Source organism: Streptomyces phaeofaciens, assembly GCF_014648915.1.
Lineage (GTDB): Bacteria > Actinomycetota > Actinomycetes > Streptomycetales > Streptomycetaceae > Streptomyces > Streptomyces phaeofaciens.
In genome coordinates, this window is the sequence record NZ_BMSA01000016.1 from 57,672 (window position 1) to 226,780 (window position 169,109).

At 71.8% G+C, this 169,109-nt stretch carries 150 protein-coding genes, 5 tRNA genes and 3 pseudogenes (1 of these 158 only partly in view); 44 read left to right on the forward strand and 114 right to left on the reverse strand.

Annotated elements, in window-relative coordinates:
• A protein-coding gene (locus IE275_RS25275; protein ID WP_189713702.1) for an RNA polymerase sigma factor crosses the window boundary here: on the reverse strand, positions 1-289 show its start. It extends 302 nt beyond the left edge of the window; only the first 289 of its 591 coding nucleotides appear in the window; its start codon is at positions 287-289; its stop codon lies off the left edge, out of view.
• 350 nt (positions 290-639) lie between these two features.
• Here IE275_RS25275 and IE275_RS25280 point away from each other — a divergent pair, with 350 nt between their 5' ends.
• Both IE275_RS25280 and IE275_RS25285 read left to right on the forward strand, forming a co-directional pair.
• Positions 640-1,062, forward strand: a complete 423-nt coding sequence (locus IE275_RS25280) for a helix-turn-helix domain-containing protein (protein WP_189713703.1) — start codon at positions 640-642, stop codon at positions 1,060-1,062.
• Between the two features lie 207 nt (positions 1,063-1,269).
• Positions 1,270-1,497: a hypothetical protein gene (locus tag IE275_RS25285; RefSeq protein ID WP_229870552.1), complete on the forward strand. Its 228-nt coding sequence runs from the start codon at positions 1,270-1,272 to the stop codon at positions 1,495-1,497.
• Positions 1,498-1,504: 7 nt separating this feature from the next.
• On the opposite strand, the gene IE275_RS25290 is transcribed toward IE275_RS25285, so the two are convergent.
• From IE275_RS25290 to IE275_RS25350, 13 genes are all read right to left on the reverse strand, one after another.
• Entirely contained in the window at positions 1,505-1,714 is a 210-nt protein-coding gene (locus IE275_RS25290) for a ferredoxin (protein ID WP_189713705.1), read from the reverse strand.
• A 1-nt stretch (position 1,715) separates the two neighbouring features.
• The gene (locus tag IE275_RS25295; protein ID WP_189713706.1) at positions 1,716-2,936 is read right to left on the reverse strand and encodes an NADH-ubiquinone oxidoreductase-F iron-sulfur binding region domain-containing protein; all 1,221 of its coding nucleotides are present in this window, start codon (positions 2,934-2,936) and stop codon (positions 1,716-1,718) included.
• Positions 2,933-3,514, reverse strand: coding sequence for a ferric reductase-like transmembrane domain-containing protein (locus IE275_RS25300; protein WP_189713707.1), 582 nt, complete (start codon positions 3,512-3,514; stop codon positions 2,933-2,935). Before IE275_RS25300 ends, IE275_RS25295 begins: the two co-directional genes overlap by 4 nt.
• On the reverse strand, positions 3,511-4,485 hold the full coding sequence (locus tag IE275_RS25305) for an FAD:protein FMN transferase (protein WP_189713708.1): 975 nt from the start codon (positions 4,483-4,485) through the stop codon (positions 3,511-3,513). The genes IE275_RS25300 and IE275_RS25305 overlap by 4 nt, the downstream gene beginning before the upstream one ends.
• Complete coding sequence (locus tag IE275_RS25310) at positions 4,482-4,874, reverse strand: hypothetical protein (RefSeq protein ID WP_189713709.1); 393 nt, start codon at positions 4,872-4,874, stop codon at positions 4,482-4,484. The genes IE275_RS25305 and IE275_RS25310 overlap by 4 nt, the downstream gene beginning before the upstream one ends.
• Before the next feature lie 114 nt (positions 4,875-4,988).
• Entirely contained in the window at positions 4,989-6,692 is a 1,704-nt protein-coding gene (locus tag IE275_RS25315; protein WP_189713710.1) for a proline--tRNA ligase, read from the reverse strand.
• 108 nt (positions 6,693-6,800) lie between these two features.
• Positions 6,801-7,334: a GNAT family N-acetyltransferase gene (locus IE275_RS25320; protein ID WP_189713711.1), complete on the reverse strand. Its 534-nt coding sequence runs from the start codon at positions 7,332-7,334 to the stop codon at positions 6,801-6,803.
• 21 nt (positions 7,335-7,355) lie between these two features.
• Positions 7,356-8,204: a GNAT family N-acetyltransferase gene (locus IE275_RS25325; protein ID WP_189713712.1), complete on the reverse strand. Its 849-nt coding sequence runs from the start codon at positions 8,202-8,204 to the stop codon at positions 7,356-7,358.
• A 252-nt stretch (positions 8,205-8,456) separates the two neighbouring features.
• On the reverse strand, positions 8,457-9,614 hold the full coding sequence (gene ispG / locus IE275_RS25330; RefSeq protein ID WP_189713713.1) for a flavodoxin-dependent (E)-4-hydroxy-3-methylbut-2-enyl-diphosphate synthase: 1,158 nt from the start codon (positions 9,612-9,614) through the stop codon (positions 8,457-8,459).
• A gap of 216 nt (positions 9,615-9,830) precedes the next feature.
• Positions 9,831-11,135: a M50 family metallopeptidase gene (locus IE275_RS25335; RefSeq protein WP_506417345.1), complete on the reverse strand. Its 1,305-nt coding sequence runs from the start codon at positions 11,133-11,135 to the stop codon at positions 9,831-9,833.
• On the reverse strand, positions 11,132-12,388 hold the full coding sequence (dxr, locus tag IE275_RS25340) for a 1-deoxy-D-xylulose-5-phosphate reductoisomerase (RefSeq protein WP_189713714.1): 1,257 nt from the start codon (positions 12,386-12,388) through the stop codon (positions 11,132-11,134). The genes IE275_RS25335 and dxr overlap by 4 nt, the downstream gene beginning before the upstream one ends.
• Before the next feature lie 109 nt (positions 12,389-12,497).
• Entirely contained in the window at positions 12,498-14,435 is a 1,938-nt protein-coding gene (locus IE275_RS25345; protein ID WP_189713715.1) for an acyl-CoA dehydrogenase family protein, read from the reverse strand.
• A gap of 112 nt (positions 14,436-14,547) precedes the next feature.
• Positions 14,548-15,357 (reverse strand): GH12 family glycosyl hydrolase domain-containing protein, encoded by an 810-nt coding sequence (locus IE275_RS25350; protein ID WP_189713716.1) that lies wholly within the window; start codon positions 15,355-15,357, stop codon positions 14,548-14,550.
• Positions 15,358-15,659: 302 nt separating this feature from the next.
• Here IE275_RS25350 and IE275_RS25355 point away from each other — a divergent pair, with 302 nt between their 5' ends.
• The 3 genes from IE275_RS25355 to IE275_RS25365 all read left to right on the forward strand — a co-directional run bounded on the left by IE275_RS25355 (position 15,660) and on the right by IE275_RS25365 (position 20,084).
• Entirely contained in the window at positions 15,660-16,673 is a 1,014-nt protein-coding gene (locus tag IE275_RS25355; RefSeq protein ID WP_189713717.1) for a LacI family DNA-binding transcriptional regulator, read from the forward strand.
• Between the two features lie 83 nt (positions 16,674-16,756).
• A complete protein-coding gene (locus tag IE275_RS25360) occupies positions 16,757-18,805 on the forward strand; it encodes a glycoside hydrolase family 31 protein (RefSeq protein WP_189713718.1) in 2,049 nt (682 codons plus the stop codon).
• 97 nt (positions 18,806-18,902) lie between these two features.
• A complete protein-coding gene (locus IE275_RS25365) occupies positions 18,903-20,084 on the forward strand; it encodes a sulfotransferase family protein (RefSeq protein WP_189713719.1) in 1,182 nt (393 codons plus the stop codon).
• Positions 20,085-20,112: 28 nt separating this feature from the next.
• On the opposite strand, the gene IE275_RS25370 is transcribed toward IE275_RS25365, so the two are convergent.
• The 7 genes from IE275_RS25370 to IE275_RS25400 all read right to left on the reverse strand — a co-directional run bounded on the left by IE275_RS25370 (position 20,113) and on the right by IE275_RS25400 (position 31,061).
• Entirely contained in the window at positions 20,113-20,826 is a 714-nt protein-coding gene (locus IE275_RS25370) for a glycoside hydrolase family 12 protein (protein ID WP_189713720.1), read from the reverse strand.
• Positions 20,827-20,861: 35 nt separating this feature from the next.
• Entirely contained in the window at positions 20,862-23,045 is a 2,184-nt protein-coding gene (locus IE275_RS25375) for a glycosyl hydrolase family 95 catalytic domain-containing protein (RefSeq protein ID WP_189713721.1), read from the reverse strand.
• Positions 23,042-25,009, reverse strand: coding sequence for a beta-galactosidase (locus tag IE275_RS25380; protein ID WP_189713722.1), 1,968 nt, complete (start codon positions 25,007-25,009; stop codon positions 23,042-23,044). Before IE275_RS25380 ends, IE275_RS25375 begins: the two co-directional genes overlap by 4 nt.
• Positions 25,006-27,189, reverse strand: a complete 2,184-nt coding sequence (locus IE275_RS25385; protein WP_189713723.1) for a 1,4-beta-glucanase — start codon at positions 27,187-27,189, stop codon at positions 25,006-25,008. Before IE275_RS25385 ends, IE275_RS25380 begins: the two co-directional genes overlap by 4 nt.
• A 168-nt stretch (positions 27,190-27,357) precedes the next feature.
• Positions 27,358-28,281, reverse strand: a complete 924-nt coding sequence (locus IE275_RS25390; protein WP_189713724.1) for a carbohydrate ABC transporter permease — start codon at positions 28,279-28,281, stop codon at positions 27,358-27,360.
• Positions 28,278-29,327 carry an ABC transporter permease gene (locus IE275_RS25395; RefSeq protein WP_189713725.1) on the reverse strand — a complete coding sequence of 350 codons (1,050 nt, stop codon included), beginning with the start codon at positions 29,325-29,327 and terminating at the stop codon, positions 28,278-28,280. Before IE275_RS25395 ends, IE275_RS25390 begins: the two co-directional genes overlap by 4 nt.
• Positions 29,328-29,354: 27 nt before the next feature.
• A complete protein-coding gene (locus tag IE275_RS25400; RefSeq protein WP_189713726.1) occupies positions 29,355-31,061 on the reverse strand; it encodes an extracellular solute-binding protein in 1,707 nt (568 codons plus the stop codon).
• 323 nt (positions 31,062-31,384) lie between these two features.
• Between IE275_RS25400 and IE275_RS25405 the strand changes: the two genes are divergently transcribed.
• The gene (locus tag IE275_RS25405; protein WP_189713727.1) at positions 31,385-34,222 is read left to right on the forward strand and encodes a glycoside hydrolase family 3 C-terminal domain-containing protein; all 2,838 of its coding nucleotides are present in this window, start codon (positions 31,385-31,387) and stop codon (positions 34,220-34,222) included.
• 75 nt (positions 34,223-34,297) lie between these two features.
• Here the strand turns inward: IE275_RS25405 and IE275_RS25410 are convergent, their stop codons facing one another.
• From IE275_RS25410 to gabT, 6 genes and pseudogenes are all read right to left on the reverse strand, one after another.
• Positions 34,298-35,743: an aldehyde dehydrogenase family protein gene (locus IE275_RS25410; RefSeq protein ID WP_189713728.1), complete on the reverse strand. Its 1,446-nt coding sequence runs from the start codon at positions 35,741-35,743 to the stop codon at positions 34,298-34,300.
• Between the two features lie 142 nt (positions 35,744-35,885).
• Complete coding sequence (locus tag IE275_RS25415) at positions 35,886-36,551, reverse strand: phosphatase PAP2 family protein (protein ID WP_189713729.1); 666 nt, start codon at positions 36,549-36,551, stop codon at positions 35,886-35,888.
• 96 nt (positions 36,552-36,647) lie between these two features.
• Positions 36,648-38,324, reverse strand: coding sequence for a glycosyltransferase family 2 protein (locus IE275_RS25420; protein WP_189713730.1), 1,677 nt, complete (start codon positions 38,322-38,324; stop codon positions 36,648-36,650).
• 124 nt (positions 38,325-38,448) lie between these two features.
• A complete protein-coding gene (locus IE275_RS25425; RefSeq protein ID WP_189713731.1) occupies positions 38,449-39,336 on the reverse strand; it encodes an alpha/beta fold hydrolase in 888 nt (295 codons plus the stop codon).
• A gap of 203 nt (positions 39,337-39,539) precedes the next feature.
• Positions 39,540-39,755: pseudogene (locus IE275_RS46100) on the reverse strand (phosphatase PAP2 family protein); the annotation flags it as partial.
• A gap of 121 nt (positions 39,756-39,876) precedes the next feature.
• The gene (gene gabT, locus IE275_RS25430) at positions 39,877-41,211 is read right to left on the reverse strand and encodes a 4-aminobutyrate--2-oxoglutarate transaminase (RefSeq protein WP_189713732.1); all 1,335 of its coding nucleotides are present in this window, start codon (positions 41,209-41,211) and stop codon (positions 39,877-39,879) included.
• Positions 41,212-41,468: 257 nt separating this feature from the next.
• On the opposite strand from gabT, the gene IE275_RS25435 reads away from it, so the two are divergent.
• On the forward strand, positions 41,469-43,850 hold the full coding sequence (locus tag IE275_RS25435; RefSeq protein ID WP_189713733.1) for an ATP/GTP-binding protein: 2,382 nt from the start codon (positions 41,469-41,471) through the stop codon (positions 43,848-43,850).
• A gap of 180 nt (positions 43,851-44,030) precedes the next feature.
• Positions 44,031-45,680, forward strand: coding sequence for a PucR family transcriptional regulator (locus tag IE275_RS25440; protein WP_189713734.1), 1,650 nt, complete (start codon positions 44,031-44,033; stop codon positions 45,678-45,680).
• Positions 45,681-45,925: 245 nt separating this feature from the next.
• Here IE275_RS25440 and IE275_RS25445 read toward each other — a convergent pair whose 3' ends face one another.
• From IE275_RS25445 to IE275_RS25475, 7 genes are all read right to left on the reverse strand, one after another.
• On the reverse strand, positions 45,926-46,378 hold the full coding sequence (locus IE275_RS25445) for a hypothetical protein (protein WP_189713735.1): 453 nt from the start codon (positions 46,376-46,378) through the stop codon (positions 45,926-45,928).
• A 131-nt stretch (positions 46,379-46,509) separates the two neighbouring features.
• Positions 46,510-47,949 carry an NAD(P)/FAD-dependent oxidoreductase gene (locus IE275_RS25450; protein ID WP_189713736.1) on the reverse strand — a complete coding sequence of 480 codons (1,440 nt, stop codon included), beginning with the start codon at positions 47,947-47,949 and terminating at the stop codon, positions 46,510-46,512.
• Positions 47,950-47,971: 22 nt separating this feature from the next.
• Complete coding sequence (locus tag IE275_RS25455) at positions 47,972-48,772, reverse strand: ABC transporter permease (RefSeq protein WP_189713737.1); 801 nt, start codon at positions 48,770-48,772, stop codon at positions 47,972-47,974.
• Positions 48,773-49,702, reverse strand: coding sequence for an ABC transporter permease (locus IE275_RS25460; protein WP_189713738.1), 930 nt, complete (start codon positions 49,700-49,702; stop codon positions 48,773-48,775).
• Positions 49,702-50,862, reverse strand: coding sequence for an ABC transporter ATP-binding protein (locus tag IE275_RS25465; RefSeq protein ID WP_229870553.1), 1,161 nt, complete (start codon positions 50,860-50,862; stop codon positions 49,702-49,704). Before IE275_RS25465 ends, IE275_RS25460 begins: the two co-directional genes overlap by 1 nt.
• The gene (locus IE275_RS25470; protein WP_189713740.1) at positions 50,859-52,106 is read right to left on the reverse strand and encodes a polyamine ABC transporter substrate-binding protein; all 1,248 of its coding nucleotides are present in this window, start codon (positions 52,104-52,106) and stop codon (positions 50,859-50,861) included. The genes IE275_RS25465 and IE275_RS25470 overlap by 4 nt, the downstream gene beginning before the upstream one ends.
• A gap of 55 nt (positions 52,107-52,161) precedes the next feature.
• Positions 52,162-53,676: a gamma-aminobutyraldehyde dehydrogenase gene (locus IE275_RS25475; protein WP_189713741.1), complete on the reverse strand. Its 1,515-nt coding sequence runs from the start codon at positions 53,674-53,676 to the stop codon at positions 52,162-52,164.
• Between the two features lie 212 nt (positions 53,677-53,888).
• Here IE275_RS25475 and ybiA point away from each other — a divergent pair, with 212 nt between their 5' ends.
• Entirely contained in the window at positions 53,889-54,446 is a 558-nt protein-coding gene (gene ybiA / locus IE275_RS25480; protein ID WP_189713742.1) for a riboflavin biosynthesis intermediates N-glycosidase, read from the forward strand.
• Positions 54,447-54,458: 12 nt separating this feature from the next.
• Here the strand turns inward: ybiA and IE275_RS25485 are convergent, their stop codons facing one another.
• Positions 54,459-55,202: a DUF4190 domain-containing protein gene (locus tag IE275_RS25485; RefSeq protein WP_229870556.1), complete on the reverse strand. Its 744-nt coding sequence runs from the start codon at positions 55,200-55,202 to the stop codon at positions 54,459-54,461.
• A 495-nt stretch (positions 55,203-55,697) separates the two neighbouring features.
• Here IE275_RS25485 and IE275_RS25490 point away from each other — a divergent pair.
• Both IE275_RS25490 and IE275_RS25495 read left to right on the forward strand, forming a co-directional pair.
• Positions 55,698-56,916 (forward strand): annotated as a pseudogene (locus tag IE275_RS25490) (adenosine deaminase).
• A gap of 15 nt (positions 56,917-56,931) precedes the next feature.
• Complete coding sequence (locus tag IE275_RS25495) at positions 56,932-57,618, forward strand: glycerophosphodiester phosphodiesterase (protein ID WP_189713743.1); 687 nt, start codon at positions 56,932-56,934, stop codon at positions 57,616-57,618.
• Here IE275_RS25495 and IE275_RS25500 read toward each other — a convergent pair.
• Complete coding sequence (locus tag IE275_RS25500; protein WP_189713744.1) at positions 57,615-58,217, reverse strand: NADPH-dependent F420 reductase; 603 nt, start codon at positions 58,215-58,217, stop codon at positions 57,615-57,617. The genes IE275_RS25495 and IE275_RS25500 overlap by 4 nt on opposite strands.
• A 40-nt stretch (positions 58,218-58,257) precedes the next feature.
• On the opposite strand from IE275_RS25500, the gene IE275_RS25505 reads away from it, so the two are divergent.
• Positions 58,258-58,680, forward strand: coding sequence for a winged helix-turn-helix transcriptional regulator (locus tag IE275_RS25505; RefSeq protein WP_189713745.1), 423 nt, complete (start codon positions 58,258-58,260; stop codon positions 58,678-58,680).
• Between the two features lie 242 nt (positions 58,681-58,922).
• Here IE275_RS25505 and IE275_RS25510 read toward each other — a convergent pair whose 3' ends face one another.
• The gene (locus tag IE275_RS25510) at positions 58,923-59,444 is read right to left on the reverse strand and encodes a hypothetical protein (RefSeq protein ID WP_189713746.1); all 522 of its coding nucleotides are present in this window, start codon (positions 59,442-59,444) and stop codon (positions 58,923-58,925) included.
• Positions 59,445-59,608: 164 nt separating this feature from the next.
• On the opposite strand from IE275_RS25510, the gene IE275_RS25515 reads away from it, so the two are divergent.
• The gene (locus IE275_RS25515) at positions 59,609-60,496 is read left to right on the forward strand and encodes a DUF8832 domain-containing protein (RefSeq protein ID WP_189713747.1); all 888 of its coding nucleotides are present in this window, start codon (positions 59,609-59,611) and stop codon (positions 60,494-60,496) included.
• Positions 60,497-60,508: 12 nt separating this feature from the next.
• Here IE275_RS25515 and IE275_RS25520 read toward each other — a convergent pair whose 3' ends face one another.
• Genes IE275_RS25520 through IE275_RS25535 form a run of 4 tightly spaced genes read right to left on the reverse strand, consistent with a single transcriptional unit; the run spans position 60,509 to position 62,589 of the window.
• The gene (locus IE275_RS25520) at positions 60,509-61,024 is read right to left on the reverse strand and encodes a hypothetical protein (protein WP_189713748.1); all 516 of its coding nucleotides are present in this window, start codon (positions 61,022-61,024) and stop codon (positions 60,509-60,511) included.
• Positions 61,008-61,508 carry an RNA polymerase sigma factor gene (locus IE275_RS25525; RefSeq protein WP_189713749.1) on the reverse strand — a complete coding sequence of 167 codons (501 nt, stop codon included), beginning with the start codon at positions 61,506-61,508 and terminating at the stop codon, positions 61,008-61,010. The genes IE275_RS25520 and IE275_RS25525 overlap by 17 nt, the downstream gene beginning before the upstream one ends.
• Entirely contained in the window at positions 61,505-62,236 is a 732-nt protein-coding gene (locus tag IE275_RS25530) for a class F sortase (RefSeq protein WP_189713750.1), read from the reverse strand. Before IE275_RS25530 ends, IE275_RS25525 begins: the two co-directional genes overlap by 4 nt.
• Positions 62,233-62,589 carry a Tat pathway signal sequence domain protein gene (locus IE275_RS25535; protein WP_189713751.1) on the reverse strand — a complete coding sequence of 119 codons (357 nt, stop codon included), beginning with the start codon at positions 62,587-62,589 and terminating at the stop codon, positions 62,233-62,235. Before IE275_RS25535 ends, IE275_RS25530 begins: the two co-directional genes overlap by 4 nt.
• A 188-nt stretch (positions 62,590-62,777) precedes the next feature.
• Here IE275_RS25535 and IE275_RS25540 point away from each other — a divergent pair, with 188 nt between their 5' ends.
• The 5 genes from IE275_RS25540 (at position 62,778) to IE275_RS25560 (ending at position 67,754) form a co-directional block, all read left to right on the forward strand.
• Positions 62,778-63,722: a 5'-nucleotidase gene (locus IE275_RS25540; protein WP_189713752.1), complete on the forward strand. Its 945-nt coding sequence runs from the start codon at positions 62,778-62,780 to the stop codon at positions 63,720-63,722.
• Between the two features lie 165 nt (positions 63,723-63,887).
• Positions 63,888-64,817 carry an ABC transporter ATP-binding protein gene (locus tag IE275_RS25545; RefSeq protein WP_189713753.1) on the forward strand — a complete coding sequence of 310 codons (930 nt, stop codon included), beginning with the start codon at positions 63,888-63,890 and terminating at the stop codon, positions 64,815-64,817.
• Positions 64,817-65,683, forward strand: a complete 867-nt coding sequence (locus IE275_RS25550) for an ABC transporter permease (protein ID WP_189713754.1) — start codon at positions 64,817-64,819, stop codon at positions 65,681-65,683. The genes IE275_RS25545 and IE275_RS25550 overlap by 1 nt, the downstream gene beginning before the upstream one ends.
• 26 nt (positions 65,684-65,709) lie before the next feature.
• Entirely contained in the window at positions 65,710-67,089 is a 1,380-nt protein-coding gene (locus tag IE275_RS25555; protein WP_189713755.1) for a sensor histidine kinase, read from the forward strand.
• Entirely contained in the window at positions 67,086-67,754 is a 669-nt protein-coding gene (locus IE275_RS25560) for a response regulator (protein ID WP_189713756.1), read from the forward strand. Before IE275_RS25555 ends, IE275_RS25560 begins: the two co-directional genes overlap by 4 nt.
• On the opposite strand, the gene IE275_RS25565 is transcribed toward IE275_RS25560, so the two are convergent.
• The 5 genes from IE275_RS25565 to IE275_RS25585 form a co-directional block, all read right to left on the reverse strand.
• Positions 67,721-69,334, reverse strand: coding sequence for a sensor histidine kinase (locus IE275_RS25565; RefSeq protein WP_229870565.1), 1,614 nt, complete (start codon positions 69,332-69,334; stop codon positions 67,721-67,723). The genes IE275_RS25560 and IE275_RS25565 overlap by 34 nt on opposite strands.
• The gene (locus IE275_RS25570) at positions 69,331-70,074 is read right to left on the reverse strand and encodes a response regulator transcription factor (RefSeq protein WP_189713839.1); all 744 of its coding nucleotides are present in this window, start codon (positions 70,072-70,074) and stop codon (positions 69,331-69,333) included. The genes IE275_RS25565 and IE275_RS25570 overlap by 4 nt, the downstream gene beginning before the upstream one ends.
• 85 nt (positions 70,075-70,159) lie before the next feature.
• Positions 70,160-71,674, reverse strand: a complete 1,515-nt coding sequence (locus IE275_RS25575) for a streptophobe family protein (RefSeq protein ID WP_189713757.1) — start codon at positions 71,672-71,674, stop codon at positions 70,160-70,162.
• A 229-nt stretch (positions 71,675-71,903) separates the two neighbouring features.
• Positions 71,904-73,097, reverse strand: coding sequence for an extracellular solute-binding protein (locus IE275_RS25580; protein WP_189713758.1), 1,194 nt, complete (start codon positions 73,095-73,097; stop codon positions 71,904-71,906).
• Between the two features lie 212 nt (positions 73,098-73,309).
• Positions 73,310-74,749 carry a gamma-aminobutyraldehyde dehydrogenase gene (locus IE275_RS25585; RefSeq protein ID WP_189713759.1) on the reverse strand — a complete coding sequence of 480 codons (1,440 nt, stop codon included), beginning with the start codon at positions 74,747-74,749 and terminating at the stop codon, positions 73,310-73,312.
• Positions 74,750-74,918: 169 nt separating this feature from the next.
• Here IE275_RS25585 and IE275_RS25590 point away from each other — a divergent pair, with 169 nt between their 5' ends.
• From IE275_RS25590 to IE275_RS25615, 6 genes and pseudogenes are all read left to right on the forward strand, one after another.
• The gene (locus IE275_RS25590; protein WP_189713760.1) at positions 74,919-75,434 is read left to right on the forward strand and encodes an Lrp/AsnC family transcriptional regulator; all 516 of its coding nucleotides are present in this window, start codon (positions 74,919-74,921) and stop codon (positions 75,432-75,434) included.
• Between the two features lie 19 nt (positions 75,435-75,453).
• Positions 75,454-76,818 carry an aspartate aminotransferase family protein gene (locus IE275_RS25595; protein WP_189713761.1) on the forward strand — a complete coding sequence of 455 codons (1,365 nt, stop codon included), beginning with the start codon at positions 75,454-75,456 and terminating at the stop codon, positions 76,816-76,818.
• 206 nt (positions 76,819-77,024) lie between these two features.
• Positions 77,025-77,810, forward strand: coding sequence for an ABC transporter ATP-binding protein (locus tag IE275_RS25600; protein WP_189713762.1), 786 nt, complete (start codon positions 77,025-77,027; stop codon positions 77,808-77,810).
• Entirely contained in the window at positions 77,792-79,129 is a 1,338-nt protein-coding gene (locus IE275_RS25605; RefSeq protein ID WP_189713763.1) for a hypothetical protein, read from the forward strand. The genes IE275_RS25600 and IE275_RS25605 overlap by 19 nt, the downstream gene beginning before the upstream one ends.
• 142 nt (positions 79,130-79,271) lie before the next feature.
• A pseudogene (locus IE275_RS25610) lies at positions 79,272-79,690 on the forward strand (VOC family protein).
• A gap of 288 nt (positions 79,691-79,978) precedes the next feature.
• A complete protein-coding gene (locus IE275_RS25615) occupies positions 79,979-80,695 on the forward strand; it encodes an LAETG motif-containing sortase-dependent surface protein (RefSeq protein WP_189713764.1) in 717 nt (238 codons plus the stop codon).
• A 71-nt stretch (positions 80,696-80,766) separates the two neighbouring features.
• Here IE275_RS25615 and IE275_RS25620 read toward each other — a convergent pair whose 3' ends face one another.
• The 10 genes from IE275_RS25620 to rpsB all read right to left on the reverse strand — a co-directional run bounded on the left by IE275_RS25620 (position 80,767) and on the right by rpsB (position 91,482).
• A complete protein-coding gene (locus IE275_RS25620; protein WP_189713765.1) occupies positions 80,767-81,849 on the reverse strand; it encodes an ABC transporter ATP-binding protein in 1,083 nt (360 codons plus the stop codon).
• Positions 81,849-83,513, reverse strand: coding sequence for an ABC transporter permease (locus IE275_RS25625; RefSeq protein WP_189713766.1), 1,665 nt, complete (start codon positions 83,511-83,513; stop codon positions 81,849-81,851). The genes IE275_RS25620 and IE275_RS25625 overlap by 1 nt, the downstream gene beginning before the upstream one ends.
• Complete coding sequence (locus IE275_RS25630) at positions 83,489-84,568, reverse strand: thiamine ABC transporter substrate-binding protein (protein ID WP_189713767.1); 1,080 nt, start codon at positions 84,566-84,568, stop codon at positions 83,489-83,491. Before IE275_RS25630 ends, IE275_RS25625 begins: the two co-directional genes overlap by 25 nt.
• A 214-nt stretch (positions 84,569-84,782) precedes the next feature.
• Positions 84,783-85,889, reverse strand: coding sequence for a dual-specificity RNA methyltransferase RlmN (gene rlmN, locus IE275_RS25635; RefSeq protein ID WP_189713768.1), 1,107 nt, complete (start codon positions 85,887-85,889; stop codon positions 84,783-84,785).
• Between the two features lie 193 nt (positions 85,890-86,082).
• Positions 86,083-86,532: an SRPBCC family protein gene (locus tag IE275_RS25640; protein ID WP_189713769.1), complete on the reverse strand. Its 450-nt coding sequence runs from the start codon at positions 86,530-86,532 to the stop codon at positions 86,083-86,085.
• 142 nt (positions 86,533-86,674) lie between these two features.
• Complete coding sequence (locus tag IE275_RS25645) at positions 86,675-87,880, reverse strand: phosphatidate cytidylyltransferase (protein ID WP_189713770.1); 1,206 nt, start codon at positions 87,878-87,880, stop codon at positions 86,675-86,677.
• Positions 87,880-88,437, reverse strand: a complete 558-nt coding sequence (gene frr / locus IE275_RS25650; RefSeq protein WP_009190895.1) for a ribosome recycling factor — start codon at positions 88,435-88,437, stop codon at positions 87,880-87,882. Before frr ends, IE275_RS25645 begins: the two co-directional genes overlap by 1 nt.
• A gap of 173 nt (positions 88,438-88,610) precedes the next feature.
• On the reverse strand, positions 88,611-89,369 hold the full coding sequence (pyrH, locus tag IE275_RS25655) for a UMP kinase (RefSeq protein ID WP_189713771.1): 759 nt from the start codon (positions 89,367-89,369) through the stop codon (positions 88,611-88,613).
• Positions 89,370-89,570: 201 nt separating this feature from the next.
• Positions 89,571-90,407: a translation elongation factor Ts gene (gene tsf / locus IE275_RS25660; RefSeq protein WP_189713772.1), complete on the reverse strand. Its 837-nt coding sequence runs from the start codon at positions 90,405-90,407 to the stop codon at positions 89,571-89,573.
• A gap of 154 nt (positions 90,408-90,561) precedes the next feature.
• On the reverse strand, positions 90,562-91,482 hold the full coding sequence (gene rpsB, locus IE275_RS25665; protein ID WP_189713773.1) for a 30S ribosomal protein S2: 921 nt from the start codon (positions 91,480-91,482) through the stop codon (positions 90,562-90,564).
• A 281-nt stretch (positions 91,483-91,763) separates the two neighbouring features.
• Between rpsB and IE275_RS25670 the strand changes: the two genes are divergently transcribed.
• Positions 91,764-92,336 (forward strand): murein hydrolase activator EnvC family protein, encoded by a 573-nt coding sequence (locus tag IE275_RS25670; protein ID WP_189713774.1) that lies wholly within the window; start codon positions 91,764-91,766, stop codon positions 92,334-92,336.
• An 8-nt stretch (positions 92,337-92,344) separates the two neighbouring features.
• Here IE275_RS25670 and IE275_RS25675 read toward each other — a convergent pair whose 3' ends face one another.
• The 18 genes from IE275_RS25675 to proS form a co-directional block, all read right to left on the reverse strand.
• Positions 92,345-92,911 carry a TetR/AcrR family transcriptional regulator gene (locus tag IE275_RS25675; protein WP_189713840.1) on the reverse strand — a complete coding sequence of 189 codons (567 nt, stop codon included), beginning with the start codon at positions 92,909-92,911 and terminating at the stop codon, positions 92,345-92,347.
• A gap of 120 nt (positions 92,912-93,031) precedes the next feature.
• Positions 93,032-93,874, reverse strand: coding sequence for an RNA polymerase sigma factor WhiG (gene whiG / locus IE275_RS25680; protein ID WP_189713775.1), 843 nt, complete (start codon positions 93,872-93,874; stop codon positions 93,032-93,034).
• 285 nt (positions 93,875-94,159) lie between these two features.
• Complete coding sequence (gene dprA, locus IE275_RS25685; protein ID WP_189713776.1) at positions 94,160-95,377, reverse strand: DNA-processing protein DprA; 1,218 nt, start codon at positions 95,375-95,377, stop codon at positions 94,160-94,162.
• Complete coding sequence (locus IE275_RS25690; protein WP_189713777.1) at positions 95,374-96,999, reverse strand: YifB family Mg chelatase-like AAA ATPase; 1,626 nt, start codon at positions 96,997-96,999, stop codon at positions 95,374-95,376. Before IE275_RS25690 ends, dprA begins: the two co-directional genes overlap by 4 nt.
• A 1-nt stretch (position 97,000) precedes the next feature.
• Complete coding sequence (locus tag IE275_RS25695; protein ID WP_189713778.1) at positions 97,001-97,402, reverse strand: YraN family protein; 402 nt, start codon at positions 97,400-97,402, stop codon at positions 97,001-97,003.
• Between the two features lie 149 nt (positions 97,403-97,551).
• Complete coding sequence (locus tag IE275_RS25700) at positions 97,552-97,860, reverse strand: DUF2469 domain-containing protein (protein ID WP_005311352.1); 309 nt, start codon at positions 97,858-97,860, stop codon at positions 97,552-97,554.
• A 56-nt stretch (positions 97,861-97,916) separates the two neighbouring features.
• Positions 97,917-98,441 carry an NUDIX hydrolase gene (locus IE275_RS25705; RefSeq protein ID WP_189713779.1) on the reverse strand — a complete coding sequence of 175 codons (525 nt, stop codon included), beginning with the start codon at positions 98,439-98,441 and terminating at the stop codon, positions 97,917-97,919.
• Positions 98,431-99,213 carry a signal peptidase I gene (gene lepB / locus IE275_RS25710; protein ID WP_189713780.1) on the reverse strand — a complete coding sequence of 261 codons (783 nt, stop codon included), beginning with the start codon at positions 99,211-99,213 and terminating at the stop codon, positions 98,431-98,433. The genes IE275_RS25705 and lepB (IE275_RS25710) overlap by 11 nt, the downstream gene beginning before the upstream one ends.
• 100 nt (positions 99,214-99,313) lie before the next feature.
• Complete coding sequence (lepB, locus tag IE275_RS25715; protein WP_189713781.1) at positions 99,314-100,291, reverse strand: signal peptidase I; 978 nt, start codon at positions 100,289-100,291, stop codon at positions 99,314-99,316.
• A complete protein-coding gene (gene lepB / locus IE275_RS25720) occupies positions 100,182-101,276 on the reverse strand; it encodes a signal peptidase I (protein ID WP_189713782.1) in 1,095 nt (364 codons plus the stop codon). The genes lepB (IE275_RS25715) and lepB (IE275_RS25720) overlap by 110 nt, the downstream gene beginning before the upstream one ends.
• Positions 101,269-102,003 carry a signal peptidase I gene (gene lepB / locus IE275_RS25725; protein WP_189713783.1) on the reverse strand — a complete coding sequence of 245 codons (735 nt, stop codon included), beginning with the start codon at positions 102,001-102,003 and terminating at the stop codon, positions 101,269-101,271. The genes lepB (IE275_RS25720) and lepB (IE275_RS25725) overlap by 8 nt, the downstream gene beginning before the upstream one ends.
• 45 nt (positions 102,004-102,048) lie before the next feature.
• Positions 102,049-102,399: a 50S ribosomal protein L19 gene (rplS, locus tag IE275_RS25730; RefSeq protein WP_013000407.1), complete on the reverse strand. Its 351-nt coding sequence runs from the start codon at positions 102,397-102,399 to the stop codon at positions 102,049-102,051.
• 132 nt (positions 102,400-102,531) lie between these two features.
• Positions 102,532-103,365, reverse strand: a complete 834-nt coding sequence (gene trmD / locus IE275_RS25735) for a tRNA (guanosine(37)-N1)-methyltransferase TrmD (RefSeq protein ID WP_189713784.1) — start codon at positions 103,363-103,365, stop codon at positions 102,532-102,534.
• Positions 103,365-103,919 carry a ribosome maturation factor RimM gene (gene rimM, locus IE275_RS25740; RefSeq protein ID WP_189713785.1) on the reverse strand — a complete coding sequence of 185 codons (555 nt, stop codon included), beginning with the start codon at positions 103,917-103,919 and terminating at the stop codon, positions 103,365-103,367. Before rimM ends, trmD begins: the two co-directional genes overlap by 1 nt.
• A gap of 81 nt (positions 103,920-104,000) precedes the next feature.
• Positions 104,001-104,240 carry an RNA-binding protein gene (locus IE275_RS25745; protein WP_031107040.1) on the reverse strand — a complete coding sequence of 80 codons (240 nt, stop codon included), beginning with the start codon at positions 104,238-104,240 and terminating at the stop codon, positions 104,001-104,003.
• A 2-nt stretch (positions 104,241-104,242) separates the two neighbouring features.
• Complete coding sequence (gene rpsP / locus IE275_RS25750) at positions 104,243-104,671, reverse strand: 30S ribosomal protein S16 (RefSeq protein ID WP_189713786.1); 429 nt, start codon at positions 104,669-104,671, stop codon at positions 104,243-104,245.
• Positions 104,672-105,043: 372 nt separating this feature from the next.
• Positions 105,044-105,643 carry a hypothetical protein gene (locus IE275_RS25755; RefSeq protein ID WP_189713787.1) on the reverse strand — a complete coding sequence of 200 codons (600 nt, stop codon included), beginning with the start codon at positions 105,641-105,643 and terminating at the stop codon, positions 105,044-105,046.
• 260 nt (positions 105,644-105,903) lie between these two features.
• Positions 105,904-107,319, reverse strand: a complete 1,416-nt coding sequence (gene proS / locus IE275_RS25760; RefSeq protein WP_189713788.1) for a proline--tRNA ligase — start codon at positions 107,317-107,319, stop codon at positions 105,904-105,906.
• 200 nt (positions 107,320-107,519) lie between these two features.
• On the opposite strand from proS, the gene IE275_RS25765 reads away from it, so the two are divergent.
• Positions 107,520-108,377 carry a class I SAM-dependent methyltransferase gene (locus IE275_RS25765; RefSeq protein ID WP_189713789.1) on the forward strand — a complete coding sequence of 286 codons (858 nt, stop codon included), beginning with the start codon at positions 107,520-107,522 and terminating at the stop codon, positions 108,375-108,377.
• A gap of 21 nt (positions 108,378-108,398) precedes the next feature.
• Here IE275_RS25765 and ftsH read toward each other — a convergent pair whose 3' ends face one another.
• From ftsH to nsdA, 6 genes are all read right to left on the reverse strand, one after another.
• Positions 108,399-110,333, reverse strand: coding sequence for an ATP-dependent zinc metalloprotease FtsH (ftsH, locus tag IE275_RS25770; RefSeq protein ID WP_189713790.1), 1,935 nt, complete (start codon positions 110,331-110,333; stop codon positions 108,399-108,401).
• 96 nt (positions 110,334-110,429) lie between these two features.
• Entirely contained in the window at positions 110,430-111,980 is a 1,551-nt protein-coding gene (gene ffh, locus IE275_RS25775; RefSeq protein WP_189713791.1) for a signal recognition particle protein, read from the reverse strand.
• Positions 111,981-112,095: 115 nt separating this feature from the next.
• Positions 112,096-114,543, reverse strand: a complete 2,448-nt coding sequence (locus IE275_RS25780; RefSeq protein WP_189713792.1) for a [protein-PII] uridylyltransferase — start codon at positions 114,541-114,543, stop codon at positions 112,096-112,098.
• A 26-nt stretch (positions 114,544-114,569) separates the two neighbouring features.
• Positions 114,570-114,908, reverse strand: coding sequence for a P-II family nitrogen regulator (locus tag IE275_RS25785; protein WP_003997576.1), 339 nt, complete (start codon positions 114,906-114,908; stop codon positions 114,570-114,572).
• Positions 114,905-116,248 (reverse strand): ammonium transporter, encoded by a 1,344-nt coding sequence (locus tag IE275_RS25790; protein WP_189713793.1) that lies wholly within the window; start codon positions 116,246-116,248, stop codon positions 114,905-114,907. Before IE275_RS25790 ends, IE275_RS25785 begins: the two co-directional genes overlap by 4 nt.
• A 337-nt stretch (positions 116,249-116,585) precedes the next feature.
• Entirely contained in the window at positions 116,586-118,070 is a 1,485-nt protein-coding gene (gene nsdA / locus IE275_RS25795; protein ID WP_189713794.1) for a transcriptional repressor NsdA, read from the reverse strand.
• Between the two features lie 447 nt (positions 118,071-118,517).
• On the opposite strand from nsdA, the gene IE275_RS25800 reads away from it, so the two are divergent.
• The gene (locus IE275_RS25800; protein WP_189713795.1) at positions 118,518-119,174 is read left to right on the forward strand and encodes a bifunctional DNA primase/polymerase; all 657 of its coding nucleotides are present in this window, start codon (positions 118,518-118,520) and stop codon (positions 119,172-119,174) included.
• Positions 119,175-119,271: 97 nt separating this feature from the next.
• Here the strand turns inward: IE275_RS25800 and ftsY are convergent, their stop codons facing one another.
• Positions 119,272-120,486 (reverse strand): signal recognition particle-docking protein FtsY, encoded by a 1,215-nt coding sequence (ftsY, locus tag IE275_RS25805; protein WP_189713796.1) that lies wholly within the window; start codon positions 120,484-120,486, stop codon positions 119,272-119,274.
• Positions 120,487-120,630: 144 nt separating this feature from the next.
• Here ftsY and IE275_RS25810 point away from each other — a divergent pair, with 144 nt between their 5' ends.
• Entirely contained in the window at positions 120,631-121,602 is a 972-nt protein-coding gene (locus IE275_RS25810; RefSeq protein WP_189713797.1) for an LLM class flavin-dependent oxidoreductase, read from the forward strand.
• A gap of 239 nt (positions 121,603-121,841) precedes the next feature.
• Here IE275_RS25810 and IE275_RS25815 read toward each other — a convergent pair whose 3' ends face one another.
• The 4 genes from IE275_RS25815 to IE275_RS25830 form a co-directional block, all read right to left on the reverse strand.
• Entirely contained in the window at positions 121,842-123,260 is a 1,419-nt protein-coding gene (locus IE275_RS25815; protein WP_189713798.1) for a sugar porter family MFS transporter, read from the reverse strand.
• A gap of 202 nt (positions 123,261-123,462) precedes the next feature.
• Positions 123,463-127,017, reverse strand: a complete 3,555-nt coding sequence (gene smc / locus IE275_RS25820) for a chromosome segregation protein SMC (protein WP_189713799.1) — start codon at positions 127,015-127,017, stop codon at positions 123,463-123,465.
• Between the two features lie 264 nt (positions 127,018-127,281).
• On the reverse strand, positions 127,282-127,485 hold the full coding sequence (locus tag IE275_RS25825; RefSeq protein WP_030793895.1) for a hypothetical protein: 204 nt from the start codon (positions 127,483-127,485) through the stop codon (positions 127,282-127,284).
• 378 nt (positions 127,486-127,863) lie between these two features.
• Complete coding sequence (locus IE275_RS25830) at positions 127,864-128,145, reverse strand: acylphosphatase (protein WP_189713800.1); 282 nt, start codon at positions 128,143-128,145, stop codon at positions 127,864-127,866.
• Positions 128,146-128,343: 198 nt separating this feature from the next.
• Here IE275_RS25830 and IE275_RS25835 point away from each other — a divergent pair, with 198 nt between their 5' ends.
• Positions 128,344-129,594 carry a CAP domain-containing protein gene (locus IE275_RS25835; RefSeq protein ID WP_189713801.1) on the forward strand — a complete coding sequence of 417 codons (1,251 nt, stop codon included), beginning with the start codon at positions 128,344-128,346 and terminating at the stop codon, positions 129,592-129,594.
• Between the two features lie 27 nt (positions 129,595-129,621).
• On the opposite strand, the gene IE275_RS25840 is transcribed toward IE275_RS25835, so the two are convergent.
• A complete protein-coding gene (locus IE275_RS25840; protein WP_189713802.1) occupies positions 129,622-130,209 on the reverse strand; it encodes a flavodoxin family protein in 588 nt (195 codons plus the stop codon).
• 105 nt (positions 130,210-130,314) lie between these two features.
• On the opposite strand from IE275_RS25840, the gene IE275_RS25845 reads away from it, so the two are divergent.
• Complete coding sequence (locus tag IE275_RS25845) at positions 130,315-130,716, forward strand: winged helix-turn-helix transcriptional regulator (protein ID WP_189713803.1); 402 nt, start codon at positions 130,315-130,317, stop codon at positions 130,714-130,716.
• Here the strand turns inward: IE275_RS25845 and mutM are convergent.
• The 8 genes from mutM to IE275_RS25885 form a co-directional block, all read right to left on the reverse strand.
• Positions 130,689-131,549: a bifunctional DNA-formamidopyrimidine glycosylase/DNA-(apurinic or apyrimidinic site) lyase gene (gene mutM, locus IE275_RS25850; RefSeq protein ID WP_189713804.1), complete on the reverse strand. Its 861-nt coding sequence runs from the start codon at positions 131,547-131,549 to the stop codon at positions 130,689-130,691. The genes IE275_RS25845 and mutM overlap by 28 nt on opposite strands.
• 64 nt (positions 131,550-131,613) lie before the next feature.
• Entirely contained in the window at positions 131,614-132,432 is an 819-nt protein-coding gene (gene rnc / locus IE275_RS25855) for a ribonuclease III (protein ID WP_189713805.1), read from the reverse strand.
• A 19-nt stretch (positions 132,433-132,451) separates the two neighbouring features.
• Positions 132,452-132,625 (reverse strand): 50S ribosomal protein L32, encoded by a 174-nt coding sequence (rpmF, locus tag IE275_RS25860; protein ID WP_007493396.1) that lies wholly within the window; start codon positions 132,623-132,625, stop codon positions 132,452-132,454.
• Between the two features lie 2 nt (positions 132,626-132,627).
• Positions 132,628-133,284: a YceD family protein gene (locus tag IE275_RS25865; RefSeq protein WP_189713806.1), complete on the reverse strand. Its 657-nt coding sequence runs from the start codon at positions 133,282-133,284 to the stop codon at positions 132,628-132,630.
• Positions 133,285-133,457: 173 nt separating this feature from the next.
• Positions 133,458-134,582, reverse strand: a complete 1,125-nt coding sequence (locus IE275_RS25870; protein ID WP_189713807.1) for a F0F1 ATP synthase subunit B — start codon at positions 134,580-134,582, stop codon at positions 133,458-133,460.
• A gap of 58 nt (positions 134,583-134,640) precedes the next feature.
• Complete coding sequence (gene coaD / locus IE275_RS25875; protein WP_189713841.1) at positions 134,641-135,120, reverse strand: pantetheine-phosphate adenylyltransferase; 480 nt, start codon at positions 135,118-135,120, stop codon at positions 134,641-134,643.
• Between the two features lie 26 nt (positions 135,121-135,146).
• Positions 135,147-135,731, reverse strand: a complete 585-nt coding sequence (gene rsmD / locus IE275_RS25880) for a 16S rRNA (guanine(966)-N(2))-methyltransferase RsmD (protein WP_189713808.1) — start codon at positions 135,729-135,731, stop codon at positions 135,147-135,149.
• Positions 135,732-135,864: 133 nt separating this feature from the next.
• Positions 135,865-139,095: a helicase-related protein gene (locus IE275_RS25885; RefSeq protein WP_189713809.1), complete on the reverse strand. Its 3,231-nt coding sequence runs from the start codon at positions 139,093-139,095 to the stop codon at positions 135,865-135,867.
• A gap of 167 nt (positions 139,096-139,262) precedes the next feature.
• On the opposite strand from IE275_RS25885, the gene IE275_RS25890 reads away from it, so the two are divergent.
• Positions 139,263-141,224 (forward strand): HSP90 family protein, encoded by a 1,962-nt coding sequence (locus IE275_RS25890; RefSeq protein WP_229870567.1) that lies wholly within the window; start codon positions 139,263-139,265, stop codon positions 141,222-141,224.
• The gene (locus IE275_RS25895) at positions 141,224-144,205 is read left to right on the forward strand and encodes a tetratricopeptide repeat protein (protein ID WP_189713810.1); all 2,982 of its coding nucleotides are present in this window, start codon (positions 141,224-141,226) and stop codon (positions 144,203-144,205) included. The genes IE275_RS25890 and IE275_RS25895 overlap by 1 nt, the downstream gene beginning before the upstream one ends.
• A 66-nt stretch (positions 144,206-144,271) precedes the next feature.
• On the opposite strand, the gene fakA is transcribed toward IE275_RS25895, so the two are convergent.
• Entirely contained in the window at positions 144,272-145,951 is a 1,680-nt protein-coding gene (fakA, locus tag IE275_RS25900) for a DAK2 domain-containing protein (protein WP_189713811.1), read from the reverse strand.
• Between the two features lie 262 nt (positions 145,952-146,213).
• On the opposite strand from fakA, the gene rpmB reads away from it, so the two are divergent.
• Positions 146,214-146,399 (forward strand): 50S ribosomal protein L28, encoded by a 186-nt coding sequence (gene rpmB, locus IE275_RS25905; RefSeq protein ID WP_003973430.1) that lies wholly within the window; start codon positions 146,214-146,216, stop codon positions 146,397-146,399.
• A 201-nt stretch (positions 146,400-146,600) separates the two neighbouring features.
• Here rpmB and thiD read toward each other — a convergent pair whose 3' ends face one another.
• Together thiD and IE275_RS25915 are read right to left on the reverse strand one after the other, a co-directional pair.
• Positions 146,601-147,401: a bifunctional hydroxymethylpyrimidine kinase/phosphomethylpyrimidine kinase gene (thiD, locus tag IE275_RS25910; RefSeq protein WP_189713812.1), complete on the reverse strand. Its 801-nt coding sequence runs from the start codon at positions 147,399-147,401 to the stop codon at positions 146,601-146,603.
• A 4-nt stretch (positions 147,402-147,405) separates the two neighbouring features.
• Positions 147,406-148,374: a thiamine-phosphate kinase gene (locus tag IE275_RS25915; protein WP_189713813.1), complete on the reverse strand. Its 969-nt coding sequence runs from the start codon at positions 148,372-148,374 to the stop codon at positions 147,406-147,408.
• A 208-nt stretch (positions 148,375-148,582) separates the two neighbouring features.
• Here IE275_RS25915 and IE275_RS25920 point away from each other — a divergent pair, with 208 nt between their 5' ends.
• Both IE275_RS25920 and IE275_RS25925 read left to right on the forward strand, forming a co-directional pair.
• Positions 148,583-148,816 (forward strand): Lrp/AsnC family transcriptional regulator, encoded by a 234-nt coding sequence (locus tag IE275_RS25920; protein ID WP_030793842.1) that lies wholly within the window; start codon positions 148,583-148,585, stop codon positions 148,814-148,816.
• A gap of 20 nt (positions 148,817-148,836) precedes the next feature.
• Complete coding sequence (locus tag IE275_RS25925) at positions 148,837-149,319, forward strand: DUF3515 domain-containing protein (protein ID WP_189713814.1); 483 nt, start codon at positions 148,837-148,839, stop codon at positions 149,317-149,319.
• Between the two features lie 72 nt (positions 149,320-149,391).
• Here the strand turns inward: IE275_RS25925 and IE275_RS25930 are convergent, their stop codons facing one another.
• The 3 genes from IE275_RS25930 to IE275_RS25940 all read right to left on the reverse strand — a co-directional run bounded on the left by IE275_RS25930 (position 149,392) and on the right by IE275_RS25940 (position 152,467).
• Entirely contained in the window at positions 149,392-150,549 is a 1,158-nt protein-coding gene (locus tag IE275_RS25930; RefSeq protein WP_189713815.1) for a D-alanine--D-alanine ligase family protein, read from the reverse strand.
• Positions 150,550-150,641: 92 nt separating this feature from the next.
• Positions 150,642-151,652 carry an NAD(P)H-dependent glycerol-3-phosphate dehydrogenase gene (locus IE275_RS25935; protein WP_189713816.1) on the reverse strand — a complete coding sequence of 337 codons (1,011 nt, stop codon included), beginning with the start codon at positions 151,650-151,652 and terminating at the stop codon, positions 150,642-150,644.
• Positions 151,649-152,467: a lysophospholipid acyltransferase family protein gene (locus IE275_RS25940; RefSeq protein ID WP_189713817.1), complete on the reverse strand. Its 819-nt coding sequence runs from the start codon at positions 152,465-152,467 to the stop codon at positions 151,649-151,651. The genes IE275_RS25935 and IE275_RS25940 overlap by 4 nt, the downstream gene beginning before the upstream one ends.
• Positions 152,468-152,623: 156 nt before the next feature.
• On the opposite strand from IE275_RS25940, the gene cofC reads away from it, so the two are divergent.
• Together cofC and IE275_RS25950 are read left to right on the forward strand one after the other, a co-directional pair.
• Entirely contained in the window at positions 152,624-153,262 is a 639-nt protein-coding gene (gene cofC, locus IE275_RS25945) for a 2-phospho-L-lactate guanylyltransferase (RefSeq protein WP_189713818.1), read from the forward strand.
• A gap of 9 nt (positions 153,263-153,271) precedes the next feature.
• Positions 153,272-153,478 carry a hypothetical protein gene (locus IE275_RS25950; RefSeq protein WP_189713819.1) on the forward strand — a complete coding sequence of 69 codons (207 nt, stop codon included), beginning with the start codon at positions 153,272-153,274 and terminating at the stop codon, positions 153,476-153,478.
• A gap of 168 nt (positions 153,479-153,646) precedes the next feature.
• Here the strand turns inward: IE275_RS25950 and IE275_RS25955 are convergent, their stop codons facing one another.
• The 4 genes from IE275_RS25955 to leuC form a co-directional block, all read right to left on the reverse strand.
• Positions 153,647-154,321: an HU family DNA-binding protein gene (locus IE275_RS25955; RefSeq protein ID WP_189713820.1), complete on the reverse strand. Its 675-nt coding sequence runs from the start codon at positions 154,319-154,321 to the stop codon at positions 153,647-153,649.
• Between the two features lie 137 nt (positions 154,322-154,458).
• A complete protein-coding gene (locus IE275_RS25960; protein WP_189713821.1) occupies positions 154,459-154,689 on the reverse strand; it encodes an SCO5555 family protein in 231 nt (76 codons plus the stop codon).
• A gap of 260 nt (positions 154,690-154,949) precedes the next feature.
• On the reverse strand, positions 154,950-155,543 hold the full coding sequence (gene leuD / locus IE275_RS25965; protein ID WP_189713822.1) for a 3-isopropylmalate dehydratase small subunit: 594 nt from the start codon (positions 155,541-155,543) through the stop codon (positions 154,950-154,952).
• A gap of 6 nt (positions 155,544-155,549) precedes the next feature.
• A complete protein-coding gene (leuC, locus tag IE275_RS25970) occupies positions 155,550-156,977 on the reverse strand; it encodes a 3-isopropylmalate dehydratase large subunit (RefSeq protein WP_189713823.1) in 1,428 nt (475 codons plus the stop codon).
• Between the two features lie 188 nt (positions 156,978-157,165).
• Here leuC and ndgR point away from each other — a divergent pair, with 188 nt between their 5' ends.
• Entirely contained in the window at positions 157,166-157,882 is a 717-nt protein-coding gene (gene ndgR / locus IE275_RS25975) for an IclR family transcriptional regulator NdgR (RefSeq protein WP_007384919.1), read from the forward strand.
• A 132-nt stretch (positions 157,883-158,014) separates the two neighbouring features.
• Here ndgR and IE275_RS25980 read toward each other — a convergent pair whose 3' ends face one another.
• A complete protein-coding gene (locus tag IE275_RS25980; protein ID WP_189713824.1) occupies positions 158,015-158,515 on the reverse strand; it encodes a DUF4188 domain-containing protein in 501 nt (166 codons plus the stop codon).
• Positions 158,516-158,553: 38 nt separating this feature from the next.
• Here IE275_RS25980 and IE275_RS25985 point away from each other — a divergent pair, with 38 nt between their 5' ends.
• The gene (locus tag IE275_RS25985) at positions 158,554-159,198 is read left to right on the forward strand and encodes a MerR family transcriptional regulator (protein ID WP_189713825.1); all 645 of its coding nucleotides are present in this window, start codon (positions 158,554-158,556) and stop codon (positions 159,196-159,198) included.
• 98 nt (positions 159,199-159,296) lie between these two features.
• Here IE275_RS25985 and IE275_RS25990 read toward each other — a convergent pair.
• The 6 genes from IE275_RS25990 to IE275_RS26015 form a co-directional block, all read right to left on the reverse strand.
• A tRNA-Glu gene (locus tag IE275_RS25990) sits at positions 159,297-159,369 on the reverse strand.
• 28 nt (positions 159,370-159,397) lie between these two features.
• Positions 159,398-159,469, reverse strand: a tRNA-Gln gene (locus IE275_RS25995).
• 20 nt (positions 159,470-159,489) lie between these two features.
• Positions 159,490-159,562: transfer RNA gene (locus IE275_RS26000), tRNA-Glu, on the reverse strand.
• Between the two features lie 29 nt (positions 159,563-159,591).
• Positions 159,592-159,664, reverse strand: a tRNA-Glu gene (locus IE275_RS26005).
• Between the two features lie 39 nt (positions 159,665-159,703).
• Positions 159,704-159,775: transfer RNA gene (locus tag IE275_RS26010), tRNA-Gln, on the reverse strand.
• 91 nt (positions 159,776-159,866) lie between these two features.
• Complete coding sequence (locus tag IE275_RS26015) at positions 159,867-160,598, reverse strand: HAD family hydrolase (RefSeq protein WP_189713826.1); 732 nt, start codon at positions 160,596-160,598, stop codon at positions 159,867-159,869.
• 37 nt (positions 160,599-160,635) lie between these two features.
• Between IE275_RS26015 and IE275_RS26020 the strand changes: the two genes are divergently transcribed.
• Positions 160,636-160,920, forward strand: coding sequence for a type II toxin-antitoxin system RelE family toxin (locus IE275_RS26020; RefSeq protein WP_189713827.1), 285 nt, complete (start codon positions 160,636-160,638; stop codon positions 160,918-160,920).
• A gap of 59 nt (positions 160,921-160,979) precedes the next feature.
• Here the strand turns inward: IE275_RS26020 and gltX are convergent, their stop codons facing one another.
• From gltX to IE275_RS26035, 3 genes are all read right to left on the reverse strand, one after another.
• Complete coding sequence (gltX, locus tag IE275_RS26025; RefSeq protein ID WP_189713828.1) at positions 160,980-162,464, reverse strand: glutamate--tRNA ligase; 1,485 nt, start codon at positions 162,462-162,464, stop codon at positions 160,980-160,982.
• Positions 162,457-163,242 carry a fumarylacetoacetate hydrolase family protein gene (locus IE275_RS26030; RefSeq protein WP_189713829.1) on the reverse strand — a complete coding sequence of 262 codons (786 nt, stop codon included), beginning with the start codon at positions 163,240-163,242 and terminating at the stop codon, positions 162,457-162,459. Before IE275_RS26030 ends, gltX begins: the two co-directional genes overlap by 8 nt.
• Before the next feature lie 199 nt (positions 163,243-163,441).
• Entirely contained in the window at positions 163,442-163,630 is a 189-nt protein-coding gene (locus IE275_RS26035; protein WP_189713842.1) for a hypothetical protein, read from the reverse strand.
• A gap of 602 nt (positions 163,631-164,232) precedes the next feature.
• On the opposite strand from IE275_RS26035, the gene IE275_RS26040 reads away from it, so the two are divergent.
• From IE275_RS26040 to IE275_RS26055, 4 genes are all read left to right on the forward strand, one after another.
• Positions 164,233-167,934, forward strand: a complete 3,702-nt coding sequence (locus tag IE275_RS26040) for a nitrate- and nitrite sensing domain-containing protein (protein ID WP_189713830.1) — start codon at positions 164,233-164,235, stop codon at positions 167,932-167,934.
• Positions 167,935-167,943: 9 nt separating this feature from the next.
• Positions 167,944-168,357 carry a roadblock/LC7 domain-containing protein gene (locus IE275_RS26045; protein WP_003993189.1) on the forward strand — a complete coding sequence of 138 codons (414 nt, stop codon included), beginning with the start codon at positions 167,944-167,946 and terminating at the stop codon, positions 168,355-168,357.
• Between the two features lie 113 nt (positions 168,358-168,470).
• Complete coding sequence (locus IE275_RS26050) at positions 168,471-168,869, forward strand: DUF742 domain-containing protein (protein ID WP_009190816.1); 399 nt, start codon at positions 168,471-168,473, stop codon at positions 168,867-168,869.
• Positions 168,850-169,109, forward strand: a 260-nt coding sequence (locus IE275_RS26055) for an ATP/GTP-binding protein (RefSeq protein ID WP_189713831.1), incomplete at its 3' end; no start/stop codon positions are given. The genes IE275_RS26050 and IE275_RS26055, both read left to right, overlap by 20 nt.

Below are 169,109 nucleotides of genomic sequence, written 5' to 3' on the forward strand. Positions count from 1 at the left end.
CCAGTTCGTCGAGGTAGAGGTTCTTGGCGATCGTGGTCAGCCAGGCGGCGAAGGCCGTGCCCTGCCAGGTGAAGGCGTCGATGCGGCGCAGGGCGCGCGTGAACACCTCCTGGGTCAGGTCCTCCGCCAGGTGTCTGTTGCGGGTGCGGACGAGCAGGTAGCCGTAGACGAGGCGGTAGTGCTCGTAGTACAGGGCGGCGAACGCCTCCCGGTCGCCCGTGCGGGCCCGGGCGACGAGCTCGGGTTCCGGACCGTCCGGAGCGGTGGTGACGTTGTGCGGTACGGACACGATCGGTTCTCCCGTCGATGTCTTCGAAGTGCGAGGACCCCCCTCGCCACATCTTCAATATTCATGTAGATGTAGATTCCCCGGGCAGACGTCACCACCCCCCTCACGTCGGGAGCCGCGGTGTCACTTCCGGAGTTATCTACAGTCTTCACGTAGATGCATATAGTGTCAAGTGACCTACGGTGCGTGAGGGATGGGCGGGACGACCCCTCGCGAGGCGGCCCACGGGAGCACCGGGGGCGCACGATTGAGCCATCGTCGCCACAATGCACCGGCGTGCACCCGAAGTCGCCATCACCGGTCTGCGATCTACTTGCGCTTGTAGATATTGATGGCCGATCCTCTGAGGCGTGACGAACCCGCAGAGCGCCCCAGGAGACACCGAACCCGGCCACGATCCCTCGCGCCGGGACGAGGACCTGGCGGCTCTGCTGGAACGTCTGCTGGCGCAGGTCCCCGGACGGACACAGAAGGACCTGGCGTCGGGAGCCGGCATCTCCTACCCGACGCTGAACGCCTGGATGAACCGGACGCGCGGCACCTCCCGCATCGACCCGGAGAAGCTGCGGGCGATGGTCGAGGTGTTCCGGCGCTGGGGCGTACGGACGACACCGAGGGAGTTCTTCGAGGCGGTGGGCCGTCCCGTGCCTGGTCCGAGCGGGGACGAACGCGAGGCGCGACTGCTGAAGCTGTACCGGCAATTGCCGGAGTCACGTCAGCGCGCACTGCTGAAGGACGCCGAGGCGATGCTGCATATCAGCCGCATCATGTGAGGTCAGCGGCGCCGGACCGGCCCGTGGCCCACAGCGTCGTGGCCCGTCGGGCCTGCCACGGCATCCCGGCGCGACGGATGAATATGACGAAAGACCCCACGCTCCCGACCGCCATCGGTACCATCAGTCAGCCGCTGACCTCCCGGAGCGGATCACTTCGTGCCGTTGTGCATCCCTGGGGAGACAGCTGTGTGCATCCACATTTCCATGGCGGACGATCTATCGAGAATCGCGGTCTGGGATCCGGACGAGGTGATCATCCGCGTCGCCAGAGGCATCCAGGTACGTGACGTGCTCCGAGAAGTACGGGACATCCTGATGATCGACCTGGGCGCCCCCGCGTCACGCGGCGGACCGCTGCGCTGCTTCTGCGGTATGCGGGTGGAACTCCCGTGTGAACTCCTGCCCCGCGTCGTCGCGGCGGGCGTCGGCTGACCCTCTCTCATGCCGCCCGGGCCGGTATCAGCCTGAGAGCGAGGACCGGGCAGTCGGCGGCGGCCCTGCGGGCCCGTTTCACGGTCCGCGCGGGGACGGGGGCGCCGTCGACGAGCGGGTAGCCCCATTCGTCGAGAACGATGTGGTCGGGAAGGAAGTCCGCGCACAGGCCATGGCCCTGGCAGGCGGTCCAGTCGATGTCGATGCGCTGGTCCATGTCAGTTCCGGTCCTCCGGGACGGGCAGCAGGGGCGTGCGGTCGGTCGCCGTGCAGTGGCCGTGGGCGTGGCTGTCGATCTCGGCGGCGAAGGTCGTGAGGGCGCTGCGGACCAGGCGGACCGTGCCGTCGGGGTGGTGGCAGGCGCCCCGGCCCTCGACGAGGCCGGACCAGCGGGTGAGGTCGGTACGGGCGGTGCCCTGGGGGCCGGGGGCGGCGAGGGTGCGGAACGCGGTGGCGATGCGGGGCAGGCCGTTGAGGCACGGGCCGCACTGACCGGCCGACTGAAGGGCGAGATGGCGCAGGACGCGGGCGGTCTCGGCGACACCGCAGCGGCCGGCGGGCAGCGCCGCCAGGACCCCGGCGCCCAGGAGGGTCGCGTCCAGGGTGAGTCGGGCCGCCTCGCATGCCGGGATCCAGGTGCCGTGATAGCCGCCGACCAGAACCGCCGAGGCACCCTCGAGAGGCAGCAGGCGGGCGAGCGGCAGACCGTACGGGGCCTCCACGACCCGGGGTTCGTGGCCGGCCGCGTGGAGCGTGCACAGCGCGCTGCCCGGCTGGGCCGGGGTGCCCGCCGTGCGGTACCAGTCGGCGCCATGGCGGGCGACCAGGGCGAGGTGGGCGAGGGTCTCGACGTTCTGCACGAGGGTCGGCGCGCGGTGCACCCCCCGCTCCCGGACCGGCGGAAGCTGATCGGCGGGCAGCGCCGCGCCGCCGGAGACGTACCGGGCGAGCGCCGAGGACTGGCCGGCGAGGAAGGACGCCGGCAGCCGGACGACCTCGACCGGCAACGGGTCCCCGGTGCGCTGGGCGAGGGCGGATTCCAGCCCGGACGCGCCGTCCCCTACGGCGATGTACGCCTTCCCCGCGCCGACCGCGTGGGCCGCCGCCCGGAGGCCGTCCAGGACGAGGTGGGGCGAGCGGTGGAGCAGGGTGCGGTCCTTGTGGCTGGCGGGCTCGCCCTCCGCGCCGTTGGCGACGACCACGGGGGCCCGGCCGGTGCGGCGGCCGGCCTCGGCGACCGCGACGAGCTTGCGGTGGGTCGGGAAGGCCGCTCCGCCGCGGCCGGTGAGGCCGGACGCGGCCACCGCGCGCAGCACGCTCTCGGGATCGCCGTACTCGAGCGGGCCGTGGCGCCGCCGGTGGGCGGCGAGGTCGGCCGGGGCCGTGCCGGGGGCGAGGAGGCGGGGGGACAGGTGGAGGTCCGGGAAGGTGGCGGTCACGGGCGGGCTCCTTCGGCGGCGCGCAGCAGGGCGGCCGGGGTGCGGCGGGCGGCACGCGCCGCGTGGGCGAGACGGGCGGCGAAGGCGGCGGTCACGGTGGCCACGCAGGCGACGGTCAGCCAGGTCATCCAGTCGGCGCCGGTGTCCGTGCCGATGCCGATGCCGTGCACCAGGGCGACGGGCCAGGAGACATACGCCAGCCGGTGCACGGCCCGCCAGGCGCGGTGGCCGAGGCGGGCGCGCAGCAGGCTGGTGACGAGGACCGCCGGCAGCAGATCGAGGGCGACCGTGCCGAGGCCGAGCCAGAGGGGCCGGTAGTCGGAGACGAAGGGGATCACCGCGTCCACGAACGTGATGTCCACATAGCCGTCGACGATCGCGGCGGCGATGTGCAGGGCCAGGAAGGCGGTCGCGGAGAGCGAGAGCGTGCGGTGCAGGCTCATCGTGCCGAAGCGGGGCAGGCCGGGGACGCGGGCGCGCAGCCGGACGGCGATGCCGAGCAGCACGACGACCGTGAAGAGGACCAGACAGACGGCGCCGGTCGCGCGGTTGGCGTACCAGAGGGTCTCGGAGGTCACGTGGCGGCCTCCCGGCCGGCGGTGGGCCAGCCCGGCGTGGTGACGACCGTGCCGTTCCGGGTCACCAGGCGGGCCGGGAGCCCGAGCCGGGTCAGCCAGGTCTCCGCGCCCGCGCCCTTCACCAGCGCCGCCGTGCTCGCCGCGTTGGCGTCGGCGCAGGTGGCGGCGGCGACCGAGACGGTCCGCCACGGGGAACGGACGGGCAGACCGGTGCGCGGGTCGACGATGTGGTGCAGTTCGTGGCCTCCGCCCCGCCACCGCCGCGCGGTGGTCCCGGAGGTGGCGAGCCCGCCGCCGCGCAGACCGACGGTGGCGTACGGGCCCTGCGGGGGCAGGTCGCCGACCGGGCCGGTGACGTCCTGGACGCGGATCTGCCAGCCGCCCGCCGGGGGCTCCCCCGCGACGGCCGTGTCGCCGCCCAGGCTCACCAGGACCCCGCAGCCGGCGGTCGCGGCCAGCAGGGCCGCGGCGCGGTCGGCGGCCCAGGCCTTGGCGGTCGCGCCCAGGTCGAGCCGGACGCCCTCGGGGACGGTGACCGTGCCGGTTTCGGGGTCGAGGCGGACGGTGCGCCAGCCGGGGGTGCGGCGCAGCGTGAGTCGGACCGGGCGGTCGTCCTCGCGGACGAGGGTGAAGTCGCGGTCGTAGCCGAGGGCGTCCATCGCGGAGCCGACGGTCGGATCCACGGCGCCGCCTGTCGTCTCGGCGGCACGCAGGGCCACGGCGAGGGCCTCGGCCAGCAGCGGGCTCACCCGGACCGGGCGGCCGGCCGTCGTGTCGAGGGCGGCCAGTTCGGAGTCGGCGCGGAAGCGGCTGCACGACGCGTCGACCTCGGCGAGATGCCGGGCGAGGAGCAGGTCGCAGGACTCCAGCAGAGCGGGATCGGTGACGACCAGGCGGACGGTGGTGCCGAGGGCACGCCACTCGCGGGCGGCGGTCGTCCGCGGCCGCAGGGGCGTGGACGCGGTCGTCACGACGCCCCCGAGGTGGAGTCGGCGGAGCCGCCGGAGGAGGAGGTGAGGCCACTGGAACCGTCGGAGCCGGACGAGGTGCCTGTGCTGTCCGTGCCGGCCGTGCTGTCCGTGTCGTCCGTGCCGGTCGAGCCGGTCGAGCCGGTCGAGCTGTCCGAGGAGGAGTCGCCGCCACTGCTCGCACCGGAGTCACCGGAGTCACCGGCGCTGCCGGCGCTGCCGGCCGCGGTGCCGCTGCTCGCCGTCGTGTCGGCGTCCGCCTGCATCGTGGCGATCAGGGCGAACACTCCGGCCGCCCCGGCCAGCGTGACGGCGGCGGCCAGGGCCGCCGTCCGCCGCGCACCTCTGCGGACCGCTGCCGCGGCCCCCCGCTGCTCTTCCCTGGTCGCCATGACCGTTCCCCTCCGCAGTGACGTTCTGTCACGCACCACGGTCGGGGAACGGCCTGAGAGAAGTCTGTGAGGCTCCCATACACCTCGACAGAACTCTCTGAGACGACCCTTAAATCACGCCGTCAGGCGGGCGATCGCCTCGTCCACCGTCAGCTCCTCGCGCTCCCCGGTGCGGCGGTCCTTCAGCTCCAGGACGCCCTCGGCGCTGCGGCGGCCCGCCACCAGGATCTTGGGGACGCCGATCAGCTCGGCGTCGGTGAACTTCACGCCCGGGGAGACCCCGGCGCGGTCGTCGACCAGGACGCGCAGGCCGACGGCCCGGAGCCGCTCGGAGACCTCCAGCGCCAGCTCGGTCTGCAGGGCCTTGCCGGCGGCGACCACGTGCACATCGGCCGGGGCGACCTCGGCCGGCCAGCACAGGCCCTTGTCGTCGGCGCTCTGCTCGGCGAGGGCCGCGACCGCGCGGGAGACGCCGATGCCGTAGGAGCCCATGGTGACGCGGACCGGCTTGCCCTGCTGGCCGAGGACGTCGAGCTTCAGCGCGTCCGCGTACTTGCGGCCCAGCTGGAAGATGTGGCCGATCTCGATGGCGCGGTCCAGCTTGAGGCCGGTGCCGCACTTCGGGCACGGGTCGCCCTCCTGGACGACCACGACGTCGACGTACGCGTCGACCTCGAAGTCACGGCCCGCGACGACGTTCTTGGCGTGCGTGCCCTCCTTGTTCGCGCCCGTGATCCAGGAGGTGCCGGGGGCCACGCGCGGGTCGGCGATGTACGTGACCTTCTCGCCCAGCCCCTGCGGACCGACGTAGCCGCGCACCAGGTCGGGGCGGCCCACGAAGTCCTCGGCGGTGACCAGTTCGACGGCGGCCGGGGCGAAGTGCGCCTCGACCTTGCCCAGGTCCACCTCGCGGTCGCCGGGGACGCCGACGGCCACGATCTCGCCGTCGACCTTGACGAGGAGGTTCTTCAGGGTGGCCGAGGCCGGGACGCCGAGGTGGGCGGCGAGGGTCTCGATGGTCGGGGTGTCCGGGGTCGGGATCTCCTCGAGCGCGGCCACGCCGTCGGCGTCCACCGGCTTCAGCTCGTACGTGATCGCCTCGGTGTTGGCCGCGAAGTCGCAGTTCGGGCAGTCCGCGAAGGTGTCCTCGCCGGCCTCGGCCGGGGCCAGGAACTCCTCCGACTTCGAGCCGCCCATGGCGCCGGCGGTGGCGGCGCAGATGCGGTAGTCGAGGCCGAGGCGCTCGAAGACGCGCTGGTAGGCCTCGCGGTGCAGGGCGTAGGACTTCGCGAGGCCCTCGTCCTCGGTGTCGAAGGAGTACGAGTCCTTCATCAGGAACTCGCGGCCGCGCAGGATGCCGGCGCGGGGGCGGGCCTCGTCACGGAACTTGGTCTGGATCTGGTAAAGGATCACCGGCAGGTCCTTGTAGGACGTGCACTGGTCCTTGACCAGGAGGGTGAAGATCTCCTCGTGGGTGGGGCCGAGGAGGTAGTCGCCGCCCCTGCGGTCGTTGAGGCGGAACAGCTCGGCCCCGTACTCCTCCCAGCGGCCGGTCGCCTCGTACGGCTCCTTCGGCAGCAGGGCGGGGAGGGACACCTCCTGGGCGCCGATCGCGTCCATCTCCTCACGGACGATCCGCTCGACGTTGGCGAGGACCTTCTTGCCGAGCGGCAGCCAGCTCCAGATGCCGGCGGCGGTGCGGCGGACGTAGCCGGCGCGGACCAGGAGCTTGTGGCTGAGCACCTCGGCGTCCGCCGGGTCGTCGCGCAGCGTCTTCGCCATCAACTGGGACATGCGCTGGACCGGTGCGTTCGCCATGGTTCTCGTACTCCTGCCGATGGGGGTCCCCCCGCTCTAGCGCAGCCGAGAGTGGGGGAGGGTGATGGCTAGGAGGTTAGCCGGGAGCCGGGCGCGGCCGGAAATCCGTTACGGCCGCAGCAGGGGCAGCGGGGCGCCCATCACGGCGTAGGGGCGGGGGGCGCTGGGGAAGAGGACCCGGCGGGCCAGGTCCCTGTAGCCGAGGGAGCGGTAGAGGGCGCGGGCCGGGCTCTCGGTGTCGATCGCGGAGAGGATCGAGCGGGGTTCGGCCGCGGTGTCGGTGATGGCGGTGATCAGGGCCCGGCCCGCGCCGCGGTTCTGGTGGGCGGGGTGCACATGGAGTTCCGTGATCACGAAGGACTCGTCGAGCCAGCCCTCGTTGCCCTGGGCGCGGAGGTAGGGCTGCACGACGGTGGACCACCAGTGGGTGCGGTCGTTGGGCATGCCGTACACGAACCCCACCAGGCGGCCCTCGGGGGTCGTCGCGCCGAGGGCTCGCGCGCCGCCGTGGGTCATGTGGCGCAGCACGATCTGCCGGCGTACGGCCACCTCGTCGGGCCCGAGTCCGAACGCCACGGCTTGGACCGCGAGGGCCTCGTCCACGTGGGCAGGAAGATCCAAGGGGCCGATGACGAGGTCCATGGCGCGGAGCCTACAGGGGGCTCAGAAGAGAACGCTCATGAAAGCGCCGACCTCTTGGAAGCCCACGCGGCGGTAGGTCCGGCGGGCCGCGGTGTTGTAGTCGTTCACGTAGAGGCTCACCACCGGTGACACGTCGGCCAGCGCGTAGCGCAGGATCGCGGCCATGGCGGGGGCGGCCAGGCCCTTGCCCCGGTACTCGGGAGCCACCCACACGCCCTGGATCTGGCAGGCCTGTGACGTGGCCGCGCCGATCTCGGCCTTGAAGACGACCTTGCCGTGCTCGTCGAGGCGGGCGAAGGAACGGCCGGAACCGACGAGTTCGGCGACCCGGGCCTGGTAGAGCAGGCCGCCGTCGCCGACCATCGGGGAGACGCCGACCTCCTCGGTGAACATGGCCACGCACGCCGGCATGATCGTCTCCATCTCGTCCTTGCGGATGCGGCGGACGTACGGATCCGGGGCGATGTCGGCGGGCATGCGGTCGGTGACCATGAGGGGCTGGTGGGCGCGGACCTCGCGGGCCGGGCCCCAGTGGGGTTCGAGGAGGCGCCACAGCAGGGCGGTGGGCTCGGAGAGGCCGACGATCGAGGAGCAGCGGCGGCCGGAGCGCCGGGCACGGTCGGCGAAGGCGCGGACGGCGCGTGGAGTGGCGCAGATCGGGACGAGGTTGGCGCCCGCGTAGCACAGGGACGTCAGCATGCCGTCCTCGTACCAGCCCCACATCTCGCCGCCGAGGCGCCACGGGTCGAGGCCGGCGACCTGGACCCGGGAGGTCACGAAGGCGTTGGCGACGGGGTCGCGGTCGAGTACGGCGAGCGCGGTGTCCAGGTCGCTCGGCTCGAGGACCCGGGAGGTGGTCTGGGTCAACACGTACAGGGCCTCACCCTCAGGGCTGCTGATCTCCGCACTGTACCTGCGGAAGCTGAGCGGTGCCGACCCCTGCGGGGGGCTGTGGGGTGGTCGGTGGTCGTCGGCCGGTGTTCGGTTCCGGGGGCTGCCGCCCCCGGACCCCCGCTTCGGCCTGGACGGCCTCGTCCTCGAACGCCGGACGGGCTGGATCACCTCGACCTGCGCCGAGAGGCCGGACCCCGAGACCGAGCCGCCCCGGGCACTACATCCTCGTCAGCCCGCGACCGACACCGACGGCTCGCCGGAGGCGATGCCCTCGGCCTCCATCTGCTCGGCCAGCTTCATGGCCTCTTCGATGAGGGTCTCGACGATCTTGGACTCGGGGACGGTCTTGATGACCTCGCCCTTGACGAAGATCTGGCCCTTGCCGTTGCCGGAGGCGACACCGAGGTCGGCCTCGCGGGCCTCGCCGGGGCCGTTGACGACGCAGCCCATGACGGCGACGCGCAGCGGGACGTCCATGCCGGTGAGACCGGCGGTGACCTCTTCGGCCAGCTTGTAGACGTCGACCTGGGCGCGGCCGCAGGACGGGCAGGAGACGATCTCCAGGCCGCGCTGCTTGAGGTTGAGGGACTCCAGGATCTGGTTGCCGACCTTGACCTCCTCGACGGGCGGGGCCGACAGGGAGACGCGGATGGTGTCGCCGATGCCCTGGGATAGGAGGGCGCCGAAGGCGACGGCCGACTTGATCGTGCCCTGGAAGGCGGGGCCGGCCTCGGTCACGCCGAGGTGGAGGGGGTAGTCGCACTGGGCGGCGAGCTGGCGGTAGGCCTCGATCATCACGACCGGGTCGTTGTGCTTGACCGAGATCTTGATGTCGCGGAAGTCGTGCTCCTCGAAGAGGGACGCCTCCCAGAGGGCGGACTCGACGAGGGCCTCGGGGGTCGCCCTGCCGTACTTCTGGAGCAGGCGGCGGTCCAGCGAGCCGGCGTTCACGCCGATGCGGATCGGGGTGCCGTGCTCCTTCGCGGCCTTGGCGATCTCCTTGACCTTGTCGTCGAACTGCTTGATGTTGCCCGGGTTGACGCGGACGGCGGCGCAGCCGGCCTCGATGGCGGCGAAGACGTACTTCGGCTGGAAGTGGATGTCGGCGATGACCGGGAGCTGCGACTTGCGGGCGATCGTCGACAGGGCGTCGGCGTCGTCCTGGGTGGGGCAGGCGACGCGGACGATCTGGCAGCCGGAGGCGGTCAGCTCGGCGATCTGCTGGAGGGTGGCGCCGATGTCGGACGTGCGGGTCGTGGTCATCGACTGCACGGACACCGGGGCGTCCCCGCCGACCGCCACGGAGCCGACCTGGATCTGCCGGCTCTTGCGGCGCTCGGCGAGCTTGGTCGGAACGGACGGCATGCCGAGAGAAATCGCAGTCATCTGCTGTGCAACCCCAAGTCGTGGATCAAGGTCCAGGTCCCGTCGGAGGCGGGTTCCAGGCTTCGAGATTACGGCACTGGCCCAGGTGCGAGCACTCCCCCACCCTCGAAACACTCGTGCGGGGGTGCCCCCGCACGCCGTCGGACACGCGGAGACGACGGCGGCCCGGCACCACCGTGCCGGGCCGCCGCGAACGCTGTGTGACCAGGACGTGTCCTAGGAGATGCGCACCGGATTCACCACGTCGGCGATCAGCACCAGGATCGTGAAGCAGACGAAGATTCCGGCCACCACGTAGGCCACCGGCATCAGCTTCGCCACGTCGAACGGGCCCGGGTCCGGGCGGCGCAGGACCTTGGCGGTGTTGCGGCGCAGCGACTCCCACAGGGCGCCGGCGATGTGGCCGCCGTCGAGCGGGAGCAGCGGGAGCATGTTGAACAGGAACAGGGAGAGGTTGAATCCGGCCAGCAGGCCCACGAACATGGCGAGCTGCTGCGAGGCCGGGATGTCCAGGGTGGCGATCTCGCCGGTGACCCGGGCCGCGCCGACGATGCCCATCGGGGAGTCCGCCTCGCGGGGGCCGTCGCCGAAGGCGGCGTCCCACAGGGCGGGGATCTTGGCGGGCAGCGCGATCAGGGAGTCGACGGCGTCGCCGACGCGGTCGGTCATCCAGGTCACGGACTCGCCGAGGTCCTGCTTGACGACGCCGGTGGCGGCGCTGAAGCCGAGGAAGCCGGCCTTGACGTACTCGCCCTGGACGTAGGTGCCGGCGGCGTCCTTCTTGGCGACCTGGTTGGTGGCGATCTTCGCGTGCAGGGTGACTTCCTGGCCCCCGCGGTCGACGACGATCGCGACCTCCTTGCCGGCGCTGTCCCGGATCAGGTCGGAGAGGGTGTCCCACTTCTCGGTGCGGACGCCGCCGAAGGCGACGATCTTGTCGCCCGCCTTCATTCCGGCGGCGGCGGCCGGGGACTGCGGGTCGGACTTCTTGCAGTCGTCGCGGTTCTCGCTCTGCGCGATGACACAGGGCGAGACCGAGCTGACGGTGGTGGTCTGCTGCTGGATGCCGAAGCCCATGAGCAGGGTGAGGAAGAGACCGATCGCGAGCACCAGGTTCATGAACGGGCCGGCGAACATCACGATGACGCGCTTCCACGGCTTGCGCGTGTAGAACATGCGGGTCTCGTCGCCGGGCTGGAGCTCCTCGTAGGCGGCCGAGCGGGCGTCCTCGATCATGCCGCGCCAGGGCGAGGTGGAGCGGGCCGTGATCCGGCCGTCCTCGCCGGGCGGGAACATGCCGATCATGCGGATGTAGCCGCCGAAGGGGACGGCCTTGACGCCGTACTCGGTCTCACCCTTCCGGCGCGAGAAGATGGTGGGGCCGAAGCCGACCATGTACTGGGGCACCCGGATGCCGAAGAGCTTCGCCGTGGAGAGATGGCCCAGCTCGTGCCAGGCGATCGAGGCGAGCAGGCCCACCGCGAAGACCACTATCCCCAGGATGAACATCAGGGTCGTCATGCACGGGCCTCCGCCGTCTGTGCCGTCAGTTCCCGGGCCCGGGCGCGGGCCCAGGTCTCCGCTTCGAGGACGTCCGACACCGTGAGCGAGGTTCCCGCGCGCGGGGTGCCGTGCTCCTCGACGATCCGCGTCACGGTCTCCATGATCCCGTTGAAGGGCAGCGCGCCCTGGCGGAACGCCTCCACGCACTCCTCGTTGGCGGCATTGAACACCGCCGGGGCCGTCCCCGCGAGCTCGCCCACGTGCCGGGCGAGGTTCACCGAGGGGAAGGCGTCGTTGTCGAGCGGGAAGAACTCCCACGTCGACGCGGTGCTCCAGTCGAAGGCGGGCGCCGCGTCGGGGACGCGGTGCGGCCAGCCGAGGCCGATGGCGATGGGCCCGCGCATGTCGGGGGGCGTCGCCTGGGCCAGTGTCGATCCGTCCGTGAACTCAACCATCGAGTGGACATACGACTGCGGGTGCACGACCACCTCAATCCGCGAGAAGGGAATGTCGTAGAGGAGGTGGGCCTCGATGACCTCCAGCCCCTTGTTGACGAGCGTCGCGGAGTTGATCGTGATCACCGGGCCCATGGACCAGGTGGGGTGGGCCAGGGCGTCCTCGACGGTGACGTTCGCCAGCTGTTCCTTCGTACGGCCGCGGAAGGGGCCGCCGGAGGCGGTGACGACGAGCTTGCGGACGTCGGCGCGGGTGCCGGCGGCGAGGGCCTGGAAGAGCGCGGCGTGCTCGGAGTCCACCGGGATGATCTGGCCGGGCTTGGCGAGGGCCTTCACCAGCGGGCCGCCGACGATGAGCGACTCCTTGTTGGCGAGCGCGAGGGTGCGGCCCGCTTCCAGGGCGGCGAGGGTGGGCGCGAGGCCGATGGAGCCGGTGATGCCGTTGAGGACGGTGTGGCAGTCGGAGGCGGCGAGCCGGGTGGCCGCCTCCGGGCCGGCCAGGATCTCGGGCAGCGGCTCCCCGGGGCCGTACTCGGCGGCGAGCGCCTCCCGCAGCGCGGGTACGGCGTCCTCGCGGGCCACCGCGACGGTCCGCACCCGGAGCCGGCGGGCCTGCTCGGCCAGGAGGGCGACCCGGCCGCCGTTGGCGGACAGGCCGGTGACGCGGAAGCGGTCCGGGTTGCGCAGCACGAGATCGATGGCCTGGGTGCCGATCGACCCGGTGGAGCCGAGGACCACCACGTCCTTCGGCCCGTCGCCCGCGACGGGGTCGTAGACGAGGTGCGGGTCGGCGAGGGGTGCTGGACTGTCGGTCATCCCCCCATTGTTGCCGCATCGGATGTGCGGCCGGACAGGGTGTCCCCTCATGGTCCCTCTCACGGTGGGTCCACGGCGGGGACACCTTGTCGGGCGGGTGTGCGGTGCCTCACCCGATCGGGCGGTGGACGTTCTCCCGCTCGCTCGGTCCCGGGGTGGTGTCGGCGATCCACGGGCCGTCGCCCGAGGGGTCGACGACGCCCTCTTCCAGCCAGGTGTGGCTGCCCGCCATGACGGCCTTCACGACCTTGCGGTCCAGGTCGTCGGTGTTGGCCCACAGGCGGGTGAACAGCTCGTCGACCCGCAGCCGGGACTGGCGGCAGAAGGCGTCGGCGAGCTGGTAGGCCTCGCGGCCGTGCTCGCCGCGGGAGCGCAGCAGCTCGGCGCGGACGCAGGCCGCGCTCATCGCGAACAGCTCGGCTCCGATGTCCACGATCCGGCCGAGGAAGCCCTGCTTGGTCTCCATCCGGCCCTGCCAGCGGGACATGGCGTAGAAGGTGGAGCGGGCCAGCTTGCGGGCGTGGCGCTCGACGAAGCGCAGATGCCCGGAGAGGTCCGCACCGCCGTGCTTGAACTCGCCGTACGAGGACGGCAGCTGGCCCGGTCCCGCGACCAGTTTCGGCAGCCATTTGGCGTAGAAGACGCCCGCGTTCGCGCCCGCCCTCGCCTTGTCCTGGAGGGACTTGTCGGGGTCGATGAGGTCGCCGGCGACGGAGAGGTGGGCGTCGACGGCCTCGCGGGCGATGAGGAGGTGCATGATCTCCGTCGAGCCCTCGAAGATGCGGTTGATGCGCAGGTCGCGCAGGACCTGTTCGGCGGGGACCGCGCGTTCGCCGCGGTCCCGGAGCGAGTCGGCCGTCTCGAAGCCGCGGCCGCCGCGGATCTGGACGAGCTCGTCGGCGATCCGCCAGCCCATCTCGGAGGCGAAGAGCTTGGCCAGGGCGCCCTCGATCCGGATGTCGTTGCGGTCCTCGTCGGCCATCTGGGAGGACAGGTCGAGCACCGCCTCCAGGGCGAAGGTGGTGGCCGCGATGAAGGAGATCTTCGCGCCGACCGCCTCGTGGTGGGCGATCGGCTTGCCCCACTGCTCACGGGCCTCGGACCACTCGCGGGCGATCTTCAGGCACCATTTGCCGGCGGCCACACAGGACGCGGGCAGCGACAGCCGGCCCGTGTTGAGGGTGGTGAGGGCGATCTTCAGTCCCGCACCCTCGGGGCCGATGCGGTTCTCGGCGGGCACCCGGACCCGGTGGAAGCGGGTGACGCCGTTCTCGATGCCCCGCAGGCCCATGAAGGCGTTGCGGTTCTCCACGGTGATGCCGGGCGAGCCGGTCTCCACGACGAAGGCGGTGATGCCGCCGGGGTGACCCTCGCTCCTGGGGACGCGGGCCATCACGACCAGCAGGTCGGCGACCACACCGTTGGTGGTCCACAGCTTCACGCCGTCCAGGACGTAGTCGTCCCCGTCGGGCACCGCGCTCGTGGCGAGCCGGGCCGGGTCGGAGCCGACGTCCGGTTCGGTGAGGAGGAAGGCGCTGATGGCGGTGGTGGCGCAGCGCGGCAGGAACTTCTGCTTCTGCTCGGGGGTGCCGAACATCTTCAGCGGCTGCGGGACGCCGATCGACTGGTGCGCGGACAGCAGCACCCCGATGGCGGGGCTGGCGGAGCCGACGAGCGCCAGCGCCTTGTTGTAGTACACCTGGGTGAGGCCGAGACCGCCGTACTTGGGGTCGATCTTCATGCCGAGGGCGCCCAGGGCCCTGAGGCCGTTGATCACCTTGTCGGGGATCTTTGCCTCGCGCTCGATCAGCGCTCCGTCGACCTCGGTCTCGCAGAACGCGCGGAGTTTGGCCAGGAACTGCTCGCCGCGCCGGACCGCCTCGTCGGTGGGGAGGGGGTGAGGGTGGATCAGGTCGAGGCGGAAGCGGCCCAGGAAGAGTTCCTTGGCGAAGCTGGGCTTGCGCCAGTCCTGTTCCCGGGCGGCCTCGGCGACCTGGCGGGCCTCACGTTCGGTGACGACGGGCTTCTTGAGGGGTGGTGCGGACATGAGGCTCACCTCGCCGCGAATCGGGATCTTGAACCTGAATGGTTACCGATGGGTGCTACCCGATCGTTGGTACCCGATCCGGGGTGACCCCGCCACCCCTCGCGGGCCCGTATCAGCCGATGGTGACCGAGTACGAGGTGGTGTCGAGCCGGCCCGTGCCCCGGAAAACCTCGGTCCCGGACTCGATTCCGGAGACGTACTTGTCGTTGGTCAGCAGCTTGCGCCGGACGAGTGCCTGGGTGAAGTCGTCCAGGTTCAGCGTGGCCCTGGTGGTGTTGGTCCGGCGGACGAAGGAGTACACCTTCCAGCCGATGTCGCCCTGGTAGATGTCCCACATGGCGCCGCCCAGGCTGACGCTGCCGTACTTGGTGCCGAGCGGGCCGGCGCCGCCCTGGCGGTTGAGCCAGATCATGACCTCGTCGGTGGGCTGGTCCTGCCAGTCCGCGGTGCTCTTGGAGTGCAGCCACAGGTCGTGGGCGACGTTCATGGTGCCGGGCTTCGCGGGCAGCGAGAACTCCCAGCTCACGGTCATCTTCTTGCGGTCACCGATCCGGACGGGCAGTCCGGTCCTCGCCTTGTCGACCTTCCAGCCCCAGTGCCAGCCGAGGACGGTGGAGGCGTACGACTTCACGTCCGCGTCGGTGCCCTTGGCGTTGTTGGCCCAGCTGTAACCGGTACCCCAGGAGATGGTGCCGCCGTCGGCGGAGCCGTCCCAGACGCACTGGCTGCCGGTGCCCTTGTCCTGGCCCCACAGGTTGTTGTTCACGTAGTACTTGCCGAGCGTGACGGTGTCGAAGGCGGCGCACTTCTTGCTCGACTCGCCCGCCCGGGCGGCGGTGACCCCGGCGGCGGCCGCGAGGGCGACGGCCGCGGCGGTCAGGGTCTTCGCCCTCTTCGACAGGCGGGGACGGCGGTGCTGCATGGGGGTCCTTCCGGGGCGGGTGGTGCTGACGCCACCCAGTGGCCGCCGGGCCCGGGAAAGGTTGCCGCGGCCCGCCGCTCCCGGACGCCTTCCGATCGGCGTGGCCTGCCGATCTCGCCGGTGAGCGCTTGCACGTGGTAGGCAGGGCGCACGCCTCTCCACGATTCCCCCACAACTCGCCGTCGAAGCGCTTCGACAACCTATGGACACCCACTCGCGCTGAAGCTACTGTCGAACCACCCTCACCCGGACCTGTTCGCAATGCGCACTGTCGAAGCGCTTCACACATCTTGGAGAGCTGGATGGTCACCCTCGCCGAGGTCGCCCAGCACGCCGGAGTCTCGGCGAGCACGGTGAGCTATGTCCTCAGCGGCAAGCGGTCCATCTCCGCGACCACCCGGCAGCGGGTCGAGCAGAGCATCCGCCAGCTGGGCTACCACCCCAACGCGGGCGCGCGGGCACTGGCGAGCAGCCGGTCGAACATCATCGCGCTGATGATCCCGCTGCGCACCGACATGTACGTGCCGGTGATGATGGAGATCGCCATCGCGGTGGCCACCACGGCCCGCGCCCACGGCTACGACGTCCTGCTGCTCACCGGCGAGGAGGGTCCCGACGCGGTCCGCCGGGTCACCGGCAGCGGACTCGCCGACGCGATGATCCTGATGGACGTCCAGCTCGACGACGAACGGCTGCCGCTGCTGCGGGCCACCGACCAGCCGTCCGTGCTGATCGGACTGCCCGCCGACACCACCGGCCTGACCTGCGTCGACCTCGACTTCACGGCGACCGGCGCGCTGTGCGTGGAGCACCTCGCGATGCTCGGCCACCGCGACATCGCTGTCATCGGCGAGGCCCCCGCGGTCTACGAACGGCACACCGGTTTCGCCGAACGCACCCTCGACGGACTGCGCGCCCGCTCCCGTGAGCTGGGCGTACGACTGCTGCACCGGCCGTGCGACGGCGGATACGACGCGATGGCCCTGACCCTCGCCCGCATCCTCGACGAGCGGCCGGGCACCACCGGGTTCGTCGTCCAGAACGAGTCGGCGGTCGAGCCGCTGCTCGCGCTGCTGCGCCAGCAGGGGCGGGCCGTGCCCGAGGACGTGTCGGTGGTCGCGGTCTGCCCCGAGCAGGTCGCCGTCCAGGCCTCGGTGCGGCTCACGTCGGTGGCCATCCCCGCACAGGAGATGGGCCGGCACGCCGTGGACCATCTGATCGCCAAGCTGGACGGCCGGGGCACGGACGAAGTGGTGCTGCTGGCACCCGAGTTGACGGTCCGGGCGAGTTCGGGCCCGGCCCCGGCCGCCTCCTGACCCACCCCGCTCTCGCGTACTGCCCCCGCTCCGGCCGGGGCAGCCCTTGTCTGCACTCCTCCAGGAGCACAGGAGCACCCCACGTGAATCAGCCTGCCGAAAACCAGCCCGGCCAGGGCACCGTCAGCCTCGCGCAGTCCTCCCCCACCGTCGGCACCTTCCGGGAACGGGACGGCGCCCTGGAGTGGAGCGGCCGTCAGGAGACCCTGCGGATCGAGCCGTGGGGGCCGGACGCGGTCCGGGTCCGCGCCCGGCTCGGCGGTCCCGTGCTCGACGGACTGCCGGGCGCCCTGCTGGAGACGGCGCCGCCGACGCCGTACACGATCAAGACCGAGGACGGGCGGGGGGTGCTGACCGTCGGCGGGCTCACCGTCGAGGTCGACGCCGAGGGCCTGATCCGCTTTCTGCGCACCGACGACGGCAGTGAGGTGCTGGCCGAGGAGCGCGCCCACTTCTGGTGGCCGGGCCCCCGTCTCTACACGGCCGTCGGCAACGGTCATCACCGGCTGGAACAGCGGTTCGCCGCCTACGACGGCGAGCGGCTGTACGGCCTGGGCCAGCACCAGCACGGGCGGCTGGACCAGAAGGGGCTGGTCCTCGACCTGGTGCAGCGCAACGCCGAGGTGGGCATCCCGGTGCTCACCTCCAGCCGGGGCTACACGCTGCTGTGGAACAACCCGGCGATCGGCCGGGTGGAGCTGGCGGGCAACGGCACCCGCTGGGTGGCGGACTCGGCGCGGCAGATCGACTACTGGATCACGGCGGGCGATCCGGCCGACGGCCAGCGCCGCTACAGCGCGGTGACGGGCCGGACGCCGATGCTGCCGGAGTGGGCGGCGGGCTTCTGGCAGTGCAAGCTGCGCTACCGGACGCAGGACGAACTCCTCGCCGTGGCGCGGGAGTACAAGCGGCGTGGTCTGCCGATCTCGGCGATCGTCTGCGACTTCTTCCACTGGACGCATCTGGGCGACTGGAAGTTCGACCTGTCGGAGTGGCCGGACCCGGCGGCGATGGTCCGTGAACTGGAGGAGCTGGGCATCAAGCTGGTGGTCAGTGTCTGGCCGTCGGTGTCGCCGCTGAGCGAGAACCACCAGGTGATGGAGCAGCGCGGCTATTTCATCGGCACCCAGTACGGCCCGATGGCGCATGCCGACTGGCCGGACAAGGAGGTCGCCTCGACGGTCCAGGTGGCCTTCTACGACGCGACGAACCCCGAAGCCCGGGAGTTCGTGTGGTCGCGGATCCGCGACAACTACCTGGTCCCGTACGGCATCACGGCCTTCTGGCTGGACGCCTGCGAGCCGGAGCTGAAGCCCGGCTTCCAGGAGAACCTGCGGTACTGGGCGGGCCCCGGCCTGGAGGTCGGCAACCTGTACCCGGCCGAGAACTCCCGCACCTTCCACGAGGGCCTGCGGGCCGAGGGCGAGGAGGTCGTCACCCTCAACCGCTCGGCGTGGGCGGGCAGTCAGCGCTACGGCGCCGCGCTGTGGTCGGGTGACATCGGCACCGATTTCCCGACGCTGCGCCGGCAGATCGCGGCCGGCCTCAACACCGCGCTGTCGGGCATCCCGTGGTGGAACACGGACATCGGCGGTTTCCACGGCGGCGACCCGGACGACCCGGCGTACCGCGAGGTGCTGGTCCGCTGGTTCCAGTTCGGCGCGCTGTCCCCGCTGATGCGTCTGCACGGCTTCCGCGACCCGGGCATGCCGCTCGGCCCGGACATGACCGGCGGCCCCAACGAGGTCTGGTCGTACGGCGAGGAGGCGGGCGCGGTCCTGGAGAAGTACCTGCGGCTGCGCGAGCGGCTCAAGCCGTACGTGCTGGAGGTCATGCGGGAGGCGCACGAGGAGGGGCTGCCGCCGATGCGGCCGCTGTTCCTGGAGTTCCCGGACGACGGGGCGGCCTGGTCGGTGGACGACGCCTATCTCTTCGGCCGGGACCTGCTGGTCGCGCCGGTGCTGGAGGCGGGGGCCAGGGACCGTACGGCGTACCTCCCGGCGGGGTCGCGCTGGACGGACGCGTGGACGGGTGAGACGTACGAGGGCGGTGCGGCCGTGACGGTCGACGCGCCGCTGGACCGGATCCCGCTGTTCCTGCGGGACGGGGCGCGGCTGCCGGTGGCCGAATAGTCGTCGTAACGTGTGAACACCCTTGTGGCAAAAGGAAGTTGGTGGGGTAGAGGGCTGGCATTCAGCTCCCCGTCGCGCCACGAAAGGGTGTTCGCCCGTGTCCGCTCCCCCGCTCGCCCTCACCCTCGCCAACCTGCTGCTGCGGCCGGGATTCGCCTCCCGCCGCAGCCCCGACCGCGCGTTCGACCGGCTGGCCGCCCCGGCCGGACCGGTGGACGCGGTGTTCTGCGCCGAGTTCCGGTTCCTGTTGCGCCACTGGGCCCGGGACGAGCACCTCACCCCGGTCGGCTGGTGGTCGGCGCAGGGGCATGTGCGCCGGCACCTGGAGAACCGGGCCCGCGTCGGGCGGCTGATCGCCGAGCACCCGGCGATCGCCGAGGAGCCCATCGAGCGGCCGGTGTTCGTCGTCGGCCTGCCGCGCACCGCCACGACCCTCACCCATGGCGTGCTGTCGCTCTCCGAGCAGCACCGATGTCCCCGCTTGTGGGAGTTGCTGACCCCGGACCTCCAGGGGACGGCCGCGCGGCGGAAGCGGGCGGTCGGGGCCGCGCGCATGATGGTCGGCGCGATCGAGCTGTTCTCCCCGCGCTACCGGGACATCCATCCGATGACCGCCGAGGGCCCCGACGAGTGCACCTTCGCCCTGCCGCACACGATCATGCCGCTGTCCCAGGCCCGCATCCCCGCGTACCGGGCCCGGCTCGACGAGCGGGACTTCGTCCCCGACTACGCGTACCTCAAGCAGATCTACCAGGTCCTGCAGTACGGCCGGCCGCGCCGCCGCTGGGTCCTGAAGTCGCCGCTGCACACCGAGCACCTCGACGCGCTGCTCTCGGTCTTCCCCGACGCGACGATCGTGTGGACGCACCGCGATCCGGCGGCCGTCGTCCCGTCGTTCTGCAGTCTGATCGAGCACGGCATGGCCCTCACCCTGGACCCGCTGGACCTGCGCGAGCTGGGCGCCACCTGGCTGGAGCTGCTGAGCCGCTCCATGACCCGCGGCCTCGCCGCCCGCGCCGCGATCCCCCCTGCGGCGCTGATCGACGTCCCGTACGCCTGGCTCGGCTCCGACCCGGCCGCCGGCGCGCCGAAGCTCTACGAGGCGGTCGGCGCCCGCTGGACCGACGCCGACGCGGCCCGGCTGCCCGAGGTGGCCGACCGCCCCAGGGGCAGCCGGCCGCACCGCTACGACCTGGCCCGTTACGGCCTCACCCGTGCGGACGTCGAGGCGGCCTTCGCGGACTACAACGCGCTGCGGGCCGAGGTCGACCGGCCGTAGGGGCGACCGGCCGGCCTCGGCCGCGGTGTCAGCTGCTGCTGACGGTGAGGCTGTTGGTCACGAAGTCCAGTCCGCCCGAGGACGAGGTGATCTCGTATCCGAACTGCACGTCACCGATGGTCTCGTTGCCGAACCAGCCCTTGGTGTCCTTGATCCACTTGAGGATCGGCAGGATGTTGACGGTGCCGGACGACGAGTCGGACGTGCGCAGGAACGAGAACACCTCGTTCGCGCCGTTGCTGCCCTTGTAGACGGTCCAGGTGTGGCCGCCGAGGGTGACGTTGCCCTGCGAGGTGCCGAGGGGGCCGACGGCGCCGTTGTAGTTCACCCAGAGCATGATCTCGTAGTCGTAGTCCGTGTCCCAGATGTCGTACGACGTGTTGTAGGCGCCGGACGACGGGACCGTGACGTTGTAGCTGCTGGTGAGCGAACCGAGCGAGGTGATCGTCTTGTTGATCACCTTCTTGGAGTTGGGGTACGACTTGATGCCGCCGGTGTTCGGGTGGTTGGCCCAGACGCCCCAGTTCGTGCCCGAGTTCGCCCAGACGCACTGGCTGCCGGCTCCGGAGCCCCAGATGTTGTTGTAGAGCGTGTAGCCGTTCAGTGTCGTGTTGCCCCACTGGTCGCAGGAGTTCCAGACGGCGGCCGAGGCGGGCGCGGAGGCCAGCCCGATCGTGGCGCCGAGCGCGAGGGCCGGGGCGAGCAGAGCCTTGGCGACCCTGCCGAGCGTGACTGTTGCCATGGTGTCCCTTCCATGGGTGGGGGGAGTTGCGCGGGTCACCACGTCCCCGGGGTGAGGACGTGGTCTTCTCCGGCGACGAGGTCGAGCGGCTGTGCGCCGCCGGGGGAAGTCCACAGTTCGATGCGGTGGGTGCGGTGCGGCTTCAGGACGGCCCGTACGCCGTCGGGCCCCCAGGCGAGGTCCAGCTCGGCGCCGAACCGGGTGCGTACGCCCCGCAGTTCGCCGGCCGGGAGCGTGGTCACGGGCGCGGGAAGCAGGACCAGCCGGTCGGGGGTCGAGTGGACGAGCGTCTCGATGAGCACGGCGGGCAGGGTGTGGGCGGCGTCGGCGTTGTAGACGTCACGGTGGGGGTAGTGGGCGCTCATCAGGGAGGCGTGGAAGAAGTCGCCGTCCAGGACGGCGGCGAGGGCGCGGGCGACCCGGTGGCCGTCGCGCAGCCGGGCCGCGATCAGGGCGTGGTGGAGGTGGCCGTGCGCGGAGTCGTTCTCGGCGCCGCGCAGTTCCAGGGCGCGGTGGGCGGCGGCCGCGAGGCGCGGGGTGTCGTAGGGGGTGATCTCGTCCAGCGGCCAGACGCCGTGGAGATGGCTGAGGTGGCGGTGGTCGTAGGTGTCGTCGAGGCCGGGGCGGGCCCATTCGGCGAGGGCGCCGTCGGCGTTGACCCGGTGGGAGGGGAGGCGGTCGGCGAGGGCGCGCCAGCGGTCGGCGTCCGGGCCCGGGTGGTAGTCGGCGGCCGTGCGCAGGGCGTGCCGGGCGGCGGAGAGGTCCATGGCCGCGTCCAGAACGCCCCAGCCGGCGTTCGCGGGCCGGTTCTCGGGCGAGTAGGAGGGGACGACGACGAGGTGGCCGTCGGCGTCGGTGCGGGTGAGGAAGTCCTCGTAGAAGCGGGCGACCTCGGCGAGCGCGGCGGCGGTGCGCGGATCGCGCGCGCCACGGGCCTCGTCGTGGTCGACGAGGGGCTTGAGCAGCCAGTCGGCCCCGGCGGTCCACAGGTGCAGCGGGTACTCACGGCTGAAGTGGTACGACAGCCCGGACTCGCCGTCGGTGTGCGCGGGGGCGACCGCGCCCCGGGCGCCGAAGACCGCGCGGGCGTTCTCCCGCCAGTCGTCCAGCTGGCGGTGGATCAGGGAGGCGAGGGCGGCGGTGACTTCGGGGAGGGCGGCGGCCGTGGCGGACGCGGTCTGGAGATTGAGGTTCGCGTCGTTGGTGAACGCCCCGGACCAGGCGGTGTCCCAGTCGCCGGTCCACAGGCCGGTCAGCCGCGGCGGATTGAGGCCGGCACTGGAGAGCAGGTGGTAGCGGCCGGCGGCGAAGAGACGCTCCAGGAGGGCCGGGCTCTGTGCGCGTTTCAGCAGCTCGGAGCCGGGGAGGGCACGTTCGGCCGGGTCGGCGCGGAGGTCGAGGGTGACGCGGTCGTAGGCGGTGCGGTGGAGGGCCAGATGGCGGTCGAGGAGGGCGGTGTAGGAGTGCGGCAGGGCGGTGAGGGCGCGCTGCTGCGCGGTGACGTCCAGGTCGCCGGTGTGCCGGCGTACGCGGGTGAGGAGCAGCACCGACGTCGCGCCGGTGATCCGCACGCCGGGCAGGGCGAGGGCGGCGCTGCCCCCGGTGACCACGACGAGGGTGACGCCCGTGTACGCGCGGTCGCTCCCGGGGTAGCGGGCGCGCAGGGTGAGCAGGGCGCCGTCCGGGGTGAGGACCGCGCCGTGGCCGACGGCGAGGTCGGCGGGGGCGCCCGGAAGCCGGTGGTCCAGGGAGATGTCCAGGTCGGGTCCGGTGACCTGCTGGACGATCACGTCGTCGGCGCGGGAGACGAAGACCCGGCTGGTCCGGTCGCCGCCGGCGGCGGTGGTCTCGCCGGTGGCGAAGTCGACGGAGCGGCGGTAGGGGCCCGGCTCGGCCGGGGGTGTGCCGCGCAGCCGTACCTGGAAGGCGGGGTGGAAGGGCTGGACCCACTGGAGGGGGCGGTGGTCGGTGAAGTGCTCGGCGGCGTGCAGGTCGCCGCCGAGCAACCGGTCCTGGAGGGCGGGGAGTTCGGCGGCCAGCTCGGGCGGGCGGGCGTGTTCGCCGCCGTTGGGGCGGACCAGGGTGTGATGGGTGACGATCACACGGTCGTCGTTCGGATCGCCGAACACGAGGGCGCCGTGGTGGCCGTTGCCGCTGAGGAAGGCGTCCTCCCAGCGGGCGGCGGGGTGGGGTTCCCAGGTCCCGTGGACGAGGTTCATCCGCGCAGCACCACCACTGCGTAGCGGCCGAGGGTGACCCGGTCGGTGATCCGGTCACCGGTGAGCAGGTCGGTGTGGGTGCCCGGGACGGCGACGGTCACCGGTTCGCGCTCGTGGTTCAGCAGGAAGAGCAGGTCGCCGCGGCGTACCGCCTCGACCCGGTCGGGCAGGCCGTCCAGGACGGGCCGGGCACCCGCCTCGCCCGCGATCCGGGCCAGGAGGGCGCGCAGGGCGTCGGGCTCGGGGAGCGTCGAGAGGTACCAGGCGCGGTCGCGGTGCAGCACGGCGGGCAGGCCGTCGAGTTCACCGCCCCGGTAGACGGTCTCCACCGCGTCCTCGTCGGCCTCCAGCTCCTCCGACCACAGGGTGCCGCGGAAGCCGTCGCAGTCGGCGCTCTCGCCCGTCTCCAGCGGCCACCACTCGTGCAGGACACGGATGCCGAACAGGTCGCGCAGCCGGGGGTCCATGCCGCCGGGGCGGATCCGGTCGTCCTCGTCGGCGACGCCGGTGAGGAAGCCGGTGACGAGGGTGCCGCCGGCGCGGACATGGGCGACGAGGTTGTCGATCGCCGCGTCCGTCATCGCGTACAGCTGGGGGACGACGACCAGCCGGTAGCCGCCGAGGTCGTGCTCGGGGTGGGCGAAGTCGGTGGTGAGGTGGGCCTCCCACAGGGCGCGGTGCCAGGCGTGCAGGACGGCCGCGTGGTCGACCCGCGCGGAGGGGCGGCCTTCCTGGGCGCCGGCCCACCAGGCGTGCCAGTCGTGCAGGATCGCGACGTCCGCCCGGATGCGGGTGTCCGTCACCGCGCCGGCGAGGGCCGCGAGGTCCGCGCCGATCCGCTTGACCTCCTGGAAGGAGCGGCCCCGCTCCCCCGCGTGGCCGACCATGCCGGAGTGGAACTTCTCGGCTCCCTGACGGGACTGGCGCCACTGGAAGTAGCAGACGGCGTCGGCGCCGCGGGCCACGGCCTGGAGGGACCAGAGGCGGTTGAGGCCGCGCGGCTTGGGGTGGTTCACCCCGCGCCAGTTGACGGGTCCCGCGGCCTGCTCCATCAGCATCCAGGGGCCGCGGGCCTGCGAGCGGGTCAGGTCCTGGACGAGGGCGCCGTGCTGGGGGCCGAGGGGGTCGCGCGGGTCGGGGTAGAGGTCGACGGAGACGACGTCCTCCTCCTCGGCCCAGCGCCAGCCGTCCTGGCCGAAGAAGAGCGGCATGAAGTTGGTGGTGACCGGGATGTGCGGGGTGTGCCGGACGACGATGTCCCGCTCGGCGACGCAGCACTCCAGGAGCATGTCGGAGGTGAAGCGCCGGAAGTCCAGCACCTGGGTGGGGTTCTTCAGGTAGTGCGGGGTGCGCGGGGGCAGGATGCCGTCCCAGGTGTCGTAGCCCTGGCTCCAGAACGCCGTGCCCCAGGCGGTGTTGAGGGCGTCGAGGGTGCCGTACCTGGCGCGCAGCCAGCGGCGGAAGGCGGCGGCCGCCTCGTCGCCGTGGTCGGCCGTGCAGTACTCGTTGTTGATGTGCCACATGGTGAGCGCGGGGTGGCCGCCGTAGCGGGCGGCCAGGTCCTCGGTGATGGCGGCGGCGTGCCGGCGGTAGGTGGCGCTGGAGTGGGAGAAGTGCTGGCGCCCGCCCCACCACTCGGTGCGGCCGTCCTCGGTGCGCGGCAGGGTGTCCGGGTGGAGCCGGCCGAGCCACGGGGGCGGCGCGGAGGTGGGGGTGGCGAGGACGACACCGATGCCGCCCTCGTGCATCAGGTCCATCAGCCGGTCGAGCCAGCCGAACTCCCGGGCTCCCGGCTCGGGTTCGAGGCGGGACCAGGAGAAGACGCCGAGGGTGACGGAGTTGACGCCGGCGTCCCGCATCAGCCGGACGTCCTCGTGCCAGGTCTTCTCGGGCCACTGCTCGGGGTTGTAGTCGCCGCCGAAGAGGATGCGGCCGCGGGTGGCGTCACGCAGGCTCGGCCTCACACCGGCTCCCCGTACTGGATGCCGCGTCCGTTGGTGGCGAGGTAGACGCGGCCGTACACGCGCGGGTCGCCCACGACGACCTCGCCGGTCCAGCCCCACTGGTGGGCGTCGTCGTTGATCCGCACCCAGGTCTTCGCGCCGTCGTCGGAGCGGTGGACGGCGGTGACGGCCTCGGTCGAGCCGACCTGGTAGATCGCCGGGTAGTCGGCGCCCGGGGCCGCCTTGCCGAAGCCGAGGGTGTAGGAGGACCGGCAGCTGTCGACCTTGGTGAAGCTCGCGCCGCCGTCGATGGACCGGTAGAGCCCGTTCCACTTGGCGGAGAGCCACAGGTCGCCGGACCGGCCCGGGGCCGCGACCAGCTTGAACTGGCTGTCCCCGGCCGGCAGCCCGGTCGCACGCACCGTGAAGGAGCGGCCGCTGTCCGTGCTGGCCAGTACATGTCCCGTATCGGTGTCGTACGCGTAGAACAGCGTCGGGTCGGCCGGGTCGGCGACCGGCGTGGCGCCCTTCGGGAAGGAGGGGATCTCGGTCCAGGTGCGGCCGTCGTCCGCCGAGCGGTGGGCCGGGTACCGGGTGCCGTCCCAGTGCACGAAGGACCACAGCAGCACACCGCCGTCGGCGTTGGCGGCGATCGGCCCCGGCGCGTCCTTGGCGAGGGCGGGCTGGGTCTCGAAGGGCGTCCAGGTCACGCCGCCGTCGTGGGAGCGGGCGCCGTTGCCGTGGTCGCCCCATCCCGCCCGCACGACGTACGACGGTCTGGCGGCGGCCTGCGCGAGTCCCGTCGCCGACCCGGTCACGGGGTTCGTGGCCATACCGCGCGACGGGGACGCGGTCAGCCGCTCGTGGTACATCACCCCGATGTCCCGCGAGCCGCTCAGCAGGTGTGCCCTGCCGGCCGGGGGTGACACCAGCTGGACCACCGACGCCTCCTCCAGGCCGCGGGTCCGCGGGGCCCAGTGCGTCAGGTCTCGGGTGCCGTAGAGGGTGGCGCCGGTGCCGTAGACGACGTGCCGGGAGTCGTACGGGTCGACGGCCACCGCCTGGATCCACCAGCCGAACTTCGGCCGGTCCTCGCCCCACGAGAGGAAGGGGGTCTCGGAGACGTCGAACACGGCGGTGTCCTTGAGGGACGTCCAGGTACGGCCGCCGTCGGTCGTGCGGTACAGGGTGTCGACGGCCGCCCAGCGGTTGTTGGTGGAGACGACGAGGGTGCCGGGGCGGCGGGCGTCCACGGCGACGCCCCCGTAGCCGAAGGTGTCGCCGGCGCCGGGCCGGACCGGGGTCACCTCGGTCCATCCGCCGCTCACCGTGGCCAGTTTGTGCACGCTGCCGTCGGACTGGCCGTTCGGGCCGGGCGCGTCGGCGTACGTCACGTACAGCTCGCGGGTGTGGCGGTCGTGGGCGGCGCGGATCGGGACCTTGGCGGAGGTGCCGGCGGGCCGGCCGGGCACGGCTTCCCAGGCCGTGCCGTCGGCGGTGCGGTAGAGGTTCGGGGTGGTGCCGTCCGAGTCGCCCCAGCCGGCGTAGACGGTACGGCCGGCCGCGACGAGCAGGGTGACGCCCTGGCCGGTGGCGCTCGGCGTGGCCGGGAAGGCGGTCGCGCGGGCCCAGGTGGCGCCCCGGTCGGTGGACTTGAGCAGTCCGTCGTGCCGGGTGCCCAGCCACAGCGTGTCGCTGTCCCGGGGGTCCACGAGCAGCCGCTCCCCCGCGCCCCGGCCGTCCTCGTTGGCGCCGAGCTTCACCGTGAGGTCGGTGCGGGTCCAGGTGGCGCCGCGGTCCTCGGAGCGCAGGACGGCGCCGTTGCCGGCCCAGGACTGGGCGTAGGTGCCGAGGGCGAGGTAGAGGCGGTCCGGATGAGTCGGGTCGACGGCGAGCGCCTCCACGCCGAGGAGGTTCCAGTCGTCCCAGCCGAGGTGGTCGGTGAGCGGGGTCCAGCGGGCGGATCGGTCGTCCCAGCGGTAGGCGCCGCCGATGTCCGTGCGGGCGTAGGCGAGGCCGCGGACGGCGGGGTGGAAGAGGACGCCGGTGACGAAGCCGGTGCCGCCGATCACGGCGTTGCGCCAGCGGTAGGCGGGGGCGGCGTTCCCGGCGGCGTGGGCGGGGGCCCGGACCGCCGGGAGCGTGGTGAGCGCGGCGGCGGCCGCGGCGCCGGCGAGGACGGTGCGGCGGGTCACGTGCATGGGGGCACCTCGGGAGGGTCGAGTGGTGGACGTGGGTTGCTGTGGGGAGGGTGGGTTCACTCGCCCGCGTCGACGGGGTACCGCGGTTCCCGATACGGCGGGCGTGACCGCACCCACCCAGGGGCGCGGGGAACTGCGCGATCAGCCCCACGCACCCGCACCCGGGACTCAGCCCTTCACGGCCCCCGTGAGCATCCCCTTCTTGAAGTGCTTCTGGACGAACGGCGAGAGCACGGCCACCGGCAGCAGCGCCATCACCATGACCGCCATCTGCACGGCCAGCCCCGACAGTTCGCCCGTCTTGATGGCCTGGCCGAGCCCGACCGGGGCCTCCTGCTTCTGGACCAGCTGGATCATGACGTTCTGGAGCGGCATCATGTCCTGGTCGTTGAGGTACAGCGAGGCGTTGAACCAGGCGCTCCAGTACCCGACGGCGTAGAACAGCGTGATGACGGCGAGCACCGCGCGGGACAGCGGCATCACGATCTGCCAGAGGATCCGGAGGTCCCCCGCCCCGTCGATCCGCGCGCTGTCGGTCAGCTCCTGCGAGATCCCCATGAAGAAGCCCCGCAGCACCAGGATGTTGAAGACGCTCACCGCGCTCGGCAGGATCAGCGCGAGATAGCTGTCCATGAGGCCGAGGGACTGCACCAGCAGGTACGTCGGGATCAGGCCCGCGCTGAAGAACATCGTCGCCAGCAGGATCATCAGCAGCCAGCGGTGGCCGAGCGACCCCGTGCGGGAGAGGCCGTAGGCGCAGAGCACCGACACGGCCATCGAGAACACCGTGCCGACCAGCGTGATCAGGATGCTGATCACCGCCGCCCTGGTCACCTGCCCGCCGCTCAGCAGCTCCCGGTAGGCGACGAAGGTGATGCCTTGGGGGATCATCACCAGCCCGCCCGCCTCGTCGATGGTCCTGCGGGAGGACAGGCTGGTGACGACCACGATCCACAGGGGGAAGAGGATCCCCAGGCAGGCCAGTCCGAGGACGAGCCCCTTGCCAGCCAGGCCGGCCCTGCTGGGCTCCTCCTCCCAGGCGGGCCTGGGCGGAGCGCTCCACGGGCGGGACTTCTCGATCACGGCGCTCACTTCTTGTACACCCCCTGCTCGCCCATGAGATGGGCCACCTTGTTCGCGGCGAGGACCAGCCCGAGGCTGACCACGCCCTTGACCAGACCGGCGGCGGCCGCGTAGCCGAAGTCCTGGTTGCGGACGCCGTTCCACCAGACGAAGGTGTCCAGGACCTCCGCCGCGCCCGGCCCCACGGAGTCGCGTTGCAGCAGGATCTGTTCGAAGCCGACCGTCAGCGCGTCACCGACCCGCAGCACCAGCAGCAGCGCGATCACCGGCCGCAGCGCGGGAAGCGTCACGTGCCACATACGGCGCCAGCGTCCGGCCCCGTCCATCGCGGCGGCCTCGTACAGGTCCGTGGGGACGGAGGACAGGGCGGCGAGGAAGATGATGATCCCCCAGCCCGCGTCCTTCCACACGCTCTGCGCGGTGATCAGGTACTTGAAGGTCTCGGGGTCGGTCATGATGTCGAGACCGTCGTAGCCGTGCTGCCGCAGCAGCTGGGAGAGCAGGCCCGCGCCGCCGAACAGCTGCTGGAAGACCGCGATGACCAGCACCCACGAGAAGAAGTGCGGCAGGTACAGGATCGCCTGCGAGATCGCCCGCACCCGTGGCCTGACCACACTGTTGATGAGCAGGGCCAGCAGGATGGGGACCGGGAAGTACAGCACCAGCTGGAGGAAGAACAGCACCAGCGTGTTCGTGACGGCTTCCCAGAACGCCGAGTCCTCGAAGATGCGCCGGAAGTTCTCCAGGCCCACCCAGGGGCTGTGCAGCATGGAGACGATGCCGTTGTCGCTGATGTACGGGTCGTACTCCTGGAACGCGACGATGTTGCCGAGGATCGGTATGTAGTTGAAGAGCAGGACCAGCGCGACGGCCGGCAGGGTCATCAGCAGCAGGACGCGGTCGCGTCGCAGCCGCAGGCGCAGGCTCAGCTTCCCGGAGGGTCGTTTCTCCCGGGCGCCGGTGGTGCCGGGGGGACCGGCGGCGCCGGGCGGCGCCGGGGACTTCCCCGGCTCGTCTGCCTCGGTCCCGCTCCGAGGCACCGTGCTGTGGGACACGGCCGTTCTCCTTGCCTCGGTGCCGGATCAGCCGGCCGCCGTACCGTTGTCGTCGAGCAGCTTCTGGTACCAGTCGCGCAGCTTGTCGCCGCCCTTGCTCTTCCAGTCGGAGACGGCCTGCTGCACGTCGCCGATCTTCTTGCGGCCGCGGATGACGTCGTCCTCGAGCTGCTCGAAGTCGTTCATGAGGTTGGTGTAGCGGGCGGGCTCGGTGATCTGCATGCCGTAGAAGGAGGACTTCTTGGTGAAGGCGCCCATCCGCTGCTGCCATTCGACCTGGCCCTTGGCGACCTCGGGGAGGTCGGGGTGGGCGAGGGTGGCGGCGGGGCTGGCGACCATCACATAGGCGTTGAGGACGTCGATGTTGCCCTGGTCGGTCTTGACCGGGACACCGTCCTTGAGGGTGTAGTGGGTGCCCTCGACGCCGTAGTTGGTGAGCATGAACTCCTTGGTGCCGTACGGCGCCGCGGTGACGTTGGCGACGGCGAGGACATCGCGGACGACCGACTCGGACGCCTTCTTGTTGATGAAGGCGAAGATGCCGGCCGGGTTCTTGGCCCACAGCGTGGGGTCGCCGCCGTCGTGGCCGAAGATGTCCATGCCCCAGATCTGGAAGTCCGGGTTCTGGGTGGCCTGGGCGGCGGCCTGGCCGTACCACTGGGAGATGTCCTGGTTGTAGATGAGGAACTCGCCGGCCACGAACTTGGGGGCGGGGTCGGTGGCGCTGCTCTTGCCCAGCTTCGCGTCGGGGTGGACGAGTTCGGCGGCGAACAGCTTGCGCGTCCACTCGATCGCCTCGAGGTACTCCTGGGTCTCGATGCGGTTGACCAGCTTGCCGTCGACGAGGTTCCAGCCGAGCGACTTCTCGTCGCCGGACAGGACGCCGAACATGTTGAAGGCGGTCCACTTCATGTCCAGGCAGGCCCACCGCTTGGCCTTGGCGTCGGTGATCTCCTTGGCCAGGGCGAAGAACTCGTCGGCGGAGGCGGGGACTTCGTACCCCTCCTTGTCGAAGACGTCCTTGCGGTAGAAGGGCACGATGCTGGTGATGTACGAGGAGGGCATCGGCAGGCCGCGCAGCTTGCCGCCGAAGATGGAGCGCTGCCAGGCGTCCGTGGGGATCGCGGCGAGGTTCGGGTACTCCTTGACGGCGTCGCCCGAGAGGTAGGGCCCCAGGTCGGCGAACTTGCTGATGATCGCGCTGGGTATCTTGCCGGTCATGTTCCAGCCGGGGACGACCACGACGTCGGGGACGTCGCTGGAGGCGAGGACCGCGCCGAGCTTCTGGTCGTAGGTGTTGCCGTCCTGGTTCTGCCAGACGACGTCGACGCCGATGAGGTCGTTCATCGCCTTGTAGTAGGCGTTGCCGCCCTTGGGCGGTGAGCCCCAGAACGGCGACATGACGGTGACCTCGCCGCCCTTGCCGAGCTTCTTCGGCACCGAGGTCTTCAGACCGGCGAGGTCGAGCTGGCTGGTGAAGCCGACGGCGGAGCCGTTCTTGGACGGGAGGTCGGGGGTCACCACGTTGCTGGCGACGTACGCCGGGAGGATCTTCTTGGCGTCCTTGCCCGAGGTGGTGCCGTCGCGCGAGCCGCTGTCGCCACCGCCGCAGGCGGCCAGCAGCGGCATCCCTCCCGCCACCGCTGCGGTGGCGACCGCCGTGGAGGCGAGGAAGCTTCTCCGGCTCGGTCCGGAAGGACCGGCGGAGCCGGAAGAGGCGGCGTTCGGCGTCATTGCGTCAACCCTTCGTGGCGCACCAGGACACCCGGCGGTGGCCGTCGGCTGCGGTGTCTTGAGTGGAACTGGCTGAGCTGAAGCGATCCTCCGACCAATGCCACAGGCTCTTCGTCGAAGCGCTTCGATGTTGCTGCGAGGTTAAGTGAACACCGGGGGGTGCACAAGGGTCGCCCCCAAGATTCCTCCGAGGTATCAGGTCCCACCTGTTCTTATGCGCCACTTGAAATAACGGTGAGGTCTCTTGACACCCACCCTGCTGTCGAATGAGCATCGAAGCGCTTCGAAAGCGCCCTCCTCGCTCCATGCAAAGGGATCCCCACGTGACCGCACCCACGCCGCCCACGCCGCCTTTCCGCGATCCGCACCTGCCGTTCGCGAAGCGCATCGACGATCTGCTGGCGCGCCTCACCCTGGACGAGAAGGTCTCCTTCCTCCACCAGTTCGCCCCCGCCGTCGAGCGGCTGGGCGTCGCCGCGTTCCGCACCGGCCAGGAGGCTCTGCACGGGGTCGCCTGGATGGGTCCGGCGACGGTCTTCCCGCAGGCCGTGGGGCTGGGCGCGACCTGGAACCCCGAGCTGGTGCGCCGGGTCGGCGAGGCGGTGTCCAAGGAGGTCCGGGCGATGCGCGGCCGCGACGACCGGGTGGGTCTGAACGTCTGGTCGCCCACGGTCAACCTGCTGCGCCATCCGCTGTGGGGCCGTAACGAGGAGGGCTACTCCGAGGACCCGAAGCTCACCTCGGCGATCGCCACGGCGTACACGCGGGGTCTGCGCGGCGACCATCCGACGTACTGGCGCACGGCCCCGGTGCTCAAGCACTGGCTGGCCCACAACAACGAGACCGGCCGGGACGTCACCTCGTCCTCGGTGCGCCCGCGCGTGCTCCACGAGTACGACCTGCGCGCCTTCCGCGAGACCGTCGAGGCGGGCGCGGTGGCCGGGGTGATGCCGGCGTACAACCTGGTCAACGGCCGCCCCAACCATGTCTCGCCGTATCTGCGCGAGCAGTTGCGGGCCTGGACGGACGAGGAGCTGCTGGTCTGTTCGGACGCGGGCGCGCCCTCCAACCTGGTCGACTCCGAGCACTACTTCGACACCCACGAGGAGGCGACGGCGGCCGCGCTGCGGGCGGGCGTGGACAGCTTCACCGACCACGGCACCGACAGCTCGAAGATCGTCGCCCGGGCCAGGGGGGCGCTCGGCCAGGGGCTGCTGACGGAGGCCGAGGTCGACGAGGCGGTCCGCCGGCAGCTCTCGGTCCGCTTCCGCCTCGGCGAGTTCGACCCGCTCCACGACCCGCACGCGGGCACCGGCGCGTTCGACACCCCGGCCCATCGCGCCCTCGCCCGGGAGGCCGCCGAGCAGGCGGTCGTCCTGCTGCGCAACGACGGGGTGCTGCCGCTGGCCGCCGACACCCGGATCGCGGTGGTCGGTCTGCTCGCCGACGAGTGCAAGCTCGACTGGTACAGCGGCACCCTGATGCACCGCTCCACCCCCTTGGAAGGGCTGTACGAGCGGTTCGGCGCCGACCGGGTGGAGTTCGCGGAGGGGGTGGACCGCGTGCTGCTGAAGACCTCGGCGGGGACGTTCCTGCGGGTGCCCGCCGCTCCCGAGGACGCCGACGGGACGCGCGGCGCCGAGGGTGCCCTGGACCCGGCGCTGCTCGCGGGCCGCACCGACCTCCCGCCGCTGACCGCCGGCACCACCGGCACCGAACTCGCGCTCGTCGACTGGGGCGAGGGCGTCCTCACCCTGCGCGCCCCCGACGGCCGCTATCTCTCGGTCGCCGAGGACGGGTTCCTGCGCGCCTCCGCCGACCAGCCCGGCGGCTGGGTCGTCCAGGAGACGTTCCGCCTCGAACCCCATGGAAACGGTCACCTCCTGCGGCATCTGGGCACGGGCCGCCCCGTCTGTGTCGCCGCCGACGGCGTCCGGGTTGCCGAGGAGGGTCCCGAGGTTTTCGACGTGGTCGTCGTCGAACGCGGCGAGACCGCGGTGACCCGCGTGACGGCCGAGGCGGACGTGGTCGTGGTGGTGGCGGGCAACGACCCGCACATCAACGGCCGCGAGACCGAGGACCGGACGACCCTGCGTCTCCCGGCCCACCAGGAACGCATCCTGACGGCGGCCCGCGCCGCGAACCCGCGCACGGTGCTGGCCCTGGTGTCGGCGTACCCGTACGCGATCGAGCCGGGTCCGCTGTCCGCGGTGCTGTGGACCGCGCACGGCGGCCAGGCCGCGGGCAGCGCCCTCGCGGGCGTGCTGGCCGGTGACGTCTCCCCCGCCGGGCGCCTCCCGCAGACCTGGTACGCCGAGGACGCCGATCTGCCCGACCTGCTCGACTACGACGTGATCGGCGCCCGCCAGACCTATCTGTACTTCGAGGGCAGGCCGCTGTACCCGTTCGGGCACGGCCTGTCGTACGCGTCCTTCTCGTACGCCGATCTGGCGGTGCGGACCGGGGACGGCGCGGCACGGGTCTCGTTCACGGTCACCAACACCGGGGACCGGGCCGCCGACGAGGTCGCCCAGCTCTACACGCGCGCGGTGGACCCGTCGGTCACCCGGCCGCGTCGCGAGCTGCTCGGCCACCGCAGGATCACGCTCGCCCCCGGCGCCACGGCCGCGCTGTCGTTCGAGGTCCCGCTGTCCGCGTTCGCGTTCTGGGACGTGGCGCGGGGCGGCCCGCGGGTGGAGCCGGGGCCGTACGACCTGCTGGTCGGCGGGTCGAGCGAGGACATCCGGCTGCGCGCCACGGTCGTCCTCGACGGCGAGCCCGCCGCCCCGCGCGCCGTCCGCCGGCACGGGCTGTCCGCCGCCGACTTCGACGAGCAGAGCGGTACGGAGATCGTCGACCGGACGAAGGCGGCGGGCGACGCGGTGACCCCGGTGGCCGCCGGTTCGGGCGAGCTGCTCTTCCGGTCCTGCGACTTCGGGGCGCGCACCACGGGCGCGACCGTGACCGTGGCCGGCTCGGGCACGGTGGAGCTGTCGGTGGAGGGCGGTCCGACGCTGGCCGCGCTGACGATCGGCACCCCCACGGCGGGCCCGTACCACTATCTCTCCGTCGAGGCGCCCTTCGCCGTCGACGGAGTGCGCGACCTGCGCATCGGACTGCGCGGCCCGCTGCGGCTCGCGCACGTCGGCTTCTCCGGCTGAGGGTCCGGAGACAGGCCGGCACGAAGAAGGGGTCCGGCGCCGAGATCATCGGTGCCGGACCCCTTCGGGAACGATCTAGAGCGCGAGGCCCGTCAGGACCAGCACCCGCTCGTAGGTGTAGTCGTCCATCGCGAACCGCACGCCCTCGCGGCCCACACCGGACTGCTTGGCGCCGCCGTACGGCATCTGGTCGGCGCGGTAGGAGGGCACGTCGCCGACGACGACACCGCCGACCTCCAGCGCGCGGTGGGCGCGGAAGGCGACCTGGACGTCGTGGGTGAAGACGCCGGCCTGGAGGCCGTACTTGGAGGAGTTGACGGCCGCGAAGGCCTCGGCCTCGCCGTCCACCTTCTGCACGGTGAGGACGGGTCCGAAGACCTCCTCGCGGGCGATCGTGGCGTCCGCCGGTACGTCGGTGAGGACGGTCGGCGCGTAGGAGGCGCCGTCGCGCTTGCCGCCGGTGAGCAGGGTCGCGCCAGCGGCGACGGCCTCGTCCACCCAGCTCTCGACGCGCTGGGCCGCGTCCTCGCTGACCAGCGGGCCGACGTCGGTCGTGTCGTCGGCCGGGTCGCCGGTCACCTGGGCCTCGACGGCGGCGACGATGCGCGGCAGCAGCCGGTCGTACACGGAGGCGTCCGCGATGACGCGCTGCACCGAGATGCAGGACTGGCCGCCCTGGTAGTTGGAGAAGGTGGCGATCCGGCCGGCGGCCTGGTCGAGGTCCGCGTCGGACGCCCAGTCGCCGAGGACGACGGCCGCGCCGTTGCCGCCCAGCTCCAGGGTGCAGTGCTTGCGCGGCACCGAGTCCATGATCGCGTAACCGACCGTCTCGGAGCCGGTGAAGGAGATGACCGGCAGCCGCTCGTCCTGGACGAGGGCGGGCATCCGGTCGTTGGCGACCGGCAGGATCGACCAGGAGCCGGCGGGCAGCTCGGTCTCGGCGAGCAGGTCGCCGATGATCAGGCCGGACAGCGGGGTGGCCGGGGCGGGCTTGAGGATGATCGGCACGCCGGCCGCGATCGCCGGGGCGATCTTGTGGGCGCACAGGTTCAGCGGGAAGTTGAACGGCGCGATGCCGAGGACGACGCCCTTCGGGAAGCGGCGGGTCAGCGCGAGCCGCCCCTGGCCGCCGAGGTCGGTGTCGAGCCGCTGCGCCTCGCCGCCGTTGAACCGGCGGGCCTCCTCGGCCGCGAACCGGAACACGGAGACGGCCCGGCCGACCTCGCCGCGCGCCCACTTGATCGGCTTGCCGTTCTCGGCGGAGATCAGCTGGGCGATCTCCTCGGTGCGCTCGACGAGCCGCTTGCTGACGTGGTCCAGAGCGGCGGCACGGACGTGGGCCGGGGTGCCGGCGAAGTCCTCGCGGACGGCGTACGCGGCGGCCACGGCCTCCTCGACCTGCGCGTCGGTCGGCACGCTGACCTTGGCGACGAGCCGCCCGTCCCACGGGGAGGTGACGTCGAAGCTGTCCTCGCCGGTGACCTGGCGGCCGGCGAGCCAGAAGGCGTGGGTGGAAGTCATAGGGGCGTTCCCGGCCCTTCCGCGTTGGGGGTTGCTGTGGCTTTCGTGGTCCACGGTAGGCGTGGGAGGGCACCGGGTCGCTTGTCCGACTCGTACGGGTGACCGCCGGGGGCACTCCGGTTTGGCACGTTCGGGTCCGGCGTCAGCGGGGCAGCCGTCTCAGCAGGAGCCACAGCGCGCCGAGCAGCGCCGCGCACAGGCACCAGCTGGCGACCACGTCCAGCGGCCAGTGGTAGCCGCGCCGGACCAGACCGTAGGAGACGGTGAGCACGAGGACGGCCGCCGTGGCCACCGCCGCGCGGCGGGCGGCCGGTGTGCGCAGCCAGGGGAGCAGGATCAGCAGCGAGCCGCCGTAGGCGACGGCCGCGGTCGCCGTGTGCCCCGAGGGGTAGTAGCCGGGGCCCGGCGGCACGACCGGGGTGCCGTACCGGGCGGTCCACGCCTTCAGCGGGACGACGACCAGCGGCACCGCCGCCATCAGGATCATGGCGGCGAAGGACGGCACCCACCACCGTTCACCGCCGGCCGTCCACGCCCGTCGGGCCACGTACACCGCGATCAGCATCAGCACGGGCACGGCGACCGCCACATCACCCAGGTCGGACATCAGCTCGGAGACCCGGTCCGGATGGACGAGGGCCCGGCTGATCCGCTCGTCCAGCCGCAGCAGCGGCCCGTCGACGACGACCTGCCAGGTGATCAGCGCGAGGAGAACGACGGGCACGGGCAACAGGAACACGGGCGGCCTCGCCGGCCGGCCCGCCGGGGCGGGCGTGTCCTGGGTCTGCTGGTCGGAGCGGGGTGGCATGAGGTACACCTTCTCAGCCCCGCCCGGCCCGCAGCGCGTGAACGCGCCTGCGCGGGGAGCGTCCGCGCCGGGCGGCCGCTCCCCGCGCACCGGCGCTCAGGGCCGGGTGGAGGCCGTCGAGCGGCCGCGGAGGCGGGCGATCCTCCTGAGCTTCCTGCCGCCGAGGCGCCGGCCGAGTCCGCGCAGCCCGCTGCCGACCCGCCGCTTGAGCGTCTTCGGCCTGCGCGTCTTCTTCCGCGCGGTGACGTCCAGGCTGAGGTTGCCGTACGCGGTGTAGTACGGCTTGACCGCGAGCCGGCCGCTGCCGCCGCTGGTGGCCGGGGCCAGGTCGGCGGCCTTGCGGGCGCCGAACCGGCGCCGGGTGCTCAGGCCCTGGGTGCGGACGTCGAGGTACACGTCCCACACGCCGTGGGTCAGCGGGCCGCCGTCCAGGGCGCGGGCGGGGTCGAGGTCGGCGGTGAAGCCGGCCGGTCCGGCGTCCGGGTCGGCCGTCGGGACGGGGCGGGTGGGCACGCGGACCTCCTGGCCGTCGCCGCGCCGCCGCAGCACCAGCTCGGTGGCCGGCTCCCGGGTCCGCACCCGCTCGATGAACCCGTGGCCGGACAGCCGGAGCACCCCGCGCCGCCGGCCGCCCCGCCATTGCACGGCGTCCAGCCGGTCGTCCTGGCGCAGTTCGCCGGTGATGTCGTAGCAGGAGTCGGGGATGCCGGCCGTCCCGTCACGGAAGTGGGGGTACGTCGCGTAGGCACGCCCCTGGTCCACGACCACCTCGTGCGCGGGCCGGCGCCGGGCCCGCTCCTCCTTCAGGAACTCGATGACGTCGATCAGCTCCCGGCGCAGTCCGTGGCGCGCGCAGTGGGCGAAGATCCGGTGCGGCGCGGTCAGCTGCGCGTCGAGTTCCGGGGTGTAGAACCGTTCCACCTCCGCCTTGACGACCGCCATGGCCTCGGTCTGCTCGCTCTCCTCCATCAGCGGGAAGCGCCAGGAGAAGGAGTCCAGCAGGCCGCCCCGGAAGGTGCGCAGCAGCGCGGCGTCCCGGACCGGTCCGGGTTCGCTGAGGGCGGCGATCGCGGCCATGATGCGCCGGGCCACCTCGAACCGTTTTCCCAGGTCGCTGTAGCTGCTGGTGATGTTGCCCTGGTCGGCGCGCTTGACCTTGTAATAGCAGTCCTCGTCGGCGACCACGGAGATCACCGAGGCCTGGAGATAGGCCTTGGTGACGAAGAGCCGGTCCTCGCCGATGCGAATGTCCTCGTCGAAGCGCAGCCCGCGTTCCAGCAATAAGGAACGCCGGAAGAGCTTGTGCGGAGTGAGGGCGTTCCAGACGCGGGAGGTGGCCAGGTCGACGACCTCCTGGTTGGACTCGAACATGGAACGGGGCACTTCGCAGTCCACGCCCACGTACTTGCCCAGCACCACGTCGGAGCCGTTGCGCTCGGCCATGTCGATCATCCGGCGCATGGCGTTCGGGCCGAGGTAGTCGTCGGCGTCGAGGAAGAAGACGTAGCGCCCCCGCGCCTGGGCGATCGCGACGTTGCGCGGGCCGCTCGGCCCGCCGGAGTTCCGCTGGTGGACGACACGCACGACCGCCGGGTGCGCGGCGGCGAAGCGGTCGAGTTCCTTTCCTGTGCCGTCCGTCGAGCCGTCGTCGACGGCGAGGCATTCGAGTGTGTGGTCGCCGAGCGACTGCTCGACCACCGACTCCAGACAGCGGGTCAGATACGGCATGGCGTTGTAGGCGCCTATGACGACCGTGACCGTGGGTTCCGACACGACATTCCCCCCTGGAACCGTTCATGACAGATAGGCCATAGATTTACCCTTCGTTTACCGGTTTCGCAAAGTTTTCAACTGTTGCCGGTGTGTTAATAGTTGTTTTCCCGTCAGCCCTTTTGCGTCAGCGGGCGGCTGCCGCGCGGGCGGTGTGCGCCAGGATCGCGGCGGCCAGCGGGGCGTGCACCGGCCGGGGCAGGGCGTGGCCCATGTCCGGGATCTCCACCAGGCGGGCACCCCGGATCACCTGGGCGAGGTGCTGGGCGTGGGGCAGGGGGTAGACCGGCTCGGCGGGGGCCGACACGACGAGGGTGGGCACGTCGGTGCGGGCCAGCCGTTCGGTGCGCACCAGGCCGGCCGTGTCGGCGCGGGCGTGCGCGGTGCCGGCGCGATGATGGCCGGTGTGCTCGACGATCCCGCGCTCCAGGGCGCGGAAGTACGCGGCGTCGAAGGGGATCCGGTCGCCGTTCAGCAGCCGCCAGTGCTCGACCCGGCGGTCCAGTTCGGCCTCGGGGCCGATGTCGTCCGGTTCCGGTCGGGACCACAGCTCCAGCAGCCGGGGGTCGGGGCCCGGCAGGTCCTCGACGGGGACGGCCGTACCGTCCGGCCGCAGCCAGGGGGTTGCGCTCAGCGCCCCGGTGCCGATCAGCGTCGCACTGCGCAGCCGTTCGGGACGGTCGGCGACGAGGAGCTGGGCGAGCGTCCCGCCCATCGACATGCCGACCACATGCGCGCGTTCGGCCCCGAAGGCGTCCAGGACGGCGACGGCGTCCTCGGCGAGCGCGGCGAGGGGGTACGGCCGCTCGTCGTACGCCCAGGTGGAGCGGCCGGTGTCGCGGTGGTCGTAGCGGATGACGCGGTGGCGGGTGGCGAGCAGGTCGGTGAACTCCTCCGGCCAGCCGAGGCCGGAGGCCTGCGCACCCATGATCAGCAGCAGCGGGGGCGCGTCGGCGGGGCCGCGCTCCTCGGCCCAGAGACGGATGCCGGGGGCGGCGTCGACGGTGCGGTCCAAGGTTCCTCCGGAGGGGATCGGGCGAGCGAAGAGCCCAACGAGACGAGGCGAAGCGCGATACGAGACGAGGCACCAGGCGAGACCAGGCCAGGCGATACGAGACGAGACGTACCGTATCGCAATCCCCCGAAAAGAAAGACCCCGAACGAGGTCCGGGGTCGCCTTCCGTGGTCCGTACCGGAGAAGGAGGAAGTGAAGGAGGTCGGCCACCCCGGAACAGGGGGGGTGGTTCCGGGGTGGCCGTCCGGATCGGGACGCAGGCCGCCCCGGGGGGTTTGGGGCGGGCCGCCGTCCGATCGGTGTGGAGATCCGAAGCCGGAGGCTCCGGTTGTGTGCGCGAGGGCACGACCAGGTCGAAGCTGGGGAGGCCCCAACCTGGCTCCGCCCGCAGTCCCCTGCGGGCGGGGTGTATCTCTCATCTGGGTAGAACGTACGGCAGAGGCAGGCGGTGCGACAGTCGCTATCCCGTCCCGCCATCCACCCCGCACACCTTCTTCACACCGTCTGCCGTCCATGGGAACCGGCTGTGCGGGGCCCCGCTCAGATGCGGGCGAAAGCCTGCTCGATGATGTCGAGACCCTCGTTCAGCAGGTCGTCGCCGATGACCAGCGGCGGCAGGAAACGCAGCACGTTGCCGTAGGTGCCACAGGTCAGGACCAGCAGGCCCTCCTGGTGGCAGGCCTTGGCGAGCGCGGCGGTCGCCTCCGGGTTCGGCTCCTTGGTCGTCCGGTCCTTGACGAGCTCGACGGCGATCATCGCGCCGCGGCCGCGGACGTCACCGATGACGTCGAACTTCTCGGCCATGGCGGTGAGGCGGGCCTTCATGATCGCCTCGATGTTCTTCGCCTTGGCGTTGAGGTCCAGCGCCTTCATCGTCTCGATCGAGCCGAGCGCGCCCGCGCAGGCGACCGGGTTGCCGCCGTAGGTGCCGCCCAGGCCACCGGCGTGCGCGGCGTCCATGATCTCGGCGCGGCCGGTCACGGCGGCGAGCGGCAGGCCGCCCGCGATGCCCTTGGCGGTGGTGATCAGGTCCGGGACGATGCCCTCGTCCTCGCAGGCGAACCACTGGCCGGTGCGGCAGAAGCCCGACTGGATCTCGTCGGCGACGAAGACGATGCCGTGGTCGGCGGCGAACTGGCGGACGGCCGGGAGGAAGCCCTTGGCCGGCTCGATGAAGCCGCCCTCGCCGAGCACCGGCTCGATGATGATCGCGGCGACGTTCTCCGCACCGATCTGCTTGTTGATCATGTCGATGGCCTGGGCGGACGCCTCGGCACCGGCGTTCTCCGGGCCGGTCAGCCAGCGGTAGCCGTAGGCGACCGGGACGCGGTAGACCTCGGGCGCGAACGGACCGAAGCCGTGCTTGTACGGCATGTTCTTCGCCGTCAGGGCCATCGTCAGGTTGGTCCGGCCGTGGTAGCCGTGATCGAAGACCACGACCGCCTGGCGCTTGGTGTAAGCGCGGGCGATCTTCACCGCGTTCTCGACGGCCTCGGCGCCGGAGTTGAACAGCGCGGACTTCTTGGCGTGGTCGCCCGGGGTCAGCTCGGCAAGGGCCTCGGCGACCTCCACGTAGCCCTCGTACGGGGTGACCATGAAACAGGTGTGGGTGAAGTCGGCGAGCTGCGCGGAGGCCCGGCGTACGACGGCCTCGGCGGAGGCGCCGACCGAGGTCACGGCGATGCCGGAGCCGAAGTCGATCAGGCGGTTGCCGTCGACGTCCTCGAGGATGCCGCCGTCCGCGCGCGCGGTGAACACCGGCAGCACGGAGCCCACGCCCTGCGCGACCGCGGCGAGGCGGCGGGCCTGAAGCTCCTGCGACTTCGGGCCGGGGATGGCGGTGACGATCCGGCGCTCCTGCGGAAGGGCGGTCATGAGGGGCTCCTGGAGGTTCTGGGGGTGTCCCGCGGTTCTGCGGACGCTTTCCTTCTTTTCTCGCAGGCTAGGACGGGTCATGGGGGGTCGGCATGCTCCATGTGGGCGGTGTCGGCGAGACGGCTTGTCCGCCGTGGACATAGAGGCAAGAGGGAACATCGGTGCGGTACCGGCCGCGTAAGCGGTGAACTCCCCTTGTGGGCGCGTTAGATTGACCGCTGACGGTGGACGGAACGGCTGGTCAGGGGGCAAGGGCGATGGACAGCGACGGGACGCGGGACGCGCGGGGTACGCATGCGAATCCTGTGCCGCGCCCGGCGGGGCCGCCGCGGATGCCCGCGGTGCCGCCCCGGCCGCCCGGCGCGCCGGGCGCCGCGCCCCCGGCACCCCCGGTCCCGTCCTCCGTCGCCGAGTGGCTGAACGAGGAGCGCCCGGCCGCCGGGCCGGGCATCTGGCGGTTCGCCTACCGGCTGCCGAAGGCCGCGCGCGCGGCGGAACGGCTGGCGCCGGTCACCGTGATCGGCATGCTGGTCCCGCTGGTGGTGGCGCTGGTGCTGTGGTCGCTGTGGCGGCAGGGCAGCCTGCCGTACCAGTTCACGCTGCTGCGCCTGTTCACCCCGGGCGACTGGTGGTGGGGCGGCACGATCGCCTCCCCGAAGACCATGGAGGGCGCCGAGGCCCGGGTGGTCTACGACGGTGCCTTCTTCGCCGTCCTGGCCCTGTCCATGGGCCGGCTGGGCAGCTGGCCGGAGGTCGTACGGCACTTCGTGGGCCGCCGCCCGCAGCCGTCCCGGGCGCTGCTCGCCCTGGTGTGCGCCCTGTCCGCGCTGAGCCTGGTGTTCCCCAGCGCGTTCCCGGGCGTGGGCTGGGACGCGCTGCCGGTCGTCGACCCGCTCTTCTCGCTGATCGTCCTGCTCTCCGGCGGCTACGAGCTGTTCGCCTCCGCCCTGTTCACCGACGCGCTGTACACGGTCATGACCCTGCTGATCGTGTGGCCGTTCGCCAAGGTCGGCGGCTGGTGGCCGTACGCGAAGGAACGGCTCGCCGCCCGGCGCGCGGGCGACGGGGCCGCCCCGCCGGCCACCGTCGAGCGGCCGCGCGCCCAGTGGCCCGAGCTGCGGGACGCCGGGCAGCACGAGGCGGCCGAGCTGCTGACCGCCGAGGTGGCCGCCGGGCGGATGAACGACGTGGACTGCGCGCGGGTGCGGCGGTCCTGGACGGCGGGCCTGCCCGAGTTCCGCGAGACGGTGCTGCGTACGGCCGGGGCGGCCTGGGCCCACCCCTCGGGCGCCCGCGACCTGCCCCGGCGCGGCGCGCGCCACGACCTGCTCACCGGGCAGGTGCGCGTCGGCCGCTGGGTGGCCGCCGAGCGCACCCCGCTGCGGTACCACGACGCGGGCGCCGCGCTCGGCCCGGAGGTCCTCGGCACCTCACTGCTCGCCGTCGGCCCGTCCGGCTCCGGCAAGACCCGCTCCCTGGTGGAACCGCTGACCGAGGCCCTGGCCCTCCAGGCACTCACCGGGAGCTGCGCGGTCGTCGCGGTCTCCTCTCCCGGCGGCGGCCCGCTCGGCTCCGACTCCGCGTTCGACGTGATCGTGCGGATCGGCGACCCGTCGTCCGTGCACGACCTGGACCCCTACGCGGAGTCCGACGACCCCGACGAGGCCGCCGCGATCCTCGCCGAGGCGCTGGTCGGCGACCTCGACACGGTGAACGGCCAGAGCGCCGCCACCGCGCTCGCCCAGCTGCTGGGCCCCTACCGGGCCGCGCACGGCCGCTTCCCCGGCCTGCCCGAGCTGCGCGAACTCCTGGAGGGCGAGCCGGGCGCGCTGGCCGCCCTGCGGGAGGCCGTGGCCGGCGACGACGTGATGCGCCGCGAGGTGGAGGCGCGCGCCCGGCAGACGGGCACCCCGGGGGACCCGGGCCGCGCCCTCGCCGACCGGCTGGCCCTGCTGAACCGGCCGGTGTTCGCCGGGTTCTTCGGCGGCGGTGGCGAGACGCACCGGGCGTTCTCGCTGCGCGCCGTCGCCCACCACCCGCTGCGGGTCCGCGTCGACCTGCCCGAACGCGGCCACGAGGAGGCCGGCCGGCTGATCACCCGGCTGGTCCTGGCCCAGTTCCACACCGTCGTCCGGGAGAGCCGGCGCACCCACTTCGCCTGCCTGGTCCTGGACGACGCCACGGGGGCGGTCACCGCCGAGTCGGTGCGCCGGATCCAGCGGCTGCGCTCGCAGAACGCGGGCGTGGTGCTCACCCTGCGTACGGTCGGCGACGTCCCGGAGGCCCTGCACGGGCCGCTGTACGGAGCGGTGGGCTGCCGGATGGCGTTCTGCGGGATCACCACCTGGGACGGCAGCCGGTTCGCGCAGACCTGGGGAACCGAGTGGGTGGAGACCACGGAGGTCGCCAAGCACACCGTCTTCGCCGACCAGCCGATGACCCGGGCCATCCACGCCCTGCGCAAGCTCGTCACCGGCAAGGCCGTGACCACGGACGCGGTGACCGTGCGCCAGGTCGAGCGGGAACGCTGGTCGGCCTCCCGGCTGGCGCACGAGGTGCCGCCGGGGCACGCGGTGCTGTCCCTGACGACCGTGCGGGGCGAGCACGCGCCGCCGCTGCTGGTGGACCTGCGGGGCTGAAGCGGGGGCCGGGGATCTCTCCGGTGAGGCAGAATCGGCAGAGGCCCTTCGTACGAAGCGGCCAACGAATCACCCCGTACGGACCGGCCGAGGGATCATCCCTCACGGACCGGCCGGGGGATCATCCCGCCGCCGCTCCCTCCACCTCCGCCCCGCCGCCCCTCCCTCCCTGAAGGCCTCATGCCTCCCACGCTCGCCTCGCTCGTCCACCATTCCGCGCTGAAACTGACCGTGCGGGCGGGCGGGGACCGCCTGGACGTGCCGGTGCGGTGGGCGCACGTCAGCGAGCTGGCGGACCCCGTGCCGTACATGGAGGGCGGGGAGCTGCTGCTGATCACCGCGCTGAAGCTGGACGCGGAGGACCCGCAGGCCATGCGGCGCTATGTGAAGCGCCTGGCGGGGGCCGGGGTGGTCGGGCTGGGCTTCGCCGTCGGGGTCAACTACGAGGAGATCCCCGAGGCGCTCGTCGAGGCCGCCGAACAGGAGGGGCTGCCGCTGCTGGAGGTGCCCCGGCGCACCCCGTTCCTCGCGATCAGCAAGGCGGTGTCGGCGGCGATCGCGGCGGACCAGTACCGGGCGGTGACGGCCGGGTTCGCGGCTCAGCGGGAGCTGACGAAGCAGGCGCTGGCGGACGGCCCCGAGGGGCTGCTGGCCGCGCTCGCCGCGCAGGTCGACGGCTGGGCGGCGCTGTACGACGCCTCGGGCGCCGTCGTCGCGGCCGCGCCGGACTGGGCGGTGCGGCGGGCGGCCCGGCTGACGGCGGAGGTGGAACGGCTGCGCGAGCGGGCGGCGCCGGCCTCGGCGGTGGTCGGCGGCCCGGACGCCGAGCACGACGACCGGGTCGAGCTGCACTCCCTGGGCACCGGCCGGCGCCCGCGCGCCGCGCTCGCGGTCGGTACGGCGGCGGCGCCGGGCACGGCGGAGCGGTACGCCGTGCACTCGGCGATCGCCCTGCTCACCCTCACCACCGAACGCTCCCGCTCGCTGCACGCGGCGGAGCAGCGGATCGGCGCGGCGGTGCTGCGGATGCTGCTGGCGAGCGAACCGGACCATGCGCGGGCCGTCGCCGGCGGCCTGTACGGCGCGCTGCTCGACGCGCCGTTCCGGGTGATCGTGGCCGAGCCGTCCTCGGCGGCGGGCCGGGCGCAGGCCGAGGGAGCGGAACGCGTGGCCGGGAGGGTGTCCGGCGGGGCGGCCGCCGAGCCGGCCGGGGACGCGCTCGGCGGGCTCGCCGAGGCCGTCGAGTCGGCGGCCGCCCGGTCCGGCGAGACGGTGCTGGTGGTACCCGAGGGCGAGCGGCTGGTGGTGCTGGCGGCGGACGGGGGCGCGGCGGTCACGGCGGCCACACGGTACGCGACGGCGCTGGAGGGGGCGCGGGCGGCGGGCGAGAACCGCGAGGAGGACGAGCCGGTCGTCGGGCTGTCGGCGCCGGCCGGGCCGATCGCGGCGGCCACGGCGTACAAGCAGGCCGAGCAGGCGCTGTCGGTGGCGCGGCGCAGGGGCCGGGTGTTCGTGGAGCACGAGCAGGTCGCGGCGGGCTCCGTGCTGCCGCTGCTGGCGGACGACGCGGTCCGGGCGTTCGCGGACGGTCTGCTGCGGGCGCTGCACGAGCACGACGCGACCGGCCGAGGCGATCTGGTCGCCTCGCTGCGCGCCTGGCTCTCGCGGCACGGCCAGTGGGACGCGGCGGCGGCCGAACTGGGCGTCCACCGGCACACCCTGCGCTACCGGATGCGGCGCGTGGAGGAGATCCTGGGCCGCTCGCTCGACGACCCGGACGTCCGGATGGAGCTGTGGCTGGCGCTGAAGGCGACGGCGCCGGACCGCTGACCGACGCCGCCTGACGGGTCGCCGCCCCGCGGGGTCCGCGCCGGCCGCACGGGCGGCCGACGTGAGGTGACCGGCTGCGCCTCCCGGTCGGGGGCGTGGCGGTGTGGGGCCCCGACCAGGTCGGTGGCCGGGACAGGCTCGTCCGCACGGCCGGTCGTCTCCGCCCGGCCAGGATCCACCGGTCGTCCCCGCCCGGCCAGGATCCACGGGTCGACCTCGCCCGGCCGGGATCCGGACGGCAGGCCCTACTCGTCCGTTCCGCGGGCCAGGCTCGCCGCCGCCTCGTGCATGGCGAGTTCGAGGAGCGCCGGGTCGGTCAGGGTGCCGGACCCGTCGGGCTGCACCAGCCAGCGGACGCCACGGGTGGAGCGGCCCGGGTACGGCACGACGATCCAGGTGCCGGCGCCGGCCGTGCGGATGCCGGTGCCGATCCAGCGGGCGGCCGTGCCGGGCGGCACGAGGAACCCCATGCGGTCGTCCCCGAAGTCGACGAGCACGGGGCCCGGCCGGTCGAGGATGCGGGTGAGCACGTCGAGCGTGGGGTAGCCGAGTTCACCCGGCAGGATGAGTACGTCCCAGGCCCTGCCCGCCGGCAGCAGCGCCACCCCCAGGGGGTTGCGCTCCCATTCCCAGCGGCAGGACTCGGGATCCGGTGCGACGGATGCCAGCCATTCGACCGCCGTCTTCGCCCCAGCCATGAGAAGACCTCCCTCTCTCCCGTGGACGCGGACGCGCCACGAGGGGGAGAGGGAGGTCTCCGGTGAGCATTACGCGGGTTGCGACACCCCGTTGAAGTGACCCGGGTCACATTCCGTCGGGGCGGGCGGGGTCAGCTGTCGAATCCGAGGCCCAGCCGGTCCATGGTCCGCAGCCACAGGTTGCGCCGCCCGGCCTGCGCGTCGGCCCGCGCCAGCGACCACTTGGTGAGCGCGATGCCGGTCCAGGCGAACGGCTCGGGCGGGAAGGGCAGCGGCTTGCGGCGGACCATCTCCAGCCGGGTGCGCTCGGTGCTCTCCCCCGACAGCAGGTCCAGCATCACCTCGGCGCCGAACCGGGTCGCGCCGACGCCCAGCCCGGTGTAGCCGGCCGCGTAGGCGACCTTGCCCTGGTGTGCCGTGCCGAAGAACGCCGAGAAGCGTGAGCAGGTGTCGATCGCGCCGCCCCACGCGTGCGAGAAGCGGACGCCCTCCAGCTGCGGGAAGCAGGTGAAGAAGTGCCCGGCGAGCTTGGCGTACGTCTCCGGCCGGTCGTCGTACTCGGCGCGCACCCGGCCGCCGTACGGGTAGATGGCGTCGTACCCGCCCCACAGGATCCGGTTGTCGGCGGACAGCCGGAAGTAGTGGAACTGGTTGGCGGAGTCGCCGAGCCCCTGGCGGTTCTTCCAGCCGATCGCGCCGAGCTGTTCGGCGCTGAGCGGTTCGGTCATCAGGGCGTAGTCGTAGACCGGGACGGTGTACGCCCGCACCCGCTTGACCAGGTTGGGGAAGATGTTCGTGCCGAGCGCGACGTGCCGGGCGTGGACGCGTCCGTACGGGGTGCGGACGGCCATGCCGGCGCCGTACGGCTTCAGCGTCAGGGCCGGGGTGTGCTCGTAGACGCGGACGCCGAGGCGGACGCAGGCCTGCTTCAGGCCCCAGGCGAGCTTGGCGGGGTGGAGCATGGCCACACCCCTGCGGTCGTACAGGCCCGCCTCGAAGGTGGGCGAGGCGACCTGTTCGCGGACCGCGTCGGCGTCGAGGAACTCGATGCCGACGGCGAGACCCTTGCGCTCGATCTCCTCGTACCAGTCGCGCAGTTCCCACGCCTGGTAGGTCTCGGTCGCGACGTCGATCTCACCGGTGCGCTCGAAGTCGCAGTCGATGCCGTGCCGGGCGATCGCCGCCTCGATCTCGTCGAGGTTGCGCGCGCCCAGCTCCTGGAGCGTGTGGATCTCGTCGGGCCAGCGGGCGAGCCCGTTGGGCAGCCCGTGGGTGAGGGAGGCCGCGCAGAAGCCTCCGTTGCGGCCCGAGGCGGCCCAGCCCACCTCGCGGCCCTCCAGCAGCACCACGTCCCGCTGCGGCTCGCGCTCCTTGGCGACGAGCGCGGTCCACAGTCCGCTGTACCCGCCGCCGACGACCAGCAGATCGCAGGTCTCGGCGCCGGTGAGCGCGGGCTCGGGGTGGGGCTTGCCGGGATCTTCCAGCCAGTACGGGACCGGCTGCGCTTCGGAAAGCGACCGCATCCAGTTGTCGTTGTTCTCAGTGCCACGGCTCATGGCGCTTGGGGCCATGATTTCAACTCCCTACAGGGGCTTATGCCTTTTGTCTGTTACGGCGATTGCTGATGACCATCGAGGTCAGGACGAACAGTACGGCGACGAGGAACATGGCCGTACCGATGACATTGATCTGAACGGGTGTGCCGCGCTGCGCCGAACCCCAGACGAACATGGGGAAGGTGACGGTCGAGCCCGCGTTGAAATTGGTGATGATGAAATCGTCGAAGGAGAGCGCGAAGGCGAGCAGCGCGCCCGCGGCGATTCCGGGGGCCGCGATCGGCAGGGTGACCCGCAGGAACGTCTGCGCCGGGCCGGCGTAGAGGTCCTGGGCCGCCTGTTCCAGTCGCGGGTCCATCGACATGACACGCGCCTTGACGGCCGTCACGACGAAGCTGAGGCAGAACATGATGTGGGCGATCAGGACCGTCCAGAAACCCAACTGAGCACCCAGGTTGAGGAACAGGGTGAGCAGCGAGGCGGCCATGACGACCTCGGGCATGGCCATGGGCAGGAAGATCAGCGAGTTGACGGCGCCCCGCGCGCGGAAGCGGTAACGGACCAGCGCGAAGGCGATCATCGTGCCGAGGACGGTCGCGCCGAGCGTCGCCCAGAACGCGATCTGCAGGCTGAGCGACAGCGAGCCGCACATTCCGGCGACACCGCAGGGGTCTTTCCAGGCTTCGGTGGAGAACTGCTGCCACTGATAGTTGAAGCGCCCCTTCGGCTTGTTGAAGGAGAACACCGTGACCACGACATTGGGCAGCAGCAGATAGCCGAGGGTCAGAAGTCCCGCGATGACGACCAGGTTGCGCCTGAACCAGTTGACGAAGGGCATTTAGACCAGATCCTCCGTCCCCGACCTGCGGATGTAGAAGGTGACCATGAAAAGAATCGCGGCCATGAGGATGAAGGAGAGGGCCGCTGCCGTCGGGTAGTCCAGGACGCGCAGGAACTGCGTCTGGATCACGTTTCCGATCATGCGGGTGTCGGTCGAGCCGAGGAGTTCGGCGTTCACGTAGTCGCCGGCCGCCGGGATGAAGGTCAGCAGCGTGCCGGAGACGACACCCGGCATCGACAGCGGGAAGGTGACCTTGCGGAAGGTGGTGATCGGCCGGGCGTACAGATCGCCGGCCGCCTCGTGCAGCCGCCCGTCGATGCGCTCCAGCGAGGTGTAGAGCGGCAGGACCATGAACGGCAGGAAGTTGTACGTCAGACCGCACACGACCGCGAGCGGTGTGGCGAGGACCCGGTCCCCGGCGGTCCAGCCGAGCCAGCTGGTGACGTCCAGGACGTGCAGCGTGTTGAGGACGCCGACGACCGGCCCGGAGTCCGCGAGGATCGTCTTCCAGGCGAGGGTGCGGATCAGGAAGCTGGTGAAGAACGGCGCGATCACCAGGATCATGATCAGGTTCCGCCAGCGGCCGGCGCGGAACGCGATCAGATAGGCCAGCGGATAGCCCAGCACCAGGCACAGGACCGTGGCGGAGGCCGCGTAGAGCACCGAGCGCAGGAACTGCGGCCAGTACTCGCTCAGCGCGTCCCAGTAGGTCGCGAAGTGCCAGGTGACCTTGTAGCCCTCCTCCAGGGAGCCCGTCTGCACGGACGTGGAGGCCTGGTAGATCATCGGCAGCGCGAAGAAGACGAGCAGCCAGAGCAGTCCGGGCAGCAGCAGCCAGTACGGCGTCCAGCGGCCCCGCTTGCGGGGTGGCTTCTTCTCGGCGGCCGTGGGGGCCAGAGGCGGGGGCGCCTCGGTGAGCGTCGCCATCAGACCGCCGCCTCTTCCTGGATGCCGGCGTCGATGTCCTGGGCCGCGTCGAGCCCGAAGGTGTGGGCGGGACTCCAGTGCAGGACCACGTCGGCGCCGGGGACCAGCCGGGCGTCGCGCTCGATGTTCTGGGCGTAGACCTCGAACTCGGGGCAGACCTGGCTGTCGATGACGTACTGGGTGGAGACGCCGATGAACGACGAGTGGGCGATCCTGCCGGTGATCCGGTTGCGGTTCTCGGGTATCTCACCCGCCGCGTCGGCGTGGACCAGCGAGATCTTCTCCGGACGGACGCCGACCAGCACCTTGCCGCCGGCCGTGGTGGGCGCGGAGCAGCGGGCCTCGGGCAGGACCAGCTTGCCGCCGCCCGCCTTGAGGACGATGTCGTCCCCGCTCTTGGTGTCCACCTCGGCCTCGATGAGGTTGGAGGTGCCGAGGAAGTTGGCGACGAACGTGGTCTGCGGGTTCTCGTACAGGTCCGCGGGCGAGCCGAGCTGTTCGACACGGCCCGCGTTCATCACCGCGACCGTGTCGGCCATCGTCATGGCCTCCTCCTGGTCGTGGGTGACGTGCACGAAGGTGATGCCGACCTCGGTCTGGATGCGCTTGAGCTCCAGCTGCATCTGGCGGCGCAGCTTGAGGTCGAGGGCGCCGAGGGGCTCGTCGAGGAGGAGCACCTTCGGGTGGTTGATGAGCGCGCGGGCCACGGCGACGCGCTGCTGCTGGCCGCCGGAGAGCTGGTGCGGCTTCTTGCGCGCCTGCTCACCGAGCTGGACCAGCTCCAGCATGTCCTCGACCTGCTTCTTCACGCTCTTGATGCCGCGCCGGCGCAGGCCGAAGGCGACGTTCTCGAAGATGTCGAGGTGCGGGAAGAGGGCGTAGGACTGGAAGACGGTGTTCACCGGGCGCTTGTACGGCGGGAGGGCCGTGACGTCCTGGTCGCCGAGGTGGACGGTGCCGGCGGAAGGTTCCTCCAGGCCGGCGATCATGCGCAGGGTGGTGGTCTTGCCGCAGCCGGAGGCGCCGAGCAGGGCGAAGAACGAGCCCTGCGGGACGGTCAGGTCCAGCGGATGGACGGCGGTGAAGGAGCCGTAGGTCTTGCTGATGCCGGACAGACGGACGTCGCCGCTGCCGTTGTCGGTGGTCTTCATCGTCGTCACGCCCCAGTGAGCTTCGCGAACTTCGCCTCGTAGGCCGTCTCTTCCTTCGCGCTCAGGGAGCGGAAGGCGTGGGACTTCGCCTGCATGGCCTTGTCGGGGATGATCAGCGGATTCTCCGCCGCATCCGGGTCGATCTTCGCGAGATCGTCCTTCACGCCGTCGACGGGACAGACGTAGTTGATGTAGGCGGCCAGTTCGGCGGCCGCCGCCGGCTCGTAGTAGTAGTCGATCAGCCGCTCGGCGTTCGTCTTGTGCCGCGCCTTGTTGGGGATCAGCAGGTTGTCGCTGGAGGTCACGTAACCGCTGTCCGGGATGACGAAGTCGACGTCGGGGCTGTCCGCCTTGAGCTGGACCACGTCACCGGCCCAGGCGATACAGGCCGCGAAGTCGCCGCTGGTGATGTCGGACGTGTAGTCGTTGCCCGTGAAGCGGCGGATCTGGCCGCTGTCGACGCCCTTCTGGATCCGGGCGATGGCCGCGTCGTAGTCGTCGTCGGTGAACTTCCCCGGGTCCTTGCCCATGTCCAGCAGGGTCATGCCGATGCTGTCGCGCATCTCGGTGAGGAAGCCGACCCGGCCCTTGAGCTTGGGGTTGTCCAGCAGGTCGGAGACCGACTTCACCTCGACCCCGTCGAGCGCCTTCTTGTTGTAGGCGATGACCGTGGAGATGCCCTGCCAGGGGTACGAGTACGCCCGGCCCGGGTCCCAGTCGGGGCTGCGGAACTGCTGCGACAGGCCCGCGTACGCGTGCGGCAGGTTGGACGGGTCCAGTTTCTGGACCCACCCCAGGCGGATCAGGCGGGCGGCCAGCCAGTCGGTGAGGACGATCAGGTCGCGGCCGGTGTCCTGGCCCGCGGCGAGCTGCGGCTTGATCTTGCCGAAGAACTCGTTGTTGTCGTTGATGTCCTCGGTGTACTTGACCTTGATCCCGGTCCGCTCGGTGAAGGCGTCGAGCGTGGGGTGGTGCTTGCCGCTGTCGTCGACGTCCATGTACTCGGTCCAGTTGGAGAAGCTGACGGTCTTCTCCTTCGCCGAGTGGTCGTCGGCGGACGTGCCGCCCTCGGTCTTGCCGGCCGCGGGTATCCCGCAGCCGCTGAGTGCCCCGAGGCCGCCCAGGGTGAGCGCGCCGCCGGCGGAGGCGCGCAGCAGCGAACGGCGGGTCATGGCGGCCCTGCCGTTGCGCAGACTGCGCCGTACGGCGGCCACTTGGGCCGGGCTCAGGCGGTCGGGCTCGTACTGCTCCATGCGCGTGGTGCCCTTTCGGGAGGTCCGGCCGTGGTCGTCGGCCGATCGTCGTCGCTTATGAGTCCCCGAAGATGGTGCGGTGCCAGGGCTTCCGGGCGACCGCCGTGTTGTCGAACATGACGTGCTTGATCTGTGTGTACTCCTCGAACGAGTACGCCGACATGTCCTTGCCGAAGCCGGATGCCTTGTACCCGCCGTGGGGCATCTCGCTGATGATCGGGATGTGGTCGTTGACCCACACACACCCGGCCTGAATCTCCCTCGTCGCCCGGTTCGCCCGGTAGACGTCCCGGCTCCAGGCGGAAGCCGCGAGCCCGTACGGGGTGTCGTTGGCCAGCCGGATGCCCTCGTCGTCGCTGTCGAAGGGCAGGACGACCAGCACCGGCCCGAAGATCTCGGACTGGACGACCTCGCTGTCCTGGGCCGCGTCCGCGATCAGGGTGGGGAGATAGTACGCGCCGTTCTTGAGATCGCCCAGGGGGGTCTCGCCACCGGTCACCACGCGCGCGTAGCCGCGCGCCCGGTCGACGAAACCGGCGACACGGTCGCGCTGGACGTGCGAGACCAGGGGGCCGAGGTCGGTGCCGGGGGCGAACGGGTCGCCGACCCGGACGGTCTCCATGAGGGCGGCCGTCCGCTCGACGAACGCCTCGTAGAGAGGACGCTGCACGTACGCGCGCGTGGCGGCGGTGCAGTCCTGGCCGGTGTTGATGAGGGCGCCCGCGACCGCGCCGTTGGCGGCGGCCTCCAGGTCGGCGTCGTCGAAGACGACGAAGGGGGCCTTGCCGCCCAGCTCCAGGTGGAGGCGCTTGACCGTGGCCGTGGCGACCTCGGCGACCCGCTTGCCGACGGCGGTGGAGCCGGTGAAGGAGGTCATCGCCACGTCGGGGTGGCCGACCAGGTGCTCGCCGGCCTCCCGCCCGGTGCCGGTGACGATGTTGATCACGCCGTCGGGGATCCCGGCCGCCGTCGCCGCCTCGGCGAACAGCAGCGAGGTGAGCGGGCTGAGCTCGGCGGGCTTCAGGACGATGGTGTTGCCCGCGGCGATCGCCGGGAGGATCTTCCACGCGGCCATCTGGAGGGGGTAGTTCCAGGGGGCGATGGAGCCGACGACACCAATGGGCTCGCGGCGGACGTACGAGGTGTGGTCACCGGAGTACTCGCCCGCGGACTGGCCCTGGAGATGGCGGGCGGCGCCGGCGAAGAACGCGGTGTTGTCGATCGTCCCCGGGACGTCGAACTCCCGGGTCAGCTTCAGCGGCTTGCCGCACTGGAGGGACTCGGCGCGCGCGAGATCGTCGGCGCGGTCGGCGAGGACGGCGGCGAAGCGGTGCAGGGCGTCGGAGCGCTCGCCCGGGGTCGCGCCGGCCCAGCCGGGGAAGGCGGCGCGGGCGGCGGCGACGGCCGCGTCCACGTCGGCCGTGGAGGCCAGTGCGTAGGTGAGGACCTCCTCGCCGGTGGCCGGGTCGACGACGGTGTGCTCGCGGCCCGAGGTGCCGTGGGTGAGACGGCCCGCGATGTACTGGGCGCCGTCCTTGAATCGTTCCTGTGCGGGGAACCGGTCCTGCATGTCCCTCTCCTCCGCCTTTGCCCCCTCGCTCACGGAGGGCGGGTGGCGTAGCTCCAGCTCGATTTGAGTGACGATCCTGACAGAGCGATAGCACTCCAACAAGTGATTCCGTTGTTGCCTTTTGGTTACGCGACGGAATCTGTCGACCAGGTGTCGAGTCGAGACGGAAAAGGCAGGACGGAGTGTCAGTGGTGCCTGCCATGCTGGCGTGCATGGAGATGATCGATGACAGGGAGGCCCTGGTCAGCACGGTCCGGGCGGGCACGCGGGTGAAGTATCTGCTCTTCTGGGGGCACCGCCCGCTGCCGGACGGCCGGCTGGGCGCGAGCTGCCTGAGCCAGTGGTGGCCGTCACCCTTCGTGGTCGGTCCGGACACCTACGCGACGGCCGAGCACTGGATGATGGCGGAGAAGGCACGGCTGTTCGACGACGCGGAGGCGGAGCGGCGGGTGCTGGCCGCCGGACACCCCTCGGAGGCCAAGAAGGCGGGGCGTCTGGTCCGCGGTTTCGACGAGGAGACGTGGCAGCGGGAGCGGTTCCGGATCGTGGTCGAGGGCAGCGTCCACAAGTTCGCCTCGAATCCGCGGCTGCGGTCGTTCCTGCTGGGCACGGGTGAGCGGGTCCTGGTGGAGGCGAGCCCCGTGGACCGCGTGTGGGGCATCGGCCTCGCGGCGGACGACGACGCGGCGACGGACCCGCAGCGGTGGCGGGGTCCGAACCTCCTGGGCTTCGCCCTGATGCAGGCCCGGCGACGGCTCAGAGAGCAGTAGCCGGTACGTCGCTCACGGGGCCCAGAGGAACAGGGTTCCCAGGCCGATGCCGAGCACGATGCCCACGGTGCCGCAGATGATGCCGGCCAGGGCCTGACCGGGGTTGGTGGCCTCGCCGCGCCTGGCCTTGCCCCGGCCGACGGCGCCGAAGACGACACCGAGGATGCCGAGGATGATCGCCACCGGCCACAGGCAGAACACCGCGGCCGAGATGATCCCGAGCACCAGCCCGGTGATGCCCATCCCGTTGCTCTCGGCCGCCCCGGGCCAGCCGAAGTAGCCGGGGTGCTGGTGCGGGTAGCCGCCGGGATAGCCGTAGGGGACCTGTCCCGGGCCGTCGGGGGCGATGGGCGGCGGAGGGACCGACCCGTCCTGGACGGGGGGCGCGAAGGGGTTGGGGGGCGGGCCGCCCGCCGCGGTGGCCGGGTGGGGCGGCGGGAAGGAGCCCAGGGCGCCCGGGCCGGCCCAGGGCTGCGCGGGGGTGTCCGGGGTGACGCCCGGCAGCGAGGTCACGGTCATCTGATCGTGGACGGACGGCTGCGCCGCCTGCGGTGCGGCCGGGGCGGGGGTGAGCGGCTCGTTCGAGGCGAGGGTGCCCCCGGGCCCGCCCGGCGCGGCCCAGGGACTCGGCGCGGCCCCCTTGTCCAGCGGCACCTTCGGACCCGCATCCTGCGGACCGCCGTCCTCGTCGGAAGCGGGCGCGGGCCACGGATCGCGGCCGGCGTCACCGGCCGGAGTCGGCGCGTCGTCGGACATGCGCGGGTTCCCCCCATCAGTCGTACGTTCCGTCATGCTACGGCCCCGGGATGAGGGGGCGGGGCAGGGGCCGGACGGGGGCCCTGGGACGGGAGGGGTGGGAGGGGCCGGGGGGAGGAACGGCGGCCGGCGGCGAGCGGGGGCCGTGACGGGCGGCCACTCCCGGGCTGCCCGTCACCCCGGGAGAGACCCGGCGGCCGCAAACGGCACGTACCGGGCGGCGCCGACCGGCAGGGGCCTGGCAGCCGTGCCCGGCAGCCTCCCCCACAGGCACCGGCACAGACCCGGCAGCCGTGACCGACGGGACCGCACGGCCGAGCACGTCGATCGGTCGGCTGACCCTGACGGGTCGGAGGCGAGCCCACCGGGCCGGACGCTCGGTCGGCCGAGCCCGCCGCTCGGTCGGGCCGGTCGGCCGAAACCCACCGGTTCCCTCGGGCGAACTCACCGGTTCCCTCGGCCGAACCCGCCGGTTCCCTCGGGCGAGCCCGCCGGATCGGTCAGGGGCGAGAGCCGGTTCGCACGGCCTCCGCCTACGATGATCCCGACCCACCGATCAGCCGATCACCCGCGTCCCGTCCGGCCCGAGGGCCCGGGGCGCCGTCCCGGGGAGGACATCTTGACCGATCGCTTCGACGCTTCCGCCGTGCCCGCAGGGCCCACTTCGTCGGCCGCGGCCGGCGCCCGTGACCTGCACGGTTTCATCGCGGGGCTGCCCAAGGCCGAACTGCACGTCCATCACGTCGGCTCCGCCTCCCCCCGGATCGTGGCCGAGCTGGCCGCCCGCCACCCCGACTCCAAGGTGCCCTCGGACCCCGAGGCCCTGGTCGACTACTTCACGTTCACGGACTTCGCGCACTTCATCGACGTGTACCTGTCGGTCGTGGACCTCATCCGCACCCCGGAGGACGTCCGGCTGCTGACCTACGAGGTCGCCCGCGACCTGGCCCGGCAGCAGGTGCGGTACGCCGAGCTGACCATCACGCCGTTCTCCTCCACCCGGCGCGGGATCGACGAGCTGGCGTTCATGGAGGCGATCGAGGACGCGCGCAAGGCGGCCGAGACCGAGTTCGGGACCGTACTGCGCTGGTGCTTCGACATCCCCGGCGAGGCCGGGCTGGAGTCGGCCGAGGAGACCACGCGGCTGGCCACCACCGACCGTCTCCGCCCGGAGGGCCTGGTCTCGTTCGGGCTCGGCGGCCCCGAGATCGGCGTACCGCGCCCCCAGTTCAAGCCCTACTTCGACCGGGCGATCGCGGCCGGCCTGCGTTCGGTGCCGCACGCCGGCGAGACCACCGGTCCGGAGACGGTGTGGGACGCGCTCACCTACCTGCGCGCCGAGCGCATCGGGCACGGCACCAGCTCCGCCCAGGACGAGAAGCTGCTCGCGCACCTCGCCGAGCACCGCATCGCGCTGGAGGTGTGCCCGACCTCCAACATCGCCACCCGCGCGGTCCGCACCCTCGACGAGCACCCGATCAAGGAGTTCGTGAAGGCCGGCGTCCTGGTCACGATCAACTCCGACGACCCGCCGATGTTCGGCACCGACCTCGACAACGAGTACGCGGTCGCCGCCCGTCTCCTCGACCTCGACGAGCGGGGCGTCGCCGACCTGGCGAAGAACGCGGTCGAGGCGTCCTTCCTCGACGACGCCGGCAAGGCACGTGTCCGGGGCGAGATCGACACGTACACGGCCGGGTGGCTCGCCCCCTGACGTCACAATGGGCCCATGCAGACCGTGACTGCCGTGGCCCATCGCGGCGACCCGTACCGCTTCCGTGAGAACACGATCGACTCGCTGCGTTCCGCGCTCGACCGCGGCGCGGACGCCGTCGAGTTCGATGTACGGCTCACCCGGGACGGCGTGCCCGTGCTGCTGCACGACGCGACGCTGAAGCGGCTGTGGGGCCTGGACCGGCCGCTGCGGTCGCTGTCGGCGGCCGAGGTGCGGGGGCTGACGGCGGGCGGGGTGCCGACCCTCGCGGAGGCGCTCGCGGCGACCGACGGCACCCGGGTGATGCTCGACCTGCCCGGCACCCGGGAGCCGCGGGCGGCCCGCCGGGTGGTGGACGCCGTACGGGAGGCCGGAGCGGCCGACCGCGCCTACTACTGCGCCGACGCCACCGCGATGCTCGCCGTCCGCGCGGCCGACCCGGCCGCCGAGATCGCGCTGACCTGCACCAGCCTGGCACCCCCGCGGCCCGTCCTGCTGGCCGCGGTCAAGCCCCGCTGGCTCAACTACCGCTTCTCGCTGGCCGACCGCGACCTGGCGGCCCGGGTCCACCACGGCGGCCATCTGCTCTCCGTATGGACGCCGGACACCCGCCGCTCCATGCGCCGCCTCATCGACCTGGGCGTCGACTCGATCACCACCAACCGCATCGACGCCCTCACGGCTGTACGCAAGCAGGGCTAACAGGCGCGGGGGCCCGCGTGGGTCAGCGGGGGTGCGATCGCCTGGGCGTCCGCACCCTCCCCCACCCACAGTCCGATCAGCAGCGCCGCCGTCGCCTCGACCAGCCCGGCCCGGTCCAGCCCCCCGGCGTTCAGGGGCTCGCAGCCCAGGTCGCGGACGAGCCGGCGCACGACGGACAGGGCCGGCGGGGAGTCGCCGCACAGGGGGACGGCGAGCGGACGGCCGTCGAAGACCGGCGGGTCGAGGCGCCAGACGTCGACATGGCAGAGGTTGAAGGCCTTGACGACCCGGGCGGCGGGCGCGGCGGCCGCGATGCGTTCGGCGGCCGACGGTCCGCCCGCCGTGAGCAGCCGGAAACCGGGACCCACCGGGTTGGTGCAGTCGATCAGCACCCGCCCGCGCAGTACGTCCGCGAGCCCGGCGACGACCTCGGCCGCCGCCCCGTACGGCAGCGCGAGCAGCACCGCGTCCGTCCCGGACTCCGCCGCCTCGCGCAGCCCGCCCGACCGGCCGCCGGCCACCACCCGGTGCCCGGCGCGCCGCCACCCGGTGCCCAACGCGTCCGCCATCGCTCCGTTGCCGAGGATTCCTATTCTCATGTCCGGGACTGTAGGAAGCCGCTCGGGCACCATTCGGTACGTGACCTCGGACCAGGGATTCCTCGCCGACTGCCGTGCCCGGCTCGCCTTCGACCTGCTCGCGCACACCTGGAACGCGGTGGTGCTGTGGGCGCTGCGCGAGGGCCCGGTGCGCCACGGCGAACTGCGCGGGCGCATCGGCGGGATCAGCCAGAAGGTGCTGACGGAGACGCTGCGGCGGCTGGAGTTCAACGGGCTCGTCGACCGCCGCGCGCACGGCGGTGCCCCGCCCCGCGTCGAGTACGAACTGACGCCGCTCGGACGGACGTTGCTCCCGGCGATCGACGCGGTCGGCGCCTGGGCCTTCGAGCACGGGGACGACGTGCTGGCGGCCCAGGACCGCCATGGGCACCCGCGGGGGCACGCCGCTACGGACGGGAGTGCTGGGGCACCGTCGCCGGATCGGCCGGGGGGTCGCGGGTGACGTACTGCGGGACGGGGGTGTCGTCGCCGCCGGTGTCGCGGACGAGGCCGTACCGCTTCGCGCCCTGTGCCGGCCCGGTCCCGATGTCCTTCGTGACCGCGTCCCGGCCCGACGGGAAGACGCTCAGGCCGTAGTCGGCGCCCCGCTCGCGATGTCGGAGATCACACCCAGGGGACGGGCGACACGGCCGGCGGATAACACTTTTTCCGGCCGGCGGCCCGGGCAGGTGCGCGCACGCGTGCTCAAGCGGCCGCCACGGCCCAGGTGTTCGGGCCGAGCCGCTCCAGCCGCTTGATCTTCTGCCGGACGACGTACAGCGGGACGACCCCGAACACCCCGAACGACATGTCGATCACGCTCCACCAGAAGGGGATCCCGCGGATCGGTCCGCAGATCAGCGCGAGCGGAACGATGCCGGCGCAGGCGATCATCGCGAACTCGACGACCCAGATGTTGCGGACCGGGTCGCGGTAGGGCCCGTAGAAGGCGACCGCGATGACGAGGTGGGCGAAGGCCAGCCAGTCGGTGCCGTAGAGGAGGAAGGGGTGGTCGGCGTCGGCGGCGTCGAGGCCCTGGCGGACCCGCACGATCCAGTCCATGGCGGCGGGCAGGTGCTCCGGCACGGACAGCGCCCGCAAGAGGTCCTCGGTCCAGCGCAGTTCGTGGACGAGGGGGAAGGCCGTGGCGCCGCTGAGCACCAGGCAGACGACGAAGAAGACCAGCCACGCGCGGATGCCCTTCACAAGGGCGGCTCTGTCGCTCATGGGGGCAGCGTACGCCAGCAATTGAACGCGTTCAAAAGTGGGGGTCGCGCAGGCGTCTCGCTTCCTTGATACCCCTTGGGGGTATAAGCTGGGCGCCATCCGAGCCCATACCCCCTAGGGGTATCGGAGTGTTATCGGAGCAACCACGACGACGGGAGCCCGCGATGAACCCCCTCCAGAAGATCGGCGCGTTCACGGCGGCGCTCGGGGCGGCCTTCGGCGCCGCCTACGGAGTCGGCGCGGTGACCGGACCCGTGGGCTCGGACCCCGCACCCGCCGCGCACGGGGAACCCCACGAACCGGCGGCGTCGACACCCCGGACGCTCGTCCCCGCCGGACTCCAGGTCTCCGAGGGCGGCCACACCCTCGACCTGCGGACCACCGCCCTCACGGCCGGCCGCCCCGGCACCCTGGAGTTCGTCGTCCGCGACGCCCACGGCGAGGCGGTCACCCGCTACCGGACCGCCCACGGCAAGCAGCTCCACCTGATCGTCGCCTCGCGCGACCTGACCACCTACCGTCATCTGCACCCGACCAGGACGGCCGACGGCACCTGGAGCACGCCGGTCGACCTCCCGGCGGCGGGTGCGTACCGCGTCTTCGCGGACTTCGTACCGGCGGGCGCGCGGGAGGGCCTCACCCTGGGCTCCGACCTGACGGTCACCGGCCGGTACACGGCCACCGCGATGCCCGCACCCGCGTCGACCACCACCGTGGACGGCTACACCGTCACCCTCGACGGCGCCCTGTCCGCCGGCGGGGAGAGCGACCTGACCTTCACCGTCCGCGACGACTCCGGCACCCCGGTCACCGCCCTCCAGCCCTACCTCGGCTCCTACGGCCACCTGGTCGCCCTGCGCTCCGGAGACCTCGCGTACCTCCACGTCCACCCGCACGACGAGGCCGGGACCGGCACGGCCGGCGGCCCGGCGGTGTCCTTCACCGCCGCCACGCCGAGCACGGGTACCTACCGGCTGTTCCTCGACTTCAAGGTGGCGGGCGAGGTCCACACGGCGTCGTTCACGGCCGAAGCCGGCACCGACGGTCACTGACCGTCCGGTACCTCACTCCCGCGATGCCGGCTGGACGGAGGACCGCTCCTGCGCGGACGCGGACGTGGGCGTGCGCGTGGAGGAGGAGGAGGCGGCGGCGGTCGGGCGGCCGTCAGGGGCCGGGGACGTGGTGCGGCCGGGGACCGGGCTGGGGGCATCGGTGTCGGCGCGGGCATCCGGGGTGCCGTTCCCCCGGGTAGGGAGCGGCGCGGGGGTCGCCGACGGGTCGGGGACGGTGGAGGGGCTGGTCGCCGGGGGCGGGGCGAGCGGGGGTGTCAGCGGGCCCGGTCCTTCCTCCGCCGTCAGGCGCAGGGGCAGCAGCAGGGCGAGCGCCGCGATCGCGCAGGTGGTGCCGACCCCGGCCGCGGCGCGCAGCACACGGCGGCGGGAGGCGCCGCGGCGGATCTCCTCGTACCGGCCGGGGGGCGGGGCGAGACGGCCGGCGGACGGCGGGCGCAGGACGACGGTGAGCGGGTCGTCGGGGTCGAGGTCCGGGCCGTCGTCGAAGTCGTCAGCGGGTGTGATCAAGGCTTCTCCTCAGATGGGCGCGGAGCAGTTCGCGGGCCGCGTGCAGATCCGCCTTGACGGTTCCTTCCTTGCGCCCGGTCAGCACGGACACCTCCCGGATCGGCATGTCAGCGTAGTAGTGCAGCAGGATCGGCACGCGCAGCCGGTCCGGCAGGGACTGCACGAGCAGCCGGACCGAGGGGTCGCTCTGCTCGGAGTGCGGGCTCACCGCGGCCTCGGCGGTGACCCGGCGCACGGCCCGGCGCTCGCGCTCCAGCTTGCGCCAGTGGTCGCGGACCAGGTTGGCGGCGGTGACGTAGAGGAAGCCCTGGGGTTCCGCCACGGACGTCCAGCGGGCCCAGAGGCGGGTGAACGCCTCCGAGGCGATCTCGTGGGCGGTCTCGTCGTCGTCGACCAGCCGGCGGCACCAGCCGGCGAGCCGTGGGTAGAGGGCGGCGAACAGCTCGGACGCCGCCCTCTCCCGGGACCTGGCGGGGCGTTTCAACGTTCTCCCGCAGGGGTGTTCGAGGAGTTCACGGACTTCGAGGACGCCGAGGACTGCGAGGACTGTGAGGACTTCGAGGACGCGGTGTCCGAGGATCCGGCATCGGAGGCCGTCCGGTCCAGGGCGGCGAAGACGATCACGTTGTCGCGGTAGCCGTCCCCGGCCCGGGGACCACCGCACGTGATGAGACGCAGTTCCGGCCGGTCCACGTTCCCGTAGACGTCCCGCGTCGGGAAGTCCGTCTTGTCGACGGTCCGTACCTCGGTGACGGCGAACCGGGCCGTCGTGCCGTTCTCCAGGCGCGCCAGGATCGCGTCGCCCCGGCGCAGCCGGTCGAGGTGCCGGAAGACGCCGTCCCCGTACTCACCGACCGTGACATGGCCGAGGAGCACCGAGGGGCCCCTCTGGCCCGGTGTCGGCGAGTGCCGGTACCAGCCCGCCCGGTCGTCCTCCTCGATCGGCGGCACCTGCACGGTGCCGTCGGAGGCCAGTCCCAGCCGCATGACCGGGGTGTCCACGCCGATCGCGGGGATCCGCAGCCCGACCGGCACCGACCGCGCGAGCGGACGCCCGGCCGGGGCGGGGGGCGTACCGGTGGTGCCGCGCGCGGTGGCCGTGCTCCGGTCCGCCGCGGGGACGGCCGGAGGATCGGCCCCGTGTCCGGCGCAGCCGGTGAGCAGCGCGGCCAGGGCCGTGGCGGCCAGGACGCGCCTGGAGAAGGGGCTCATGCGCCGGTCGTCCTCCGTCGGCGCACGAGGTAGGCACCCGCGCCGCCCGCGGCGAACACCGCGGCGGCGGCGCCCCCGCCGATCAGCCCGCCGTGGCCCGCGGACCCGGCCGCCTCCGGGACCTCGCCCGTGTCGGCCGCGCCGCGCGGGACGGCGCTGACCTGGCCGGGCGCCGGGGCCGGAGCGGTGGTGGCCTCCGGGACCGGGGTCGGGTCGGCCTCGGCGGCGCGGGGCGACTCGCTGCGGGCGGGAGCGGGGACGGGGGTCGGGGTTCCGTCGGCGAACGCGGGCACCGCGCCCGCGAGGACGGCGGTGGCCGCGAGGGCCAGGGAACCAAGGACGGTTCGGCGCATCAGTCGCTCTCCTTCGTCGGTCCGCACGTCCGGTGCCCGGGGTGGACCCCACGGGCCGCGTTTGCGGATCGGACCCAGAGACGAGGCGGCACGGGACCACGTTGCAAAGAGATGGCAAAGTGTGCGGGGCGGCTACAGTCGGCGCGAGCGCACGTCGCTGACGTGCGAAGACGTCTCGGGGAGCCCTCATGTCGCGCTACAGCCTGGAGAACCGGCTGGTCATCGGAATCGCCTCCAGCGCCCTCTTCGACCTGGAGGAGTCGGATGCCGTGTTCCGCGAGGGGGGCGAGGAGAGCTACCGCGCCTACCAGCGGGCCAAGCTCGACAGCACCCTGCGGCCCGGCGTCGCCTTCCCCTTCATCCGCCGCGTCCTGTCGCTGAACGACCTGAAGCCCGAGGGTGATCCGCTGGTCGAGGTGATCATCCTGTCGCGCAACGACCCCGACACGGGCCTGCGGGTGATGCGCTCGATCAAGGCGCACGGCCTGCCGATAAGCCGCGCCGTCTTCATGCAGGGCCGGGCCCCCTACCGGTTCATGCGGGCGCTGCACATGTCCCTGTTCCTCTCCGCCGACGCCGACGACGTACGGGAGGCCGTGGCCAGGGGACTGCCGGCGGGCCGGGTCCTCGGTGCCGCCGTGGACGACGACCCCGAGGACCGCGATCTGCGGATCGCCTTCGACTTCGACGGCGTGCTGGCCGGTGACGAGTCGGAGCGGGTGTTCCAGGAGGGCGGCCTGGAGGGCTTCCGCGCCCACGAGACCCTGAACGTGACCACCCCTCATGACGCGGGCCCGCTCCGGGACTTCCTGCGCGAGATCAACAAGCTCCAGCGGGCCGAGGAGGAACGGCGCACGAACGACCCGGAGTACGCGATGCGCGTCCACGTCTCCATCGTCACGGCCCGCAACGCGCCCGCGCACGAGCGTGCCGTGCTGAGCCTCAACAACTGGGGTGTCACCGTCAACGACGCCTTCTTCCTCGGCGGTATCGACAAGAGCACGGTCATGGAAGTCCTGCGGCCGCACATCTTCTTCGACGACCAGGAGAGCCACCTCGAAGGCACCTCGCCGACCACGCCGAGCGTCCACATCCCCTTCGGGGTGGTCAACGAGGACGGCTCGCCCGCCTGATCGTCGGGGCCACCGCCGCACGGCGCCGGGAGTGGTACCCAGGTACCACTCCCCCGCCGAGGATTCCCCCGCGGTCCCAGAGTTCCGGCCCGCCGCGCTCCTAGCGTCGATCACAGGCACCGCGGCACGTCCGCGGTCGGATCCGAGGCAGGAAAGGCGCACCCCATGATCGAAGCGCGTGAGCTGACGAAGCGGTACGGCGACAAGACCGTCGTGGACAACCTGAGCTTCACCGTCAGGCCCGGTGAGGTGACCGGCTTCCTCGGCCCCAACGGGGCGGGCAAGTCCACGACCATGCGCATGATCGTCGGCCTGGACGCCCCCACCCGGGGCGCGGTCACCGTCAACGGACGCTCCTACGCCCGGCACGCCGCGCCGCTGCACGAGATCGGCACCCTGCTGGAGGCCAGGTCCGTCCACCCCGGGCGCAGCGCGTTCCGCCATCTGATGGCGCTCGCGCACACCCACGGCATTCCGCGCCGCCGGGTGGACGAGGTCATCGAGCTGGCGGGACTGACGAGCGTGGCCGGCAAGCGGGTGGGTGCCTTCTCGCTCGGCATGGGGCAGCGGCTCGGCATCGCCTCCGCCCTGCTGGGCGACCCGGCGATCGTCATGCTCGACGAACCGGTCAACGGCCTGGACCCCGAGGGCGTGCGCTGGGTCCGCAACCTGCTGCGTTCCCTGGCCGACGAGGGCCGGGCCGTGATGCTCTCCTCGCATCTGATGAGCGAGACCGCGCTGATCGCCGACCACCTGGTGATCATCGGAAGGGGCCGGCTGCTCGCCGACACCACGGTCGACGACTTCACCCGGGAGGCCGGTGGCGGCGGCGTGAAGGTCGTCACCGCCGAGACGGCGAGGCTGCGCTCGCTGCTGGCCGCCCCCGACGTCACGATCAGCTCGTCCTCCGCCGAGGAGCTGCTGGTCACCGGGCGCGACGCCCGGGAGATCGGGACCGTCGCCGTCCAGCACGGCGTGCCGCTGTACGAACTCACCCCGCAGGCCGTCTCACTGGAGACGGCGTTCATGGAACTCACCCACGACGTCGTCGAGTACCAGAGTGCTCCGGCCGACACCGAGCGAAAGGCCGCCTGATGCCCGCCACCGCACTGCGCCGCCGGCGCGCCGGCCTCTCCGCGGCGCCGGAACCCACCACGTCCCCGGCCCGCTACAAGGTGACCGGTGTCCGGGTCCTGCGCTCCGAGTGGGGCAAGTTCTGGTCGCTGCGCTCCAGCTGGATCACGCTGGGCGTCGCCGTGTTCGTGCTGGTCCTCTTCGGAGCGATCGCCTCCTCCACCTACAGTCCCGACGCCGTCGCGACCGGCGGGCCGCCCGGCCCGGGCGCCGGCGGCGACAGCGACGCGGTCAGCCTGGCCCTGACCGGCGTGTCCTTCGCGCAGCTGGCCGTCGGCGTGCTCGGGGTGCTGCTCGCCGCGGGCGAGTACGGCACCGGCATGATCCGCTCCACGCTCGCCGCGGTCCCGCGCCGGCTGCCCGTGCTGTGGGCGAAGGCCGCCGTGATCGGGCCCGTCGCCCTGGTCCTGGCCACGCTCGGCGCGCTGGCCGCGTTCCAGCTGGGCACACCGGGACTGGACGGCGAGCGGATCGCCCTGTCCCTGGGCGACGACGGCGTCCTGCGCAGCCTGGCCGGCGCGGGCGTCTACCTCGGTCTGGTCGCCGTCTTCGGTGTGGCCCTGGGCGTGCTGCTGCGCAACTCCGCCGGAGCCATCGCGGCCCTGGTCGGCATCCTGCTGATCCTGCCCGGCCTGGCCTCGCTGCTGCCCGACTCCTGGTACGACACGCTCAGCCCCTACTTCCCCAGCAACGCGGGGTCCGCCGTCTACGCCCTGCACGAGGCCTCGGACGCCCTCTCGCCCGGGGCGGGGCTCGCGGTGTTCGCCGGCTGGGTGGCGCTGGCGCTGGCCGGGGCGGCCGTCCGGCTCGTCCGCACCGACGCCTGACCAGGGCCGCGAGGACAATGGTGGCCATGAGCGCGGACCGCGCGGCAGCCGCCGCGGACACCGCCCGGGGGACGGCCGTGCCGCCGTCCCCCGGGATCGAGGCGGCCTGGGCGCACCCGCTCCTGGGGCGGCTGCTGCGCGGCCAGCGGGACCGGCGGCGGCTGGACCGCCGGTATCCGTGGCTGTTCGACACCGCGGTGGTGCTGGCCGTCGTCTGCGTCAGCCTTCCCGACCTGCTGTGGGGTGGCGGCAACTCGCCGTTCGGGGACGCGGACACCCGTGACCGGCTGCCGTCCTTCGTCCCGTTCGCCTTCACCGTCGCGCTCGCCGTGCCGCTGTGGTGGCGGCGCAGGGCCCCGGCGGTCGCGTTCTTCGTGATCGGGCTGGTGTCGCTGGCCCAGTGGTCGCTGGGCCTGTGGCTGCCGGCCGGCATCGCCGCCCTCATCGCCCTGTACACCCTGGCCCGGCGGGGGTCGCTGCGGGTGCTGGGCCTGGCCGTCGGGGTGACCGCCGCCGGCCTGATCCTGGCCGTCTGCTTCCTGGTGCCCGTCGAACATCCGCTGCTCGGCGTCTTCTTCCTGCTGGGGACGGTGACGGCGGCCACCGCCACCGGTCTGACCCTCCGGATCCGCGAGATGTACCTGGCGGCGCTGGAGGACCGCGCCAGGCGCCTGGAGATCGAGCACGAGCAGCGGGTCCGGCTGACCGCCGCCGCCGAACGCTCCCGGGTGGCCCGCGAGATGCACGACATCGTCGGCCACAACCTCTCCGTCATGGTCAGCGTCGCCGACGGCGCCGCGACCCTCGCCGCCAACCGGAACGAGCGGTCCGCCGAGGCCCTGCGCATCCTCGGCGACACCGGCCGGCAGGCCATGAGCGAACTCCGCCGGGTTCTCGGCGTCCTGCGCGAGGAGCGGGACGACGAACGGGCGCTCGGCCCGCAGCCGGGGATCCGTGATCTGGACCCCCTGCTGACGCGGGTGCGCGCGGCGGGCCTGAAGGTGACCTATCGGACCGTCGGCGACCTCGACGCCCTGGGGGACGGGGTGCAGCTCACCGTGTACCGCATCGTCCAGGAGGCGCTGACCAACACGCTGAAGCACGCGGGTACGGGCTCCGCCGCCGAGGTCTGCGTGGCGGCCGGCGCCGGCACGGTACGGATCCGGGTCGCCGACACCGGCACGCCCCCGGGAGCCCCGGCCGGGCCGGCACATCCGGGGCCGACCGGCCCGAGCGGCCCGGGAGCGTCCGGGCACGGTCTGGTCGGCATCCGCCAGCGGGCCGCCATGTTCGGCGGCACCGTCACCCTCGGCCCGCGCGACACCGGCCACGGCTGGCTCGTGGACGTCGTGCTCGACGCTCCCCCCTCAACCGCCCCGCCGGCACCAGGAGAACCTCTGTCATGACCACCGTGCTGATCGCCGACGACCAGCCCCTCCAGCGCATGGGTGTCCGCATGCTCCTGGAGGGCACCCCGGGCCTGACCTCGGTCGGGGAGGCCGAGCACGGCGCCGAGGCCGTCCGGCTGGCCGCGCAGCTACGGCCCGACGTCGTCCTGATGGACATCCGGATGCCCGGCATGGACGGCCTGGAGGCCACCCGCCGCATCATCGCCTCCGGGGGCCGTACCCGCGTGCTCATCGTGACCACCTTCGATCTGGACGAGTACGTGTACGACGGCCTGCGCGCGGGAGCCAGCGGTTTCCTGCTCAAGGACGCCCGCCCCGAGGAACTGGTGGCCGGCATCCAGGCGGTGGCGACCGGCGACGCCGTGGTGGCCCCCCGGCTGACCCGGCGGCTGCTGGACGCCTACGCCCACCAGGTGCTCGCCCCGGCCGGCGCCGCCGCCCCGGAGGACCCCCGGTTGCGGACCCTCAGCGACCGCGAACGCGAGGTCCTGGTCGCCATCGGCCAGGGCTGGACGAACACGGAGATCGCCGAACGGTTCGTCCTCACCGAGTCCACGGTGAAGAAGCACGTCGGACGGGTCCTCGCCAAGATCGGCGCCCGCGACCGCATCCAGGCCGTGATCATGGCCTACGACGCCGGACTGGTCAGGGCCAAGCCGTAGGGCGGGTCCGAACGGTCGGGGAGCAGCGGGAGCAGGACCCGGAAGGTGGCGCCCCGGCCGGGGGCCGAGTCGACCTCGACGCGGCCCGCGTGGGCGGTCACCAGGGAGTGGACGATGGACAGCCCGAGGCCCGCGCCGCCGGTGGCCCGGTTCCGGGAGGCGTCCGCGCGGTAGAAGCGTTCGAAGATGCGGCCGCTCTGGTCAGGGGTGAGGCCCGGTCCCTCGTCGGCGACCTCCAGGACGGCGTGGCCGCCGGCCGTGCCGACGCCGATCCGCAGGGGTGTGCCCGGCGGTGTGTGGGCGACGGCGTTGCCGACCAGGTTGGTGACGACCTGGCGCAGCCGGGCCTCGTCGGCGAGGGCGGGCGCGGCCGCGGGCGGTCCTTCGCCGGCCGGTCCGGTGAGCGTGACGGCGCGGGCCGGGTCCAGGGCGCGTACGTCGTGGAGGGCGTCGGCGGCCAGGGTGCGCAGGTCCGCGGGGGCGAGGTCGAGGCCCGAGGGGACGCCGGGCGCGCCCGGACCGGGGCGCCCCGTGGTCCTCAGCGCGTGTTCGTCGAGGCGGGCCAGCATCAGCATGTCCTCGACGAGCCGGGTGAGCCGCTCGGACTCCCGGGCGATCCGGTCCATCGTGGCGTCGACGTCCTCGCGGTCGGCGAGGGCGCCCATGCGGTGCAGGTCGGTCAGGCCCTTGATGCCGGCGAGCGGGGTGCGCAGCTCGTGGCTGGCGTCGGCGACGAACCGGCTCATCCGCGCCTCGGACTCGGCGCGGGCGGCGAAGGCGGTCTCCAGCTGGTGGAGCATGGTGTTCAGCGCCCCGGCCAGTCGCCCCAGCTCCGTGTTCGGGCCCGCCAGTTCGGGGACCCGGCGGGTGAGGTCGCCGCCCGCGATCTCGGCGGCGGTCTGTTCGACGCGGGACAGCGGCCGCAGCCCGGACCGGACCGCGAACCAGCCGGCCACGGCCAGCACGGCGAGCAGCGCCAGTCCCGTGCTCCGGTAGATCCGCCACATCCGGTTCACGGTGCCGTCCACCTTGGCCGTCGTGGTCGCCACGAGGACGCTGCCGGAGGTGCCGGACGGCGTCGCCGTGGCCCCCGGCAGCAGCGCCCGGGTGGCCCGGGGCACGGCGATCATCCGCCAGCGGGTGTCGCCCGTGGTGCTGCCGACGGTGAACGGGCGGCCGCCCGCGGCGGCGACGGCGGCCGTGTCCATCCGGGGCGGCGCGGGCCCCCGCGCCCGGTCGGTCCGGTCGGTTCCGGCGAGGGAGTCGACGCTGGTCTCGACGGTGCCGTCCGCGGTGACATAGGTGATGACGGGGTTGCCGAGGACGTCCGTGCTGAAGTCGGCGAGGCCCGCGGGCGGCTTCCGGTCGGCGCCGTTCTCCGCCACGGTGGGCGGCAGCAGGGCGAACACCTGCGCGGTGGCGCGGAGTTGGGCGTCGACGCGGTCCTCCATGTAGTCGCGCAGGGCGTTGCCGGTGACCAGGCCGAACGCCGTGAACCCGGCTGTCAGCAGGGCGACGGCCGGCAGCAGCACACGGGCCCGCAGGGACGCGCGCGACCACAGGACGCGGGGGCCGGTCACGGCTTCGGTCCCCGCAGGACGTACCCGACGCCGTGCACGGTGTGGATGAGCTTCGGACCGCCGTTGTCGATCTTCCGGCGCAGATAGCTGATGTAGGTGTCGACGATTCCGGTGTCGCCGTTGAAGTCGTAGTCCCACACCCGCTGGAGGATCTGCGTCTTGGACACCGTGCGCCCGGCGTTGGTCATCAGGTAGCGCAGCAGCCGGAACTCGGTGGGTGACAGCCGCAGCGGCTCGCCCGCGCGGGTCGCCTGCACCCCGTCGGGGTCCAGCTCCAGGTCGGCGGCGCGCAGCAGCGCGGTGGGGTCGCCGCCGGTGCGGCGCAGCACGGCACGGATGCGGGCGATCAGCTCCTGGAGGTCGAACGGCTTGGTCACGTAGTCGTCCCCGCCCAGCACCAGGCCCTCGATCTTGTCCTGGGTCGCGTCACGGGCGGTGAGGAACACGACCGGGACATGCCCGCCCCGGGGCGCGGGCGCGGGCCGGTGCTGCTCGCGCAGCCGCCGGATCACCTCGAAGCCGTCCAGGTCGGGCAGCATGACGTCGAGCAGGACCAGGTCGGGCGACACCTCGCGGGCCCGGTCCAGCGCCTCCTGGCCGGTGCCGGCCGCGGCGACGGTGAAACCGGCGTGCCGCAGCGCCGCGCACAGCAGCTCCCGCACGGTGGACTCGTCGTCCACGACCAGCAGGTTCACCTCCGGGGCGGCCGTCGTCCGTTCGACGGGCGTCTGCGGGTGCATGGGTGTCACGGGGTGCCTCCTGGCGGCCGGGATCCTGCCGGGAACAATAGGGAGGCCTCCTGTCGGCATCCTATAAAGCCGCTGGTCAACGCGGTTCCGGAGGGCGGCGTGCGGTGGCCGCCAGGCTCCCGGCGAACCCGGCCGCCGCACCGGCGAGCAGCCCGAGGACGACCGTCCGCAGCACGCTCGCGCCGAGTTCGGCCCGCATGCCCCCCAGCTCGCTGCCGAACAGGGCGACACCGAAGCGGCCGGACGCCCCGGCGAGCCGGGCCGCGGTGGCCAGGGTGACGGCCGTGACGACACCGAACCGCTCGGCCATGCCGAGGTGCGCGGCCAGCGGGCCCCGGCAGGAGTGCGGCGGGACCCGGTGGGCCGGGTCCGTGGCACGGGCCGCCCGGTAGGCGCAGCAGAGCAGGACGAGCCCGGTCACGGCGAGGGCCGCGAGCCACAGCGGCCAGCCGCCCGCCGAGAGGGACCGCAGCTGCTCGGTCCGGTCGGTCTGCCGGGCGTCCCCTCCGCCCGTCCCGCCCATGCCGCCGATCAGCGCGGCGAGCGGGTTGCCGCCCTCACCGCGCACCGGGTGGACGGCGGCGGTCCACTCGGTACCGACGCCCAGGGTCAGCAGCACGGCGACGGCGTTCGGGGCGAACAGCAGGGCGGCGCCTGCCGCGTCCCCGGCCCGGCCGCCGGCCGCGGCCCCGACGAACACCAGCACCACCAGCGGTACGGCGGCGAGCGCCAGGAGCGTACGGACGACGGCGGACAGGCTCCGGCCCCAGCCGGACCGCAGCGCGTCCAGCGCACCGCCCAGCGGGAGCCGCGCACGGCGGCTGATCAGGCACCCCGCGCCGAGCGCGACGGCCACCCACAGCACGGCACCGACGCCCGCCGCTCCCGCGCTCACCTGGTAGGTGAGCGCCGACGGGGCCGCCGTACCGCCACCGCCGAAGAGCTCGGCGAGGCCACCGCCACCGCCGCCGCCACCGAGGAGATCGCCCGGGCCGCCGGCGGCGGAGCCCCCGCCGGGTCCCGCCATGCCGCTCAGCGCTCCTTCGGGCAGGGTCGCCGTTCCCCGGGCGAGGCCCGCCACGGCCAGGAAGGCGACCGGCGCCGCGACGGCCGCCCCGGCCGCCCGTACGGCCAGCTCACCGGCGGTGAACCGGCGCTGCCGCCCGGCCCTCAGCCGCCAGGAGAACGCGACCCACAGGACGGCGGCGCCGACCAGGGTCACGGTCAGCGGTACGGCCTGCACCGCACCGCTCGTCGACGGGCTCATGCCGCCCCCGCCGCCGAACAGGGAGGCGAGCCCTCCCGTCGCCCCCGAGTCCGCCGAGGGCGCGGGCCCGGCGCTCGCCGAGCCGCCGACGGCCAGGGCCGTCACCAGCATCGTCAGCGGCCACAGCGATCCGTACGCCCCCGCGCCGAGCAGGGCCAGGGCCGGCGCGGCCACGGCCGCCATGGCGAGCACCGCGCACAGCACGGCCGCCGCCCCTTCCGCGGCGTTCTGCCACGGACCGATCAACCGGAGGGCGGGCGTGCGGCGTCGAGGCCGTGGGCCGGTCGCCGGCCCGGCCTGGAGACGGGGCGTGGTGGCAGCCATGGGGGAAACACTCCGCTTCGCTCGCGGGGAGCACGCGGCGCCGAACGGGGGGAGGACGGCGCCGCGTGCCACGGGACCCGCACACAGTGGCGGTCACGGGTCCGACGTTCCCGAGAGGTTCTGAGAGGTCTCTGAGAGCCGGGAAGGGAACACCGCAGGTCAGCGGGCACGCGCGGTCGGGCGGCGGGCCCGGTTCCCAGGAAGTTCCCAGAAATCCGGGCCGTGGGCCTCACAGCCCCGCGATCGCGTTCCAGCGCTTCGCGAACTCGACCCGCTCGTTCGAGGTGATGTCCCGTGCGATGGCCAGCCGCCGGCGCATCGCCGCGTCCGGGAAGATCAGCGGGTCCTCGGCGAGGGCCGCGGTGTCCGCGTCCTTGGAGGCGGCGAGGACGTCCTGGGCGGCCGGGACCGGGCAGACGTAGTTCACCCAGGCGGCCAGTTCGGCGGCGACCTCGGGCTGGTAGTAGTGGTCGATCAGCCGCTCGGCGTTGGCCTTGTGGCGGGCCAGGTCGGGGATCATCAGCGACTCGGCCCACAGTTCGGCGCCCTCCTCGGGGACGACGAACTCGATGTCCGGATCGTCCGCCTGGAGCTGGATGACGTCGCCCGAGTAGGCCTGGCAGGCCAGGACGTCCCCGCCGGACAGGTCCTTGATGTAGTCGTTGCCCGTGAAGCGCCGGATCTGGCCGCGCTTCACCTGCTTCTCCACCTGGTCGCAGACCGTGTGGAAGTCGTCGGCCGTCCACCGTGTGACGTCGACGCCGTTGCCCTGCATGAGCAGCGCGAACGCCTCGTCCAGGCCGGAGAGCAGAGTGACGCGCCCCTTGAGGTCGTCGGACCACAGGTCGGCGACGCCGCGTATCTCGCGGCCCAGCCTGCGGCGGTTGTAGGCGATGCCGGTGATGCCGGACTGCCAGGGCACGGTGTACTTGCGGCCCGGGTCGAAGGCGGGCGAGCGCAGCAGCGGGTCCAGGTGCTCGGTGACGTTCGGCTGGGCGGACCGGTCCATCTCCTGGACCCAGCCGAGCCGGACGAACCGCGCGCACATCCAGTCGCTGATGACGATCAGATCGCGCCCGGTCTGCTGGTGGTTCATCAGCGAGGGGCTGATCTTGCCGAAGAACTCGTCGTTGTCGTTGATCTCCTCGACGTAGTCGACGGCGATGCCGGTGCGTTTCTCGAAGGCGTCCAGGGTGGGCCGCTTCTTCGTGTCGGCGTCGTCGGTGTCGATGTAGAGCGGCCAGTTGGCCCAGGTCAGCCGTTTGTCGGTGGCGGAGAGATCGGCGCCTGCCCGCTCCCCGGGCTCGACGTAGGCGGCCTGTACCCCGCAGCCGGCGAGGGCTCCGAGCGCGGTGGCACCGCCGAGGGCACGCAGAACGGAACGGCGGGACACGCCACGGGAGTACGAGGGAGTCTGGGGCACGCCGTCAGCATGCCGTGGGGCCCGCCCCCGGACAATCGACGCTGCGTCGAGCGCGGGGAGCGTAACCCGACACCCTGTCGATCAGGGCCGCGGAGCGCGACGAAACGGCCCCCGGAAGGAAACCGGGGGCCGAACTCACCCAGGGGTGCGGGGAGTTGCGCCAACGGCCGCGACGCATCCGCGGCCGACGGCGCCCCGCACCACGCGGAGCGTTACGCGTCCAGGGACGTCATCACGTGCTTGATGCGCGTGTAGTCGTCGAAGCCGTATCCCGAAAGGTCCTTGCCGTAGCCGGACTTCTTGAAGCCGCCGTGCGGCATCTCGGCGACCAGCGGGATGTGGGTGTTGATCCACACACAGCCGAAGTCGAGCTTCTTGGACATCCGCATGGCGCGGCCGTGGTCCTTGGTCCACACCGAGGAGGCGAGGGCGTAGTCGACGCCGTTGGCCCACTCCACCGCCTGCTCCTCGTCGGTGAAGGACTGGACGGTGATGACCGGCCCGAAGACCTCGTGCTGGATGATCTCGTCGTCCTGCTTCAGCCCGGAGACGACGGTCGGGGCGTAGAAGTAGCCCTTGTCGCCGACGCGCGCGCCGCCGGCCTCGACCTTGGCGTGGGCGGGCAGCCGCTCGATGAAGCCGGACACCTGCTTCAGCTGGTTCGGGTTGTTCAGCGGCCCGTACAGCACGTCCTCGTCGTCGGGCTGCCCCGTCTTCGTCTCGGACGCGGCCTTCGCCAGCGCGGCCACGAACTCGTCGTGGATGGACTCCTGGACGAGGACGCGGGTGGCCGCCGTACAGTCCTGGCCGGCGTTGAAGTAGCCCGCCACGGAGATGTCCCCGACGGCCTTGGCGATGTCGGTGTCCTCGAACACGACGACCGGCGCCTTGCCGCCCAGCTCCAGGTGGACGCGCTTGACGTCCTTGGCCGCCGACTCGGCGACGGACATGCCCGCGCGCACCGAGCCGGTGATGGAGGCCATCGCGGGGGTCGGGTGCTCGACCATCAGCCGGCCGGTGTCGCGGTCGCCGGTGACGACGTTGAAGACGCCCTTGGGGAGGATCGAGCCGATGATGTCGGCGATCAGGACGGTGGAGGCCGGGGTGGTGTCCGAGGGCTTCAGGACGACCGCGTTGCCGGCGGCGATCGCCGGGGCGAACTTCCACACGGCCATCATCATCGGGTAGTTCCACGGCGCGACCTGCGCGCAGACGCCTACCGGCTCGCGGCGGACGATCGAGGTCATCCCGTCCATGTACTCGCCGGCGCTGCGCCCCTCCAGCATCCGGGCCGCGCCCGCGAAGAAGCGGATCTGGTCGACCATCGGCGGGATCTCCTCGGAGCGGGTCAGCCCGATCGGCTTGCCCGTGTTCTCCACCTCGGCCGCGATGAGTTCCTCGGCCCGCTCCTCGAACGCGTCCGCGATCTTGAGCAGGGCCTTCTGCCGCTCGGCGGGCGTGGTGTCCCGCCAGCCGGGGAAGGCCGCGGCGGCGGCGGCCATCGCGGCGTCGACGTCCGCCTGGCCGGACAGCGGCGCGGTCGCGTACGCCTCGCCGGTCGCGGGGTTGACCACCTCGGTGGTCCGTCCGTCGGCGGCGTCCCGGAACTCACCGTCGATGTAGTTGCGCAGACGACGCAGCTCGGTGCTCACTGACCGGCCCTCCAGATATCCGATGTGTCCACTGACTGAGACACCCACCCTAGTCCGCCGGCCGACGTTTTCAACACCCCCGATCGCACCATCGCTGCGAAATCCGCAGGTCTCACTCTCGCAAACAACGAATTTCATCGCCACGGCCTTGCGGAACTGTCGAGACGTCGTGCAGAGTGAGGTCGTGGCCAGTCGAAGCGCAGAGCAGAGGGACTCCCGCGAGTCCAGGAACGGCACCCCTCATCCGGATGCCGTCAGCCTCGCCATCATCGAGCAGCTCCAGGAGGACGGCCGCCGGCCCTACGCCGCGATCGGAAAGGCCGTCGGCCTCTCCGAGGCGGCCGTGCGCCAGCGGGTCCAGAAGCTGCTCGACCAGGGCGTGATGCAGATCGTCGCCGTCACCGACCCGCTCACCGTGGGCTTCCGGCGGCAGGCGATGGTCGGGGTCAACGTCATGGGCGACGTGGAATCCATAGCCGAAGCGCTCACCGACATGGCCGAGGTCGAGTACGTGGTGATGACCGCGGGCTCGTTCGACATCCTCGCCGAGATCGTCTGCGAGGACGACGACCACCTGCTGGACGTCATCAACAAACGCATCCGGGCCCTGCCCGGCGTGCGCTCCACCGAGAGCTTCGTCTACCTGAAGCTGAAGAAGCAGACCTACATGTGGGGAACCCGATAACCGTGAGGACCCGATAACCGTGAGCACCAAGGACCTCAGCCGCACCGCGTACGACCACCTGTGGATGCACTTCACCCGCATGTCCTCGTACGAGAACTCCCCGGTCCCGACCATCGTCCGGGGCGAGGGCACCTACATCTACGACGACAAGGGCAAGCGGTACCTCGACGGTCTCGCGGGTCTGTTCGTGGTGCAGGCCGGTCACGGCCGCACGGAGCTGGCGGAGACCGCCTTCAAGCAGGCGCAGGAGCTGGCGTTCTTCCCGGTGTGGTCCTACGCCCACCCCAAGGCCGTGGAGCTGGCCGAGCGCCTCGCCCACCACGCGCCGGGCGACCTGAACAAGGTCTTCTTCACCACCGGTGGCGGCGAGGCGGTCGAGACCGCCTGGAAGCTCGCCAAGCAGTACTTCAAGCTCCAGGGCAAGCCGACCAAGTACAAGGTCATCTCCCGCGCGGTCGCCTACCACGGCACCCCGCAGGGCGCCCTGTCCATCACCGGCCTGCCGGCCCTGAAGGCCCCCTTCGAGCCGCTCGTCCCGGGCGCGCACAAGGTGCCGAACACCAACATCTACCGCGCCCCGCTCTTCGGCGACGACCCGGAGGCCTTCGGCCGCTGGGCCGCCGACCAGATCGAGCAGCAGATCCTCTTCGAGGGCCCGGAGACGGTCGCCGCGGTCTTCCTGGAGCCCGTGCAGAACGCCGGCGGCTGCTTCCCGCCCCCGCCCGGCTACTTCCAGCGCGTGCGCGAGATCTGCGACCAGTACGACGTCCTGCTGGTCTCGGACGAGGTCATCTGCGCCTTCGGCCGCCTGGGCACGACGTTCGCCTGCGACAAGTTCGGCTACGTCCCGGACATGATCACCTGCGCCAAGGGCATGACCTCGGGCTACTCCCCGATCGGCGCCTGCATCATCTCCGACAGGCTGGCCGAGCCGTTCTACAAGGGCGACAACACCTTCCTGCACGGCTACACCTTCGGCGGCCATCCGGTGTCGGCCGCGGTGGGCCTCGCCAACCTCGACCTGTTCGAGCGCGAGGGCCTCAACCAGCACGTCCTCGACAACGAGGGCGCCTTCCTGTCCACGCTCCAGAAGCTGCACGACCTGCCGATCGTCGGCGACGTCCGCGGCAACGGCTTCTTCTACGGCATCGAGCTGGTCAAGGACAAGGCGACCAAGGAGTCCTTCGACGACGACGAGACCGAGCGCGTCCTGTACGGCTTCCTGTCCAAGGCCCTCTTCGAGAACGGCCTGTACTGCCGTGCCGACGACCGCGGCGACCCGGTCATCCAGCTCGCCCCGCCGCTGATCTCCAACCAGGAGACGTTCGACGAGATCGAGGCGATCCTGCGGGCGACGCTGACGGAGGCGTGGACCAAGCTGTGATCCACGCGCACTGATCTTCCTTCTGGATGATCAACCACGGCCCCGGTGCCGTCCGTTCGAGTGAGAAACGGACGCCCGGGGCCGTGTGCTGTCCGGCCCGCCCCGCGCGGCTGCCTAGCGTGCTCGTGACCGATCGGCCCTGCCTTCGTTCCCCCGGACGGGGGAACGGCACGGGAACCACAGAATCTGAACCGAGGTGTACGCCCATGGAGGCCCCGCCGGACAACGACGTGCTCTGGGCACGCTCCCTGCACTTCACGCACCGGGACGGCTCACCCGCCCTCGGCGGTGTCTCGCTGGGTGTGCGGGAGGGCGAGATCCTCGCCGTGAGCGGGCCGCGCGGCAGCGGCAAGACGACCCTGCTGCACTGTCTGTCCGGCCTGGTGCCCGCCCAGCGCGGCGAGGTCTGGTTCAACAGCGTCCCCGTGCACACCATGGGCGCGACGGCCCGCGAACGGCTGCGCCGCGACCGCTTCGGCTGGATCGACCCGGCGCCGGTCCTCGTCCCCGAACTGAACGTCTGGGAGAACGCGGCCCTCCCGCTGATGCTGCGCGGCACCAGCCGCCGCCGGGCCAAGGCCGCCGCCATGGAGTGGCTGGAGCGCCTGGACATCGGCGACAGGTCCCGCAGCCGCCCGCACGAACTGACCCAGGCCGAGCGCCAGCGCGTCTGCATCACCCGGGCGCTGGCCCCGGCCCCCTCGATCCTCTTCGCCGACGAGCCGACGGCCCCCCTCCACCGCGCGGACCGCAACCATGTCCTGCGCACCCTGACCACGGCCGCCCGCTCCCACGGCATCACCGTCGTCCTGGCCACCCACGACCCGGACACCGCGGCGCTCGCCGACCGCACGGTGCCGCTCATGGACGGGCGCCGCGTCACCACCGTCCACCTCCCCCCGATCACGGAGCCGGAAGGCCGGGCGGCCGAGCCGGAAGGCCGAGGGGCCGAGCCGGAAGGCCGGGGGGCCACGTGCTCGCTCTCCGTCTGACCCGCAGCGCCCACCCCGCCGTCCAGCTGCGCCGCCTGCTGGTGGCGGCGGCCTCGGCGGGCACCGGCTTCCTCCTGCTGTGCACCCTCGGCCACGCCCTGACCCACCCCGGCGCCTCGACGGGGTCCGCGCTCCGGCTCGGCTGGTGCGTGATCCCGCTGGCCGCGACGGTCCACTTCGCCCTGGCCGTCGCCCGCACGGACCCCGGCACCCGGCCCCGCCCCGGCCTGGCAGCCATCGGCCTGGGCCCGGCCCGGCTGATGGCCGTGTCCGCGACGACGACGGCCCTCGCGACCCTCCTCGGCTCCGCGCTGGCCCTCCTCCTCTTCCTCCACCTGCGCGGCGACCTCGACGGCCTGCCCTTCGACGGCGCCGCCGCCGGCTTCCTCGCCGCCGACGTCTCCCTCCCCCTCCCGGCCACCCTCACCCTGCTCTCCCTGGTCCCGCTGGCCGCCTCGCTGTCGGTGGCGCTGATGCTCCGCCCGCGGGACACCCGGCTGGCGGCGCACGCGGCGGCACCGAGGCTGTTCGGCGGCGCCGACGGCCGCCGGCCCGCGGACGGTCCCCCCACCGGGACGGCCGGCGCCTCCCGGACGGGCCGCACCCCGCAGGCGCGGGCGGGCGAACCCCTCGGACCGGTCGAGCCCGCCGAAGCCGCAGAAGCCGTCCAAGCCGTCCACGAAGCCCCCGCCCACCTCTCCGAGCCGCCCGCCCCCAACGCCACCGCCCTCCCCTGGGGCGCCGCCCTCCTCGCCGCCGGTCTGGCCGTCGAGGGCTACGCGAGCCGCACCGCGAGCGGCGCCGACGTCCCCCTGCCCACCGGCTTCCCCACCGGACCCGCCGCGGTCCTCCTCGGCTGGACCCTCACCGCCGTCGGCCTCGCCCTCGCCGGTCCCGGCCTCACCCACCTCAGCGGCCGCCTCCTCCAGGCCGTCCGCCCCGGCGCCCTCCGCCTCCTCGCCGGCCGCGGCCTGATGGAGGAGTCCACCCGCATCGGCCGCCCCCTGGGCGTCGTCTGCGCGGTCGCCTCCGGCGCGTACACGATGGCCGCCCTGTACGACCCCGCCGACCCCTCCTTCGGCCCCCTCACCACCCTCGGCGCCCTGGTCGTCGCCGGCAGCACCCTCGCCACGCTCCTCACGGCCGCCGTGGAGGCCCGCCAGGCCCGCGCCGAGACCACCGCCGCCCTCCTGCGCCTCGGCGCCCCGGCCAAGACGCTGCGCAGCGCCGCGGCCCTGCGCACCGGCGCGCTCCTGGCGGTGTTCGTCCCGCTCACCCTGACCGTGGCCGAACTGGCGGCACTCCCCCTGGCCCAGTGACGAAGCCGTACGGGAGCCGTACGCGTACCTGCGCGAGAAGCCGTACGGAAAAGATCCACCCGCGCCGATGAGTTCCGCCCGGCCTCCCGGTCTACCCACCGAACAGCACGACGTTGGACACCGCCCCGATGGGAGAGCCCCGATGACCGCCCCGGCCTACCAGCAGATGATCTTCGTGAACCTGCCCGTGAACGACCTCGCCGCCTCGAAGAAGTTCTTCACGGAGCTGGGCTACACGATCAACCCGCAGTTCAGCGACGAGAACGCGACCTCCGTGGTGATCAGCGACACCATCGTCGCGATGCTGCTCACCAAGCCGTTCTACGCGACCTTCACCAAGAAGGAGATCGCGGACGCCGCGAAGACCAGCGAGGTACTGATCGCCCTGAGCGCCGAGAGCCGCGCGAAGGTCGACGAACTGGTCGACCGCGCGCTCGCGCGGGCGGCACCCCGAGCGGCGACACACAGGACATGGGCTTCATGTACGGCCGCTCCTTCGACGACCTCGACGGCCACACCTGGGAGATCGTCTGGATGGACCCGGCGGCCGTCGAGGGCTGAAGCCGGGAGGTCTCCACCGTCGGCCGCTCCTGGGGCACTCGCCCGGGAGCGGCCGACTGCGTCCCGTATCACCCTCGTTGACCGGATCGAGCAGGCTCCGGCGGCGTTGAAACGTCTCGGCGGGTAATGGGCGGGCAAAGCCAACGGCTCAGAGGGGTCCACGGATTGACACTGCTTATGGAACGCTTATAGACCTGTGAGCCTGCTGGGACGGTGACGCACTCGGCTTCACCGGGGGCGCCATCTCCCCCTCCGCCCCCCGCAGTTGCGCAACCCGTAAGGACAAACGTGTCCCTTTCCCGCCGTACCGCCACTCGTTCCGTGCGCGCCCTCGGCGTCACCGCCGCCTCCGCAGCCCTCGCGCTCAGCGCCGCCGGGTCCGCGATCGCCTGCGAGATCGGTGACTTCTCCGCCACTGCCGCCTGTGACGGCGCCAAGGGCGTCATCACCGTCACGGACAAGGACGCTTCGGGCGTCCCGGCCGAGGTCACCGTCTTCCTCGAGAACAACAACGCCGACGTCCGCCAGGTCGGCACGGCCCAGACCGTCGAGGGCTCCGCGAAGGGCGTCACCGTCTCCTTCGCCGAGGACTGGGAGCCGAACGCCGTCTACCGGGTCCACATCAACGCCGTCAAGAACGGCAAGGAACTGGTCAACGCCGACATCAAGCCGTTCCTGACCGCCCCCGCCAAGGCCTGCAAGGCCGACGACACCTCCACCCCGTCGGGCACGCCGTCCGACACCCCCTCGGACACGCCGTCCGACACCCCCTCGGAGCCGGCCGACACCGACTCCCCGGCCCCGTCGGAGTCGTCGAGCGACAACGGTGCCACGCCCGGCCCGGTGAGCAACGACGTGTCGCCGGCCGCCCAGGAGTCCAACCTCGCCGAGACCGGCGCCGGCTCCAACACCGGCCTGATCGCCGGCATAGCCGCCCTGCTCGTCGTCCTCGGCGGCGGAGCGGTGTTCTTCGGCATGCGCCGCCGGGGCTCCAGCAACCGCTGACCCCCCGACAGAAACAGCTGTGGCCCGTCCCCTTCCGGGGGCGGGCCACTGCCGTGTCCGTGTCCGTGTCCCTAGGGTGCCGTCTCGACCTCGGCGTCGGCCTTGCTCACGATCGCGCCCTCGGCGTCGGCCTCCTGGTCCAGCACGACGGTCTCGGCCGGGTCGAAGGTCACCCCGACCGTGTCGCCGACCTCCGGTGCCTCCCGCAGGGCGCACGCCGCCTCCAGGGCGGGCGCGTCCTCCGGCTGGAGGCGGACGGTGACATGGGTGCCCTTGAAGGTGCGGGCGAGGACCGTGCAGCGCAGGCCTTCGCCGGCGTCGGTCAGCAGGACCCCGGCGGGGCGGACCAGCAGGGTGTGCGGGCCCCGCGGAGAGCCGGCGGGCACCGGAAGCTTGCCCCACGGCGTGACCGCGACCTCGTCGGCGACGACCGCCTCCACCACGTTGTCGAAGCCGAGGAAGCGGGCCACGAACGCGTCCGCCGGCCGCTGCCACACCTCGAGCGGCGTGCCGGACTGGGCGATCCGCCCGTCCCGCATCACCACCACCCGGTCGGCGAGCGCGAACGCCTCGCCCTGGTCGTGGGTGACCGCGAGCACGGTGGTCCCCAGCCGCCCGAACAGCTCGCGCAGTTCGACGACCAGCCGCTCCCGCAGCGAACGGTCGAGCTGACCGAGCGGCTCGTCGAGCATCAGCAGCCGGGGCCGGGGCGCGAGCGCCCGCGCCAGCGCCACCCGCTGCTGCTCACCGCCGGAGAGCGCGGCCACCGACCGCCGGGCGGCGCCCGGGAGCCCGACCAGCTCCAGCAACTCCCCCACGCGCTCCGCCTGCCGTTCCTTCGAGACCCGGTGCATCCGCAGCCCGAAGGCCACGTTGGCGCCGACGTCCCGCTGCGGGAACAGCTGATGGTCCTGGAACATCAGCCCCAGCTCCCGCTTGTGCGCGGGCACCCCCGTCTGGTCGCGGCCGTCGAGCAGCACCCGCCCCGAGTCCAGGGGCTGGAGCCCGGCGACCGCGCGCAGCAGCGTCGACTTGCCGCTGCCGCTGGGCCCGAGCACACACACGATCTCGTGCTCGACGACATCGAGGCCGACGGCGTCGAGCACGGCCCGCCCGCCGAAGCGCACGGTCGCGGCCTGAAGGCTCAGCAGCATCAGAACTCCCCCGTCCGGTCGGTCCGCAGCCGCTCCAGCACCAGCAGGGCCACCGCGCACACCAGCATCAGAATCGTCGAAAGGGCCATCGCCTGGCCGTAGTTCAGCTCGCCGGCCCGGCCGAGCAGCCGGGCCACCGCGACCGGCAGCGTCGGGTTGTCGGGCCGCGAGATGAACACCGTCGCCCCGAACTCCCCCAGCGAGACCGCGAACGCGAACCCGGCGGCGACGAGCAGCGCCCGCCGCACCATCGGCAGATCCACCTCCCGCCACACCCGCCACGGCGACGCCCCCAGCACCGCGGCCGCCTCCCGCAGCCGGCCGTCCACCGCCCGCAGCACGGGCAGCATGGTCCGTACGACGAAGGGGACGCCGACCAGCGCCTGGGCGAGGGGGACGAGGATCCAGGTGCTCCGCAGGTTCAGCGGAGGCTCGTCCAGCGCGATCAGGAACCCGAAGCCGACGGTCACGGCGGAGACGCCCAGCGGCAGCATCAGCAGCGCGTCGAAGCCCCGCACCAGCCGTCCGGCGTCCCGGCGGGTGAGGGCGGCCGCGGCCAGCGCGCCGATCAGCACCGCGATGCCGGTCGCGGCGAGGGCGTACTCCAGCGAGTTCCCGATCGCCTCGATCGGCGGGACCAGGAAGATATTGCTGTCGTCGCTGGTCAGCGCCCGGTAGTAGGCGAAGTCGGGTGCGTCGAACGACCGCTGCACCAGGATCGCGAGCGGCAGCACGAGCAGCACGGCGATGCTCGCCAGCACCCCCGCGAGCAGCGCCCACTGGCCGGCCCCGCGCGGCCGCCGGGCCGTCGTGGACGCGTCCACCAGCCGCAGCGCGGTCTCCCGTCGCCGTACCGTCCACGCGTGCACGGCGAGGATCGCGCCCACGGCGGCGAACTGGACGACGGTGAGCACGGCGGCCGTGGACAGGTCGAAGATCTCGGAGGTCTGCCGGTAGATCTCCACCTCGAGGGTCGAGAAGGTCGGGCCGCCGAGGATCTGCACCACACCGAAGGAGGTGAAGGTGAAGAGGAACACCATGAGCGCGGCGGCGGCGACGGCGGGCCCGAGGGCGGGCAGGGTGACCGTCCGCCAGGCCCGCAGGCGGGAGGCGCCGAGCATCCGCGCGGCCTCCTCCTGCCGCGGGTCGAGCTGCGCCCACAGCCCGCCCACGGTCCGTACGACGACCGCGTAGTTGAAGAAGACGTGCGCGAGCAGGATCGCCCACACGGTGGTGTCGAGGCGTACGCCCCACAGTTCGTCGAGGAGTCCGCCCCTCCCGACGAGCGCGAGGAACGCCGTGCCGACGACGACCGTCGGCAGCACGAACGGGACCGTGACCACGGCGCGCAGCACCTGCTTGCCCGGGAAGTCGAGGCGCGCGAAGACATACGCGCCGGGCAGCGCGACCAGCAGGGTGAGCCCGGTGGAGGCGAGCGCCTGCCAGGTGGTGAACCACAGGACGTGCCGGATGTCCGGCTCGGCCAGCACCTCTCCCAGCCGCCCGAGCCGCCACACCCCGTCGGCCTTCAGTCCGCGCGCGAGGATCGCGGCGACCGGGTAGGCGAAGAACAGCCCGAAGAACGCGACGGGCAGGGCCATGAGGCCGAGCCGCGCCGCGCTCCGGCGCCTGCGGGCCGCTACTTCAGTACGAGCGAGGTCCACGACTTGACCCACTGGTCACGGTCGGCGGCGATCTTCGCCGGGGCCATCGTCTCGGGGTCCTCGGCGGCGGGACCGTACTGGGTGAACTCGGCGGGCACGGCCGCGCCCTCGAGCACCGGGTAGACGAACATGTTGAGCGGCATGTCCTCCTGGAACTTCTTGCCGATCAGGAAGTCGATCAGCGCCTTGCCGCCCTCGCTGTTGCCCGCGTTGCTCAGCAGCCCCGCGAACTCGATCTGCCGGAAGCAGGTGCCGGTGGCGACGCCGGTGGGGGCGGTGCTCGGCTTGGGGTCGCCGTAGATCACCTCGGCGGGCGGGGAGGAGGCGTACGACACGACGAGGGGCCGGTCGGCCTTGGCCTTCTTGCCGCCCGCGGAGCCGGAGAACTCCTCGTTGTACGCCTGCTCCCAGCCGTCGACGACCTTCACGCCGTTCGCCTTGAGCTTCTTCCAGTAGCCCTCCCAGCCCGTGTCGCCGTACGCGGCGGCGGTGCCCAGCAGGAAGCCGAGGCCCGGCGAGGAGGTGGAGGCGTTCTCGGTGACGAGGAGGTTCTTGTACGCGGGCTTGACCAGATCGTCGTACGACGTCGGCGGGGCCAGCTTGTGGTCGGCGAAGTACTGCTTGTCGTAGTTGACGCAGATGTCGCCGTAGTCGACCGGCGTGACCCGGTGCTTGCCGGCGTCCAGCTGGTACCGGGCGTCGACCTGGTCCAGCCCCTGGGCCTCGTACGGCTGGAACAGCCCGTTGTCGAGGGCGCGGGAGAGCAGGGTGTTGTCGACGCCGAACAAGACGTCGCCCTGCGGGTTGTCCTTGGTGAGGACGGCCTTGTTGACGGCCTGCCCGGCGTCGCCGTCCTTGAGGACCCTGACCTTGTAGCCGGACTCCTTCTCGAAGGCGGCGAGCACGCTCTTGGAGACGGCCCACGAGTCGTGGCTGATGAGCGTGACGGTCTTGGAGCCCTCGGACCCGCCGCCGTCGTCCGTGGACGAGCCACAGGCGGTGAGCGTGACGAGACCGAGGCCCACGGCGGCGGCCGCGAACGTCTTGAAATGCACTGGACTTCCTCCTGGAGTTGACCAGGAAGAGACGCGGCCCTGCCCGAGAGCCGGTGAGGGCTCCTGGGCAGGGCGCAACAGCTTGAGTAGTGACCGAACTTCCTACCCAGAATGACCTGGGCGAGGTTCAGAGGGTCTGCGGCCTGGTCGCCGCACTCTCAGCGCTGTGGCGCTCCCCTGTCGGAATATGAAGATGTGTTCGTACGTGGCCAGATTACCTCTCGGTGGCCGCGAGCTGACCACAGGCACCGTCGATCTCCTGGCCACGGGTGTCCCGGACGGTCACCGGCACCCCGTGCGCAGCGATGGCCTCCACGAACGCCTTCTCGTCCTCGGGCCGCGAGGCGGTCCACTTGGACCCCGGGGTCGGGTTCAGCGGGATGAGGTTGACGTGCACGGGCTTGCCCCGCAGCAGCCGGCCGAGCCGGTCGCCCCGCCAGGCCTGGTCGTTGATGTCCCGGATCAGCGCGTACTCGATGGACAGCCGGCGCCCCGACTTCTCGCTGTACCCGAAGCCGGCCTCGAGCACCTCGCGCACCTTCCACCGCGTGTTCACGGGGACGAGCGTGTCCCGCAGCTCGTCGTCCGGCGCGTGCAGCGAGATCGCGAGGCGGCACTTGAAGCCCTCGTCGGCGAACCGGTGGATGGCGGGCACCAGCCCGACCGTCGACACGGTGATACCGCGCTGGGAGAGCCCGAGCCCGTCCGGCGCCGGGTCGGTGAGCGCCCGAACGGCCCCGACGACCCGCTTGTAGTTGGCGAGGGGCTCGCCCATCCCCATGAAGACGATGTTGGAGAGCCGCGCCGGCCCACCGGGCACGTCCCCGTCGCGCAGCGCCCGCATGCCGTCCACGATCTGGTGGACGATCTCCGCGGTGGACAGGTTCCGGTCCAGCCCCGCCTGCCCGGTCGCACAGAACGGGCAGTTCATCCCGCACCCCGCCTGCGAACTGATGCACATCGTCACCCGGTCCGGGTAGCGCATCAGCACCGACTCGACGAGCGTGCCGTCGAACAGCCGCCACAGCGTCTTGCGGGTGGTCCCCTCGTCGGTCGACAGATGCCGTACGACCGACATCAGATCGGGCAGCAGCGCCTCGCGCAGCTTCTCCCGCGACCCGGCGGGAATGTCGGTCCACTCCGCGGGGTCGTGCGCGTACCGCGCGAAGTAGTGCTGCGAGAGCTGCTTGGCGCGGAACGGCTTCTCACCGATCTCCGCGACGGCCTCCTTACGCTCCGCGGGCGAGAGGTCGGCGAGATGCCGCGGCGGCTTCTTGGCTCCGCGGGGGGCGACGAACGTGAGTTCTCCGGGCTTAGGCATAACACGTCCAGTGTCGCAGATCATCGCCGGGCCCCCGGGCCAGGGCGGGGTGGGGGTGGTCACCCGCGGGTGCCGACTGTGAGCGCTGGCAGGGCAGCCCGGAGACGGCCAACCGTGCATGAGACGGCCCCTACCGGCGACAACATCGCCTGCCAGGAGCAAGGTGGTCGGTCAGTACCTTGGTCCGGGCCGGCTACGCCGCCTCGTGTTCCAGCCGGTCCTTCAGCAGGCGTTCGTTGATCGGCAGCTCCTTGCGGACCTGGGGGCGGACGATCAGGGGGAGCAGGACCTTGCCGACGCCCTTGCCCTCGAAGTCCAGTTCCAGCGTCACGCGGGAGCGGCGGCCGTCGTCGAGCGGGGCGATCTCGCCGTGGACATGGCCGCGGATGGGACCGTCGATGCCCTGCATGCCCCAGGCGTGCGGAGGGTCGTACTCGGTGTACTCCATGGTCATCGGGATGTCCCGGCGGCCGACGTGCCGGGTGACCCGCACCCGGGAGCCGACATGGACCGGTCCGGCGTCGAGAGGCTCGGCCACCACCGCGCTGGCCTGCCACTCGGGCAGCCGGGCGGGATCCATGACGTACGCCCAGACGTCCTCGGGGCTGCGGTCGACGTCGATCGTTTCACGGAAGTCGGACATGACGCCCGCCCCCTTTCAGGGCGATCCCCCGTCGGACCTCTCCCTGCCATGGTCCCACCGCGCCGTGCCCGGGTCCACGACGGCGGCGGGCCCCCGCCCTGGAGATCAGGACGGGGGCCCGCGGAAGCCGCGTACGCGCCGGTCAGCCGGACCCGACGAACAGCACGAGGAGCAGCCAGACCACGGGAGCCGTGGGCAGCAGCGAGTCCAGGCGGTCCATGATGCCGCCGTGACCCGGGAGCAGCGTGCCCATGTCCTTGATGCCCAGGTCCCGCTTGATCATGGACTCGCCGAGGTCGCCCAGCGTGGCGCTGGCCGCGACCGCGAGGCCCAGCAGCAGCCCCTGCCACCAGGTGCCGTCGTCGATCAGGAACTGCATGCACAGCGCGCCCGCGACCATCGCGAAGGACACCGCGCCCAGCAGGCCCTCACGGGTCTTGCCGGGGCTGATGCGCGGAGCGAGCTTGTGCTTGCCGAAGCGCCAGCCGACCGCGTACGCGCCCGTGTCGCTGACGACCGTCAGCAGCAGGAACGTCAGCACGCGGAACGCGCCGTCGTCGGCCGTGAGCATCAGGGCGACGAAGGTGGCCAGGAACGGGACGTAGAAGGCCGCGAAGACACCGGCCGTCACGTCCTTGAGATAGCCCTCGGGCGGCTCGGTCATCCGCCAGACCAGGACCGCCAGGGCGGTCAGGGCCATGGCGACCCAGGCGCCCTCGGTCCCCCGGACGTATCCGGCGACGACCATCGCCGCACCGCCGACCGCGAGCGGCACGAGCGGCGCCTTGATGCCCTTGCGCTCCTGAAGCCTGCTGGTCAGCTCCCACAGGCCCACCACGACGGCGACCGCTATCACGCCGATGAACACGGCCTTGACGACGAACAGCGAGGCGACGATCACCGCACCGAGTCCGACCCCGACTCCTATGGCCGCGCCCAGGTCTCGGCCCGCGCTCTTCTTCGGCGGTGCGGGCGCCGGGTGTGGGGCGTCGGGCATGGGCTCCGGATTCTGCGGCACCGCCGCATGGGGCTGTGCCGACGGGGTCTCGTGGCGGAACGTCTCGTCACGGAGCGCCGGGTCGGGCGCACCGGGGCGGAACGTCTCGTCTCGGAACAAGGGGCCGCCCAGCCGAGCGGCCCCCCGGTCGTCATCCTGGTTTCCGCCGTGTGCGGGTACGTCGGGGACGATGGGCATGGGGCGAGTCTGCTGCGCCTCAGGCGCATCGTACGCGGGACCCGCCGGGGCGGCCCCCTGGACAGGCCCCTGGTCGACGGGCCCCCAGTACCCCGGCTGTGCGCCGGAGTGCGACCCGGATTGTGGCGGAGAGCCCCAGGAAGAAGTGTTCATCAGACCTCGAGCAGCTCCGACTCCTTGTGCTTCAGGAGCTCGTCCACCTGGGCGACGTACTTCGCCGTGGTGTCGTCGAGCTCCTTCTCCGCACGACGGCCCTCGTCCTCGCCGACCTCGCCGTCCTTGACGAGCTTGTCGATCGCGTCCTTGGCCTTGCGGCGCACGGAGCGGATGGACACCTTGGCGTCCTCGCCCTTGCCCTTGGCGACCTTGATGTACTCGCGGCGGCGCTCCTCGGTCAGCTCCGGGAACACCACACGGATGATGTTGCCGTCGTTGCTCGGGTTGACGCCCAGGTCGGAGTCGCGGATGGCCTGCTCGATGTTGCGCAGCGCCGTCTTGTCGAACGGGGTCACGACCGCCATGCGCGGCTCCGGCACGGAGAACGAAGCCAGCTGGTTGATCGGCGTCGGCGCGCCGTAGTAGTCGGCCACGATCTTGTTGAACATCGCCGGGTGCGCACGGCCGGTGCGGATCGCGGCGAAGTCCTCCTTGGCGACCACGACGGCCTTCTCCATCTTCTCCTCGGCCTCGAGGAGGGTCTCTTCGATCACCACTTGCTCCTGCGTGTCTTGAGTAGGCCCGGCTGCGGTTCCCTGTCGGTGGCGGCGGCCGGCTGCGTCGCGTCTTCTTCCTGCACGGTTCCCGACCGGCAGGACATTGTCCATCCCCCGACCGAGGTCCGTCCCCCGGTCAGGTGTTGTCGTGCTGACCGGGGTTTAACCGGTCAGGACCGGCTGCCCTGCTCACCCACAAGCGTGCCGATCTTCTCACCCTTGACGGCACGAGCGATATTGCCCTCCGCCAGAAGCTCGAAGACGAGAATCGGGAGCTTGTTGTCGCGGCACAGCGTGATGGCGGTGGCGTCGGCGACCTTCAGGTCGCGGGTGATGACCTCGCCGTAGCCGAGGGCGTCGAACTTGACGGCCTCGGGGTTGGTCTTGGGGTCGGAGTCGTAGACGCCGTCCACCCCGTTCTTGCCCATCAGGAGCGCCTCGGCGTCGATCTCCAGGGCGCGCTGGGCGGCGGTGGTGTCGGTGGAGAAGTACGGCATGCCCATGCCGGCGCCGAAGATCACGACGCGGCCCTTCTCCAGGTGCCGCACGGCGCGCAGCGGGATGTACGGCTCGGCGACCTGGCCCATGGTGATGGCGGTCTGGACGCGGCTGTCGATGCCCTCCTTCTCCAGGAAGTCCTGGAGGGCGAGGCAGTTCATGACGGTGCCGAGCATGCCCATGTAGTCCGAGCGGGCACGGTCCATGCCGCGCTGCTGGAGTTCGGCGCCGCGGAAGAAGTTGCCGCCGCCGATGACGACCGCGACCTGCGCGCCGTCCCGGACCACGGCCGCGATCTCCCGGGCGATCTTGTGCACCACGTCGGGGTCCACTCCCAGGCCCCCGCCACCGGAGAATGCCTCGCCGGACAGCTTCAGCATGAACCGGCCACGTACTTTGCCGTCGTCGCTCTTCTGGGGCTTGGTGGTCATGGGAGTTCCCGCCTCTTTCACGTGGTGCACATACGAAGAAGGCCATTGCCGATGGGGTGTCGTTCGCATCCCATGCGCGGCAATGGCCTCCTCGTCAGTTCTGCTGTCGTCCGTCGCGCACACGCGCGTGACGGCATACGCCGACAACGCGGCCGACTGCTCCCGACCCTATCGGGAGCGGGCGTCCGTCGCGGTACGGACTCAGATGCCGACCTTGATGCGCGAGAAGCGCTTCAGGGTGACACCGGCCTCGTCCAGGACCTTCTGGACGGACTTCTTGTTGTCCAGGGCGTACGGCTGACCGAGCAGCGTGGCGTCCTTGAAGAAGCCGTTCAGGCGACCCTCGACGATCTTGGCGATCGCGGCCTCGGGCTTGCCCTCGGCGCGGGTGGTCTCCTCGGCGATGCGACGCTCGGACTCGACGACGTCGGCCGGCACGTCCTCCTTGGCGAGGTACTTCGGCGCGAAGGCGGCGATGTGCTGGGCGATGCCCTTGGCCACGTCGGCGTTCGGCTTGTCGAGCTCGACCAGGACACCGATCTGCGGGGGCAGGTCGGGCATCGTGCGGTGCATGTACGCGGTCACGAAGCCGTCGGCGAACTGCGCGAAGCGGTCCAGCACGATCTTCTCGCCGAGGTTGGCGTTGGCCTCGTCCACGAACGCCTGGACGGTCTTGCCGGGCTCGATCTCGGAGGCGAGCAGCGCCTCGAGGTCGGCCGGGGCGGTCTTGGCGACGTGCTCGGCGATCGCGTTGGCGACGGCCTGGAACTTCTCGCCCTTGGCGACGAAGTCCGTCTCGCACTTCAGCTCGACGAGGACGCCGGAGGAGTTGTCGTCGGCGATGATCGAGACCACGGCGCCGTTCTCGGCGGAGCGGCCCTCGCGCTTGGCGACGCCCTTCTGGCCCTTGATCCGGAGCGCCTCGACGGCCTTGTCTACGCTGCCCTCGGCCTCGTCCAGCGCCTTCTTGCAGTCCATCATGCCGGCGCCGGTGAGCTCGCGGAGCTTCTTGACGTCGGCGGCGGTGTAGTTCGCCATGAGTCTGTGAGTCTTTCTCGAAGTCTGGAAGATCGAAGATCTGACGGTCCGGGAGCTTCCGTCAGCGGGAGCTCCCGGCGCTGCGCCGACCTACAGGTGAACGGCGGGGGCGGACTTCACGTCACCGCCCCCGCCGTCGACGCTGTCGGGACGGTCAGGCCTGCTCGGCGTCCGTGGCCGGGGCCTCGGTGGCCTCGGTGGCCTCGGCGGCGGGGGCCTCGTCGGCAGCCGGGGTCTCGGCGACCGGAGCCTCGGTGGCCTCGGCGGCCGGGGCCTCGGCGGCGGGAGCCTCGTCGGCCTTCTTCTCACCCTCGAGCAGGTCGCGCTCCCACTCGGCGAGCGGCTCGCCGGCGGCCTTCTCACCCTTGGCACCGGTGGCGACACCGGAACGGGAGATGAGGCCCTCGGCGACGGCGTCGGCGATCACGCGGGTGAGCAGGGTGACGGAGCGGATCGCGTCGTCGTTACCCGGGATCTTGTAGTCGACCTCGTCGGGGTCGCAGTTGGTGTCGAGGATGGCGACGACCGGGATGTTCAGCTTCCGGGCCTCGCCGACCGCGATGTGCTCCTTCTTGGTGTCCACGATCCAGACGGCGCTGGGAACCTTGGACATCTCGCGGATACCACCGAGGGTCTTCTCCAGCTTGGCCTTCTCGCGCGAGAGCACGAGAAGCTCCTTCTTGGTGAGACCGGACGCGGCGACGTCCTCGAAGTCGATGAGCTCGAGCTCCTTCAGGCGCTGAAGGCGCTTGTAGACGGTCGAGAAGTTGGTGAGCATGCCGCCCAGCCAGCGCTGGTTGACGTAGGGCATGCCGACGCGGGTGGCCTGCTCGGCGATGGCCTCCTGCGCCTGCTTCTTCGTGCCGACGAACATGACCGTGCCGCCGTGGGCGACGGTCTCCTTGACGAACTCGAAGGCGCGGTCGATGTACGACAGCGACTGGAGCAGGTCGATGATGTAGATGCCGTTGCGCTCGGTGAAGATGAAGCGCTTCATCTTCGGGTTCCAGCGACGGGTCTGGTGACCGAAGTGGACGCCGCTTTCCAGCAGCTCCCGCATCGTGACGACGGCCATGGCCGTTCTCCTTGAATTTCTCGGTTGTGCCGCGGATGCCGGACGGCTCCCGCGCCTGACGCCCGCGGTGCGCCGAGCCACGAAGGACCGAGGGGCGCGGATACCGGAAGACCGACCGTGGCCGGCCCCCGATACCGGGGCGTGCGAAGTCGACCCGGTGACCCGGATCGCCAGAAGAAGTGTACGGGACCCGCGAGGCACCGGGTGACGCCGCTCTCCACAAGCCGGGGGTTGTCCACAGCTCCCGGCCATGATCGTCGCGTTCACGGGACGGTTGCCCCATGGACACGAAGCGATACCTCGGTGGCCTGGTGCTGTTCCTGTCGCTCACGGTGCTCGCCTCGGCGGCCCGGGCGGACCCGGCCGCGCCGGCGTCGGCCACCGGCCCCCCGGCTCCGTCCGTCCCCGGGATCGGCCGGACCTGGCCGGTGGGAACGCGCCCGGTGGTGGTGCGCGGCTGGGAACCCCCGCCGACGGCGTACGCCCGGGGCCACCGGGGCGTGGACCTGGCGGCGTTCCCCGGCGCACCGGTCCGTGCGGTGGCGGCGGGCCGGGTGTCGTACGCCGGGCGGGTGGCCGGCCGGGGGGTGATCTCCGTGGCGCTGACCGGCACGGACCTCAGGACGACCTACGAGCCGGTACGCCCGCTGGTCACGAAGGGCGACGAGGTGGCCCCGGGCCAGGTGGTCGGCACGGTGGAACCGGCGGGCGCCCACTGCGGGGTGCCGTGCGTGCACTGGGGCCTGCGCAGGGACCGGACCTATCTGGATCCCTTGACGCTGATGCCGCCGTGGCTCCTGCGCAGCGGACCCTCGCGGCTGCTGCCGGTACGGGGTGTACCGCTGCCGTCCTGAGGGCCTCCTCAGCGGGCCTGGCCCAGGACCCCTCGCAGCACCATGGAGACCGCCGCGTCGGTGATCGCGTCCGGCTCCTCCGCCGCTCCGAGCTCGATCCTGCGCACGGCCGCGTCGACGACCCCCTGCACCAGCATCGCGGCCATCCGGGGCTCCGCGTGCCCCAGCTCGCCCAGGGCCTCGACGATCATCGCGACGAGCCCGCCGTGCGCCGCGCGGATCTTCTCCCGCGCCCCCGCGTCCAGTTCGCTCGCGGAGATCGCCACGACGGCACGGTGGCGCCGGTCCCCCACCAGCGCCAGCTGCCGCCGTACGTACGTCTCGACCTTGGCCTCGGCCCCGTCGGACGCGGCCATCGCGGACTCGACCTCCGCCGCCCAGACGGGGAAGTCGACCTCGCACAGCTCCTCGACCACGGCCGCCCGTGACCGGAAGTACTCGTAGACGGAGGAACGCGCGAGCCCCGTCCGCTCGGCGAGCGCGGGGAAGGTCAGCGCCTCCGTCCCGCCCTCGGACAGCAGGGAGCGTGCGGCGTCCAGCAGGGCGGCACGCTGCATCGTCCGGTGCTCGGCCACGGAGGCCGCTCGAATCCTTGGCACGTCGACCACTTTACGGACGGTCGTTCCCCAGCGGGAGGGACTCGCGTCGACGCGCCCCGCTCGCGGCCGGCGCCGGCCCGGGGCAGGTGCCCGGAGTCAGCGCCCGAAGCCGGCCAGTTTCGCGCGCAGCTGGAGCACGGACTTGGTGTGGATCTGGCTGACCCGGCTCTCGGTGACGCCCAGCACGTTCCCGATCTCGGCGAGTGTCAGCCCCTCGTAGTAGTACAGCGTGACGACGGTCTTCTCCCGGTCGGGCAGCGTGTTGATCGCCCGCGCCAGGAACCGCCGCAGCTCCCGGTCCTCGGCGACCTCCACGGGGTTGTCGGCGGCGGTGTCCTCCAGCGTGTCCATCAGGCTCAGCCGGTCCCCGCCCTCCCCGCCGACGTGCAGCAGCTCCTCCAGGGCCACCACGTTGGCCAGCGACAACTGGCTGAACACGGCGTGGAGATCGTCGACGGCGATGCCCATCTCGGCGGCCACCTCGCACTCCGACGGCGTCCGCCGCAGCCGCGCCTCCAGCGTCGCGTACGCCCGCTCCACATTGCGCGCCTTCTGACGCACGGACCGCGGGATCCAGTCCAGCGCGCGCAGCTCGTCGATCATCGCGCCCCGGATCCGGGTGATCGCGTACGTCTCGAACTTGATCTCCCGGTCGATGTCGAACTTCTCGATCGCGTCGATCAGCCCGAAGACCCCGGAGGAGACGAAGTCGGCCTGCTCCACATTGGGCGGCAGCCCGACGCTGACGCGCCCCGCCACGTACTTCACCAGCGGCGAGTAGTGCAGGATCAGCTGCTCCCGCAGCCGCTCGTCACCCGTCGTCTTGTACGACCGCCACAGCTCGTCGAGCGTCGAGGGAGCGGGCGGGCGCACGCCGCCACCGTCGCGGGCGGCTGGGGGGACCGCCGCCCGGTCGGACCCGGAGGTGTGCTGGGGCATACGTCGCCTTGTGCCGTTCTGCCGTGAAGTACGTGGAGTCGGGGGTGCCTGGGTGCTCTGCTTGCCTGAAGTCGGGCTGCTGCCGGTCTGTACCGGAATCCTCGTGAGCGTAGCGTGACTGGAGTGTCGCGGTGTGCGAAGGGCATGACCGGACCTGTGCGCAGATACGTTCCGCTGGACGCTCCACCGGGGCACGGCCGTCGCTCCGCGTGATCCCGGGGGAGCGTCAACTCGGGGGAATTCCCCAGGGCTTAGGCGTTCCCCCGGACGGCCGAACACCGTCGGTCAACGGGGGTGCCCGCCCACTCGAACGGAGACCATCGCCTGGCGTGTCAACTTCCAGCCGTCGCCGAGTCGTTCGACGTAACCGAGTGCTCCGAGTTCGTACAGCCTCGCGAGCGCGTCGTCCGCGGTGGTCCCCGCCTCGCGGGCCACCTCGTCGGCCGGCGCGGACCGGCGCCCGGGGAGCGCGGCGAGAACACGCCGGGCGCCCGGCTCCAGCAGGTCGCGCGGGAACACCGGCCCGCGCCGGTCCGGGGCCAGCTCCCCCATGTCCCCGACGAGCTCGACGACCTCCGCGGCGTCGGTGACCAGCACGACCCCCTCCCCGCGCAGCAGTTCGTGCACCCCGGCGGAGAGCCCGCTGGTGGCGGGCCCCGGTACGCCCATGGCGTGCCGGCCCAGCCGCTGCGCCGCCCGCGCGGTGACCAGCGAGCCGCTGCGGTACGCGGCCTCGACGACGACCGTGCCCCGGGTGAGCGCGGCGATCACCCGGTTGCGCAGGACGAATCTGCTCGGCGTCGGATGGTCGCCGGGCGGCAACTCCCCCACCACCAGGCCCTGTTCAGCGATTCTGTTGATCAACTCCGTGTGGCCGCGCGGATAGGGCCGGTCGACCCCGCAGGCGAGGACGGCGACGGTGGCGCCGCCGGCCCCGAGCGCCCCGCGATGGGCGGCGCCGTCGATCCCGTAGGCCCCGCCGGAGACGACCACCCAGCCCCGCTCGGCGAGGCCCGCCGCGAGGGTGGCGGCCATGTGGGCGCCGTACTCGGTGCAGGCGCGGGCGCCGACGACGGCGACGGACCGCAGCGCCCACATCCGCAGATCGGGGCGCCCCCGCAGCCACAGCCCGAGCGGCCGGGCGTCCCCCAGGTCGTCCAGCGTGCCGGGCCATTCGGCGTCGCCCGGGCACACGAACCGCACCCCGGCCTCCGCCGCGACCGCGAGGTCCCGCTCGGGATCGGCCCGCGCGGCCCGCGCGGTCAGCCCGCCCCACCGGCGCGGGGACACCCCGGGCAGCATGTCCTCGCGGCTCCGCAGCCACCGCGCCACCTCGACCGCCCCCCGCTCCCGCACCCACCGTCCGCCGGCCTCGTCCCCCGGCTCGACGACCCGGGAGAGGAGGGCCCGGGCGAGCCGGTCGGCACCCGGCTCTCCAAGCCCGCCCTGCCCGCCCGGCCCGCCTTGCCCGCCCGGCCCGCCTTGCTCGCCCGGCCCGCTCATGCGAGGGCCCCGAGGGCCATCGGGACGCCGCGCGGCACTCCCGTGCGCAGTTGCAGGGCCAGGGCGACATCCATGACACCCGGCCGGTCGTGACCGACGAGATCGGCGACGGTCCAGGCGACGCGCAGCACGCGGTCGAGTCCCCGCGCGGTCAGCACCCCCCGTTCCAGACTGCGCTCGGCCTCGTCCATGGCGCCGGCCGCCGCGTGCCAGCGGTTGCGCAGTTCCCGTCCCGGCACCTCGCTGTTGGTGCGCCACGGGGTTCCCGCCAGCCTGGCGGCCGCGCGTTCCCGGGCGGCCCGGACCCGGTCGGCGACGGTCGCCGTGGAGTCGCCTCCCGGGCCGCGGTGGGCGAGTTCCGCGCGGCCGACCGCGTCCACCTCGACCCGCAGATCGACCCGGTCGAGCAGCGGTCCGGAGAGCCGGGCCTGATAGCGGCGGATCGCCGACGGCGGGCACTCGCACTGGCTGTCCCGCAGCGAGAAGCGGCCGCAGGGGCAGGGGTTGGCCGCCAGCACCATCAGGAACCGCGCCGGGAACCGCACGACGCCCGCGCTGCGCGCGATCACCACATGCCCCGCCTCCAGCGGCTGCCGCAGCGCGTCGAGGGTCTGGCCGCTGAACTCGGGCGCCTCGTCCAGGAACAGCACGCCGCGATGCGCCAGCGAGACGGCACCGGGCCGCGCGATCCCCGGGCCGCCCCCGACCAGCGACTGCATGGTCGCCGAGTGGTGCGGGGCGCAGTAGGGGGCGATGTCGATCAGCGGCTTGCCCGGGGGCAGCAGCCCGGCCACCGAGTGCACCGCCGTGACCTCCAGCGAGTCCACCCTGGTCAGCCGGGGCAGGACGGCCGGCAGCCGCTCCGCGAGCATGGTCTTGCCCGCGCCCGGCGGACCTTCGAGGAAGAGGTGATGTCCGCCGGCCGCCGCCACTTCCACAGCGGTGCGCGCCGAGCGCTGCCCGACCACGTCCGCGAGGTCGTGCCCCTGGTCGTGCTGGGCGGCGCCGATGCTGTGCATCGCGTCGGCGGCGCCGGTGCCGGGCATCCTCAGGCCGGCCAGGAGCGGGTCCGGGCGGCCCAGGTCGTCCGGTTCCTCCTCGGGCACGGGTTCGTCCGCGAGGACCGCGATCAGCTGCCGGAGACTGCGCACCCCGAGGACGGAGACACCCGGGACCAGCGAGGCCTCGGCGGCGGAGCACTCGGGCACGACCACCTGGTCGTAGCCCGCGTCCGCTGCGGCGATCACCGCGGGCAGGATTCCGCGGACCGGCCGCACCCGTCCGTCCAGGCCCAGCTCGCCGATCATCACGAGGTCGGCGAGCACCCGCGGGTCGATCCGTTCCGCCGCGCCCAGCACCGCACAGGCGATGGCGAGATCGAAACCGCTGCCGGCCTTGGGCACCGACGCCGGGCTGAGTCCGACGGTGAGCTTCTTCTGCGGCCACTCGCCACCGGAGTTCACCACGGCCGCCCGCACCCGGTCCCGGCTCTCGGTCAGGGACTTGTCCGGCAGCCCCACCAGCGTGAAGGCCGCCACTCCCGGCTCCAGGTCGGCCTGGACCTCGACCACGACCCCCTCGACGCCGACCAGCGCCACCGAGCACGTCCGTGCGAAGCCCATCTCAGGCCACCCCCCGCGCGTGCTCCACGACGGCCGCTCCGCGGCGGGGCAGGACGACCCCGATCAGGTCGATGCGGACGCCGCCCGGCGGGGCTCCGCCGTGCGTCTGGATCCATCGCTCGGCGAGGCCGCGCAGGCGCTCCGCCTTCCGGGGCGTCAGCGCCGCCATCGGGTGCTGGAAGCCACCGCCCCGGCGGGTCTTGACCTCGCAGACGACCAGGACGTCCCCGTCCCGCGCGACGATGTCGATCTCACCGGTCCTGCCACAGCGCCAGTTGCGCTCCAGGACCGTCATCCCGGCGTCGGCCAGCCGTCGGGCGGCCAGTCCCTCGCCGTACCTGCCGAGTGCACCACGTGCCAGATCCGCGTTCATGTCGGCACCACCTCCGGCACCCACGCTCACGCATCCGCCACCACCGGAAGGATCTTGGTGGACAAGTCACAGGCTGTGGACAACTCCGTCACCCACACCGGCCCCACGGCAGCTCCCACCGGCCCCACGGCAGCCCGCACCGGCCCACCGCAGCCCCACCGCAGCGGGACCCGGCCGACTCAGCTGCCCGGCAGCTCCAGATCGCTCTTGTTCAGCTCCTCGATGTTCACGTCCTTGAACGTGAGCACTCGCACCTGCTTCACGAACCGGGCCGGCCGGTACATGTCCCAGACCCAGGCGTCCGCCATCGACACCTCGAAGAACACCTCGCCCTGGACCGAGTGCACCTGCATCTCGTAGTCGTTGGTCAGGTAGAACCGTCGCTCGGTCTCGATCACGTATTTGAACAGACCGACGACATCGCGGTACTCCCGGTAGAGCTTCAGCTCCATCTCGGTCTCGTACTTCTCGAGGTCCTCGGCGCTCATGGCATGTTCCCCTTCAGCCGTGCGATCCCCCCATTGTGCGCCAGTCCCGTGGGCCCCTAGACGATTTCCGTGTCAAGGGTTACGGGCCGGGCCGGGGGACCGTCGTCGAGCAGCCTTCCCAGCAGCTCGGCGAGTCTGGTCGGATACACCGTCTCATGCGACCGGGTCAGTTCCTGACACGTCCACCAGCGCGCTCCGGCGACGCTGCGCCGCTCCAGCTCCGTGAGGGCCGTGGCCCGCGTAGCCGTCACGGTCGTACGTGCCAGGTAGTACCACTCGTCCTGGTCCCAGCGGCGGCCGGCGAAGGGGAAGGAGCATCTCCGCCGCCACAGCACCGGGCCCAGGTCGACGTCGGTGATGCCGGTCTCCTCGGCGAGTTCCCGCAGGGCCGCCTGCTCACGTGTCTCGTCGCCCTCGACTCCGCCGCCGGGTGTGAACCACCAGTCGTCGGCCCGGTCGTCCGGCTCATGGCCGTGGAGCAGCAGGATGCGGTCCTCGGGGTCGAGCAGCACCACCCGGGCGACCTTGCGCAGTCCGCCCTCGTAGGTGTCGGGACCCGCGTCCGTGGCCTCAGCGGGCACCGGCGGGCTCCGGCCGGGTGCGGGCGCCGCGGCGGGCCGCCCGCTGGGCGATCGGTCCGTAAGCGCCTCCGCCCAGGACCAGCACCGCGCCGCCGACGACCATCCACAGGATCGTCCGCAGCGGACCGGGCTGGGAGAGTGCCCCGAGTTCCTCGAACCCGGTGGGACGCCCGAGCATGCCGTCCCACGGCCAGACGACGGCGTCCACCCGCGCCGTGACCGCGCTGCGCGCCACCGTGCCGCCGGCCGCGTCGGTGAGGTGGGCGGTGGAGTCCAGCGAGCCCTGGCGTTCGTCGCCGAGCAGGAACAGCCGGCCCTCGGGGACCGTCACGGTCGGGAAGCCCTTGATCTCGGCGAGGCTGCCCGCGGGCAGATACGGTTCGTCGATCTCCTTGCCGTTGACGGTCAGCTTGCCCTCGGTGCAGCAGGCGACGGTGTCGCCGCCGACCGCGACCACCCGCTTGACCACGGCGGAGCCGCTGACCCAGGTCTCGTCCTTGAACACGACGACGTCACCGCGGCGCACCTCGTCGCCGTCCACCCGCTGGGCGAGCACCCGGGAACCGGCGCCGATCGTCGGCGCCATGGAACTGGTGGGGACGGTGTACGGCCGGTAGACCAGGGCCGCCCAGACGAATCCGCCCAGGAACAGCACGAGGCCCAGCGCGACGGCCAGTCCGGACAGACGCTGTCCGGTCCGGCTGCCCACCGGGCCACTGCTGGTGCCACCGCCGCTGTGCGGGGCCGTACGCGTCGTGCTCTCGCCACCCATGGGTCCGCACCCTACCCGGCGGTACCGAACGGGGTCAGCCCTTCCTCCCCGGCCAGGGCCACAAGCTTGGGAAAGGGTTTACGGACCCGGGGCGGCGAGGTCAGCGGGTGTCGGACGACTCCTGGCGCCGGCGGCGCCACAGGACGACCGGGACGGCCCCGGCGAGGGCGAGGCCCTGCGGGGCGACCGTCAGGGCCGTCGAGGCGGACGACTGGGTGTTCAGACCGTCCTGGTCGAAGGTGTCCGGAACCGGCAGGGTGCCCCAGCGGTTGATCGGCCAGGCCTTGACGATGGCACGGCCGACGACCTGGTCGACGGGGACCATGCCGTGGTGCTTGTCCGACTGGTTGTAGCGCGAGTCCCGCGAGTTCTGGCGGTGGTCGCCCATCACCCAGATGTAGCCCTTGGGGACCTTCACCGAGAACTGGCCGCCCTGGTCGTCCTGGCTGCACGGGGTGTTGCCGGGGTACACGTACGGCTCGTTCAGCGCCTTGCCGTTGACCGTCAGCGGCCCGGTGCCCTTACAGGTGACGGTGTCGCCGCCGACGCCGACGACCCGCTTGATCAGGTCCTTCTCCTCGGCGGACGGCATCAGGCCGATCCAGCTGAGGAAGGTCTGGAAGGCGTTGGGGTCGGTGGTGGCCTCGCCGGCCAGCCAGTTGTCCGGGTCGTGGAAGACGACGACCTCGCCGCGCTCGGGCTCGGAGCCGAACCACGGCGTCAGCTTGTCGACGAGGACCCGGTCACCCTCCTTGAGGGTGTTCTCCATCGAGGCGGACGGGATCGAGAACGCCTGCACCAGGAACGTCTTGATCAGCAGCGCGAGCACCAGCGCGATACCGATCAGGATCGGCAGCTCCTTCCAGAAGGAGCGCGGCTTCTTCGGCTTCGGGGCCGCACCGCCCGTTCCCTCGCCACCGGTCCGCGGGGGCTCGTCCGCGGGCGGACCGTCGCCGCCCGCCATCGGGTCACTCCCGGAGGTCACGGCGCCGTCCGCGGCCGGGTCGGCCGCCACCGGACGTCCGCGGTGCTCCTCGCCGTCGTGTCCGGACCGTGCGCCAACCGCCACATCCCCCACGCCAACTCCTCACTCTGTGCCGCCGCCTGCCCCATGTACGGCGCAGGCCCACCACTCCCATAACGAGCGGGAGTTCCGCAGGGCTCGGGAGTTGCCGGATCGTTCCGTTCGGATCGTCCGGGGCAACCCTATGCGACGGCTGGGCGGCCGCGGTCGCCGTGACGGCCGAGCCGGTGACCGAGGAGAAAGTTTGCGGTTCCTTGAGACGGTTCCAGTGCCCCATGGGCCAGGCGATGACCATGGCGCGCCCGACGACCTCGTCCTCGGAGACGGTGCCGCCGTAGTCGGTGTCCTGGTGGGCGCGGGAGTCCGCCGAGTTGGCCCGGTGGTCGCCCATCACCCACAGCCGGCCCTGGGGGACGGTGATGTCGAAGGCGGCGTCGGAGGGCGCGTTCCCGGGGTAGAGATAGGTTCCCTCGTCCAGGGGAACGCCGTTGACGGTGACCCGCCCCTGCGTGTCACAGCACTTGACGCGGTCGCCGCCCACTCCGACGACCCGCTTGATCAGGTCCTTCTCGTTGTCGGACGGCAGCAGACCGATGAAGGTGAGCCCTTCCTTGACCTGCTTGACGACCACGGGGTCGTCCTTCTTCGTGGTGGTCTGCTCGTCCGCGAGCCAGCCTCCGGGGTCCTTGAAGACGACGACGTCTCCGCGCTGCGGCTTGGAGCCGAACCACGGGGTGAACTTGTCGACCAGGACACGGTCGCCGATCTGGATCGTCTGCTCCATGGAGCCGGACGGGATCACGAAGGCCTGCACGAGGAAGGTCTTCAGGACCAGGGCTATCAGGACGGCGACACCGACCAGCAGCGGTATCTCCCGGACGGCCGAACGCCTGCGCTTGCGTTTGACCTTCCGCTGGAGCTGGCGCCGCTCCGAGCGTGAGCGGCCGCCGGACGGGCTGGAGGCACGCCGGGCGCCGGTGGGCAGGAGCTGGTCCGCGGGGGAGCTGGGGACGCCGCGCGGCTTGCCGCGGTTACCCATGGGCGCCGTCCGCGCCGGGCACGCGCGCGTAGGCGCTCGGGCGGCCCTGACGCCCGATGTGTGCGAAGGGCCAGACGATCCAGTCGGCGCGGCCGATCACGTCGCCGACCGGGATCATGCCGCCGCCCGGGGAGCCCAGATGGTCGCGGGAGTCGCTGGAGGAGCTGCGATGGTCGCCGAGGACGAACAGGGTGTCCTCGGGCACGACCACGTCGAAGTCCACCGAGGACGGGCTGTCGCCCGGATACAGGAACGTGGACTCGTCGACCGACCGGCCGTTCACGCTGATCCTCCCCTCCTTGTCACAGCAGACCACGTGGTCTCCCCCTACACCCACGACGCGTTTGATGTAGTCGGCGTTCCCGAAGTACCCGGTGCCGTCGAACACGACGACATCGCCGCGCCGCGGTCCGGCACCGAAACGGTACGCCAACTTATTTACGAGAACGCGGTCGCCGATCCTCAATCCGTTTTCCATGGATCCGCTGGGAATCTGGAAGGGTTGCACCACGAAAGCGTTGAGGACCAGCAAAAACAGCAGGCAGATGAGCAGAGTGAGGCTGGTCCGGCCACCGGGGAGCCACTTCGTGATCCACGCCACCAACGCGAAACGCGACCGTCCCTCCGGTCCCTCCGTGTGCGGGGCCTCGTCGAGGGAGGCCGCCGCGGGTACGGAAGGGCGGGAGGAGCGGTCGCGCTCCGTCGTCGGCTGAGCTTCGGTGTCCATCGGGGCCAGATGCTATCCGGCCCCTCTGTGGATCTCCGAGTGAGCTCAGTTGTCGCGCTTCTCCTTGATCTTCGCGGCCTTGCCGCGGAGCTCGCGCAGGTAGTACAGCTTCGCGCGACGCACGTCACCGCGGGTGACGAGCTCGATCTTCTCGACGATCGGGGTGTGCACCGGGAAGGTGCGCTCGACGCCGACGGAGAAGGAGACCTTGCGGACCGTGAAGGTCTCGCGGACACCGGCGCCCTGGCGGCGGATGACTACGCCCTTGAACTGCTGCACACGGGAGCGGTTGCCCTCGATGACGCGGACGTGGACGTTGACGGTGTCACCCGGGCGGAAGGCCGGGATGTCGCTGCGCAGCGACGCGGAGTCGACGGAGTCGAGCAGGTGAGACATTTCGTCTGCTTTCTTCGCCGATGCCACAGGTCATCAGCGGAACTAGGTTTCAGGGGGTCCGCTGTGCCCGTCGGGGCGGGCGTCGTGTCCCCCTGTGGCAGGGGCGCACACCGGACGGCGCACAACAGCGGCTTATTCTTCCATGCCTTCGGTCCTGCGCCAAAATCGACCGTACGGCTCGCCGCCCGGGTCGGGCGCCCAGCCGAGGATGGAGAGCATCTCGCGGTCCTTCTTGTCGAAGGCCTTGGGCTCACAGCGCTCGATCAGGTCGGGCCGGTTGGCCGTCGTACGGCGCAGGGCCTCGTCGCGGCGCCAGCGGGCGATCTTGCCGTGGTGGCCGCTGAGCAGCACCTCGGGGATGTCCCTGCCGCGCCACTCGGGCGGCTTGGTGTAGACGGGCCCCTCCAGGAGGCTCGCCATGGCGCCGGGCGCGAAGGAGTCGTCGCGGTGGGACTCGGCGTTGCCGAGCACTCCGGGCAGCAGCCGCGCCACGGCTTCCGTGACGACGAGCACGGCCGCCTCGCCGCCGGCGAGGACGTAGTCGCCGATGGAGACCTCGTAGACCGGGATCCGGCCGGCGTACTCGTCGACGACCCGCCGGTCGATGCCCTCGTAGCGGGCCGGCGTGAAGATCAGCCAGGGGCGCTCGGAGAGCTCGACGGCGAGTTCCTGGGTGAAGGGGCGGCCGCTGGGGGTCGGGACGATCAGCGCGGGCCGGTGCGCCCCGGTCTCGTAGCCGTCGGCGAGGACGGAGTCCAGGGCGTCGCCCCAGGGCTCGGTCTTCATGACCATGCCGGGGCCGCCGCCGTACGGGGTGTCGTCGACCGTGTTGTGGCGGTCGTAGGTCCACTCCCGCAGGTCGTGCACGTGCACGTTCAGCTGTCCACGCGCGCGTGCCTTGCCGACGAGGGAGACGTTCAGCGGGTCGAGGTACTCGGGGAAGATCGTGACGACGTCGAGGCGCATCAGGAGGCGTCCTCGCCCGAGTCCCGGGAGGACACGACCTCGGCGCGGTCGTCGATCAGGCCCGGCGGCGGGGTGATGACCGCCCGCTGCTCCTCCAGGTCGATCTCGGCGACGATCTCCGAGACGAACGGGATCATCACCTCGGTGCCGTCCGGACGCTCGACGATGAAGAGGTCCTGGGAGGGCAGGTGCGAGATCTCGGTGATCCGGCCCACCTCGACGCCGTCCGCGGTCACCACGTCCAGGTCCATGAGCTGGTGGTCGTAGTACTCGTCCTCCTCCTCGGGCAGCTCCTCCGGGTCGACGTCGGCGATCAGGAGGATGTTGCGCAGGGCCTCGGCGCCGTTGCGGTCGGCGACGCCCTCGAAACGCAGGAGGAGACGGCCGCTGTGGACCCGGCCGGTCTCGATGGTGAGCGGTCCCGCGGTGGCGGGATCGGTGGCGAGTACGGCGCCCGGCGCGAGCCTGAGCTCCGGTTCGTCGGTACGTACCTCGACGGTGACCTCGCCCTTGATGCCGTGGGCGCGGCCGATCCGTGCGACTACCAGCTGCACTGTGCTTGATCTCCTGTCATACGACTACGGGCCGGGGACGGCCCAGTGGCCCTCCCCGGCCCGAGCCGGTTGCAACAAGCGTCAGCGGACGTGGTCCACGTCGACGAGGTCGACACGGATGCCCCGGCCGCCGATGGCGCCCACGACGGTCCGCAGGGCGCGTGCGGTGCGGCCGTTGCGGCCGATCACCTTACCGAGGTCGTCCGGGTGGACCCGGACCTCGAGCACCTGCCCGCGGCGCAGGTTGCGGGAGGCGACCTGCACGTCGTCGGGGTTGTCGACGATGCCCTTCACGAGGTGCTCGAGAGCCTCCTCGAGCATGCTCAGGCCTCGGTCGACTCAGACGAAGACGACTCGGCCGCAGCCTCGTCCTTCTTCTCAGCCTTCTTCTTCTGGGTGATCGCCTCACCCTTGCCCGAGTCGTCGCCACCGAGGGCTTCGAACGACGGGCGCGCCTTCTTCGGCTCGGCGACGAGCAGCGGAGCCGGGGCGGGCTCGCCCTTGAACTTCTGCCAGTCGCCGGTCTTCTTCAGAATGGCGAGCACGGGCTCGGTCGGCTGCGCGCCGACACCCAGCCAGTACGCCACACGATCGGCGTCCACCTCCATGACCGACGGGTTGTAGGTCGGGTGGTACTTGCCGATCTCCTCGATCGCACGGCCGTCACGGCGGGTGCGGGAGTCGGCGACGACGATGCGGTAGTGAGGCGCACGGATCTTGCCCAGACGCTTCAGCTTGATCTTGACTGCCACTGGAGTGGACTCTCCTGGAGTTGACGTGTTTGGGCACGGCGAGATTGCCGCGTGGGGTTGCGGTACCCGAGTGCCCGATGGACGCGTCAGCCGGAGGAGAGAGGGGTCCTGTGCGGCTGTCGAGTACAGCTAGCCATTGTGCCACACCCTGCGGGTCGCCCTCGGCCGAGGGCGGGGTGAAGGGGCTCGGGCACACCTCGGAGGCACCCGGCGCCGCGCCACGGCGCGTCGGATGCGCGGTCCGGCGCCGCGGGGCGCCGCCTTCCACGGGACGGGTGCGGTGCCGCGGCACCGCCGCCCGCGGAGCGCGGCCGCCCCGCGTCCTCGCCGTCGACCGGCAGCCACGAGATGCCGGTGCCCAGCGCTCGTCGGTTACGCCGCGCCGGCGATCTCCGGGATGCGGAACGGCTTGCCGCAGCCGCCGCACACGATCGGGGCCTGGGCCAGGACCGACGGGACCACCCGGACGTTGCGACCGCAGTCGCAGACGGCCTTGACGCGCACCCCGCCGCCGGAGGAGCCGTGGCGGGCCGCCGGACCGCGGAAGGTGCGGGTGGTGCTGTCGGCGGAGGTGGCCGCCGTGTGCGCCTTCAGGGCCCGCTGGAGGCGCTCGATCGTCGGACGGTAGCGGCGTTTGGCCTCGGGGTTGAGCGTGACCAGGGAGAAACCGCTGCTCGGGTGCGGTTCCTCCGGGTGGTCCAGGCCCAGCTCCTCGGCGATCGCGAGGAATCTGCGGTTGTGGTATCGGCCGGCGCGGGAGGTGTCGCGGACGCCGCGGGAGGCGGCGATGCCATGGACTGCCTCATGGAGCAGTCGCTCGAAGGAGAGCTCGTGACCGCAGGCGGACGACGACTCCCCGATCAGGGACTCTGGCGCGGCAAGGTCCGGCAGCTCGGGGTGGTACCGCTGAATATCGGCCCACGCCTGTGCCAGCTCTGCGGCGAGAACAGGTGGTGTCTGTGTCGTGCTCACGTAATGACAACGAGCGGGGGTGCCCCTGTGTTCCTATTCCGGGCCATCCCAAATAATTTGCACGTACCCGTCAGTTGCCGCTGATGCGTGGAGACGAGGGCGGGTGCGCTGATCTGCGGAGAAGCCTCACAGCTCATCCCAAGCTGGTGCGTAGTCCCACGTACGCCCCGGCGCGTAGACGATGTCCGCGCGCCGGGGTAGGGAAGTTCGGCAGAGGCGCAAGAGGTGTTTCGGTCGCTCTCTCGGCGGAGGGCCCCGCCTCAGTAAGCGCGCGCGACGATCGCGACGTTACCGGGCGCGTCCCCGTCGTCCGGCACCGACCCGTCCTCGGCGACCAGACACCGTACGGTCACGGAATGCTCGGCCAGCGCGGCCTCGCCCGCCACGCCGAGGGTCGCCCACGGAATGCGCGCCCAGCCGCCGGCGACGGCCGCCTCGACGGCCTCGTCGAACGTGGACACGTCCGTCGTACGGGACTCCCGGCGCTCGCGGGACTGCCGCAGCAGCAGCGCCTGGTCCTCCTCGAGGATGCCCGGCAGCAGGTCCACCAGCGTGTCGAGCGGCATCGGCTCCTTGCCTCCCGGGATCCGGCGGGCCAGCATCGCCGTGCCGTTCTCCAGGTCACGGGGCCCGATCTCGATGCGCACGGGCACGCCCTTGAGCTCCCAGTCGACGGCGCGCCGCCCGAAGGGCACGTCGGTGCGGTCGTCGACCTGGACGCGGACACCCGCCGCCTTCAGCCGGTCGCCCAGCTCGCGGACCTTGGCCAGAACCGCCTCGTCGCCCTTGATCGCGAGGACGACGGCCTGGATCTGCGCCAGCCGCGGCGGCACGCGCAGACCGTCGTCGTCGCCGTGCATCATCACCAGGGCGCCGATCATGCGGGTCGTCGAGCCCCAGGAGGTCTGCCAGACCAGCTCCTGGGTGCCGTCCTTCGACAGGTACGAGGTGTTGAACGCCTTCGCGAAGTTCTGGCCCAGCTCATGGCTGGTGGCCATCTGGAGGGCCTTGCCGTCGCCCATCATCCCTTCGAGGGTGAGGGTGTTGACGGCTCCGGCGAACCGCTCCTTGACGGTCTTGCGGCCGGGGACGACGTCCATCGCGAGGACGTTCAGCATGAAGTCCTCGTAGACCTGGCGGTGGATGTGCGCGGCGAAGTCGCGGGCGTCCTCGTAGGTGGCGTGCGCGGTGTGCCCCTCCTGCCAGAGGAACTCGGAGGTGCGCAGGAACAGCCGGGGACGCAGTTCCCAACGGACCACGTTGGCCCACTGGTTGATGAGCAGGGGCAGATCGCGGTAGCTCTGCACCCACTTCGAGAAGTAGTCGTTGATGATCATCTCGGAGGTGGGGCGGACGACCGCGGGCTCCTCCAGTTCCTTGCCGCCGCCGTGCGTGACGACGGCCAGCTCCGGCGCGAAGCCCTCGACGTGGTCGGCCTCACGGGTGAGGTACGACTGCGGGATCAGCAGCGGGAAGTACGCGTTCTGGGTGCCCGTCTCCTTGATGCGGGCGTCCATCTCCGCCTGCATCCGCTCCCACAGCCCGTAGCCGTACGGTCGGATCACCATCGTGCCGCGCACCGGACCGTTGTCGGCCAGTTCGGCCTTGCTGACCAGATCCTGGTACCAGCGCGGAAAGTCGACCGCGCGCGGGGTGAGAACGGGTGCCTTCGCCATGGCGCGATGGTACGGGCCCACGTTGCCGGAATGTGAATTCTCGCCACAGGCACATGCCGTCCACAAGCCGGGCTCCGCAACCCCTGGACGCGGCCGCAGACGGGGAGTTACCTGGCATACGGGGGCGGTGCGAGCGCACCGCACGGGGGCCACCTGATCGGGTACAGCGGCACACTCTCGGCGGATTGGGGCGCTTTTTCATGACACCTGTGCTCGTGCGGCAGCACCTGCCTCACGCGGGGCCGGTGCCCCGCGCGGATCTGGGTGCACGCGCGCGTGACTGGTCCGAGATCCAGGAACGGATGCTGGTTCCGCTCTACGAGGCGGTCTACGGGCGACTGGACGTGGGGTCCGGCACCCGGCTCCTCTCCCTCGGCTGCGGTTCCGGGCTCGCCCTGGTGATGGCGGCCTCCAGAGGCGCGGCCCTCACCGGTGTCGAGGCCTCCTCCCCCGCGCGGCTGGCCCTCGCACGCGAGCGGCTGCTCCGGGAGACCTGGGGGGCGCAGACGCGTGCGGACATCCGGCTCACCGACCGGCTGCCCGCGGAGCCGGCCGGCGCGCGGACGCCCGCGTACACCCTGGTGACCGCCTTCGAGCCGATCGGGCGCGTGGCGGGCGACGCGGAGGAACTGGCCGAACTGCTGACGGCCGCGACACCGCTCGCCCGGCGCGGCGCGCCCGTGGTGCTCGTCGGCTGGGGTCCGCCCGAGCGCTGCGCCACCTCGGCGGTGCTGCGGGTCGCGGCCCGGCTGGCGGACCAGGACCGCGGCACGGTCCGGCTGCGGCCCGCGCTCCGCGACGACCTGGAGGACGTCGCCCGGCGGACCGGGCTGCGGCCCGACGGCTCGGGGCGGGTGGCCTGCCCGTTCGGGTACGCCGACGTGGACAGCGCCCTCAAGGGCCTGCTCTCCACGGGCCTGTTCGACGCGGCGGTCGCGGCGACGGACCAGGCACAGGTCGAGAAGGAGATGACGGAGGCGCTCCACCCGTACCGGCGGGCGGACGGCACGGTGTGGATGCCGAACGTGTTCCGGTACCTGATCGCCCGGACCCGCTGAGCGCGGGCTCTCCGGGCGGGGTCAGGGCTCCTTCTTGGTCAGCCGGCTGATCCCCGCGATGCGGTACGCCGCCGCCTCCTCCAGCGTCTCGTTCTCCAGCAGGGCCTGGGCGAGGGCGTCCAGTTGGCCGCGGTGGTCGCGGAGCTTGAGGCACGCCTCCTCGTAGCACTCGTCGACGATCCGGCGCATCTCGTGGTCGATGGCGTCGAGGGTGGCGGGCGCGGCGGCGAGGCCGTAGGCCTGCTGGGCGTCGCTGGGCAGGGCGGAGAGGCGGCCGACCCGCGGGCTCATGCCCCAGCGCGCCACCATCCCGCGCGCGATGTTGCTGACCTGTTCGAGGTCGTTCTCCGCACCCGTGGTGACGACGCCGTAGATCACCTGTTCGGCGGCCATCCCGCCGAGGGCGCCGATGATGCGGCCGCGCAGGTACTCCTCGGAGTGCGCGTACCGCTCCACCTCGGGGGTGGACAGCGTCACGCCGAGCGCCCGGCCGCGCGGCACGATGGTGATCTTGCGGACGGGGTCGGCGCCGGCCTGGAGCATGCCGAGGAGGGCGTGGCCGCTCTCGTGGTACGCGGTGCGCCTGCGGTCCTCCTCGGGCATCACGAGCGTGCGTTCGGCGCCGAGCTGCACCTTCTCCAGGGCCTCCGAGAGATCGGACGCGGTCACCTGTTCCTGCCCCCGCTTGACGGCGAGCAGGGCGGCCTCGTTGGCGAGGTTGGCCAGATCGGCGCCGGTCATGCCCGGGGTCGTCCGGGCCACCTGGACCAGGTCCACGTCGTCGGAGAGCGGGATCTCGCGGGTGTGGATCCGCAGGATCGCCTCGCGTCCGCCGCGGTCCGGCGGGGAGACGTTGACCACCCGGTCGAAGCGGCCGGGCCGGGTCAGCGCCGGGTCGAGGATGTCGGCACGGTTCGTGGCCGCGATGACGATGACGCCCTCCGAGCCGGAGAAGCCGTCCATCTCGGTGAGGATCTGGTTCAGCGTCTGCTCGCGCTCGTCGTGACCGCTGACAGAGGCGCCCGTGCTGCGGACGCGCCCGATGGTGTCGATCTCGTCGATGAAGATGATCGACGGGGCCACCTTGCGGGCCTCGGCGAACAGCTCCCGGACCCGGGAGGCGCCGACGCCGACGATCATCTCGATGAACTCGGAGGCGGAGGCGGAGAAGAACGGCACGCCGGCCTCGCCCGCCACGGCCCGTGCCAGCAAGGTCTTGCCGGTGCCCGGTGAGCCTGCCAGCAGCACCCCGCGCGGCATCTTGGCGCCCATCCTGCGGTAGAGGTCCGGGTGCTCCAGGAAGTCGACGACGTCGTCCAGCTCGCCCTTGACCTCGTCGATCCCGGCGACGTCGGCGAAGGTGGTGCGCTGGGTGCCGGGGCGCAGCTCGACCGGTTTGGGCGGCGCCTTGCGGCCGAGCATCCCGCCCGCGCCGCCCATGCCGCCGCCGATCCGCCGCGCGAAGAAGATCCACACCGCGACCAGGATCACGATCGGCACCAGCGAGAGCAGCAGGTTGGACACCAGTCCGCGCTGCTGCACGACCGGTTGCGCGGTCACGGTGACGTCGCGGCGGTCCAGGCTCTGCCAGAGATCGTCGTCCGCGAAGGCCGGACGCTGTGTCTTGAACTTGGTGTACTCGCCGTCGCCGTCGGGATCGTCCCGGGCCTCCTTGAGCTGGCCCTGGATGGCGTCGCCCTTGGAGTAGATCTTCTCGACGTTCCCCTCGTCGACCTGCCGGCTGAACTCCGTGTACGAGATCGTCGGCTCGTTGCCCTGGCCGAGGTAGTTCAGCCCGACGTAGACCAGCAGGAAGACGATCACCGCGGTGACGGCGAGGCCCCACCACCGGCCGCGCATTCTCCGGCCACCGGGCCGCCGCGGCGGCTCCTCGGGGGTGCCTTCCGAGCGCCACGGCTGGTCCGGTGCCCTGCGGGGTGGCGCGGCATTGCTCATATCTGGACGTTACGGCACTCAACGGGCCTCGGCACGTGCTGAGGGCGCCCTCCCGCGTGGGGAGGGCGCCCTCGGCGACCTGGACGGCAGGGGCCGTCAGCCCATGAACTTCTTGAACTCGTCGGGCAGCTCGAAGTCCTGGCCGCCCTGTTGCGGCAGACCGAACGCGTTGCCGCCCTGGGCCTGGGCCTCGCGGCGCTGGGCCTCCTCCAGCTCCTGCTGCTTGCGCTTCATCGGGTTGCCGGAGCGCTGCTTGCCCTTGGCCTGCTTCGGCTGCTTCTTCTGCCGGCCGGGGCCGCCGCCCATGCCCGGGATCCCCGGCATGCCGGGCATGCCGCCGCCCTGGGCCATGCGGGACATCATCTTGCGGGCCTCGAAGAACCGCTCGACCAGGCCCTTCACGGCGCTGACCTCGACGCCGGAGCCCTTGGCGATACGGGAGCGGCGGGAGCCGTTGATGATCGTCGGGTCCTGGCGCTCGCCCGGGGTCATCGACTTGATGATCGCGGCCGTGCGGTCGACGTCACGCTCGTCGAGGTTGGCGATCTGGTCCTTGATCTGCCCCATGCCGGGCAGCATGCCGAGCAGCTTGCTGATGCTGCCCATCTTGCGGACCTGCTCCATCTGGGCCAGGAAGTCGTCCAGGGTGAAGTCCTGGCCCTTCTTGGACGCCAGCTTGGAGGCCATCTTCTCGGCCTCTTCCTGACTGAACGTCTTCTCCGCCTGCTCGATCAGGGTGAGCAGGTCACCCATGTCGAGGATGCGGGAGGCCATCCGGTCCGGGTGGAAGGCGTCGAACTCGTCGAGCTTCTCGCCGTTCGAGGCGAACATGATCGGCTTGCCGGTGATCTGCCGGATCGACAGGGCGGCACCACCGCGGGCGTCGCCGTCGAGCTTGGAGAGCACCACGCCGTCGAAGCCGACGCCGTCACGGAAGGCCTCGGCGGTGTTGACGGCGTCCTGGCCGATCATCGCGTCGACGACGAAGAGGATCTCGTCGGGCGAGACGGCGTCGCGGATGTCCGCGGCCTGCTGCATCAGCTCGGCGTCGATGCCGAGACGGCCGGCGGTGTCGACGATCACAATGTCGTGGACCCGCGACTTGGCGAACTCGACGGAGTCCTTGGCGACCTGGACCGGGTCGCCGACGCCGTTGCCCGGCTGCGGGGCGTAGACGGCGACACCGGCGCGCTCGGCGACCACGCTGAGCTGGTTGACGGCGTTGGGGCGCTGGAGGTCGCAGGCGACGAGCAGCGGCGAGTGGCCCTGCTCCTTCAGCCAGCGGCCGAGCTTGCCCGCGAGGGTGGTCTTACCGGCACCCTGGAGACCGGCCAGCATGATCACGGTGGGCGGCTGCTTGGCGAAGCGCAGCCGTCGGGTCTCGCCACCGAGGATGGTGACGAGCTCGTCGTTGACGATCTTCAGGACCTGCTGGGCGGGGTTCAGCGCCTTGGAGACCTCGGCGCCCATCGCCCGCTCCTTGACGTTCTTGATGAACGTCCGGACGACCGGCAGGGCCACGTCGGCCTCGAGGAGGGCGATGCGGATCTCGCGCGCCGTGGCGTCGATGTCCGCTTCGCTCAAGCGCCCCTTGCCGCGCAAGTTCTTGAAGGTCGCTGAAAGGCGATCGGAGAGAGTATCGAACACGGCGGCGTCGGTCCTCGGGGTCGGGGGCGGTATGAGCGTCTTCCAGAGTATCCCGACGGGCGCGGACCGGGTCACGGTCGGTCCGGAATCGGCCCGCTCCCGCCGGATGCCGGGCTCAGCCCCGCAGGGTCTCCTCCAGCTTGCGCGCGACGGCCGCCGCCTCGTCGGCCGGCAGCGGCGTGCCCGGCGCGCCCGTGACGTAGAACGCGTCGACGGCGTTGGCGCCGAGTGTCGAGACGTGCATGCTGCGCACCCGCACCCCCGCGTCGTCCAGCGCCGAGCCGATCCGGAACAGCAGGGCGGGCGCGTCCTGCGCCCGGACCTCGATGACCGTGGCGTGCCGGGAGGCCGCCGGGGCGACCGTCACCCGGGCGGCCGGCGCGATCACGCCGCGCCGCCTGGGGTAGGCCGCGTCCCGTTCCGCGAGCCGTCCGGCGATGTCCAGGGAGCCGTCGAGGGCCCGGACGAGGTCGGCGCGCAGCCGGGCGGCCTGGGGCAGCGAGCCGTACTCGGCGGCGACCCGCCAGTTCAGCAGCAGCACGGAGCCCTCGACGCCGTCCGGCAGGTCCAGGGCGCGCAGCTCGGCGGTGCGCACGGTCAGCCGGTGCATGGCCAGCACACCGGCCACCGCGGGCAGCACGCCCTCCTGGTCGGGTACGGCGATGAGCAGTTCCACGCCGAGCGGCTCGGGGTCGCCGGACGGCTGCTCCTCCGTGGGCGGCTCGGTCTGCGCGCGCAGCGCGAGCACCGGGCTGCCGGTGGCGACGGCCTCGATCGCGAGCCGTTCCTGCTCGGCGGTGGGTGCCACGGCGGCGGGCTCGTCGGGCTCGTCCCCGGCGAGGACCGCAGCGACCCGCTTGACCAGGTCCGCCACGAGCGAACCTCGCCAGGAGGACCAGGCGGCGGGCCCGGTGGCCAGCGCGTCCGCCTCGGTGAGCGCGTGCAGCAGCTCCAGGGTGCCCGGCGAGCCGACCGCCTCGGCGACCGAGCGCACGGTGGCCGGGTCCTCCAAATCACGCCGGGTGGCCGTCTCGACGAGCAGCAGGTGATGGCGTACGAGGGTGGAGAGGACGGCGACGTCCGCGCGGTCGAAGCCGATGCGGGCGGCGACGTCCTTGGCGATGATCTCGCCGGCCACGGAGTGGTCGCCGGGCCAGCCCTTGCCGATGTCGTGCAGCAGCGCGGCGACCAGCAGGAGGTCGGGGCGGCTGACGCGGCGGGTGAACTCGGAGGCGCGCACGGCGGTCTCGATGAGGTGCCGGTCGACGGTCCAGATGTGCACGGCGTTGCGCTGCGGCCGGCAGCGCACCCGCTCCCAGTCGGGCAGCAGGCGCGTGATCAGGCCCTCGGCCTCCAGGGCCTCCCAGACCTCGATGGTGGGCCGGCCGGAGCCGAGCAGGGTGACGAGCTGTTCGCGGGCCTCGGCGGGCCAGGGGGTGGGCAGCGGGCGCACGGTGGTGGCCAGGCGCCGGACGGCGTGCAGGGAGAGCGGGAGGCCGGCCTGGGCGGCGGCGGCCGCGGCACGCAGCGGCAGCACGGGGTCGCGTTCGGGGCGCGCGGCGCGGGCGAGGACGACCTCGCCGTCCTGTTCCACGACGCCCTCGGCCAGCGGGGAGCGCTCGGTGACGGGTTTGCCGCCGCCGAGCATGGCGCGCAGCCGGGGCCGCACGGCGCGCGAGCGCAGCACCCGCCCCACCTCACGCCAGGTGACATCGCTGGCGTACGCGATGACCCGCGCCGCCTCGTACACCTGGCGCAGCAGGGTGTCGGCGTCGAGCAGGCCCAGCTCGGCGGCGACCTGGTCCTGTTCCTGGAGGGCGAGCCGGTCGGTGGCGCGCCCGGTGGCGAGGTGGAGGGCGTCGCGGACGTCGAGGAGACGGCGGCGGGCGTCGTCGAGACCCTCGCGCGGGGCGTCGGCCAGCCAGGAGGCGGCGACGGCGCGCAGGGCGGTCGCGTCCCGCAGGCCGCCGCGGGCCTCCTTGAGGTCGGGTTCCAGCAGGTACTGGAGTTCGCCCTGGCGTTCGGCGCGCTCCGCGCACAGCTCCTGGAGTTCGGGGAGGCGCTTGGGCGCCTGGTTGCGCCAGTCGGCGAGGACGGAGGTGCGCAGGCCCGAGGTGAGGCCGAGGTCGCCGGCGAGATGGCGGGCGTCCAGCAGGCCGAGCTGGACCTTCAGGTCCTCGGCGGCCGTCTTCCGGGCCTCCGCCGGGGTGCGCACCGAGTGGTCGAGGGCGAGGCCGAGGTCCCAGACGGGGTACCAGAGGCGGTCGGCGAGGGCGGCGACGGCCTTGCCGTCACTGCCGTCGTGCAGGAGCAGCAGGTCGAGGTCGCTGCGCGGGGACAGTTCGCCCCGGCCGTACCCTCCGACGGCGACCAGGGAGACGCCCTTCAGCTCCTCCGTGCCCGCGGTGAACAGCCCGGCCAGCCATTCGTCGGTCAGTTCGGAGAGGGCCGAACGGCGCGGCGGCCCGGACCGCGCCCCCTCGGTGAGGAGGCGCAGCCGGGCCGCCGCGTAGCCGCTGGGTCCCGAGTCCTCTGCATCGTGCCGCACGTCCGTACTCGTCACCCAGCGACTCCTGTTCTGTTCTGCGGTCAGAGCGCGTCCGGACCGCGCTCGCCGGTGCGGACCCGCACGGCCGTCTCGACCGGGAGGGACCAGACCTTGCCGTCACCGATCTTGCCGGTTCGGGCCGCCTTGACGATGACGTCGATCAGCTGCTCGGCGTCGTCGTCCTCGGCCAGGACCTCGATACGGATCTTGGGTACCAGGTCGACCGTGTACTCGGCACCGCGGTAGACCTCGGTGTGTCCCCGCTGACGACCGTAGCCGCTGGCCTCCGTGACCGTCAGGCCGTGGACGCCGAAGGCCTGGAGGGCTTCCTTGATCTCGTCGAGCCGGTGGGGCTTGACGACGGCGGTGATGAGCTTCATGCGTCCACCTTCTTGCTCTCGGCGCCCGCGACTCCGGCGGCCGGGACGGCGGTCCGGGCGGCACCGCCACCGGCGCCGCTGAAGTCGTATGCGGTCTCGGCGTGCTCGGCCTGGTCGATGCCGGCCACCTCGTCGTCCTCGGAGACCCGCATGCCGATGGTCTTGTCGAGGAGGAAGGCGAGGATCGCGGAGACCACCAGGGAGTAGCCGAGGACCGCGAAGACGCCGGCGCACTGCTTCCAGAACTGGTCGAGGCCGCCGCCGTAGAAGAGGCCCTCGACGTCGGACTGGCCCTTGCCGCTGGCGAAGAGGCCGATCAGCAGGGAGCCGACGACACCGCCGACCAGGTGGACGCCGACGACGTCGAGCGAGTCGTCGTAGCCGAACTTGTACTTCAGGCCGACGGCCATGGCGCACAGGACACCGGCGATGGCGCCGACGGCGATCGCGCCGAGCGGGGAGACCGCACCACCGGACGGGGTGATGGCGACCAGACCGGCGACCGCGCCGGAGGCGGCGCCCAGCGTGGTGAACGCGCCGTGGCGGATCTTCTCGTAGACGAGCCAGGCCAGCATGGCGGCGGCGGTGGCGACCTGCGTGTTGACGAACATCAGCGCGCCGACGCCGTCGTCGTTGCCGAGCCACGAGCCGGCGTTGAAGCCGAACCAGCCGAACCACAGCAGACCGGCGCCGAGCATGACCAGCGGGAGGCTGTGCGGGCGCATCGGGTCCTTCTTGAAGCCGACGCGCTTGCCGATGACCAGGATCACGCCGAGGGCCGCGGCACCGGCGTTGATGTGGACCGCCGTACCACCGGCGAAGTCGATGACGCCCAGCTCGAAGGCCCAGCCGCCGGCGCCCCAGACCCAGTGCGCGACCGGGAAGTAGACGACGGTGGCCCACAGGGTGATGAACAGCGCCCAGGCCGAGAACTTCACGCGGTCGGCCAGTGCACCGCTTATCAGGGCGGGGGTGATGATCGCGAACATCAGCTGGAAGACCATGAACACGAAGACCGGGATGGTGTAGCCGTCCCAGAGTTCCGTGAGGCCGATGTTGCTGAGCCCGACCCAGTCGGAGTTCCAGCCGATGACACTGCCGGAGTCGGTACCGAACGCGAGGGAGAACCCGTACAGCACCCACAGGATCGTGACGATGCCCAGACTGATGAAACTCATCATCAGCATGTTCAGGGTGCTCTTGACGCGGACCATGCCTCCGTAGAAGAAGGCCAGGCCCGGTGTCATGAGCATCACCAGGGCGGAACAGATGAGCATGAAGCCTGTGTTCGCGGACGACAGCGTGGGTGCGTCCGCCGCAAGCGTGATGGCTGCTGCCATCGGCGTCTCCTCGTCGTAGGTGCGGCCCCGTGCGGGCATAGCCAGAGCGGGTTTGTGAGGGGGTGGGCCGGTTATGCGCCATGAGATTGACGCAGCGCGGTTTCGGTGGAGGCCCCTCGTTGTTTCGCCGCCGTGACGAAGGCGCCCGGTGCGTTACGCGTCGGTGAACTGCCTGATGTTCGCCGAGCGGATCGTTATCGTGGCGCAACCTTCCGAGAAGGAAGGAAACCGGCCGCGGGCGGCCTTCCGATGACCTGGCATGGGGGAGCCGAGTCGGGCAGTTCGGGAGGGCCGGCCGCGGCCGGGGTTCTAGGGTTTTCCTCGGTGGGACGGTGTCTCAGACCGCCTCGGCCGTCTCCGGCAGCTCCATGGCGAGCCGCTCCGTGAGGTCCACGACCTCGGACAGCTCGCCGAACTCGCGGACGGCCGTGTCGACCGTCTTTCGAATACGAGTGTTGACGCGCTCGGAGCGGACCTTCTTCGCCTCCTTCATGGCCTGCGCGGCCAGGGTGGCGCCGCGCTCCGGCTCGCGTTGCAGCAGATGGACCGTGGCCATCCCGATCAGGTTCAGCACGTACGAACGCTGGTGGTCGCGGTCGCCCGCGAACAGCCGTACGGCCTTGTCCATCAGGGGCTCGGCCAGCGAGGCGTAGGTGGGGCTGCGGCCCGCGACATAGGCGAGGTCGCGGAAGGAGTGGCTGTTCTCGCCGTACAGCTCGGCCTCGGAGAAGAAGCGGATCCAGTCGGGGTCCGGCTCGTCCCACTCCTGAGCCTCGGCGAAGATGTCCTCGGCCATCCGCACCGCCCGCTTGCAGCGCCCCGGCTGCCCCATGTTGGCGAAGGCGCGGGCCTCCATCGCATACAGCATCGACTGGGTGCGCGGGCTCGCACAGTCCCGGCTGCCGTACTGCGCGAGATGGATCAGCTCCAGCGCGTCCTCGGGCCGCGCGAGGTGGATCATCTGGCGGCTCATGCTGGACAGGATGTACGAGCCGAGCGGCCGGTCACCTGCCTCCTTCGCGGCGTGCAGGGCGAGCACGAAGTATTTCTGCGCGGTCGGCTGGAGCCCGACGTCGTAGCTCATCCAGCCGGCCAGCTCGGCCAGTTCGGCGGCGACCTTGAAGAGCCTCCTCGTGGTCGCCTCGGGCTGGGGTTCCTGGAGGAGGTCCGTCACCTCGTGCAGCTGGCCGACGACCGCCTTGCGGCGCAGGCCGCCGCCGCACTGGGCGTCCCACTGGCGGAACATCACCGTGGTGGACTCCAGCAGGTCCAGCTCGGGCCGGGAGAGCCGGCCGCGGGCCCGGCTGGTGGGGACGGAGTCCGGCTCCTCCGGCGCGGCCGGCGGCGAGGGCACGAGCCAGCGCTGCATGGGCTCGATGAGGGACGGGCCCGCGGACAGGGCCAGCGAGGTTCCGAGGAAGCCGCGCCGCGCCAGCATCAGGTCGCTGCGCGAGAACTCGCTGAGCAGGGCCACCGTCTGCGGACCCGTCCAGGGCAGGTCGACACCGGTCGCCGAGGGCACCTGGCGCGCGGCGCGCAGCCCGAGGTCCTCGACGGAGACGACACAGCCGAACCGCTCGGAGAACAGCTCGGACAGGATCCTGGGGATGGGCTCGCGGGGGTTCTCGCCGTCCAGCCAGCGGCGCACGCGCGAGGTGTCCGTGGAGATGTGGTTGGCACCCAACTGGCGCGCCCGGCGGTTCACTTGACGGGCCAGTTCACCCTTCGACCAGCCGCTGCGCACGAACCACGAAGTGAGCAGTTCGTTCGGACGCCTGTCGGCGCTCGCAGCGTCACTCCCGCTTCCGCCGTTGCCGCTCACTGGAACGCCCCCATCCCTGAGACCACTTGTCACTGAGTGCGCCAAGCCTTATCAGAATGCCGGTAAATACGGCCTGTCGTCCGGTAGTTGTCACCCTTCGAACGGAAAGCCGACTTGCCTCCGGCATACCCACAAGCGCATGTGCCTCCAGGACCCGCACACTCAAAGTAATCCTACGATCACTGGTCCGGCCATGGCGATCCCGGAAACGCCACCATTCGCCACCCCTTCGAATGAACTCCCGATGACTCGTACGCGATTCACTTGACGGTGGACGGCCGAGGGCGAGCGGAGCGAAGCACTCAGGGGCGCACACGGCCGACCGCACCACCCTGGGAGCTTCCGGACGCCGCCTGCACACTACGGCCGAAGGGAAGCGAAACCACGCAGAGTTACTACATGCGTCCGTTACGTAACCATCAACGCGTCGGACCCGTTGGAGGGGGCATGGGCTTCACGATCGGCGGCATTCGCGAGATCCGCTCCGGCGCGCGCAGGCGCGGTCGCTCGTCCGAGTGCACCGCGGTCGCCGAGTTCACGGGGCTGTGGGGCTGGGACGTGGTGCCGGGTGCCCGGGCCGCGGCGGGCGTCTGCTCGTGCGGCCGCGCCGGCTGCCGCGAGCCCGGCGCGCATCCCCTGCTCTTCGCCCCGCGGGTGCCGGCCGGCGCCACGCTCGACGACGTCACCCGGACCTGGGCGGAGTACCCGGGCGCCACGGTGATGCTGCCGGTCGGCCAGGCGTTCGACGTGATCGAGGTCGCGGAACCCGCCGGACGCCGCGCCCTGGTCCGCCTGGAGCGCATGGGCCTCCCCCTCGGCCCGGTCTCCGTCACTCCCGAGGGCCGCACCCAGTTCTTCGTCGCCCCCGGCGCCGCCGCCGAACTGACCGGCCTCCTCTACCGCATGGGCTGGGACGACCCGGCCTCCCTCGACCTGCACGGCCTCGGCCCCGGTGCGTACGTCACGGCCCCGCCCTCCGACCGCGGCGGCCTCGGCCCGGTCCGCTGGCTGCGCCCGCCCGCGCTGGACTCGGCGACCAGGCCCCCGGAGGCCCGGCTGCTGCTGGGGACGCTGGCGTACGTGGCGCACCGGTCGCGGGCCTGAGCCCCACGGCCGTCCGGACGCCGTACACAGCGAAGCGCCCGCTCCCACTGCACCTGGGGGCGGGCGCTTCTCGCGGCGGATCCGTAAAGGCGCGCGTTCAGTCTCCGATAAGGGCGTCAACGAACGCCTCCGGCTCGAACGGCGCCAGGTCGTCCGCGCCCTCGCCGAGCCCGACGAGCTTGACCGGGACGCCCAGCTCGCGCTGGACGGCGACCACGATGCCGCCCTTGGCCGTGCCGTCGAGCTTGGTCAGCACGATGCCGGTGATGTCGACGACCTCGGCGAAGACGCGGGCCTGGACCAGCCCGTTCTGCCCGGTGGTCGCGTCCAGGACCAGCAGCACCTCGTCGAGCGGGGCGTGCTTCTCGACGACCCGCTTGACCTTGCCCAGCTCGTCCATGAGGCCGGTCTTGGTGTGGAGCCGGCCGGCGGTGTCGATGAGGACCACGTCGACCCCCATCTCCTTGCCCTCCTTCACCGCGTCGAAGGCGACGGAGGCGGGGTCACCGGCCTCCGGTCCGCGCACGGTGTGGGCGCCGACCCGCTCGCCCCAGGTCTGGAGCTGGTCGGCGGCGGCGGCCCGGAAGGTGTCGGCGGCGCCCAGGACGACGGTCCGGCCGTCGGCCACGAGCACCCGCGCGAGCTTGCCGGTGGTGGTGGTCTTGCCGGTGCCGTTGACCCCGACGACCATCACGATGCCGGGCTTGCGGTCCGCGGGCTCGGTCTTCACGACGCGGTCCATGTCGGTGCCGACCAGCGTGAGCAGCTCCTCGCGCAGCAGGCCGCGCAGCTCCGCGGGGGTGCGGGTGCCGAGCACCTTGACGCGCTCGCGCAACCGCCCGACCAGCTCTTCGGTGGGCAGCACGCCGACGTCGGCGGTGAGCAGGGTGTCCTCGATCTCCTCCCAGGTGTCGTCGTCGAGGTGCTCGCGCGAGAGCAGCGTGAGCAGGCCCTTGCCGAGAGCGTTCTGGGAACGGGAGAGCCGGGCGCGCAGGCGGACGAGCCGCCCCGCGGTGGGCTCCGGGATCTCGATCTCCGGAGCCTCGACGGTGAGGTCGGCGGGCGGCTCCTCGACCGCGACCCCGGCCGGGGCGCCGTCGGGAAGATCCACCTCCTCGATCGTGCGGCGCGGTTCGTCGCGCGGCGTCTCGGCCTCGTCGCCGACCTGCGGCTCGGCCGGGGGTGCGGTGATGTCGGGCGCTGCGGGCGGCGGCGGGGGCAGCGACTTCTTCCGCCGGCTGCCGACGACGAGCCCGCCGAGCACACCGAGCACCAGCACGGCGATGACTACAACAAGGATGACGGTTTCCATAACCCGTCCAGTATGCGCGACCCCCCTGCGCCGGGGCCGTCTCCGCCGCCGTGGCCGGTGCGTCGGAACGGGCGGCACCGTACCCCTGGTTACCTGATGGAGTGTCAGCTAACGTCCCCCCTCCACCACGAAGGGGGGCCTCCCATGCCCGTCACCGTCGTCCGTTTCAACCTCGTCGCCCCCGGCGCCTCCCCCGCCGAGCTGGGCGTCCGCTACCGGGCCGCCCTGGAGATGGCCGCGTACGCCGACGAGCACGGGATCACCACCGTGCAGACCGAGGAGCACCACGGCGTCGAGAACAACTGGCTGCCGTCGCCGTTCGCCTTCGCGGGCGCGGTACTGGGCGCGACCCGGCGCCTCGCGGTCACGGTCTCGGCGGTGATCGGCCCGCTGCACGACCCGCTGCGGCTGGCCGAGGACATCGCCGTACTGGATCTGCTGAGCGGCGGCCGGCTGGTCACGGTCGCCGGGATCGGCTACCGGCCGGCGGAGTACGCGCGGGCCGGCGTGGACTGGAAGCGGCGCGGCCGGCTCCAGGACGAGCTGCTGGAGACCGTACTGAAGGCCTGGACGGGCGAGGAGTTCGCGTACCGGGGCCGTACCGTGCGGGTCACCCCGCGTCCGCAGACCGACCCGCACCCCCTGCTCCTGGTCGGGGGCTCCTCACGGGCCGCCGCCCGCCGGGCCGCCCGGCTCGGCCTGCCGTTCTTCCCCAGCGCGCACCTGCCGGAGCTGGAGGCGTACTACAAGGAGCGGCTGGTGGAGTACGGCACGGAGGGCTGGACGATGATGCCGGCCGCCGAGACCCCGCTGCTGCACGTGGCCGACGACCCGGACCGGGCCTGGGCCGCCTACGGGCGGCACTTCCTGCACGAGGCCCGGACCTACGCCTCCTGGCAGTCCGAGGAGATCCGCTCGGCGGTGCGGTCGGGTGCGACGACCGTGGACGAGCTGCGCGCGGAGGGCGTGTACCGGATCCTCACACCGGACGAGTGCGTGGCGCAGGGACTCGACCACCTCGTCCTGCATCCGCTGGCGGGCGGAATGCCGGTGGAGGAGGGCTGGCGCAGCCTCCGACTGCTCGCGGAGCGGGTGCTTCCGGCACTGGGGGACTGAGGGTCGGCGACTGGGTGTCGGCTTCTGGAGGTCGGCTTCAGGGGGTCGGCTTCAGGGGGTCGGCTTCAGGGGGTCGGCTTCTGGAGGTCGGATTCTGGAGGTCGGCTTCCGGGGAACGAGACCGCCGCCCCCGGTCCGGGCTGTGACCGGGCCGGGGGCGGCGGTGGGATACGAGGAGAGGGGCAGCGGGGACTTGGCCCTTCTCCCCGAGTACGGGGGCCGGTGGCGTACCGGGCCGGTCAGCCCATCTCCTCCAGCGCCTTGCCCTTCGTCTCCTTGACGTACTTCAGGACGAACGGGACGGACAGCGCGGCGAAGGCCGCGTAGATCACGTAGGTGACGGAGAGGTTCCAGTCGGCCAGCGACGGGAAGCTCGCGGTGATCGCCCAGTTGGCGATCCACTGCGCGGAGGCGGCGACGCCGAGGGCGGCGGCGCGGATCCGGTTGGGGAACATCTCGCCGAGCATGACCCAGACGACCACACCCCACGACAGGGCGAAGAACAGCACGAACACATGGGCGGCGATCAGGGCGATCCAGCCCTGGGTGGCCGGGAGCTTGCCGTCGACGAGGTCGAAGGAGAACGCCCAGGCCTCCAGCGCGAGGCCCACCACCATGCCGATCGAGCCGATGATGGCGAGCGGACGGCGGCCGACACGGTCCACGAAGATCATCGCGATCACGGTGCCGACGATGTTGATGATCGACGTGGTGAAGGAGTAGAAGAAGGAGTCCGCCGGGTCCACGCCGACCGACTGCCACAGCGTCGAGGAGTAGTAGAACGCGACGTTGATGCCGACGAACTGCTGGAAGACCGACAGGCCGATACCGATCCAGACGATCGGCTTGAAGAAGAAGCCGCCGCCGAGCAGGTCCTTGAAGGTGGACTTGTGCTCGCTGTTCATGGCCTGCTCGATCTCGGTGACGCGGGCATCCAGGTCGCCGCTCTCACCCTCGACCTCGGCGAGGATCTCGCGGGCCCGCTCACGCTTGCCGACGGAGATCAGGAAGCGCGGGGACTCGGGGATGGCGAAGGAGAGCAGCCCGTACAGGACGGCCGGGACGACCATCACGCCGAGCATGACCTGCCAGGCCTCCAGGCCCATCAGCGTGCCGCGCTGGTCGCCGCCTGCGGCGTTGAGCAGACCCCAGTTGACCAGCTGCGAGATGGCGATGCCGATGACGATCGCGGCCTGCTGGAAGGAGCCGAGCCGGCCGCGGTAGGCGGGCGGGGCCACCTCGGCGATGTAGGCGGGGCCGATGACCGAGGCCATGCCGATGGCGAAGCCGCCGACGACGCGCCACAGGGCGAAGTCCCACAGCGAGAAGGGCAGCGCGGAGCCGACGGCGCTGACCGTGAAGAGCACGGCGGCTATCTGCATGACGCGGATCCGGCCGATGCGGTCGGCGATCCGGCCCGCGGTGGCGGCGCCGACGGCGCAGCCGATCAGGGCGATGGCGATGACCTGCGCCAGGGCCGCCGAGCCGATGTCGTAGCGGTCCCGGATGGCCTCGACGGCGCCGTTGATCACGGAGCTGTCGTAGCCGAAGAGGAAGCCGCCCATCGCGGCCGCCGCCGCGATGAAGATGACATGCCCGAGATGATCGGGATGAGCCGTCCGGGCTCCCGGCTTGGGTGTCTGCGCTGTGCTGGTCACGTTCAACTCCTCGGGCCGCCGGCAGCGCTGCCGACGTGGGGGGCCTCCCAGATAGGTGCTACCTGAAGGCAAATCCGACGTCGACGAGAGTATGCCTTCAAGACCCGAAATCAAACAGGGGGAATTGTGAGATCACAGACACAGGAAACCCACATGTGTTCACTTCTTGAACTCGTGCGGGGATGCAGGAGGTTGGCGGAGGTCAGCGCAGCCGCTGGCTGATCACCTTGGACACCCCGTCGCCCTGCATGGACACGCCGTACAGCGCGTCGGCGACCTCCATGGTCCGCTTCTGGTGCGTGATCACGATCAGCTGCGAGGACTCCTGGAGCTCCTGCATGATCCGGATCAGCCGCTGGAGGTTGGTGTCGTCGAGGGCCGCCTCGACCTCGTCCATGACGTAGAACGGGCTGGGCCGGGCCTTGAAGATGGACACCAGCATGGCGACGGCGGTCAGCGACCGCTCGCCGCCGGAGAGCAGGCTGAGCCGCTTGACCTTCTTGCCCGGCGGCCGGGCCTCGACGTCCACGCCCGTGGTGAGCATGTTGTCGGGATCGGTGAGGATCAGCCGCCCGTCCCCGCCGGGGAAGAGCCGGCTGAACACCCCCTCGAACTCCCGCGCCGTGTCCCGGAACGCCTCGGTGAAGACCTGCTCGACGCGTTCGTCGACCTCCTTGACCACCTGGAGCAGGTCGGCACGGGTCTTCTTCAGGTCCTCCAGCTGCTCGCTGAGGAACTTGTGGCGTTCCTCCAGCGCGGCGAACTCCTCCAGCGCGAGCGGGTTCACCTTGCCCAGCTGCTGGTACGCCCGCTCGGCGGCCTTCAGCCGCTTCTCCTGCTCCGCCCGCACGAAGGGCACGGGCTGGTTGCGGGGATGCTCGGGATCCTCCGGCAGCTCCTCGCCCTCGGCGGGCAACGAGGGCGGGACGAGCTGGCGGGGACCGTACTCGGAGACGAGCCCGGCGGGCTCCACGCCCAGCTCCTCCAGCGCCCTGGTCTCCAGCTGCTCGATCCGCAGCCGCTTCTCGGCCCCGAGGACCTCGCCCCGGTGGACGGAGTCCGTCAGCTTGTCCAGCTCGCCCTTGAGGTCACGCCCGGCGGTACGGGCGGCGGCCAGCTCCTGCTCGCGGCGCGCCTTGGCGGCCTCGGCGGCGACGCGCTCGGCGTCGGCCCGGCCGAGGGACACCTCGACATGGGCGAGCAGCTGCCGGGCGCCGGAGGAGACGGCCTCGGCGACGGCGGCCTCGTGCCGCAGCCGGGCCCGCCGCTGCTCGGCACGCGCGCGTGCCTCGCGCTCCGCCCGCGCGGCCCGGTCCAGCCCGTCGGCCCGCCCGGCGAGCCCCTTCACCCGCTCCTCGTGCGTACGGACCTGGAGACGCGCCTCCATCTCGGTCTGGCGGGCGTTCGCCCCGTCGGCGGCGAGCCGGTCCCGCACCGAGGTGTCGGGCTCCTCCTCGACCGGCATCTCCTCGGCGACGGCCAGCCGTTCGGCCAGCACCTCGGCCTCTTCCACGGCCCTGTCGAGCGCGTCCTGGGCCCGTGTTGCGGCGGCGGTGGACCGCTCGGCCTCACCCGCGGCACCGCGCGCCTGGCCGGCGAGCCGTCCGAGCTGCTGCGCGACGGCCGACTTCTCCCGGTCGGCGGCCCGCCGCCGCTCCCCCAGCTCCTCGACCAGCGCGGCACACTCCCCGCGGCGCTCACCGGCCGCGTGCTGCGCCTCAGTCAGCTCCTCGCACCGCACCGCCAGTTCCTCCAGCTCGGCGGCGGCCTCGTCGACGGACGCCTGCACTTCGAGCAGGCTGGGCGCCCCGGCCGACCCACCGTGCGCGAAGTGCGCCCCGAGCAGGTCGCCCTCGGCGGTGACGGCGGTGAGGTCGGGCCGCGCGTAGACGAGTTCCTCGGCGTCCTCCAGCGTGCCGACGACGACGATCCCGTGCAGCAGCCGCCGCACGGCGGCCATCAGCTCGGAGGGCCCACGAACGAGATCGGCGGCGTACGGCGGCCCGTCCGGCCGTGGCTCCTGCGCCGCGGGCTCGGGGGCGCCGCTCAGCAGCAGCGCCGCCCGCCCCGCGTCCTGCTTGCGCAGCAGGCGGATGGCCTCGGCGGCCGAGGCGGGGGTGGTCACGGCGATCGCGTCGGCCGCCGCGCCGAAGGCGGCCGCCAGCGCGACCTCGTGTCCGGGGGTGACGGTCAGCAGTTCCGCCACCGGTCCGAGCAGTCCGGCGAGCCGGTCGCGCGCGCCGAGCAGCGCGCCCGTGCCGTCCTTGCGGCGCAGGCCGAGGGCGAGGGCCTCGTGGCGGGCCCGGGTCGCGGCGCGCCGGCGTTCGGCCGCGGTGGCCGCCTCGCGGGCGGCGGACAGCGCGGCCTCCGCCTCCGCCAGCCGCCGCTTCGCCGCCTCGTGCAGCTCGGCCAGTTCCACGTCCCCGGCGTCGAGGCCGTCGACCTCCGCCTTCAGGGCCTCGTACTCCTCCTGCGCGGTGACGGCCCGTTCCTGGGCCTCGTCCCGGGCGGCGGCCAGCCGGTCGATCTCGGCCTGGGCGGAGGCGGCGCGTGAGCGGGCCGCGTTGACCTGGCCGTTCAGCCGGGCGAGACCCTCGCGCCGGTCGGCGATGGCGCGGGCGACGTCCTTCAGCCGCCGTTCCTCGACGGCGAGTTCCCGTTCCAGGTCGGCGCGGTGGGAGACGGTGTCGTCCAGGGCGTGCTGGGCCGCTTCCAGGGCGGCCTCCAGTTCGGCCTCCTGCTCGCGGACGCGGGCGGCCTCGCGCTCCATGTCCTCGGGGTCGCGGCCGCGCCGCTCCTCGGGGGGCGCGGAGGTGGCGCTCTTCACCCGGGCGTCGGCGAGCGAGATCGTGCCGCGGACGCGTTCGGCGAGCTGGGACAGTTCGTACCAGGTCTGCTGGGCGCGCTGGAGGCGTGGCGCGAGCCGCCGTACCTGGTCCTCCAGGAGCGCCTCGCGCTGGAGGGCCTTGCGCAGCTCCTGCTCGGCGGCTTCCTTGCGTTCCTTGAGCGCGGCCTCGTCGGCCACCTCGGCCCGGAGCGCCTCCCGCAGCCGTACGAGATCGTCGGCCAGCAGCCGGAGCCGGGCGTCGCGCAGGTCCGCCTGGATGACGGCGGCTCTTCTGGCCACCGCCGCCTGGCGGCCCAGCGGCTTGAGCTGGCGCCGCAGTTCGTCGGTCAGGTCCTGCACGCGTGCCAGGTTGGCCTTCATCGCGTCCAGTTTCCGCAGCGCCTTCTCCTTGCGCTTGCGGTGCTTGAGCACACCCGCGGCCTCTTCGATGAAGGCGCGGCGGCCCATCGGGTCGGCGTGCAGGACGGAGTCGAGCTGGCCCTGGCCGACGATGACGTGCATCTCGCGGCCGATGCCGGAGTCGGACAGCAGGTCCTGGATGTCGAGCAGCCGGCAGGTGTCGCCGTTGATCTGGTACTCGCTGCCGCCGTTGCGGAACATGATCCGCGTGATGGTGACCTCGGCGTACTCGATGGGCAGCGCGCCGTCGGAGTTGTCGATGGTGAGGGACACCTCGGCGCGGCCCAGCGGCGGGCGGCCGGTGGTGCCGGCGAAGATGACGTCCTCCATCTTCCCGCCGCGCAGCGACTTGGCGCCCTGCTCGCCCATGACCCAGCTGAGGGCGTCCACGACATTGGACTTGCCCGAGCCGTTGGGCCCGACGACACACGTGATCCCCGGCTCGAACCGGAGTGTGGTCGCCGATGCGAACGACTTGAACCCTCGGAGGGTCAGGGCCTTGAGGTGCACGGCGCTGGACTCTACCTTCCGAGGAAGTCTCACACGATGAACGCTGGACGACCCCGCGGTTTCACCCATGAACGCGCAGGGCAGACCACACGTTAAAGAGAACGAAACAGCGGGCGAAACGGCGGGCGGGGGAAAGAAAGACGTGCGGGGAAAGAAAGAAGGGACGCCGAGGCGTCCCTTGCAACTTCTGACAACTTAGCGGTCCGACGCGGTTGATATGTGTCGCCCAACCACTGCGTGTGCTGTTGTGGAGCGGTGCAGCGATCAGGTGAGCGCAGGCTCCGCCTGGTGTGCGTCGATGCTCTCCATGAACCTGTCGTGAGAAGCGGCAGCCGTCAGAGCGTCGTTCTCGGCCTGGATCCTTCCGAGCTCGGATTCCAGGTCCTGGACGCGCTGCTGGAGCCGTCGCATCTCGGCGAGGAGTCGCGGGTCGGAGCCGCCGACGTAACCGAGAAGCGCCTTTGCCATGATGGATGGTCCTCCACACTGAGTGACCGACCGAAGCGGTGTGGGTCGTGAGGGATTCGCACCCGCGGTGCTTGACAGGATCTTGATCGTGCTGCCGTTCATCCATGCCAAACAGCTAAGGTGCGCGGGGCTTTCAGCGTCTCACCAAAAAGTTTGACGGTCAACACGATCACGCCCCGTATTGGCGGGCAACCCTGAGCCACACGGCCGGAACGGCTGCGCTGCGGCTCCCTCGGGACCCTCGGGGCGTGGCGATCATCCTTGCGTGCGGAGCATTCCATCGCAAGCGATTCTTGGCAACCACCTGCCCCTTTCCGCTGGAGGCACATGCCGTTGGCATGTGCCCCCGCTTCGGCGGGGTCGTTCCGTCCGAGGACGTCAGCGGATCGCGAAGCCGTCGCAGCCGCCCCGCGGTGTGTCCCATATCTCGGTGACTCCGTCCACGCGCCCGGGCGTGTCGTCACTCGTCAGCCAGTCGAGGAGCCCTTCACAGCCGCCCCGGTCACCCTCCGCGACCACCTGGACCCGGCCGTCGGCCAGATTGAGAGCAAAACCACTCAGGCCGCCGATCTCCAGTGCCTTGGCCCGGGTGAACCAGCGGAAACCCACACCTTGGACTTGTCCGCGCACCCAGGCGACCAGCCGTACATCCTCGCTCATGGGTGCAACCTAACCGGGCAAAGTCACTCGGGGCACTTCCTCCCCCTGCGCCATGCGGTACCGTCCCCACCCAATGATTCTCATATGAAACTCACTCGATCGAGTGAGTGAGGTCGACCAGAGGGCATATAAGGGGCCAACCGTCCCAAACCCGGCCGGCCGGTGGGAAACGCCGCATTGGACGAGGAAGGCAAGGACATGGGACGCCACCGACGCTCCGACGCCGGCCGCGCCGCCACGGGCCGCGCCACGGGGGTCACACAGACGCACGGTTCGTACGCCGGGAGCCACGACCTTCGGGACTCGTACCCGGGCCGACCGGAAACGCTCGGCATCGCGCCCTATCTGAACCCGGAGGCCTACGCCGACACCGTCGCACGGAGCCAGGAGTACCTCTACTCGATGGACGACGCGTACGCACCCATCGGTGCCGACGCGTACACCTCCGGCGGCGCCGACACCTACGCTTCCGCCGGCGGTACGGACGAGTACACCTACACCGTGGACGCGTACGCCGACACCACGGTGTTCGCGGCCGACGGCTTCGCACCCGACGGCGGCACCCTGCGGACGGGCTCCGGCAACGGCGGCACGGGGCGGCGGCGCAAGAAGAAGGCGGCGACGCCGGTCAAGACGGGTCTGCTCGGCGTGTCCGCGGCCGTCGCGCTCGGCACCGTCGCCGTGGCCACCGGCGTGGTGCCCGGCCTGGACAGCTACCGCCTCGGGGGCGGCAGCGGTGCGGGCGACAACGTGCAGGCCGTCGACAGCCCGAGCAACTCGGCCTCCGAGTTCGGCGGCACCTCCGGCTCCGCCGACTCCGAGCGCGACGGTACGTCGACCAGCCGGAACGGCGGCCGCTCCACCTCGCCGTCCACCTCGACCGTCCCGTCGGCGTCCGAAGGGTCGCCGAGCGGGAGCGAGAGCGAGGAGGCCTCCGAGGACGCGAAGGCCACCCCGACGAAGCAGCCGTCGAAGACCCCGTCCTCCGCGGCCGCCGCGCCGAAGGCGCCGGAGAAGTCGGAGAAGGCCGAGAAGTCCGAGGAACCGGATTCCCCGGTGACCGTCTCCGCCGAGGCGCAGGCCGCGGCCGAGGTCCTCAAGCTCGTCAACGAGGAGCGGTCCAAGGTCGGGTGCAGCGCCCTGTCCGCGAGCGGCTCGCTGGCGGACCTGGCCGAGGCGTTCAGCGACGACATGGCCGCCCGGGGCTTCTTCGACCACACCGACCCCAACGGGCTGACCCCCTGGGACCGGGCCGAGAAGGCCGGCGTGTCCGGACTCGGCGGCGAGAACATAGCGCGGGGCCAGGCCGACGCGGCCGCCGTCATGGAGGCCTGGATGAACAGCCCCGGCCACAAGGCGAACATCCTCAACTGCGACTTCAAGACGCTGGGCGTCGGCGTCCACCTCGGGTCCGGCGGGCCCTGGTGGACCCAGGACTTCGGCTACTAGCCCCCACCAGGGATTTCGCAGAAACGATCAAGCAGCCTGGGCCCGGCCGGCCAGGAAGGTTCCCGCCGTCTCGGCGACCCGCCGGCCCAGGTGCTCCGCCGTGGCCGCGTCGGCCTTGTGGACGGCTTCCGCGCCCTCGTCGACGTTGGTCTGCGCGGCCGCGCCCAGGAACACGCCGAGACGGTTGAGGTCGGTCTCGGACGCCGTGCTGCTGTTCCAGCCGGGCAGCAGGCCCAGGTTGACCCAGTGCATGCCGAGCTGCGCGGCCAGGATCTGGAAGAACTGGAGCGTGTGCAGCTTGTCGCCGCTCTTGGAACCGGAGTTGGTGAACCCGGCCGCCAGCTTGTCCTTCCAGGCCTGCGTGGCCCAGCGCGCGGAGGTCGCCTCGGCGAAGGCGTGAAAGGCGCCGGACGCGGTGCCCATGTAGGTCGGCGAACCGAACACGATCGCGTCCGAGCCGTCGAGCAGCGCCCACTGCTCCTCGGTGATCTCGTCGACCTTGATCAGGTGCACCTCGGCACCGGCCTCGACGGCGCCGTCGCGCACGGCCTCGGCCAGGACGACGGTGTGGCCGTAGCCGGAGTGGTAGGCGATGGAAACAACGGGCTGGGGCATGTGCACTCCTCGAAGTGGCAGCTCAGGAACAGTGACCACAGGAAAGCACTAACTTCTGGTTAGTGCAACCTGTTGGGTAGCGCTCCCTTCGCGTACGCTTGGAGGATGACCAGCATCGAGGAGCGCACGGAGGACCTGGACCTCCCGTACAACGTGTTCGCCAAGGCCTGTCCCTCGCGCGGCACGCTGGAGCACGTCACGGGCCGCTGGGGCGGGCTCACGCTCGGAGCGCTGCACGAGGGTTCCCTGCGCTTCAACGAGCTGCGCCGCCGGGTCGACGGCGTGAGCGAGAAGATGCTCTCCCAGACCCTGCACGCGCTGGAGCGCGACGGACTGGTGCACCGCGAGGCCCAGCCGACCAACCCGCCCCGCGTGGACTACGAACTGACCCCGCTGGGCCACGAGGTCGCCGAGCGGCTGCTGTCCCTCATCCACTGCGTGGAGGGCCGGATGGACGACGTCCTGGCCGCCCGCGAGCGCTACGACGGGACGCGCGGCGCCCTCTGACACGTCGGGCAGAAGTAGCTGGACCGGTTCATCCAGGGGCGCCGGCGCATCGGCGTACCGCACCGCTTGCAGGGCAGACCCTCACGCCCGTACGCGTCCAGGGACCGGTCGAAGTAGCCCGACTCGCCGTTGACGTTGACGTACAGGCTGTCGAAGCTGGTGCCGCCGACGGCGAGGGCCGCGTTCATCACGTCCCGGACGTGCCCCAGCAGTTCGAGGGAGCGCGGGCGGGTGAAGGTGGCGGTCGGCCGGTCGTAGTGCAGGCGGGAGCGCCACAGCGCCTCGTCCGCGTAGATGTTGCCGACGCCGCTGATCAGTGACTGGTCGAGCAGGGCCCGCTTGATGGTGGTCCGTCTGCGGCGCAGCGCCCGGTGGAACGCCTCGTCGTCGAAGAGCGGGTCCAGCGGGTCTCGGGCGATGTGTCCGATGACGTCGGGCAGTCCGTCCGGGGTGGTGTCGTGCAGCGAGAGACCGCCGAAGGTGCGCTGGTCGACGAAGCGCAGCTCGGTGTCCGCCTCGTCCGCGAACCGCACCCGGACGCGCAGGTGCTTCTCGTCCGGCGCCTCGTGCGGCTGGACCAGCAGCTGGCCGCTCATCCCGAGGTGGGCGAGGACCGCCTGGCCGGAGTCCTCCAGCGGCAGCCACAGATACTTGCCGCGGCGACTGGGGGTGCCGACCCGGTGGCCCTCGAGGCGGTGCGTGAAGTCGTCGGCACCGGCGAGGTGCCGGCGTACGGCACGTGGGTGCAGCACCTCGGCGTCGGCGACCGTGCGATGGGCGACCCAGCGCTCCAGACCGCGCCGGACGACCTCGACCTCGGGCAACTCGGGCATGGGATCCCCTGTACCGAACGCCCGCCCCCGAGTGGGGGCGGGCGTTCGTCTCGTACTGCTCTTCTCAGGCGGAGGCGGCGGACTCGGGGTCCACTGCGGCGTCGGCGGCCACGGCGGCCTGGGCCGCCTTCGCCGCTTCGGCGCGCTCGTCCGCCGCGGCCCGGATGGACCGCCACGCGGACTCGGCGGCCTGCTGCTCCGCCTCCTTCTTGCTGCGGCCGGTGCCGGTGCCGTACGAGACGCCTCCGACGCGGGCGGCAGCAGTGAAGGTCTTCTCGTGATCGGGGCCGGTCTCCGTGACCAGGTACTCGGGGACACCGAGTCCTTCGGTCGCGGTGAGCTCCTGGAGGCTGGTCTTCCAGTCCAGGCCGGCTCCGAGGTTCGAGGACTTCTCGATCAGCGGGTCGAACAGGCGGTGCACCAGTTCGGAGGCCGCGTCGAGGCCCTGATCGAGATAGACCGCACCGATCACCGCTTCAAGGGTGTCGGCGAGGATGGACGCCTTGTCCCTGCCGCCCGTGCCCTCTTCACCGCGGCCGAGCCGGATGAAGGAGCCCAGGTCGAGGCCGCGACCGACCTCCGCCAGCGCACGCGAGTTGACCACCGCGGCCCGCAACTTGGCCAGTTGGCCTTCGGGCAGGTCGGGGTGGGTGCGGTACAGCGTGTCCGTGACGACGAGGCCGAGCACGGAGTCCCCGAGGAACTCCAGCCGCTCGTTCGTCGGCAGACCGCCGTTCTCGTACGCGTAGGAGCGATGGGTCAGCGCACGCACCAGAAGGGCGGACTCGAGCTGATAGCCGAGCCGCCCTTCCAGAAGCGTGTGGGACGAGGCTGTGGTGTCCGCCTTTTTCTTGGCGGTCGTGTCCGCCTTGGCGTCAGACATGAAGCCTCTCACCAGCCGCTCAGACCTCGAGGACCTGGCGCTTGTTGTAGGTGCCGCAAGACGGGCACGCGATGTGCTGCAGCTTGGGCTCGTGGCAGCGCTCGCACGCAACCAGGGTGGGGACCGCAGCCTTCCACTGCGACCGGCGGTGGCGCGTGTTGCTGCGCGACATCTTCCGCTTCGGAACAGCCACGGCTACTTCTCCTGCTTCTCGTTGACGTGCGCCGAACCAGGCGCTTCGCCACTCATCTCGTCCTTCTCGCCGTCTTCGAGTGAACCGGCGAGTCCCTGCAGTGCCGCCCAACGGATGTCGGTGGCGTCGTGGTGGTGGTCCGGGTCGTCCGTGAGCCGCGCTCCGCATTCGGAGCACAGGCCCAGGCAGTCTTCCTGGCACACCGGCTGCATCGGCAGTGCGAGCACCACCGCATCACGCAGCACGGGTTCGAGGTCGAACAAGCCGTCCTCGATGAAGAGCATGTCCTCGTCGTCCTCGGCGTCGGTTTCGTCGGGCTGTGCTTTCGCACGGCCCCGCTCATCGGCGTCGGGGTACGAGAACATCTCCTGGAAGTCCGTTTCGAGACCGAGCTCGACCGGCTCCAGACACCTTACGCACTCCCCCTCGGCCTGTGCACGGGCGGTGCCTGTGACGAGCACACCTTCCATGACCGACTCGAGCCGGAGTTCGAGCTCGAGCGGGGCGCCTTCCGGCACTCCGACGACTCCCGGGATCCCGAGATCCCTGGGGGCGTCGATCTCGCGGGTCAGGCGCTGAAGCGCGCCAGGACGCCGACCCAGCTCGTGCGTGTCGAACACGAGGGGGTTGCGGTGGTCGAGGCGGGCGTTAGGAGCCATTCCTGCTTTCGATCTTCCAAGCTCTGAGGGCCGTCGCCCGGCGGTGTTCCGGGCAGCGGTGATCGCGGGCGTATACGAAATCGTCGAAGTGCACACGCGACCGAAGAGCCAGGATACTGGAGCATTCGCCCACAGCCCAATCCGGGCCCTGTGATCCAGGACGGCCCGCGCTGTTACAGGCCGCGTTCCTGCTCGTAGGCCCGCAGTTGCTCGGCACTGATCATGCTGGTGTCGAAGAGGCTGGTCTCGTCGAGGGCGTACCCCGGCTGCGGTTGCTGCTGGCCCTGCTGCGGGTCGTAGACGCCCTGCTGGGTGTCGTAGCCCTGGAAGGGGTCGCCGCCCGCCTGGGCGTAGCCGGAGGAGGCGGCGTACGGGTCGGCCTGCTGGTAGCCGTACGGGTCCGCCTGCTGGCCGTAGCCCTGCTGCTGGCCGTAGCCGCCGGCGTACGGGTCGTGCTGCTGCGGGAAGGGGACCTCTCCCTGCTGGGCGAAGTCGAGCGCGGGGGCGTACGCCTCCTGCGACTGCTGCTCGTACGGGTTCGGGACGGACTGTTCGGCCCGGGTGTCCTGCTCGGCGAGGGCGGCCAGGTCGGCGAGGTAGTCGGCGTCCGAGGAGTGCTGGAAGGTCGTGTTGTCGTCGGCGAGGGCGCCGAGGTCGTCGGTGGCGATCCGGCCGTGCAGCTTCTGCCGGCCCTTGCCGACCGCCTCCAGCGTCTTGCTGAGGACCGCCTCGAAGGCGCCCAGCTTGGTGTCCACGTAGGCGTCGGCGTCGCGGCGCAGCGTCTCGGGGTCGTGGCTGCGCTCGGGGGCGTCGTCGTCCTCGGGGTCCGGGTAGCCCTGCTCGTCCAGGCCCGGGCCGGTGCCGAGGAGCTTCTCGCGGCCGCGGCCGACGGAACCGATGGTCTTGGTGAGGACGACCTCGAAGTTGGCGAGCTTGGAGTCGACGTAGTCGTCGGCGTCCGCGCGGATCTCCTCGGCCTCCTTGCGGGCCTCGGCGAGGATACGGTCCGCCTCGGCCTGCGAGCGGCGGGCGATCTCCGTGTCGGAGATCAGCGAGCCGCGCTCGGCGTGCGCGCCGGTGATGATCCGCTCGGCCTCCTGGCGGGCCTGCTCGACCATCTGCTCCCGGCCGCCGATCAGCTCGCGGGCCTCGGCGAGCGAGTCGGGCAGGGCCGCGCGCACCTCTTCCAGCAGGGCGAGCAGGTCGGCGCGGTTGACCACGCACGAGGCCGACATGGGCATCGACCGGGCACTGGAGACCGCCGTGACGATCTCGTCGAGCTTCTTCTGCACGTCCACCGGTTGCTCGCCACTCTCTACAGCTGTGTTGGAGACGGACGGGACGACTGTAGCCCCATCAGTCCTCGCGCAGGCGTGTGTTGAGAGCGCCCAGAACCACCGGGGGCACCAGGTGGGAGACGTCGCCGCCCCAGGTGGCGACCTCCTTGACCAGCGAGGAGGAGAGGAAGCTGTAGGTGGGGTTGGTGGGGACGAAGAGCGTCTCGACACCGGAGAGGCCGTTGTTCATCTGGGCCATCTGGAGCTCGTAGTCGAAGTCGCTGACCGCGCGCAGGCCCTTCACGATGGCCGGGATGTCGCGCTGCTTGCAGAAGTCGACGAGGAGGCCGTGGAAGGCCTCGACCCGTACGTTGCCGTACTCGGCGGTGACCTGGCGGATCAGGTCGATCCGCTCCTCGATCTCGAACAGGCCCTTCTTGGACTTGTTGATCATCACCGCGACATAGACCTCGTCGTACAGACGGGAGGCACGGGAAATGATGTCGAGATGTCCGTTGGTGATCGGGTCGAACGACCCGGGACAGACGGCACGGCGCACTTGTGATCCCTCGCTCTCCGGTCCGGTCATCGTGCGTCTTCGCACGTAGAGGCGGCGCGACCGTACCAAAACGTTCCCTCGCCGTAGCGACGGGACCGGAGCGCTTCGAAGCCGTCCGGCCAGGGGAACTCCCCGCCTCTGGTGCTGCGCTCCACGGTGACGAGGGCTTCGGCCGTGAGCCAGCCCCCCGAGCGGAGTGTGAGCAGAATCTCTCGAAGATCGTCGTCGGTGACGGCGTAGGGCGGGTCGAGAAAGGCCAGGTCGTACGGTGCCGTGGGCGGGGTCTGGATGATCTGCTGGGCCTTGCCCGCCCGGACCTCGGCGCCGGGGAGAGCGAGGTTCCTCACGTTCTCCCGGATGGTGCGGGCCGCCCGGGCGTCGGCCTCGACCAGGAGGGTGTGGCCGGCCCCTCGGGAGAGGGCCTCCAGGCCGACGGCGCCGGATCCCGCGTAGAGGTCGAGAACGCGTTCGCCGTCGAGGGGGCCGCCGAGCAGGGACTGCCAGGTGGAGAAGAGACCCTCGCGCGCGCGGTCGGAAGTGGGGCGGGTGCCGGTCCCTGGCGGGACTGCCAGGCGACGTCCACCGGCTGTGCCGGCGATCACGCGGGTCATCTCGGGTTCCTTGTTCGGCGGTGGTGACGGATCCAGTCTGGCAGCAGGTCCGACCTGGGTGCTCGCGCGGTCCCGCGGCCCGGCAGGATCCGTGGGAGAGGGCCTGGAGGGGCGTCTCTCAGGGAGATGTCCCCTAGCCCTTCTCCAGGTACTGCTCCCTCTCGTCGTCCAGAAGGGCGTCCAAGGCGGTCCGCAGGCCCGGGTACGCGGTCAGCTCGGGGTCTTCCGTCACCACCGTCACCGCTTCCTCCCTCGCCTGGGCGATGACCTCCTCGTCCTCGATGACGGCCAGGACGCGCAGGGACGTTCGGGCGCCCGACTGGGCCTGGCCCAGGACATCGCCCTCGCGCCGCTGTTCGAGGTCGATGCGGGAGAGTTCGAAGCCGTCGAGGGTGGCGGCGACCGAGTTCAGGCGCTGACGGGCCGGGCTCGCCTCGGGCATCTCGGAGACCAGCAGGCAGAGACCGGGGGCCGAGCCGCGGCCGACGCGGCCGCGGAGCTGGTGGAGCTGGGAGACGCCGAAGCGGTCGGCGTCCATGATCACCATCGCCGTGGCGTTCGGGACGTTGACGCCGACCTCGATGACGGTCGTGGCGACCAGGACGTCGGTGTCCCCGGCGGCGAAGCGCCGCATGACGGCGTCCTTGTCGTCGGGAGGCATCCGGCCGTGCAGCACCTCGACCGCGAGCCCTCGCAGCGGGCCCTTCGCCAGCTGGTCGGCCACGTCGAGGACGGCGAGCGGGGGACGCTTCTCCGCCTCGTCCTCGGGGGACTTCTTCCGGGCGGCCTTCTTCGGGTCGGCCGGCTCGTCGATGTCGTCGCCGATGCGGGGGCAGACGACGTACGCCTGATGGCCGTTCTGCACCTCCTCGCGGACCCGTTCCCAGGCGCGGGCCAGGAAGTGGGGCTTGTCGGCGGCGGGCACGACATGGCTGGCGATGGGCGAGCGGCCGGCCGGGAGCTGGTCGAGGACCGAGGTCTCCAGGTCGCCGAAGACGGTCATCGCGACGGTGCGCGGGATGGGTGTGGCGGTCATGACCAGCAGATGCGGGGGCTGCTTGCCCTTGCCGCGCAGGGCGTCGCGCTGTTCGACGCCGAAGCGGTGCTGTTCGTCGACCACGACCAGGCCGAGGTCGTGGAACTGGACCTTGTCCTCGATCAGCGCGTGGGTGCCGATCACGATCCCGGCCTCGCCGGTGACGAGGTCGAGCAGCGCCTGCCGCCGCGCGGCCACCCCCATGGAGCCGGTCAGCAGCACGACCTTGGTGGCCTGCTCCGAGCCGCCGAGCATCCCGCCCTCGGCCAGCTCGCCCATCATCTCCACGACGGAACGGTGGTGCTGCTGGGCGAGGACCTCGGTGGGCGCGAGCATCGCGGCCTGACCACCGGCGTCGACCACCGCGAGCATGGCCCGCAGCGCCACCATCGTGTTGTGGGTCACCGTGAAGTGATCCGTGACGTAGGCGTGATCGGGGTGGGCGACGCTGATGCACTGGACCGGCTTCCGCCCCACATACTCGACAGTGCGGATGCCCCGGCGGAAGGTGTTGTAATTCGGGCGTGGGCGTACGCGTTCGGCTTTGCGGGTGAGCCGGAACGGGGGATAGCCATCCGGCAACGCCACCGAGACGTTGAAAGCGGCCTTCTTGGGCAGAACACGCGCCCTGCCACCCAGGGAGCGGACGAGCCAAGCCACGTCATCCGCCAATGTCCGCGAGGCCGAGCACAGGGAAATGCTCAGACCATTTTGATCAACCGTGCCGTCGGTGTCCATCAGCCCCTGCAGAAGGGCCAGGCGGTTCTTGATCGACGAGTTCTTGAATTCGGCGGGAATGAACTTGGCGTGTGACGTCAAACCCCAAAGGCCCAGTTCACGCAAGGTCTGGATGATCGGATTACGGACGCCGCCGGAGCGTTGGAGCAGCTGAATCGTGTAGTCGCACCGCGAACCGGTCACAGGGACGAGGCGACAGTCCGGCGCCGCCAAAGCCGCCAAGGCATCGCGGAGCTCCGCGTCGGCGGTGGAGAACCGCAGGTTGTGCCGGAACGAGCCGTCACCCAACAGGAGCCCGAGCAGGTAGGAATCCAGCGGGAGCCCGGTGTCGTCGCCCAGGTCCACGGGGGTCGCCGCCGGGATGTACCACTTCGACGATCCGTTGGCCTTGAACAGATCGTGACGGATTTCTCGGGTGGTCATTACCTTGGGGGACAGACCACGGTCCCAGCCACAACTCGTGCCGACGATCCAGAGATGCTCGTCATCGCATTCCACCGAGCTTCCGTCGGAGAGCACGATGCGCCACACCTCCCGCTCGCCTTGCGGAAAGACGCCGTCGATCAGGGCGATCTCTCCTGCGGGCACGACGACTTCGTCGCCCACTCCCATGTCACCCATCCGCCGGAAACCGCGAGGCGTGAGCACGAGTGAGTCCAGTGGTTGCGCCTTCCCGGAACCCACCTCGCCTTGCAGCAACCGGTGCATCGGGTGGGAGGCCGCCAGGTCGTCGAAGATCTCCCGGGAGACCTTCTGCTGGCCCTCCGTGAGGGTGAAGGGGAGCCGGTCGTCGAAGGAGCTGAGGAGGCCGTCGGGGGAGGGTCTGCGGGGGACGGCCGGCAGTTGGGCGTCGGCGTGGCGGCGGCGGGCGAGGGCCACCTGGAGGACGAAGGCCTCGTCCCACTTGAGGCGGCCGCGGGCGTCGTCGATGTCGGCCTTGGTGTGCGGGCGGTGGATCTTGAGGAGGGCCTCGGGCAGGGAGACCAGGCCGCGGCCGGCCCGCAGGGTGTCCGGGAGGGGGTCGACGGCCTCCTGGGCGCTGGGCAGGACGGTCTGGATCGCCTTGCCGATCTTCCAGGACTCCAGTTTGGCGGTGGCGGGGTAGATCGGGATCAGGGCGCCCGCCCAGGTCTCGACCGTCTCCTCCGTGTCGCCGCGCAGCAACTCGTACGCCGGATGTGCCAGTTGGAGGCGGCGGTTGAAGACGGAGACCTTGCCGGAGAACATCGCGCGGGTGCCCGGCAGCAGCTCCTTGTGGGGCTTGTGGACGCCGCTGCCGAAGAAGACCAGCTGGAGCCGGCCGCTGCCGTCGGTGATGGTGACCTCGAGCCGCTGGCCCTTGCCGCGGGGCGCCTTGGCGGAGGCGAAGGAGTGCAGCCGGGCGTCGGCGACCATGGCGACCACCGTGACGTGTTCGTCCATGGGGAGGTCGGCCAGGTGCGTGAGCTGGCCTCGCTCCTCGTATCTGCGGGGATAGTGGTGCAGGAGATCGCCGACGGTGTGCAGGCCGAGATGCTCGGCCATCACCTTCGCGGTCGGTGGGCCGAGCACCTTTTTCAGCGGCTCTTCGAGTGCGGGCACGAGATCCATTGCACACCACACCACTGACATTGCCGTATACGTGTCCTGAAACCCCTGGTCAGACGGCTCGTTCGGGCTCTAGGATGGCGCGCCTCCGGCCATCATCCGCGGTCACCGCCCCACCGGGACCGCCCGACCCCGCGCCGTGCCCGACCCCAACCCGCGGCGCCGTAGCGATGGACTCCCAGACCTCACAGTCATCCCAGGCATCTCCGTCACCTCACACGTTCCAGGTCGACCTGCGTGGTCTGGTGGACCTGCTGTCCCATCACCTCTACTCCAGTCCCAAGGTCTATCTGCGCGAGCTGCTCCAGAACGCCGTGGACGCGATCACGGCGCGCCGGGCCGAGGAGCCCGGCGCCCCGGCGCGGGTGCGGCTGTTCGCGGCGGACGGGTCGCTGCGGGTGGAGGACTCCGGCGTCGGGCTCACCGAGGCCGATGTGCACACCCTGCTGGCGACCATCGGGCGCAGCTCCAAGCGGGCGGACGACCTTCGGGAGGCCCGCTCCGACTTCCTCGGGCAGTTCGGCATCGGGCTGCTGGCCTGTTTCGTGGTCGCCGAGCGGATCCGGGTGGTCAGCCGCAGCTCCCGCACCCCGAAGGCGCCGCCGGTGGAGTGGACGGCGCGCGACGACGGTTCGTACACCGTGCGCACGCTCCCCCACGACGAGCACCCCGAGCCGGGCACCACCGTGCATCTGGTGGCGCGGGCCGGGGCCGGGGAGTGGCTCGCCGAGGCGCGGGTGCTCCAGCTGGCGCGGGACTTCGGTTCGCTGCTGCCGTACGACGTCCGGGTGGGCGAGGAGGCGGTCACCGATCTGCCGGCGCCCTGGGACCGGCCGTACGCCTCCCCCGCCAACCGGCGGGTGGCGCTGGCGCGGCACTGTCACGAGCTGTTCGGGTTCACCCCGTTGGACACCATCGAGCTGGACGTGCCGGCGGCGGGGATCCGCGGGGTGGCGCATGTGCTGCCGGCGGCGGTCAGCCCCGCGCAGCGGGCCACGCACCGGGTGCACCTCAAGGGCATGCTGCTGACCGAACGGGCCGAACAGCTGTTGCCCGACTGGGCGTTCTTCGTGCGCTGTGTGCTCGACACCGACAGTCTGCGGCCCACGGCCTCGCGCGAGTCGCTGTACGAGGACGAGACGCTGGCCGCCGTCCGGGAGGCGCTGGGCGAGCGGATCCGGGCGTGGCTGACGGGTCTGGCCGCCGGTGACCCGGAGCGGCTCGCGGCCTTCCTGGCGGTGCACCACCTGGGTGTGAAGTCCCTGGCGCGGCACGACAAGGAGATGCTGCGGACGATGCTGCCGTGGCTGCCGTTCGAGACGACGGACGGACGGCTGTCGCTGGAGGAGTTCGCGCAGCGGCACCCGGTGGTGCACTTCACCCGCACGGTCGAGGAGTACCGGCAGGTCGCGCCGATCGCGTCCGCGCAGGGCGTCGGGGTGATCAACGGCGGTTACACGTACGACAGCGAGCTGGTCGAGGCGCTGCCGTCGGTGCGGCCGGGGACGGTGGTCGCCGAGCTGGACGCGGACACCGTGACGGCCCACCTGGACTCCGTCGACCCGGCCGAGGAGCTGGCCCTGGCGGGCTTCCTGGCGGTCGCGCGGGCGAAGCTGGACCCGCTGGGCTGCGATGTCGCCCTGCGGGCCTTCCATCCGCTGTCGGTGCCGGCGCTGCACCTGGACGACCGGGCGGCACGGCACGAGCAGGCGCGGGCGGAGGCCGAGGCACAGGCCGACGATCTGTGGGCGGGCATCCTGGGCTCGCTGCGCGGCAGCGCCCCCCGCGCGCGTCTGGTGCTGAACCATCTCAACCCGCTGATCCGGCGGATCAGTTCGCTCGGGGAGCCCGAGCTGATCGGCACCGCCACCGAGTCGCTGTACGGGCAGGCGCTGCTGATGGCGCAGCGGCCGCTGCGTCCGGCGGACTCGGCGCTGCTCAACCGGGCGTTCATCGGCCTGCTGGAATGGGCCACCCACGGCGACGCCGCTTCCGGCCCCGGTCCTGGTCCCGGCACCGATCCCGGTCCTGATCCCGGTCCTGATCCCGGTCCTGATCCCGGTCCTGATCCCGGTCCTGGTCCCGACTCCGGCCCTGGCTCCGACTCCGACTCCGCGGGGGGCGGTCACTGATGAGTGAGATCACGGACTTCGACTCCCTGCGCCGGGCGATGGCGGAGAACGGCGAGCGGCCGGAGGGTCCGGCGCGCAACGCGCGCGCGGAGCAGCTGCTGGTGGCGGCCGAGCGGCTGAACATCCCGCTCGCCGTGATCGAGGCGCTCGGACACCAGCTGAAGGTCTACAACTACAGCTCCGAGAAGGACAAGATGTTCGTCCCGTTCGCGCGGCTGCTGCGCATGTGGGACGAGCGGCCCGGGGACTTCGACGAGTACGAGACGCATTCCTTGCACTGGGTCTTCAAGTGGATGTCGTCCGGCATGCTCGACCAGCCGCACGTGCCGCTCGCGTCGGTGGAGAAGTGGCTCGGCGAGATGGAGCACCGCTACCGGCTGGCGGGGCACTCGGAGCGCGCGGTGCGCAGTGCCGAGTTCAGTGTGGCCGCGCACATCGGGGACGCGGCGCGGGCCGAGCGGGCGTTCGACGCCTGGCTGGCGGCCGACCGGGACACGATGGCCGACTGTCACGCCTGCGAACTGCACGGACAGGGCTGGTGGCGGGCGGAGTGCGGCCGGGACGAGGAGGCGCTTCAGCTGTGGGCGCCGGTCCTGGAGGGCGCGTACACGTGCGCGCACGAGCCGCACAGCGTGCTGGCGTCGTCCCTGGTGCCGCTGCTGCGGCTGGGCCGCGCGGACGAGGCGCGCGCCAACCATCTGCGGGGCTTCCGGCTGGTGCGGCCCATGGAGAGCATGCGGGGCGCGTACGCCGACCATGTGGAGTTCTGCGCGCTGACCGGCAACGAGGCCCGGGGCCTGGAACTGCTGGCCGAGCGGCCGACGTACTTCACGGACGGCGGGCAGCCGCGCAGCAAGCTGGAGTTCCTGAGCGTGGTGGTGCTGCTCATGGAGCGGCTGGCCGAGCTGGGCCTGGACGGGCAGCGGGTGCCGGGTCCGGCCGGGCGGGACTGGACGGCGGCCGGACTCGCGGCCCACGCGCGCGGGGAGGCCCTGGCGCTGGCGGCACGGTTCGACGAGCGCAACGGCACCACGCACGTCGGTGAGCGGGCACGCGCGCGGATGGCACGGCGTCCGCTGGTGGAGCGGCTGCCGCTGGGGGTGCGGGCGGCCCGTCCGGCCGCGGCCGCGGTGACCGCGCCGCCCCCGGTCCAGGAGGCCCGGGCCGCGGCGGCGCCCGGCCCGGACGGCCCGGACGGCCCGGACGGGCTGGAAGGGCTGCTCGCCGAGGCCCGGCGGCTGTCGGACACGCTCCGTCCGAACGCCGTGGAGGCGTGGGCGGCGGTGGCGCGGGCCGCCGACGGCGTGGAGCTCGCCGCGCGTGACCGCGCGGAGATCGCCGACCACGCGGCGATCGCGCTCGGCCCGGCGGGCGCGGAAACGTTCGCGCAGGCCGCGGAGCTGTACGCGGAGGCGGGCGACCCCGGGGAGGCACTGGCGGCACGCGCGCGTGCGGCCTACGTGCACGCCCTCGCCGAGGACGACGTCGACGGTGCGCTCGCGGCCGTCGCCGGCCCGTACGACGAGATCCTCGCGCTGTACGCCGACGGCGGCACGGAGGTCCCACAGGCGGCGGGCGTGCTGATGGCCCGGGCGCGGATCCTGATGCGGCGCGTCCACGAGGCCGAGGGGCCCGTGGCGGAGCCGGTCCTGAGGGACGCGGAGTGCGCCGTACGGGAGGTGCTGGCGCTCGTCGACGGACGGACCGGGGACGACGTACGGCTGGCGGCGCGGGTCGCCGAGGGCCACGCGATGCTGGCGGAGCTGGCGACGCGCGCGGGGGACGCGGAGGCGGGCGCGGAGCTGTTCGCGCGGGCGGCGGCGGAGTTCACCGAGGCGGGTCTGCCGTGGTTCGCCGTGGAGTACGAGGCCCGGCTGGCCGGTCTCGCGCACCACCTGGGCGACATGGTGGAGGCGGAGCGGGCGCTGCGGGCGGCCCTGGAGCACGGCGGACCGTACCTGGAACCGGTCGGGCGGGCGCAGCTGCACCTTCAGCTGGCCGAGGTCGTCGGCGGCCGGGGGCAGGCGGACGAGGCCGCCGAGCACGCCCTGGAGGCGGCGCACTGGGCCGACGAGGCGGGCGAGGGCCCGGCGTTCGGCGCGTGGGCACGGCACCAGCTCGGCGGGTACCTGGTCCGGCAGGGCCGCTGGGCGGAGGCCGCGGAGGTGCTGGAGTCGGCGCTGGCCGACCTGAGCGCCGAGACGCACGGCGACGGGCCGGTCGTCCAGACCATGTGGTGGCTGGGCGACTGCCTGAGCGAGCTGGGGGAGCACCGGGACGCGGCCGAGCGCCGGCTCCGGGCCGCCGAGATCGCCCGGCACTGGCCCGAGCAGCACGACCACGCGACCCTCGCGCACCTGGCCGCCGAGTCCCTCGGGCACGCCGGGCTGCACGCCGACGCGGACCAGGCGTACACACGCGCGGGCGAGCTGTGGCGGACCCTGGGCAACGTCCACGGCCTGGTCCGCTCCCTGCGGGCCCGGGCCTGGCTCGCCCTGCGCACCGACGACGGGACGGACGCGGCGCGCGCGCTGATGACGAGCGCCGTCGAGGAGTGCGCGGACGCGCTCGGTGCCACGGACGACGACGAGGAGGCGCGGCTGCGACTGGTCGCCGAGCTGGGGCACACCCACCGCCAGTTCGGGGACCTGCTGGCCCGTTCGGCGGCCGAGGACGCGGACGACGACTCGATCCGGGCCACCCTGGAGGACGCGCTGTCGCAGGTGGCGGAGGCGGTCGCGGTGTTCGTCGCGCTGGGCGAGGAAGGCCTGTCCGCGCGTACCGGCGCCGAGCTGGCGGCCGGCTGGCTGGAGACCGACCTGGGCCGTCCGGCGGACGCGGCGGCACGCGCGCGTGCGGTGCTGCGGGCCTACCCGGAGCCGGAGGCCGTCGACGATGACGAGGAGGACGAGCCGGCGCGGGGCCGGCGCGCGGAGGCGGAGCAGTTGTTGCAGGTGGTGGCGGAACAGGCGGCGGACTGACCCTCTGCGCGAAGGCGAGGGAGCCCGCCGCCCACAGCACCGCCCTGCCCGGTTGGCCGGCGGCGGCTACTCCACGCCGACGAGCAGCAGCGCGCCCTGCCGGCCGCCGCGGTAGACCACCGTGTCGACGGCGAGGTACGCCTCCCGTACCCGTGACTCCAGGTGCTCGGCGATCCCTTCGGGGGCCTCGTCGCCGAGGACCAGGGTGACCAGCTCGCCGCCCGCCGACAGCATGCGGTTCAGGACGCTCTCGGCGGTCGATACGACGTCGGCGCCGATGACGGCCACATCGCCGTCGACGAGCCCGAGGATGTCGCCGGCCTGGCAGATGCCGGCCATGGTCCACGACTGGCGCTCGGCGACCACGACCTCGGCGTAGCGGGTCGCGCCGGCCGCCGAGGTCATCGAGACGACGTCCTCGTCGAAGCGGCGGCCCGGCTCGTGCACGGCGAGGGCGGCGATTCCCTGGACCGCGGAGCGGGTGGGGATCAGGGCCACCCGGATGCCCTCGGTACGGGCCTGTTCGGCGGCCGCGGCCGCGGTGTGCCGCAGCTCGGCGTCGTTGGGCAGCAGCACGACCTCGCGCGCGTGGGCCCGCCGTACGGCCTCGACCAGCTCGCCGCTGGCGGGCGGCTCGCCCGGGCGCGCGAGGACGGTGGTCGCGCCCGCCTCGGCGTAGAGCCCGGCCAGGCCCTCGCCGGGCACGACGGCGACGACGGCCCGCTGGGCGCGCTCGCGGGGCGGGCGCTCGCCCCCGCGCGCGTGCGCGTCCCCGACGCCGAAGTGCGTGATGCGGATCCGGTACGGCCGGCCGGCCTCGACGCCCGCCTCCACGGCGGCGCCGGCGTCGTCCACGTGCACATGGACGTTCCACAGGCCGTCGCCGCCGACCACGACGAGCGAGTCCCCGAGGGCGTCCAGGCGCCGCCGCAGACGGGCGACGGCCGCGTCCTCGGCCTCCAGGAGGTAGATCACCTCGAAGGCGGGGCCGCCGTCCTCGCCGTCCGGCCCGTCGGCGCAGCTCTCCGCCGCGTCCGGCGTCACGCGCGCGTGCGCCCCGGCCGCCGCTCCGGCGAGGGGCGCCGGGGCCTCCCCGGTGAACGTCTCCACCAGCGCCGCGAGGACCGTGACCAGCCCGCGCCCGCCCGCGTCGACCACTCCGGCGTGCTCCAGGACGGCCAGCTGGGCCGGGGTCGCGGCGAGCGCCGCGCAGGCCCCCCGGTAGGCGGCCCTGGCCACCGTCGCACAGTCGCCCTCGGCCCCGTCGGCCGCGTCCGCGGCACCCGAGGCGACGGAGAGGACCGTGCCCTCCACGGGGTGGGCGACGGCCAGGCGGGCGGAGTCGGCCGCCTGCCGCAGGGCCAGCCGGAGCCCGTTCCCGTCCGTGCGGGCCGTCCCGCCCTCGGCGGACAGCACCTGGGCCATGCCGCGCAGCAGCTGGGCGAGGATCGTCCCGGAGTTCCCGCGCGCGCCTATGAGCGCGCCGTGCGCCATCGCGCGGGCGGCGTCCGCGAGGGAGGGACCGCCGGCCGGGGAGCCGGCCTCGTACCCCGCGAACACCGCCTCGACGGCGGTGGTCGCGGATTCGACGGTCAGGTAGAGGTTGGTGCCGGTGTCCCCGTCCGCGACGGGGTACACGTTGATCGCGTCGATCTCCTCACGCGCGCGGCCCAGCGCCGTGAGGGCGAGGCCGCACCAGGTGCGCACCGCGAGAGCATCGAAGAATGTCTGCGGGGCGTGCGCCACCTGCGCCTCCTTGAGCTGCTGGACTGGGACGCAGCGTAGACCCCGGGCCCGCGCCGACAGGACACAGGTGGGAGCGGGGCCGGGAGCAGGGCCCTGAGCAGCCATGGTAGTTTCGTTCTACTGGCGCGGTCGTTGTATGCTGCTCCGGTTGCCCGATCCCGATCGGGCCATTTCCCCTGGCAGTGCCACTCAGAGTCCTCCGATCCTGATCCCGGCATGCCGGGATCAACCGTAAGTGCATCTGAAGTCTTTGGAGTGACCCGTGGCTGCCAACTGCGACGTCTGCGGCAAGGGGCCGGGCTTCGGCAACAACATCTCGCACTCGCACCGCCGTACGTCCCGTCGCTGGAACCCGAACATCCAGCGCGTCCGTACCGTGGTGAGCGGGACGCCGAAGCGCGTGAACGCTTGCACCTCGTGCATCAAGGCCGGCAAGGTCTCGCGCTGACGCACATCCCCCATCTCTCGACTGCGCTCGAGACGGGGGGACCCCCATCGCGCGCGGCCATGCTGGTTCGCTGCATCTAGCCGGTCCACCTCGAGTGGACCGGCTTTTTGCTGTGCCCGGAAGTGCTGCGTCCGGAAGCGCCGTGCTCAGAGGCGCCGGGCCCGAACGGCGTAGTACCCGCCGGCTCACCGGCGTCGGACATCAGACGCCGGTCGTCCCCCGCCGCAGCTCCCAGCTGTGATCCACCGGCCCGATCCCGCCGCCCAGCGCGAAGCCGGCCGCGATCGCCCCGGTGACGTACGCCTTCGCCGCCGTCACCGCCTCCGGTACGGACCGCCCCCGCGCGAGGTGGGCCGCGATCGCGGACGCGAGGGTGCAGCCCGTGCCGTGGGTGTGCCGGTTGTCGTGGCGCGGGGCGCGCAGCCAGTGCTCCTCGGTGCCGTCCGTCAGCAGGTCCACGGCGTCCCCGGAGAGATGGCCGCCCTTGATCAGCGCCCACCGCGGCCCGTACGCCAGGACGGCCGCGGCGGCCCGCCGCAGGTCCTGCTCGGACGTGACGTGCACTCCGGTGAGTTGGGCGACCTCGTCGAGGTTCGGCGTGGCGACGGTGGCCACCGGGAGCAGCCTGGTGCGCACGGAGTCGAGTGCCGAGGAGGCCAGCAGGGAGTCGCCGTGCTTGGAGACGCCCACCGGGTCCACGACGGCCGGCGCGTCCGTCCCGGCGATCAATTCCGCCACCGCCTCGACGAGTTCGGCGGAGGCCAGCATGCCCGTCTTCACGGCCTGTACGCCGATGTCGTCCACCACGCTGCGGTACTGGGCCCGTACGGCCGCCACGGGCAGCTCCCAGGCCCCCTGCACGCCGAGGGAGTTCTGCGCGGTGACCGCGGTCACCACGCTCATCCCGTGCGTGCCGAGCGCGAGCATCGTCTTCAGGTCGGCCTGGATGCCCGCGCCGCCGCCGGAGTCGGAGCCGGCCACCGTCAGAACCCTGGGTTTCACGGCGCTACGCCCCCTCTATGTCCCCGAAGTGGTCCCAGCCGCTCTGCCGGGTCCAGGGCGCCCCGTCGACCGTCACCTGGGGCAGCGCGGACGGGTTGAGGACCTCGCCGATCACCTTCCAGCGGGCGGGCAGCTTCACGTCCGGCGGGAAGGTCGCCACGATCGCGTGGTCCTCTCCCCCGGTCAGCACCCACTGGATGGGGTCGACGCCGACGGCCTGTCCGATGTCGTTCATCTGGGTGGGGATGTCGATGGCGCCGGAGCGGATGTCGATGCGGACCTTGCTGGCCTCGGCGATGTGCCCGAGGTCGGCGATCAGCCCGTCGCTGACGTCGCACATCGCCGTCGCGCCGAGCGCGGCGGCCGCCGGACCCGCGTGGTACGGCGGCTCGGGGCGGCGGTGGGCCTCGACGAAGGCGCGGGGCGAGCGGAAGCCACGGGAGAGGACCGCGAACCCGGCGGCGGACCAGCCGAGCCAGCCGGTCACCGCGACGAGGTCACCGGGCTGGGCGCCGCCACGGGTGACCGGCTCCTGGTTGCGCAGGTCGCCGAGCGCGGTGATCGACACCATGATCGTGTCGCCCCGTACGACGTCACCGCCGACCACGGAGGCACCGGCGACCTGGCACTCGTCGCGCAGGCCGTCCATCATCTCGGAGGGCCAGGTGACCGGCAGTTCGGCGGGCACGACGAGACCGAGCAGCAGAGCGGTCGGCACCGCGCCCATGGCGGCGATGTCGGCGAGGTTCTGGGCGGCGGCCTTGCGGCCGACGTCGTAGGCGGTGGACCAGTCACGGCGGAAGTGCCGGCCCTCCAGCAGGATGTCGGTGCTGGCCACGACCCGGCGGTCGGGCGCGGCGACCACGGCGGCGTCGTCGCCGGGGCCGACCCGGACCGCCGAGGTGGTGGTGAGACGGGAGGTGAGCTCCCTGATGAGCCCGAACTCCCCGAGCTCACCAACAGTGCCCTTCATTGCCCTTTCGCCCCTTCTGTACCTGTCTGTGCCCGGTCGCGCATGACCAGTGTCCTCGATACGGTCGATGTGACCGTCAACCTCTGTCGAGCCCGTACCCCGGCGCGCGCGTGCCGTGCTTCCCGCAGGTCTCCCCGCGGCGCGTGGCGACGCGATACCGTGGCGTTCCTTTTCCCCACATGATCCTCGTGGCCGCCCTGGAGGTTCCGTGGTACAGGCGTACATCCTGATCCAGACGGAGGTCGGCAAAGCGTCGACCGTCGCCGAGGAGATCAGCAAGATTCCTGGCGTGGTCCAGGCCGAGGACGTGACGGGACCGTACGACGTGATCGTGCGGGCCCAGGCCGACACGGTGGACGACCTCGGCAGGTTGGTGGTCGCCAAGGTCCAGCAGGTGGACGGGATCACCCGTACCCTGACCTGCCCGGTCGTGCATCTGTAGCCCCCGTCTACCCTTGGCCGGTGAATCTTTTCCGTCACCGGCTCAGTGGTCTGCCCGCCCTCGTACTGCTGTGCGCCGCCGCGGGCTGCTCATCGGCAGACGACAGCACGTCGACGCCGGTTCCCAGTCCCGCGGCGAAGGTCGCGAAAACCTGCCGGAACCTGGACGAGGCACTGCCGTCGAAGGTGGACGGCCTGGACCGCCGGGATCCCGAGCCCGCCTCCGCGCTGACCGCGGGCTGGGGGAACCCGGCGATCATACTGCGCTGCGGTGTCGAACGGCCCGACAAGATGAGCGATGCCGAGGCCGACGGCGTCGAGGTGGACGGGGTGGGCTGGCTGCTGGAAGAACAGCGGAATGGGTCGTTCCGCTTCACCAGCACGCTGCGGACCGCGTATGTCGAGGTGACGATCCCGGAGGCCCGCAAGGGAAACGGGCTGGGCCCGTTGGTCGACCTGGCCCCCGCCGTCAAGAAGGCGATCCCCGAAGGGATCGCCGACTGAGGACCGCTGATGGAGCCTGCCGAGGCTGAGGGCCGCCGAGTTCTCCCGACGGCTGCCGAGGGCCGCTGAGGACTAGCGAAGTCCCGTGGACCTGCGCAGGGCCGCCTGGATGAGCCGGTCCACCAGCTCCTCGTAGCTGATCCCGCTCGCCTGCCACATCGCCGGGTACATCGAGATCGGGGTGAAGCCCGGCATCGTGTTGATCTCGTTGATGACGAAGTCGCCGTCCTCCGTGAGGAAGAAGTCGGCGCGGACCAGGCCCTCGCAGGAGGCCGCCTCGAAGGCGTCCACCGCGAGCCGCTGGACCTCTGCCGTCTCCTGCGGGGTCAGCGGGGCCGGGACGAGGCCCGGGGTCGAGTCGATGTACTTCGCCTCGAAGTCGTAGTACGCGTGCGCGTCCGGCGGCGGGATCTCGGCCGGGACGGAGGCCCGCGGGCCGTCCTCGAACTCCAGGACGCCGCACTCGATCTCACGGCCCCGCAGCGCCGCCTCGACCAGGATCTTGGGGTCGTGGCGCTGGGCCTCGGCGATCGCCTCGTCCAGGTCCGCGAGGTCGTCGACCTTGGTGATGCCGATCGACGAACCCGCGCGCGCGGGCTTCACGAAGAGCGGCCAGCCGTGCTCGCCCGCGAAGTCGATGATCTTCTTGCGGGCGGCGGACTCGTCGCGCTCCCACTCGCGCGGCCGGATCACCACGTACGGGCCCACCTTGAGCCCGAAGGAGGTGAACACCCGCTTCATGTACTCCTTGTCCTGGCCGACGGCCGAGGCGAGCACGCCCGAGCCGACGTACGGGACGCCGGAGAGCTCCAGCAGGCCCTGAAGGGTGCCGTCCTCGCCGTAGGGGCCGTGCAGGACGGGGAAGACGACGTCGACCTCGCCGAGCGCCTTGGGCACCGATCCCGGCTCGCTGTAGACGACTTCGCGGTTCGCGGGGTCGACGGGAAGCACCACGCCGCCCTCCTGCGACTCGGCGAGCGACTCGATGTCGGGCGTACGGCGGTCGGTGATCGCCATGCGCTCCGGGTCGTCGGCGATGAGGGCCCAGCGCCCGTCCCTGGTGATGCCGATCGGCAGGACCTCGTACTTGGTCCGGTCGATCGCCTTGAGGACGGCGCCGCCGGTGACCACGGAGATCCCGTGTTCGGAGCTGCGGCCGCCGGACACGACGGCCACACGCGGCTTGCGAGACGGCTGCTCGGGGCTCTGGGGGAGGTTCTCGGTGCTCATATCGGCATGAGAGTACCCGGTGGTAGTGCCCCGACACAGCGTCGGATCCGTTGCTCGCGCGGGGTGTCCCCGCGGCGGCCGAACGGCGTCGCTCAGCGTCGTTCGGGCTTCGCGCTGCGCGACATCAGCTCCTTGAGCGCGACCACGGGCGGCTTGCCCTCGTGGACGATGTCCACGACCGTCTCGGTGATGGGCATGTCGACCCCGTGCCGGCGGGCCAGATCCGCCACCGACTCGCAGGACTTGACGCCCTCGGCGGTCTGCCGGGTGACCGCGATGGTCTCCTCCAGGGTCATGCCCTTGCCGAGGTTGGTGCCGAAGGTGTGGTTGCGGGAGAGCGGCGAGGAGCAGGTGGCCACCAGGTCGCCGAGGCCCGCGAGGCCGGAGAAGGTGAGCGGGTCGGCGCCCATCGCCAGGCCGAGCCGGGTGGTCTCGGCGAGGCCGCGCGTGATGAGGGAGCCCTTGGCGTTGTCGCCGAGCCCCATGCCGTCCGCGATGCCGACGGCCAGGCCGATCACGTTCTTGACCGCGCCGCCCAGCTCACAGCCGACCACGTCGGTGTTGGTGTACGGACGGAAGTACGGCGTGTGGCAGGCGGCCTGGAGCCGCTGGGCGACGCCCTCGTCGGTGCAGGCGACCACGGCGGCGGCCGGCATGCCGGAGGCGATCTCGCGCGCCAGGTTGGGTCCGGTGACCACGGCGACGCGGTCCCGGCCGACCTTGGCGACGTCCTCGATCACCTGGCTCATCCGCATGGTCGTACCGAGTTCGACGCCCTTCATCAGCGAGACGAGGACGGTGCCCGGGGCGAGCAGCGGGGTCCACTCGGCGAGGTTGGCGCGCAGCGTCTGCGAGGGGATCGCGAGGACGGTGAAGTCGGCGTCGCGGGCGGCCTCGGCGGGGTCGGCGGTGGCCCGGAGGTTCTCGGGGAGGGCGACGCCGGGGAGGTAGTCGGGGTTGGTCCGGGTGGAGTTGACCGCGTCGGCGAGCTCGGCGCGGCGCGCCCAGAGCGTCACCTCGCAGCCCGCGTCGGCGAGGACCCTGCCGAAGGCGGTCCCCCAGGATCCGGTGCCGAAGACGGCCGCCTTGACGGACTTGCTCACTTGGTGCTCTCCCCCTCGTGACTGCCCTGTGTCTCGTGACTGCCCTGCGTCTCGTGACCGGCCTGCGTCTCGGTACCGGTCTGCGCCTGGGTCCGGCGCCGCTGCTCGATCCGCTCCTGCCGCGGGTCGTAGGGCGTCTTTGGCGCCTGCTCGCCGCGGATCTCCTCCAGCTGGCGGGTGACGGCGGCCATGATGACCTCGGTGGCCTCCTTGAGGACCTCCGCGGTCATCTCCAGGCCGTAGAAGCGCGAGAGGTCCACGGGCGGGCCCGCGAGCACCCGGTGGGTCTTGCGCGGGAAGAACTGGGGCTTGCTGCTGTACGGCGGCAGCAGCTCGTTGGCGCCCCACTGGGCGACCGGGATCACCGGGCACTTGGTCTGCAGGGCGACCCGCGCGGCGCCCGTCTTGGCCGTCATGGGCCAGCCGTTCGGATCGCGGGTGATGGTGCCCTCGGGATAGAACGCGACGCACTCGCCACGTTCCACGGCGTCGATCGCGGCCCGGAAGGCGCTGAGCGCGTCGGTGGACTCGCGGTACACGGGGATCTGCCCGGTGCCGCGCATCGCGGCGCCGACGAACCCCTTCTTGAACAGCCCGCTCTTCGCCAGGAATCGCGGCACGCGTCCGGTGTTGTACTGGAAGTGCCCGTAGGCGAAGGGGTCGATGTGCGAATTGTGGTTCACCGCGGTGATAAAACCGCCGTCGGCCGGAATGTGTTCCATTCCGCGCCAGTCCCGCTTGATCAGAACCACCAGCCAGGGTTTGCACAGGACCGCTGCAAAGCGGTACCAGAAGCCGATTCTGCGGCGGGGCACGCGGACACCTTCCCTCTAGGACTTCTCTCCGGAACCTGTGAGCCGCACAAGTGTCGCTCCGGGCCGCCGGTCTGTCGAGAACACCGTACGCCCGCCCGCCCGACCGGCGGATGGGCCGGGTGACAATGGCCGCGACAAGAGAGGGGCGGTACGCCGGTGCAGTGGACCTTGGTCATACCCCTGAAACCCTTGGCACTCGCCAAGAGCAGGCTCGCGGACACCGCCACGGACGCCCTGCGCCCCGGCCTCGCCCTCGCCTTCGCCGAGGACACCGTGACGGCGGCGCTGGCCAGCGCGGCCGTACGGGATGTGGCGGTCGTCACGGACGACACCCTGGCCGGACACGCCCTGGCCGAGCTGGGCGCCCGTATCGTCCCCGACACGCCCCGGGCGGGCCTGAACGCCGCTCTGGCGCACGCGGCGGCCGTCGTCCGCGGATCGCGCCCCGATTCCCCCCTCGCGGCTCTCAACGCCGATCTGCCGGCACTGCGCCCGCCGGAATTGACCCGGGTCCTGGACGCGGCCGCGGAATTCCCGCGCGCTTTTCTGCCCGATGCGGCCGCAATCGGCACCACCCTTCTCGCGGTGACACCCGGCAGGGAATTGCTTCCCGCATTCGGTACGGATTCCCGTTCCCGGCACCGCGCCTCGGGCGCCGAGGAACTCCGCCTCACCGCCGTGGATTCCGTACGGCAGGACGTGGACACCGGCGCCGATCTGCGGGTGGCGCTCGCCCTGGGAGTGGGCCCTCGGACGGCCGCGGTGGCCGCGCGGCTCCTGGGGATCGGGCAGTAGGCTGCGGACATGCAGGCCACCGCATACACGTACGACCCCGACAGCCGCAGCGGACAGGTGCTCCTGGACGACGGCACGCCGGTGCCCTTCGACGCGCCGGCGTTCGACGCGGGCGGCCTGCGGCTGCTGCGGCCGGGCCAGCGGGTGCGGATCGAGACCGAGGGCGAGGGGGACGCCCGGCGGATCGTCCTCGTGACCCTGCACACCTTCTACTGAGCCCAGGGGTTCTGCCGAGCCCAGGGGTTCTCCTGAGACCAGAGGTTCTCCTGAGGACGGGACCCGTTGGGCGACGCGCCTCCGGACACGCCGCGGGCCGGACTCCGAGAGGAAGTCCGGCCCGGCGCGTGAGTGCCCTTGCTGCCTCGTGCCCGGTGGGCGGTGTGCCTAGCGGGCGGTGGCCTTCTTGGCGGTGGTCTTGCGAGCGGTCGACTTCTTGGCGGGGGCCTTCTTGGCCGTCGCCTTCTTCGCCGGGGCCTTCTTGGCGGTCGTCTTCTTGGCGGCGGCCGTCTTGGCGGTGGTGGCGGTCTTCTTCGCGGCCGGCGTCGCCTTCTTGGCGGTGGTCTTCTTCGCGGCCGCGGTGGTCTTCTTCGCCGCCGCCGTCGTCTTCTTCGCGGCCGCGGTGGTCTTCTTCGCCGCCGCCGTCGTCTTCTTCGCGGCCGCCGAGGCCTTCTTCGCCGGGGCGGCCTTCTTCGCGGCGGCCTTCTTGACCGTGGCGGACGCGCCGCCGGTCAGGCTGCCCTTGGGGGCCTTCTTGACGGCGACCTCGCCACCGCGCGGGAGCTTCTTCGAGCCGCTCACCAGGTCCTTGAACCCCTGACCGGCGCGGAAGCGCGGCACGGACGTCTTCTTGACCCGAACCCGCTCGCCCGTCTGAGGGTTGCGAGCGTAGCGGGCCGGCCGGTCGACCTTCTCGAACGAACCGAAGCCGGTGACCGAAACTCGGTCTCCGGCGACGGTCGCGCGGACGATGGCGTCCAGGACCGCGTCGACCGCCTCGGCGGCCTGCTGGCGGCCGCCCAGCTTGTCGGCAATCGCTTCTACGAGCTGCGCCTTGTTCACGTCTTCCCCTTCGGAGACCTCGCCAGAACGAAAGTGTTCAAGCTTTTTCGCACGTTAGGCAGATATATACCGCAAATCAAACACGAAACGGGCTAATCACCCTTGTGCCGCAACGAACTCGGCTGCTTTGGAGGCGATCAACGCTCCTCTTCGGGGATGCGCCCCTCGTCGAGGTCCGCCATGAACCGCTCCAGCCGCCTTGTCGCGTCGGCGAGATCGTGCTTGGCCGCGGCCGTAATGACCAGCAGCTTCCGGGTCAGCGCCATCCGTACGCCCTCCGGGACTTGCAGTGCGCGCACTGTTGCGTGCGCTTCCTTGAGTTGGTTCGCGACCGCCGTATAGAGCTCGAGTTGGCCGTCGTGTTCCATGCACAGATTGTGCCATCTGGGGCGAGTTGTCGCCCGCCCAGGGGGCAACTGCCGCCTCCAACGGCCCTTTCGGCAGCCCCGGACGACATCCGTGCACAAGGCGCGTACCCCGGCAACCACCGTCCTAACGTGGGAAGTTGGGAGAAACGGCGAAGGCTCCCGGGGCCGTGAGGGGGCAGAAACAGCCGTACCCCCGATCGGTCCGATCGGGGGTACGGCAGGGGTCTCGCGGTGGCCGAAAGTCGACCGGCGGCGGCGGGTCAGGCCTGGAGCGTCCGCGGCTTGAAGGACGGGCGCTTGGCCTCGTAGGTCGCGATGTCGCCCTCGTTCTGGAGGGTGATGGAGATGTCGTCCAGCCCGTTCAGCAGCCGCCAGCGGGAGTTCTCGTCCAGCTCGAAGGAGGCGGTGATCCCCTCGGCGCGCACCTCGCGGGCCTCGAGGTCGACGGTGATCTCGGCCTGCGGGTCGCGCTCGGCGAGCTCCTGCAGCGCGTCCACGATCTTCTGCTCCAGAACCACCGTGAGCAGGCCGTTCTTCAGCGAGTTGCCGCGGAAGATGTCGGCGAAGCGGGAGGAGATCACGGTCTTGAAGCCGTAGTTCTGGAGCGCCCAGACGGCGTGCTCACGGGAGGAGCCGGTACCGAAGTCGGGGCCGGCCACCAGGACGGTCGCACCCTGCCGCTCGGGCTGGTTGAGGATGAAGGACGGGTCCTTGCGCCAGGCCTCGAACAGTCCGTCCTCGAACCCGTCCCGCGTGACCTTCTTGAGCCAGTGAGCAGGGATGATCTGGTCGGTGTCGACGTTGGAGCGGCGCAGCGGGACGGCCCGGCCGGTGTGCGTGGTGAATGCTTCCATGACTGTTCAGACTCCAGCGGGCGCGGGGGTGTCGGCGGACAGGTCGGCGGGGGACGCCAGGTGGCCCAGGACCGCCGTGGCGGCCGCGACCTGCGGAGACACCAGGTGCGTACGGCCACCCTTGCCCTGCCGGCCCTCGAAGTTGCGGTTGGAGGTGGACGCGGAGCGCTCACCGGGGGCCAGCTGGTCGGGGTTCATGCCCAGACACATCGAGCAGCCCGCGTGCCGCCACTCGGCGCCGGCCTCCTTGAAGACGACGTCCAGGCCCTCGGAGACGGCCTGGAGACCGACCCGCGCGGAACCGGGGACGACCAGCATCCGTACGCCGTCGGCGACTTTGCGGCCCTTGAGCAGCTCGGCGGCGGCGCGCAGGTCCTCGATGCGGCCGTTGGTGCACGAACCTACGAAGACGGTGTCGACGTTGATGGACTTCAGCGGCTGCCCGGCCGCCAACCCCATGTACTCCAGGGCCTTTTCGGCGGCGAGGCGCTCCGAAGCGTCTTCGTACGAAGCCGGGTCGGGGACCTCGCTCGAAAGCGGCGCTCCCTGGCCGGGGTTGGTGCCCCAGGTGACGAACGGCGACAGTTCCTCGGCCTTGATGACGACCTCGGCGTCGAACTCGGCGTCCTCGTCCGTCCTCAGCGTCTTCCAGTACGCGACGGCGGCGTCCCAGTCCTCGCCCTTGGGGGCGTGCGGGCGGCCCTCGAGGTAGGCGAAGGTCGTCTCGTCGGGGGCGATCATGCCCGCGCGGGCGCCGGCCTCGATCGACATGTTGCAGATGGTCATCCGGGCCTCCATCGAGAGCTTCTCGATGGCGGAGCCGCGGTACTCCAGGATGTAGCCCTGGCCGCCGCCGGTGCCGATCCGCGCGATGATCGCCAGGATCAGGTCCTTGGCGGTGACGCCGTCGGGCAGCTCGCCGTCGACCGTGATCGCCATGGTCTTGGGGCGGGCCAGCGGCAGGGTCTGGGTGGCCAGCACGTGCTCCACCTGGGAGGTGCCGATGCCGAACGCCAGACCGCCGAAGGCGCCGTGCGTGGAGGTGTGGGAGTCGCCGCAGACGACGGTCATGCCCGGCTGGGTCAGACCCAGCTGCGGGCCGACGACGTGCACGACACCCTGCTCGACGTCGCCCAGCGGGTGCAGCCGGACACCGAACTCGGCGCAGTTCTTGCGCAGCGTCTCCAGCTGGGCGCGGGAGACCGGGTCGGCGATGGGCTTGTCGATGTCGAGGGTCGGGGTGTTGTGGTCCTCGGTGGCGATGGTGAGGTCGAGGCGCCGCACCGGACGACCCGCCTGACGGAGTCCGTCGAAGGCCTGCGGGCTGGTCACCTCGTGCAGGAGGTGCAGATCGATGAAGAGGAGGTCGGGCTCGCCCTCGGCGCGCCGGACGACGTGGTCGTCCCAGACCTTCTCCGCGAGTGTCCTACCCATCGCTTTCCCTCCGGCCGGCCATGATGCGCCGGCCCATCTAGAGATCTTGTGGAGGCAACGCCCACGCCCCTGTACCCGGGCATCCGCCGCCAGGCCCGCCGGTCCGCGGGCCGCCATGCATCCAAGGGTTGCGCGTCTCACGGAAAAATGAACTTGCGTTTCACAGAGTGAGACGGGAGTATCGTTGCATGGACAACAGTAGCGGCGTCGGCGTCCTGGACAAGGCAGCCCTTGTCCTGAGCGCCCTGGAGTCCGGTCCGGCCACCCTCGCAGGCTTGGTCGCTGCCACCGGACTCGCACGACCCACGGCCCACCGCCTGGCCGTGGCTTTGGAGCACCACCGTATGGTGGCGCGCGACATGCAGGGCCGTTTCATTCTCGGCCCCCGTCTGGCCGAGCTGGCCGCGGCCGCCGGTGAGGACCGTCTCCTCGCCACCGCGGGCCCGGTGCTCACGCACCTTCGTGACATCACGGGCGAGAGCGCGCAGCTCTATCGCCGCCAGGGCGACATGCGTATCTGCGTCGCCGCGGCGGAACGCCTGTCCGGCCTTCGGGACACGGTCCCGGTCGGCTCCACGCTCACGATGAAGGCCGGCTCCTCGGCGCAGATCCTGATGGCCTGGGAGGAACCGGAGCGCCTGCACCGCGGCCTCCAGGGCGCCCGCTTCACGGCGACGGCCCTGTCGGGCGTACGGCGCCGCGGCTGGGCCCAGTCCATCGGCGAGCGCGAGCCGGGCGTCGCGTCCGTCTCCGCGCCCGTGCGCGGCCCGTCCAACCGCGTGGTGGCCGCCGTGTCCGTCTCCGGCCCCATCGAGCGCCTGACCCGCCACCCGGGCCGGATGCACGCCCAGGCGGTCATCGACGCCGCCGCCCGCCTGTCGGAGGCCCTGCGCCGCACGGGCTGAGTCCGGGTGACGCCCCTGTCGGGACGAGCCGGCCTCAACGCCGCGGCAGGCTCCTCCCCGACTCGGCGGACACGCCCTGGACAGCCCCGGACAAGACCCTGGAGCCCCGAGGGAGCCCAGGACAGCCCAGCCCTAGCCCTGCTCCGGGGACCGGTACGCGTACCGGTCCTTCGCATACCGCCCCCGCCGCTCCAACGGCACCTGCCCGTGGGCGGCAGCGAGGCCGAACGCGGGCATGTCCCCGTAGATCGCCTCGTAGGACCCCTCCGGCACGACGTACGTCTCGTGCCAGATCCCCACGTGCCCGCGCACCTTCCCGCCCTTCTCCAGGCGATTGACCCTCGCCCAGGCGCGATGGTGGAACGCGTCGGGCGCGCCCGCGTACGCGTACAGCTTCTCCTTGGACTCCCAGTACTGGACGACGTAGTACGTCCGCGGGGAGGCGGTCAGCAGCACGCGGGACAAAAGCCCGCGCGCGGGATCCTTCTTCAGCTCGGCCAGCATGCGGAACATCGCCAGCATGACCGGCAGCCATTGATGCACGGCCCAGAAATGGTTCACGCGCATCCCGATCAGCAGGACGACCACGTCACCGTGGGCGTCCGCGGTGGTACGACTCGCTGCGGCAGACATGCTTGGATAGTGCCGCTAACCAAGAAGGGGCGCAAGGGATGCGACTGGCCGAACTCAGCGAACGCAGCGGGGTCTCCACGGCGACGATCAAGTACTACCTGCGCGAAGGCCTGTTGCCGCCCGGCCGTCAGATCAACGCGACAACCGCCGCGTACGACGAGGAGCATCTGCGCCGGCTGCGGCTGGTGCGCGCGATGATCCAGGTGGGCCGGATCCCGGTGGCCACGGTCCGGGAGGTGCTCGGGCATGTCGACGACGACGCCCTGGGCCGCACGATCCGCCTCGGCGCGGCCCTGTGGGCCCTGCCGCAGCTCCCGGAGCCGGACGCGGACGACGAGCACGTGCGGGCGGCCCGGACCGAGGCCGACACCCTCCTCGAGACGCTGGGCTGGGCGAACGCCCGGCTGCTGACCACGATCTCCCCCGCCTACCGCTCCCTGGTGGTGGCGGTGGCCGCGATGCGGCGCCTCGGCTACGAGTGGGATCCCGAACTCCTGCTGTCCTACGCCCGGTTGATGCACCGGGCGGCCGTCCTCGACCTCGACTTCGTGGAGGCGCAGGAGTCGGAGGCGGAGCGGATCGAGACGGCGGTCCTGGGCGCGATCCTGGTGGAGCCGATGCTCCAGGCCCTGCACCGGCTGGCCCAGGAGGAGGAGTCCGCACGCCGGTACGGCTTCGAGTGAGCGCGCGGGTGCCCGTGGACGTCCGCGGGCACCTGGGTGCAGCCCGGTGCCCGGAAACGCGGAAGGCCCTCCGCCGAAGCGAAGGGCCTTCCGTGATGTACCCCCGACCGGATTCGAACCGGCGCTACCGCCTTGAGAGGGCGGCGTGCTAGGCCGCTACACAACGGGGGCCTGGACACTGCGTTTCCGCAGGCCCGAGCTGGTCTACCTGGACTCGAACCAAGACTAACTGAACCAGAATCAGTCGTGCTGCCAATTACACCATAGACCAATGTGGTTTAGACCAGTCAGTACCCCCGACCGGATTCGAACCGGCGCTACCGCCTTGAGAGGGCGGCGTGCTAGGCCGCTACACAACGGGGGCCCTAGCGATCCCGAGTTGATCGAGATCAGTACCCCCGACCGGATTCGAACCGGCGCTACTGCCTTGAGAGGGCAGCGTGCTAGGCCGCTACACAACGGGGGCTTCGTGGATCTGCTCCACGGTGCGGATGAGCTCCGCGAGCTGGCCTACCTGGACTCGAACCAAGACTAACTGAACCAGAATCAGTCGTGCTGCCAATTACACCATAGGCCACTGGAACGCAAACCCCGGAAGGGATCTTGTTCTAGTTTGCTCCTCCGGTTTCCGGCCTTTCGGCCCGCTCTCCGGCGGCGCAGGAAGAACATTACCCGAAGGTGGACCGGGCTCCAAAACGGGTATCCGGGCCGAGGATCGCGGGCAGTTCGGCGAGGGTCGCGATCCGGTGGCGGCCGGGCAGGGCCTCCACGGCCGCCGTGGCGCCGTGGCGGTCGATCCACACGGACAGCAGGCCGGCCTCCGCGGCGCCCTGGCCGTCGATCTCCGGGTGGTCGCCGACGTACGCCACCTCGTGCGGGGGCAGGTCGAGAGCCTCGCAGGCCGCGAGGAAGGCGGCGGCCTCCGGCTTGGAGACACCCAGTTCCGCGGCGCACAGGATGCTCTCGAAACGGTGGTGGACGCCGAGAACGCGCAGCTTGTGGTCCTGCACCTCGATGCTGGAGTTGGAGAGCACGGCGTGCCGGTGGCTGGCCGCGAGGGCGTCCAGGACCGGCAGGACGTCGGGGAAGAGGGCCCAGGCGGTCTCGTAGTGCCCGATGTAGCGCTGAAACCAGTCGTCGGCCTCCGCGTCGGTCAGCTCCGCGCCCAGGAACACCCGGACCCGGTCCCGCCGCTGCCCCTGGAAGCTGACCTCGCCCGCCGAGAACCGCGCCCACTGCCGGTCGGTGACCTCCCGCCAGCGCTCCAGGGCCTGTTCCGGGCTGTCGTACCCGGCCATCAGCCCCTCGGCGACGAGATGCGACCGCATGCCCTCGCGGTCCGCGGTCGTGTAGTCGAAGAGGGTGTCGTCCACGTCCCAGACCACGGCACGAATGCTCATGGTTCCGACGGTATCGCGGGCTGGCACACTGAACGGCATGACCGAGTACCGAGTCCAGTTCACCGTCGAGGCCCGCGCGGCGTACGACGGCCTGCCCGGAGAGCGTCGTGCCCAGTTGGACAAGGCCGTGCGGATACTGGCCCGTGACCCCTTCCGCAAGGTCGCGACGGCGCAGCTCGGGCCCGACGAACACCTGCGCAAGGCCTACGTGGCCCCCGGCATGATGCTGGAGTACATGGTCGCCGGCGCCGTCATGGTCGTCGTCGTCCTGGAGATCTTCGACGAGTTCGCCTACCTGATCGACGAGGCCGACGCCGTCTGACACGCATGCGTGAGGGGCGGCACCCGGGGGTTCCCGGGTGCCGCCCCTCACGTGTGCCGCTACGCCGACAGCTTCGCCAGTGCCGCGTCGATCCGGGCCAGGGTCGTCTCCTTGCCCAGGATCTCCAGGGACTCGAAGAGCGGGAGGCCGACGGTGCGGCCGGTGACGGCCACCCGGACCGGGGCCTGCGCCTTGCCGAGCTTGAGGCCGTGGGCCTCGCCGGCGGCCAGGACGGCCTCCTTCAGGGACTCGGCCGAGGTCCAGTCGGCGGACTCCAGCTTCTCGCGGGCCGTGACGAGGAGGGCGTCCGAGCCCTCCTTCATCGCCTTCGTCCACGACGTCTCGTCGAGGACCGGCTCCGGGAGGAACAGGAAGTCGACGTTGTCGGTGATCTCCGAGAGGACCTTGAGGCGGGTCTGGGCGTGCGGGGCGATCGCCTGCCACTTGGTCTCGTCGAAGTCCTCCGGCACCCAGGGGGCGACCGGGGCCTTCAGCCAGGGGCGGCAGCGCTCGGTGAAGTCCTTCACCTCGAGCAGACGGATGTGGTCGGCGTTGATCGCCTCGCACTTCTTGAGGTCGAAGCGCGCCGGGTTGGGGTTGACGTCCGCGATCTCGAAGGCCGCGACCATCTCGTCCATCGTGAAGATGTCCCGGTCGGCGGAGAGCGACCAGCCCAGGAGGGAGAGGTAGTTGAGCAGGCCCTCGGGGAGGAAGCCGCGCTCGCGGTAGAGGTTGAGGGACGACTCGGGGTCGCGCTTGGACAGCTTCTTGTTGCCCTCGCCCATGACGTACGGGAGATGCCCGAAGGACGGGGTGTCCTGGGCGATGCCCAGCTCGATCAGCGCCTTGTACAGGGCGATCTGCCGCGGCGTCGAGGAGAGCAGGTCCTCGCCGCGCAGGACGTGCGTGATCTCCATCAGCGCGTCGTCCACCGGGTTGACCAGCGTGTACAGCGGGGCGCCGTTCGCGCGGACGATGCCGTAGTCGGGCACGTTCTCCGGGGTGAAGGTCAGCTCGCCGCGGACCAGGTCCGTGAAGGTGATCGTCTCGTCGGGCATGCGGAAGCGGACGATCGGGGCGCGGCCCTGGGCCTGGTACTCGGCGACCTGCGCCTCGGTGAGGTCGCGGCAGTGGCCGTCGTAGCCGGACGGCCTGCCGGCGGCGCGGGCGGCGTCGCGGCGGGTGTCCAGCTCCGCCTGGGAGCAGTAGCAGTGGTAGGCGTGGCCGGCGGCGAGGAGCTTCTCGGCGACGTCCTTGTAGAGGTCCATCCGCTGCGACTGGCGGTACGGCGCGTGCGGGCCGCCGACCTCGGGGCCCTCGTCCCAGTCGAAGCCCAGCCAGCGCAGTGAGTCCAGGAGCTGGTTGTAGGACTCCTCGGAGTCGCGGGCCGCGTCGGTGTCCTCGATGCGGAAGACCAGGGTGCCCTGGTGGTGCTTGGCGAACGCCCAGTTGAACAGGGCGGTGCGGACCAGGCCCACGTGGGGGTTGCCGGTGGGCGAGGGGCAGAAACGGACACGGACTGCTGGGGCGGATGCGCTAGCCACGCTTGACAACCTTGTTGGTGAGAGTGCCGATGCCTTCGATGGTGACGGCGACCTCGTCGCCGACAGCCAGGGGGCCGACCCCCGCGGGGGTGCCCGTGAGGATGACGTCGCCGGGAAGCAGCGTCATGGCCTCGGTGATGTTGACGATCAGATCCTCGATCGAGTGGATCATCTCGCTGGTGCGGCCGAGCTGGCGCTGCTGGCCGTTGACCGTGAGCTGGACGGTCAGGTCGCCCGCGGTGGCGAGGTCGAGGTCGGTCTCCACCCAGGGGCCGAGCGGGCAGGAGGTGTCGAAGCCCTTGGCCCGAGCCCACTGCTTCTCGCGCTTCTGGACGTCGCGGGCGGTGACGTCGTTGGCGCAGGTGAAGCCGAAGATCACGTCCGCCACCCGTTCGCGCGGGACCTCGCGGCACATACGGCCGATGACCACGGCGAGTTCCGCCTCGTGGTGCAGTTCCTGGGAGAAGGGCGGGTACTGGATCTCGTCGCCGCTGCCGATCACGGAGGTGGACGGCTTGAAGAAGGCGAACGGGGCGTCCGGCACCTCGTTGCCCAGTTCCTTCGCGTGCTCGGCGTAGTTGCGGCCGAAGGCCACGACCTTGTTGGGCAGCACGGGCGGGAGCAGCCGGACCTTGCTCAGCGGCACCTTGGTGCCGGAAAGCTGGTGTTCCGCGAACGGGATGCCCTTGATGATGTCGAGGACGAGCTCGTCCGGCTTGTCGCCCTCGACCGCGCCGAAGGCGACGTTCCCGTCGATGGAGAACCTGGCGATGCGCACGGGTTGGTTGGCCCCTTGACTGGCTGGCTGGAGTGTGACGCTCCAGGCTAACGCGGAAGGGCGTCCCCGGCCGGGGACGCCCTTGACATCCGTGGGCGTCCGCCTTGAGCGTTCGGCGGTCTTCGCCCGTATCTCCACGTGAAGATCTCGTGGAGCCCTGGGGAACCTTCGCGGATCCGTGGGGATCTTCTCGGCAGATCTACTCCGCGAGGGCGGCCGCGACAGGGGCCACCATGAGGATGGTGCGCTTGGGGTTGGCAGTCTGGGTGGGCAGGTCGACGGGGTGCTCCGGCTGCTCCGGGAGCCGCAGGTCGTCGGCGTCCTTGAGGTGCGCCAGCGTGGTGCGCTGCGGATTGGCGATCTTGTGGAACATCGTCGTCGTCTTCACTGTTGTACGTGACCCTGTCATGTCCGGGCGCCGGGAGGACCGGGAAGGGGCTCTCACGGGGGCGCAGCTTGTCGGATTTGCCAATTCTGTAAAGCGTCAGGCTAAACATGCGATTCCCGGGGAACGCGTGAAGGTCGCATGATCAGCGTGTGAGTTTGCTCACGAGCCCACGGTCAAAGCGGTCAATTCAGGCCCTCGGGTGACCGTAATCAAACGGACATTGCACCCCTGAAGCGCGCATTCCGCTCCTGATCATGGCGACTGGGACACGTGCCACCCCTCAGCGCTTCGCGCGCTTATGCCTGCTTTATACAGGTTCTCTTTCTACGTCCCGTAACGTGGCCCTCACATGCTGTCACGCATGTCACAGCCCGGCCAACACACCTTGTTGGAGGTCCGGCACTGTGCTGGAATCTCACGGACCGCCGCAGGATCGAGCCGGCGCACATGGGGCGCACACGCGCCGAGTGGCGGCGAGAAGGGGGAACCGGCGCCGGTATTTCACGACTACTCGAGGTGCGTAATTCAGGGCGCCCCTCAACACGCCGACACCGTCCTTCCGTTCACCCGGAAGGGCGCCTGGTCCAGAGGTTGCGACGCTAGTGCAGGGACGTTTCAAGAGGGATGGCAGTGCTTCGGCGGAGCCGGAGCCGCACGGCGGGACTGGCCCCATTGCCGGCAGCTCCTCGCCCCAGCACGCCCAGAACCCGGGCCCGGCTCCGTCCGGCGACGGCGGTGAGCGCTCAGGGCGCCCCGGCGCGCCTGTGTCGCCGAGCCTCCCCCCGACTCCGACCGTGAAGCCCCAGGGCCCCGGATCGCGCGTGGCGCTGCGCAACTGGCGCATCTCCACCCGCCTCGTGGCCCTGCTCACCCTCCCGGTGGTCGCGGCCACCTCGCTCGGCGCGCTGCGTATCAACGCGTCCATGGACGACATCCAGCAGCTCGACAACATGAAGCTGCTGACGGACATGACCAAGCAGGCCACCGAGCTGGCCGTCGCCCTCCAGGAGGAGCGCGACCGCTCGGCCGGCCCGATGGCGCACGGGGCGAAGGCGACCGACTTCGGCGTCAAGGGCTACCGCGACAAGACCGACCGCGCGATGACGGCCTTCCAGGACGCCTCCGAGGAGATCAACGACGCCTCCACGGACGGCAACCTCCAGGGTGTCCGCGACAGTCTCGTGGGTCTCCTCAGCGAGCTGGCCAACATCCAGCGGGTCCGTTCCAACGCGTACGCGGAGGACGGCAACGCGATGCAGACGGTGGACGCCTACCACCGCCTCATCACCAACCTGCTCGACCTGTCGCAGGACATGGCCCAGGCCACCAGCAACCCGGAGATGATCCAGCGCACCCGTGCGCTGGCCGCGTTCTCCACCGCCAAGGAGTGGGCCTCCGTCCAGCGCGCCGTGCTCGCGGCGGCGCTGCCCGCGAACAACAGCAGCTTCGGCGACCTCTCGGAGAACGACCGCCAGTACGGCGACTCCGCGCTCAGCAACGAGGAGTCCGAGCTCGCGAGCTTCCGCGGCATCTACGGCGACGACGGCGCCGAGGAACTGCTGAAGCCCATCGAGCAGGGCAACCCGGTCATCGAGGAGTCCGACACCTACGCCACCCGCGCGCTCACCTCCGCCTCGGGGCTGACCTCGCTGGACAAGCGCTCGTACCAGGACTGGATCGACGACAGCACGACCAAGATCCGGCAGATGAACAACATCGAGCACACGCTGCTCGAGGACATGGAGCAGAAGGCGCGTGAGCTGCGCGCCGAGTCCGAGCGCGAAGCGATCATCTCCGGTGCGCTCATCCTGCTCGTCCTCGGTGTGTCGCTGGTCGGCGCGTTCGTCGTCGCCCGGTCCATGATCCGCTCGCTGCGCCGCCTCCAGGAGACCGCCACCAAGGTCGCCCAGGACCGCCTGCCCGAGCTGGTCAAGCAGCTGTCCGAGTCCGACCCGCAGGACGTCGACACGTCCGTGGAGTCGGTCGGTGTGCACTCCCGGGACGAGATCGGCCAGGTGGCCGCGGCCTTCGACGACGTGCACCGCGAGGCTGTCCGCCTCGCCGCCGAGCAGGCCCTCCTGCGGGGCAACGTCAACGCGATGTTCACCAACCTCTCGCGCCGCTCCCAGGGCCTCATCCAGCGTCAGCTCTCGCTCATCTCCGAACTGGAGTCCCGCGAGGCCGACCCGGACCAGCTGTCCTCGCTGTTCAAGCTCGACCACCTCGCCACCCGCATGCGCCGTAACGGTGAAAACCTTCTCGTTCTCGCCGGTGAAGAGCCCGGCCGGCGCTGGACCCGCCCGGTCCCGCTGGTCGACGTGCTCCGCGCCGCCGCGTCCGAGGTGGAGCAGTACGAGCGCATCGAGCTGGCCTCCGTGCCGACCACCGAAGTGGCCGGCCGGGTCGTCAACGACCTCGTGCACCTCCTCGCCGAGCTGCTCGAGAACGCGACCTCGTTCTCCTCGCCGCAGACCAAGGTCAAGGTCACCGGTCACGCCCTGCCCGACGGCCGGGTGCTGATCGAGATCCACGACACCGGTATCGGCCTCTCCCCCGAGGACCTCGCCGCGATCAACGAGCGGCTCGCCTCGCCGCCCACCGTGGACGTGTCGGTCTCCCGCCGCATGGGTCTGTTCGTGGTCGGTCGTCTGTCGCAGCGGCACGGCATCCGCATCCAGCTGCGTCCCTCCGACTCCGGTGGTACGACCGCGCTGGTCATGCTGCCCGTGGACGTCGCCCAGGGCGGCAAGAAGCCTCAGCCCAAGCCCGGTCAGGGCAGCGTCGCCGGCGGTCCCGCCGCCGCGCAGGCCGCCGCGGGCGCCGCGGCCGCACGTCGTCAGGGGGGACCGCAGGGCGGTTCCCTCGGCGCCGGCGCGCCGGCCGGTGGTGCTCTCGGCGCGGGTCCCGGCAACGCCGGCCGGCTCGCCTCCGGTCAGGGTCCCCGGGCCGCGCTGCCCGGCCGCGACGGCGCCGGCCGCCCCGGTGGCAACCCGCCGCGTGGCCAGCAGCCGCCGGCTCCGCCGCAGCAGGGCCGTCCGGCCCCGGCCGGCGCGGGCGCCGGTTTCGGCGGCCAGGCCCAGGGCTCCCCGCAGGGTCTCCAGGCGAGCGGTCCCGGCACCCAGGGCGTGGACATGTTCGGCGGACGTCCGCCGCAGCGTGGGAACAAGCCCGAGCAGGGCGGCGGCCGCGGCCGTCAGCCTCAGCTGCCCCCGCGGGGCAACGGTCCGCGTGCCGAGCTGCCCGGCGGCGGCAACCCGCAGCCGCGGGTGACCAGCTGGGGCGACGAGAACGCCCAGCCGCCGGTGCCGCGCACCCCGCTGGACGCTCCGCGCGGCCACGAGGAGCCGGACGTCCAGCAGACCTCGCGCATGCCGCGGATCGACGACCGCCAGGGCCCCGGTGCCACCGGTCAGATGCCGGCGATCGGCCGCATCGACGAGCGCCAGGGCCCGGCCGGCCCCGCCGACTTCAGCACCGGTCCGTCGAGCACGGGCCAGTTCCAGCGCCCGGGCACGACCGGCCCGCAGAGTTCCAACGGCTACACCCGTTCCGACGTCTTCGACGGCTCGAACGGTCAGCACAGCCAGAACGGTCACAACGCCCAGGCGAACCCGAACCAGTTCGCGGCTCCCCAGGCGTACGACAACAGCTCCACCGGACAGTTCGCCGCTCCCGGCTACGACGGTTCCTCGACCGGTCAGCACTCGCTGCCCGGCCACCAGGACCCCTCGGCCACCGGTCAGTTCGAGCGTCCGCAGCTCAACGGGGCGGGCGGCTACGGTCTGCCGCAGCCGCCGGTCCCGCCGCGTCCCGCCGGGCGCCCCGAGCCGGAGGCACTGCCGCCGGCCGCGGGTCCGGGCGACGGACGCACCCCGCTGTACGACACGCTGGAGACCAACTGGTTCCACGGCGTGCCGCAGGCGGGCGGTCAGGCTCCGGCGCCGCAGCAGGCTCCGCAGCAGCAGCCGCAGGCTCCGGCTGCTCCGCAGCGGCCGGCAGCGGCCGGCGCCTCCTGGCGCACGTCTCCCAACGACGAGCTGGTCCGGCAGGCCGAGCGCGTCCGGCAGCCCGCCGCGGGCGGCGTCACCACCTCCGGCCTGCCGCGCCGGGTACCCCGGGCGAACCTCGTCCCGGGCACGGCTCAGCAGCAACAGCACCAAACCGGTCCGCAGGTCTCGCGTGCGCCTGATGACGTACGTGGCCGGCTGACCAATCTCCGTCGGGGCATCGCACAGGGTCGACAGGCCGGCACCGGCCCGCAGACCGGCAGTTTCCCGAGCCCCACTCACCCGCAGGAGCGTTAGTTGAGCCAGATGAGCCAGGCGGCCCAGAACCTGAACTGGTTGATCACCAACTTCGTGGACAACACCCCTGGGGTGTCCCACACCGTCGTCGTGTCCGCCGACGGGCTTCTGCTCGCGATGTCCGAGGGCTTCCCGCGCGACCGTGCCGACCAGCTGGCGGCCGTCGCGTCGGGGCTCACCTCGCTCACGGCCGGCGCCTCCCGGATCTTCGAGGGCGGCAGCGTCGCGCAGACCGTCGTCGAGATGGAACGAGGATTCCTTTTCCTCATGTCCGTCTCGGACGGCTCGTCTCTCGCCGTTCTCGCGCACCCCGAGTGCGACATCGGTCTGGTGGGTTACGAGATGGCGCTCCTTGTCGACCGTGCCGGCGCGGTGCTCACGCCCGACCTGCGCGCTGAGCTCCAGGGCAGTCTGCTCCACTGACCCGCCCCAGTACTACCCGCCTCACGAAATCACCGTCCGGCCGACACAATCCCCCCACCGGCCCAGACGGACGGCACGACCGACCGAGAAATGCTGTCCCGCCCGGAGGATTCATGACCCCGCCCACCGCCCATCATGATCCGTACGCGGAGCCGTACGGGGATGAGGGCGACCAGCCGCTGGTGCGTCCCTATGCGATGACCGGTGGCCGGACCCGGCCGCGCTACCAGCTCGCCATCGAGGCGCTGATCAGCACCACGGCCGACCCGGCAGCGCTCATGGGGCTGCTCCCGGAGCACCAGCGCATCTGCCACCTGTGCCGTGAGGTGAAGTCGGTAGCCGAGGTCTCGGCACTGCTGGCCATGCCTCTGGGTGTGGCGCGGATCCTGGTCGCGGACCTCGCCGAGGCCGGCCTGGTGGCCATCCACCAGCCGGGCGGCGACGAGAACAACGGCGGCGCTCCGGACGTGACGCTGCTCGAAAGGGTGCTCAGTGGACTTCGCAAGCTCTGACGGAGGGCGGGCCACCACCTCCGCGAAGATCGTGGTGGCGGGTGGCTTCGGCGTGGGCAAGACCACGTTCGTCGGCGCCGTCTCCGAGATCAACCCGCTGCGCACGGAGGCCGTGATGACGTCCGCGAGCGCGGGCATCGACGACCTCACCCACACCGGGGACAAGACCACCACCACGGTGGCGATGGACTTCGGCCGTATCACGCTGGACCAGGACCTGATCCTGTACCTGTTCGGTAC

Bases quoted from the DNA above. Each gene is read 5' to 3' on its own strand.
- IE275_RS25640 (WP_189713769.1), bottom strand. From the start codon at position 86,532: ATGTCCGACTTCCGTGAAACGATCGACGTCGACCGCAGCCCCGAGGAC.
- IE275_RS25320 (WP_189713711.1), bottom strand. From the start codon at position 7,334: ATGGACCTCGTCATCGGCCCCTTGGATCTTCCTGCCCACGTGGACGAG.
- rsmD (WP_189713808.1), bottom strand. From the start codon at position 135,731: ATGACCCGCGTGATCGCCGGCACAGCCGGTGGACGTCGCCTGGCAGTC.
- IE275_RS25545 (WP_189713753.1), top strand. From the start codon at position 63,888: ATGATCGAAGCGCGTGAGCTGACGAAGCGGTACGGCGACAAGACCGTC.
- IE275_RS25690 (WP_189713777.1), bottom strand. From the start codon at position 96,999: ATGGGCTTCGCACGGACGTGCTCGGTGGCGCTGGTCGGCGTCGAGGGG.
- IE275_RS25355 (WP_189713717.1), top strand. From the start codon at position 15,660: ATGGTCACCCTCGCCGAGGTCGCCCAGCACGCCGGAGTCTCGGCGAGC.
- IE275_RS25555 (WP_189713755.1), top strand. From the start codon at position 65,710: ATGAGCGCGGACCGCGCGGCAGCCGCCGCGGACACCGCCCGGGGGACG.
- IE275_RS25440 (WP_189713734.1), top strand. From the start codon at position 44,031: ATGCCTCCCACGCTCGCCTCGCTCGTCCACCATTCCGCGCTGAAACTG.
- IE275_RS25745 (WP_031107040.1), bottom strand. From the start codon at position 104,240: ATGCTCGAGGAGGCTCTCGAGCACCTCGTGAAGGGCATCGTCGACAAC.
- IE275_RS25950 (WP_189713819.1), top strand. From the start codon at position 153,272: ATGCAGGCCACCGCATACACGTACGACCCCGACAGCCGCAGCGGACAG.
- IE275_RS25890 (WP_229870567.1), top strand. From the start codon at position 139,263: ATGGACTCCCAGACCTCACAGTCATCCCAGGCATCTCCGTCACCTCAC.
- rpsB (WP_189713773.1), bottom strand. From the start codon at position 91,482: ATGGCCGTCGTCACGATGCGGGAGCTGCTGGAAAGCGGCGTCCACTTC.
- IE275_RS26045 (WP_003993189.1), top strand. From the start codon at position 167,944: ATGAGCCAGGCGGCCCAGAACCTGAACTGGTTGATCACCAACTTCGTG.
- IE275_RS25915 (WP_189713813.1), bottom strand. From the start codon at position 148,374: ATGAAGGGCACTGTTGGTGAGCTCGGGGAGTTCGGGCTCATCAGGGAG.
- IE275_RS25825 (WP_030793895.1), bottom strand. From the start codon at position 127,485: ATGGCAAAGGCGCTTCTCGGTTACGTCGGCGGCTCCGACCCGCGACTC.
- IE275_RS25670 (WP_189713774.1), top strand. From the start codon at position 91,764: ATGGACACGAAGCGATACCTCGGTGGCCTGGTGCTGTTCCTGTCGCTC.
- ftsH (WP_189713790.1), bottom strand. From the start codon at position 110,333: ATGAGCAATGCCGCGCCACCCCGCAGGGCACCGGACCAGCCGTGGCGC.
- dprA (WP_189713776.1), bottom strand. From the start codon at position 95,377: ATGAGCGGGCCGGGCGAGCAAGGCGGGCCGGGCGGGCAAGGCGGGCCG.
- IE275_RS25370 (WP_189713720.1), bottom strand. From the start codon at position 20,826: ATGGCAACAGTCACGCTCGGCAGGGTCGCCAAGGCTCTGCTCGCCCCG.
- whiG (WP_189713775.1), bottom strand. From the start codon at position 93,874: ATGCCCCAGCACACCTCCGGGTCCGACCGGGCGGCGGTCCCCCCAGCC.
- IE275_RS25930 (WP_189713815.1), bottom strand. From the start codon at position 150,549: ATGAGCACCGAGAACCTCCCCCAGAGCCCCGAGCAGCCGTCTCGCAAG.
- ispG (WP_189713713.1), bottom strand. From the start codon at position 9,614: ATGACTGCGATTTCTCTCGGCATGCCGTCCGTTCCGACCAAGCTCGCC.
- ybiA (WP_189713742.1), top strand. From the start codon at position 53,889: ATGGAGATGATCGATGACAGGGAGGCCCTGGTCAGCACGGTCCGGGCG.
- IE275_RS25500 (WP_189713744.1), bottom strand. From the start codon at position 58,217: ATGAGAATAGGAATCCTCGGCAACGGAGCGATGGCGGACGCGTTGGGC.
- IE275_RS25985 (WP_189713825.1), top strand. From the start codon at position 158,554: ATGCGACTGGCCGAACTCAGCGAACGCAGCGGGGTCTCCACGGCGACG.
- IE275_RS25790 (WP_189713793.1), bottom strand. From the start codon at position 116,248: ATGGCAGCAGCCATCACGCTTGCGGCGGACGCACCCACGCTGTCGTCC.
- IE275_RS25535 (WP_189713751.1), bottom strand. From the start codon at position 62,589: ATGCGCCGAACCGTCCTTGGTTCCCTGGCCCTCGCGGCCACCGCCGTC.
- rlmN (WP_189713768.1), bottom strand. From the start codon at position 85,889: ATGCCTAAGCCCGGAGAACTCACGTTCGTCGCCCCCCGCGGAGCCAAG.
- IE275_RS25840 (WP_189713802.1), bottom strand. From the start codon at position 130,209: ATGCCCCAGCCCGTTGTTTCCATCGCCTACCACTCCGGCTACGGCCAC.
- dxr (WP_189713714.1), bottom strand. From the start codon at position 12,388: ATGACCGACAGTCCAGCACCCCTCGCCGACCCGCACCTCGTCTACGAC.
- IE275_RS25510 (WP_189713746.1), bottom strand. From the start codon at position 59,444: ATGAGCGACAGAGCCGCCCTTGTGAAGGGCATCCGCGCGTGGCTGGTC.
- IE275_RS25310 (WP_189713709.1), bottom strand. From the start codon at position 4,874: ATGGCGACCAGGGAAGAGCAGCGGGGGGCCGCGGCAGCGGTCCGCAGA.
- IE275_RS25495 (WP_189713743.1), top strand. From the start codon at position 56,932: ATGCAGACCGTGACTGCCGTGGCCCATCGCGGCGACCCGTACCGCTTC.
- IE275_RS25865 (WP_189713806.1), bottom strand. From the start codon at position 133,284: ATGGCTCCTAACGCCCGCCTCGACCACCGCAACCCCCTCGTGTTCGAC.
- IE275_RS25960 (WP_189713821.1), bottom strand. From the start codon at position 154,689: ATGGAACACGACGGCCAACTCGAGCTCTATACGGCGGTCGCGAACCAA.
- IE275_RS25845 (WP_189713803.1), top strand. From the start codon at position 130,315: ATGACCAGCATCGAGGAGCGCACGGAGGACCTGGACCTCCCGTACAAC.
- rplS (WP_013000407.1), bottom strand. From the start codon at position 102,399: ATGTCTCACCTGCTCGACTCCGTCGACTCCGCGTCGCTGCGCAGCGAC.
- IE275_RS25400 (WP_189713726.1), bottom strand. From the start codon at position 31,061: ATGACGCCGAACGCCGCCTCTTCCGGCTCCGCCGGTCCTTCCGGACCG.
- IE275_RS25800 (WP_189713795.1), top strand. From the start codon at position 118,518: ATGGGCTTCACGATCGGCGGCATTCGCGAGATCCGCTCCGGCGCGCGC.
- IE275_RS25455 (WP_189713737.1), bottom strand. From the start codon at position 48,772: ATGCCCTTCGTCAACTGGTTCAGGCGCAACCTGGTCGTCATCGCGGGA.
- IE275_RS25810 (WP_189713797.1), top strand. From the start codon at position 120,631: ATGCCCGTCACCGTCGTCCGTTTCAACCTCGTCGCCCCCGGCGCCTCC.
- leuD (WP_189713822.1), bottom strand. From the start codon at position 155,543: ATGGAAGCATTCACCACGCACACCGGCCGGGCCGTCCCGCTGCGCCGC.
- IE275_RS25570 (WP_189713839.1), bottom strand. From the start codon at position 70,074: ATGCACCCGCAGACGCCCGTCGAACGGACGACGGCCGCCCCGGAGGTG.
- proS (WP_189713788.1), bottom strand. From the start codon at position 107,319: ATGGCGAAGGCACCCGTTCTCACCCCGCGCGCGGTCGACTTTCCGCGC.
- IE275_RS25475 (WP_189713741.1), bottom strand. From the start codon at position 53,676: ATGCAGGACCGGTTCCCCGCACAGGAACGATTCAAGGACGGCGCCCAG.
- trmD (WP_189713784.1), bottom strand. From the start codon at position 103,365: ATGCGCCTCGACGTCGTCACGATCTTCCCCGAGTACCTCGACCCGCTG.
- tsf (WP_189713772.1), bottom strand. From the start codon at position 90,407: ATGGCGAACTACACCGCCGCCGACGTCAAGAAGCTCCGCGAGCTCACC.
- IE275_RS25700 (WP_005311352.1), bottom strand. From the start codon at position 97,860: ATGAGCGCCGAGGACCTCGAGAAGTACGAGACCGAGATGGAGCTGAAG.
- IE275_RS25375 (WP_189713721.1), bottom strand. From the start codon at position 23,045: ATGAACCTCGTCCACGGGACCTGGGAACCCCACCCCGCCGCCCGCTGG.
- IE275_RS25515 (WP_189713747.1), top strand. From the start codon at position 59,609: ATGAACCCCCTCCAGAAGATCGGCGCGTTCACGGCGGCGCTCGGGGCG.
- lepB (WP_189713783.1), bottom strand. From the start codon at position 102,003: ATGGACACCGAAGCTCAGCCGACGACGGAGCGCGACCGCTCCTCCCGC.
- IE275_RS25290 (WP_189713705.1), bottom strand. From the start codon at position 1,714: ATGGACCAGCGCATCGACATCGACTGGACCGCCTGCCAGGGCCATGGC.
- IE275_RS25620 (WP_189713765.1), bottom strand. From the start codon at position 81,849: ATGCTGCTGAGCCTTCAGGCCGCGACCGTGCGCTTCGGCGGGCGGGCC.
- IE275_RS26020 (WP_189713827.1), top strand. From the start codon at position 160,636: ATGACCGAGTACCGAGTCCAGTTCACCGTCGAGGCCCGCGCGGCGTAC.
- lepB (WP_189713782.1), bottom strand. From the start codon at position 101,276: ATGGGTAACCGCGGCAAGCCGCGCGGCGTCCCCAGCTCCCCCGCGGAC.
- IE275_RS25350 (WP_189713716.1), bottom strand. From the start codon at position 15,357: ATGCAGCACCGCCGTCCCCGCCTGTCGAAGAGGGCGAAGACCCTGACC.
- IE275_RS25830 (WP_189713800.1), bottom strand. From the start codon at position 128,145: ATGAGCGAGGATGTACGGCTGGTCGCCTGGGTGCGCGGACAAGTCCAA.
- IE275_RS25540 (WP_189713752.1), top strand. From the start codon at position 62,778: ATGTCGCGCTACAGCCTGGAGAACCGGCTGGTCATCGGAATCGCCTCC.
- leuC (WP_189713823.1), bottom strand. From the start codon at position 156,977: ATGGGTAGGACACTCGCGGAGAAGGTCTGGGACGACCACGTCGTCCGG.
- IE275_RS25470 (WP_189713740.1), bottom strand. From the start codon at position 52,106: ATGGAGCAGTACGAGCCCGACCGCCTGAGCCCGGCCCAAGTGGCCGCC.
- IE275_RS25530 (WP_189713750.1), bottom strand. From the start codon at position 62,236: ATGAGCCCCTTCTCCAGGCGCGTCCTGGCCGCCACGGCCCTGGCCGCG.
- IE275_RS25435 (WP_189713733.1), top strand. From the start codon at position 41,469: ATGGACAGCGACGGGACGCGGGACGCGCGGGGTACGCATGCGAATCCT.
- IE275_RS25445 (WP_189713735.1), bottom strand. From the start codon at position 46,378: ATGGCTGGGGCGAAGACGGCGGTCGAATGGCTGGCATCCGTCGCACCG.
- IE275_RS25560 (WP_189713756.1), top strand. From the start codon at position 67,086: ATGACCACCGTGCTGATCGCCGACGACCAGCCCCTCCAGCGCATGGGT.
- IE275_RS25345 (WP_189713715.1), bottom strand. From the start codon at position 14,435: ATGTCCGCACCACCCCTCAAGAAGCCCGTCGTCACCGAACGTGAGGCC.
- IE275_RS25415 (WP_189713729.1), bottom strand. From the start codon at position 36,551: ATGCCACCCCGCTCCGACCAGCAGACCCAGGACACGCCCGCCCCGGCG.
- ftsY (WP_189713796.1), bottom strand. From the start codon at position 120,486: ATGGAAACCGTCATCCTTGTTGTAGTCATCGCCGTGCTGGTGCTCGGT.
- IE275_RS25450 (WP_189713736.1), bottom strand. From the start codon at position 47,949: ATGGCCCCAAGCGCCATGAGCCGTGGCACTGAGAACAACGACAACTGG.
- IE275_RS26015 (WP_189713826.1), bottom strand. From the start codon at position 160,598: ATGAGCATTCGTGCCGTGGTCTGGGACGTGGACGACACCCTCTTCGAC.
- rnc (WP_189713805.1), bottom strand. From the start codon at position 132,432: ATGTCTGACGCCAAGGCGGACACGACCGCCAAGAAAAAGGCGGACACC.
- IE275_RS25315 (WP_189713710.1), bottom strand. From the start codon at position 6,692: ATGGCGAACGCACCGGTCCAGCGCATGTCCCAGTTGATGGCGAAGACG.
- IE275_RS25600 (WP_189713762.1), top strand. From the start codon at position 77,025: ATGGAGGCCCCGCCGGACAACGACGTGCTCTGGGCACGCTCCCTGCAC.
- pyrH (WP_189713771.1), bottom strand. From the start codon at position 89,369: ATGACCACCAAGCCCCAGAAGAGCGACGACGGCAAAGTACGTGGCCGG.
- IE275_RS25835 (WP_189713801.1), top strand. From the start codon at position 128,344: ATGGGACGCCACCGACGCTCCGACGCCGGCCGCGCCGCCACGGGCCGC.
- IE275_RS25645 (WP_189713770.1), bottom strand. From the start codon at position 87,880: ATGAACACTTCTTCCTGGGGCTCTCCGCCACAATCCGGGTCGCACTCC.
- IE275_RS25550 (WP_189713754.1), top strand. From the start codon at position 64,817: ATGCCCGCCACCGCACTGCGCCGCCGGCGCGCCGGCCTCTCCGCGGCG.
- IE275_RS25765 (WP_189713789.1), top strand. From the start codon at position 107,520: ATGACACCTGTGCTCGTGCGGCAGCACCTGCCTCACGCGGGGCCGGTG.
- lepB (WP_189713780.1), bottom strand. From the start codon at position 99,213: ATGGGTGGCGAGAGCACGACGCGTACGGCCCCGCACAGCGGCGGTGGC.
- IE275_RS26050 (WP_009190816.1), top strand. From the start codon at position 168,471: ATGACCCCGCCCACCGCCCATCATGATCCGTACGCGGAGCCGTACGGG.
- IE275_RS25980 (WP_189713824.1), bottom strand. From the start codon at position 158,515: ATGTCTGCCGCAGCGAGTCGTACCACCGCGGACGCCCACGGTGACGTG.
- ndgR (WP_007384919.1), top strand. From the start codon at position 157,166: ATGGACAACAGTAGCGGCGTCGGCGTCCTGGACAAGGCAGCCCTTGTC.
- IE275_RS25885 (WP_189713809.1), bottom strand. From the start codon at position 139,095: ATGGATCTCGTGCCCGCACTCGAAGAGCCGCTGAAAAAGGTGCTCGGC.
- IE275_RS25410 (WP_189713728.1), bottom strand. From the start codon at position 35,743: ATGACTTCCACCCACGCCTTCTGGCTCGCCGGCCGCCAGGTCACCGGC.
- IE275_RS25385 (WP_189713723.1), bottom strand. From the start codon at position 27,189: ATGCACGTGACCCGCCGCACCGTCCTCGCCGGCGCCGCGGCCGCCGCC.
- IE275_RS25335 (WP_506417345.1), bottom strand. From the start codon at position 11,135: ATGACGACCCTGATGTTCATCCTGGGGATAGTGGTCTTCGCGGTGGGC.
- IE275_RS25460 (WP_189713738.1), bottom strand. From the start codon at position 49,702: ATGGCGACGCTCACCGAGGCGCCCCCGCCTCTGGCCCCCACGGCCGCC.
- IE275_RS25895 (WP_189713810.1), top strand. From the start codon at position 141,224: ATGAGTGAGATCACGGACTTCGACTCCCTGCGCCGGGCGATGGCGGAG.
- IE275_RS25285 (WP_229870552.1), top strand. From the start codon at position 1,270: ATGGCGGACGATCTATCGAGAATCGCGGTCTGGGATCCGGACGAGGTG.
- IE275_RS25575 (WP_189713757.1), bottom strand. From the start codon at position 71,674: ATGGCTGCCACCACGCCCCGTCTCCAGGCCGGGCCGGCGACCGGCCCA.
- IE275_RS25485 (WP_229870556.1), bottom strand. From the start codon at position 55,202: ATGTCCGACGACGCGCCGACTCCGGCCGGTGACGCCGGCCGCGATCCG.
- mutM (WP_189713804.1), bottom strand. From the start codon at position 131,549: ATGCCCGAGTTGCCCGAGGTCGAGGTCGTCCGGCGCGGTCTGGAGCGC.
- IE275_RS25785 (WP_003997576.1), bottom strand. From the start codon at position 114,908: ATGAAGCTCATCACCGCCGTCGTCAAGCCCCACCGGCTCGACGAGATC.
- gabT (WP_189713732.1), bottom strand. From the start codon at position 41,211: ATGACCGCCCTTCCGCAGGAGCGCCGGATCGTCACCGCCATCCCCGGC.